General features: G+C 58.0%; 230 protein-coding genes and 1 pseudogene (1 of these 231 only partly in view). 125 read left to right on the top strand and 106 right to left on the bottom strand.

Translation table 11 applies throughout. From position 1 onward, the window contains the following. The 6 genes from AC2FFH_RS12335 to glyA all read right to left on the bottom strand — a co-directional run. Positions 1–425, bottom strand: a 425-nt coding sequence (locus AC2FFH_RS12335) for an aminomethyltransferase family protein (protein ID WP_496844498.1), incomplete at its 3' end; no start/stop codon positions are given. Positions 426–441: 16 nt separating this feature from the next. Next, complete coding sequence (locus tag AC2FFH_RS12340) at positions 442–864, bottom strand: universal stress protein (protein WP_058273652.1); 423 nt, start codon at positions 862–864, stop codon at positions 442–444. A gap of 78 nt (positions 865–942) precedes the next feature. Continuing rightward, complete coding sequence (locus AC2FFH_RS12345; RefSeq protein WP_108860658.1) at positions 943–2,313, bottom strand: alanine/glycine:cation symporter family protein; 1,371 nt, start codon at positions 2,311–2,313, stop codon at positions 943–945. Positions 2,314–2,338: 25 nt separating this feature from the next. After that, complete coding sequence (gene lipA / locus AC2FFH_RS12350; protein ID WP_496767747.1) at positions 2,339–3,283, bottom strand: lipoyl synthase; 945 nt, start codon at positions 3,281–3,283, stop codon at positions 2,339–2,341. Positions 3,284–3,297: 14 nt separating this feature from the next. After that, positions 3,298–4,680, bottom strand: coding sequence for a dihydrolipoyl dehydrogenase (gene lpdA / locus AC2FFH_RS12355; RefSeq protein WP_496779058.1), 1,383 nt, complete (start codon positions 4,678–4,680; stop codon positions 3,298–3,300). Between the two features lie 11 nt (positions 4,681–4,691). Then, positions 4,692–5,945, bottom strand: a complete 1,254-nt coding sequence (gene glyA / locus AC2FFH_RS12360) for a serine hydroxymethyltransferase (protein WP_496779056.1) — start codon at positions 5,943–5,945, stop codon at positions 4,692–4,694. 147 nt (positions 5,946–6,092) lie between these two features. Here glyA and AC2FFH_RS12365 point away from each other — a divergent pair, with 147 nt between their 5' ends. Next, positions 6,093–6,695: a helix-turn-helix domain-containing protein gene (locus AC2FFH_RS12365; RefSeq protein ID WP_058273647.1), complete on the top strand. Its 603-nt coding sequence runs from the start codon at positions 6,093–6,095 to the stop codon at positions 6,693–6,695. 70 nt (positions 6,696–6,765) lie between these two features. On the opposite strand, the gene AC2FFH_RS12370 is transcribed toward AC2FFH_RS12365, so the two are convergent. The 5 genes from AC2FFH_RS12370 to AC2FFH_RS12390 are packed head-to-tail and all read right to left on the bottom strand — an operon-like array spanning position 6,766 to position 10,741. Beyond that, positions 6,766–7,149 carry a carboxymuconolactone decarboxylase family protein gene (locus AC2FFH_RS12370; protein WP_058273646.1) on the bottom strand — a complete coding sequence of 128 codons (384 nt, stop codon included), beginning with the start codon at positions 7,147–7,149 and terminating at the stop codon, positions 6,766–6,768. A gap of 17 nt (positions 7,150–7,166) precedes the next feature. After that, entirely contained in the window at positions 7,167–7,907 is a 741-nt protein-coding gene (locus AC2FFH_RS12375; RefSeq protein ID WP_496779054.1) for a sulfotransferase-like domain-containing protein, read from the bottom strand. A 24-nt stretch (positions 7,908–7,931) separates the two neighbouring features. Then, a complete protein-coding gene (locus AC2FFH_RS12380; RefSeq protein WP_496727257.1) occupies positions 7,932–8,750 on the bottom strand; it encodes a hypothetical protein in 819 nt (272 codons plus the stop codon). Between the two features lie 18 nt (positions 8,751–8,768). Next, the gene (locus AC2FFH_RS12385; protein ID WP_496844499.1) at positions 8,769–9,857 is read right to left on the bottom strand and encodes an aromatic ring-hydroxylating oxygenase subunit alpha; all 1,089 of its coding nucleotides are present in this window, start codon (positions 9,855–9,857) and stop codon (positions 8,769–8,771) included. Next, entirely contained in the window at positions 9,854–10,741 is an 888-nt protein-coding gene (locus tag AC2FFH_RS12390; RefSeq protein ID WP_496844500.1) for a MurR/RpiR family transcriptional regulator, read from the bottom strand. The genes AC2FFH_RS12385 and AC2FFH_RS12390 overlap by 4 nt, the downstream gene beginning before the upstream one ends. A 68-nt stretch (positions 10,742–10,809) precedes the next feature. Between AC2FFH_RS12390 and AC2FFH_RS12395 the strand changes: the two genes are divergently transcribed. The 7 genes from AC2FFH_RS12395 to AC2FFH_RS12425 all read left to right on the top strand — a co-directional run bounded on the left by AC2FFH_RS12395 (position 10,810) and on the right by AC2FFH_RS12425 (position 18,775). Next, positions 10,810–13,263 (top strand): FAD-dependent oxidoreductase, encoded by a 2,454-nt coding sequence (locus AC2FFH_RS12395; protein ID WP_496844501.1) that lies wholly within the window; start codon positions 10,810–10,812, stop codon positions 13,261–13,263. Beyond that, entirely contained in the window at positions 13,263–14,345 is a 1,083-nt protein-coding gene (locus AC2FFH_RS12400) for an alcohol dehydrogenase family protein (RefSeq protein ID WP_496844502.1), read from the top strand. Before AC2FFH_RS12395 ends, AC2FFH_RS12400 begins: the two co-directional genes overlap by 1 nt. Continuing rightward, positions 14,342–14,920 (top strand): dimethylsulfonioproprionate lyase family protein, encoded by a 579-nt coding sequence (locus AC2FFH_RS12405; protein ID WP_496844503.1) that lies wholly within the window; start codon positions 14,342–14,344, stop codon positions 14,918–14,920. Before AC2FFH_RS12400 ends, AC2FFH_RS12405 begins: the two co-directional genes overlap by 4 nt. 88 nt (positions 14,921–15,008) lie before the next feature. Then, the gene (locus tag AC2FFH_RS12410; RefSeq protein WP_496844504.1) at positions 15,009–15,293 is read left to right on the top strand and encodes a cupin domain-containing protein; all 285 of its coding nucleotides are present in this window, start codon (positions 15,009–15,011) and stop codon (positions 15,291–15,293) included. Further along, on the top strand, positions 15,290–16,396 hold the full coding sequence (locus tag AC2FFH_RS12415; RefSeq protein WP_496844505.1) for a mandelate racemase/muconate lactonizing enzyme family protein: 1,107 nt from the start codon (positions 15,290–15,292) through the stop codon (positions 16,394–16,396). Before AC2FFH_RS12410 ends, AC2FFH_RS12415 begins: the two co-directional genes overlap by 4 nt. Next, positions 16,393–17,496, top strand: a complete 1,104-nt coding sequence (locus AC2FFH_RS12420; RefSeq protein WP_496844506.1) for a mandelate racemase/muconate lactonizing enzyme family protein — start codon at positions 16,393–16,395, stop codon at positions 17,494–17,496. The genes AC2FFH_RS12415 and AC2FFH_RS12420 overlap by 4 nt, the downstream gene beginning before the upstream one ends. A 1-nt stretch (position 17,497) precedes the next feature. Beyond that, on the top strand, positions 17,498–18,775 hold the full coding sequence (locus AC2FFH_RS12425) for an aspartate aminotransferase family protein (RefSeq protein WP_496844507.1): 1,278 nt from the start codon (positions 17,498–17,500) through the stop codon (positions 18,773–18,775). Positions 18,776–19,003: 228 nt separating this feature from the next. Here AC2FFH_RS12425 and hemC read toward each other — a convergent pair whose 3' ends face one another. Next, entirely contained in the window at positions 19,004–19,963 is a 960-nt protein-coding gene (hemC, locus tag AC2FFH_RS12430) for a hydroxymethylbilane synthase (RefSeq protein WP_496767714.1), read from the bottom strand. A 107-nt stretch (positions 19,964–20,070) separates the two neighbouring features. Here hemC and hemE point away from each other — a divergent pair, with 107 nt between their 5' ends. Next, positions 20,071–21,114, top strand: coding sequence for a uroporphyrinogen decarboxylase (hemE, locus tag AC2FFH_RS12435; RefSeq protein ID WP_496844508.1), 1,044 nt, complete (start codon positions 20,071–20,073; stop codon positions 21,112–21,114). A 47-nt stretch (positions 21,115–21,161) separates the two neighbouring features. Here the strand turns inward: hemE and AC2FFH_RS12440 are convergent, their stop codons facing one another. After that, entirely contained in the window at positions 21,162–22,271 is a 1,110-nt protein-coding gene (locus tag AC2FFH_RS12440; protein WP_496779040.1) for a CaiB/BaiF CoA transferase family protein, read from the bottom strand. A 339-nt stretch (positions 22,272–22,610) separates the two neighbouring features. Between AC2FFH_RS12440 and AC2FFH_RS12445 the strand changes: the two genes are divergently transcribed. From AC2FFH_RS12445 to uvrC, 6 genes are all read left to right on the top strand, one after another. After that, positions 22,611–23,540, top strand: coding sequence for an ABC transporter ATP-binding protein (locus AC2FFH_RS12445; RefSeq protein ID WP_058273632.1), 930 nt, complete (start codon positions 22,611–22,613; stop codon positions 23,538–23,540). Continuing rightward, a complete protein-coding gene (locus AC2FFH_RS12450; RefSeq protein WP_496727270.1) occupies positions 23,537–24,298 on the top strand; it encodes an ABC transporter permease in 762 nt (253 codons plus the stop codon). The genes AC2FFH_RS12445 and AC2FFH_RS12450 overlap by 4 nt, the downstream gene beginning before the upstream one ends. A gap of 104 nt (positions 24,299–24,402) precedes the next feature. Further along, positions 24,403–25,200, top strand: coding sequence for a S49 family peptidase (locus tag AC2FFH_RS12455; RefSeq protein WP_496779037.1), 798 nt, complete (start codon positions 24,403–24,405; stop codon positions 25,198–25,200). A gap of 168 nt (positions 25,201–25,368) precedes the next feature. Beyond that, a complete protein-coding gene (locus AC2FFH_RS12460) occupies positions 25,369–26,331 on the top strand; it encodes a calcium/sodium antiporter (protein ID WP_496779035.1) in 963 nt (320 codons plus the stop codon). Between the two features lie 21 nt (positions 26,332–26,352). Next, the gene (locus AC2FFH_RS12465) at positions 26,353–27,132 is read left to right on the top strand and encodes an SDR family oxidoreductase (RefSeq protein ID WP_496779033.1); all 780 of its coding nucleotides are present in this window, start codon (positions 26,353–26,355) and stop codon (positions 27,130–27,132) included. A gap of 290 nt (positions 27,133–27,422) precedes the next feature. Continuing rightward, entirely contained in the window at positions 27,423–29,297 is a 1,875-nt protein-coding gene (gene uvrC / locus AC2FFH_RS12470; protein WP_496844509.1) for an excinuclease ABC subunit UvrC, read from the top strand. Here the strand turns inward: uvrC and AC2FFH_RS12475 are convergent. Beyond that, on the bottom strand, positions 29,294–30,178 hold the full coding sequence (locus tag AC2FFH_RS12475; RefSeq protein WP_496844511.1) for a DMT family transporter: 885 nt from the start codon (positions 30,176–30,178) through the stop codon (positions 29,294–29,296). The genes uvrC and AC2FFH_RS12475 overlap by 4 nt on opposite strands. 178 nt (positions 30,179–30,356) lie before the next feature. Here AC2FFH_RS12475 and pgsA point away from each other — a divergent pair, with 178 nt between their 5' ends. Genes pgsA through AC2FFH_RS12490 form a run of 3 tightly spaced genes read left to right on the top strand, consistent with a single transcriptional unit; the run spans position 30,357 to position 31,722 of the window. Beyond that, positions 30,357–31,025, top strand: coding sequence for a CDP-diacylglycerol--glycerol-3-phosphate 3-phosphatidyltransferase (gene pgsA, locus AC2FFH_RS12480; protein ID WP_282121368.1), 669 nt, complete (start codon positions 30,357–30,359; stop codon positions 31,023–31,025). A 3-nt stretch (positions 31,026–31,028) separates the two neighbouring features. Next, the gene (gene moaD / locus AC2FFH_RS12485; RefSeq protein ID WP_496727279.1) at positions 31,029–31,274 is read left to right on the top strand and encodes a molybdopterin converting factor subunit 1; all 246 of its coding nucleotides are present in this window, start codon (positions 31,029–31,031) and stop codon (positions 31,272–31,274) included. A gap of 4 nt (positions 31,275–31,278) precedes the next feature. Continuing rightward, positions 31,279–31,722: a molybdenum cofactor biosynthesis protein MoaE gene (locus AC2FFH_RS12490; protein ID WP_282121369.1), complete on the top strand. Its 444-nt coding sequence runs from the start codon at positions 31,279–31,281 to the stop codon at positions 31,720–31,722. 49 nt (positions 31,723–31,771) lie between these two features. Here AC2FFH_RS12490 and AC2FFH_RS12495 read toward each other — a convergent pair whose 3' ends face one another. From AC2FFH_RS12495 to ubiA, 4 genes are all read right to left on the bottom strand, one after another. Next, complete coding sequence (locus tag AC2FFH_RS12495) at positions 31,772–32,302, bottom strand: hypothetical protein (protein WP_058278867.1); 531 nt, start codon at positions 32,300–32,302, stop codon at positions 31,772–31,774. Between the two features lie 173 nt (positions 32,303–32,475). Next, the gene (locus AC2FFH_RS12500; RefSeq protein ID WP_058278866.1) at positions 32,476–32,796 is read right to left on the bottom strand and encodes a hypothetical protein; all 321 of its coding nucleotides are present in this window, start codon (positions 32,794–32,796) and stop codon (positions 32,476–32,478) included. Between the two features lies 1 nt (position 32,797). Next, a complete protein-coding gene (locus tag AC2FFH_RS12505; protein ID WP_496767693.1) occupies positions 32,798–34,732 on the bottom strand; it encodes an OmpA family protein in 1,935 nt (644 codons plus the stop codon). A 65-nt stretch (positions 34,733–34,797) separates the two neighbouring features. Further along, positions 34,798–35,760 carry a 4-hydroxybenzoate octaprenyltransferase gene (gene ubiA, locus AC2FFH_RS12510; RefSeq protein WP_496844512.1) on the bottom strand — a complete coding sequence of 321 codons (963 nt, stop codon included), beginning with the start codon at positions 35,758–35,760 and terminating at the stop codon, positions 34,798–34,800. A gap of 12 nt (positions 35,761–35,772) precedes the next feature. On the opposite strand from ubiA, the gene AC2FFH_RS12515 reads away from it, so the two are divergent. The 12 genes from AC2FFH_RS12515 to AC2FFH_RS12570 all read left to right on the top strand — a co-directional run bounded on the left by AC2FFH_RS12515 (position 35,773) and on the right by AC2FFH_RS12570 (position 48,278). Further along, positions 35,773–36,498 carry a 16S rRNA (uracil(1498)-N(3))-methyltransferase gene (locus tag AC2FFH_RS12515; RefSeq protein WP_496844513.1) on the top strand — a complete coding sequence of 242 codons (726 nt, stop codon included), beginning with the start codon at positions 35,773–35,775 and terminating at the stop codon, positions 36,496–36,498. Then, entirely contained in the window at positions 36,495–37,343 is an 849-nt protein-coding gene (locus AC2FFH_RS12520) for a GNAT family N-acetyltransferase (protein ID WP_496844514.1), read from the top strand. Before AC2FFH_RS12515 ends, AC2FFH_RS12520 begins: the two co-directional genes overlap by 4 nt. Beyond that, positions 37,340–37,867 carry a hypothetical protein gene (locus tag AC2FFH_RS12525; RefSeq protein WP_058273616.1) on the top strand — a complete coding sequence of 176 codons (528 nt, stop codon included), beginning with the start codon at positions 37,340–37,342 and terminating at the stop codon, positions 37,865–37,867. The genes AC2FFH_RS12520 and AC2FFH_RS12525 overlap by 4 nt, the downstream gene beginning before the upstream one ends. A 64-nt stretch (positions 37,868–37,931) precedes the next feature. Continuing rightward, positions 37,932–39,302, top strand: a complete 1,371-nt coding sequence (locus AC2FFH_RS12530; protein WP_058273615.1) for a glutamate--cysteine ligase — start codon at positions 37,932–37,934, stop codon at positions 39,300–39,302. A 118-nt stretch (positions 39,303–39,420) separates the two neighbouring features. After that, a complete protein-coding gene (locus AC2FFH_RS12535) occupies positions 39,421–40,488 on the top strand; it encodes a Hint domain-containing protein (protein WP_496844515.1) in 1,068 nt (355 codons plus the stop codon). Positions 40,489–40,553: 65 nt separating this feature from the next. Continuing rightward, positions 40,554–41,627 carry a phenylalanine--tRNA ligase subunit alpha gene (gene pheS, locus AC2FFH_RS12540; protein WP_496783528.1) on the top strand — a complete coding sequence of 358 codons (1,074 nt, stop codon included), beginning with the start codon at positions 40,554–40,556 and terminating at the stop codon, positions 41,625–41,627. 8 nt (positions 41,628–41,635) lie between these two features. After that, on the top strand, positions 41,636–41,947 hold the full coding sequence (locus AC2FFH_RS12545; protein WP_496844517.1) for a hypothetical protein: 312 nt from the start codon (positions 41,636–41,638) through the stop codon (positions 41,945–41,947). 370 nt (positions 41,948–42,317) lie between these two features. After that, on the top strand, positions 42,318–43,112 hold the full coding sequence (locus tag AC2FFH_RS12550) for a CE1 family esterase (RefSeq protein WP_496844518.1): 795 nt from the start codon (positions 42,318–42,320) through the stop codon (positions 43,110–43,112). Between the two features lie 41 nt (positions 43,113–43,153). Beyond that, the gene (locus AC2FFH_RS12555) at positions 43,154–43,585 is read left to right on the top strand and encodes a cupin domain-containing protein (protein WP_496844519.1); all 432 of its coding nucleotides are present in this window, start codon (positions 43,154–43,156) and stop codon (positions 43,583–43,585) included. Between the two features lie 88 nt (positions 43,586–43,673). After that, positions 43,674–46,070, top strand: a complete 2,397-nt coding sequence (gene pheT / locus AC2FFH_RS12560) for a phenylalanine--tRNA ligase subunit beta (protein ID WP_496844520.1) — start codon at positions 43,674–43,676, stop codon at positions 46,068–46,070. Positions 46,071–46,147: 77 nt separating this feature from the next. Further along, a complete protein-coding gene (locus tag AC2FFH_RS12565; RefSeq protein ID WP_496738853.1) occupies positions 46,148–46,597 on the top strand; it encodes a YtoQ family protein in 450 nt (149 codons plus the stop codon). A gap of 73 nt (positions 46,598–46,670) precedes the next feature. Continuing rightward, positions 46,671–48,278: a GMC family oxidoreductase gene (locus AC2FFH_RS12570; protein WP_496844521.1), complete on the top strand. Its 1,608-nt coding sequence runs from the start codon at positions 46,671–46,673 to the stop codon at positions 48,276–48,278. On the opposite strand, the gene AC2FFH_RS12575 is transcribed toward AC2FFH_RS12570, so the two are convergent. Then, positions 48,259–48,957: a glutathione S-transferase family protein gene (locus tag AC2FFH_RS12575; protein WP_496767662.1), complete on the bottom strand. Its 699-nt coding sequence runs from the start codon at positions 48,955–48,957 to the stop codon at positions 48,259–48,261. The genes AC2FFH_RS12570 and AC2FFH_RS12575 overlap by 20 nt on opposite strands. A gap of 211 nt (positions 48,958–49,168) precedes the next feature. On the opposite strand from AC2FFH_RS12575, the gene AC2FFH_RS12580 reads away from it, so the two are divergent. After that, positions 49,169–49,981, top strand: coding sequence for a mechanosensitive ion channel family protein (locus AC2FFH_RS12580; protein WP_496844606.1), 813 nt, complete (start codon positions 49,169–49,171; stop codon positions 49,979–49,981). A gap of 195 nt (positions 49,982–50,176) precedes the next feature. Here AC2FFH_RS12580 and ald read toward each other — a convergent pair whose 3' ends face one another. Continuing rightward, positions 50,177–51,295: an alanine dehydrogenase gene (gene ald, locus AC2FFH_RS12585; protein WP_496738856.1), complete on the bottom strand. Its 1,119-nt coding sequence runs from the start codon at positions 51,293–51,295 to the stop codon at positions 50,177–50,179. Positions 51,296–51,433: 138 nt separating this feature from the next. On the opposite strand from ald, the gene AC2FFH_RS12590 reads away from it, so the two are divergent. Further along, the gene (locus AC2FFH_RS12590; protein ID WP_496727301.1) at positions 51,434–51,892 is read left to right on the top strand and encodes an Lrp/AsnC family transcriptional regulator; all 459 of its coding nucleotides are present in this window, start codon (positions 51,434–51,436) and stop codon (positions 51,890–51,892) included. Positions 51,893–51,895: 3 nt separating this feature from the next. On the opposite strand, the gene AC2FFH_RS12595 is transcribed toward AC2FFH_RS12590, so the two are convergent. Beyond that, positions 51,896–52,735: a CPBP family intramembrane glutamic endopeptidase gene (locus AC2FFH_RS12595; protein ID WP_496844522.1), complete on the bottom strand. Its 840-nt coding sequence runs from the start codon at positions 52,733–52,735 to the stop codon at positions 51,896–51,898. Positions 52,736–53,024: 289 nt separating this feature from the next. Here AC2FFH_RS12595 and ppk2 point away from each other — a divergent pair, with 289 nt between their 5' ends. Continuing rightward, positions 53,025–53,942, top strand: a complete 918-nt coding sequence (ppk2, locus tag AC2FFH_RS12600) for a polyphosphate kinase 2 (RefSeq protein WP_496767654.1) — start codon at positions 53,025–53,027, stop codon at positions 53,940–53,942. A gap of 60 nt (positions 53,943–54,002) precedes the next feature. Here ppk2 and AC2FFH_RS12605 read toward each other — a convergent pair whose 3' ends face one another. Both AC2FFH_RS12605 and rpsU read right to left on the bottom strand, forming a co-directional pair. Further along, positions 54,003–55,019 carry a CAP domain-containing protein gene (locus tag AC2FFH_RS12605; RefSeq protein WP_496767652.1) on the bottom strand — a complete coding sequence of 339 codons (1,017 nt, stop codon included), beginning with the start codon at positions 55,017–55,019 and terminating at the stop codon, positions 54,003–54,005. Between the two features lie 293 nt (positions 55,020–55,312). Then, a complete protein-coding gene (gene rpsU / locus AC2FFH_RS12610) occupies positions 55,313–55,519 on the bottom strand; it encodes a 30S ribosomal protein S21 (protein WP_005614280.1) in 207 nt (68 codons plus the stop codon). Between the two features lie 111 nt (positions 55,520–55,630). Here rpsU and AC2FFH_RS12615 point away from each other — a divergent pair, with 111 nt between their 5' ends. Beyond that, positions 55,631–56,323, top strand: coding sequence for a COQ9 family protein (locus AC2FFH_RS12615; RefSeq protein ID WP_496767650.1), 693 nt, complete (start codon positions 55,631–55,633; stop codon positions 56,321–56,323). A 55-nt stretch (positions 56,324–56,378) separates the two neighbouring features. Beyond that, the gene (locus AC2FFH_RS12620) at positions 56,379–57,365 is read left to right on the top strand and encodes an NAD(P)H-quinone oxidoreductase (protein WP_496767648.1); all 987 of its coding nucleotides are present in this window, start codon (positions 56,379–56,381) and stop codon (positions 57,363–57,365) included. A gap of 35 nt (positions 57,366–57,400) precedes the next feature. Here the strand turns inward: AC2FFH_RS12620 and AC2FFH_RS12625 are convergent, their stop codons facing one another. Beyond that, positions 57,401–58,258, bottom strand: coding sequence for a DUF2189 domain-containing protein (locus AC2FFH_RS12625; RefSeq protein WP_113792162.1), 858 nt, complete (start codon positions 58,256–58,258; stop codon positions 57,401–57,403). A gap of 191 nt (positions 58,259–58,449) precedes the next feature. Here AC2FFH_RS12625 and AC2FFH_RS12630 point away from each other — a divergent pair, with 191 nt between their 5' ends. Continuing rightward, the gene (locus AC2FFH_RS12630; RefSeq protein ID WP_496844523.1) at positions 58,450–59,433 is read left to right on the top strand and encodes a quinone oxidoreductase family protein; all 984 of its coding nucleotides are present in this window, start codon (positions 58,450–58,452) and stop codon (positions 59,431–59,433) included. Between the two features lie 93 nt (positions 59,434–59,526). On the opposite strand, the gene AC2FFH_RS12635 is transcribed toward AC2FFH_RS12630, so the two are convergent. The 7 genes from AC2FFH_RS12635 to AC2FFH_RS12665 all read right to left on the bottom strand — a co-directional run bounded on the left by AC2FFH_RS12635 (position 59,527) and on the right by AC2FFH_RS12665 (position 64,162). Next, a complete protein-coding gene (locus tag AC2FFH_RS12635) occupies positions 59,527–60,000 on the bottom strand; it encodes a YHS domain-containing (seleno)protein (protein WP_496767644.1) in 474 nt (157 codons plus the stop codon). Positions 60,001–60,195: 195 nt separating this feature from the next. Further along, entirely contained in the window at positions 60,196–60,462 is a 267-nt protein-coding gene (locus tag AC2FFH_RS12640; protein ID WP_496767643.1) for a hypothetical protein, read from the bottom strand. After that, positions 60,459–61,064 (bottom strand): glycerol-3-phosphate 1-O-acyltransferase PlsY, encoded by a 606-nt coding sequence (gene plsY, locus AC2FFH_RS12645; protein WP_496738866.1) that lies wholly within the window; start codon positions 61,062–61,064, stop codon positions 60,459–60,461. The genes AC2FFH_RS12640 and plsY overlap by 4 nt, the downstream gene beginning before the upstream one ends. Further along, positions 61,064–62,344 (bottom strand): dihydroorotase, encoded by a 1,281-nt coding sequence (pyrC, locus tag AC2FFH_RS12650; protein ID WP_496844525.1) that lies wholly within the window; start codon positions 62,342–62,344, stop codon positions 61,064–61,066. The genes plsY and pyrC overlap by 1 nt, the downstream gene beginning before the upstream one ends. Then, the gene (locus AC2FFH_RS12655) at positions 62,341–62,727 is read right to left on the bottom strand and encodes a hypothetical protein (RefSeq protein WP_496844527.1); all 387 of its coding nucleotides are present in this window, start codon (positions 62,725–62,727) and stop codon (positions 62,341–62,343) included. The genes pyrC and AC2FFH_RS12655 overlap by 4 nt, the downstream gene beginning before the upstream one ends. Beyond that, entirely contained in the window at positions 62,712–63,230 is a 519-nt protein-coding gene (locus tag AC2FFH_RS12660) for a hypothetical protein (protein ID WP_496844528.1), read from the bottom strand. Before AC2FFH_RS12660 ends, AC2FFH_RS12655 begins: the two co-directional genes overlap by 16 nt. Next, on the bottom strand, positions 63,227–64,162 hold the full coding sequence (locus tag AC2FFH_RS12665) for an aspartate carbamoyltransferase catalytic subunit (RefSeq protein ID WP_170415202.1): 936 nt from the start codon (positions 64,160–64,162) through the stop codon (positions 63,227–63,229). Before AC2FFH_RS12665 ends, AC2FFH_RS12660 begins: the two co-directional genes overlap by 4 nt. A 410-nt stretch (positions 64,163–64,572) precedes the next feature. Between AC2FFH_RS12665 and AC2FFH_RS12670 the strand changes: the two genes are divergently transcribed. From AC2FFH_RS12670 to AC2FFH_RS12700, 7 genes are all read left to right on the top strand, one after another. Continuing rightward, positions 64,573–64,911 carry a hypothetical protein gene (locus AC2FFH_RS12670; protein WP_496725778.1) on the top strand — a complete coding sequence of 113 codons (339 nt, stop codon included), beginning with the start codon at positions 64,573–64,575 and terminating at the stop codon, positions 64,909–64,911. A 10-nt stretch (positions 64,912–64,921) separates the two neighbouring features. After that, a complete protein-coding gene (locus AC2FFH_RS12675) occupies positions 64,922–65,689 on the top strand; it encodes a uracil-DNA glycosylase (RefSeq protein ID WP_496725779.1) in 768 nt (255 codons plus the stop codon). Further along, complete coding sequence (locus tag AC2FFH_RS12680; RefSeq protein ID WP_496725780.1) at positions 65,686–66,285, top strand: metallophosphoesterase family protein; 600 nt, start codon at positions 65,686–65,688, stop codon at positions 66,283–66,285. The genes AC2FFH_RS12675 and AC2FFH_RS12680 overlap by 4 nt, the downstream gene beginning before the upstream one ends. Next, the gene (locus AC2FFH_RS12685; protein WP_496767633.1) at positions 66,282–66,902 is read left to right on the top strand and encodes a LysE family translocator; all 621 of its coding nucleotides are present in this window, start codon (positions 66,282–66,284) and stop codon (positions 66,900–66,902) included. Before AC2FFH_RS12680 ends, AC2FFH_RS12685 begins: the two co-directional genes overlap by 4 nt. Before the next feature lie 6 nt (positions 66,903–66,908). Next, a complete protein-coding gene (gene moaB, locus AC2FFH_RS12690) occupies positions 66,909–67,451 on the top strand; it encodes a molybdenum cofactor biosynthesis protein B (RefSeq protein ID WP_496767631.1) in 543 nt (180 codons plus the stop codon). Positions 67,452–67,557: 106 nt separating this feature from the next. Continuing rightward, on the top strand, positions 67,558–69,012 hold the full coding sequence (locus tag AC2FFH_RS12695; RefSeq protein WP_496767628.1) for an efflux RND transporter periplasmic adaptor subunit: 1,455 nt from the start codon (positions 67,558–67,560) through the stop codon (positions 69,010–69,012). 5 nt (positions 69,013–69,017) lie between these two features. After that, positions 69,018–72,416 (top strand): efflux RND transporter permease subunit, encoded by a 3,399-nt coding sequence (locus AC2FFH_RS12700; protein WP_496844530.1) that lies wholly within the window; start codon positions 69,018–69,020, stop codon positions 72,414–72,416. Here AC2FFH_RS12700 and AC2FFH_RS12705 read toward each other — a convergent pair. Then, positions 72,413–72,832 (bottom strand): NUDIX hydrolase, encoded by a 420-nt coding sequence (locus tag AC2FFH_RS12705; RefSeq protein WP_496767623.1) that lies wholly within the window; start codon positions 72,830–72,832, stop codon positions 72,413–72,415. The genes AC2FFH_RS12700 and AC2FFH_RS12705 overlap by 4 nt on opposite strands. Positions 72,833–72,845: 13 nt before the next feature. Next, positions 72,846–73,652, bottom strand: coding sequence for a protein-disulfide reductase DsbD domain-containing protein (locus tag AC2FFH_RS12710; protein WP_496767621.1), 807 nt, complete (start codon positions 73,650–73,652; stop codon positions 72,846–72,848). A gap of 145 nt (positions 73,653–73,797) precedes the next feature. On the opposite strand from AC2FFH_RS12710, the gene AC2FFH_RS12715 reads away from it, so the two are divergent. Continuing rightward, positions 73,798–74,352 (top strand): YqgE/AlgH family protein, encoded by a 555-nt coding sequence (locus AC2FFH_RS12715; RefSeq protein WP_109312945.1) that lies wholly within the window; start codon positions 73,798–73,800, stop codon positions 74,350–74,352. On the opposite strand, the gene AC2FFH_RS12720 is transcribed toward AC2FFH_RS12715, so the two are convergent. Continuing rightward, complete coding sequence (locus AC2FFH_RS12720) at positions 74,353–75,303, bottom strand: L-threonylcarbamoyladenylate synthase (protein WP_496767619.1); 951 nt, start codon at positions 75,301–75,303, stop codon at positions 74,353–74,355. A gap of 137 nt (positions 75,304–75,440) precedes the next feature. Between AC2FFH_RS12720 and AC2FFH_RS12725 the strand changes: the two genes are divergently transcribed. From AC2FFH_RS12725 to AC2FFH_RS12755, 7 genes are all read left to right on the top strand, one after another. Next, positions 75,441–77,144, top strand: a complete 1,704-nt coding sequence (locus AC2FFH_RS12725; RefSeq protein WP_496767617.1) for an acyl-CoA dehydrogenase family protein — start codon at positions 75,441–75,443, stop codon at positions 77,142–77,144. Then, the gene (locus tag AC2FFH_RS12730; RefSeq protein ID WP_496844531.1) at positions 77,144–78,190 is read left to right on the top strand and encodes an MBL fold metallo-hydrolase; all 1,047 of its coding nucleotides are present in this window, start codon (positions 77,144–77,146) and stop codon (positions 78,188–78,190) included. The genes AC2FFH_RS12725 and AC2FFH_RS12730 overlap by 1 nt, the downstream gene beginning before the upstream one ends. A 4-nt stretch (positions 78,191–78,194) precedes the next feature. After that, the gene (locus tag AC2FFH_RS12735; RefSeq protein ID WP_058273581.1) at positions 78,195–78,647 is read left to right on the top strand and encodes a DUF6173 family protein; all 453 of its coding nucleotides are present in this window, start codon (positions 78,195–78,197) and stop codon (positions 78,645–78,647) included. 64 nt (positions 78,648–78,711) lie between these two features. Further along, positions 78,712–80,550 carry a glycerophosphodiester phosphodiesterase gene (locus AC2FFH_RS12740; RefSeq protein ID WP_496844532.1) on the top strand — a complete coding sequence of 613 codons (1,839 nt, stop codon included), beginning with the start codon at positions 78,712–78,714 and terminating at the stop codon, positions 80,548–80,550. Further along, positions 80,537–81,097, top strand: a complete 561-nt coding sequence (locus AC2FFH_RS12745; RefSeq protein ID WP_496767609.1) for a hypothetical protein — start codon at positions 80,537–80,539, stop codon at positions 81,095–81,097. Before AC2FFH_RS12740 ends, AC2FFH_RS12745 begins: the two co-directional genes overlap by 14 nt. A 68-nt stretch (positions 81,098–81,165) precedes the next feature. Then, positions 81,166–81,300, top strand: coding sequence for an aa3-type cytochrome c oxidase subunit IV (locus AC2FFH_RS12750; protein ID WP_058273578.1), 135 nt, complete (start codon positions 81,166–81,168; stop codon positions 81,298–81,300). 18 nt (positions 81,301–81,318) lie between these two features. Beyond that, on the top strand, positions 81,319–81,951 hold the full coding sequence (locus AC2FFH_RS12755) for a hypothetical protein (protein WP_472722817.1): 633 nt from the start codon (positions 81,319–81,321) through the stop codon (positions 81,949–81,951). On the opposite strand, the gene AC2FFH_RS12760 is transcribed toward AC2FFH_RS12755, so the two are convergent. Beyond that, positions 81,940–82,272: an AzlD domain-containing protein gene (locus AC2FFH_RS12760; protein ID WP_058273577.1), complete on the bottom strand. Its 333-nt coding sequence runs from the start codon at positions 82,270–82,272 to the stop codon at positions 81,940–81,942. The two genes, AC2FFH_RS12755 and AC2FFH_RS12760, sit on opposite strands and share 12 nt — an antisense overlap. Next, a complete protein-coding gene (locus tag AC2FFH_RS12765) occupies positions 82,269–82,985 on the bottom strand; it encodes an AzlC family ABC transporter permease (RefSeq protein ID WP_496767607.1) in 717 nt (238 codons plus the stop codon). The genes AC2FFH_RS12760 and AC2FFH_RS12765 overlap by 4 nt, the downstream gene beginning before the upstream one ends. Between AC2FFH_RS12765 and AC2FFH_RS12770 the strand changes: the two genes are divergently transcribed. The 5 genes from AC2FFH_RS12770 to AC2FFH_RS12790 all read left to right on the top strand — a co-directional run bounded on the left by AC2FFH_RS12770 (position 82,984) and on the right by AC2FFH_RS12790 (position 87,444). Continuing rightward, positions 82,984–83,925 (top strand): formate dehydrogenase accessory sulfurtransferase FdhD, encoded by a 942-nt coding sequence (locus tag AC2FFH_RS12770; RefSeq protein WP_496767605.1) that lies wholly within the window; start codon positions 82,984–82,986, stop codon positions 83,923–83,925. The genes AC2FFH_RS12765 and AC2FFH_RS12770 overlap by 2 nt on opposite strands. A gap of 111 nt (positions 83,926–84,036) precedes the next feature. Further along, positions 84,037–84,990 (top strand): AEC family transporter, encoded by a 954-nt coding sequence (locus AC2FFH_RS12775; RefSeq protein ID WP_496844533.1) that lies wholly within the window; start codon positions 84,037–84,039, stop codon positions 84,988–84,990. Between the two features lie 59 nt (positions 84,991–85,049). Beyond that, the gene (gene mobA / locus AC2FFH_RS12780) at positions 85,050–85,694 is read left to right on the top strand and encodes a molybdenum cofactor guanylyltransferase MobA (protein ID WP_496725796.1); all 645 of its coding nucleotides are present in this window, start codon (positions 85,050–85,052) and stop codon (positions 85,692–85,694) included. Next, the gene (mobB, locus tag AC2FFH_RS12785; protein WP_496844534.1) at positions 85,691–86,182 is read left to right on the top strand and encodes a molybdopterin-guanine dinucleotide biosynthesis protein B; all 492 of its coding nucleotides are present in this window, start codon (positions 85,691–85,693) and stop codon (positions 86,180–86,182) included. Before mobA ends, mobB begins: the two co-directional genes overlap by 4 nt. Then, positions 86,179–87,444, top strand: coding sequence for a molybdopterin-binding protein (locus AC2FFH_RS12790; RefSeq protein ID WP_496767599.1), 1,266 nt, complete (start codon positions 86,179–86,181; stop codon positions 87,442–87,444). Before mobB ends, AC2FFH_RS12790 begins: the two co-directional genes overlap by 4 nt. Here the strand turns inward: AC2FFH_RS12790 and AC2FFH_RS12795 are convergent, their stop codons facing one another. From AC2FFH_RS12795 to AC2FFH_RS12805, 3 genes are all read right to left on the bottom strand, one after another. Next, positions 87,445–88,437 carry a hypothetical protein gene (locus tag AC2FFH_RS12795; protein WP_058273571.1) on the bottom strand — a complete coding sequence of 331 codons (993 nt, stop codon included), beginning with the start codon at positions 88,435–88,437 and terminating at the stop codon, positions 87,445–87,447. A 14-nt stretch (positions 88,438–88,451) separates the two neighbouring features. Further along, a complete protein-coding gene (gene greA, locus AC2FFH_RS12800) occupies positions 88,452–88,922 on the bottom strand; it encodes a transcription elongation factor GreA (protein ID WP_496767595.1) in 471 nt (156 codons plus the stop codon). 241 nt (positions 88,923–89,163) lie between these two features. Then, positions 89,164–89,544 (bottom strand): VOC family protein, encoded by a 381-nt coding sequence (locus AC2FFH_RS12805; RefSeq protein WP_282152501.1) that lies wholly within the window; start codon positions 89,542–89,544, stop codon positions 89,164–89,166. A gap of 88 nt (positions 89,545–89,632) precedes the next feature. Between AC2FFH_RS12805 and soxR the strand changes: the two genes are divergently transcribed. The 4 genes from soxR to AC2FFH_RS12825 all read left to right on the top strand — a co-directional run bounded on the left by soxR (position 89,633) and on the right by AC2FFH_RS12825 (position 94,498). Beyond that, positions 89,633–90,088 carry a redox-sensitive transcriptional activator SoxR gene (soxR, locus tag AC2FFH_RS12810; protein ID WP_496767593.1) on the top strand — a complete coding sequence of 152 codons (456 nt, stop codon included), beginning with the start codon at positions 89,633–89,635 and terminating at the stop codon, positions 90,086–90,088. A gap of 135 nt (positions 90,089–90,223) precedes the next feature. After that, positions 90,224–91,870 (top strand): electron transfer flavoprotein-ubiquinone oxidoreductase, encoded by a 1,647-nt coding sequence (locus tag AC2FFH_RS12815; protein WP_282152499.1) that lies wholly within the window; start codon positions 90,224–90,226, stop codon positions 91,868–91,870. Positions 91,871–91,974: 104 nt separating this feature from the next. Beyond that, on the top strand, positions 91,975–93,687 hold the full coding sequence (locus AC2FFH_RS12820; protein WP_496844535.1) for a tetratricopeptide repeat protein: 1,713 nt from the start codon (positions 91,975–91,977) through the stop codon (positions 93,685–93,687). Continuing rightward, on the top strand, positions 93,677–94,498 hold the full coding sequence (locus AC2FFH_RS12825; protein WP_496738886.1) for a 4-(cytidine 5'-diphospho)-2-C-methyl-D-erythritol kinase: 822 nt from the start codon (positions 93,677–93,679) through the stop codon (positions 94,496–94,498). The genes AC2FFH_RS12820 and AC2FFH_RS12825 overlap by 11 nt, the downstream gene beginning before the upstream one ends. On the opposite strand, the gene AC2FFH_RS12830 is transcribed toward AC2FFH_RS12825, so the two are convergent. Further along, entirely contained in the window at positions 94,491–95,489 is a 999-nt protein-coding gene (locus AC2FFH_RS12830) for a polyprenyl synthetase family protein (protein WP_496844537.1), read from the bottom strand. The genes AC2FFH_RS12825 and AC2FFH_RS12830 overlap by 8 nt on opposite strands. Positions 95,490–95,545: 56 nt before the next feature. Between AC2FFH_RS12830 and AC2FFH_RS12835 the strand changes: the two genes are divergently transcribed. The 3 genes from AC2FFH_RS12835 (at position 95,546) to AC2FFH_RS12845 (ending at position 96,817) form a co-directional block, all read left to right on the top strand. Then, positions 95,546–95,761 carry a putative signal transducing protein gene (locus tag AC2FFH_RS12835; protein WP_037316655.1) on the top strand — a complete coding sequence of 72 codons (216 nt, stop codon included), beginning with the start codon at positions 95,546–95,548 and terminating at the stop codon, positions 95,759–95,761. Next, on the top strand, positions 95,758–96,531 hold the full coding sequence (locus AC2FFH_RS12840; RefSeq protein WP_496844538.1) for a tRNA1(Val) (adenine(37)-N6)-methyltransferase: 774 nt from the start codon (positions 95,758–95,760) through the stop codon (positions 96,529–96,531). Before AC2FFH_RS12835 ends, AC2FFH_RS12840 begins: the two co-directional genes overlap by 4 nt. Before the next feature lie 121 nt (positions 96,532–96,652). Then, positions 96,653–96,817 (top strand): YdcH family protein, encoded by a 165-nt coding sequence (locus tag AC2FFH_RS12845; protein ID WP_282152494.1) that lies wholly within the window; start codon positions 96,653–96,655, stop codon positions 96,815–96,817. Here AC2FFH_RS12845 and yddG read toward each other — a convergent pair. The 10 genes from yddG to AC2FFH_RS12895 all read right to left on the bottom strand — a co-directional run bounded on the left by yddG (position 96,814) and on the right by AC2FFH_RS12895 (position 104,816). After that, positions 96,814–97,680, bottom strand: a complete 867-nt coding sequence (gene yddG, locus AC2FFH_RS12850; RefSeq protein WP_496844539.1) for an aromatic amino acid exporter YddG — start codon at positions 97,678–97,680, stop codon at positions 96,814–96,816. The genes AC2FFH_RS12845 and yddG overlap by 4 nt on opposite strands. After that, the gene (locus tag AC2FFH_RS12855; protein WP_496844540.1) at positions 97,677–98,624 is read right to left on the bottom strand and encodes a transcriptional regulator GcvA; all 948 of its coding nucleotides are present in this window, start codon (positions 98,622–98,624) and stop codon (positions 97,677–97,679) included. The genes yddG and AC2FFH_RS12855 overlap by 4 nt, the downstream gene beginning before the upstream one ends. Before the next feature lie 303 nt (positions 98,625–98,927). Next, the gene (gene phbB, locus AC2FFH_RS12860; protein WP_109312925.1) at positions 98,928–99,650 is read right to left on the bottom strand and encodes an acetoacetyl-CoA reductase; all 723 of its coding nucleotides are present in this window, start codon (positions 99,648–99,650) and stop codon (positions 98,928–98,930) included. Positions 99,651–99,837: 187 nt separating this feature from the next. Continuing rightward, entirely contained in the window at positions 99,838–101,013 is a 1,176-nt protein-coding gene (locus AC2FFH_RS12865) for an acetyl-CoA C-acetyltransferase (RefSeq protein WP_496767575.1), read from the bottom strand. 183 nt (positions 101,014–101,196) lie between these two features. Then, positions 101,197–102,030 (bottom strand): EAL domain-containing protein, encoded by an 834-nt coding sequence (locus AC2FFH_RS12870; RefSeq protein ID WP_496767573.1) that lies wholly within the window; start codon positions 102,028–102,030, stop codon positions 101,197–101,199. A gap of 103 nt (positions 102,031–102,133) precedes the next feature. Next, complete coding sequence (locus tag AC2FFH_RS12875; protein WP_113792041.1) at positions 102,134–102,322, bottom strand: hypothetical protein; 189 nt, start codon at positions 102,320–102,322, stop codon at positions 102,134–102,136. 90 nt (positions 102,323–102,412) lie between these two features. Continuing rightward, a complete protein-coding gene (locus AC2FFH_RS12880) occupies positions 102,413–103,384 on the bottom strand; it encodes a sterol desaturase family protein (protein WP_058278810.1) in 972 nt (323 codons plus the stop codon). Further along, complete coding sequence (locus AC2FFH_RS12885) at positions 103,381–103,767, bottom strand: hypothetical protein (RefSeq protein WP_496756477.1); 387 nt, start codon at positions 103,765–103,767, stop codon at positions 103,381–103,383. Before AC2FFH_RS12885 ends, AC2FFH_RS12880 begins: the two co-directional genes overlap by 4 nt. Before the next feature lie 60 nt (positions 103,768–103,827). Next, positions 103,828–104,157, bottom strand: coding sequence for a hypothetical protein (locus AC2FFH_RS12890; RefSeq protein WP_496767571.1), 330 nt, complete (start codon positions 104,155–104,157; stop codon positions 103,828–103,830). 92 nt (positions 104,158–104,249) lie between these two features. Further along, positions 104,250–104,816: a TlpA disulfide reductase family protein gene (locus tag AC2FFH_RS12895; RefSeq protein ID WP_058273552.1), complete on the bottom strand. Its 567-nt coding sequence runs from the start codon at positions 104,814–104,816 to the stop codon at positions 104,250–104,252. A 21-nt stretch (positions 104,817–104,837) separates the two neighbouring features. Here AC2FFH_RS12895 and argH point away from each other — a divergent pair, with 21 nt between their 5' ends. The 5 genes from argH to AC2FFH_RS12920 all read left to right on the top strand — a co-directional run bounded on the left by argH (position 104,838) and on the right by AC2FFH_RS12920 (position 110,542). Beyond that, positions 104,838–106,226, top strand: a complete 1,389-nt coding sequence (argH, locus tag AC2FFH_RS12900) for an argininosuccinate lyase (RefSeq protein ID WP_496725810.1) — start codon at positions 104,838–104,840, stop codon at positions 106,224–106,226. Beyond that, positions 106,226–106,408 carry an argininosuccinate lyase gene (locus AC2FFH_RS12905; protein WP_496725811.1) on the top strand — a complete coding sequence of 61 codons (183 nt, stop codon included), beginning with the start codon at positions 106,226–106,228 and terminating at the stop codon, positions 106,406–106,408. The genes argH and AC2FFH_RS12905 overlap by 1 nt, the downstream gene beginning before the upstream one ends. Positions 106,409–106,490: 82 nt before the next feature. Continuing rightward, on the top strand, positions 106,491–106,640 hold the full coding sequence (locus AC2FFH_RS12910) for a hypothetical protein (RefSeq protein ID WP_186437433.1): 150 nt from the start codon (positions 106,491–106,493) through the stop codon (positions 106,638–106,640). 53 nt (positions 106,641–106,693) lie between these two features. Further along, complete coding sequence (gene lysA / locus AC2FFH_RS12915) at positions 106,694–107,959, top strand: diaminopimelate decarboxylase (RefSeq protein ID WP_496844542.1); 1,266 nt, start codon at positions 106,694–106,696, stop codon at positions 107,957–107,959. Between the two features lie 36 nt (positions 107,960–107,995). After that, on the top strand, positions 107,996–110,542 hold the full coding sequence (locus tag AC2FFH_RS12920; protein ID WP_496844543.1) for a TIGR02302 family protein: 2,547 nt from the start codon (positions 107,996–107,998) through the stop codon (positions 110,540–110,542). A gap of 6 nt (positions 110,543–110,548) precedes the next feature. Here AC2FFH_RS12920 and AC2FFH_RS12925 read toward each other — a convergent pair whose 3' ends face one another. Continuing rightward, positions 110,549–111,268: a zinc-ribbon domain-containing protein gene (locus tag AC2FFH_RS12925; protein ID WP_496844545.1), complete on the bottom strand. Its 720-nt coding sequence runs from the start codon at positions 111,266–111,268 to the stop codon at positions 110,549–110,551. Between the two features lie 184 nt (positions 111,269–111,452). On the opposite strand from AC2FFH_RS12925, the gene AC2FFH_RS12930 reads away from it, so the two are divergent. The 5 genes from AC2FFH_RS12930 to AC2FFH_RS12950 all read left to right on the top strand — a co-directional run bounded on the left by AC2FFH_RS12930 (position 111,453) and on the right by AC2FFH_RS12950 (position 115,483). After that, complete coding sequence (locus AC2FFH_RS12930) at positions 111,453–112,130, top strand: cell division ATP-binding protein FtsE (RefSeq protein WP_496725816.1); 678 nt, start codon at positions 111,453–111,455, stop codon at positions 112,128–112,130. Next, positions 112,127–113,026 (top strand): cell division protein FtsX, encoded by a 900-nt coding sequence (locus tag AC2FFH_RS12935; protein ID WP_496844546.1) that lies wholly within the window; start codon positions 112,127–112,129, stop codon positions 113,024–113,026. Before AC2FFH_RS12930 ends, AC2FFH_RS12935 begins: the two co-directional genes overlap by 4 nt. Then, positions 113,026–113,766, top strand: coding sequence for a lysophospholipid acyltransferase family protein (locus tag AC2FFH_RS12940; RefSeq protein ID WP_496844547.1), 741 nt, complete (start codon positions 113,026–113,028; stop codon positions 113,764–113,766). The genes AC2FFH_RS12935 and AC2FFH_RS12940 overlap by 1 nt, the downstream gene beginning before the upstream one ends. Next, the gene (locus AC2FFH_RS12945) at positions 113,753–114,358 is read left to right on the top strand and encodes a pyridoxamine 5'-phosphate oxidase family protein (RefSeq protein WP_496778935.1); all 606 of its coding nucleotides are present in this window, start codon (positions 113,753–113,755) and stop codon (positions 114,356–114,358) included. The genes AC2FFH_RS12940 and AC2FFH_RS12945 overlap by 14 nt, the downstream gene beginning before the upstream one ends. Before the next feature lie 87 nt (positions 114,359–114,445). Then, positions 114,446–115,483, top strand: coding sequence for a sterol desaturase family protein (locus AC2FFH_RS12950; protein ID WP_496778933.1), 1,038 nt, complete (start codon positions 114,446–114,448; stop codon positions 115,481–115,483). Positions 115,484–115,609: 126 nt separating this feature from the next. Here AC2FFH_RS12950 and AC2FFH_RS12955 read toward each other — a convergent pair whose 3' ends face one another. Beyond that, on the bottom strand, positions 115,610–116,203 hold the full coding sequence (locus AC2FFH_RS12955) for an NAD(P)H-dependent oxidoreductase (RefSeq protein WP_496767555.1): 594 nt from the start codon (positions 116,201–116,203) through the stop codon (positions 115,610–115,612). 102 nt (positions 116,204–116,305) lie between these two features. Here AC2FFH_RS12955 and AC2FFH_RS12960 point away from each other — a divergent pair, with 102 nt between their 5' ends. Further along, positions 116,306–116,884 (top strand): TetR/AcrR family transcriptional regulator, encoded by a 579-nt coding sequence (locus tag AC2FFH_RS12960; protein ID WP_496767553.1) that lies wholly within the window; start codon positions 116,306–116,308, stop codon positions 116,882–116,884. Between the two features lie 19 nt (positions 116,885–116,903). Here AC2FFH_RS12960 and lpdA (AC2FFH_RS12965) read toward each other — a convergent pair whose 3' ends face one another. From lpdA (AC2FFH_RS12965) to mdh, 10 genes are all read right to left on the bottom strand, one after another. Beyond that, the gene (gene lpdA / locus AC2FFH_RS12965; RefSeq protein WP_496844548.1) at positions 116,904–118,292 is read right to left on the bottom strand and encodes a dihydrolipoyl dehydrogenase; all 1,389 of its coding nucleotides are present in this window, start codon (positions 118,290–118,292) and stop codon (positions 116,904–116,906) included. A gap of 89 nt (positions 118,293–118,381) precedes the next feature. Then, positions 118,382–118,771 (bottom strand): MAPEG family protein, encoded by a 390-nt coding sequence (locus tag AC2FFH_RS12970; RefSeq protein ID WP_496767549.1) that lies wholly within the window; start codon positions 118,769–118,771, stop codon positions 118,382–118,384. Between the two features lie 83 nt (positions 118,772–118,854). Next, a complete protein-coding gene (locus AC2FFH_RS12975) occupies positions 118,855–119,124 on the bottom strand; it encodes a hypothetical protein (RefSeq protein WP_058273540.1) in 270 nt (89 codons plus the stop codon). A gap of 2 nt (positions 119,125–119,126) precedes the next feature. Continuing rightward, a complete protein-coding gene (gene odhB / locus AC2FFH_RS12980; RefSeq protein WP_496767547.1) occupies positions 119,127–120,641 on the bottom strand; it encodes a 2-oxoglutarate dehydrogenase complex dihydrolipoyllysine-residue succinyltransferase in 1,515 nt (504 codons plus the stop codon). Between the two features lie 3 nt (positions 120,642–120,644). Continuing rightward, positions 120,645–123,602, bottom strand: coding sequence for a 2-oxoglutarate dehydrogenase E1 component (locus tag AC2FFH_RS12985; RefSeq protein ID WP_496767546.1), 2,958 nt, complete (start codon positions 123,600–123,602; stop codon positions 120,645–120,647). After that, a complete protein-coding gene (locus AC2FFH_RS12990) occupies positions 123,599–124,141 on the bottom strand; it encodes a DUF805 domain-containing protein (RefSeq protein ID WP_496725827.1) in 543 nt (180 codons plus the stop codon). The genes AC2FFH_RS12985 and AC2FFH_RS12990 overlap by 4 nt, the downstream gene beginning before the upstream one ends. Before the next feature lie 34 nt (positions 124,142–124,175). Next, positions 124,176–124,877: a hypothetical protein gene (locus AC2FFH_RS12995; protein WP_496844549.1), complete on the bottom strand. Its 702-nt coding sequence runs from the start codon at positions 124,875–124,877 to the stop codon at positions 124,176–124,178. A gap of 3 nt (positions 124,878–124,880) precedes the next feature. Next, positions 124,881–125,762 (bottom strand): succinate--CoA ligase subunit alpha, encoded by an 882-nt coding sequence (sucD, locus tag AC2FFH_RS13000; protein WP_496725829.1) that lies wholly within the window; start codon positions 125,760–125,762, stop codon positions 124,881–124,883. Positions 125,763–125,845: 83 nt separating this feature from the next. Next, positions 125,846–127,039: an ADP-forming succinate--CoA ligase subunit beta gene (gene sucC / locus AC2FFH_RS13005; protein ID WP_058278788.1), complete on the bottom strand. Its 1,194-nt coding sequence runs from the start codon at positions 127,037–127,039 to the stop codon at positions 125,846–125,848. 363 nt (positions 127,040–127,402) lie between these two features. Beyond that, the gene (mdh, locus tag AC2FFH_RS13010) at positions 127,403–128,365 is read right to left on the bottom strand and encodes a malate dehydrogenase (protein WP_058273532.1); all 963 of its coding nucleotides are present in this window, start codon (positions 128,363–128,365) and stop codon (positions 127,403–127,405) included. 160 nt (positions 128,366–128,525) lie between these two features. Between mdh and AC2FFH_RS13015 the strand changes: the two genes are divergently transcribed. Then, a complete protein-coding gene (locus AC2FFH_RS13015; RefSeq protein ID WP_058273684.1) occupies positions 128,526–129,281 on the top strand; it encodes a sulfite exporter TauE/SafE family protein in 756 nt (251 codons plus the stop codon). On the opposite strand, the gene AC2FFH_RS13020 is transcribed toward AC2FFH_RS13015, so the two are convergent. Beyond that, entirely contained in the window at positions 129,282–129,581 is a 300-nt protein-coding gene (locus tag AC2FFH_RS13020) for a hypothetical protein (RefSeq protein ID WP_282120109.1), read from the bottom strand. It abuts the gene before it with no gap. A gap of 170 nt (positions 129,582–129,751) precedes the next feature. Between AC2FFH_RS13020 and AC2FFH_RS13025 the strand changes: the two genes are divergently transcribed. From AC2FFH_RS13025 to AC2FFH_RS13065, 9 genes are all read left to right on the top strand, one after another. Then, positions 129,752–130,609 (top strand): HpcH/HpaI aldolase/citrate lyase family protein, encoded by an 858-nt coding sequence (locus tag AC2FFH_RS13025; RefSeq protein WP_496767537.1) that lies wholly within the window; start codon positions 129,752–129,754, stop codon positions 130,607–130,609. A gap of 6 nt (positions 130,610–130,615) precedes the next feature. After that, a complete protein-coding gene (locus tag AC2FFH_RS13030) occupies positions 130,616–131,170 on the top strand; it encodes an NnrU family protein (RefSeq protein ID WP_496767534.1) in 555 nt (184 codons plus the stop codon). 13 nt (positions 131,171–131,183) lie between these two features. Beyond that, the gene (locus AC2FFH_RS13035; RefSeq protein ID WP_496767528.1) at positions 131,184–131,390 is read left to right on the top strand and encodes a DUF1737 domain-containing protein; all 207 of its coding nucleotides are present in this window, start codon (positions 131,184–131,186) and stop codon (positions 131,388–131,390) included. Beyond that, the gene (locus tag AC2FFH_RS13040) at positions 131,390–132,418 is read left to right on the top strand and encodes a MaoC family dehydratase (RefSeq protein WP_496767526.1); all 1,029 of its coding nucleotides are present in this window, start codon (positions 131,390–131,392) and stop codon (positions 132,416–132,418) included. The genes AC2FFH_RS13035 and AC2FFH_RS13040 overlap by 1 nt, the downstream gene beginning before the upstream one ends. A 57-nt stretch (positions 132,419–132,475) precedes the next feature. After that, positions 132,476–133,138: a DUF1194 domain-containing protein gene (locus AC2FFH_RS13045; protein WP_496767523.1), complete on the top strand. Its 663-nt coding sequence runs from the start codon at positions 132,476–132,478 to the stop codon at positions 133,136–133,138. 200 nt (positions 133,139–133,338) lie between these two features. Further along, complete coding sequence (gene sdhC, locus AC2FFH_RS13050; RefSeq protein WP_496767521.1) at positions 133,339–133,722, top strand: succinate dehydrogenase, cytochrome b556 subunit; 384 nt, start codon at positions 133,339–133,341, stop codon at positions 133,720–133,722. A gap of 11 nt (positions 133,723–133,733) precedes the next feature. Continuing rightward, positions 133,734–134,105, top strand: coding sequence for a succinate dehydrogenase, hydrophobic membrane anchor protein (sdhD, locus tag AC2FFH_RS13055; RefSeq protein WP_496767517.1), 372 nt, complete (start codon positions 133,734–133,736; stop codon positions 134,103–134,105). 24 nt (positions 134,106–134,129) lie between these two features. After that, positions 134,130–135,938, top strand: coding sequence for a succinate dehydrogenase flavoprotein subunit (sdhA, locus tag AC2FFH_RS13060; RefSeq protein ID WP_496767513.1), 1,809 nt, complete (start codon positions 134,130–134,132; stop codon positions 135,936–135,938). Positions 135,939–136,284: 346 nt separating this feature from the next. Continuing rightward, on the top strand, positions 136,285–136,578 hold the full coding sequence (locus AC2FFH_RS13065) for a hypothetical protein (protein ID WP_496844550.1): 294 nt from the start codon (positions 136,285–136,287) through the stop codon (positions 136,576–136,578). 6 nt (positions 136,579–136,584) lie between these two features. Here AC2FFH_RS13065 and AC2FFH_RS13070 read toward each other — a convergent pair whose 3' ends face one another. Beyond that, complete coding sequence (locus AC2FFH_RS13070) at positions 136,585–137,640, bottom strand: glycosyltransferase family 4 protein (RefSeq protein ID WP_496778917.1); 1,056 nt, start codon at positions 137,638–137,640, stop codon at positions 136,585–136,587. 163 nt (positions 137,641–137,803) lie between these two features. Here AC2FFH_RS13070 and AC2FFH_RS13075 point away from each other — a divergent pair, with 163 nt between their 5' ends. Next, positions 137,804–138,583: a succinate dehydrogenase iron-sulfur subunit gene (locus tag AC2FFH_RS13075; RefSeq protein ID WP_058273522.1), complete on the top strand. Its 780-nt coding sequence runs from the start codon at positions 137,804–137,806 to the stop codon at positions 138,581–138,583. A gap of 334 nt (positions 138,584–138,917) precedes the next feature. Then, positions 138,918–139,106, top strand: a complete 189-nt coding sequence (locus tag AC2FFH_RS13080; protein WP_496844551.1) for a hypothetical protein — start codon at positions 138,918–138,920, stop codon at positions 139,104–139,106. A gap of 31 nt (positions 139,107–139,137) precedes the next feature. Here the strand turns inward: AC2FFH_RS13080 and deoD are convergent, their stop codons facing one another. The 3 genes and pseudogenes from deoD to AC2FFH_RS13095 form a co-directional block, all read right to left on the bottom strand. Further along, the gene (deoD, locus tag AC2FFH_RS13085; RefSeq protein WP_496844552.1) at positions 139,138–139,848 is read right to left on the bottom strand and encodes a purine-nucleoside phosphorylase; all 711 of its coding nucleotides are present in this window, start codon (positions 139,846–139,848) and stop codon (positions 139,138–139,140) included. A gap of 24 nt (positions 139,849–139,872) precedes the next feature. Then, entirely contained in the window at positions 139,873–140,187 is a 315-nt protein-coding gene (locus tag AC2FFH_RS13090) for an H-NS histone family protein (protein WP_496844553.1), read from the bottom strand. Positions 140,188–140,311: 124 nt separating this feature from the next. Beyond that, a pseudogene (locus AC2FFH_RS13095) lies at positions 140,312–142,282 on the bottom strand (protein meaA); the annotation flags it as partial. Positions 142,283–142,423: 141 nt separating this feature from the next. Between AC2FFH_RS13095 and AC2FFH_RS13100 the strand changes: the two are divergent. From AC2FFH_RS13100 to AC2FFH_RS13130, 7 genes are all read left to right on the top strand, one after another. After that, a complete protein-coding gene (locus AC2FFH_RS13100; RefSeq protein WP_496767502.1) occupies positions 142,424–143,812 on the top strand; it encodes a 1-acyl-sn-glycerol-3-phosphate acyltransferase in 1,389 nt (462 codons plus the stop codon). A gap of 113 nt (positions 143,813–143,925) precedes the next feature. Beyond that, positions 143,926–145,212: a crotonyl-CoA carboxylase/reductase gene (gene ccrA / locus AC2FFH_RS13105; protein ID WP_496725843.1), complete on the top strand. Its 1,287-nt coding sequence runs from the start codon at positions 143,926–143,928 to the stop codon at positions 145,210–145,212. A 207-nt stretch (positions 145,213–145,419) separates the two neighbouring features. Next, positions 145,420–145,638 carry a hypothetical protein gene (locus tag AC2FFH_RS13110; RefSeq protein WP_058278773.1) on the top strand — a complete coding sequence of 73 codons (219 nt, stop codon included), beginning with the start codon at positions 145,420–145,422 and terminating at the stop codon, positions 145,636–145,638. Continuing rightward, on the top strand, positions 145,577–146,296 hold the full coding sequence (locus AC2FFH_RS13115; RefSeq protein ID WP_496725845.1) for a helix-turn-helix transcriptional regulator: 720 nt from the start codon (positions 145,577–145,579) through the stop codon (positions 146,294–146,296). Before AC2FFH_RS13110 ends, AC2FFH_RS13115 begins: the two co-directional genes overlap by 62 nt. A gap of 84 nt (positions 146,297–146,380) precedes the next feature. Beyond that, positions 146,381–147,019, top strand: coding sequence for an acyl-homoserine-lactone synthase (locus tag AC2FFH_RS13120; protein ID WP_496767500.1), 639 nt, complete (start codon positions 146,381–146,383; stop codon positions 147,017–147,019). A 60-nt stretch (positions 147,020–147,079) separates the two neighbouring features. Further along, positions 147,080–148,612 (top strand): ATP-dependent DNA helicase, encoded by a 1,533-nt coding sequence (locus tag AC2FFH_RS13125; RefSeq protein ID WP_496767498.1) that lies wholly within the window; start codon positions 147,080–147,082, stop codon positions 148,610–148,612. Continuing rightward, positions 148,609–149,337, top strand: coding sequence for an SDR family oxidoreductase (locus AC2FFH_RS13130; RefSeq protein WP_496767496.1), 729 nt, complete (start codon positions 148,609–148,611; stop codon positions 149,335–149,337). Before AC2FFH_RS13125 ends, AC2FFH_RS13130 begins: the two co-directional genes overlap by 4 nt. Positions 149,338–149,344: 7 nt before the next feature. Here the strand turns inward: AC2FFH_RS13130 and AC2FFH_RS13135 are convergent, their stop codons facing one another. The 13 genes from AC2FFH_RS13135 to trpS form a co-directional block, all read right to left on the bottom strand. Beyond that, positions 149,345–150,109, bottom strand: coding sequence for a TIGR02186 family protein (locus tag AC2FFH_RS13135; protein WP_496767494.1), 765 nt, complete (start codon positions 150,107–150,109; stop codon positions 149,345–149,347). Between the two features lie 2 nt (positions 150,110–150,111). Further along, a complete protein-coding gene (locus AC2FFH_RS13140; protein ID WP_496767492.1) occupies positions 150,112–151,032 on the bottom strand; it encodes a sulfite exporter TauE/SafE family protein in 921 nt (306 codons plus the stop codon). 346 nt (positions 151,033–151,378) lie between these two features. Beyond that, the gene (locus AC2FFH_RS13145; RefSeq protein WP_496767491.1) at positions 151,379–152,347 is read right to left on the bottom strand and encodes an ABC transporter permease; all 969 of its coding nucleotides are present in this window, start codon (positions 152,345–152,347) and stop codon (positions 151,379–151,381) included. Further along, complete coding sequence (locus tag AC2FFH_RS13150) at positions 152,347–153,441, bottom strand: ABC transporter permease (protein WP_282152456.1); 1,095 nt, start codon at positions 153,439–153,441, stop codon at positions 152,347–152,349. Before AC2FFH_RS13150 ends, AC2FFH_RS13145 begins: the two co-directional genes overlap by 1 nt. 1 nt (position 153,442) lies before the next feature. Continuing rightward, positions 153,443–154,972: an ABC transporter ATP-binding protein gene (locus tag AC2FFH_RS13155; RefSeq protein WP_496767489.1), complete on the bottom strand. Its 1,530-nt coding sequence runs from the start codon at positions 154,970–154,972 to the stop codon at positions 153,443–153,445. Between the two features lie 89 nt (positions 154,973–155,061). Continuing rightward, entirely contained in the window at positions 155,062–156,060 is a 999-nt protein-coding gene (locus AC2FFH_RS13160; RefSeq protein ID WP_282152454.1) for a BMP family lipoprotein, read from the bottom strand. A 159-nt stretch (positions 156,061–156,219) separates the two neighbouring features. Beyond that, the gene (locus AC2FFH_RS13165; protein ID WP_496725851.1) at positions 156,220–156,633 is read right to left on the bottom strand and encodes a GNAT family N-acetyltransferase; all 414 of its coding nucleotides are present in this window, start codon (positions 156,631–156,633) and stop codon (positions 156,220–156,222) included. Next, positions 156,633–157,217, bottom strand: a complete 585-nt coding sequence (tsaB, locus tag AC2FFH_RS13170) for a tRNA (adenosine(37)-N6)-threonylcarbamoyltransferase complex dimerization subunit type 1 TsaB (protein WP_496725852.1) — start codon at positions 157,215–157,217, stop codon at positions 156,633–156,635. Before tsaB ends, AC2FFH_RS13165 begins: the two co-directional genes overlap by 1 nt. Further along, the gene (locus tag AC2FFH_RS13175) at positions 157,207–157,770 is read right to left on the bottom strand and encodes a NifU family protein (protein ID WP_058273506.1); all 564 of its coding nucleotides are present in this window, start codon (positions 157,768–157,770) and stop codon (positions 157,207–157,209) included. Before AC2FFH_RS13175 ends, tsaB begins: the two co-directional genes overlap by 11 nt. A 69-nt stretch (positions 157,771–157,839) precedes the next feature. Beyond that, positions 157,840–158,433, bottom strand: a complete 594-nt coding sequence (locus tag AC2FFH_RS13180) for a 2-hydroxychromene-2-carboxylate isomerase (RefSeq protein ID WP_496844557.1) — start codon at positions 158,431–158,433, stop codon at positions 157,840–157,842. Positions 158,434–158,442: 9 nt separating this feature from the next. Then, positions 158,443–158,898, bottom strand: a complete 456-nt coding sequence (locus tag AC2FFH_RS13185) for a universal stress protein (RefSeq protein ID WP_058273504.1) — start codon at positions 158,896–158,898, stop codon at positions 158,443–158,445. Positions 158,899–158,963: 65 nt separating this feature from the next. Beyond that, positions 158,964–159,827, bottom strand: coding sequence for a branched-chain amino acid aminotransferase (locus tag AC2FFH_RS13190; RefSeq protein ID WP_496767480.1), 864 nt, complete (start codon positions 159,825–159,827; stop codon positions 158,964–158,966). Between the two features lie 59 nt (positions 159,828–159,886). Continuing rightward, positions 159,887–160,915 carry a tryptophan--tRNA ligase gene (gene trpS / locus AC2FFH_RS13195; RefSeq protein WP_496767478.1) on the bottom strand — a complete coding sequence of 343 codons (1,029 nt, stop codon included), beginning with the start codon at positions 160,913–160,915 and terminating at the stop codon, positions 159,887–159,889. A gap of 86 nt (positions 160,916–161,001) precedes the next feature. Here trpS and AC2FFH_RS13200 point away from each other — a divergent pair, with 86 nt between their 5' ends. Further along, positions 161,002–161,688, top strand: coding sequence for a rhomboid family intramembrane serine protease (locus AC2FFH_RS13200; RefSeq protein WP_282120136.1), 687 nt, complete (start codon positions 161,002–161,004; stop codon positions 161,686–161,688). Here AC2FFH_RS13200 and murJ read toward each other — a convergent pair whose 3' ends face one another. Genes murJ through AC2FFH_RS13215 form a run of 3 tightly spaced genes read right to left on the bottom strand, consistent with a single transcriptional unit; the run spans position 161,689 to position 167,178 of the window. Beyond that, positions 161,689–163,230: a murein biosynthesis integral membrane protein MurJ gene (gene murJ, locus AC2FFH_RS13205; protein ID WP_496767476.1), complete on the bottom strand. Its 1,542-nt coding sequence runs from the start codon at positions 163,228–163,230 to the stop codon at positions 161,689–161,691. Next, entirely contained in the window at positions 163,227–165,998 is a 2,772-nt protein-coding gene (locus tag AC2FFH_RS13210) for a [protein-PII] uridylyltransferase (RefSeq protein WP_496844558.1), read from the bottom strand. Before AC2FFH_RS13210 ends, murJ begins: the two co-directional genes overlap by 4 nt. Positions 165,999–166,005: 7 nt before the next feature. Beyond that, a complete protein-coding gene (locus tag AC2FFH_RS13215; protein ID WP_496778893.1) occupies positions 166,006–167,178 on the bottom strand; it encodes a penicillin-binding protein activator in 1,173 nt (390 codons plus the stop codon). An 88-nt stretch (positions 167,179–167,266) separates the two neighbouring features. On the opposite strand from AC2FFH_RS13215, the gene rsmI reads away from it, so the two are divergent. From rsmI to gshB, 3 genes are all read left to right on the top strand, one after another. Further along, entirely contained in the window at positions 167,267–168,124 is an 858-nt protein-coding gene (gene rsmI, locus AC2FFH_RS13220) for a 16S rRNA (cytidine(1402)-2'-O)-methyltransferase (protein WP_496844559.1), read from the top strand. A gap of 1 nt (position 168,125) precedes the next feature. Continuing rightward, complete coding sequence (locus tag AC2FFH_RS13225; protein WP_496844560.1) at positions 168,126–168,497, top strand: YraN family protein; 372 nt, start codon at positions 168,126–168,128, stop codon at positions 168,495–168,497. A gap of 61 nt (positions 168,498–168,558) precedes the next feature. Beyond that, positions 168,559–169,491, top strand: coding sequence for a glutathione synthase (gshB, locus tag AC2FFH_RS13230; protein ID WP_496844561.1), 933 nt, complete (start codon positions 168,559–168,561; stop codon positions 169,489–169,491). Here the strand turns inward: gshB and AC2FFH_RS13235 are convergent. From AC2FFH_RS13235 to cobU, 4 genes are read right to left on the bottom strand one after another with little or no spacing between them, the layout of a single operon-like run. Continuing rightward, positions 169,488–171,002 carry a YifB family Mg chelatase-like AAA ATPase gene (locus tag AC2FFH_RS13235; RefSeq protein WP_496844562.1) on the bottom strand — a complete coding sequence of 505 codons (1,515 nt, stop codon included), beginning with the start codon at positions 171,000–171,002 and terminating at the stop codon, positions 169,488–169,490. The genes gshB and AC2FFH_RS13235 overlap by 4 nt on opposite strands. A 45-nt stretch (positions 171,003–171,047) precedes the next feature. Beyond that, on the bottom strand, positions 171,048–171,932 hold the full coding sequence (locus tag AC2FFH_RS13240; protein ID WP_496767462.1) for a glutathione S-transferase: 885 nt from the start codon (positions 171,930–171,932) through the stop codon (positions 171,048–171,050). A gap of 58 nt (positions 171,933–171,990) precedes the next feature. After that, positions 171,991–172,569 carry a histidine phosphatase family protein gene (locus tag AC2FFH_RS13245; protein ID WP_496844563.1) on the bottom strand — a complete coding sequence of 193 codons (579 nt, stop codon included), beginning with the start codon at positions 172,567–172,569 and terminating at the stop codon, positions 171,991–171,993. Then, on the bottom strand, positions 172,566–173,138 hold the full coding sequence (gene cobU / locus AC2FFH_RS13250) for a bifunctional adenosylcobinamide kinase/adenosylcobinamide-phosphate guanylyltransferase (RefSeq protein ID WP_496844564.1): 573 nt from the start codon (positions 173,136–173,138) through the stop codon (positions 172,566–172,568). The genes AC2FFH_RS13245 and cobU overlap by 4 nt, the downstream gene beginning before the upstream one ends. A 49-nt stretch (positions 173,139–173,187) precedes the next feature. On the opposite strand from cobU, the gene AC2FFH_RS13255 reads away from it, so the two are divergent. The 6 genes from AC2FFH_RS13255 (at position 173,188) to AC2FFH_RS13280 (ending at position 179,778) form a co-directional block, all read left to right on the top strand. Continuing rightward, on the top strand, positions 173,188–174,066 hold the full coding sequence (locus AC2FFH_RS13255; RefSeq protein ID WP_496738943.1) for an RNA polymerase factor sigma-32: 879 nt from the start codon (positions 173,188–173,190) through the stop codon (positions 174,064–174,066). Beyond that, positions 174,063–174,878 (top strand): ChaN family lipoprotein, encoded by an 816-nt coding sequence (locus AC2FFH_RS13260; protein WP_496767459.1) that lies wholly within the window; start codon positions 174,063–174,065, stop codon positions 174,876–174,878. The genes AC2FFH_RS13255 and AC2FFH_RS13260 overlap by 4 nt, the downstream gene beginning before the upstream one ends. 62 nt (positions 174,879–174,940) lie before the next feature. Beyond that, the gene (coaBC, locus tag AC2FFH_RS13265; RefSeq protein ID WP_496767456.1) at positions 174,941–176,137 is read left to right on the top strand and encodes a bifunctional phosphopantothenoylcysteine decarboxylase/phosphopantothenate--cysteine ligase CoaBC; all 1,197 of its coding nucleotides are present in this window, start codon (positions 174,941–174,943) and stop codon (positions 176,135–176,137) included. A 15-nt stretch (positions 176,138–176,152) separates the two neighbouring features. Next, positions 176,153–176,608, top strand: coding sequence for a dUTP diphosphatase (gene dut / locus AC2FFH_RS13270; protein ID WP_496767453.1), 456 nt, complete (start codon positions 176,153–176,155; stop codon positions 176,606–176,608). Next, positions 176,608–177,657: a HesA/MoeB/ThiF family protein gene (locus AC2FFH_RS13275; RefSeq protein WP_496767451.1), complete on the top strand. Its 1,050-nt coding sequence runs from the start codon at positions 176,608–176,610 to the stop codon at positions 177,655–177,657. Before dut ends, AC2FFH_RS13275 begins: the two co-directional genes overlap by 1 nt. A 105-nt stretch (positions 177,658–177,762) precedes the next feature. Then, positions 177,763–179,778, top strand: coding sequence for a M3 family metallopeptidase (locus tag AC2FFH_RS13280; protein WP_496844566.1), 2,016 nt, complete (start codon positions 177,763–177,765; stop codon positions 179,776–179,778). Positions 179,779–179,783: 5 nt separating this feature from the next. Here the strand turns inward: AC2FFH_RS13280 and AC2FFH_RS13285 are convergent, their stop codons facing one another. The 6 genes from AC2FFH_RS13285 to AC2FFH_RS13310 are packed head-to-tail and all read right to left on the bottom strand — an operon-like array spanning position 179,784 to position 186,351. Continuing rightward, positions 179,784–180,716, bottom strand: a complete 933-nt coding sequence (locus AC2FFH_RS13285) for a 2-hydroxyacid dehydrogenase (RefSeq protein ID WP_496844567.1) — start codon at positions 180,714–180,716, stop codon at positions 179,784–179,786. A 15-nt stretch (positions 180,717–180,731) separates the two neighbouring features. Then, on the bottom strand, positions 180,732–181,871 hold the full coding sequence (gene rodA, locus AC2FFH_RS13290) for a rod shape-determining protein RodA (RefSeq protein ID WP_058273483.1): 1,140 nt from the start codon (positions 181,869–181,871) through the stop codon (positions 180,732–180,734). Then, a complete protein-coding gene (gene mrdA, locus AC2FFH_RS13295) occupies positions 181,868–183,817 on the bottom strand; it encodes a penicillin-binding protein 2 (RefSeq protein WP_496844568.1) in 1,950 nt (649 codons plus the stop codon). Before mrdA ends, rodA begins: the two co-directional genes overlap by 4 nt. Further along, positions 183,814–184,350 carry a rod shape-determining protein MreD gene (locus AC2FFH_RS13300; RefSeq protein WP_496778884.1) on the bottom strand — a complete coding sequence of 179 codons (537 nt, stop codon included), beginning with the start codon at positions 184,348–184,350 and terminating at the stop codon, positions 183,814–183,816. The genes mrdA and AC2FFH_RS13300 overlap by 4 nt, the downstream gene beginning before the upstream one ends. Beyond that, on the bottom strand, positions 184,343–185,245 hold the full coding sequence (gene mreC / locus AC2FFH_RS13305) for a rod shape-determining protein MreC (RefSeq protein ID WP_108860807.1): 903 nt from the start codon (positions 185,243–185,245) through the stop codon (positions 184,343–184,345). The genes AC2FFH_RS13300 and mreC overlap by 8 nt, the downstream gene beginning before the upstream one ends. 59 nt (positions 185,246–185,304) lie before the next feature. Beyond that, positions 185,305–186,351 (bottom strand): rod shape-determining protein, encoded by a 1,047-nt coding sequence (locus AC2FFH_RS13310; protein ID WP_039523195.1) that lies wholly within the window; start codon positions 186,349–186,351, stop codon positions 185,305–185,307. Between the two features lie 155 nt (positions 186,352–186,506). On the opposite strand from AC2FFH_RS13310, the gene AC2FFH_RS13315 reads away from it, so the two are divergent. The 3 genes from AC2FFH_RS13315 (at position 186,507) to AC2FFH_RS13325 (ending at position 188,890) form a co-directional block, all read left to right on the top strand. Beyond that, a complete protein-coding gene (locus tag AC2FFH_RS13315) occupies positions 186,507–187,298 on the top strand; it encodes a 23S rRNA (adenine(2030)-N(6))-methyltransferase RlmJ (protein ID WP_496767441.1) in 792 nt (263 codons plus the stop codon). 176 nt (positions 187,299–187,474) lie between these two features. Beyond that, a complete protein-coding gene (locus AC2FFH_RS13320; protein WP_496767438.1) occupies positions 187,475–188,374 on the top strand; it encodes a sterol desaturase family protein in 900 nt (299 codons plus the stop codon). An 18-nt stretch (positions 188,375–188,392) separates the two neighbouring features. Next, positions 188,393–188,890 carry a DUF2141 domain-containing protein gene (locus AC2FFH_RS13325; RefSeq protein WP_496767436.1) on the top strand — a complete coding sequence of 166 codons (498 nt, stop codon included), beginning with the start codon at positions 188,393–188,395 and terminating at the stop codon, positions 188,888–188,890. A 55-nt stretch (positions 188,891–188,945) separates the two neighbouring features. Here the strand turns inward: AC2FFH_RS13325 and AC2FFH_RS13330 are convergent, their stop codons facing one another. Continuing rightward, positions 188,946–190,520 (bottom strand): 2-isopropylmalate synthase, encoded by a 1,575-nt coding sequence (locus tag AC2FFH_RS13330; protein ID WP_496778882.1) that lies wholly within the window; start codon positions 190,518–190,520, stop codon positions 188,946–188,948. A gap of 288 nt (positions 190,521–190,808) precedes the next feature. Here AC2FFH_RS13330 and AC2FFH_RS13335 point away from each other — a divergent pair, with 288 nt between their 5' ends. Beyond that, on the top strand, positions 190,809–191,474 hold the full coding sequence (locus tag AC2FFH_RS13335; protein WP_496725879.1) for an SDR family NAD(P)-dependent oxidoreductase: 666 nt from the start codon (positions 190,809–190,811) through the stop codon (positions 191,472–191,474). A gap of 5 nt (positions 191,475–191,479) precedes the next feature. Here the strand turns inward: AC2FFH_RS13335 and AC2FFH_RS13340 are convergent, their stop codons facing one another. Then, positions 191,480–192,937 carry a 2-isopropylmalate synthase gene (locus tag AC2FFH_RS13340; RefSeq protein WP_496778880.1) on the bottom strand — a complete coding sequence of 486 codons (1,458 nt, stop codon included), beginning with the start codon at positions 192,935–192,937 and terminating at the stop codon, positions 191,480–191,482. 147 nt (positions 192,938–193,084) lie between these two features. On the opposite strand from AC2FFH_RS13340, the gene AC2FFH_RS13345 reads away from it, so the two are divergent. From AC2FFH_RS13345 to AC2FFH_RS13355, 3 genes are all read left to right on the top strand, one after another. After that, a complete protein-coding gene (locus AC2FFH_RS13345; RefSeq protein ID WP_496767428.1) occupies positions 193,085–194,743 on the top strand; it encodes an NAD+ synthase in 1,659 nt (552 codons plus the stop codon). Positions 194,744–195,027: 284 nt separating this feature from the next. Then, entirely contained in the window at positions 195,028–195,312 is a 285-nt protein-coding gene (locus tag AC2FFH_RS13350; RefSeq protein ID WP_496844569.1) for a hypothetical protein, read from the top strand. A 154-nt stretch (positions 195,313–195,466) separates the two neighbouring features. Further along, complete coding sequence (locus AC2FFH_RS13355) at positions 195,467–196,795, top strand: NAD(P)/FAD-dependent oxidoreductase (RefSeq protein ID WP_496844570.1); 1,329 nt, start codon at positions 195,467–195,469, stop codon at positions 196,793–196,795. A 4-nt stretch (positions 196,796–196,799) separates the two neighbouring features. Here AC2FFH_RS13355 and AC2FFH_RS13360 read toward each other — a convergent pair whose 3' ends face one another. Beyond that, complete coding sequence (locus AC2FFH_RS13360) at positions 196,800–197,732, bottom strand: MBL fold metallo-hydrolase (RefSeq protein WP_496844571.1); 933 nt, start codon at positions 197,730–197,732, stop codon at positions 196,800–196,802. A gap of 89 nt (positions 197,733–197,821) precedes the next feature. Here AC2FFH_RS13360 and AC2FFH_RS13365 point away from each other — a divergent pair, with 89 nt between their 5' ends. Both AC2FFH_RS13365 and gltX read left to right on the top strand, forming a co-directional pair. Beyond that, positions 197,822–198,283, top strand: a complete 462-nt coding sequence (locus tag AC2FFH_RS13365; protein ID WP_496844573.1) for a DUF1801 domain-containing protein — start codon at positions 197,822–197,824, stop codon at positions 198,281–198,283. 60 nt (positions 198,284–198,343) lie between these two features. Continuing rightward, entirely contained in the window at positions 198,344–199,669 is a 1,326-nt protein-coding gene (gene gltX / locus AC2FFH_RS13370) for a glutamate--tRNA ligase (RefSeq protein WP_496767420.1), read from the top strand. Positions 199,670–199,719: 50 nt separating this feature from the next. Here gltX and AC2FFH_RS13375 read toward each other — a convergent pair whose 3' ends face one another. Beyond that, positions 199,720–200,289 carry a gamma-glutamylcyclotransferase family protein gene (locus tag AC2FFH_RS13375; RefSeq protein WP_496844575.1) on the bottom strand — a complete coding sequence of 190 codons (570 nt, stop codon included), beginning with the start codon at positions 200,287–200,289 and terminating at the stop codon, positions 199,720–199,722. A gap of 95 nt (positions 200,290–200,384) precedes the next feature. Between AC2FFH_RS13375 and AC2FFH_RS13380 the strand changes: the two genes are divergently transcribed. Then, on the top strand, positions 200,385–200,837 hold the full coding sequence (locus AC2FFH_RS13380; protein ID WP_496844577.1) for an RrF2 family transcriptional regulator: 453 nt from the start codon (positions 200,385–200,387) through the stop codon (positions 200,835–200,837). Here AC2FFH_RS13380 and AC2FFH_RS13385 read toward each other — a convergent pair. Both AC2FFH_RS13385 and AC2FFH_RS13390 read right to left on the bottom strand, forming a co-directional pair. Then, entirely contained in the window at positions 200,834–203,362 is a 2,529-nt protein-coding gene (locus tag AC2FFH_RS13385) for an ABC transporter permease (protein ID WP_496844579.1), read from the bottom strand. The genes AC2FFH_RS13380 and AC2FFH_RS13385 overlap by 4 nt on opposite strands. Next, positions 203,359–204,054, bottom strand: coding sequence for an ABC transporter ATP-binding protein (locus AC2FFH_RS13390; protein WP_496706040.1), 696 nt, complete (start codon positions 204,052–204,054; stop codon positions 203,359–203,361). Before AC2FFH_RS13390 ends, AC2FFH_RS13385 begins: the two co-directional genes overlap by 4 nt. Before the next feature lie 66 nt (positions 204,055–204,120). On the opposite strand from AC2FFH_RS13390, the gene AC2FFH_RS13395 reads away from it, so the two are divergent. Then, entirely contained in the window at positions 204,121–204,747 is a 627-nt protein-coding gene (locus tag AC2FFH_RS13395; protein ID WP_496725891.1) for an arylesterase, read from the top strand. A gap of 4 nt (positions 204,748–204,751) precedes the next feature. Further along, complete coding sequence (locus tag AC2FFH_RS13400; protein ID WP_496767412.1) at positions 204,752–205,366, top strand: SOS response-associated peptidase; 615 nt, start codon at positions 204,752–204,754, stop codon at positions 205,364–205,366. Between the two features lie 5 nt (positions 205,367–205,371). Here the strand turns inward: AC2FFH_RS13400 and AC2FFH_RS13405 are convergent, their stop codons facing one another. Both AC2FFH_RS13405 and AC2FFH_RS13410 read right to left on the bottom strand, forming a co-directional pair. Further along, entirely contained in the window at positions 205,372–205,932 is a 561-nt protein-coding gene (locus tag AC2FFH_RS13405) for a L,D-transpeptidase (protein ID WP_058278724.1), read from the bottom strand. Between the two features lie 178 nt (positions 205,933–206,110). Then, the gene (locus AC2FFH_RS13410) at positions 206,111–206,317 is read right to left on the bottom strand and encodes a cold-shock protein (protein ID WP_058273677.1); all 207 of its coding nucleotides are present in this window, start codon (positions 206,315–206,317) and stop codon (positions 206,111–206,113) included. 326 nt (positions 206,318–206,643) lie between these two features. Here AC2FFH_RS13410 and AC2FFH_RS13415 point away from each other — a divergent pair, with 326 nt between their 5' ends. Continuing rightward, a complete protein-coding gene (locus AC2FFH_RS13415) occupies positions 206,644–206,853 on the top strand; it encodes a hypothetical protein (RefSeq protein ID WP_496738963.1) in 210 nt (69 codons plus the stop codon). 175 nt (positions 206,854–207,028) lie between these two features. Here AC2FFH_RS13415 and AC2FFH_RS13420 read toward each other — a convergent pair whose 3' ends face one another. After that, positions 207,029–207,157 carry a hypothetical protein gene (locus tag AC2FFH_RS13420; protein WP_496767410.1) on the bottom strand — a complete coding sequence of 43 codons (129 nt, stop codon included), beginning with the start codon at positions 207,155–207,157 and terminating at the stop codon, positions 207,029–207,031. 218 nt (positions 207,158–207,375) lie between these two features. Here AC2FFH_RS13420 and AC2FFH_RS13425 point away from each other — a divergent pair, with 218 nt between their 5' ends. Further along, positions 207,376–207,732: a hypothetical protein gene (locus AC2FFH_RS13425; RefSeq protein WP_496844583.1), complete on the top strand. Its 357-nt coding sequence runs from the start codon at positions 207,376–207,378 to the stop codon at positions 207,730–207,732. A 240-nt stretch (positions 207,733–207,972) separates the two neighbouring features. Here AC2FFH_RS13425 and ettA read toward each other — a convergent pair whose 3' ends face one another. Further along, positions 207,973–209,628 carry an energy-dependent translational throttle protein EttA gene (ettA, locus tag AC2FFH_RS13430; protein ID WP_496738966.1) on the bottom strand — a complete coding sequence of 552 codons (1,656 nt, stop codon included), beginning with the start codon at positions 209,626–209,628 and terminating at the stop codon, positions 207,973–207,975. An 88-nt stretch (positions 209,629–209,716) separates the two neighbouring features. Continuing rightward, positions 209,717–211,003: a KAP family P-loop NTPase fold protein gene (locus AC2FFH_RS13435; protein WP_496767406.1), complete on the bottom strand. Its 1,287-nt coding sequence runs from the start codon at positions 211,001–211,003 to the stop codon at positions 209,717–209,719. 187 nt (positions 211,004–211,190) lie between these two features. Here AC2FFH_RS13435 and AC2FFH_RS13440 point away from each other — a divergent pair, with 187 nt between their 5' ends. The 3 genes from AC2FFH_RS13440 (at position 211,191) to dacB (ending at position 213,771) form a co-directional block, all read left to right on the top strand. Beyond that, positions 211,191–211,574, top strand: coding sequence for an MOSC domain-containing protein (locus tag AC2FFH_RS13440; protein WP_496734444.1), 384 nt, complete (start codon positions 211,191–211,193; stop codon positions 211,572–211,574). 32 nt (positions 211,575–211,606) lie between these two features. After that, the gene (locus AC2FFH_RS13445) at positions 211,607–212,227 is read left to right on the top strand and encodes a nicotinate-nucleotide adenylyltransferase (protein WP_496767402.1); all 621 of its coding nucleotides are present in this window, start codon (positions 211,607–211,609) and stop codon (positions 212,225–212,227) included. A 65-nt stretch (positions 212,228–212,292) separates the two neighbouring features. Beyond that, complete coding sequence (gene dacB / locus AC2FFH_RS13450; RefSeq protein ID WP_496725898.1) at positions 212,293–213,771, top strand: D-alanyl-D-alanine carboxypeptidase/D-alanyl-D-alanine endopeptidase; 1,479 nt, start codon at positions 212,293–212,295, stop codon at positions 213,769–213,771. Between the two features lie 2 nt (positions 213,772–213,773). Here the strand turns inward: dacB and AC2FFH_RS13455 are convergent, their stop codons facing one another. Together AC2FFH_RS13455 and AC2FFH_RS13460 are read right to left on the bottom strand one after the other, a co-directional pair. Further along, the gene (locus tag AC2FFH_RS13455) at positions 213,774–214,196 is read right to left on the bottom strand and encodes a tellurite resistance TerB family protein (protein ID WP_058273455.1); all 423 of its coding nucleotides are present in this window, start codon (positions 214,194–214,196) and stop codon (positions 213,774–213,776) included. Positions 214,197–214,277: 81 nt separating this feature from the next. Then, positions 214,278–214,745: an Lrp/AsnC family transcriptional regulator gene (locus AC2FFH_RS13460; protein ID WP_496767400.1), complete on the bottom strand. Its 468-nt coding sequence runs from the start codon at positions 214,743–214,745 to the stop codon at positions 214,278–214,280. A 108-nt stretch (positions 214,746–214,853) separates the two neighbouring features. On the opposite strand from AC2FFH_RS13460, the gene phhA reads away from it, so the two are divergent. From phhA to AC2FFH_RS13485, 5 genes are all read left to right on the top strand, one after another. Then, positions 214,854–215,654 (top strand): phenylalanine 4-monooxygenase, encoded by an 801-nt coding sequence (gene phhA, locus AC2FFH_RS13465; protein ID WP_496767398.1) that lies wholly within the window; start codon positions 214,854–214,856, stop codon positions 215,652–215,654. 7 nt (positions 215,655–215,661) lie between these two features. Beyond that, on the top strand, positions 215,662–216,015 hold the full coding sequence (locus AC2FFH_RS13470; RefSeq protein ID WP_496725901.1) for a 4a-hydroxytetrahydrobiopterin dehydratase: 354 nt from the start codon (positions 215,662–215,664) through the stop codon (positions 216,013–216,015). A 121-nt stretch (positions 216,016–216,136) separates the two neighbouring features. Then, entirely contained in the window at positions 216,137–217,711 is a 1,575-nt protein-coding gene (locus tag AC2FFH_RS13475; RefSeq protein WP_496844587.1) for a lysine--tRNA ligase, read from the top strand. Between the two features lie 48 nt (positions 217,712–217,759). Then, positions 217,760–218,161 carry a DUF4864 domain-containing protein gene (locus AC2FFH_RS13480; protein ID WP_496778854.1) on the top strand — a complete coding sequence of 134 codons (402 nt, stop codon included), beginning with the start codon at positions 217,760–217,762 and terminating at the stop codon, positions 218,159–218,161. 135 nt (positions 218,162–218,296) lie between these two features. Next, positions 218,297–220,278 carry the 5' portion of a glycosyl hydrolase family 28-related protein gene (locus tag AC2FFH_RS13485; RefSeq protein WP_496844588.1) on the top strand. The gene runs 307 nt beyond the window's last position, so 1,982 of the gene's 2,289 nt are visible here — the first part of the coding sequence; it begins with the start codon at positions 218,297–218,299; the stop codon falls past the right edge of the window.

Here is a 220,278-nt window from a genome sequence, read left to right on the forward strand (position 1 = left end):
GCGCGGTCGAAGATCTCGGTCACTTCGACGCCGTCCAGATTGTCTCGCATATGCGGAATGTCCTGATGGCGCAGCGCCGCATTCACCACCACGAAATAGTAATCCCCCGCATTCGACACGATCAAATCGTCCATGATCCCGCCATCCGCGTTGGTAAAGAACCCGTACCGCGCCTTGCCCGGCTTCAGGGTCGCGTAGGCCTGCGGGCACAAAGCTTCCAGCTTCTCACCCACATTCTCACCGCGCAGGATCACCTGACCCATATGAGACACATCAAACAACGCCGCCTTCTCACGACACTGCTTATGCTCCCCCATAATCCCCAAAGGATACTGAACAGGCATCTCCCAACCAGCAAAATCAACCAACTTACCTCCCAACTCAACATGCAAGTCATACAAGGGGGTGCGTTTTAATTCGGTCATATCTGTAGCCTTTCGATCAGCGAGACTGGTCACGAACGACCATGACGGTGCAATGCGCGTTGCGCACGACACGGGCCAGGTTTGGGCCAATCTCATAATTCGGGAAATCGCCTTTGGTTGACGCCATGACGATCAGATCAAAGCCGTCCTTGTAGGCCAGCTTCAGGATTTCGCGGTAGACGCTGCCTTCTTCGACATGCACTTGCACGTCAGAGGCGTTGCCGTGATCCAGTATGGCCTGAACCGCATTGCGCACGTGGTCTTTGGCACCAGCGCCGTAGTTGGCAGGCAGGTTCGGCAATTGGATGATCTCGGGGATGACGGCAACCGCATGCAGTTCGGCACCGTAGAACTTCGCCTGTTCCAGTGCGACCGGCAGGGCCAGTTTCCACGAGCGGTCGTCGGTGTGGTCAATAGGCAGCAGGATTTTCGTGGCCATCACGTCTCTCCTCGAGATATGGAATTCTATTTCAAAGGCGGGGGGCCGGAATGGCCCCCCGTATTCTTCAGGGCCGGATTATTCGGCAGGCGTGCCGCCTGGCTCTTCGGATTTGCCGCCCGAGGCAAAGAACTCTTTCGTCAGTTTGAAGACGATCGGGCTCAGCAGGGCCAGGGCGATCAGGTTCGGAATGGCCATCATGGCGTTCAGCGTATCCGCCAGCAGCCAGACAAAGCCCAGATCCGCAGTTGCGCCGAAGTAGATCGCGACAATCCACAGAACGCGGTACGGCATCAGGGATTTAACACCCAGAAGGAACTCGACGCATTTTTCGCCGTAGAACGACCAGCCGAGGATGGTTGTGAAGGCGAAGATCGACAGAGCGATTGCGATCAGAGCACCGCCACCCGGCAGCGACGTGGCGAATGCCAGCGAGGTCAAGGCCGCACCGGATTCACCGGAGGTCCATGCACCTGTGGAGATGATCGCCAGACCGGTGATCGAGCACACGATGATGGTGTCGATGAACGTACCCAGCATCGCGATCAGGCCCTGGTTGACCGGACCTTTGGTCTCGGCTGCCGCGTGAGCAATCGGAGCCGAACCCAGACCGGCTTCGTTCGAGAACACACCACGTGCCACACCAAAACGGATGGCGGCCCAAACGGCTGCACCTGCAAAGCCACCTTCGGCGGCGGACGGCGTGAAGGCGTAGGTGAAGACCAGTGACAGCGCGTTGCCGATCTCGCCAATGTTGATGATCAGAACCAGAAGACCAGCGACAATGTAAGCGATTGCCATGGCCGGAACCAGTTTACCAGCAACCGCACCGATGCGGGTGATGCCGCCCAGAATAACGGCTGCGGTCAGGACCATCAGAACAACGCCGGTGACCGAAGTGTTCACGCCGAAGTTCGATTCCAGAACCTGCGCCACGCCGTTGGCCTGCACGCCGTTTCCGATGCCAAAGGCTGCAACTGCGCCGAACAGGGCAAATGCAACGCCCAGCCATGCCCACTTCGCGCCGAGGCCGTTTTTGATGTAGTACATCGGGCCGCCGACAAAATTGCCCAGCTCGTCTTTTTCACGGTATTTAACCGCGAGAACGGCTTCGGCATATTTGGTGGCCATGCCCACCAGGGCGGTCATCCACATCCAGAACAAAGCGCCCGGACCGCCCAGGAAGACAGCGGTGGCCACACCGGCGATGTTGCCGGTACCAATGGTTGCCGACAGCGACGTCATCAGCGCGTTGAACGGGCTGATCTGACCATCACCTTGGCCTTCGCGGCCAGCAAACAGCAGCTTGAAGCCGGTGCCGATTTTCAGGATCGGCATGAATTTCAGCCCGACCTGCAGGAAGAAGCCGACGCCAAGGATGAGGACCAGCATCAGCGGCCCCCATACGACGCCATTGATGGCTCCTACGATTGAATTTAACGCTTCCATGGTTTCCCTCCCATTTGCGTTTGGTTTATGCCCCGTTGGCGATGGCCCGCTGGCGGGCCTGCTTGAGGGCGGCAAAATCTTCGTCGGCGTGGAACGAGGAACGTGTCAGCGGCGTCGCCGACACATGCAAAAAGCCCTTGGACCTTGCGATCTGTTCCAGTTGGGCGAACTCCTCCGGTGACCAGAACCGGTCAATCGGGTGGTGTTTTGGTGTCGGCTGCAGGTACTGACCCACGGTCAGAAAATCGACCTGTGCGGCGCGCAGGTCGTCCATCACCTGTCGAACGTCGTTCAGGCTTTCGCCCAGCCCAACCATCAGGCCGGATTTAGTGAAAATCTCGGGGTTGGCGCGTTTCGCATCGTCCAATAGGCGCAGAGATGAGTAGTAGCGCGCGCCGGGGCGCACCGTCGGATACAGGTGCGGGACGGTTTCCAGATTGTGGTTGAACACATCCGGGGCAGCATCGAACACCACATCTGCAGCAGTGCCTTTGCCCAGAAAGTCGGGGGTCAAAACCTCGACCGTGGTTTCGGGGTTTTGATGACGGACAGCGCGGATTGTCTGGGCGATATGTTCGGCTCCGCCATCCGCCAGATCGTCGCGGTCGACGGATGTAATGACCACATGGCGCAAGGCCAGCTTCTTCACAGCTGCCGCGACGCGGCCCGGTTCAAACACGTCCAGCGCATCTGGGCGACCGGTGGAAACGTTGCAGAAGGAACAGCCGCGCGTGCAGACCTCGCCCATGATCATCATGGTGGCGTGGCGCTTGGACCAGCATTCGCCAATATTGGGGCAGGCGGCCTCTTCGCAGACCGTTGCCAGATTGTGGTCGCGCATCAGGCGACGGGTCTCGTAATATTCGGGCCCGTCGATCTTTTTCTTGCGAATCCACTTCGGCTTTCGCGGGATGACACTGTCGGCCTTCTTGGCCTTTTCCGGGTGGCGGGTGCGAAGCTGGATGGTCATCTGGCTGTTCCCTCTCAGGCGTGGATTGCTCGGCCCATGGCGTCGAGGCAGGCTTCCTTGACGGCCTCGCCCATTGCCGGATGCGCATGACAGGTTGAGGCGACTTCAGCGACGGTTGCGCCCTTGGTCATGGCCAGAACCAGCTCGGCGATCAGGTCACCGCCATGCGCGCCGCAGATATGCGCGCCCAGGATATTGCCATTTGGGTCGGCCAGTACTTTGACGGCACCGTCCGTCTCACCGGTCGAGCGCGCACGTGAGTTGGCCATGAAGGCAAACTTGCCAACCGAATATTCGGTGCCAGCCTCTTTCAGTGCTTCCTCGGTCAAACCGACCGAGGCGACTTCGGGGTCAGTATACACAACGCCCGGAACGGTGTTGTAATCCACATGACCGGCTTCACCTGCCAGCATCTCGACACAGGCGACGCCGTCTTCTTCGGCCTTGTGGGCAAGCATCGGGCCGGGGACACAATCGCCGATCGCATAGATGCCGGGAACCGAGGTGCGGAACGACGTGTCCACTTGAATGAAGCCGCGCGGGTCGAGGGCTATCCCCAGATCTTCCAACCCAAGCCCGCGCGATACGGGGCGGCGTCCGACGGCGATCAGAACCTTGTCGGCTTCGATCACCTCTTCCTTGTCTTTGCCGACCCGGTCCAATGTCAGCGTCAGCCCAACGTTGGTTTTGTCGATAGTTTTCAGTGCGCGTCCCAGCTGAAACTTCAGTCCACGCTTTGACAGGGCGCGCTGTGCGAGTTTTGCTATCTCGCCGTCGATTCCGGGCAGAATGCGGTCAAGATATTCAACAACTGTGACCTTCGCGCCCAACCGGGACCAGACCTGTCCAAGTTCCAGACCGATCACGCCAGCACCGACGACCACCAGATGTTCGGGAACAGCATCCAGCGCGATCGCTCCGGTCGAGCTTAGGATATCCTGCTCGTCAATCTCGATCCCGTTTAGCGGGGTTGGCTCGGAACCGGTGGCGATCAGGATGTTTTTGGCTTCATAAACATCGTCGCCAACTTTGACCTGCCCGTCAGAGGGGATACTGGCCCAGCCTTCGATCAGATCGACGCCGTTTTTCTTGAACAGGAACGCAATGCCCTTGGTCAGGTCGCCTACGATCTTGTCCTTGCGACCCATCATCGAGCTCAGGTCGATGCTGGCCCCCTCGACAGCAATGCCATGGGAGGAGAGATGTGCAAGCTCGGCATATTTGGCCGAGGAGGTCAGCAACGCTTTGGAGGGTATGCACCCCACATTCAGACAGGTTCCGCCAAGCGAACCGCGGCCTTCGACACAGGCAACTTTCATGCCCAGCTGTGCTGCGCGGATTGCTGCAACATATCCGCCGGGTCCGCCCCCGATGACGATTAGGTCGTAGATACTCATTTAACGGTCTTTCAGTAGATCGGGTGGCTGGCGCAGAGTGCGCGGACTTTTTCGCGGGTTTCGGCTTCGATCTTCGCGTCGCCCTCAGGGGACTGGGCTAAGGCCTCGAGCACGTCGCCGATCAGGTGACCGATCTGTTTGAACTCTTCCGGTCCAAACCCGCGGCTGCAGCCTGCTGCGGTACCCAGCCGGATACCGCTGGTCACGGTAGGTTTTTGCGGATCGCCCGGCACGCTGTTCTTGTTGCAGGTGAAACCGGCACGCTCCAGCGCGGCTTCTGCGTCTTTGCCGGTCACGCCCAGCGGGCGCAAATCGACCAGCATCAGGTGGTTTTCCGTGCCGCCCGAAACGATGTCACATCCACGCGCCATCATGACGTTTGCCAGCGCCGATGCGCTATCCACAACGCTTTGCATGTAGTCCTTGAATTCGGGCTTTAGCGCCTCGCCAAACGCGACAGCCTTACCGGCAATCACATGCATCAGGGGGCCGCCCTGAAGGCCGGGGAATACGGCCGAATTCATCTTTTTCGCCAGCGCCTCGTCATTCGTCAGAATGATCCCGCCGCGCGGACCGCGCAGGGTTTTGTGTGTGGTCGAGGTAACCACATGCGCGTGGCCGATAGGCGAGGGGTGCAGCCCGGTTGCGACCAGACCGGCGATATGGGCCATGTCCGCCAGCAGCCAAGCGCCGACCTCATCCGCAATGGCGCGGAAGCGGGCAAAATCGATCTTTTGCGAATAGGCGGATGCGCCCGCGATGATCAGTTGCGGCTTTTCGGCCTTGGCCAGCTCTGCAACCTGATCATAGTCAATCAGACCGGCATCGGTCAGCCCGTACTGAACCGGGCGGAACCACTTGCCGGATTGTGCTGGTTTGGCGCCGTGCGTCAGGTGGCCACCTGCATCCAGTGACATGCCCAGGATCGTGTCGCCGGGGCTGAGCAGGGCCAATTTAACAGCGCCGTTTGCCTGCGCGCCCGAATGCGGCTGTACGTTGGCGTATTCGCAGCCGAACAGTTGTTTCAGACGATCGATGGCCTCGGATTCAACTTCGTCTACAAATTCGCAGCCGCCATAGTAGCGACGGCCAGGGTATCCTTCGGCGTATTTGTTGGTCAGGACTGACCCCTGCGCGTCGATCACAGCTTGCGAGACAATATTCTCGGACGCGATCAATTCGATCTGTTCAGCCTGACGTTTGCCTTCTCGCGCAATTGACGCTGCGACAACCGGATCAGCTTCGGTAAGCGACGTTTTGAACATGGTTTCCTCCTCAGGCACCGAATCCTCAGTACGAAATTTTGTTTCCTATAGTGGAAATCGTGCAGATAAAGCAACATATATCTCACATTTGTGAAGTTGTGTGGTTTGAGGGAAATCTGTAACCTCTGATAAAACAGGGAGATTTTTATGGGCGACGAGACTCGCGGTGATGTTTCCTCACCGGAAGATCAGGACGAAGGTGAGGTTCTGGGGCGTTCCATACGCGATGCACGACGTGCAAAAGGCTGGACTTTGGAGGAAGCTGGACGCGCGGCGGGAATCGGTCGGTCCACGCTGTCGAAGATCGAGAACAACCAGACGCGGCCAAGTTTCGACATCGTGCGCAGGCTGACACAGGCGCTGGATATGAGCACCCCTCAGCTGTTTCTGCAGTCCGGGCAATCGGGGATTTCGGGAAGGCGCGACTTTACCCCGAAAGGTGAAGGCGAGATAAAAAGCACGCCGACCTATTTACATGAATTGCTGTGTCCCGAGCTGACCAGTAAGAGGATGCTGCCCTATATCGCGACAATCAAAGCCCGCGACCTGTCGGAGTTCGAAAACTGGATCCGGCATACGGGTGAAGAGTTCATGTATGTCATCAGCGGCGAGCTGATCTTTGTATCAGAGCATTATCGCCCCCTGCCGATGAAGGCTGGTGACTCGCTTTATTATGACAGCGGGATGGGGCACGGGTGCATTTCAACCAGTGAGGAAGATGCGAAAGTGCTGTGGGTGTCACTCGAATAAGCACGACGCACAAGGCATGAATAAAAGCGGCCCCAGCGGCCGCTTTTTTTTGGATAAGACGGTCACCGGGTCAGGTGTGGCCCAGTACCTTGCGGGCAACGCGGAAACACTCCAGCGCTTGTGGGACACCACAGTAGATGCCAATCACGTGGATGATGGCTCGGATTTCCTCGGGCGAGACGCCGTTGTTGATCGCGCCTTTGCAGTGAATTTCCCATTCATGCATCTTCCCAAGCGCGCCGATCATGGACAGGTTCATCATCGACCGCGTCTTGGCGTCGATCACGTCATCGCCCCAGCCAAATCCCCAGCACCAAGCGGTCATCGCCTCTTGGAACGGACGGGTAAAGTCATCTGCCGCCGCCAGGTTCTTTTCCACGTATTCCGCGCCCAGCGTGTTCTTGCGCTGTTCAAGGCCTTTCAGAAACAGGTCCTCGTCAAAAATGTCTGCCATGTTTTCTCTCCGGTTTATCAGCCAGTCAGCCGATGTTTGTACAGATGGTCGTAGTGGGGTTTCATCCGGCGGTACACCTGTTTGACCCGATCCGGCGCGTCCGAGATCGAGATATGTTTGCGGGGCTGCGGAGCCAACCCCGTCGAATTGGCCAGATTGGCGTGGAACGACCCGCCATCCCACCAAGAGTGCGCGGATGGGTCGCCACCGGGTTCCCAACTCAACGCGTCTTCCAGAAACGGGATGCCGACCGCTTCGCAAAAGCGTTCGGTCATGGCGTGCGGGTTTTCCAGCAGGTCATCACTGTCGATAACAGGTGGGGGCGTGCCGTTCAGGGCTGTAACCAGATCGAACAGGGCCCGCTGTTCTGGAAAGCCGACCTCACCTTCGGCGAAGTCGGGCCATTGTTTGTACATTGAGGTTATCGTTTTTGCCGGATCGCGGATCAGGAAGGCGTGGTTGAAATTCGACAGGAACTCGGCGTCCCACATGTGATTGATGTAATGCGGGAAATCCTTGATGAAGACAGACCTCTTCTGCGCGCGCGCCTGAATGTCGGCCCAAACCGTGTCCAGTGTCAGGCCCGGTGTCGTCACGTCCTCCGGCTGGAACCTGTGCCACAGCGGGTCTTCACCCTGATACCACGCTTCGCCAAAGGGTTCGTGCAGACAATCCAGATCTCCGCGCTGTCGCATCATCCATTCAAAAGCAGTGGACGTAGAGCGGGGCACCGCCCAGAGCGCGAGGACTTTGTTCATGTCGATGATCCTTTGAAGTGAAGTTTATAGCCGCCCCAGAAGTTGCCCGCGGGGTGTTTCCGGCGCGAGGTTGAGGGATTTGAAGATGCGCCAGTACAGCGCGATGTCGTGGCCGATCACCGGTTTGCCAAGCGCGGCCTCAAGCGTATCCGCCAGATGCAAGGGGCGCTGTGGCAGGCCATTCGGCCCCGTGCGGAAATTGCACATGCCGTTGATCAGGATCGCATCGGCCTGCGGGGCCTGCTCGGCCACGTATTCGAAGCTTTTCATCGCGATATCACCGTCAAAAACCCAGCGGTAGGAATTGACCTCCTCCTGGCTGCTGAACCATCCCTGATCGTGGAAATTACCGGCATACAGCACGTCGAACCCGGCTTCTTTTAGAAATCCGACGGTGCCCCGCCACCATTCAGGCCAGTGGTAGGCCGCGTTCAGGGCGACCTTTTCAACATTCATCTCGCGCAGCGCTTCGACCATGGCGTAACCGGCCATGTGGAACTGTGTGCCGTACTTGTCCGACAGATCCGCGCAATGCTGCCGGACCCCTTCGACGCCTAACCCACAGGCGTGGACCCAGTTCGAACCGACCTGCCCGCAAACATCGACGCCGTTGCGGGACATACAATGGACGAAATCCTCGAGCATGCCAAAGTTCTGTTTCCGCTGGTTCAACCCGTGCACGTAGTTCGGGACGTGCAGCATCCAGCCATGCACACCGACCGTTTCAGGGCACATGCGCAGAAAATCCGACGGCGCCGCGTCAAAGTCGAAGGGCGGGCTGGTAAAGCCGACCTGATAGGGAAACAGCTTGTGTTCGGGGCGCCAGTCTTCAGGCATCAGCATGGGCGGGTCACCTCATCACTAGTCCACCGCCTCGCGCATCCATTGCTGCAAACGGGCAATCGAGTGTTCCGACATCACACCACAACCCGGGTCCAGCACCAGCGGACCGGGGCGGTAGCCGCGGGATTTCAGGCCGCGATGGACGCTTTCAACCAGATGGATGTCTTCCTCGACTGTGGTTTCACGGTCCTGTACAGCCAGTTGCCGGATCACCGCACTTTCCGAGCCGCCCTCGGTGTACCAGCCGCGCCAGACGGTGCAGTGATCGGCATCAATGGCGCGCCAGTGATAGGTGTTGAGCACATTGCCCGGGTAGCACTGGAACGAGAACATCGGCCACAGGAACCATGACTGGTAGTCGCCGGCATGCGGCACCGAAAGGTCGATCGGGTAGGTCATCTTGTCGAGGCTTTGGCATTCGGTCGTATGACGCAGCACGTAACCGCCGCCTGCATCGGGTTGGATGTCATAGGTCTCAGGTTTGACCACTCCTTCGGCAAAGGTCGGGTGGTTGGTCGGGCAGTGATAACACTCCGAGTAATTCTCGATACTGACTTTCCAATTGCAGTTTTCCGGGATTTCGACCCATTCCAGCGGTTCCAGATCGTCAATATGAGGGACAAAGGCGCGGATTTCCTCGCGCACGCCGGGGTACCATTCATCCATCGGCGCGGCGTCATCGTCGAGATTGACGAAGATGAATCCGTTGAACACCTCGGTCCGAACCGAGGTCAAGCAGATGGCGCTGCGGTCAAAGCCGGGTACAGATTTGATGTTCGGCCCGGCGCGCAATTGACCGGACAGCTCATAAGTCCAGGCATGATAGGGGCAGACCACGACTCGAGTGTTGCCTGCGCCCGTCACCATTTCATGCGCGCGGTGCTGACACACATTGTAGAATGTTCGGATTTCCCCGTCGCGGCCGCGAATGCAAAAAAGGTTCTGTCCAGCAATCTCGAAGGCGAAGTAATCCCCTGTCTCGCGCACCTGGGCGACGTGACCTGCAAATTGCCACGTTCGGGCCAGTAATCCCTGCATCTCTTGCTCGAAGATCGCTGGGTCAGTGTAATACCGGGCGTCCAGTGAATGCGTCAGAGGTGCGTTCATTCGGGTTCCTCCGCGTAGAGGCCAAGCTGGTGGCGGCGTTGGTGAAATCGTTCTACCCGCTCGACGATCTCATCGCTGGAAACGGCAATCACAAAGGACAGCAGCGTTTCCAGCAAGGCGATGGTCGAAACCGAGGACGGAAAGAACTGTGGTGTGTCGGCGGCAACGACAAAACCGTGTTGTGCGTTCAGGATCACCGGGCTGGCCGGGCTGTCTGAAATGCCGATGACGGTCATTCCCTGTTGGCGCGCCAGTTTGATCGCGTCGATCACTTCGGTGCGGTAGGGATGGCAGGTGATGGCGATCAGTACGTCCTGCTGGTCAGCCCATGCCAGATCATCCACCGGAGTAGAGCCGGGACGCGGGATAGCGTGGAACTGTTTCATGCCGGTTGAAGCCAGATAGGTGAAATTGCGTGCGTTCGAATTGTTGACGCCCACACCAAGTGTGAAAATCTGGCGACAATTCCAGATATCCTCGGCTGCGGACTTAAGATTAGCGGCGTCAATCCCGGCAAAGGTTTCTTCGATATTGCGGATCGCGGCGCCGATCATATCGGCATATAGGCCGCCCAGTTCCCCTGACTTGCCGATGTCCTGCAACCAGCGGGCGCGATCAGGAAATGACACACGGCCCTGCCGGATCGCATCCCGGAACGGGGCGCGGAAATCTTCGTAGCCTTCGAACCCCACCTGCTGGGCCATCCGCACGAAGGTGTTCGGTTTTACTCTGGCGGCCTCGGCAATCTCGCGCACAGTAGAAACCCCAACGTCCGTCGGGTTTTCCAGCACGTAACGCGCGGCCTTCTGCGCCTCGGGCGTCAGAGCGTCCCATTCTTCGGACAAGCGATCCAGAACAGTTGATGATACATTTGTGTCATTCATGATTGACGATGGTACATTTGTGGAATTAGCCTGTCGAGCAGAAACGCGACTCGGGAAGAGGAAAAATCATGTCCGAGAAGAATCTGCCGCCGCATGCCCGCGTGGTGATCGTGGGCGGAGGTGTCATGGGAGTCGGTCTGGCCTATCATCTGGCGCATGAAGGATGGGGCGACGACACCATCCTGCTTGAAAAGGCCGAGCTGACCAGCGGCAGCACCTGGCACGCCGCTGGGCAGATCACGCATTCGACGTCCAGTTTTGGGTTGGGTAAATGCGTCGACTACAACATCAGTTTGTATTCTGGCCAGCTGGAGGCCGAAACCGGCCAGCCGGTGACGTGGCATGGCTGCGGATCGTTCCGTCTGGCCTATACCGAGGATGAAATGGACTGGCTGCGCCACACCCTGTCGGTGGGCCGGTCGCTGGGGTTCAACATTGAGCTGGTCGGACCTGAAAAGGTGGCCGAACTGCACCCGTTCTACAATCTCGAAGGCGTGTTGGGTGCACTGCACACGCCTGATGACGGGCATGTGGACCCGACCAACGTCACCATGGCAATGGCAACTGGAGCGCGGCAAAAGGGTGTAAGCATCTTCCGCAGCTGCCGTGCGACCAACATCACCCAGGCCGAAAACGGCGAGTGGGTGGTCGAAACCGAGCAGGGCGCCATTACCTGCGAGCACGTGGTGAACGCTGGCGGCACTTATGCCCGTCAGATGGGTGAGTGGTCGGGACTGCAACTGCCCATGACTTCGATGACGCACCACTATTTTGTAACGGAACCGGTGCCCGAATTCCAGAATCTGGACAAGGAACTGCCGGTGATTCGCGATGACCGCAAGGTCTCGGGCTATATCCGGATGGAGCAGCAGCGCGGCCTGATCGGGATATACGAGAAAGAGAACCCGAACTCGGTCTGGCATGATCATTGCCCCTGGGAATACGAGAACTGGCTGTTCGATGCCGATTACGACCGGGTGATGCCGTGGCTTGAAGAAAGCCTGAACCGCATGCCGATCTTTGCCGAGTTGGGCATTCAGCGCGATGTGCATGGGGCGATTTCGCATCCGCCCGATGGCAACCCTCTGATCGGGCCGGCGCCAGGTGTGCGGAACTATTGGTGCTGTTGTGGGACGCAGATCGGCATCGGCTGGGGGCCGGGTCTGACCCGCGAGTTGGCACGCTGGATGGTGCATGGCGCGGCCGATATCTCGATGCGTGAGTTCGATCCACGCAGGTTCGGAAGCTATGCGAACAAGGATTGGCAGGTGATCAAGGCTGAGGAAGACTACTGCCTGCGCCACGAGATCCCTTTCCCGCATTTAAACCGTTTGGAAGGGCGTCCGATCAAGCCGTCGCCGCTGTATGAGCTGCTGAACTCCAAAGGCGCGGTGCATGAAGAGGTCTATGGGTTCGAACGCCCCCGCTGGTTCGCGCGGGATGGGGTTGAGCAGCACGATCACTACTCCTTCCGCCGCACACCGGCAGACGACATGGTTGCGGCTGAAGTCAATGCGGTGCGCGAACGGGTCGGCATCATGGATGTCACCGCTTTCACCAAGGTCGAGGTTTCGGGCCCAGACGCCCACGCCCTGCTGGACCGGTTGACCGCCAATCGGATGCCGCAAAAGGTGGGCTCGATCACGCTGACCCATATGTTGAACCGACGCGGGCGGATCGAATTGGAAACGACGATTGTCCGCAAGGCCGAGGACCGCTTCTACTTGGTCTGTGCGGCCTTCTTTGAACAGCGCCTACTGGATCATCTGGCACACGAGCGTGCCGGTGAGGATGTACAGACTACCGCGCTGTCCACCGACTGGTCGGCCTTGTCGCTGAACGGTCCCCGGTCACGCGACGTACTGTCCCGCTGCTCCGATGCCAATCTGACCAACGCTGGTTTCCGCTGGCTGTCCGCGCAGGAGATCACCATCGCAGGCCACAAGGTCTGGGCCTTCCGCATGTCCTATGCAGGTGAGCTGGGATGGGAACTTCACATGCCCAATGCCGCCTGTCTTGACGTCTACAACGCGCTTTGGGCCGCGGGTGAGGCGCATGGCATCACCGACTATGGCAGCTTTGCCATGAATGTGATGCGGATGGAGAAGGGGTTCAAGGGCGCGGGCGAGCTGACCAACGAGGTCACCTTGGCCGAGGCTGATGTGCTGCGCTTTGCGCGTACGGACAAAGAGTATCTGGGCAAAGACAAAACCCTGAAAACTGACTTGCCGTGGGTGTGTGCCTATCTCAAAATTGAGCCGGATGGTGAAATTGATGGCCACGGTGGAGAAGCGGTGATGCTGGATAGTCGTGTCGTGGGTTCAACAGCCTCGGTCGTCTATGGGCACACGGTCGGCAAGATCCTGGCCTTTGCGTACATCAAACCCGAGGCTGCTGCCCCTGGCACCGAGTTACAGGTCGTGATTCATGGCCAACCCCGCGCGGCCTATGTTCTGGGCGAACCAGCCTATGATCCGCAAAGCCTGCTGCCCCGCACCGACGCTATTTTGGAGACTGCATAATGAGCTTGCCTGACAAAATGAAGGCCATGGTCACGATGGGCCATGGCGGCTTGGAGCAAATGGTGCTGCACAAAGACTGGCCGCGCCCGGATCCCGCGGCCGGCGAGGTGTTGATCAAGGTCGCAGCCTGCGGGCTTAACAATACCGACGTCAACACGCGATCCGGCTGGTACTCAAAAACCGTGACCGATGCGACGACAGGCGACGCGTTCGAGGAAGTCAGTGACGAGGATCCTACCTGGGGCGGCGCGCCCATCACTTTTCCCCGGATCCAAGGGGCTGATATCTGCGGGGAAGTCGTCGCCGTGGGAAAAGGCGTCGACCCCGGGCTGATCGGTCAACGCGTCATCACCGATGGATGGCTGCGCGACCCGTCTGATCCGGGCAATAAGGACAAAACCGGCTATTTTGGCTCGGAACGGGACGGTGGGTTCGCTGAATACGCCACGACCCTGGCGGTTAACGCGGTGCCGATCCGGTCCGACCTGTCGGATGCCGAACTGGCCACGTTCTCGTGTTCCTATTCGACCGCCGAGGGCATGCTGACCCGCGCCAACGTCACCGACGCCGACACGGTTCTGGTGCCCGGAGCCTCGGGCGGGGTGGGCGGTGCCTTGGTTCAACTGGCCAAACGCCGGGGTGCACGGGTGATCGCGATGGCGTCGGATGCCAAACACGCAGACGTTGCCGAACTGGGTGCCGACAAAATCTTGTCTCGTGCCCCGGAAAATCTGCGCGCGGCACTTGGCGATGAAAAGGTCACCGTTGTAGCCGATGTGGTTGGTGGCCCCTACTGGCCCAAACTGATCGACATTCTGGAACGTGGGGGGCGCTATACATGCTCGGGCGCGATTGCCGGGCCCATGGTCGAATTTGACCTGCGCACATTCTACCTGCGTGACCTGACCTTCACCGGCTCTACCGTGATTGACCCCCAGGTGATGCATAACATCGTTCAGTATATCGAGGCTGGTGAGATTAAGCCCGCCCTAGCCGCGACATTTCCCCTGGAAGAGTTGCGCGAGGCGCAAGCCGCTTTCATTGCCAAGCAGCACACCGGCAACATCGTGGTGATCCCATGACGATGGACGACGTTCTCGAAGCTGCCCGACAGATGCATCAATCACATCCTGAGCTTTCAGAATTCGGAGCCTGGCCTGATGACCTGACGCCAACGGATCAGGAGCCAAACCAAATCCCTGCCGTCGAACTGATTCAGCAAACTGACTTCGCGACCGGGCACGCAACGCGATCCCTTTCAGACGCGATCAGGGCAACCGCACATCTGGCGCAGTGGAAACACACCTATACGGAGGAAGAGGTCGGCGCCGATTTCCTTAGTCGCTATGGCTATTACGAGCTATTCGGTCCGACCGGGCATTTCCATTCGACCCAAATGCGGGGCTACGTCGCCTACTGGGGGGCGGGCCTGAATTATGATTGGCACAGCCATCAGGCCGAAGAACTCTATCTGATCGTAGGCGGTGGGGCGATGTTCCGCGTCGAAGAAGACGAGACTTACGTCGGCCTCAATCAGACACGACATCACTGCAGCTGGCAAAGCCACGCCATGACAACAACCGACGAGCCAATTCTGGCTTTCGTTCTGTGGCGAGGACAAGGATTGAACGACTTGCCACAAATGGATGCGGCATGAAAACCATTCCGATACCTATCTGGCCATCCCAATGTGGGCATGCCTGTGTTGCGAAATGGCCCAGTATCCCGATTGAGGAGTTCCGTCTATGAGACCGCAAGCCGAAGCCACTCAGATGATTGATGACGCCCGCGTGCGTGTGACGCGATTTGACTTTGCACCAGGGGCCGAAACGGGATGGCATCGCCACGCAATGGACTACGTCATCACCGCCATAACCGATTGCCATATGCGGCTGGAACTGCCCGATGGATCGGTCAATGAAGTAACGGTTGCTGCAGGAGTAACTTATCGTCGCGACGAGGGTGTCGAACACAACGTGATCAATGCCGCGTCCGCGCCGATGACCTTTGTTGAAGTGGAACTGAAATGAAAATCACTCGTCTTTCAGTCTACCATGTCGACCTACCGCTTGAGCATCCCTACTGGTTGTCTGGTGGCCGGCTGAAGTTCGAAGTGCTGGATGCAACGATTGTAAAGATCGAAACCGATTCAGGTCTGACCGGTTGGGGCGAGGGTACCCCGTGGGGCCACACATATGTTCCAGCCCACGGTCCGGGTATTCGCGCGGGGATTGAAACGATGGCACCGTTCATTCTGGGCCTTGATCCGCGACGGGTGCTGGACGTCGAACGGGCGATGGATATCGCTCTTCCTGGCCATCTTTATGCCAAAAGCCCCATTGATATGGCTTGCTGGGATATTGCGGGTCAGGCGGCGGGCCTGCCGATCGCCGATCTGATGGGCGGCGGGTCTCGCACGCCGCGCCCGATTGCCTCGTCGGTCGGTGCGAAGACCGTCGAAGAAACGCGTGAAGTGATGGAGCGCTATCGCAGCCGCGGCTACGTTGCGCATTCGGTCAAAATCGGTGGAGATGTAGAACGCGACATTGCGCGCGTCCGTGACGTGGAAAGCATCCGACGCCCCGGTGAGATCGTCCTTTATGACGTCAACCGTGGCTGGACGCGGCAGCAAGCCCTGCGGGTGATGAGCGCCTGTGAGGACCTGAATGTGATGTTTGAACAACCCTGCGAGTCGCTGGACGATATCGCCGCGATCTCGGGCCGCCACGCCTCACCCGTTTCAGTGGATGAAAGTCTTGTGACCCTGCAAGATGCCGCCCGCATTGCCCACGAAGGGTTGGCTGAGGTGTTCGGAATAAAACTGAACCGCGTCGGCGGCCTGACTAAGGCGGCGCGGATGCGGGACATCGCGTTGGCGCATGGAATCGACATGTTCGTGATGGCCACCGGTGGTTCGGTTCTGGCCGATACCGAGGCGCTGCATCTGGCGGCGACAATTCCGGATGAAAATTGCCACGCCGTCTGGGCGTGCCAGGACATGATCACCGTCGATGTTGCTGGCGGGCGAGGCCCCCGCAATATCGACGGCCACCTGCACTTGCCGGAAACGCCGGGACTTGGCGTGCAACCTGACGAGAATGCGTTGGGCGATCCTGTCGGGGTCTACCAGTGAAGATCACCAAGATAACGCTTTGGTCCGTCGACCTTACCAGCCACGAGACCTATCATATGGCCGAGGGTAAGACCTGTGCGACCGTGATCTCTCATATCCTGAGCCTTGAGACGGATACGGGCCCACAAGGTTGGGGCGAGGTCTGTCCGATCCCGCATTACCTGCCAGCTTTTGCGGGCGGAGTGCCAAGCGCGATTGCTGAGATGGGTCCCGAGATCTTGGGCATATCCCCTTACGGGGTGGACGCGCCAATGCGTAAGCTGGAAGGTTTCCTGCAGGGACATCGCTATGCCAAGTCCATAGTCGACATCGCGCTTTGGGATTTGTTCGGGCATGCAACGGGCCAGCCGGTCTATGCGTTGCTGGGTGGGCGGACGCGGAAGGACATGCCGCTGTATCACTCGATCACTTGCATCGCGCCAGATGACATGGCACGGATCGCCAAGACGGCTTTCCAGACCGGCATTCGCCAGTTTCAGGTCAAGCTGGGGGTCGAAGGCGACTGGCAGGCCGACGCCGAGCGTTTGACCAAAGTGCGTGAGGCCGTGGGACCGGGGCCTTTGGTCTATGGCGACTGGAATTGCGGTGCATCACGCCTGCACGCCACGAGAACGGGCCGGGCGGTGGCGCACTTGGATGTGATGCTGGAACAGCCCTGCAAAACACTTGAGGACTGTGCCGCGGTTCGACGGGCCACCGGCTTACCTATGAAGATAGACGAGAACGCCCATGATCTGGCGTCGCTGCGGCGCGCATATGAGCTGGGCTGCATGGATGCTGTCGCTTTGAAACTGTCAAAGTTCGGCGGGTTGTCGGCCATGCGCCGGGCGCGCGATCTGACCGTGCATTTCGGGGCCGAGATCTGCGCCGAATGTACCTGGGGCTCGGATATTGTCACCGCTGCATCGCTGCATTTTGCGGCCTCGACCCCGCACGGGTCGCTGATGAACACCTGCGACCTGTCATCTTATGTGGCGCCTCGCATTTGCCCCGACGCACCAAACCGTGAAAACGGCCGGATTGCCCCGCCCGAAGGACCGGGGTTAGGTGTTGTGCCGGACCCAGAGGTTCTTGGCCCACCAGTATTGGAGATCGTTTGAGATGCTGAAAATCAACACCCAAACCGAATGGATCGCCCGCGCGAATGAGGTACTGCCCGCCGGTGGGTTTGGTAATTTCGACCCCGGTATCGTCATCGCGCGCGGCGAAGGCAACCGGGTCTGGGATGAGGATGGCAATGAATATGTGGACTACCTAATCGGTTCGGGTCCGATGTTGCTGGGCCATGGTCATCCCGAGGTCATGGAAGCCGTGTTGGAACAACTGCCTAAGGGCATGACCTTCTTTGCCAACAACGCGCGGGGTATCGAACTGGCCGAAGCGATTGTTGACGCGGTGCCGTGTTGCGAGCAGGTCCGCTTTGTCGCTGCGGGTGGTGAGGCGGATATGTATGCCATCCGTCTGGCCCGTGCCTATACTGGCCGCAGCAAGATCCTGAAGTTCGAAGGCGGCTATCATGGGATGAGCGCCGAGGCACAGATGAGCCTGGCCCCCAGCCGCCACGTCAACTTCCCCCAAGCTGTCCCGGACAGCGCGGGCATTCCCGACAGTGTGGCCGAACAGATGCTGATCGCGCCCTTCAATGATCTTGATGCGGTGGCCAATCTACTGGCCGAGCATGATGACGTTGCCGCGATCATGGTTGAGCCGTTGCAACGAATTGTCCCTCCGGCACCCGGATACCTTCAGGGATTGCGCGATCTCTGCGATAAACACAATGTCCTGTTGATTTTCGATGAAATCGTCACCGGATTCCGTTTGGCCTATGGCGGTGCGCAAGAGAAATATGGCGTGACGCCCGATATCTGCACCTTGGGCAAAATCATCGGCGGCGGCTTCCCGTTGGCGGCGCTGGGCGCAAGCGCCGAGATCATGCAGCATTTCGACAAAGCGAAAGTGGGCGAGGAAGGCTGGCTGATGCAGTTGGGGACCTTGTCCGGCAATCCGGTCGCTTCGGCTGCCGGTTTGAAGACGATGGAGGTTTTGCGGCGCGATGGCATGTATGACCGTCTGCGTGAAATCGGTGCCGAGCTTCAGCAGATGCAGATGGATGCGCTGACCGGGGCCGGCATCCCGCATCAGATCTGCGGGGACGAAACCCTGTTCGACATCTATTTCACCGATACGGACTGTCGTGACTACCGCAGCGCCAAACATGACGACCCCCGCCGTAACGCCATCTACAACGATTCGCTGCGCGCACATGGGATTTTCAAAGCCCCCGGCAAACTCTATCCGTCTTTGGCCGTGACCCAAGCAGACCTGGATCAGACGCGGATGGCCGTCGAGAAAGCGGTTCAGGCGATCAGCGCAGCCTGAGGTCCAAAAGGCCATAAAATTAAGCGGGCCGCTGTCATTTCTGACAGCGGCCCTAACTGGTTGGATTTCAGGGTCTGGTCTCGCCCCCTCGAATACCACTTAAAACAAAACGGACTAAAAAAACTTTCGACTTTTTCGAGACCGACCCGACTTCACAACCGGTATGAATACTTTATGCGCCATCGACGGTGCTGTTTCAGTGAAGTAGTTCACTTTCCATAAACTTTTTTATTTTTTCCAATCAAAAAAGCCTGGGCCTGCCTGTTTCAGCAAGGATTCTGCCATGGCGCGACCTATTTCAGGGCCATCTGCGACCGACCCTGAGGTGTCCTCGGATATGGATTCGGATCCGTCGGGGCGCAAAACCTCACCGCGCAGGCGTAGTTGATCACCTTTTATTTCTGCCAAACCCGCGATCGGCGTTTCGCAAGAGCCGTCCAAAGCGGCCAGCAATGTGCGTTCCGCTGCCAAGCGCTGCGCGGTCTCAGCATGGTGGATGGCCTCGAGCATTTCAGCCGCACGGGAATCGTCGATACGGCGCTCGATGCCGATCGTGCCCTGGGCAATGGCGGGCAGCATGTCTTCGGCGGCGATGGCGGTTGCGGGAACCTCCTCCATATTCAGACGCCGGATGCCCGCCATGGCAAGAAACGTGCAATCGGCTACACCATCTGCCAGCTTCTTGAGGCGCGTTTGAACATTGCCCCGGAACTCGACCACATTCAGGTCCGGGCGACGGTTCAACAATTGTGCCCGCCGCCGCAGCGATGAGGTGCCCACAACTGCACCCTGCGCGAGGTCACGAATCGAGCTCAGGCTGGGTGAGATAAAGGCGTCTCGCACATCTTCGCGCGGCAGAAACGTGTCCAGGACCAGACCTTTTGGCTGTTCAACCGGCATGTCCTTGGTGGAATGCACCGCGATGTCGATATCTCCGCGCAGCATCGCCTCTTCGATTTCCTTGGTGAACAGGCCCTTGTTGCCAATCTCTTTCAGTGGGCGGTCCGCATCAATCATGGCGCGGTTGTCACCAGTGGTCTTGATTACCACAATCTCGAACGCGTCTTCGGGCAGATCAAAGGCTTTGCCCAGCCGTTGCCGGGTTTCATAGGCTTGTGCCAGCGCCAGCGGTGAGCCACGAGTGCCGATCTTGAGCGGTGATGCGGGGGTTGGCAGGGTCAAAGTCATGGGCACAGCTTTAGTCGCGTCACTTTGCCCTGACAATGGGGGCAGAGCTTGACAAATTGCCACTGAGGCACGACCCGTTGCGACAAACCTGACGATTGGGGACAAAGATGGCCGAGACAAAGAAACTGCTGCGGGCGCTGGCGGGTGAGGTGCAGGACGTGCCGCCGATCTGGATGATGCGGCAGGCCGGGCGGTATCTGCCCGAATATCGCGCGACTCGGGCACAGGCCGGGGATTTTCTGTCTTTGTGCTATAACCCCGAGTTGGCGGCCGAGGTGACGTTACAGCCGATCCGCCGCTATGGTTTCGACGCGGCTATTCTGTTTGCTGACATTCTGTTGGTGCCGCAAGCTCTGGGTGCGGATCTGTGGTTTGTCACAGGTGAGGGGCCGCGGTTGTCGACGATCACTCAGCAATCCGATTTTGATGCGCTGAAACCGGTATCGGATATCCATGAAACCCTGTCGCCGGTGTACGAAACTGTCCGAATTCTTTCGCGAGAATTGCCATCCGAAACCACCCTTATCGGGTTCGCAGGCGCGCCATGGACCGTTGCGACCTACATGATCGCCGGTCGCGGCACGCCAGATCAGGGACCGGCTCATGCGCTGCGCGAGGAAAACACCGCCCTGTTCGAAGCGCTACTGGAGCGGATCACGCTGGCCACCATCGAATATCTTTCGGCCCAAATCGAGGCCGGGGCCGAGGTGGTGAAGATTTTCGACAGCTGGGCCGGGTCGCTGAAGGGCGAGGCGTTTCAGAAATACGCGGTCGAGCCTTGCCGTGTGATCACGCAGGCTATCAAGCAGCGCCATCCCGGTATCCCGGTGATCGGCTTCCCGCGCGAAGCAGGTGATGGTTACAAAGGTTTTGCCAAGACCACCGGCGTGGATTGCGTCGCGCTGGACAACTCTGTGTCGCCGGATTGGGCGGTCGAGCATGTGCAGGTGGATGGCTGCGTTCAGGGCAATCTGGCCTCGTCACACATGGTGACCGGCGGACAGGCGCTGGTGGATGAGACGCGTCAGATCGTCGAGGCGTTCTCGAAAGGACCGCATATCTTTAATCTGGGCCACGGGATCACACCCGATGCCGATCCCGATAATGTTCAGCTGATGATCGACACGGTGCGGTCGTGGCGGGACGCGTAGAGGGGCCAGCCCCACTTGGATTTTGGCCAACTCACCCAGGGAGATTTTTAGCCAGGTGAGGGGTCAGGAGGCGCGTCGATAGACAGCTGATCCAGAATGTCCTGCCTGTGTTCGCCTCGGCGGGGGCTGGGTTTGGGCTGCCATGTCTCGGTCGAAAAGCGGGGTGCGGCCGCGGCCTGCAATGCGCCGTCATGGTCGATCCAGGTTTGGCGCGCGGCGTTCATGGGATGGGCTTGCGCCTCGACCGGGTCGAGTACGGGCGCGACGCAGGCGTCGGATCCCTGGAACATATCGGCCCAGTGGGCGCGGGGTTTGCTGGCAAAAATTTCTGAGAGTCGCTGTGTGAGTTTGGGCCAAAGTGCCGGAACATATTGGTTTTTGAATTCGGGATCGCCTGAGAGCCCCAGTTTTTGCAGGAATTCGGCGTAGAACTTGGGTTCAAGACACTGGACGGTCATGAACCCCCCGTCCAGACACGCGTAGGTGCGGCTCCAATGCGGGCCGTCCAACAGGCTGTGACCACGCGTCTCAGACAGATTTCCGGATTGGCGCATGCTCATCAACAGGTTCATCATGTGGGCTGAGCCGTCATAGATGGCCGCATCAACCACGGTGCCCTGTCCGGTCCGCTGCGCGTTGAGAATCCCGGCTAGAATTCCGGTGACAAGATACATGGCACCGCCGCCAATATCCCCGACCAGAGTCGCAGGGGTCTGCGGGGGCTGGCCCGCGGCCGAGGCGTACCACAATGCCCCGGACAGAGAGATATAGTTCAGATCGTGCCCGGCAGTTGCGGAGAGCGGGCTGTCCTGACCCCATCCGGTCATGCGACCATAGACCAGTTTGGGGTTGGTTTCCTGAAAAGCGTCGGGGCCAAGCCCCAGCTTTTCCATCACACCTGGGCGAAACCCTTCGATCAGCGCGTCGGCCGAGGCCATCAGGCGTCTTGCGATGTCCAGATCGGCTGTATCCTTCAAATTCAGATCAATCGAGCGTTTGCCGCGATCCAGGACGGATTGCTCGGGCATACCAGGTCCGGCAGGCTGGCCCTTGCGGTGGATCGTGATGACGTCCGCCCCCAGATCGGCCAGTAACATGGCTGCAAAAGGACCTGGCCCCAAACCTTCAACTTCAATGATCCGTATTCCGCTGAGCATGGGCCTTCTCCTTTTGGCGCAAGTTTTCGGGGATGCCCAGGGATTGCAAGACCAGATTCAACTGACTGTGATAGTGCGCCTGCATCCGCCGCAGCGTTTGATGTTGGCCGCAATTGAACCGCACGGTGCCCGCAGCCTATCGGCAAGGACAACATTATGCGCGTTTGCCTGATGCGTGTTTGCTAATTGAGCATGTACACAAGCGGACTACCGAATGGCGGCGGTGCCGCAGACCTGACACAGCCGCGCGCCCACAAAAAAGCGCAGAACAATGTGCGGAATTGACCTGTTCTGTGCCGGGCCGTCGGGGTAGTGTCCCCGCCAGAACAGGGAATGTGCATGACAACTATTCTGTCCATCAGGGATTTGCGTAAGTCCTATGCCGACGGATTCGAGGCGCTCAAAGGGGTGTCCTTGGATATCGAGCAGGGCGAAATTCTGGCGTTGCTGGGCCCGAATGGGGCTGGCAAGACGACCCTAATTTCCACCGTGTGCGGCATAACCACTCCGACTTCTGGCACCGTTACTGTAGGTGGGCATGACATCCAGACCGAATTTCGTGCAGCGCGGCGGATGATCGGGCTGGTGCCGCAGGAAATCGCGCTTGAGCCGTTTGAGAAAGTTTGGAACACGGTCCGGTTCTCTCGCGGCCTGTTCGGATATGGCAGCGACAACGCCCGGATCGAAGAGATCCTGCGCAAGCTGTCTTTGTGGGACAAGCGTAAAAACGCGATCAAGGAACTGTCCGGCGGCATGAAGCGCCGCGTGCTGATTGCCAAGGCCCTGGCACATGAGCCGCGCGTGCTGTTCCTGGATGAGCCGACCGCCGGCGTAGATGTCGAACTGCGCAAGGATATGTGGGAGATCGTGGCCGAGCTGAAAAAGGCCGGGGTAACCATCATCCTGACGACACATTACATCGAAGAGGCCGAAGCCATCGCCGACAGGGTAGGTGTGATCGACAAGGGTGAGCTGCGGCTGGTCCAGGACAAGAACACCCTGATGGCCCAGATGGGCAAGAAACAGATCGAGGTTATGCTGGCCGATCCTATCCAGGCCATTCCCGACAGTCTGGCTGTGCATAACCTGACGTTGAACGGCAATGGCGACGCGCTGGTCTATACCTATGACACCCACGCGGACCGCACTGGGATCACCACTTTGCTGAACGACGTGGCGCAGGCGGGGCTTGTTCTGCGCGACGTGCAGACCCGGCAGTCGAGCCTGGAAGAGATTTTCGTGAACCTGGTATCCGGAGAACCCGCATGAACTGGTCTGCCATCGCAGCAATCTACCGGTTCGAAATGGCCCGATTCTTCCGCACTCTGGCACAGAGCTTTCTGTCGCCGGTCCTGTCGACCTCATTGTATTTTGTGGTCTTCGGCACTGCGATCGGCAGCCGCATCCAAGAGGTCGAGGGTGTATCTTATGGCGCGTTCATCGTGCCAGGGCTTATCATGTTGTCCGTTGTGATGCTGGCAATCTCGAACGCGTCTTTCGGGATCTACTTCCCGAAATTCCTTGGTACGATATACGAACTGTTGTCGGCGCCAGTGAATTTTATTGAGATCGTAATAGGTTACGTCGGGGCCGCCGCCACCAAGTCGTTGTTTGTCGGGCTGGTAATCTTGGTGACAGCCACATTCTTCGTGGACATACGCATCGAACATCCCTTTGCGATGGCAGCGTTCCTGATCCTGTCCTGCCTCAGTTTTTCGCTGTTGGGCTTTATCGTAGGGATATGGGCCAGCAACTTTGAACAAATATCTTTGGTGCCACAGCTGGTTATCACGCCACTGATCTTTCTGGGCGGAACGTTCTATTCGATCTCGATGCTGCCGCCTGTTTGGCAGACGATCACCCTGTTCAATCCGGTTGTTTACCTGATTTCCGGGTTCCGCTGGTCGTTTTACGGGTTGGCCGATGTCCCGATCGGATTCAGCCTGCTGGCGATTCTGGTGTTCACGGGGACTTGTCTGGCTGTGATCGGCTGGATATTCAAAACCGGTTGGCGTATTCGCAGCTAGGGCGTTGCATTTTTGCCCGCCACGTGTGTGAATTTGGTTCACGTCACGTCTAAGGCTCGAACGGTCCCTTGTTTAGGGCTCAGCCGCACTCTACATCGGCACCCATGAAGCTCAGCCTGCCATTTGTCAAAAAGCAGCCCCTCGTGGCCGTGGTTCGCCTATCCGGCGCTATCGGAATGGCGGGGCGTGGATCGTTGAACGATACCGCGCTGGCCCCCGTTCTGGAAAAGGCGTTTCGCAAAGGTAAACCTGCGGCCGTGGCGCTTGAGATCAACTCGCCCGGTGGATCGCCGGTGCAAAGCTCTCTGATCGGGTCGCGAATCCGGCGGCTGTCGGAAGAGCTTGAGATCCCCGTTATTGCCTTCGTCGAAGACGTTGCAGCGTCTGGCGGCTACTGGCTGGCCGCTGCCGCCGACGAAATTTGGGCCGATGACAGCTCGGTCCTGGGGTCGATCGGTGTGATTTCGGCCGGGTTTGGCGCGCATGTCCTTCTGGCGCGGCAAGGCATCGAGCGGCGCGTACATACGGCGGGCAAATCAAAGTCAATGCTCGACCCGTTTTCGCCGGAAAAAGAAGAAGATGTCGCGCGACTTCAGGGCTTGCTGGGTGATATCCACGCGAACTTCATCGACCATGTCAAAGCCCGCCGCGGTGACAAGCTGGATCAAAGTGCGGATCTGTTCACGGGCGAGGTCTGGCTTGCCAGGCGTGCGCAAGAACTGGGCCTGATTGACGGCGTTGCACACCTGAGGCCAAAAATGCAGGAGCGGTTCGGCGACAAGGTGAAGTTCCGCCGCTATGGTCTGCGCAAACCGTTCTGGTCGCGGTTCGGGACCACACTTGCCCAGGACGCCATAACCGGAATTGAGGAGCGGGCGGCCTACGCGCGCTTTGGTTTGTGACGTGATCGTCAAGGTTGTCACCCTTTTCCTGATTGCCATGGGTGTCCTGGCGATGTTCGGCAAGTTGCGCTTTCCGGGGCAGAAGAAGTTGCAGTCTGCAAGATGTCCGCGCTGTGGACGGTTCAGTATCGGTAAGGGGCCTTGCTCCTGCGAAAAAGGAGGCCGTACATGACGGCATGGCTGTTATCCGGCCTCGGCTTGCTGATCTTGCTTCTCGCAGGTGATGCTCTGGTCCGCGGTGCAGTGAACCTGAGCCTGCGCCTGGGTGTACCAGCCCTGATCGTCAGCCTGACCATTGTGGCCTTTGGCACCTCTGCCCCCGAGCTGTTGATCGCGATCAGCGCGATCAAGGAAAACGCGCCGGGGATTGCGCTGGGTAACGTGGTCGGGTCGAATACGGCGAACATCTTGCTGGTTCTGGGTCTGCCAGCCTTGCTTGCCACGCTTCACACCAGTGAATGCAACACCAGAAGAAACTATGTGTTCATGTTACTGGCCACGGTGCTGTTCATCGGTCTGGCATTCTGCGGTGTATTCAATTTGGCTAGCGGCGCAATTTTGCTAGCTGCTTTGGGTTTGGTCCTGTTCAACGCATTCCGCGATGCGCGCGCGCATCGCAGAGCCTGCGGTGAAGCCTGTGGGGAAGAGGATGAGTTGGAAGGTCTGGAAGAGGCCGATCCGGACATGCCCTATTGGAAGCTATCGATCTATCTGGTCCTGGGCCTGATCGGCCTGCCGATGGGTGCACATCTTCTGGTCGACAACGCCACGATCATTGCCCGCACATATGGCGTCAGCGAAACGATTATCGGACTGACGCTGATCGCAGTTGGGACATCCTTGCCGGAACTGGCCACGACCGTCATGGCGGCCTTGCGCAGACAGGCGGATGTCGCCTTGGGCAACGTGATCGGGTCGAACATGTTCAACCTTTTGGCCATCGTCGGTATCGCCACTTTGTTTGGACGTATCCCTGTGGACCCGGAATTCCTGCGTTTCGATCTGTGGGTCATGCTGGGCGCATCGCTTCTGTTGATCCCGTTCGTGTTCTTGAAACAAGATATCACACGCGGCTGGGGTCTGGTGTTGACGCTGCTGTATGCCGTCTACATCGTCTCGCTGTTGGCGTGACCTGAAGATAGGGGGAAATCCATGGCCCGAGCATTAGTGACCGGTGCAGGTATTCGTCTTGGTCGGGCAATGGCCCTGTATCTGGCAAAGCGGGGATATGACGTCGCCGTGCACTATGCGACGTCTGAACAACCTGCCGCCGAGACCGTAGCCGAGGTGCAGGCGCTTGGGCGCAAGGCGGTCGCCTTGCACGCCGATCTGCTGGATGAGGCGCAGGTCCTGACCTTGCTGCCCCGTGCGGCAGAGGCGTTGGGTGGACCAATCACCTGTCTGGTGAACAACGCATCGATTTTTGAATACGACGGCCTTCAAACCGCCACGCGGCAAAGCTGGGACCGGCATCTCGACAGCAACCTGCGCGCGCCATTCGTTCTGACGCAGGCCATGGCTGCGCAGGGGCTGAAGCCGGGCACGGACGAGGCGGGCGAACCTGTTGCCACCGGCCTGATCGTCAACATGGTCGATATGCGGGTGCGCAAGCTCACGCCAGAGTTCATGACCTATACGATTGCCAAAATGGGTCTGTGGGCCTTGACCCGAACCTCGGCGCAGGCGCTCACGCCAGCGATCCGCGTCAATGCGATCGGGCCAGGACCAACGATGCAGGGCCACCGGCAAAGCGAAGAACACTTTCAGGCGCAGCGCGCAAACACGGTTCTGGAACGCGGGTCGAACCCGTCAGATATCACTGCCGCCTTGGGCTATTTCCTAGATGCGCACGCGGTCACGGGGCAGCTTTTATGCGTCGACGGCGGGCAGCATCTGGGGTGGAAAACGCCGGACGTTCTGGGCCTTGAATAAGTAAAACTGCTGTAAGTTTTGCACCGCTCTCATTTCTGTTACCTACTCGTTACAAAAATGTCTTTTTTTTCATACACTTGCCTTGTGAATGAAAATATTTACAATAAAAACAATAGGTTAAGTATTTGCTTATTTTTTGTGCAAATCAAGGATTCCTTAATGAAACAAGGGAAATTTGCCAAGCTCAGAAACTTATCTTCACACTTATCCACAGAAACCGTGGATTTGTTTTCTCTTGATCTGAAGGCCACAAGATTGCAGCCATGGTCAGAGAATCATATCTCAGGCAAATGACGACAGACAGCGACCCGACCCAAGACACTCAAATGACCGGCTATGCGTGCATTCAGCGGTATCTGAAAACGCTGGACAGTTCCCCCGGTGTGTATCGCATGTTGGATGCGGACAGCCGGGTTCTGTACGTGGGCAAAGCGCGTAATCTCAAGGCGCGTGTGTCGAACTATGCGCGGCCGGGGCATTCGGGGCGGATTGAGCGGATGATCGCGGCGACAGCCTCGATGATGTTCCTGACCACAAGGACTGAGACCGAGGCGCTGTTGCTGGAACAGAACCTGATCAAGCAGCTCAAGCCCAAGTACAACGTGCTGCTGCGCGACGACAAAAGCTTTCCCAATATTCTGGTCGCCAAGGACCATGCCTTTCCGCAGATCAAAAAGCACCGTGGCGCGAAGAAAGAGAAGGGGACCTATTTCGGCCCCTTCGCCAGTGCAGGCGCGGTCAATCGGACGTTGAACCAGCTGCAAAAGGCGTTTCTGTTGCGCAATTGCTCGGATTCCATGTTTGACGGCCGCACGCGGCCCTGTCTGCTTTATCAGATCAAGCGGTGCTCGGGGCCATGCGTTGGTCTGATCTCGGATGACGAATACGGCGAAAGCGTCAAAGATGCCGAGCGGTTCCTGTCGGGGCGGTCGACCAAAGTGCAAGAGGAGCTGGCCGAACAGATGATGGCCGCGTCCGAGGCGATGGAGTTCGAACGTGCCGCCGGGCTGCGAGATCGCATTCGGGCGCTGACGCAGGTGCAGACTTCGCAGGGAATCAATCCGCGCGGTGTGGCTGAGGCGGATGTGATTGGCCTTTATTTGGACAGCGGGCAGGCTTGTGTTCAGGTGTTCTTTATCCGCGCCAATCAAAACTGGGGAAACAAGGATTTCTATCCTCGTGTCGGTGCGGATGTGTCCGCGGCTGAGGTGATGGAGGCTTTCCTTGGCCAGTTCTACGACAACAAGGAACCGCCGCGGCAACTGATCCTTTCGGATGCCGTCGAAAACGCTGACCTGATGCAAGAAGCACTAAGCGAGAAGGCGGGACGCAAGGTCGAAATTTTGGTGCCTCAACGGGGTGAGAAACAGGAACTGATTGCAGGGGCCTTGCGCAACGCGCGGGAATCCTTGGCCCGTCGGATGTCGGAAAGCGCCACGCAGGCCAAGCTGTTGCGTGGCGTGGCCGAAGCGTTTGATCTGGACAGCCCGCCGAACCGGATCGAGGTTTACGATAACTCTCATATCCAAGGCACCAACGCTGTTGGTGGGATGATCGTGGCAGGCCCAGAAGGGTTCATGAAAAATGCCTATCGAAAGTTCAACATTCGGGGCGACGACCTGACCCCTGGTGACGATTTCGGGATGATGAAAGAGGTTCTGACCCGCCGCTTTACCCGCTTGCAAAAAGAGGATCCGGATCGTGACAAGGGATTGTGGCCCGACCTGTTGCTAATCGACGGCGGCGCGGGGCAGGTGAGTGCTGTGCGCGAAATCATGGTCGAGCATGGGGTCGAAGATATCCCTATGGTCGGTGTTGCAAAGGGGGTTGATCGTGATCACGGTAAAGAAGAGTTCCACCGTACCGGTCAGCGCCCTTTTGCATTAAAACGCAACGACCCGGTGCTATATTTTATTCAGCGCCTGCGGGATGAGGCGCACCGGTTTGCAATCGGCACTCACCGTGCCAAACGGGCCAAAGCGGTCGGCGCGACGCCGTTGGACGAAATCCCCGGAGTTGGTGCCGCGCGTAAGCGTGCATTGCTGGCGCATTTTGGCAGTGCCAAGGCGGTCAGCCGGGCCAATCTGGCGGATTTGAAAGCGGTCGAGGGGATCTCAGCCGGGTTGGCGCAAAAGGTCTACGACTTCTTCCACGACAAAGGCTAGGCCTTGCGCCCGCGCCACAATATGTACAGGCCCGAGGCGACGATCAGCGAACTGCCGATCCACATCGTCTGGTCGAGATCCTCGCCAAAGAAGACCACACCCAGGGCGACACCAAACAGCAGGCGGGAATAGCGGAAGGGCGTGACGGCGGATACTTCTCCCGTCCGCATGGCTTTCATCAAGGAACCGTATGCGATTGCGCCAAGGCCTACGGCTCCGGCGACATGCAGGCACGTGTGGAAGGGCACAGGCGCGATGGGGGCCTGTTCCCAAAAGCTGTAGGCAAACCCGGCGACAATCACGCTGACAAAGCCGTAGAACCCTAAAACTTCGGTTCCAAGGCTGGCGGGTGCGACCCGGCTGGCCAGATCGCGACCTGCAAATCCCAACATCCCCAGCACGGCCAGCAGGGACAGGATGGTGAAACTGTCACCAGTTGGTTGGATGATGATCACAACGCCGATCAGGCCAACGAGAATGGCGCTCCACCGCCGCCAACCAACGGTCTCTCCGAATAGCAGCGCGGCACAGGCGACGACCACAAGCGGGGTGGCCTGCAGGATAACGGTTGCAGATGACAAGGGCGTCAGTGTGATAGCCAGGACGTAGAACAGCCGTCCGAGAATTTCGAACACCGCGCGGATTTTCATCGCGGGTGACAGAACATCCGGTTGCAACAGCCGCGTGCCACGTGCCATCGCGACACAGGCAAAGATCACCGCGCCACCCAATCCGAACAGGACAAGAATTTGCCAGACGGGCAAGGCAACCGCCGCCGCTTTCAGCAGCGCGTCTTCCAGTGCGAAACATGCCATCGCGCCGATCATCCATGCGCTACCGATCAGGTTCGCGCGCGCGTCGGTCTCAATATTTGGGGTCATCGGTTCGTCTTTGCCATTGGGCCTAATGGGCGGCACTCTGACGACAATCCGACCCGGGGCCAAGGCCAATAACCGCAGCCGCGCCGGACTGCGGCGCTTTGACCAAGCCTCTGTGATCGGTACAGTTTTTTTCCGCCCCGTCTTTCCTGTCCCCGGTCAGCGATGTAGGGTCTGCTTCATGAAGTGGAACCTGCCGAATATCCTGACCGTCCTGCGCCTACTGGCCGCGCCCGGTCTGGCCGTAATGTTTCTGTATTTCACCAGACCCTATGCAGACTGGTTTGCGCTGATCCTGTTTCTGACGGCAGCCATTACCGACTGGTTCGACGGATATCTGGCGCGTGCGTGGAAACAGGAAACCAAGATCGGCGCCATGTTGGACCCGATTGCGGACAAGGCGATGGTGGTGATCGCGCTGATGATCCTTGTGGGTTACTCCGCTGAGCACTGGACGCCCTGGTTGGTATTACCTGCCACAGTAATCCTGTTCCGCGAAGTTTTTGTCTCAGGCCTGCGGGAGTATCTGGGCGATACAGCTGGAACGCTGAAGGTCACAAAGCTGGCGAAATGGAAAACGACCGCGCAGATGGTGGCGATTGCCATTCTGTTTTCGCAGGGGATTTTCGAACACTATTTTGTGATGGCTACATTTGGCATGGATGCCGCGACTATGGATCAGGTTCTGACAGGTCAATTGGAAGACCTGAATCATATGCGCTGGCACCTCGAGGCGATGTTCTGGTCCGGTCGCATTGGGCTGTGGCTGTTGTGGATCGCGGCGGCCCTGACATTGATCACCGGCTATGACTACCTACGTAAAGCCATGCCCCATCTGAAGGAGAGCTAAGGGATGGACGTGCTGTATTTTGCATGGGTACGCGAACGGATCGGCCTGCCGAAAGAACGGATCGAGACCAAGGCCGCGACCGTATCCGATCTGGTCGCCGAGCTGAGCGCGCGTGAAGACCGCTATGCTGCCGCATTTGCGGACCTGTCCGCACTGCGCGTGGCACTGGATCAGGAGCTGTCCGATTTTGACGCATCGCTTGCTGGTGTGCGCGAAGTGGCTTTTTTCCCGCCAATGACCGGCGGCTAAAACCATGCGCATCGCGGTTCAGGAAGAAGAATTTGATCTTGGGGCCGAAGCCAATACCTTCGCTGCCGGAGACGATGCCAACGGCGCCATCGTGACCTTTACCGGCGTGGTGCGCGATCTGGCATCCGGTGATCTGGATGTGATGGAGATCGAGCATTACCCCGGTATGACCGAACGCGCGCTAACCAAAATAGCCGAAGAGGCACAGCAGCGCTGGTCGTTGGGCGATGTTCTGGTGATCCACCGCCACGGGCGCCTTGCCCCCGGGGACCGAATCATGATGGTGGCTACTGCCGCGCGGCACCGCAAGGATGCGTTTGAGGCGGCAGAATACCTGATGGATTACCTAAAATCCCGCGCGCCATTCTGGAAAAAAGAAATCACCACATCCGGCGCGGAATGGGTCGCAGCCAAGGATGAGGATGAAGATGCGCTGACGCGGTGGTAGGTTCTGTGCCCGGCACCGGATTATCTGGTGCCGGGTCTATCATAGCGAGTTAGGTGCTTTGTTCGGTGTTACATTGCCGTGCCGCTTCGATGGCTTTTTTAGTACCATCCAGACTGACGGTGAATGCGAACTCTTTCTTCGGAAACACGGTCATTTCGTATTTGTTCATGACGTCATCCACAAACTGGGCGTTGTTCGCAAGGATGTATCCGCCTGTATATCCGTCGGCGAGATGCTTAGTCTTCTTGTGCGCCTCAGCTTCGTAGACGTTGCCGTCGAGTGACAGGAAGATCTTTTCCTTCTTACCCTTCAGGCCAATGTCGTTCTTCGTGAACACACCAAGATAGCCCATCTCGTGGTCCTTGGTCAGACCCATCTGAACGACGTTCTGGTTTTCGTCCATACGCTCGATCAGGCAGGACCCGCGGGAGTCATCCACAAAGATAGTCCAACCGGATTCTTCGCCCCAGTTGGTGAAGGTATCGTTCTCTGACGGTATGACGTCACTTGAAGCCCAAGCGGCTACAGCAGAGAAGATGCTTAGAGTCGCAGCGGTTGTTAATGATGATTTGAAATTCATAGTACACTCCAATTTTCTGGATAGTGAACAGTGATGTGCATGTGTAAAAAATGCACCAATTCCTAATATTGAATTTGTTGTAAGAATTGAAGGCGATTGCCTCGGATCGGCTGATTTGTGCCGAAGGTGCAGTCGGCCCCAACCGGGGTCAGCTATTAAGCCCGGGGCTGGGATCAATCCGCGTTGTTGATACGCCCGCGTAGTTCTTCCGCCTCTTGCCGGGCGGCGCGCAGGCCGTCCATGGCGGCGGCCAATTCGGCCTCGGTCTGGGTCAGCTGGTTGGTCAGTTCGGCCTCGCGCTGCTGCAGATAGGTGATGGCCTGGTCGCGGGTTTCTTCTGCCTCATGCAGCTCCTGGCTCATGCGGTCCAGATCGGCGACGTCGCTTTGGCGGACGCGCGACAGGCGATGGGCCAGCCAGTTGGCGAACCATCCCATGCTAAAGGCGGCAAACAATATGACGGCGGTCGCGATAATGAATTCGATTCTGTTCAATTTACTGGTCCCCTGCGCCCGAGTCGGTTTCCGCATCCGTTTCCGCGGCTTCGGCCTCTGGCTCTGCGTCTTGTGACGTCTCTGTTTCGTCTTCCATCGCTTCCAACGCGGTTTGAGATTCAGCGGTGGATTCGGGCCGGATCAGGCGGAATTCGATGCGTCTGTTTTCTTCGCGCCCGGTTTCGGTGTCATTGTCGGCGATTGGCTGGGTTTCACCATAGCCCAAGGCAGTAAAGCTGGCTGTGGGCACGCGCCGCGCGCGCAGCTCATTTAAGATGGATTGTGCACGCGACTGGCTGAGCTGCTGGTTCATCTCTTCGCGGCCCTGGCTGTCAGTGTGGCCCTGAATCTCCAGCCGGATGGGTCCGCATTCCCGCAGGATGTCGGCGATCTGATTGACCGTATCGCGCGATTCGGCGGCGACCGTGGCAGAACCTGGTTCAAAGGCGATTTTGGAACCCGCCTGAACCTCGGCGATGCGCTCTTCGCAAACATCCGGGTCGGGCAGCTTGTCTGCGGGCTCGGGTGGCTTTTGATAGGTGATCGACAGGCTGAAATCTTGCGCCTCGCCCAGTTTTTCCGACAAAAGCCCCGAAACATATGCCCGGGTTTTGGGATCGTGGCTGATGCCGTTCAGAACCACTTCGTCCGGTGTCACGGTCAGCGCGCCATTGTGCAGTTGCGACAACGCCTCAAGCCCGCTGAGAACGCGAATGGGCCAATCAGCGGGCAGGTCAGGGGCGATGCGGGTGGCCGTATGAACGTGCTCGGAACCAAACGCGGCACGGGCATAGCTGTCGACCATGTCGCGAAGGGTTTCATCCCCCAGCCGGCCGCGCATTTGCACCAGACCTTCGGGGCTGCGTGTCGCTGAGAATTCGGGCGGGCCGGATTGGTTTTCCGTTTCGGGTTCTGGCAGAACCGCGTGCAGGGCAAAGACCTCAGGCAGTGCGTTTTCCAGTTCGCCGATCACCTGGTCGAACACCGCGGTACTTGTACCTTCAGCCGCGACCAGAGTGATGTCGGCGTCCGATAAAGTAACCGTACCCTGACCGATGTCTGACAAGGCCCGAATGCTGAGCACAGCGGCATCAGGCCAACGTGGAGACGGTTCGCCCAGACCGATGGTGCAGGAGTACGGGCCATCCAGACCTGCATCCTGGGCGGCCGCGACGATCCGATCCCGCGCCTTTTCATCCTGGGCTGAGCAGGCGTCGAAACGCCCGCCGTTTTCGTCGATCAGATAACGCAAAGTAAAGGGCGTAATGACCGGGCGAGGTGCCGAGATGGACAGGCCTATGCGTAGGCTCGGCGGTGCCGCGCGGGTTAGTTCTTGTTCGAGCCGCTCCTTTTCCTGCTGACTGTCGGCAATTGCGGTCACCTTCACAAGCCCGGGGCTGGCCGAGATTTTGGCCCGAGGCAACCGGGTCAGCGCCTCGACCGAATAAGTAATCGCTTCGTCCCAGCCTTTCGGCTTTGGATAATCGGCGGTTTCCAACAAATCTGAGACCGGTCCGTCATTCAGTCTGCGCAATCTCTCTGTCAGCGCGTCGCGATCTTCGCTGGCCGGGATCAGGCCAATAACCGATATTCCGCTGTCATTGCGAAGAATCTCGGCTGAAAAGCGTGGCGAGGCCAGCTGCGTCGTGGGCGCGACTTCCATTTCGTCAATGACGCGCGAGGTGTCGACCTCGGTCCCTGCCGCTGTCAGAGCGTTGAATCGTGTGGCCTCATCCGAAGCCGTACCGGTCAGAACGACCCGCAGCCCGTCCGATTGGACCTCGGCCCAGTCGTGACCCTTCAGGTCCAGCGCACGTCGCACGGCGAACTCAGAGGCCTCTTCGACTTTTGTCACGGCAAAACTTGCCGCCAACAGAGACAACCCTGCGGACACAAGGAAGACAAAGGCAACGACGAAGACATAAGGCAGGCGCATGTGCGGACTATCGACTCCTCGGGTGAGTGTTCGGAACTCTTACAGAGGGCTAGGCCAAGGTGCAATCAGAGCAGCAAGGCGACGCAGAGGAAGATCAGCGGAATAAGGCCGGTGTCGCGGTTGGCCCGGAACAATTGCAGCAGTTTGGCGTTGTCCTCAATATCAAGTCCACGCAGTTGCCAGGCCATGTGCCACCCCATCGCCCACGGCCCGGCAAGGGCCACCACCAAAGCGATGATTGATGCCTGAGTCGTTGCCGCGTCGATTATTGCCAGCCCCATCAGCGCCACGGTGGCGATCAAGAAATATTTCAACCATCGCGCAGTGTCGGTTCCAAACAGCCGGGCTGTGGACTTGATCCCAATCAGCTCGTCATCTTCGGCGTCCTGATGGGCATAGATCGTATCGTAGAACAGCGTCCACACGATTCCGGCCAGATACAGGGTGATCGCGGGTATACCCACGGTTCCCGTGTGGGCAGCCCAGGCTAGCAGGATGCCCCAGTTGAAGGCCAGCCCCAGAAACACCTGCGGCCACCAGGTGAATCGCTTGGCAAAGGGGTAGATCGTCACCGGCAACAGCGACAGTACGCCCATCGCAATTGCGGCCTGGTTGAAGGTCAACAGAATCATCAGCGCCAGCAGGCATTGCAGTCCCATCCAGGTAACGGCCTGGCGCACACTGACCTGACCGGACGGGATTGGGCGGGACCGTGTGCGTTCGACCTGACCATCGAATTCGCGGTCGGTGATGTCGTTCCATGTACAGCCAGCACCGCGCATCAGAAATGCGCCGAACGCGCAGCCGATGGCGATCCACAGATCCTCCCACCGCGGGGTGCCGTCGCTGAGGATGGCCAGTGCCAATCCCCACCAGCAGGGAATCAACAGCAACCACGTGCCGATGGGCCTGTCCGCCCGGCTGAGGCGCAGGTAAGGGCGGGTGAACGCGGGCGCATATGTATCGACCCAGTTGCCGCTGACAGCGTCGGCAACCTGACCGTCTGGTGTTGGGGCATTGCCTTGCATATGTAAGGTCTCATGAGTGCAAAGATCAGACTGTATGTAGAGCACCCTCTGGGTCAGGGGCAATCGGTTCCTTTGACGCGCGAGCAGGCCCATTACCTGTTTGGCGTCATGCGTCTGTCCGTTGGCGGACAGGTCGCGCTGTTCAATGGGCAGGACGGAGAGTGGCTGGCCGAGGTAATAGAGGCAGGCAAGCGGGGCGGCGTCTTGTCATGCGTTGAGCAATCCAAACCGCTGCAACTGCCTCCAGACCTGTGGTTCCTGTTCGCGCCGATCAAAAAGGCGCGCACTGACTTTATCGTTGAAAAGGCAGCGGAAATGGGTGTGGCGCGGATCATGCCGGTGCAGACGGAATTTACCAATTCGGAACGCATTCGTCAGGACCGCTTGCAGGCGCACGCCGTTGAGGCGACCGAGCAATGCGGTGGAACATTTGTGCCCGAGGTGGCTGATCTGCAGCGATTGGATCGCGTTTTGGAAAGCTGGCCCGAGGGGCGGCAACTGATGTTCTGCGATGAGGCCGAGGTAGGCTCGGCCCTGCGGTTGGCTGGCAATGAAACGGACCAACCCTGGGCTATTCTCATCGGCCCCGAAGGTGGCTTTTCCGAGCGTGAACGCGCGAGGCTGGCCGCGTTGCCTTATTCACATGTGGTCAGCCTTGGCCCGCGCATCCTGCGCGCCGATACGGCTGCCGTAGCGGCGCTGACCATGTGGCAGCAGGCGCTGGGAGACTGGGTGTGAACTGGCAAGAAGCGCAAGGCGCAGACGTTCCAAAGATCGACAGGTTCCTGTTTGAACATATCCAGACGTCCATGTTCCTTCTGGCGAACCTGCGGGACTTCGGCTTGCGCGGCTCAGACCCGCGCGCCTTGAACTTGTGGACATTGGGTGATGATCCGAGGGCGATATTTGGAATCACAAATGAAGGTATGGTCCTGCCGCAATGCCCCGAATGCTCGGATGACGAATTGGCCCAGGCGATTCGCCTGATCCGGGGGCGCAGGTTGTTCGGTCTGGCGGCTGAGGCCACTCAAGCACGTCGGATCATGCAGCTTGCGGGATGGGAAGACCGCCCTGCAACCCTAAACAGTGACGAGCCGGGGTTCTCGCTGGAGCTGAATCAACTTGTCATGCCGGACGCCACCAGCGCGAAACTGGTGCCGCTGGATGAACTGGACCGATCCATAACAGTGGGATGGCGGCAAGACTATCTGATCGAAGCAATGGGCTTTGACCCCGAACGCGCGCAACCTCAGGCACAAAAAGATATCGCTGCCTATATCGAACGCGATTCCCATCGGGCCTTGCTGATTGATGGTCGGCCAGTAGGAATGACCGGGTTCAACTCGCGTTTGCCAGAGGTTGTCCAGATTGGCGGTGTTTATACGCCGCCCGATCTTCGGGGGCATGGATACGCGCGACTAGCAGTGGCGCTACATCTACGCGAGGCGCACAGCAACGGCGCAACCCGCGCTGTTCTGTTTGCCGCTAGCGATGCCGCCGCGCGTGCCTATATAGCAATAGGGTTCCGGCCAGCAGGCCATTATTCCCTGATTTTGTTCAAAAACCCTGAGGACACGGCATGAGTTTCATCCGACCCGAAGCCAAACTGGCCCTGTGGCGCTGGCGCGAAGTGCTGGTGGCAGGGGTCGTCTTGTTGGTCGGCCTCAGCTGGATCGGCGGACCCGGTGGATTGCTGGGTTGGCTGGGCTGGGTTCTGATCGCAGTCTCGGTGGCGCTGGCCGTTATTGGCATTCAACGTGCCCGGTTCCGAACCGGTGCAGGTGGCCCCGGTCTGGTGACCATCGATGAAGGTCAGATCACTTATCTAGGACCGCTGACAGGCGGCATCGTTGCGACACGTGAAATCGAGCGCCTTGCGCTGGACCCGACATCGTCCCCGGCGCATTGGATTTTGGATCAACAGGGGCAGCCGACGCTTCACATTCCTGTGAATGCGGAAGGTGCCGAAGCGCTGTTCGATGTGTTCTCGGCCCTTCCGGGCTTGAAAACCGAACAAATGCTGTCGGAACTAAACGGTGGCGCGACGCATCCTGTGGTTATTTGGGAACGCACGCCTCTGCGTCCGGCCCATTTGAGGCTGCATTGACACTGGCGCGGTTTAAGACCACGACTGACCAAACGACAGACACATCAGGATCGGAGCACGGTTCATGTCCATTCCCCAGTCCGGCGGCGGACCGATCGAACGCCATGAGCAACTGGCCGAATATCTGGAATCGGGCTGCAAGCCCAAACAGGATTGGCGCATCGGAACCGAACATGAGAAGTTCGGCTATTGCAAAGATACGCTGAAACCGCTGCCCTTTGAGGGTGAGCGTTCCATTCTTGCGGTGCTGCAGGGGCTGCGCGATCTGCACGGCTGGGCCCCGGTGGAAGAGGCCGGCAAGCTGATCGGGCTGGAAAAGGACGGCGCCAATGTCTCGCTGGAACCCGGTGGGCAGTTGGAATTGTCAGGCGCGCCGCTTGAGACCATTCATGAAACCTGTGACGAGGTGAACGCGCATCTGCGTGATGTGAAGGATATCGCGGACAAGATCGGTGTCGGCTTCATCGGCCTTGGGGCCGCCCCGATCTGGACCCACGAGGAAATGCCGCTGATGCCCAAGGGGCGTTACCGGCTGATGAATGACTACATGGAAAAGGTCGGCACCATGGGCCGGTCGATGATGCGCCGGACGTGTACGGTTCAGGTCAATATCGACTTTGGATCCGAGGCCGACATGGTGCAGAAACTGCGCGTCGCGCTGGCGTTGCAGCCTGTGGCAACCGCACTGTTTGCCAATTCGCCGTTCTTTGAGGGAAAGCCAAACGGCCAGAAGAGCTGGCGTAGCTATATCTGGCGTCATCTGGATGATGCGCGCACCGGTATGCTGCCCTTTGTGTTCGAAGACGGGTTCGGGTTCGAGGCTTGGGTCGAGTACGCCTTGGATGTGCCTATGTATTTCGTCTATCGCGACGGCAAGTATATCGACGCGCTGGGCCAGTCCTTCCGTGACTTTCTGCAAGGCAAACTGCCTGCATTGCCGGGCGAAACGCCGACTTTGTCAGACTGGGCGGATCACCTGACCACAGCCTTCCCCGAGGCGCGGATCAAGAAGTTCATGGAGATGCGCGGGGCCGATGGTGGCCCATGGCGGCGCCTGTGTGCCTTGCCCGCATTCTGGGTGGGTTTGACCTATGATCAGGGTGCGTTGGATGCGGCCTGGGATCTGGTCAAAGGCTGGGACGCCGAAACGCGCGAAGAGCTGCGGGTTGCCGCGGCCCGGGACGGTTTGCAGGCGCAGGTCGGCGATATCAACATGCACGATCTGGCTGGTGAGGTGGTTTCGATCGCCCAAGCCGGCCTGAAATCCCGCGCCTTTCCCGGTGCAGGTGGGTTGGTACCGGATGAGACGCATTTCCTGAATGCGCTCAAGGACAGTATCGAAACAGGCAAGGTTCCGGCGGATGAATTGCTGGATCACTATAACGGCGACTGGAACGGCGATCTGACCCGGATTTATCCCGATTTCAGTTACTGACTGTCTCTTAGGTCTGTTGCCTTTAGGAGAGTATTTGCCAATTAACGCGAAGTGACCTTGCCATGCGGCAGGGTCCTGCGAGTATGATTGGCGGGATATTCCCGAGCGTGATGGCGTCATGGCCCGTATCAGCGAACTGCATTATTCCAATGCCTATGCCGCCCAAAGCGGTGTGTCCGAGTTCCTAGAGGTTGCGCTGAGATCCGATGAGGATCCGGCCAATTTCACTGTGTCCTTCTATCAGGCGAATGGTCAGGTTGGGATCGAAATTCCGCTGGATCACCCGTCGGTTCAGGTTTCGACAGACCCTGACAACAACGAACAAGTCTTTGTGATTTCGGCAGATTTCTTTCCGATCCTGCTGACAGACCCCAATGGCGGGGGTCCGAACAACTATGAAGCCTATGCGCTGACCAATACATCGACGGGCGAGGTCATTGATTTCTACGATATCGGTGGCGGAACCACGGATATCGTCGCTCAAAACGGGTTGGCCGCCGGGGAAACTTCGGAAAATCTGCCGGTTCTCGTTGGGCCGAACCAAACCACTACGACCCTGCAATTCAATCAGCCCAACCCGGACACACTGGTGCATGCGCCGCTCTCGCCCGGTGATTCAGGCGCGCCGTGTTTCGCGGCCGGCACGTTGGTCGACACGCCAGATGGCCCGCGCAGTGTTGAAACTCTGGGGCCGGGTGACCTGGTGCTGACACAGGATGATGGTGCTTGCATCATTCGCTGGGCCGGTGGCCGCACTGTTTCAGGACGGGGTCGTTTTGCACCCGTTCGTATCCGTTCCGGCGCGTTGGGGGCGGAAAGGGACATTTACGTCTCGCCGCAACACCGCCTGCTGGTCTCAGGTTGGCAGGCGCAGCTGCTGTTCGGAGAAGATGAGGTTCTTGTCGCGGCCAAATCAATGGTCAATGACACGACCATCACATCCGCGCCTTGCGACCTTGTCCACTATGTCCACCTGTTCTTTGACCGGCATCAACTGGTGTCGACCTCTGGCCTGATCTCGGAAAGCTTCTTTCCCGGGGCGCAGGGCCTGTCGAGTCTTGATCGCGAAGCCGCAGACGAGCTGTTCGCCCTGTTCCCCGAGCTTTTGGATCAGCCGCAAACTTATGGCCCGACTGTTCGCCCGGTCCGGTGCGGCCCACAAGTGGCAATGCTGCGGGCGATCTGATCCGTCCCTCTTGCTTTCGCGGACTGCTGTGATAGCAGAGCCTCAACAGCATTCAGGGAACCGTCATGGACGATCTTAAGGGAAAATATCTGGGTCAGATCGCCGATGCAGGCGACGAAAACGCACTCGAAGCGATCCGTGTCGCAGCTGTCGGCAAAAAGGGCGAGGTCGCGCTGAAGATGCGCGAGTTGGGCAAGATGACGCCCGAAGAACGCCAGGTTGCAGGCCCCGCGCTGAATGCCCTGAAGGATGAGATCAACTCGGCCCTCTCCGCCAAGAAAGCCGCTTTGGCTGATGCCGCGCTGGACGAACGCCTGCGCACAGAATGGTTGGACGTCACCTTGCCGACCCGCGCCCGCCGTCAGGGGTCGATCCATCCAGTTAGCCAGGCGACCGAGGAACTGACCGCGATCTTTGCCGAACTGGGTTTCTCGGTGGCCGAAGGGCCACGGATCGAGGACGACTGGTACAACTTTGACGCCCTGAATATCCCCGGCCATCACCCTGCGCGGGCCGAGATGGACACGTTCTACATGCACCGCACCGAAGGCGACAATCGCCCACCGCACGTGCTGCGCACCCATACCTCGCCGGTGCAGATACGCTCGATGGAGAAACAGGGCGCGCCTATCCGCGTGATCTGCCCGGGCGGTGTGTACCGCGCCGACTATGACCAGACCCACACGCCGATGTTCCATCAGGTCGAGGGACTGGCCATCGACAAGAACATCTCGATGGCAAACCTGAAATGGGTTCTGGAAGAGTTCGTGAAGGCGTTCTTCGAGGTCGACGATGTCGAACTGCGCTTCCGCGCCTCGCACTTCCCCTTCACTGAACCGTCGGCCGAGGTCGATATCCGCTGTTCCTGGGACAACGGCCAGTTGAAGATCGGCGAGGGCGACGACTGGATGGAGATTTTGGGCTCGGGCATGGTCCACCCCAAGGTGATCGCCGCCGGTGGCATCGACCCCGAGGTCTATCAGGGCTTTGCCTTTGGCATCGGCATCGACCGTCTCGCGATGCTGAAATACGGGATTCCTGACCTGCGGGCGTTCTTTGATTCCGACCTGCGCTGGCTGCGCCATTATGGGTTTGCGGCGCTGGATATGCCGAACCTGCATGGTGGATTGAGCCGTTAGAGGGATCATTGGACGACTGGCTAACAGCGTATCGCGATTGGTGGAAACGTAGGGTTTCCAACTACCCGTTGCTTTGGCTGTTATGTTTGCTTCTTGCGCTGTTTGTGTTGCCAACGCTCGCATCGTGGGTTTGGGAAAGCAACTCTGCCGCCGTCCTGATCGCTTTTTTTGCGTCCGCGTTTTTGTTTCTGCCGGGCATTCTTATTGCTGGGCTTGAATTCGTGCGGACAGGAAGTTTCCTCCTGCGCGACAGATTCCAAAGAGATAAAACCCACGACCTGATCAATAGACGGAACAGCGGTTTTTGGAAGTGGTGGTAGATAGTGTATCTACTAGGGCTTTATTTTTCGAAATTCTATGATTGGAGTTTCGCGCTCTCTTCCCGAAATAGTCGCTGGGTGGGAAATGTAATTCTCTTTGGATGGTTCGTTCTCTTTTGTGTGCTTGCGAGTTTTCTGCCAGGATGGTTGAGCGCTCTAATTTTATTTGCGTCTTCGCCATTTTCACTACTTTTCATGATGGCAAATCAGAAGGTTTGGGAAAAACGAGATCAAGCGGCGCGAGACAGAGATGCACAGTTGTGGAAAACTAAGAAGCTAATTGATCGTTCTAAAAAATAGGCGCGGCTTGTCACAATCTCCCACGGGGTTGTGACGTGACAGTGGGCGCAGGCTCGCTAGGGTTCGGCAGATGATTTACCGACTGCTTTGCCTTCTCCTGCTGACCGCCACGCAAGCCGCTGCTGTGGATAGATGCCACGGCGATACTGCCTGTCAGGTCGGCGACCGTTCCTATCATGTGCTTGAACCCGACGGCTGGGATGGCGAAACGCCTTTGCCGGTGTTGCTGCATTTTCACGGCTGGGCGCGGCAAGGGACGGTGGTGGTGAACCACGAACGCATCGCCGGAGCCACGAAGCTGCGCGGCGTGTTGTTGGTGGCCCCGAACGGGTTGGGCAAAAGCTGGGATTTCTGGACCTCGGACACCGGCGACGTGCCTTTTGCCGACCGGGTGCTTGAAGATGTGGCCCAACTCTATCCGATTGACCCGGACCGCATCTATGTCTCTGGCTATTCGTTCGGCGGTGCGATGGCGTGGCGCTATGTCTGCCAGTCCGGCAATGACACAGCCGCCTTGCTGGGCATCGCGGGCACCATTCGCCAGACCGAAGACTGTCCGCAGGCCCCGGCCGAGGTGCGCCATGTGCATGGGACCAGCGATACCGTCATGGATTTCCCCTTTGGACCGGGCGGTGATACGACCTATCCGGTGGCACTGTGGCGGCAGAAATTCGGCTGCGAAACCGCCACCCCGCGCGGGGATTGGAGCGTTGTGCCGATCCTGACGCTCAGCCGGGTGGAATGGACCGATTGCGCCCGGGGGCAGGTATCACTGGATACGCATCCGGGCGGGCATTTCATCCCGCATGGCTGGATTGGGCGGCAGTTGGATGAGCTGCTGGGGCGCGAGCCGACATACCCCTGATCATTTGACTTGCACGGGTATTTCCAGCTTGGTTGCCCGGAATGATCCGAAAATGGAACTGCCCGATGCGAACCTTGCTGCTAAGCGCCCTGATCCTTGCAACCACACCTGTTCTGGCGCGCGATACGTATCCGCCGGTTGAGGTTCTGTTGCAGACCGATAAATCCGTGATTGGCGAACCGCTGGAATACCCCGAAGGCAAGGCGCAGATAACCATGGCCATCGTGACCATGCAGCCCGGCCAAAAAACCGGCTGGCACCGGCACGAGGCCCCATTGGCGGCTTACATGCTAGAGGGTGAAATCACCGTGGATTACGGGGATGCCGGGACCAAAACCTACAAAACCGGTGACGCGTTGGTCGAGGCGTTTCGCACGCCTCATGCAGGGGTGAATTCAGGTGAAGATATCGCACGGATCCTAGCCGTGTTTGCCGGTGCGGATGGTGTTTCCAACACGGTCGCGGAAGAGTAGGCGCCCAAGCCCCCCGCACCCTCTTTCCCCTGTCCGCATTATCCGTTAAACGCGGTCTGACCCTAGATTTACTGGCGGATACCGACCGATGAAATTCACTCTTTCCTGGCTGAAAGACCACCTCGATACCGATGCGTCGGTGGATGAGATTGCAGAGACGCTGACCGATCTTGGACTGGAAGTCGAAGAGATCGTGAACCCGGCGGACCGTCTGGCAGGCTTTACGCTGGGCTATGTGAAACACGCGGAAAAGCACCCGGATGCGGACAAACTGCGCGTTTGCACCGTTGCGACTGACGAAGGCGATCTGCAGATCATCTGCGGCGCGCCCAACGCACGCGAAGGTATCACGGTCGTGGTCTGTAAGCCGGGCATGTATATCCCCGGTCTGGATCTGACGATCAGCGTGGGCAAGATCCGCGGCGTCGAAAGCTTTGGCATGATGGCCTCGGAGCGGGAGCTGGAGCTTTCAGAAGAACATGACGGCATCATCGAGCTGCCCTCGGGCGAGGTAGGAGACAAGTTCGTCGACTGGCTGGCCGAGAACGAGCCGGCAAAAGTCGATACGATGATCGAAATCGCGATCACGCCGAACCGCCCCGACGCGCTGGGCGTGGCCGGGATCGCTCGCGATTTGGCTGCACGTGGCGTCGGTACGCTGAAAGAACGCGGCTATACACCGGTGCCGGGTGAGTTCGAAAGCCCGATCAACGTCACGATCGATGAGGATACGCTGGACGGTGCGCCGCATTTCACCGGCCGCCTGATCAAAGGGGTCAGGAATGGCCCCAGCCCGCAATGGCTGCAGGATCAGTTGAAGGCAATCGGCCTGCGTCCGATCTCGGCTTTGGTGGATATCACCAACTATATGACGTTCGACCAGAACCGCCCGCTGCACGTTTTCGATGCGGACAAGGTGCAGGGTAACCTGCGCGTTCACCGTGCCAAAGGCGGTGAAAAGCTGGTTGCGCTGGACGAGAAAGAATACACCTTGCAGCCCGGTATGATGGTGATTTCGGACGATGAGGGCCCGGAGTCGATTGCCGGGATCATGGGCGGTGAGGAAACTGGTTGTACCGAGGACACCGTGAATGTGTTCCTTGAAAGCGCATTTTGGGATCATGTGCAGATCGCGTTGACCGGCCGTGCGCTTAAGATCAACTCGGACGCGCGCTATCGGTTCGAACGTGGCGTGGACCCTGAATACACGCTGGAAGGGTTAGAACATGCGACGCAGATGATCCTGGATATCTGCGGTGGCGAAGCCTCGAAAGTGGTCGAAGCTGGCAAGGCACCGGATCACTCGCGCGCCTACAAGCTGGACGCTGAACGCGTGCAGTCGCTGGTGGGCATGGACATTCCGGAAAGCGAGCAACGCCAGACCCTAACCCGCTTGGGCTTTCGTCTGGAAGGCGAGATGGCGCATGTCCCCAGCTGGCGTCCCGATATCATGGGCGAAGCTGATTTGGTGGAAGAGGTCGCGCGTATCGCATCCCTGACCAAACTGCAGGGTAAGCCGCTGCCGCGTATTACGGATGGTATTCCCAAGGCGGTGATGACCCCGTCGCAGCGGCGTCAGTCGATGGCACGTCGCACTTGTGCGGCGCTGGGGTACAACGAATGTGTGAGCTATACCTTCATCGATCAGGCCTCGGCCGCGTTGTTCGGTGGTGGGGATGAGGCGACGCAGCTTGAAAACCCGATCTCGTCCGATATGAGCCATATGCGCCCCGATTTGCTGCCCGGTCTGTTGCAAGCTGCGGCCCGCAATCAGGCACGTGGGTATGCCGACGTGGCACTGTTCGAGGTTGGCCCGGTGTTTCACGATGGTGAGCCTGGCGATCAGAAAACCCAGATCACTGGCCTTTTGGTTGGACGCAGCGGTCCCAAGGATGTGCACGGTGCTTCGCGCCCTGTCGATGTGTTCGACGCCAAAGCAGATGCCGAGGCTGTGCTGGCCGCAATCGGTGCGCCCGCTAAAGTGCAGGTCCTGCGCGATGGTGATGCCTGGTGGCATCCTGGCCGTCACGGCAAGATCTGTCTTGGCCCGAAAAAGGTGTTGGGCGTCTTTGGTGAGCTGCACCCGCGCGTGTTGCAGGCGATGGATATCAAAGGCCCTGCGATGGCTTTCACCATCTGGCCGGAAGAGGTGCCTCTGCCACGTAAGTCCGGTGCCACCCGAGCGGCGCTGGAATTGCGCGATCTTCAGGCGGTCGAGCGTGACTTTGCCTTTGTCGTCGACGAGGGCGTCGAAGCGCTGACACTGGTGAACGCCGCAGCGGGTGCTGACAAGGTGCTGATCGAGGACGTCCGGGTCTTTGACGAGTTTATCGGCGGTAGTCTGGGTGAGGGTAAGAAATCTCTGGCCATCACTGTTCGCCTCCAGCCGACGGATGCGACGCTAAAGGAAAAAGACATCGAAGCGGTGGCTGAGAAAATCATCGCCAAGGTCACCAAGGCGACTGGCGGCGTTCTGCGCGGGTGATGCCTGGCCGCCTCCGGCTGGAGTTTTTGAAAAGATGAAGGGGCGGTGGCGCCCTTTCTGTTTTTGCGGAGGAGCAAATGATGCTGAACGTTTACCTATCCGGCGAAATCCATACCGATTGGCGGGAACAGATCATCGAAGGCGCTCAGGGTCTGGACATCACGTTCAACAGTCCTGTGACTGATCACGCGGCCAGCGATGACTGTGGTGTGGCCATTCTGGGGGCCGAGCCAAACAAGTATTGGCACGACCACAAAGGCGCAATGGTCAACGCGATCCGCACGCGCAAAGGCATCGCGGATGCCGATGTGGTCGTGGTCCGCTTCGGTGAAAAATACAAACAGTGGAACGCTGCATTTGACGCGGGTTACGCTGCGGCGCTGGGGAAATCACTGATTGTGCTGCACGGCCCTGATCACCAACACGCGTTGAAAGAGGTGGATGCGGCGGCACTGGCCGTGGCCGAGCAACCGGGCCAAGTCGTTGATGTACTGCGCTATGTTCTGACGGGCGCGCTGCCAAAATAACTCACGCGCCGTTTTCCTTGCGGGAAATCAGGGTGCTTTCTACCGTCTGTTTGGGCAGTACGGGGAGACATTCATGGAATTCGACTATGTCATCGTGGGCGGTGGGTCCGCCGGATGTGTTATGGCCGCGCGGCTGAGCGAAGATCCAGACACAAGCGTTTGCCTGCTTGAAGCGGGTGGCGCTGGTGAAGATTTGGTGATCCGGGCTCCGGCGCTGGTGGCAGCCATGGTTTCGGGGCGGCCCAAGCTAAACAACTGGGCTTTTCAAACCGTGCCACAGGCCGGGTTGAATGGTCGGAAGGGGTTTCAGCCACGGGGAAAGGCAATGGGCGGATCGTCGGCGATCAATGCGATGCTGTATGTGCGCGGACACCCCACGGACTATAATGAATGGGCGGATCTGGGGTGCGAAGGTTGGGATTGGAAGAATGTCCTGCCTTACTTTCGCAAGGCCGAGGGCAATGTGCGCGGTGCGGATGATTTCCATGGCGGTGACGGCCCCTTGCACGTGTCGGATCAGTCTGAGCCACGGGCAATCTCTCATGCGTTTGTCGAGGCCTGCGGCCAGCAACAAATTCGCGCGACAAACGATTTCAACGGGCCGGAGCAGGAAGGTGCAGGCCTGTATCAGGTCACGCAGTTCCACGACGGGGCGCATAAGGGTGAACGTTGCTCGGCAGCTGCGGCCTATTTGCGGGGCGTCAAATCGCGGCCGAACCTGACAATCATGACAGGGGCAGAAGCCCAGAAAATCCTGATTGACGAAAAGCGCGCGACCGGGGTGTTGCTGCGTCAGAAAGGTAAGGCCGTCGAGGTTCGCGCCCGCCGGGAAGTCATCCTTTCGGGGGGTGCATTTGGTTCGCCACAATTGCTGATGTTGTCCGGTATCGGGCCCGAGGCCGAGTTGAAACAGCACGGTATTCCTGTTTTGCACGACTTGCCCGGTGTTGGTCAGAACCTGCAGGACCATCTGGACTATGTCCTCAGCTATCATTCGAAACGTAAGGATGTCATCGGGTTGACCCCGGGCGGGGTATGGAACCTGGCCAAAGCCGGGTTGGACTGGCGCCGTACCGGAGAGGGGCTGTTTGCGACCCCCTTTGCCGAAGGCGGCGCGTTCTTCAAATCCGATCCAACCGTTTCCAAACCGGATCTTCAGCTGCACTTTGTTGTCGGAATTGTTGATGACCACATGCGCAAGATTCACTTGCCGCACGGGTATTCGTGCCATGTCTGTGTGTTGCGCCCGTTCAGCAGGGGCAGCGTTGGGCTAACCTCGGACCGAGCCGGAGAGCCGCCGCGAATTGATCCGGCTTACCTCAGCGATGACCGCGATCTGGATCTGTTGAAGCGCGGGGCACATATCATGGAGTCAATTCTCGAATCCGAACCGCTGGAACCCTGGCGCAAAAAGCGGCTCTATGCCCATTATGGAAGCGATCAGGCACTAGAGGCCGATATCCGCCGCCGTGCCGACACGATTTATCATCCGGTGGGCACCTGCAAGATGGGGGTCGACGATATGGCCGTTGTCGATACCGAAGGCCGGGTTCATGGGGTCGAGGGGCTGCGGGTGGTGGATGCATCGGTTATGCCGACGCTGGTCGGCGGCAATACCAATGCGCCCACTATCATGATTGCCGAAAAGATCGCCGAAGCAATCAGGCCCGAGGCGGCGTAACCAAGCCTTTTTGGACCGCGGGTCGTTCCAGAAACCGGTCGAGATAGTCCACCAGATTGGCGTGGTCTTCCCAGCCGACAAGGTCGTGGGCGTTGTAGAATTCGAGCCCGCGCAACCATGGCGCGATTGCGATATCGGCAATCGAATAGTCTCCGGCAATCCAATCCTGACCTTCAAGCTGTTGGTTCAGGACATTTAGCAGTCGCTTGGCCTCGTTCACGTATCGTTCGCGCGGGCGGGGGTCTTCGATCTCGCTGCCTGCGAATTTGTGGAAATAGCCTAATTGCCCGAACATCGGACCAATGCCACCCATCTGGAACATCACCCATTGGATCACGCGATATTTGTCGGCTTTGGTCTGACCCAGAAACTTGCCGCTTTTCTCGGCGAGATAAATCAGGATCGCTCCGCTTTCGAACAGACCAATGGGTTCTCCGTCCGGACCATTCGGGTCGATGATCGCCGGGATTTTGTTGTTGGGGTTCAATGACAGGAATTCGGGGCTTTTGACATCCGAGTCTGACAAGGTAATCCGATGGGCTTCATAGGGCAGGCCGGTTTCTTCCAGCATGATTGACGCTTTTACGCCGTTCGGCGTGGGGAAAGAATAGAGCTGAATCCTGTCGGGAAACTGCGCAGGCCAGCGGGCCGTGATCGGGTGAGAGGCGGTGTCCAGCATGGGGTGCTCCTGTCATGGGTTGCCTGCAATAGGTAGGTACAACGGCCCGGTCTTGCCAGTATCCGGGCTGTGCATACAAGGTCAGGGACTGTGTACGTGAGAACAACGGGGAAAACCTGCGTATCTCACACCTAGACCGAAGCGCGCTTATGGACCACTATTCCGCCAATCCCGCGCTGAGAGACGCGGGTTTGCCGTGAATCGAAAGGAGATGCGCGTGGATGAGGTCGTAACACAGGTGGGTGCCTATGCCCCGCTGATCATAAGCGCGGTCAAGGCGCTGTTCGTACTGATCCTTGGATGGATCATTGCTGGCGCCATTGCCGGTGTAGTCCGGCGCCGGATCAATGCGACACCGCATATTGATCAGACGCTTGGGAATTTCGTCGCCAGTCTGGTGAAATGGGTCATACTGGCCATGGTACTGGTTTCAGTGCTGGGCATCTTTGGCATTCAGGCGACAAGCATCGTCGCCATTTTGGGTGCCGCATCGTTGGCCATTGGTTTGGCCCTTCAGGGAACGCTGAGCGATCTCGCTGCAGGCGTTATGCTGGTTGTCTTCCGCCCTTACAAGCTGGGTCAGTATGTCGATATCGGCGGCACCGCAGGCACTGTTAAGGATCTGAACCTGTTCACGACCGAGCTGGTGACGCCGGATAACGTGCAGATCATCGTTCCGAACGGGCAATCCTGGGGATCAATCATCACGAACTACTCGGCGCATGACACGCGGCGTGTCGATCTGGTGTTCGGCATCGACTATGGCGATAGCGCTGATGAGGCGATGAAGATCATTCTGGATGTGGCAAAGGCCGATGACCGTATCCACAGTGATCCGGAACCTTGGGTGCGCGTGACAAATCTGGGCGACAGCTCGGTCGATCTGACGGCGCGGCTGTGGTGCGCGGCCGCGGATTATTGGGATGTGAAGTTCGAGACTACCAAAGCCGTGAAGGAAGCGTTTGACGCCAAAGGTGTTTCGATCCCCTACCCGCATTCGGTGGAAATCCACAAGGAAGGGTAAAGGCTCCCGCCCGTCGCGTGGGCATTGGAAATGCCCTCCTCCGGTTGGGCCCGGCGCCGCGCTTTCAGCGCGGCGTTTCTTTTTTGGAAGCCGGGATCGTGTCCACAGACGAAAAGCGGTGCGCCAAAGGCGCGCCGCCATGCCCAACGCTGTAAAGCAGCCGCTTCAGCGGCTACTTTCAGGGGCGGGAGTGCTTCAGGCGTTGACGATTGCCTCGGGCGAGACAACGTCCAGACCCAGTGCCGTACCAACAGCTTCGTAAGTCAGCTGACCGGCATGGACGTTCAGACCTGCCAGCAAATGCGGGTCGTCCTGACATGCCTTCTTCCAGCCTTTGCTTGCCAACGACAGCATGAACGGCATGGTTGCGTTGCCCAGTGCGATGGTCGAGGTGCGCGCAACTGCGCCCGGCATATTGGCCACGCAGTAGTGCATGACGCCGTCCACTTCATAGATCGGATCCGCATGGGTGGTCGCCTTGGAGGTTTCAAAGCAGCCGCCCTGGTCGATCGCAACGTCAACCAGAACCGCGCCGGGTTTCATGGTGGACAACTGCGCGCGCGAGATCAGCTTGGGTGCCGCAGCGCCCGGGATCAGAACAGCACCGATGACCATGTCGGCATCCTGGATCAGCTCGGCCGTTGCTCCGGCTGTCGAGTACTGGCTTTTGAATGTGCCGCCGAAGACGTCGTCGAGGTAACGCAGGCGTGGCAGAGACCGGTCCAGAACGGTGACATCAGCGCCCATGCCGGCCGCGATCTTGGCTGCGTGCGTGCCAACAACGCCGCCGCCGATCACGATGACTTTGGCTGGGCCAACACCGGGAACGCCACCCATCAGAACACCGCGGCCGCCATTGGCCTTTTGCAGGGTCCACGAACCGACCTGAGGTGCCAGACGACCGGCAACTTCCGACATCGGCGCCAGCAGCGGCAGGCCGCCGTTGCGGTCAGTTACGGTTTCATAGGCAATCGCGGTGCAGCCCGACGCCAGCAGGTCGTGGGTCTGGTCTGGATCAGGTGCCAGGTGCAGGTAGGTGAACAGCAGCTGGCCCTCACGCAGCATCTTGCGCTCAACCGCCTGAGGTTCCTTGACCTTTACGATCATGTCCGCGGTCGCAAAAACTTCTTCGGCGGTGTCGACAATGCGAGCGCCTGCAGCGACATAAGAGTCGTTGTCAAAGCCGGAACCCATGCCGGCATTGGTTTCAATGATGACCTCGTGGCCGCGCGCAACAGCTTCTTGCGCAGCGTTGGGGGTCATGCCAACACGGAATTCCTGGGGTTTGATTTCCTTGGGGCAACCGATTTTCATTTCTCGCTCCTCCATTCATAAACTGCCCAAATTATGTGCAATTTGGGATGCAATTTCTGTGAAACTCTGCCCGTCATTTTGGTTTTCTTTGCGAGAATCTTCGGTACTATTGGAATATCTTGCAAAGGATTTGCGCGTATGAGCCTCGATACGACCGATAGAAAGATTCTGGCTGCCCTGCAGAGAAACGGCAGGATGTCGAATGCCGAGCTGTCAGACCAGGTGAATCTGTCGCCGTCGGCGTGTCACCGGCGGGTCCAACGGCTTGAAGCCGACGGGTACATTCGAAACTATGTGGCGTTGCTGGATGCACGCAAGATGAACGTTCCGACCACCGTGTTTGTCGAGATCACGCTGCAGGGCCAGGCCGAAGAGCTTCTGGATGCGTTCGAAAAAGCGGTGGCGCGCATTCCCGACGTTCTGGAGTGTCATCTCATGGCGGGGACGGCGGACTATATTCTGAAGGTTGTCGCCGAGAACACCGAGGATTTCGCCCGAATTCACCGTCAGTACCTTTCGCGCTTGCCCGGCGTGGCGCAAATGCAAAGCTCATTTGCCTTGCGTACTGTGTTCAAGACGACGGCCTTGCCGGTGTGACCGTCAGGTTGGGGCCGGGTAGGTGAACAGGATCAGATGCATGGCATTGAAGCCGAAATGCATTATGACGGGCACCCACAACTGACCGGTCGCATAAAATCCCAAACCACAGGCCGCGCCAAGAATCGCGGCATAAGCGACTAGGGCCGGACCCCCGGCAAAATGCGCCAAACCAAACAGAAGGCTGGCCAGAGTCACACCAAGTGCTGCACCTAGTTTGGAAGCAAAAAGCGACTGCAGATACCCACGGAAAAAGGCCTCTTCCGTCAAGCAGGTAAGAAACAGATTCGAGAGTGCGAACACAATCCACCAAGGCGGCAGGCTGAGCTCTGGCCGGATGGCCTGCGCGGCCAGCCCAACGGCGAAGAGGGCGGGCAAGGTCGCAAGGCCCACCAGCAACGGTGTTCTCTGGACAGGTCTCGCTGAATCGGTCATTCCCGGCCAGGCCAGCAGGACCGCGAACAGCACCATTGGCTTGTCCAGATTCAAGTACATTGAAAACGCCGAGCTGTCCGGCCCGGCGTAGACCCGGTCAAGTACCAGCAGGTTTTGAAATCCGGGCACCAGATGCGCGCCCAATGCAAGACACCAGCCGATCAACATGACGTGGCCAACCGCCGCGCCGATGCCCGTAAGATGGTTCAGGGCCGCAGCACCCAGCAATCCGGCAGCAACAATTCCAACAGCCAAAGGCGTGACCAGCCCCATGGCGAGGGCGGCAAGACCAAACACCAACAGCAGCGTAAGGCCAAGTTGTCGCCGGCCCGAGGCCGCACTGACCATGCCGGCGATCAGTATGAACCAGGGCCATATCAATGGCAGAAGGGATACAAAATGCGCCACGGCTCTCTCACGTATTCAGGTGCGTATTGATGCCGTCGGACACCCCCAAATGGCAAGGCCGTGCAAGGATCAGCCTTTGCCTAACTGCCGGCGTTGCGTCAAATCGGACGCTTGTATCTAGGCGCAGGTCGGTTCAATTATAGGAATGACCGTACATCTGCCTGTTTTGCGGCCCCGCACCAACTTGGTATTGAACCGGCGCGGAGCGTTCATCAATTATATCTGATGACATCAGGCGGTCACACTCTCTGGGTATGGTCGAAACCCGTTGACTGATAAGGAGCAGATCTTGGCTTACCAACACAATGATGCCCCAAAAGACTGGCTGGAAGCCGAGCTCGAAGACACGCTGGACGAAGATTTCGAAATCGAATTCAGCGAGCCGATGCTGTCGATGGAAGTTCGCAAGATCTATAAGGAACAGCATCCTGACATGCTGGACCGCAAGGTCTATTTCCAGAACCTGCTGCGATTGCAGGCCGAACTGATCAGGGTTCAGGATTGGGTTCAACACACGGGCGCCAAAGTGTGCATCCTATTCGAAGGTCGCGACAGTGCCGGTAAAGGGGGGGTAATCAAGCGGATTACCCAGCGCCTGAACCCGCGTGTTGCGCGTGTGGTTGCGTTGCCTGCACCCAGTCGCAGGGAACAAAGCCAGTGGTATTTCCAACGCTACGTGCCGCATCTACCCGCAGCTGGCGAAATCGTTCTGTTCGACCGGTCCTGGTACAACCGTGCGGGCGTCGAACGGGTCATGGGTTTTGCCAGTGAAGATCAGGTCGAACAGTTTTTTCAGGACGTTCCCGAATTCGAACGAATGCTGGTGCGGTCGGGGATCATCCTGCTGAAATATTGGTTCTCGATCACCGACGAAGAGCAGCAGTTGCGATTCCTGATGCGTATTCACGATCCGATGAAGCAGTGGAAGCTGTCGCCGATGGATCTGGAATCGCGCATTCGGTGGGAATCCTATACCAAGGCCAAAGAGGATATGTTGTTCCGCACGAACATACCCGAAGCGCCCTGGTACATCGTCGAAGGCAATGACAAAAAGCGCGAGCGCCTGAATTGTATCGAACACCTGCTGACCAAGATCCCGTATTCGGATGTTCCGCAGGAAAAAGTCGACCTGCCGGATCGAAAGTACAACCCGGAATACGAACGCCGGGTTCTGCCGGACGATCTGTATGTCCCAAAGGTCTATTGAACTATTGAAGTAGAAATTGGTGCGAGGCAGGGTCGCCCCCGCCCCGCACCCTGGGACCCGTTAAGCGGCGTCCATCATGCAGTCGAAATCATAATAGTTGAACACAAAGACATCACCTGAATTGTCTCCGGTCATGTCAGAGCATGTCTCAACATCGTCCGCAGGATTGTCATCGCCGGTCATCACCATATCGAAATCGTCGGTTTCGGGTTCCGCATCGGCATAGTCCGTTTCGTTCCAATCAAACTGGTCGAACTGCGCCTGAATCGATTGGACGAATGCCCGGATCTCGGCCAGGAACTCCTGCACATCGAAACATGCAAATTCTTCAGGTTCTTCCGTTCCGGGCGTTTCTGGCTCCGGTACCTCGGCCACCGGTTCCTCGGGCTCGGTGACTTCGGGGTCAGGTACCTCGGCCACCGGTTCCTCGGGCTCGGTGACTTCGGGATCAGGTACTTCGGCCACCGGTTCCTCGGGCTCTGTAACTTCGGGGTCAGGTACTTCGGCTACGGGTTCCTCTGGCTCGGTAACCTCGGGATCAGGTACTTCGGCCACGGGCTCTTCGGGCTGCGGGGTTTCTTCAACCGGTGGTGTCGGAGCCGGCGGCGTAGTGGATCCGTTGTCCAGCATGACCTCACCCTGGGTGGCAGCAAAGTTCTGCGTCACCATCACAGCGTCGAAACCCTGCATGTCGCCGGTTTCAATGCCGATCCCGATGTATTTGAAATCTGGGTTCAGAATGTTGGCGCGGTGACCGGGGCTGTTCATCAGGTTCTGATGAAGCTGCGCGACGTCATCGCTGATGCCTGGCGCGCCGCGCTCGGATTGCCAGGCGATGTTTTCACCTGACCGCCAGTTGCCCGAGAAGTCGAACCCGGCCATTTCCATCCGCTGTGTGGCGCTGGAACCACCCGAGCCGGTGTGGCTGAACCTGTCCGTTTCCAGCATCCATTCACTGTGATCCTCGGATGAGTCGTTCAGGCGCGTTTCAAGCTGTAGGGGGTCCAGCCCGCGGGATGTGCGCTCTTGGTTAATCAGCGCCAGCATTTCTTGTTCGATACTACTTGCAGTCGACATTTTTGCCTCCGATTGGTTTTTTGTCGTGGTAGACGGCGCCAGTTACAAAGGCTCGATGCTGCGTTGATAGGGATGGCGTGTTCAGAGGCGAGTTTTGGCAGGTCAGTGCTACCGCCACGGGATTCGCTGCGCTGCAAAATGCCGGGCAAAATGTTGCTGAGAGGGAAATGGCAGCTTGTCGCGCGTGGGCGGTCCGAGTCGGCGTAAATCATCCGACCCTAGAAACGACAAACCCCCGGGCGATGCCTCGGGGGTCGTCAAATAGTGTCATCCAAAGCTGGACGAGCGAGGTTTTAGAGCAAACCTTCGCGCTGTGCTTTCTTACGTGCCAGTTTACGGGCACGACGGATCGCTTCAGCCTTCTCGCGCGCTTTTTTCTCGGACGGTTTCTCGAAATGTTGCTTAAGCTTCATTTCACGGAACACGCCTTCGCGCTGCAGCTTTTTCTTCAGGGCACGAAGCGCCTGATCGACGTTATTGTCGCGAACACTAACCTGCATGTGGTTGTCACCACCTTTCTAGATAGAGTTGCAAGGAAATTGCAGGAGTTGGCCGTATAGCAAAGCGCCTCTATCTTGTCTAGTACTGGCTCTGAGAACCGGAGAACCGCCATGACCACCACTTTTGAAGATGCAAAACAGCAGCTTTTGGACGCAGTCTTGATCCATGTGCCGTTTGACGGCTGGTCCGAAGCCAGCTTTCGCGCGGCTATATTGGATTGCGATATGGATGACACTCTGGCGCGCGCGATCTGCCCCCGCGGCGCAGTTGATCTGGCGCTTGCGTTCCATGCGCGCGGTGACGCGGCGATGGAAGACCGCCTTAAATCCACGGACCTGAGCGAGCTGAAGTTCCGAGACCGAATCGCTGCCGCGGTTCGCTTCCGGCTTGAGGCCGTTCCGGACAAGGAACTGGTACGACGGGGCATGACGTTGTTTTCCCTGCCCACGCATGCAGCCGATGGGGCAAAAGCGCTGTGGCAAACCTGTGATCTGATCTGGGACACGCTGGGAGATACATCGGACGATGTGAACTGGTACACCAAACGGGCGACATTGTCGGGTGTCTATTCCTCGACCCTGCTGTTCTGGCTGGGCGACGATTCCCCCGATCACCAGAAAACATGGGAGTTTCTGGATCGGCGGATAGACAACGTCATGCAGATCGAAAAGATCAAAGCGCAGGTGAATGGTAACCCGCTGTTCAAGCCGTTTCTGGCGGTTCCAAACTGGCTGGCCGGTCAGGTGAAGCCGCCCATGAAAATGCGGGCCGATTTGCCGGGGATGCTGAACCCGCGCAAGTAAGCGTCTGGGCCTTCCAGAAATTGCCTGCTAGGCATTGGGCAAAGGAGATTTGCCCATGACCCAGATGATGCGCGCTGTCGAAATCACCAAACCCGGTGGCCCGGATGTTCTGCAACTGACGGAACGCCCGGTTCCCAAACCACAAGCCGGACAAGTGATCCTGAAAGTGGCCTACGCCGGCGTGAACCGCCCGGATGCGCTGCAGCGCGCCGGGGCCTATGATCCGCCGCAGGGTGCCAGCGACTTGCCGGGGCTTGAGGCATCGGGCGAGGTTGTTGCCATTGGTGCCGGGGTCGAAGGTCTGGCCATCGGCGATCAGGTCTGTGCCTTGCTGCCCGGCGGCGGTTATGCGGAATATGTGGCCACACCCGCTGCGCATTGTCTGCCAGTTCCTTCGGGAATGGGGATGAAAGAGGCCGCGTGCCTGCCCGAAACCTTCTTTACTGTGTGGTCCAACGTTTTCTCGCGCGGTGGTCTAAAGGCAGGTGAGCGTTTTCTGGTGCATGGCGGGTCCAGCGGCATTGGCACAACAGCGATCCAGCTGGCGAACGCGTTTGGTGCGCGGGTGTTTGCAACCGCGGGATCTGCTGAGAAATGCGAGGCCTGTGTGAACCTCGGGGCCGAGAAGGCGATCAATTACAGGGATGAGGACTTCGTGGGCGTCATGCGGGCTGAGGGTGGGGCGAACCTGATCCTCGACATGGTTGGTGGCGACTATATCCCGCGCAACGTCAAAGCTCTGGCCGAGGATGGGCGTCTGGTTCAGATCGCTTTCCTGCAAGGTCCGAAGGTCGAGTTGAACTTTGCGATGATGATGGTCAAACGCCTGACCCTGACTGGCAGTACTTTGCGCCCTCAAAGTGATCTGGCAAAGGCGAAGATTGCGCAGGATTTGCGCGAGGCTGTCTGGCCATTGCTGGAGGCTGGGAAGGTGGCCCCCGTCATGGACAGTGAGTTTGATCTGGCCGAGGCGGCAGCCGCCCATGCGCGGATGGAAAGCTCGGGCCACATCGGCAAGATTGTCCTCAAGGTCGCTGGTTAAAACTTTGGCGCGGGAAGATCCCGCGCTTTTTCCGATCAGACCACTGCGCGGCGGTAAAGATGCCAGGTTGCATGGCCCAGGACTGGCATGACAACGATCAGCCCCAGCAGCATCGGGATGGCTCCGATGATCAACAGGGCCGCTACGATGAACCCCCATGCCAAAATGACACCGGGGTTATGCCGCAACACCCGGACCGACGTCACGACGGCCACCGGCAGTCCGACAGGACGGTCCAACAGCAATGGAAAGCTGACGACGCTCATGGCCAATGCGACCAGCGCGAATAGAAACCCGATCGCATTGCCGAAAATGATCATGGACCAGCCTGCGCCCGTGGTGAACACCTGAGTCACGAAAGCCCCGAGTGAGGTGGGCAGATCAGGCCCAAGCGTATGCACATAGATGCTCTGCGCGACCATCAGCCAGACCAGCAGCAGCATGACCAGATAGAACCCCAAAGCCAGAATTGCACCGAAGGACGGGGACCGGAAGACGCCCAAGGCGTCCAGCCAATGGACCTCGCCGCCTTGCTCGCGTTTGCGGCTGATTTCGTAAAGGCCCACGGCTGCGATCGGACCGACTAGTGCGAAACCCATGATCAGCGGTGCCAGTAGGGGCACCATGTTGCGATTCAGGCCGAAGCCGAACATCAGCAGACCTGCGATTGGGTAAACCAGTATGATGAAAATGGCATCTGCCCGCGTTTCCAGAAAATCATTGTATCCGGCCTGCAAACAGGCCTTCAGGTCCTGCATCGTCAGTGTTTGCACCTGCGGCAGATGCCGAGTGTCCGCGCTGCCGATGTGGTGCACGCTTTCGGTAATATGATCGCCGGTCGCGCCGATGTTTCGGGCGGCCCAACTGATCGGATTTCCTATTGTTTTGGCCATCTTGATCCCCTCCCTTTGCCAGTGCGCAACGGGTTGAATCCGGCGGTGGTTGCCTTTGGCCGGACCAGCCGGCAACGCTCAGACCCCAGTATAGCACAGTTTTTCGCGCTGTGGTTGCGTGGCGGCAAAAACCTTCCAATTGCCCTGTTTCACAGTCGTGTTAGCTTGGCGTCAGGCAACAGGAGGTCAGCATGCAGCAAACGGCAAGAACCGTCGTCATTCACGAACACGGCGGCCCCGAAGTTTTAAAGATCGAAGACCGGCCCTTGGGCGACCCCGGACCCGGCGAGGTTCGCATCCGCCACCGGGCCTGTGGGCTGAACTTCATTGATGTCTACCAGCGTACCGGGTTGTACCCGATGGATTTACCGCACGCGCTGGGCATGGAAGCGGCAGGTGTGATTGAGGCCGTTGGCGAAGGTGTTACCCATCTGAAACCGGGCCAGCGCGCGGCCTATGCCACAGCACCCGCCGGGGCCTATTGTGAGGCGCGCGTGATGCCAGCGGCGCAGGTATGTCCGTTGTCCGAAGGGATTTCTTTTGACGCGGCTGCGGCGATGATGCTCAAGGGGATGACGGTCGAGTATCTGTTTCACCGGACAACGCCTTTGAAACGGGGTGACACGGTTCTGTTTCACGCGGCCGCCGGTGGCGTTGGTCTGATTGCCTGCCAATGGGCCAAGTCCGAGGGCATCACCCTGATCGGAACAGCCGGAACAGATGAGAAATGCAGCCTCGCGCAGTTCAACGGGGCTGCGCATTGCATCAACTACCGGACCGAGAACTTTGCTGAACGTGTGGCCGAAATCACCGGGGACAAAGGTGTAGATGTGGTCATGGATTCCATCGGCGCGGACACGTTCAATGGCTCGCTGGACTGCCTGAAGCCTTTGGGAATGATGATCTCATTCGGCAATGCCTCAGGCCCGGTCCCGTTGATGGATATCGGTATTTTGGGCAAGAAAGGTTCCTTGAAAATCACTCGACCGACCCTGTTTACCCATATCGCCGACCCTTCCGTCTGTCAGGCAATGGCACGGCGGCTGTTCGGCAAGGTTGAGGGCGGTGAGGTCAAAATCCACATCGATCAGCGGTTCCCGTTGGATCAGGTGGCCGAGGCGCATCGGGTTCTGGAAGCGCGTCAGACCACAGGCAGCACGGTGCTTGAACCGTAAGACCGACTGAACCCGGCTCGCCGGTGTTTGATCTTGAAACGAAAAGCGGCGGCAGAATACTCTGCCGCCGCCTTTTTGGGAAATGTCTGCAAATTATTGCTGCAGTTCCGCCGGTGTTTTATCCGCGATGGTTTCCCAATTGGCGCTGGCTTGTTCAACAAAGCCCGGGATGTCACCTTCCCAGCGCTGCTGGATGTCTTGCGACAGGTTCAGGTACAGCTTGTTGTCAACGATCTTCCAATAGGTCGGGTCACCGTCAAACTTGAAGCCCATCGCAGCGCCGAATGCGCAGTAGCCGCCATATGCAGGCAGGTAGGCCTCGGGGTTTTCTTCGAACGCGGCTTTGTTTTCTTCATTGGCAAAGCGATACATTGCGTCGTTGTGCAGTGTGGTGATGCGGTAGTCACCTTTGGTCGGCTCGCCAACGGTGAAGTAGGCAACGGGATCATAGCCCTGCATGGCCAGACCGGTCGAGCTTGCGTTCAGTTCAACACCAGCGGCCAGAGCCGAGCTTGCAATGGCAACAGACAGAGCGACGCCGCCGATAAGAGATTTGAACTTGTTCATTGTTTTCACCTTTCGTGAAGGGGCCGCCACGTGGCGCAGAAAATTGCGCCCAGACAACCCAAGAGTTTTTTTGTCCGTGAGACCCGCAATTGGTCGTCACGGAACCCAAGTGGGCAGGCGGCCCATCACGTTCAAAGCAATCAATTGTGAATGTGCAGGGGCGAAGAGGCACTGTTCACAAATGCAGGGTAGGCCTTAGGTATCGGGCGCGAAATCCAAAACGAATTCGGTGACTTTTTCCGCGGGCATTTCGCAGGGGCGAAGAAGAGATCCACGTTTGGTCAAATAAAGGTTCAGGCTGATGTAGTCGCTGCCGTCCAGTGCGCGTGCGGCAAGTTTCTGGGACTTGCCGCCGGAAAATTCCGTTCGACTGACGATATACCGCCTGCCGTGGGCATGCCCGGTCGACGACCCCTTGGGGATAGCAAAAAAGGCGGTCAGGAAGGCTTCCGAGGCGCTCAAGACTGTCCGATTTTTGGTTCAGTGCCGGATTTGATGCGGGCAATATTCGCGCTGTGGCGCCAATAGACCAACAGGGTCAGGACGCCAGCCAGTAGCAGCGTTTGCGAACCTGTCAGCAGAAGGGCCCAGATAGTGGACGTTGCCGCCGCCGCAAGTGCCGCAAGGGATGAGATGCGCCAGATTGCAGCTGCAACCAGCCAGATCAGGCAACAGGCCACACCGACGCGCCAGTCCAACGCCAGCCAGATACCCAGGAACGTGGCGACCCCTTTGCCGCCCTTAAATCCCAGCCAAACCGGAAAGCAATGGCCCAAAAGTGCGGCCAGCGCCGCAATCTGCGCGGCATCCTCGCCCGCTAGGGCACGCGCCACCAGAACGGCAACCCCGCCTTTTGCGGCGTCGAAAATCAGGGTCAGGGCCGCGGCGGTCTTGTTGCCCGTCCGCAGAACATTGGTTGCGCCGATATTGCCCGAACCGATGTTGCGCAGATTGCCCAAGCCCATCACCTTGGCCAGGACCATGCCAAACGGGATCGACCCCATCAGATACCCAAAGGTTGCCCAGAGGATCAGCTGGGTCGTTGTACTGTCAATGACGGGCATCAGGGTCTCCGGTAAACTTCTTGGCCTGCAACGAAAGTTGCGGTGACCTTACCCTGCATCCGCTGGCCGTCAAACGGTGTGTTCTGCGATTTCGATTTCAGCGAGAACCGGTCCAGCACAAAGGGCACATCCGGGTCAAACAGCACCAGATCCGCAGGCGCGCCTTCGGACAGACGACCACTGTCCAGCCCTAGTCGTTTTGCCGGGTTCAGGGCCATTGCGCGGAACAGTGTCGGCAGGTCCAGCTGCCCGGCATGATACAGACGCAAGGCCGCGGGTAGCAGTGTTTCCAGCGCCACCGCGCCAGAGGCCGCCTCTTCAAACGGCAGGCGTTTGCTTTCCTCATCCTGAGGCGTGTGCATGGAACTGATCGTATCAATCAGGCCGGTCCGCACCGCTTCGATGACCGCTTGCCGGTCATCCTCGGATCGCAGCGGCGGCTTGACCTTGAAGAAGGTGCGATAGTCGGCCACGTCCAGTTCATTCAGCGTCAGGTGGTGGATTGACGTACCTGCCGTGATGTCCAGCCCATTCCGCTTGGCCCGCTCCAGCGCAGGCAGGGCGCGGGCGGTGGTGATCTGGTCGGCGTGATAGGTGGCCCCGGTCATCTCTAGCAGAGCGATGTCGCGGTCCAGTCCCATCCGCTCGGCCATTGGTGAGACGGCGGGCAAGCCACGCAGCACGGCGAATTTACCACTAGTGGCTGCGGCACCATTGCTGAGGATGGGTTCTTGCGGGTGGGCGATGACCAGCGCGCCACAGGCCCGGGCATAGGTCAGGGCGCGGGAAAACACCTTGGTGTTGGCGATCACGTGATCGCAGTCAGTAAAGGCGACGGCACCGGCATCCTGCAGGAATCCGATCTCAGTCATCTCGCGCCCTTCGCGACCTTTGGTCAACGCGGCCATTGGCAGGACGTTGACCGGAGTGTCGGCCTGCGCTCGGCGTGTGACGAACTCCAGACTTTCGGGCGTGTCGATCGCGGGGCTGGTATCGGGGCGGGTCACGATGGTGGTCACGCCTCCGGCTGCAGCGGCCAGACCGGCGGATTTATAGCTTTCCTTGTGCCGCTCACCCGGTTCACAGACCTTGACGCCGATATCGACGATACCGGGGGCAAGGCATTGCCCACCACAATCGACGACCTGCGCCGCAGACGCCGGAGCAACCCCTTCGCCGCGCGCAGTAATCCTACCATCGGATACATGTAGCCAGCCAGGGCTGTCGGTGCCGGTTTCCGGGTCGATCAGGCGGGCGTTGGTGAAAATAGTGTTGTTCATCCCATTGCTCTTTCGATGGCGGCTTTGGTGGCTGCGGGGTCAGCCTGATACTTGATCAGATGCTTGTTGCCACCCTTGGTGACGATCTGGACAAAACTGCCCATGAGGTTGACCGCCTCTATCTGGTTCAGCGCCACATTGCGCGGGCCTGGACCGGTAAGGGTGGTGTCCGTCATCTGCCATGTGGTGGTCAGTTCTTCTGAGGCCAGGTACCATGCGCGAAAGGCGACGGCCGCAAGACCCGCGGGTGCCCCGGTCCAGACGTAGGGGTTTCCGACCAGCCACAGCACGATCATCGCGACAGCCATGGCCCCGGCGGCCAGCCATGTATTCGTGCGGATATACGCGCCTTTGTCGGGGGTGAAGGTCACAGGATCAGCCATAGGATGCCTCCGATGACCACCAGCGCCACCACTGCCAGCATGGCCGACCCAATACGGCCGGGTTTGTCGTCCCGTGGTGGCGTTTGCGGGGCCGAGAACGGTTTCGCGCTTTCTGCTTTAATTGCTCCACCGGTCCAGCTTGTCGCCTCTTCAGTGTAAAGGCCAATCAGGTGCACTTTGGGGTCCGGTTGCAAAGTGGCGGCACGTCCCTGAAAAGCAGCACTGCGCACAACCATGACCCAGCCTTCAACGCTCTCCAGCGCAGCCCAGTCCAGCTGATCTTTGGGAACGCCGCACCCTTCGTTGAGATAGCCATAAAGACCCAGTTCCTCGAGATCTGATACGGGAAAGATGTCGATCTGAACGGGATCCAGACCCTCGACACCCAGAACCTGGTCGGCGGCGCCCGGTTCGCGCAGGAACTTTGCTGCCTCGGGCCGCATGTCCAGCTGAAACAGGCGCAGGACGCCGTATTCGTGGGGGGCGACGATCAGATCACTCATGCTGCCTCGCGCAGGTTGCGGGCCAACAGTTCCATTGCGGCCATGCGAACGGCGACGCCCATTTCGACCTGTTCCTGAATAACGGACCGGTTGATGTCGTCTGCCAGTGTTCCGTCAATCTCGACCCCGCGATTCATCGGGCCGGGGTGCATGACGATGGCGTCGGGTTTGGCCTGTGCCAGTTTCGCAGCGTCGAGGCCATAGCGGTGGTAGTATTCCCGCTCCGACGGGATAAAGCCGCCGTCCATCCGCTCTTTCTGGAGGCGCAGCATCATGACGACGTCGACGTCCTTTAGACCTTCATTCATGTCGTCGTAAATTTCGGCCCCAAAATCTGCGAATTGCGACGGAACCAATGTCGGCGGCCCGATCAGGCGAATGCGGTTTTCCATTTTGCCCAGCAGGATCAGGTTTGACCGGGCAACGCGGGAATGAGCGACATCGCCGCAGATCGCAATGTTCAGCCGGTGCAGGCGACCCTTGGCGCGGCGAATGGTCAGCGCGTCCAGCAGAGCTTGCGTCGGGTGTTCGTGCTTGCCATCGCCGGCATTCAGCACCGCGCAATTCACCTTCTGCGCCAGCAGGTCAACCGCGCCGGAATGCGGATGGCGCACCACCAACAAATCGGGGTGCATCGCATTCAGCGTCATCGCTGTGTCGATCAGCGTCTCGCCCTTTTTGATCGAGCTGGCCTGCATCGCCATATTCATCACGTCCGCACCCAGCCGCTTGCCTGCGATTTCGAAACTGGCCTGCGTGCGGGTTGAGTTCTCGAAGAACATGTTGATTTGCGTCAGCCCTGACAGCACGTCGGAATGCTTGGTCGACTGGCGGTTCATGTCGACATATTTCTCGGCCAGATCGAGAATGGCAGTGATATCGGATTGCGACAGGTGTTCGATGCCAAGAAGGTGACGATGGGCGAAACGCATTGGCGGGCTCCTGTCTGACAATCGCGCCGCTTATAAGAAGCCACGCAGCCCAAGGCAACCTAAGGATCAGATCCTTCTGGCAGTTTCTCGCACCCGCCTTCGGGCAGACACTGTTCGCCGGGCTTGCACCACTTGCCGTATCCGCAGTCGATGGCCTTAACAGGAACACATCCCTGGTTTTTTGAACATTTGAATCCCTGACGGCACTGAGACCCGGTTTTTTCGCAAAGATACCAGCCAGGGCGTGTACATCCGCCACCCGGCAGGCAAGACGATCCGGATCCGCAAATGCGACCGTCGTCACACGTTAGAGAAGGCAGTTCCTGAATGTCGGGCGTTATCTTCTCGCATTCCCCGCGCGCGTTGCAGATGCTACCGCCGGGGCAATCCAGACGCGATCTGCACTTATTTTGCCCGGCTGGGGCGCACCGGGTGCCGCCCGCCACGCAGCGCTCGAATGGGCCGCAGGTTCTGCCGCCACCGCAATAGGTGCCGCCCAGCGGAATGCAGTTCCCGTCAAAGCTGCATCTTTGGCCGCCCGAACAGCAGGTACTGCCGCATTTGAACTGACCGGCACGGCACTGCCCGTATCGGTCCTGAAACTGCGCAGAGGCCGGGCCACTGAGCATGGTCAGCAGCAAACTGATGAGAAAGAATCGCAATACAAACAACATGAATACGCCAATGGTCGGTGCGACGGACCGACCAATCAAGGCCTATTCGCTTTCCCTCCTTCAAAAGGTGGTTAGATTGAGGGTTATGGAATCGGCTTTGGACTATCATACTGCCCGCGCCCTGCTGGAATGGCAGATCGAACTGGGTGCGACGGATGCGATCGGTGATGCACCGGTGGATCGCTATGCGTTGCCGGATTCCGCGCCCAAAGCCAAGAAACCCGCAAAGGCCCAGTCCGCACCAGAAAAACCCAAGCAGCTTGATCCGGTTGCGGTTGCGAAATCTGCGGCACAGGCTGCAGGGACGCTCGATCAGTTGCAGGCGGCTATGGACGCGTTTGATCATTGCGAGTTGAAGCGCGGTGCGCGGCAGTTGGTCTTTGCCGACGGCACCCCGGGTGCGAGGGTGATGATTATCGGAGAGGCTCCGGGGCGCGATGAAGACCGCGAGGGCAAGCCCTTTGTCGGACGCGCCGGTCAGTTGTTGGACCGGATGCTGGCGGCAATTGATCTAAACCGAACCGAAAACGTCTATATCACCAACGTCCTGCCTTGGCGTCCGCCGCAGAACCGGGATCCCAAGCCCGAAGAGATTGGCATGATGAAGCCGTTTCTCGAACGGCACGTGGCCTTGGCCAAACCCGAGGTTCTGGTGGTGATGGGCAATATCAGCTGTCAGGCTGTTCTGGGCAAACGGGGGATCACGCGGCTTCGGGGTCAGTGGGATCAGGCGATGGACTTGCCGGCTATCCCGATGTTCCATCCTGCATATCTGCTGCGACAGCCACAGATGAAGCGGCAGGCATGGGCTGATTTGCTGGAACTTAAAGCAAGGCTGGAGGGCAAGGCATGAAAATCCTCGCATTCTCGGACCTGCATATGGCGCGAAACCGTGCCGCAGACGTCGTTGCATCCAGCGATGAGGCTGATCTGGTTATCGGAGCCGGAGATTATTGCAACATGCGGCGAGGGCTGGATGACGCGATGGCGATGCTCTCTGGTATCAATGCGCCGCTGGTTCTGGTTCCGGGCAATGCCGAAAGTGCAGGTGAACTGACCGACGCTGCGCCTGAAGGCGTGCATGTTTTGCACGGCACAGGCATGACCGTGGATGGGCTGCGTCTGTTTGGCCTTGGTTACGGCGTGCCGGTGACACCATTCGGTGAGTGGTCCTGTGATCTGACGGACCCCGAAGCGGCTGAGTTGCTGGACCGGTGTGAAGGGGCTGACATCCTGATTGCCCATTCTCCGCCCAAGGGTCACGGCGATCTTACATCGACGGGCGATGCGGTAGGTTCGGTGGCGGTCCGTGACGCAATCGAGCGGTTGCAGCCGCAAATTGCCCTTTGTGGCCATATCCATGACAGTTGGGGCTACCGAGGCGCAATCGGCGTGACGCAGATCGCCAATCTTGGCCCCACGGTAAATTGGTTCGAGGTCACCACGTGATTGATACAGTTACACTGCTGGCGTTTATCCCGGCGGCAATTGCCCTGAATCTGACCCCCGGGGCCGACATGATGTTCTGCTTTGGGCAGGGGCTGCGGTCCGGGGCGCGGCCTGCAATCGCCGCCAGCGCAGGTATTTCCGCCGGATCGATGGTTCACGTTCTGGTAGCGGGTCTTGGTCTAGGAGCGGCGGTGGCCACGATGCCCTGGCTGTTCGATGTGATCCGCTGGATGGGTGTTGCTTATCTGCTGTATCTCGCCTGGGGGGCGTTTCGCAATGGGGCGGTCTCTGCGGATGCTCCGTCCGGTCCCACCCAATTGGCATTCCGGGACGGGCTGGTGGTGAACCTGACCAATCCCAAGGTAATTCTGTTCGTACTGGCCTTCATTCCGCAATTCGTAGACCCGGCGGCGGGATCGATCCTGCTGCAGTTCCTGATTTTCGGGTCCATCATTGCGTTGGGCGGATTTGTGGTGAACGGGCTTGTTGGAATATTTGCCGGTGGTGCGGGGCGGGTGCTGATCGCGAACCCGCGCGCCTCACGCATCATGGGCTGGGTGACCGGGGGGATCTTCACAGCCCTCGCCATCCGGCTTGCCATCTTGGAAAGGGCCTGAGGAAACATGTCGCGCATTGATGAGACCAAAGACTTCATTCCGGTCCGTATCGCCGTGCTTACCGTTTCGGATACGCGGTCGATGGATGAGGACAAATCCGGCCAGACACTTGTTGATCGCATCGAAGGAGCAGGGCACAGGGTTGCCGATCGCCGCATCATACAGGATGAGCGCACTCAGATCGCCGATCAGTTACGTGTCTGGATTGCGGATCCTGAGATAGACGTGGTGATTTCAACCGGTGGTACGGGCCTGACGGGCCGCGACGTAACGGTCGAAGCGCATCGCGATGTCTATGAGAAGGAAATCGAGGCTTTCGGCACGGTGTTCACAATCGTTTCAATGGAGAAGATTGGTACGTCGGCCGTGCAATCACGTGCGACCGGTGGGGTCGCGGGTGGCACCTACCTGTTTGCATTGCCCGGCAGTCCCGGTGCCTGCAAGGACGCCTGGGACGGGATATTGGAGAAACAGTTCGATTATCGCCACCGTCCCTGCAATTTCGTCGAAATAATGCCCAGATTGGACGAACATTTGCGACGGAAGTAGACTGGTCGCACGTTAAACCGATCATAACCGCTTTGTGGCTTGGCATTTTTTGCTGCCCAGCTACCTTTTGCTAATGGCAGCCTGATGCAACCGGGGTGATTTATATATGCGATTTCTGAGGCAAAGCCTTGTTGGAGTCTTTTTGACGTCGTTGACGGTGGCCCTGTTGTTTGTGGCTGCGCAGATGATTTCGGGTGCCGTGCAAGACGTTCTGACGCGGGAAGAATCCGCGCCGCAGGCGCGCGAGCGTGTCTTTGCCGTTTCTGTTCGGTCCGCGGAATTGGAAACCGTCACCCCATATCTCGAAGCCTTTGGCGAGGTTCAAAGCCGTCGCAGGTTAGAACTGCGCGCCGCGCTAGGCGGGCGTGTTGTCGGGCTGGCCGAAGATTTTGAAGATGGCGGTGTGGTAACAACAGGCGAAGTCCTGGTTGAACTTGATCCCGCAGACGCCCAGTCCGCGTTGGACCGGGCAAAATCTGATTTGTTGGACGCGCAGTTTGAAGAGCGTGACGCGGAGCGGTCGCTGCTGCTGGCGCAGGATGAATTGAATTCGGCCGAGGCACAGGCAGAGCTGCGTGGGCGCGCCCTGCAGCGTCAGCAGGATTTGCAGACACGTGGCGTCGGGGCCGCAGCATCTGTGGAAGAGGCAGAGCTTGCAAAAGCAGCTGCGCAGCAGGCCGTGCTGGCGCGGCGGATTGCGCTGGCTCAGGCAGAATCCCGCGTCGATCAGGCGACCACCCTGTTGTCACGAGCCCGCATTGCGCTTGAGGCTGCTGAACGCGATCTGGATGATATGACAATCCGCGCCCGGTTCGGGGGCACATTGACGGATGTAACGCTAGTCGAAGGACGGCTGGTGTCCGCGAACGAAAAGCTGGCGGAACTTGTCGACCCCAATGCGTTGGAGGTGGCATTCCGCGTCTCAACCGCGCAATACGTCCGATTGCTGGACGCAGCCGGTGATCTGATCGACGCACCGGTGACAATCTCGCTTGAGGTCACGGGCACCGACCTGACCGCACAAGGCCGAATTAGCCGCGACAGCGGATCGGCGGGCGAAGGCCAGACCGGGCGTTTGATCTATGCCCGACTGGATGAGGCGTCGGGGTTCAAGCCGGGTGACTTTGTTACTGTCACCGTGCAGGAACAACCGTTGGACAACGTAGTGCGGTTGCCATCGTCGGCCTTGGATGCGGTCGGAACGGTGTTGGTTTTGGATGAAAATGACAGGCTCGAAGCGCTTCCGGTGCAACTGATCCGGCGCCAGGGCGATGAGGTTTTGCTGCGCGGCGATGGGCTGGCGGGGCGTGAGGTCGTGATCGGCCGGACACCTCTACTGGGATCGGGCGTACGTGTCCGGCCCCTGCGGATAGATGACAGCGCCGGGGCTGCACCGGATCTGGTTGAGCTGTCCGAGGAACAGCGCGCCCGGCTGGTCGCTCAGGTCGAGGCCAGCACGCGCATGTCAAAGGACGTCAAAGAACGGGTTCTGGGTCAGTTGAGCGAGGCCAAGGTGCCCGCCGCGCTGGTTCAGCGGCTTGAAAACCGGGCGGGGGGTTAAGCGCCATGATGCGCGAGATCCCCAGCGCGGCAGGCGGCATCCTCAGTTACTTCACGCGTCACAAAACGGTGGCAAACCTGCTGCTGCTGGTGATGCTGGTACTGGGTGCGGCGGCAATCCCGAATATGCGGGCGCAGTTCTTTCCCGATGTGGTTCTGGAACGTGTCGACGTGAGTGTGGACTGGGATGGGGCGGGTCCCGAAGATGTGGACAACGGGATCATTCAGGTGCTTGAACCCGCCTTGCTGGCGGTCGAGGGTGTCGCCAGCACCGAGTCCACGTCACGCGAGGGGCGCGCCAACATTCGGCTGGAGTTCGAGCCGAACTGGGACATGTCCCGCGCTGTCGAGGAGGTCCGGACTGCCGTCGACAGTGTCACCAGCCTGCCCGACGATGCCGAAGAACCGACAATCCGGCGGGGTGCCTGGCGGGACCGGGTTACCGATGTGGTTGTGACAGGCCCTGTCGATCCGGACCAACTGGCCAAGTTCACGGACGAGTTGATAAACCGTCTTTTCGCAGTCGGAGTGACGCGTACCACAATCCGGGGACTTTCCGCGCCACGTATCGTGGTCGAGATACCGACCGCACAACTGATAGCCAACGACATCACACTGTCCGAGGTCGCATCGGCCGTCGCGGCTGAGGTCAACGCAAACCCCGCAGGCGATGTTACCGGGGCGAATGCCCGCATCCGCACGGGTACGGAAAAGCGCACACCCGAAGAAATCGAAGGCATCGCCCTGCGCAATTTTGCGGATGGATCCAAGTTGCTGGTCGGCGATGTGGCGCAGATCCGTGTGGAGGGGGTCAATCGCAATCGCAGCTACTTCGTGGGCGAAAATCCGGCGATGTCCGTGCGCGTAGATCGCTCGAATCTAGGTGACGCGATCGAAATCCAGCACACAGTCGAAGACGTTGTGAAGGAAATGCAGGCCAGCGTTCCCGAAGGGGTGACGATCGAATTGATCCGAACCCGCGCCCAGGCGATCACCGATCGTCTGGATATTCTGGTCGACAATGGCCTTGTCGGATTGGGCCTTGTTGTCTGTCTGCTATTTCTGTTCCTGAATGCGCGGATCGCCTTTTGGGTCGCAGCAGGTATTCCGGTTGCCATGTCTGCTGCGATTGCCTTCATGTACATCGGCGGGCTGTCCATCAACATGGTGTCCCTGTTCGGCCTGATCATCACGCTGGGCATTGTTGTGGATGACGCCATCGTCGTGGGCGAGCATGCTGATTTCCGCGCGCGCCGGTTGGGTGAGGCACCGATGGTGGCCGCTGAACGGGCGGCACGGCGTATGGCGATGCCGGTCTTTGCGGCGACGCTGACGACGGTGATTGCCTTTTTTGGTCTGACCCTGGTTGGCGGCCGGTTTGGCGAGTTGATCCGCGACATCCCCTTTACTGTTATCGCGGTATTGATTGCCTCACTGATCGAATGCTTCCTCATTTTGCCAAACCACATGGCGCATGCCATCGCGCATTCCACCAAAGAACACTGGTATGATCTGCCCAACCGCGTGGTCAATCGTGGGTTCCGCTGGGTGCGGGACCATTTGTTCCGCCCATTGATCGCCTGGGTCGTCTGGGCGCGCTATGTGGTGGTCGCATTGATGGTGGTGGTCCTGGCCAGTCAGATTGCCCTCTTCATTCGCGGCGACGTGAACTGGCGGTTCTTTAACGCACCCGAGCGTGGCTCGGTCACGGGCAACTTCATAATGGTCGAAGGCGCCACCCGCGCCGAGACTGTGGCCATGATGCACGAGTTGCAGCGCGCTACCGAAGAGTTGGGCCAAATCTATGAAGACCGCCATGGTCGCAACCCGATCGACTATGTTCTGGCCGAGGTTGGCGGATCCGCAGGTTGGGGGCTGGCTGCTGCCGATGGTAAAGATGCTGATTTGCTGGGTGGTATTTCTATCGAGCTGATTGATGCGGATCTGCGCCCCTATTCCAGCTTTGAGTTTGTGGGTGAGTTGCAGGATTTTGTTCCTCGCCACCCGAAGGTCGAACTGCTCAGCTTCCGGGGATGGCGCTCGGGTCCCGGTGGTGATGCCATTGATGTCCAGTTCTATGGCGCGGATGTGAACACGCTCAAATCTGCTTCCGAGGATTTGCAGAACGAGCTGTCAAAATATCCCGAGGTTTCGGCGCTGGAAGACAACCTTGCCTATGACAAGGAAGAGTACATTCTGGACCTGACGGCACAGGGTCAGGCGCTGGGGTTCCGGATTGAAACGCTGGGTCGTGTGTTACGGGATCGTCTGAACGGGATCGAGGCGGCGACCTTCCCGGATGGCCCGCGCAGTGCCGAGATCAGGGTAGAGTTGCCTGAGGGAGAGCTGACCGCCGATTTCTTGGAGCGCACTCTGATGCGTACACCCGATGGAGTGTATGTGCCGTTGGCCGATATCGTTTCGGTCGAGCGAAAGTCCGGATTCTCGACCGTCCGGCGCGAAAATGGCCTGCGTGTAATCTCGGTAAACGGTGACATATCGGAAGACGATCCGACGCGCGCGGCAGAGATTGCACGTGCCATGGGCGAGGAAATCCTGCCTAAAATTGCCTCGGAACGACAGGTCGAATGGCGCATGGCCGGTTTGAGCGAACAGGAAGATGAGTTCCTGTCCGAGGCCCGTACTGGTCTGATCCTGTGTCTGACAGGGATCTATCTTGTACTGGCCTGGGTCTTTGCCAGCTGGACGCGGCCACTGGTGGTGATGGCGATTATTCCCTTTGGATTGGTCGGCGCGATATGGGGACACTATCTGTGGGACGTCCCGCTGAGCATGTTCACGGTTGTCGGCCTGTTGGGGATGACGGGGATCATCATCAACGACTCGATTGTTTTGGTGACGACCATCGACGATTACCAGAAAGAGCGCGGGCTTGTGCCTTCGATTGTCGAGGGCACCGCAGACCGGTTGCGGCCTGTGATGCTGACGACGCTGACCACAGTTCTGGGTCTGACCCCGCTACTGTATGAAGGGTCGCAACAGGCGCAGTTTCTGAAACCCACCGTCATTACTTTGGTCTATGGGCTGGGCTTTGGAATGTTGCTGGTCCTGCTGCTGGTCCCGGCGTTGCTTGCGATTCTGAACGATCTGTCCCGCCCAATGACAGCGATGCGCCGGGCGGCACGCGCCCCGGACCGAGTGGTGCAGGCGGCTTTGGCATGTACGGGTCTTACCGTGCTTTTGTGGTTTGCGCTCACGATGGTTTGGCCCGTGTTTTACGGCGCACCTATCGGGGTCTTGTCCGGGCTTTATGCACCCGACGACGGCATGGCCATTCTTCGCATGGGACTGGGTGCCTTCGTTGCGGGTGCTGCGCTGATTTTGTGCGTCAGCGTGATCATCTCAAGCCTGCTTTATGTCCGGCTAAGAAGACCTGCGACTTAAGCCCGCCGCAGCGCAGTTTCCAGTAAGTCGATGACGCGGTTACTCATCTCCAGTTCACCGCGGCGGATCTGATCCACCGGAAACCAGCGGGCGTCCAGCGCATCGTCACCCGCCAAGGGCCTGCCGGATCGATACTGACAGGCAACCCCCACCAGCAGGTAGTGGGTCAGGACTTCGCCACTGTCGTCGAGGCGCAGTAAATCGAGATTGTCCAGATAGTGCTGTGGTTCAGCGATGACTGAGGTCTCCTCGCGCAGCTCTCTTTGTGCGGCCTCAAGAACGGTTTCGCCCCATTCGACATGGCCACCGGGAAAGCCCCACAGGCCAGCATCGGGTTGCTTGCTGCGCTGCACCAGGAGCACATGGTCCTGATGCAGAACAACCGCCAAGGCGCCGATTTTCGGGGTTTGTGTCATGAAATCACCGGGCTCAGCCTGCGCTGCATCCCCGAATGTCGACCGCGTGATTTGCACCCAACACGGTGATCCGAATTTCCGACCGATCCAGCGCAAATGGCCCGCCTGTTGCGTTGATCACCTCAGAGGTTGCGATCAGAGTATTCCCGGTCCGCGTCGTCTCGGTCTGCGATGCCCACAACGCAGGGTTCCCCGGCTCAATCACCGCAACCTCGCGCCCGCCGGCAGAAGGCATTGTCACCCGTGCCTCGATCTGCATCCCGTCGGCTGTTGGCGACAGGTGACAGCTTGCCTGGGCCACGTTGGCTTCTCGTTCAGAAAAGGGTCTCTGGGCAAGCGCTGCGGCGATGGTCGGGTTGCGCCCGGCTTCTGCGTCCAGAGTATGGTCGAATTCCAGTTGTTCGGGGATACAGACATCCTTGCAGACGCCGAGATCCATTGTTCCTTGCAGCCGTACGGGCCGCGCCGGGTTTTTCGGCGTGATCTCGACCGGCAGAACCAGTTGGTTTTCATAGCCAATCGATTGCAGCCCGTTCTGGTCAAAGACATCCGGTGCGGGCCACGTAATCGACACTTCGCCAACATTGTCCGAGCGGTTCCAGTTGAACTCCGGCGGGATCCCGGCATCCCCCGGCGCACGCCAATAGGTTTTCCAACCGTCTTTCAGCGTCACGCGCACGGCGCTCAAATATGTACCCTTCGCTGTGCGTCCGCCGTCCAGAATGTCCAACTCAGCAACAGGGCCTTTTACCTGCGCTGTCGCAGGTAAGGCCACGCCGATGGTAAGGGCGATCGCCGGAAATATCTTTTTAACGCTCATGGTTCATAAATGCGCGGTTGCGGCGCAGATTCCAAGTCACGTTCCGGTCACTGGGATGAAATCTGCGGAAATGTGCTCTGATCCCTTGCCATTCCGGGTGACCAAAGGTCATTGTTGAAACAGACCTGCTAAGAGATGTCGGCCCATGGATCTTACCGGAAAACTGTTGATTGCGATGCCCGGCATGGGCGATCCGCGTTTTGACCATTCAGTGGTGTATCTGTGCAGCCATGGTGAAGATGGTGCTATGGGGTTGATTATCAACAAACCTTCGGACTTGCGGCTGAAAACTCTGTTGAGTCAGCTCAACATCCCTTGCCGGATTCCGGTCGTGGGTGAACGTTTGGTCCATTTCGGCGGCCCGGTTGAGATGTCGCGTGGTTTTGTCCTGCATAGCTCGGATTACGAGGCGAACTTGCATTCCATGCACATCACGGATGAGTTCAGCATGACCGCAACGCTGGATATCCTCGAGGATCTTGCCTCGGGGCGCGGGCCTTTGAACTCCACTTTGGTGCTAGGCTATTCAGGCTGGGGGCCCGGTCAGCTTGAGGATGAGATTGCGATGAACGGCTGGCTCACGACCGAGGCGTCGTCCAAGCTGGTCTTCGATGTAGCCGACGATGAAAAATGGGGAGGTGCGCTTGCGACTTTGGGCGTTGACCCCTTGATCCTGTCAGCCGAGTCCGGGCGCGCCTGATCAGCCGTTACGCGGGGCCGCAGCGCGGCGCAGACGGTCGTTAATGGCCGCACCCAAACCATGTATCGGAATGGGCGTCACAGCAATTGGTCTGCCGGTGTCGTTCAGGCTGTGCAGCGCGGCGAACAGGTTGGCAGCGGCCTCGGCAAGATCACCTTTCGCTGACAGGTTCAGATCGCAGTCTACCGCGCCAAACCCCAGCAGAACTTCGTCGCCTTGGGCGGTGCCGGCGTTCAGACGGACGGGCGCATCCGGCGCATAATGCGATTGCAACTGACCGGGCGCGTTCAGCGCATCACCCGGTTGGTGGTGGTGCAACTGAGTCTTCAGAACCACCTCGATCTGTTCCAGCGCAACACCGCCGGGGCGCAAAAGGGCAGGCTCGCCCGCTAGACCCACAATGGTGCTTTCCAACCCGACCCCGCATGGGCCGTCATCCAGCACCGCGGCAATGCGCCCATTCAACCCGGACAGGACGTGCGCGGCGGTTGTTGGGCTGATTTGTCCGGATGGGTTGGCAGAAGGCGCGGCGACCGGGCCGTCAAACTCGGACAGCAACGCGCGCGCCGTAGGATGGGCTGGAACCCGCACCGCGAGCGTGTCTAGCCCGGCAGTTACCAGCGAGGATATCCCGTGATCCGGCCGCAGCGGCAACACCAAAGTCAGCGGCCCGGGCCAGAACGCGGCCGCCAAAGCCTCGGCATTATCGGACCATGTCACGAAACGCCGTGCAGCTTCGGCCGAAGCTACATGCGCAATCAGCGGGTTAAAACTGGGTCGTCCCTTGGCGGCATAGATGCTTGCCACTGCTTCTCCGTTACGGGCATCGCCGCCCAGGCCGTAGACCGTCTCGGTCGGGAAAGCCACCAGAAGACCCTGGCGCAGCAAGTCTGCCGCCTGCGCGATTCCGGCAGGATCGGCGTTTAATGTCAGAGTGCCGTTGGGGATCATTGGTGGTGACGCCGCGTTTTGATTGCGTATAGCATTTAGACCGATACCTAATCGGTGGAACCCAGATGCATAAAGGTGGGCGGTGGAAATTCCAAGCCCGTCAGCGTAAACGCAATCAGACAGCCCAGAGGGAAGACATGCCATATCGCGCCCCAATCTCTGATTATGAATTCTTGTTCCGCCACGCGGTCAATTTTGACAAGATCGCTGCTACCGAGAAATTCTCGGAAGCCAGCGACGATGTGGTCAGTGCCATTCTGACCGAAGCCGGAAAACTGTGCGAAGAGGTGATGGCCCCTCTGCAACGCCCCGGTGATCTTGAGCCCGCGCGCTTGGAAAACGGCGTGCTGCGTACCTCGACCGGGTATGCTGATTGCTGGAAAGCCATAGCCGAAGGCGGCTGGGTCGGAATGAGTGGTGATCCGGATTATGGCGGCATGGGTCTGCCGATGACGTTGACCACCGCCGTGAATGAAATGATGTCTGCCGCCTGCCTTTCGCTGCAACTTGCGCCGCTGATGACACAGGGCCAGATCGAAGCTCTGGAACATCACGCCAGCGATGAGCTCAAGGCGCTCTATCTGCCTAAGATGATGGCGGGTGAATGGTCGGGGACGATGAACCTGACCGAGCCGCAGGCTGGGTCAGATGTGGGGGCGTTGACATCAAAAGCGATCTCGAATGGTGACGGCACATATGCCATCACGGGGCAGAAGATCTTTATCTCATGGGGTGACAACGATTTTGCTAAGAATGTCTGCCATTTGGTACTTGCGCGCCTGCCCGATGGCGTTCCCGGAACCAAGGGTATTTCGCTGTTCCTGGTGCCCAAACTGCTGCCAGATGAGAACGGCAATCCCGGTGTGGCCAATGACCTGAAGGTCGTATCGGTCGAGCACAAGATGGGCCTGCACGGCTCACCAACCTGCGTGATGCAGTTTGACGGTGCCAAAGGCTGGCTTGTAGGCAAGGAACATGGCGGCATGGCCGCGATGTTCACCATGATGAACAACGCGCGTCTGGGCGTCGGTGGTCAGGGTGTGGGTGCAGCCGAAGGTGCCTATCAGCACGCGCTGGCCTATGCGTTGGAGCGGAAACAGGGCAAAACCCCCTCGGGCACCATTATCGACCACGCGGATGTGCGTCGGATGTTGATGAGCATGCGTGCTGACACTTTCGCTGCGCGTGCGATTATGCTGGCCAACGCCGCAGCCATCGATATGGCCAACGCAACGGGCGACGCCGATTGGATGTCACGTGCCGCTCTTTTGACGCCGATTGGCAAGGTTTTTGGCACCGAGACGGGAATGCGCGTATCTGAGACCGGTGTTCAGGTCCATGGCGGTATGGGCTTCATCGAGGAATCCGGTGCGGCTCAGTATTATCGCGACGTCCGCGTGACCGCGATCTACGAGGGCACCAACGGTATTCAGGCGATGGATTTGGTGGCGCGCAAGATGATGGATGGCGGAGAGGCGGCCGCGCGCCTGCTGGATGAGATCGAAGATCATGCAGAACAGGCCCGGGCGACCATGCCCGAACTGGCTGGCCCCGTCTGGGAAGCCACCGAAAGCCTGCGCGAAACGACCGAGTGGATGGTCGCGCAGTCCGATATGAACAACAGATTTGCCGGTGCGGTGCCGTACCTGCACGCCTTCGCCCGTGTACTGGGTGCGCATTACCACCTGAAATCTGCTTTGGCTGAACCAAATGGCCCACGCTTAAAACTGGCCCGGTATTATATCAATGCACTGTTGCCTGAATACGCTGGGCTGTTGGTACAGGCTCAGACCGGCGCAGACGATGTGTTCGGTCTAAGTGCTGAAGAGCTTGTAGTCTGATGGACGGTGATACCCCTTTGGCGATCAGATATCCCTGGTCTGAGCCTCCGGCCGAAGGCGAGGCGACCGAGATCGCCGAAGGTGTCCTGTGGATGCGTTTGCCGCTGCCCATGGCGCTGGATCACGTTAACATTTATGCGCTGGACGATGGTGACGGCTGGACAGTGATCGACACAGGAATGTCGTCGAAAAAAACACGACGCATCTGGGAAAAGCTTATGGCAGGCCCGTTGGCGGGCAAGCCCATCAAGCGGGTGGTCGTGACCCACCATCACCCCGATCACGTGGGCAATGCGGGTTGGTTTCAATCTGAGCATGGTGTGGAACTGGTGGCGTCGCGCACCGCCTGGCTGTTTTCGCGGATGCTGCAGCTGGACGTTCAGGAAAGCTGGCCGCAGGAAACGCAGGACTACTACCGCAGTGCAGGAATGGCACCCGACATTCTGGCCAAGCGGATGGCCGAGCGCCCCTTCAACTATTGCGACACTGTCTATCCGATGCCGTTGGGGTTCACCCGGATCAAGCAAGGTAGCGTGATCCGCATGGGTGGGCGCGACTGGGATGTCCACATGGGCAACGGCCATGCCCCCGAACACGCCACGTTCTGGAGCCGAAACGACAATCTGGTGATCACCGGCGATCAGATCCTCAGTTCGATCAGTCCCAATCTGGGTGTCTATGTCACCGAACCTTTGGCGGATCCGGTTGCGGAATGGCTTGAGGCCTGCGAACGGCTTCAGGGGCTGGCGCGACCCGATCATCTGGCGCTGGGCGGGCACAAGCTGCCATTCACCGGGCTGCCCATCCGGATGAGGCAACTGATCGACAACCACCACAGTGCATTGGATCGTTTGGAAAAGTATTTGGACCTGCCCAAGACCGCTGCCGAATGTTTCATGCCCTTGTTCAAACGGCAGATCAGCGGTGGCGAGTATGGGCTTGCGCTGGTCGAAGCGGTTGCACATCTGAACCATCTTTACCACATTGGAGCTGTCACCCGGACGCGCCGCGCGGACGGGGCGTGGGAGTTTCAGCGCAAAGGGTAAAGCCATGCAGGATCAGATCGAAACCTCGGCCGAGGCCGCCGAAGCCGCAGCTTTGCCGCGCTGCTACGAAGTGCATTCCGACCCCGAAGCAAAGTCAGGCGCAAAAGACCTGCCCGGCCCGTTGCAAAAGCCGGTCGAAACGAAAAGCCCCGCGCAGTGGGCTTATGAGCGGCTGATTCTCTATATCCAGAATTTCGAAAAGACGCTGACCGGCGACCAAGAGGTCGCGATGGGATTCACCGGCGGCGACGCAGGCGTCATGCGGATCGAGGGGATGGGGTATTTCGATCCCGATATCATCACCTTTTACGGGTCCGATGCGACCGGCGCGCGCACTCAGCTTGTACAACATGTCAGCCAGTTGAACGTGATGCTGCGGGCCCTGCCCAAATCGGTTGAGGATAAACCAGCCAACCGGATCGGGTTCCGTCTGGCGGCGGATCTGGAAGAAAGCTGATCACCTGACTTGCAATTCACGTCTGCGCAGCCTTGAATGAGTCCACCATTCAAGGGGGCCTCACGTGACCACTTTCTCTGCCGTTACAAGTGCCTACAAAGGATCGTGGGCCTGCCGCCGTGTATTTGTGCCTATCTATCTTGTTGTGCGCCTGCTGTTGGTTGCGCTGATTGCGCCCGGCGTGGCGATCACGGTGAATCTTGCCGTATCGCTATCCAACCAGACGGCGCTGACTGATCAGGCGATCGCTGCATTCATCCTCTCACCTGCCGGGTTTATTGCGGCCGTTGTGGTTCTCAGCCTGTTTCTACTGGCCGAGGTGTTTGTCTTCTCGGTCATGGCCGGGTCGCTGCGGATGGCAGAGCCGGACCCATGGCGCGCTGGCAGTTCTTCGATCAGGCTGATCCTGTCGCGGCTTCCATCCCTGTTCGGGTTTGCCGTGCGCTTTGTTGTGCGGGTTTTGCTGTTGGTTCTGCCCTTTGCGATCGTTTCTGCCGTGATCGCGTGGTGGACGCTGACTGAATATGACATCAACTATTATCTGACATTCCACCCGCCCTCATTCTGGGTGGCTGTGGTGTTGATCGGGGCGGTTGCGCTGGCTATGGCCTGGGTGCTTATCCGACGCCTGTCAGCCTGGGCTTTGTCGTTGCATTTGGTTTTGTTCGAGGGCGTTCACCCCGGACATGCGTTTGGCATCAGCGCCAGTCGGATGGAAGGTAAGCGCGGACGCCTCAAGATAGAGCTGGCCATCTGGCTGGCTGTGCGCCTTATCATCGCCGCCGTGATCGCCTGGTTGGCCGGGCTTTTGTTCGCGCTGGTGCCGCTGCAAGGCGCAGCCAACCTGAGATTGGCCCTGATTTACAGCCTCGCCGTCGCCGGTATCTGGTCACTGGCCGGACTGGTATTGGCAGCCACGGCTCTGGGCGCACTGGCAGTGCTGCTCGATGGGTTCTTTGATATCCAGACATCAGAACCAACCCCTCCAAAGCCGCGCAACCTGCGCAGAACAATGGTCACGGCTGTTGGGGCCGCCATCGTTGCCGTTCTTGTTGGGATATGGTTCGGGCAGAACCTTCTGGAAAGGGTGCAGGCACCGGACCGTGCAGAGGTTATCGGTCATCGCGGCGCTGCCGCGCTGAAGCCTGAAAACACGATGGCCTCGGTTCTCAAGGCGATTGAGGATGGGGCCGACTGGGTTGAGATCGACGTGCAGGAAACAGCGGATGATGTAGTCATCGTCGCCCATGACAGTGATTTCATGAAACTGGCCGGTGTTAACCTAAAGGTGTGGGATGCCACGATGGAGGATATCGATCAGATCGACATCGGCAGCTGGTTTGGCCCTGAATACGCAGATGAGCGGACGCCGACGCTGCGTGACGTGCTGGAGGCCGCGAAGGGCAAGGCCAAGGTCATTATCGAACTGAAATACTACGGCCACGACGTAGACCTTGAGAATCGGGTTGTCGCTCTGGTCGAAGAGATGGGCATGCAGGACGACATTGCGACGATGTCCCTGAAGTACCCGGCAGTGCAAAAGATGAAGAAGATTCGCCCCGACTGGCGCGCCGGAGTTCTGGCCGCGACTGCTGTGGGTAATCTCTCAGGTCTCGAAGGTGATTTTGTTGCGGTGAACGCCGCGATGGCGACGCCGGGTTTGGTCAATTCGGTCCATGCGGCGGGTAAGGACATCTATGTCTGGACAGTGAATGATCCGCTGCAAATGTCGGCGATGGCGTCGATGGGGGTGGATGGGCTGATCACGGACCGACCAGCGATGGCGAATGAAGTTCTGCGTGTGCGCGCCGAAATGGGGCCGGCAGAGCGGTTGTTGCTATGGCTGGCGACGACCTTTGGCATGTCCTTTGATACTGAGGCGATGCGCGATGAAAGCCCTTAAACTGGCAGCAATCCTTTTGTTGAGTGCCGCGCCAGCCTCCGCGCAAGACGTCATGCGCAGCTTTGAGTTGCCCGCGCATCGCTCCCTGATGGCAGAGCGCAGCAACGCAGAGTTGACTCCGTTTGAAACGGATGGCTGTTCGGGTGGTCTTTCGGCCAGCTGGCGTTTTGTGGCGGATACATTTCCCAGCTTTCGGGGACTGTATGAGGCGCACCCACCGTGGGAATACTGCTGTGTGACCCATGATCGCGCCTATCATCATGCGGGCGGCGCTTTGCGGGCCGAAGACAGCTATGACGCGCGCTTGTCCGCGGACGACACCTTGCGTGCTTGCGTCAAACAGCATGGAACAGACCATGCCGAGGAATATGCCGAGCGCTATGACATGACGGCCGAACAAATCCGTACTGCTCATTCTGTCACGGCCGAGGCGATGTACGCGGCGGTCCGATTTGGCGGCGGCCCCTGTTCGGGCCTGCCCTGGCGTTGGGGTTTTGGGTATCCGGGGTGCTCGGTGTTCCCACCTTTGGCCCCTGCGCGCGAATGACGTGGTGACAGGCCCCGGATTTTCCATTATCCAACATTTCAAACACGCGAATTAGGATTCTGAGACTCATGGCTGAACACAAGCACGGCGAAATGGATATCACTGTTCAAACCAAAACCTTTGATGGGTTCGTCAAAGCCACCACATGGTGTGTGGTTGCCATCGCCCTCCTTTGCCTGTTCCTGGCGGTCTTCGCCGCATAATCCAATACGGGGTTGACCTTGATCCGGATTTTGATTGCCTGCCTGCTGGCAGCAACTGTTGCTGGCTGCACGGGATCGCAGCGCCCGCAAGCCGACCGGGCCGAGGTCGTTGCCCGATCCTATCGTGATCCGGGGCCTTCGACCCTGACGCTGTATACGATGATCAGCACGCGCACCGGGTCTGGTGCCCATACTTCGTTGATGATCAGCGGCAGCGAGCGGGTGATCTTTGATCCTGCGGGGTCTTTCCGCGCAGATGTGGTTCCGATCAAGGACGACGTACTGTACGGTATCACCCCGAATGTCGAGCGCGCCTATCGCAGCTCGCACGCGCGCGAGACACATTATGCGCGTATCCAGACGATTCAAGTCAGCCCGCAACAGGCTGAGATCGCATTGCAGCTGGCCAAGCAATCCGGTCCGGTCGCAGGTGCCTATTGTGCGAATTCCACCGCGTCGCTGCTGAAGCAGGTTCCGGGGTTCGAACAGATCGACGTGACCTTTTTTCCGGTCAAGCTGTCGGATCAATTCGGTCAGCTTCCGGGTGTTGTGACAACGGAGTATCGTGAGAACGACGATGCCGACCTGCAAAAAGGTCTGGCCGCCAACAATGCGGCACTGAACCAACTGGAAACGGTCTCAACCCAATAAGTACAGCAACCCGTACAGTGTTGCGGCGCCGCTGAAGATTGCTGCCAGCACATTCTTTGTGATCACTCCAACGCTTAGCGCAACCGCGGCGGCCGCCATCCGTGGAATGTCGGGCTGCCCTTCAGTTGCGGTTGGCCAAACAACCAGCGGTGCAATCAGGGCTGGCAGGATGGCGACAGCGGTATAGCGCAAGTGGCGCAACAGCCAGGGAGGCATCGGACGATCCCCGACGAGGCCGATAAAGACAAACCGCAAACTATAACTGCCAATGGCAAGTCCAATGATGATGGACCAGATCGTGACCGGATCAACAGGGGTCATTGTGTGGCCTTTTTGCGTTCGGCGAACAATTCGGCCTGAGCGCCGGCCATCATGCCGGCACATCCGGCAATCAGCAGGCCCAGATTGTATGGGATGCCAGCGGTCATCAAAGAAACGACAATGGCCACCAGCGCAGCCACCACATGGGGCAGGGTGCGCATCATCGGCCCGATCATTGCCAGAAATGTAATCGGCAAGGCAAAGTCCAGCGCCCAGCTTTCGGGAATGCGCGTGCCAAGAACCGCGCCCAGATAGGTCGCAAATATCCATAGCGGCGTGATGGGGGTGACCGAGCCCACGAAATAAGCCATGCGCTGGGGCACCGTCATCCTGGGTTCTTTTTCAAACTGCACGATTGAACAGGCGTAAGATTGATCGACGGTCAGGTAGGCTGCACATGCCCGCTGCCACATCGGCGCAGCCCCCAGATAGGGCGTCAGTGACGCTGAATACATCGCCATCCGCAGGTTCACCGCCAGGGCAGAAACAAGAATAATGGCCGTCGGCGTCTGATCCTGCAGCAATTGCAGCGCGGCAAACTGCGCGGCACCCGCAAAGACAGTGGACGTGAACGCCATGGTTTGCACGATATTCAACCCGGCCTCGGTCGCGAAGACGCCGAACAGGGTGCCAAACGGGATCGCCACAAAAATGAACGGGGTCCCGTCGCGAAAACCCTTCCAGAAGTATGACTTGGATGTGGTGTCTGCCATGGCTAAATCCTATGGTGATCCCCGCAGCAGTAGCGGTCTTGGGAAAGGGTTGCAATTGGCCACGGAACAGAACCAGTCAGACTACATCATCGCCCCAGATCCCGGTGCGCCCCGCCTGACTCGCGCCGTTGAAGGCGTGGACCAGAATGGTGAAGTCAGCCAGATCTCGGTGGTCGAGGAACGCCCGCTGACGATTTTCCTGAATTCGCAAGAGATCGTGACGGCGATGACGATCGGTGACTACCCCGAGTATCTGGCGCTGGGGTTCCTGCGCAATCAGGGGATGCTGCTGGTCGATGACGACATCACGCGCGTCGATTACGATGAAGATCTGGAAACCGTGGTGGTACGCACCGCGCGCGAGACCTCGTATGAGGACAAATTGAAGAAAAAGACCCGCACCAGCGGCTGTGCGGTCGGCACGGTGTTCGGTGACATGATGGAAGGATTGGAGAACGTGCGCCTGCCGCAGGTCTCGGTCCGCACGTCGTGGCTCTATGATCTGGCGGCCAAGATCAACCGTACCCCGTCGCTGTATCTTGAGGCTGGGGCGATCCACGGTACAGTGCTGTGTCACGAGAACCGCCCGTTGGTTTATATGGAAGACGTGGGCCGCCACAACGCTGTCGACAAGATCGCCGGCTGGATGCTGTCCGAAGGTGAGGGGGCTGAAGACAAAATCCTCTACACCACCGGACGTCTGACCTCGGAAATGGTGATCAAGACCGCGATGATGGGCATCCCGGTTCTGGCGTCGCGATCGGGCTTCACCGCATGGGGCGTAGAGATTGCCCGCGAAGTCGGACTGACACTGATCGGTCGGATGCGTGGGCAGCGCTTTGTATGTCTTTCAGGTGAGGACCGACTGATGCGTGATGTGGATCCGGCGACTGTGGCGGTCGAAGATAAGAAACACAAAAGGAAAAGTTCCCAGTCCTGAAATCCGTTGGGTAACCAGTCGTTCTGAGAAAACTCTGCAAGTTCCAGAAGATGTACACTAAGGTGGAGCAACTCAGAGTGGAATTTTGGATGGTTGCCACGTAGGGAAGCTATGGAATTAATCAGTTTAATTGCACCGGTCTTCGCGGTGATCTTGACGGGGTACGTGTTTTCTTGGACGAATCTTCTGGGTGAAGACACGTCAGAAGCTCTGGTGCAGTTTGCCGTTTACGTCCTGATCCCCGCCATCATGTTTTACCTGATTGGTCAGGAGGAGTTTGAGAACCTTCTAAACTACGGTTTCTACGTGTCGTATGGCGGTACGATACTGGCTCTTTTTGCCGTCCTGTTCATCGGTTTGAAGGCGCTGACGAGTTTTCAGGTCGGATCAGCAACCGTTTTGGCCTTTGCTGGCGTTGCCTCGAACACAGCGTTGGTTGCGCTGCCCATCCTCCATGCGATTTTTGGATCAAAGGGGGCGCTGCCGGCCGTATTGGCAAATCTGGTGGTCGCCATTCTGCTGTTGATCATGACCACCATTCTAGAGACCTCGGCCGGTCACAAGGCAAGCGCCAAGACACCCATTTACAAGATCCTTCTGAATGTTTTGAAAAACCCGATAATCGCGGCAACGTTGTTGGGCGTTCTTTACTCTTTCACAGGTATTGGGTTTTCCGACGCCGTTTCGGATTATTTAGAGCTTATGAGCCAGGCGCTTGCAGCTGTTGCGCTGTTTGCGATCGGGTTTACCACAAGTGTTCGCACGATTGTTCAGACTGGACCGATGATCCTGTTCTTGACGGTAGTAAAACTTCTCGTTGTTCCGGGGGTCGTGCTGCTTGCGGGGCATTTGATCGGGCTGGATCCGCTTTGGATCATTGCGGCGACGGTCTCTGCAGCAGCGCCCACGGCAAAGAGCATCTTTTTGCTGGCCAAACATTATGATCAGGAGCCGCAGCTCGCCGCTCACGTCGTGTCGGCGACCTCGTTCCTGGCGGTCGGGACTTTGATCCTGTGGCTGTTTGTCCTGCATCATCTGCATCCTACCGCGTTCCAATTGAATTGAGTTCGCTCTACAAAGTTGCGATCTATTGATCACTTGGACGCAAGCAACAAGGTGCAGCAATGAACACCCCTTTGGGCGTAATCCTCGCAGGCGGCCTCGCCACCCGTATGGGCGGCGGCGACAAGGGTCTGTTGCAGATCGGGGGCCAAAGCCTGCTGTCTCATGTCATTGACCGGTTTGGCCCGCAGGTCGACGGTCTGGCGCTGAACGCCAATGGCGACCCCGAGCGGTTCGCCGATCTGAACCTGCCGGTTCTGCCCGATACGATTGAAGGTTTCGCCGGGCCTCTGGCGGGTGTGCTGGCGGGGCTCGATTGGGCAGCTGAACAAGGGGCCGACAGCATAGTCACAGCCGCTGCTGATACGCCGTTTTTTCCACGCGATCTTGTGGCGCGGCTGACCGACGCTGCCCAAGGGCAAACACATCCTCTGGTGCTGGCCACCACGCCGCGCACCGGGGATGAAGCGCTAAAGTCCGGCGGCGGCAAGCGGGTCAACAGGCATCCGACATTTGGGCTCTGGCCTGTCGCCCTGCGCGATGATCTGCGGGATGCCTTGAATGACGGGTTGCGCAAGGTTGTGCTGTGGACCGACAAACATGACGGGCGTGAGGCCCTGTTCCCGGCGGACCCATTCGATCCTTTCTTCAACGTCAACACGCCCGACGATCTGGCGCGGGCGCAAAAGCTGCTGGAGCAGGCATGAGGGTCTTCGGCGTCACCGGCTGGAAAAACGCGGGCAAAACCGGCCTAATGGAGCGATTAGTGGCCGAGATTACCGGGCGCGGCTTCACGGTTTCGACAGTCAAACACGCGCATCACGCCGTCGATGTCGACCAGCCCGGAACCGACAGTTTCCGCCATCGAGAAGCCGGTGCGTCCGAGGTGCTATTGGCATCCGGCAAGCGTATTGCCGTGATGCAAGAACTGCGCGGGGCACCTGAGCCGCCTTTGGCTGATCTTCTGGCTCGGCTGCTTCCGGTCGATCTCGTACTGATCGAAGGTTTCAAACGAGAAAGCCACCCCAAGGTCGAAGCGTTTCGTGCCGAGGCCGGCAATGCGTTGATGGCCCCGGAAAACAGTACGATCCGCGCTGTCGCCAGCGATACGCCCCTGCAGGTACAGGTTCCGGTGTTTTATCTGGACAACACCGCCGCAGTCGCGGATTTCATCTTGAAAGAGGTCGGATTATGACGCCGCCAAACATCACGCCTCCGCCCCTGCGAAATGATTGTTTTGCCTTGCCTGCCGGGGTCAACTGGACACCAGTGGACGACGCGCTGGCCTTGTTGCGATCTCGGTTGACGGTGGTGACTTTGGTCGAAACGGCTTTGATCGGGCAGGCTGTGGGGCGGATACTGGCAGAAGACGTTTTTGCGAAACGTTCAAACCCACCGCAGCCAAACACGGCCGTGGATGGTTATGGGTTTTCCGGGGCCGCCCCCGTGGGTCCCCAAGTGATGCCGCTGCAGGATGGGCGCGCTGCGGCTGGTATTCCGTTTGATGGCGCGGTGCCACACGGCAAGGCACTGCGCGTGTTGACCGGCGCAGCGCTGCCTACCGGTGTGGATACGGTCATACTGGAAGAAGACGTGACCGTTCAGGATGGTCACATCGCCTTTCACGGCCCGCTGAAACAGGGCGCCAATGCCCGCAAAGCTGGCGAAGACGTGGCCGAGGGCGATTTGGTTCTGCCTACCGGGCGCAGATTGACCCCTGCTGACATGGCCCTTTTGTCGGCCACCGGGATATCCGAGGTCGCGGTACGCAAGACGCTGCGCGTTGCGGTTCTCTCGACCGGGGATGAGCTGGTCGAGCCTGGAAACTCTGCCGGACCCGGCCAAATATTTGACGCCAACCGTCCGATGCTGTTGTCGATGATCGCGCGACTGGGCTATGAGCCGGTGGATATGGGGCGCGTGTCCGACGACCGGGAAGATCTGCGTGACAGGCTGGACAAGGCGTCAGAACAGGCCGACGTCATTCTGACCAGCGGCGGCGCGTCCGCCGGGGATGAAGATCATGTCTCAGCCCTATTGCGAGAGGCCGGTGCGATGCAGGAGTGGCGCATTGCGCTAAAGCCCGGCCGCCCATTGGCGCTGGGTATGTGGAACGAAACGCCCGTATTTGGCCTGCCGGGTAATCCCGTCGCAGCCAAAGTCTGTACGTTGATCTTTGCCCGACCTGCACTGGGTCTGATGGCGGGCGAGGGCTGGTCCGAACCGCAGGCGTTCAATTTGCCTGCTGGTTTCGAAAAACGAAAAAAACCGGGGCGGCGCGAATACTTGCGCGCCCGTGTCCGAGACGGTCAGGTCGAGGTTTTTGCATCGGAAGGATCGGGTCGTATCAGCGGCCTTAGCTGGGCCGAAGGGCTGGTCGAGATTCAGGATGGCGCATGTCACATCAGGCCGGGTGATCTGGTGCGGTTCATTCCTTATGGCAGCTTTGGGTTGTGATCAGTCAAATGTACCCGCGACGCGCCCAAGCAGCATGAAAGCGCGGGCGGTTCGTGTGTCGCCCAATGCAGTCAGGTCCGCGTCGCTGGCAACCGGTTCAAATTCAACGATCATGTGATCAAAACGGCGTAGGAAATGATGCACGGCGTCCCGGAATATCGGGTCCTGCTTCATCCGCGCTGCCGTCAGTGCCAGCGAAGACCGGTCCCTGATCCCGCCCAACGCGGCAACCGCGCGGCCGCGCGCGCCCTGTGCGAACTGTCGCCAGATTTCGGGACGCGCCATATCCGGGCGCAGATCGTCCATATAGATGCCTTCCTGGCTCAGCAGTGTAAGCACGTCCTGCGAAGCCTGCACCAGTTGGGCGGTCTTGCGATCCCGTAGCGCCAGCCTGAGGGCATCGAACCCTTCGGCGTCATCCTGTGTTTCAGGAAAGTTCAGCGCCCGAATGAAGGTATCGGTCGTCAATGGCGGCGCGATATCTTCGGCCGGAGTGCCCAATTCCAAAGATGTCTGGTCGCCTGTGGCAACTGATGCTTCGCCGCGAACCGGCTCGGTCCGTTTCGACGAAAACGTCGCCAGCGCGGTTTCTGCTTTTTTGGCGGTCTCGGCGATTTCGTCCAGCTTTTTGCTGACACCGGGTTCTTGCAAACTGGCGGCGCGCTGTTGCTGAATTACGTAAGCCTGACGGATTGCATCTATTGCGGTCTGCAGCCGGGCGCTTTCCTCGCGCATGACGCGGCTGGCGCGCATAGCCATAGCGGCGACCCAAATCATCGCCACCGGCATGAAAACAGCCAGCAGAGTCACGACGAATCCGCCGCCATCGACCTTGTCGGGAAGCACCAGAAACACAATCGACACGATCAGCCAAACCACGCTAAGCGCGACGGCAACGATCTCGATCTCGGTTACCGAAGGATGCGAAGGCTTGTCATATATCCCCAAAGGGGTTGGCCGTTCGGGATCTTGTTCGGGATTGGGCTCTGACATGGTCAAGGCTCCGGTCAGGCATACTCGATACTTAGAACTTCATAGGACCGCACACCGCCGGGGGTGCGTACTTCGACACTGTCGCCTTCTTCCTTGCCGATCAATGCCCGCGCGATGGGGGATTTGATATTCAGCAGGCCTTTTTCAATGTTGGCTTCGTATTCGCCAACAATCTGCCAGGTCTTTTCCTCGTCAGTGTCTTCATCCACCAGGGTGACCTTTGCGCCAAATTTGATCGCGCCGTTCAGTTTGGCGGGGTCGATCACATCGGCCAGCGACAGAATGCCTTCCAGCTCTTTGATGCGCCCTTCGATGAAGCCCTGCTTTTCGCGGGCCGAATGATACTCGGCGTTTTCCTTCAGGTCGCCCAGCTCGCGCGCTGTGGCAATAGCTTCGATGATCGCCGGGCGCTCGACCGATTTGAGGTTCTTCAGCTCCGCCGCGAGAGCGGCATTGCCCGTAGGCGTCATTGGAATCTTTTCCATGTTCTTGTCGTCCACGCATAAATTGTTTCGCCCCGCCGCATGAGACAAGCGTCGGGGCGAATTGATGGGTCGTCGAATACCTGACCCAAATGAGGCGTGAATTGCAAGGGGGCTTGGTCGCGCAACGCGCGGATTACGGCCTATGGTGATCGGGAAAAGCCTGAATCGCCAATACCCTGCCGCGCTTCGCGCCCTCCGGGCATTGACGATGAAGATTCTATCAGGTGCTTCCCAGAACACCTTAATCGTAGCTAATCACTTCGAATTCGATGTCATTGTCGTCATTGAAATAGAACCGCCGACCCGGTTCGTAATCAGCATGGGACTTCGGCGTGAAGCCGGCGTCGATCACCTTTTTCTCGATCGCGTCGATGTCTTCGACCAGAACACCCACATGGTTCAGCCCGCCGACGATGTCATAGCTGCTTTCCCCGGACGGTTGTGGATCGCTGGGCGCGTAAAGCGCCAGATAGGTGTGCTTGGAGCCCACGTGGACCGTGTAGCCGCCTGCAATTGCCGGGCCTTCCCAGCGTGTTTTCCAACCAAATACCTTGTGCATCCACGCAGCCGAAGCTTGCGGGTCGCGAACGGTGAAATTGGTGTGTTCAAGTGTCGCCATCATGGGATCTCCTTCGTGTTTTGAGGCTTGTCCCGACTCACCATAATTCCTAAACCTAACTTTAGATCAAGAGATTTTTCAGGAGGATGTGATGGCAGCTTCGGAAGGGTTGGCAATTGGCGCGTTGGCCCGGCGCACAGGCTTGGCCGTTTCGGCGATCCGGTACTATGAGGCGCAAGGTCTGATATCACCCTGGCGCAATGCGGGCGGGCAGCGGCGATATCAGCGTGCAGACATCAGACGGCTGAGTTTTGTGATGATTGCACAGCAGTTCGGTTTGACTCTGCCCGAGATTCGCGAGGTACTGTCTGGCCTGCCCGGAAACCGCACGCCAACACCGAAGGATTGGCAGGACATCAGCAAAGGGCTGAGGGCCCATCTGGACCAGCGAATCGATACCCTGACGCGTTTGCGCGACAATTTGGATGGCTGCATCGGCTGCGGGTGTCTCAGCCTGCCGAAATGCGCCCTCTACAACCCGGATGACCGCGCAAAATCCCATGGTAGCGGTCCCAGGTACCTGATGGGAGACTCACCCGAGGCATAACTGCCGCATTGCAGCAAAGTTACGCCGTGTTTTGATTGACCAAGGTGTTTGCGACCATGTAATCAGCCGAGAAACAAAATTGCGCAGAGCATGCAGTGAAAGCGCCAATTCGGAAAGTTAGCTAGGGAGCCCGCGATGGCCGAGATTGAACGCGAAGCGATGGAATACGACGTGGTGATCGTGGGCGCAGGCCCCGCGGGCCTGTCGGCGGCCATCCGTCTGAAACAGCTGGATGCCGACCTGAACGTCGTGGTTCTGGAAAAGGGCTCGGAAGTGGGCGCGCATATCCTGTCGGGCGCGGTTCTAGACCCTTGCGGGCTGGACGCACTGATCCCGGACTGGAAAGAAAAAGGCGCGCCGCTGAACGTGCCGGTGCATGAAGACAACTTCTACATGCTGGGCGAGGCGGGCAAGATTCGCATTCCCAACTTCCCAATGCCGCCGCTGATGAACAACCACGGCAACTACATTGTTTCGATGGGCAATGTCTGCCGCTGGATGGCTGAACAGGCGGAAGAGCTGGGCGTGGAAATCTTCCCCGGCATGGCGTGTTCGGAACTGGTTTATGGTGACAATGGCGAAGTCAAAGGCGTCGTCGCCGGTGTCTTCGGCCTAGAGCCTGATGGATCATACGGGCCGCAGACCGAGCCGGGTATGGAACTGCATGGCAAGTACGTCTTCCTGTCGGAAGGTGTGCGCGGTTCGCTGTCCAAGGAAGTCATCGCCAAGTATGACCTCTCTGCTGGCAAAGAGGTGCAGAAATACGGCGTGGGCATGAAAGAGATCTGGGAGATCGACCCGGCCAAGCACAAGGAAGGCTCGGTCACGCACACCATGGGTTGGCCGCTGGGCAGCAACGCGGGCGGAGGGTCATTCATCTACCACCTTGAAAACAATCAGGTCTATGTCGGTTTCGTGGTTCACCTGAACTACAAGAACCCGCATCTGTATCCGTACATGGAATTTCAGCGCTTCAAGCATCACCCGATGGTGGCCGAGCTGCTGAAAGGCGGCAAGCGCGTTGCTTACGGTGCCCGTGCGATCACCGAGGGTGGTTATCAGTCTATGCCCAAGCTGGTTGCGCCGGGCGTGGCTCTGTTGGGCTGTTCCGCAGGCATGGTCAACGTGCCGCGCATTAAGGGCAACCACAACGCGATGTTGTCGGGCAAAGCGGCGGCTGAAGCGGCGTTTGACGCCATCAAGGCCGAGCGTTCAGGTGATGAACTGACCGCCTATGAAACCGACGTGCGCGAAGGTGCAATCGGCGCAGACCTGAAGAAGGTGCGCAACGTCAAGCCGCTGTGGTCGAAATACGGCCTGACCGCCAGCCTGATGCTGGGCGGCATGGACATGTGGACCAACACGCTGGGCTTTTCGCTACTGGGCACGCTGGGTCACGGCAAGAACGATGCTGAATCGACCGAAGAGGCCAGCAAGCACAAGCCCATCGATTATCCAAAGCCCGATGGCAAGCTGTCCTTTGACCGTCTGACCAACGTGTCCTTTGCGATGACCAACCATGAGGAAAGCCAGCCTTGCCACCTGAAGCTGGCCGATCCGGAAATCCCGGTCAAAGTAAACATGCCCAAGTACGATGAACCGGCGCAGCGTTATTGCCCTGCAGGCGTGTACGAGATGGTCGAGGACGAAGATGGCGCACGATTCGTCATCAACTTCCAGAACTGCGTCCACTGCAAAACCTGCGACATCAAGGATCCCAGCCAGAACATCACCTGGACCACGCCGCAGGGCGGGGATGGACCGAACTATCCCAACATGTAAGCGAAAACATGGGCAATGGCGGGGTCGTGAAGGCTCTGCCATTGCCTCTTTCCGGTCAAAGCCCTAGCTTGTTGTCCAGTCAACGATAGCAAGGCAGGATTTTGGTGGCTTCCCTCGTTCGTCGCGCGGCATTTGCCGCGCTGTTAACCTCGTCATTTGCATTCCCGGCGCTGTCGGATTCTGGCTCTGGGTCGTATCTGGCTGGACGTCAGGCGATTTATCAAAGCGACTATATTTCCGCCGAGAAATATTATGCGCAGGCCCTGCGCGCCGACCCTGAAAATGGCAAACTTCTGGAAAACGTCGTCGTAGCGCGTCTTGCATTGGGTGAGATCGAGCGCGCGCTGCCGGTAGCGCAGTCAATTGAGGCGCTCGAACTGCCAAGTCAGGCGGCAAAGATGGTCATCATGGCCAACCTGATCGACGACGGAAAGCTGGATGAACTGCTTGCTCGTGATCCTGAAACCCAAGGCGTTGGGCCATTAGTAGATGGTTTGGTTCTGGGTTGGGTCTATGTGGCGCAGGGTGCCATGACCAAAGCGATGGAAAAGTTCGACGAGGTCGGCACCCAGGAGGGGCTTCTGGAATTCGCGCTTTACCACAAGGCGTTGGCGCTGGCGTCGATTGGTGACTTCGAAGGGGCCGAAGAGATTTTTGCGGCAAACAACGGAGCGGTGTCGCGGTTCTCGCGCCGCTCGGCCTTGGCCCGGACCGAAGTTCTGTCGCAGCTGGACCGCAACGAAGACGCCCTGCAATATCTGAAAGACGTTTTCGCGGCGGGTAGCGACCCATCCATCGAAGGTTACGTGGCGCGTTTGAAGGCGGGTGAAACGTTGCCGTTTACGCACATACAGTCGGCGCAGGACGGTATGGCTGAAGTGTTCTTTTCTGTAGGTGCCGCGCTCAGTAGCGAGGCGTCCCAGGACTATGTACTTCTCTATGCCCGAATTGCTGCGTTCCTGCGCCCGGACCACGTGGACGCAATCCTTCTAAGTGCCGAATTGCTGGATGCACTGGAACAATATGACCTGGCTGTCGAAGCCTATCGCATGGTGCCGTCGACCAGCAGCGATTACCACGCGGCCGAGTTGGGCCGGGCCGAAGTTCTGAGCCGTTCGGGAAAAACGGATGCAGCAGCCGAAGTTCTCCAGAACCTCGCGGCGCAAAGCCCCAGCCTGCCCAGTGTGCATGTGGCCCTGGCTGATCTGCAAAGGCGGCAAGAAAACTATGTTGATGCGGTTGGGACCTATGACACTGCTATCGAACTGACCGAGCAGGGTGTCAGCGGCAACTGGTTTCTATATTACGCCCGCGGTATTTCACATGAGCGTCTCAAGCACTGGGAAGCGGCTGAGGCCGATTTCCGTCGCGCGTTGGAACTGAACCCCGATCAGCCACAGGTTCTCAACTATTTGGGCTACTCGCTGGTCGAACGGCAGGAAAAGCTGGATGAAGCACTGAACATGATCGAACGCGCTGTCGCGGCGCGCCCCGACAGCGGCTATATTGTCGACAGTCTGGGATGGGTCTTGTTCCGATTGGGCCGCTACGACGAAGCTGTCGCTCATATGGAGCGTGCGGTCGAACTGATGCCGGTTGATCCTGTGGTGAATGATCATCTGGGTGATGTCTATTGGGCCGTGGGCCGCGCGCGCGAAGCTGAATTTCAGTGGAAGCGTGCTCTGTCCTTTGTTGATCCCGACGACACGGATGGTGAGGCCGACCCCGAGCGCATTCGTCGCAAGATTGAGGTGGGCTTGGACGCGGTCTTGGCCGAAGAAGGCGCCGACCCCCTGAAAGTCGCCAATGGCAACTAAGGCCTTCGCGCCCGCCAAGATCAACCTGACCCTGCATGTAACTGGCCGCCGTGACGGCGGGTATCACCTGTTGGATTCTCTAGTGGCTTTTGCGAATGTCGGTGACACGCTGGAATTCACGCCGGGGCCAGAGCTGTCGATGTCAGTCGCCGGTGAACACGCCAAGGGCGTCCCGGCGGACGACAGAAATCTGGTCTGGAAAGCTGCCGTCGCCGCTGGATGGACAGGGCATATCAACCTAAACAAAGTGCTGCCCCATGGTGGCGGCATTGGCGGAGGATCGTCCGATGCCGCGGCGACACTGCGCATGATCGCAGATCAGGGTGTGGCTATCCCCAGCGAAACTGCCCTGACCCTTGGTGCGGATGTGCCGGTTTGCATGGTTGCCAGCGCCACCCGGATGCGGGGCATCGGCGAGCGGTTGCAGCCGGTCTCATTGCCGCAATTGCCCGCGCTTTTGGTCAATCCTGGTGTCGAAGTCCCAACTGGCGCCGTATTCTCTGCCTTGCAGAACCGCGACAACCCGCCAATGCCCGATGATATCCCCGTCTTTGAAACGCCCAAGGCATGCGCGGATTGGGTGCAGGAACAACGCAATGACTTGGAGCCACCGACAAAGGGCATCGCACCCGAGGTTGCCCGGGTGCTGGATGATCTGTCGGATACGAAAGATGTTCTGCTGGCTCGGATGTCAGGTTCGGGTTCGACCTGTTTTGCGCTCTACCCGACGATGAAAGCCGCCCATTTCGCAGCCTACGAGATTGGCGCGGCGCACCCCGATTGGTGGTGCCGCGCCACGCAGCTTAATTGAGGCGCGAAACCACGTAGTCGGCCAGATCGCGCAGCAGCGACCGGATCTCGTGATCCGGCAGTGCATCCAGCGCAGATTTGGCTTTGGCGGCCCACCCAAACGCATCCGACCGTGTGGCGTCCAGCGTGCCGTATTTGTTCATCAGGCACAGCGCATGGTCCAGATCGCCGTCTTCCTGACGGCCTCGACCAATTGTACGCTCCCAAAAGGCGTGCTCCTCCGGGGTGGCCTGTGCGATGGCTTTGATGACCGGCAAGGTCAGTTTGCGCTCGCGGAAGTCGTCGCCGACATTCTTGCCGGTTGCCTTGCTGTCACCCTGATAATCCAACAGGTCATCGGCAATTTGGAACGCAATTCCCAGCGCATCGCCGTATTCGTATAGCGCCTTGACCTGATCCTCAGCCGCGCCAGCAATCACGCCGCCTACCTCGGTTGCAGCGGAGAACAGCGCGGCGGTCTTACCGCGCACGACCTGCAAATAGATTGCCTCGGTAGTGCCCAGATCGGTGGCAGCGGTCATCTGCAACACTTCGCCCTCGGCGATGGTGGCAGAGGCATTGGCCAGAATGTCCAGCACCCGCAGCGATCCGGTCTCAACCATCAGCTGGAAACTGCGGGAAAACAGGTAATCGCCGACCAGAACGCTGGATTTGTTGTCCCACAACAGGTTCGCTGTGGGACGGCCACGCCGCTGGGCGCTTTCATCAACGACATCGTCGTGCAACAGGGTCGCGGTATGAATAAATTCGACTGTCGCGGCCAGGCGCACGTGATGATCTCCCGGGTAGTCAAACATCCGGGCCGCCGCCAGCGTCAGCATTGGGCGCAGACGCTTGCCGCCTGCTTCAACCAGATGCGCTGTCACTTCGGGGATGCGCGGTGCGTGCTCCGAGGCCATGCGCGTACGGATCAACTGGTTTACGGCGTCCATTTCGCCGTCCAGAATCTCTGCCAGTCGCTCATGCGGTTTCGAGATCGTGTCGATGTTCATCACTCTCCTGATACAAGGCTCGACTTCCGCCTTGCCTTGCCCTTACATCCATCCCCATGAAAGAACTTTTGCGCAGCACCGATCCGACGATTCTGGCCTTTGCTTCTGCCCTTCTTGAGGGCGAGGATATAGACTGCTTTCAGATGGACGTAAATATGAGCATCCTCGAAGGAGGCATAGGAATCTTTCCGCGCCGCCTGATGGTGCGAGCCGACGACCTGACCCGCGCAGAACGAGTAATGCGTGACAACGAAATCCCGCTGGGCAGATGAACCTGTTTTCCGATAGTGAATTGACCAAAAATGACTTTCTGGGCGGGCGTGTGCGTTTGTGTCAGCCACGCGCAGGGTATCGTGCAGGTGTTGACCCGGTTCTGCTGGCAGCGGCGGTCCCGGCGACACGTGGTCACACTGTGCTGGAATTGGGCTGCGGCGCGGGTGCCGCGATCCTGTGCCTGCTGGCCCGTGTGCCGGGTCTGCAGGCCGTTGGGGTCGAGTTACAGGCAAGCTATGCAGAATTGGCACGCCGAAACGCCGCGGAAAATGGCGCGCCGCTAGAGGTAGTCGAGGCCGATATCAGTGCATTGCCAGCTACGCTCAAACAGCGGCAATTCGATCATGTACTCGCAAACCCGCCTTATTACCGCGCTGGCGCGCATAGCCCGGCCGATGACACCGGGCGTAGTATTGCGTTGGGCGAGCAAACGCCTTTGGAGACATGGATTGACTGCGCGGCCAAGCGCCTCGCGCCTCGTGGGTACTTGCATATGATCCAGAAAGCCAACCGTCTTCCCGACATATTGATGGCATGCGAAGGGCGGTTGGGATCGGCGGAAATCCTGCCACTGGCCGCCAGAGCCGGTCGCAAGGCAGAATTGGTAATTTTACGGGCCAGAAAGGGTGGGCGCGCCGATTTTCAGCTGCGTGCGCCAGTCGTATTACACGATGGGGATCGGCACGAACGTGATGGGGAAAGCTATACGCCAAAGGTCTCAGACGTATTGCGCAAAGGGGCCTCGCTGCCGGGGTTTTCTGATCAATAGGCATTAACCAGCCGAATTTGTCGGATTTATTACAGATTCTGTGCGTCTGCGGCGTGACAGGCTGGAAACGATGTGGTCAACTTCTTACGTGAACCTGAGACACCAACGAAGGAGTATCGCCATGAGCGTGAGCGCACATCTGACCGAACTGAAGAAAAAGCACGAAAACCTCGGTCTTGAAGTTGAACAAGCCCAACGCGCGCCAGGCATCGATGATCTCCATATTGCTCAACTCAAAAAACAAAAACTAAGGCTAAAAGAAGAGATCGAACGCCTGTCAGCCTAGGTTTTCATACTCGCCCGCGCGGCAATGGCCGCGCCGCCAGTAATCAAAAGGGCCGCGATCGCCAGACCCCAGGTCGGGGCGGCGATCCCGGCCACAACCAAAGCTAGCGTAGACAACAAGGGTGCCGCGTACGACGCCGTCCCCAAGAGTTGTATGTCGCCTTGCTTGACCCCAATATCCCAGACATAGAACGCCAACCCCACCGGCCCCAGACCTAGGGCGATCACTGACGCCCAGCCAAAGGCACTGTCAGGCCAGACGGTATCTTCGACAGCTAGGTGCAGCGCGGCGGACGCGATGGCAGTCGCAATGCAGAAAACGGCGACAGAGCTGGTTGGTGTATCGCCCAGCCGACGCGACAGGACCGAGTATCCAGACCATGTCAGCGCGCATAAAAAGGCCAACGCGTAGCCTGGCAGGTGGTCGGTCTGAAACCCGGTGCTGCCACCCCTGGCAATGATCACGGCGGCCCCTGCGAACCCAAGGCACGCGCCGAACAAATGTCCGATGCGCAGGTGTTCGCCCGGTAAAAGTCCGGAAAACAGCACAATGAGCAATGGCCAGAGATATGCGATCAAACCAGCCTCGGCCGCCGGAGCTATGCGCAGGGCCGAGAAATATAGCGCGTGATAGCCGAACAACCCGATGGTGCCGAACAGATAGGTGGTCCACGGCACGTCCCGCAATTGCCGCAACCCACCGCTGCGCCAAGTCCAGATCAGACCAAGTGTTCCACCAATAGAAAAGCAGATTGCATTCAGCAATAATGGCGGCGTGGGGGATGACCCGACTGTGAACAAGGCGAGCAGCGACCACAGCAAGACGGCGGCAAACCCGATGGCTGTAGCGCGCGATTTGGTCATGGGCTTTGAACTTCTTCTACCGGAATAATGTTGAATTCGTCCGAGATATGCGCGGTCTTTTCAATTTCGGCCATGAACCAGTCGCGGAAAGCGGCGATCTGGGGTCTGTCTTCTGCACCTGGCAAGCACAGAAACCGAAACCGGCCTTGTGTTTCGATAGCCGTCTTGAAAGGGGCAACAAGACGCCCCTCGGTAAGGTCCTTCAAGATCATAGCCCGGCGACCCAGTACCACGCCCACGCCCGCAACCGCAGCATCAATTGCGTGGTCTGCGTTCGAAAAATGCGCCCCATGCGTTGGGGCATAATCCACTCCGACCGCGCGAAACCAGGTCGGCCAATCGCTGGGCGGTTGCAGGAACGCAATCGAATCGTCGAAGATCAATGGTGCATACCGCAGGCTGTCGGGGGTGGGGAATTGCTCGGCCAGATCTGGTGTCATCACCGGGGTCAGCCATTCCTTGCGAACTTGTAGGGAATACAGCCCTTCATCGCCACCATAACCAAACCGAATGGCGACATCCACGTCATCACGTTCAAGGTCCATGATCCGCAATGTTGCCGAGAACTTGAGATCAATTTCGGGATGCGCCCTTGCAAATTCATACAGGCGCGGTGCCAGCCACTTGGCTGTCAGCGCCGGGCCTGCTGTCACGGTCAGCGAGGTATCGTTGCCCTGTCGGCGCGCAGCTTGCCACGCCGTCTGCAATGCGGCGAATCCATCGGCCGCGCCGGGGGCAAGGGCGCGTCCGGCCTCGGTCAGCTCAACAGCGCGGTTCAAGCGGTGAAACAAGGGCCGGCCCAGATGTTCCTCCAGTGATTTTATCTGGAAAGACAGGGCTGCCGGGGTCACGCGCAACTCCTCTGCGGCTTTGGCAAAGGACATGTGGCGTGCTGCGGCGTCAAAGGCGCGCAGGGCGGTTAGCGGGGGAAGATAGTCGCTCATAAATACACAAGAAAATCTTAACTGAAACCCAAAGAAAGCTCGTTTGCCGTCTTGATTTATATGGCGCATATTGGGTTCAAGTCAAACGCAGCTGAACTGAAAGGAAGACTGCCATGATCGAAATGACGACCAACCCCGCAGCTGCCCGCGCCTTTCAGCGGGCCCATGCTGAACGTGGCAAGATGATCAAACACGCACTTATGTGGCTATTCGGTTCCCGCTGAGCGCAGCGCGCGCGTTCTTACGGGATAAATAAGGGCCGGTCCGAAATGGACCGGCCCGTTGTCTTTTCTACGCTTCAGATCAGACGAAGAATTGCGCACCGTTGGCCGAGATGGTCGAGCCATTGATGAACTGAGAATCGTCGGATGCCAGGAACGCCACGCAGCGCGCGATTTCTTCGGGCTCACCCAGGCGACCTGCTGGGATCTGGCCGATAATGGATTCGCGGACTTTTTCGGGAACAGCCATCACCATCTCGGTTGCGATATAGCCGGGGCAGATCGCGTTGGCGGTAATGCCTGCACGCGCGCCTTCTTGCGCCAGCGATTTCACGATACCCAGATCGCCTGCTTTAGTCGCGGCATAGTTCACCTGAGCGAACTGGCCCTTCTGACCATTGATCGAGCTGATGACGATGACACGACCGAACTTACGCTCGCGCATGCCGTTCCAGACGGGGTGCACGGTGTTGAACACGCCGGTCAGGTTGGTGTCGATGACCTGGTGCCACTGTTCGGGGGTCATCTTGTGGAAGGGTGCGTCGCGAGTGATGCCCGCGTTTGCAACCACGATGTCGATCGCGCCAACCTCGGCTTCGACTTTTTCAATTCCGGCTTTGGATTCGTCATAATCAGCGACGTTCCACTTGTAGGTGGCGATGCCGGTCTCTTCGGTGAACTTCGCGGCGGCTTCGTCGTTCCCCGCATAGGTGGCTGCAACATTGTACCCTTCGGCCTTGAGCGCCTTGGAAATTGCTGCGCCGATGCCGCGGGAGCCGCCGGTAACGAGTGCTGTACGTGCCATTTAGGAATCCTCCAATTAAAGTCGTCTTGGTAATGCTGTTACTTTGAGAGGTGATCGTGCGCAATATTGTTTCGTCATGATTTTCTAAATTCCGCGTGGCAATATCGTCGCATCTTTGGGTTAAGGCCCCAATGTAACAAAAAAGGGCGCCCAAGGGACGCCCTTTTCTATTCGCTTGTCAAAGCACTTAGTCGCGCTCCACGCACAGGGCGACGCCCATGCCGCCGCCGATGCAGAGAGTGGCGAGACCTTTCTTCGCGTCGCGGCGTTTCATTTCGAAGAGCAGCGTGTTCAGAACGCGGCAGCCCGAAGCGCCGATCGGGTGACCGATGGCAATGGCGCCGCCGTTCACGTTCACGATCGACGGATCCCAGCCCATGTCCTTATTCACGGCGCAGGCCTGTGCGGCAAACGCTTCGTTCGCCTCGACCAGATCCAGATCGTCAACGGACCAGCCCGCTTTTTCCAGCGCTTTGCGCGAAGCGTAGATCGGGCCTACGCCCATGATCGACGGGTCCAGACCGGCGGTTGCATAGGATGCGATACGGCCCAGTGGCTCGATTCCGCGCTTTTCAGCATTTTCGGCGGACATTAGCAGGGTCGCCGCCGCGCCGTCATTCAGGCCGGATGCGTTTGCGGCCGTGACCGAACCGTCCTTGGTGAAGGCCGGGCGCAGCTTTGCCATCGCTTCCATGGTGGCGCCATGGCGAATGTACTCGTCAGCGTCCATCACGATGTCGCCCTTGCGGGTCTTGATGGTAAAGGGGGTGATTTCGTCGGCGAACTTGCCAGCCTTTTGCGCGGCTTCAGCCTTGTTCTGCGACGCGACGGCGAATTCGTCCTGCATGTCACGGCTGATCTGCCATTTCTCGGCGACGTTTTCAGCGGTCTGGCCCATGTGATAGCCATTGAAAGCATCCCACAGACCATCGCGGATCATCGTGTCGATGTACTTCATGTCGCCCATCTTTTGACCTGCACGCAGAGCGGCGGCGTGGGGCGAAAGGGTCATGTTTTCCTGACCACCGGCAGCCACGATATCAGCGTCGCCCAGTTGGATGTGCTGAGCACCCAAAGCAACGGCCCGCAGACCAGAGCCGCAAACCTGGTTGAGGCCCCATGCTGCGCTTTCCTGTGGCAGACCGGCGTTGATATGTGCCTGACGGGCGGGGTTCTGACCCTGAGCTGCCGTCAGCACCTGTCCCAGAATGGTTTCGCTGACTTCGCCCTTTTCCACGCCTGCGCGTTCTACTACGGCCTCCAGTACGGCGGCCCCAAGATCATGCGCTGGTGTGTTTGCAAACGAGCCGCCAAAGCTGCCCACTCCGGTACGCGCGGCGGATGCGATTACTACGTTGGTCATTTAGACAATCCTTTACCGTCAAGGTCCTGCGGGATATTCGACGGCGCGGATCGCACAAAGATAACTCTGTGGCAGTAAGAGCGCCTCATGTTCCCCGCTCCAACTCCACATGGCATAGCGCAACGCTGCAGTTGCAGCAACGGTCAGCTTGCCTCAGGTCGGGCGTGGACCGGATAAATCACTCTAACTGGCTGTATGTTTGCGCTTTTCCGCCTTCCACGGGGCGGAAACGGTAGGGGCGCCAAACAGGAACCCCTGCAGGCAGTCGACGCCGTTGGCGATAAGGAATTCGGCATCCTTCTGTGTTTCGACTGATTCGGCGGTCACCAGAATCTCGAATTCCCGCGCCACGGCGATCAAGGCCCGCACCAGCGCCTGATTGTCCGGATTTTCGCCGATTCCGTGGATGAATTGGCCGTCGATCTTGGCGGCATCAAAGAAAAACTCGCGAAAATTTCGAAAGCTGAAATTGCTTGCCCCAAAATCATCAAGCGCAAAGGCGATACCGCGCGGCTGCAGACGGTCCATGAAATCGATCACCAGCTCAGGCACCGTCATGGCCGAGCTTTCTGAGATTTCCAAAATCAGCCTTTCGCCGATATTGGCATCTTTCTTCAAAAACCGCTCCAGCACACGTGACCATCGCGCGTAACCGATCGATCGGGCTGACATGTTGATGGACAGGCGAATGTCGGGGTTTTTGGTCAGCGTCCGCAATCCCATTTCAAGCGCGACACAGTCCAGCTCGCGCCCGATTGGAGTGTTTTCCAGTTGTGGCATGAACTCGCGCGCGGGGATGACCCGACCGGTTTCGTCCAGCACTCTGATGAAGCCTTCGTAGAAGGCCACGTCATGCGGCCTGTTCGCCTGCATCACCGGTTGAAAGGCCAGTTTGCACTGTTTGTGCTTCACCGCTTCGGTCGCCATTTCAATCGTCGAGGCATCGCGGGATTTGACAGCCGCGTTCAAGGGGCTGTCCCCACCTTCGGGCAAATCTGCCAGTACCTTCTTCCGCATGTACAACCCGTTTCCTTTAGCGCCGCCGGTCTGGTGACGATTTCAGAGGAAAGGTATGAATCTGCGGTTAAGACAAACGCAATTGTTTAAGGTCAGGCTTGGGTTACCGTGTCGTTTCCCAGATGCGTCCCAGCGCTGCAAAGCCACCGACCAGCGCACCCATGAAGCCCAAAAGCATCATGCCAAAGCCCAACGCGACGATCCCCGTCGCACCTCCAGCCAACGCCGTCAACATAGCGAGCACCACTCCGGTAAGGCCCATAACGGTGGAAAGGGTTGTCAGTCTGGTCATGTTGCCTCCGGTTACTCGCACTGCACACATCGATTGGATATGGGACGCGAGGGCCGGATTTCAAGAATCAGGTCGGATAGGTCGGCGGCATCAGGCCTGTTTTGCCTGCGTATTGGGCTGTTTGGTGTCGAATTGTTCGAATCCTGGCGTTCCACGATCTTCCGGGTGGCGGTCCAGATGCTTGGCTTTAATCTGTTCGGAATTGTCCCGGCTGCCATCATGGCTGTAGCCGGGGGGGGCAAAGCAATACGCCAGTCGCTGACGCATCGTCAGGCCCGGTTGTGTCGCGTCGCGCCAAATTCCAACCCATTCGTGAAAGGCCACACGCAGTGGGTTGAAGGTGCCGATATTGTGAACCAGCCCATAGTCGACGCGGTCGTCTTCCTGTTCCGGCACGAAGGTCCCGAACAGCTTGTCCCAGATGATGAAAACGCCGGCATAGTTGCAGTCCAGGTAGCGTGCATTGCGACCATGATGGGCGCGGTGGTGGCTGGGCGTGTTCATCACCGCCTCAAACCAGCGGGGCATCTTGCCGATGGCTTCAGTATGAATCCAGAATTGGTAGATCAGGTTCAGACCACCGACGAACAACACCATCGCCGGATGGAAACCCAATAGGATCAAAGGCGCGCGAACCACCATCATGAAGGTAAACGTATAGGTCCATGTCTGACGCAGGGCGGTGGTCAGGTTGTAGTGTTGCGAGCTGTGGTGGTTCACGTGGCTGGCCCAGACCCAGCGAATGCGGTGACCAAAGCGGTGCACCCAGTAATAGCGGAAATCATCCAGCACAAAGCACAGAAGGATAACGGGGATAGAGGTGCCCAGGTTCAACGGCGTGATCTGCCACAGCCACATGAAGAATGCATAGGCGATAAACCCCAACAGAAAGCCGGATGCGATGTTGCCAGCTCCCATGATCAGCGATGTAACAGCGTCCCGCGTCTCATAGCGGCCGCCGCGTCCTTTGACGGCGATCCACAGAAACTCGGCCAGAATAGCAGCTATGAAAAAGGGGACGGCCCACTGCACGGCGTCCGGGAAAGTCACGTGGTCGGTCATGCGGGCTCCATCAGGTGCTGCCAGTGGCGGCGTTCGCGTTCGTCAAGGTGGATTATGGCTTTGGGCGTTCCGAAGTCGTGGAATTGAACCTGGAACCCTTGCGGGTGATCCAGCAGATCAAAGTCCAGCAGGTGCCGGGCAACGGTGTCTGCACCAAAAGACCACAGCAGACCATTTCCTGTTTCGGTTCGGATCAGGGCCGCGTGCCCGTCATGTGCAACGGTGACATCGATGATCGAATCATCCGGCGCATGACGCAGCCATTCTGACCACGCCAATTCGGGCGATAGCACGCGCAATCGGGATCTGCCTGTCAGGTGCAGCAACAGGGTTATCCCGGCGATGCCTCCGACCACCAGAACCAATAGAATTTCAAGCGGCATTCCGTCCTCCTGCGCGGCAGAGTGCAAAGCGGCAGGCAGGCTGTCAAAGGTGGCGTCGCGTCAGCTATGTTCCAGACTGTCCAGAACCTCATACTGGACAACTCGCTGGACAAACGGCACCAATCCGTCCGACCCCGAGGCGCGATCCTTTAGGTGGATACAGATATCGGGCCTGCGCGCCGCGATGATTCCCACCATCTCGCCGCGTATCCTGTCATCGAGACCGGCACCCATGATCGCGCAGGCGATGCGCGGCTCTTCGTCCAGCTGCCGTTTGACTTCTTCCTGATCATGCGCGCCAAGCCATTGGATCGGAAGGTGATCCAATTGACGCGCAACATCACCGATCACGTTGGGCAATTTTCCAATCAACAGAACTACCGGTTTCATCGTCGTCTCCCCTTCCTTCAGGTTGCAAACGAAAACCGGCCCATCTGGGCCGGTTTCAGCATAACACAAAACGTTCAGGAAGGCCTGATGCTTCAGCTGTTGCCCTCGACAAGGGTTGAAACGATGGCCTTGGCGCTGTCCGAATTCCACTCGGCATCTCCGATCAGGCGGGCAATCTCGTTGCCGTCGGGGTCGAGAATGACAGTGATTGGCAGGGCGATCACGCCCATTTTGCGTGCAACTGCCGATTGGGGGTCCTGATGACGTGGCAGGTTGTCGATGCCGTTTTCCTCGAAAAACTTCTTGATCCCGGCTGGCGAGTTACGCCCTGTGGCCAGTGTCACGACCTCGAACTTGTCGCCGCCGAATTCTTCTTGCAGCTCGGCGATCTGGGGCATTTCCTTGCGGCACGGCGCACACCAAGTGGCCCAGAAGTTCAACAGAACATATTTGCCCTTGTAATCCGCAAGTGTCGCGGTGCCGCCGTCATCCTCAAGCTGAAATTCAACTGCTTCGACTGGCTTTGGCTCTTTGTGCAGGATCAGCCGTTTTAAGGAGTCCTCCCGGAGCGGTGCCAGAGTTTCGGCATCCGTGGCCAAAGCCGCGTTTGCACCCAACGCGAGGGCCATATAAAGGGGGATCAGACGAAATAGGCGCATATCAACTCCGGGTTTTCTTACATGACCGATCAATCTTCGAACCAGATGTGGGGCGGCCGCTTTGCCGCCGGTCCAGACGCGATCATGGAGGCGATCAATGCCTCGATCGGGTTCGATCAGCGGATGGCAGCCCAGGACATTGCAGGCTCGCGTGCCCATGCCGCCATGCTGGCTGCCACAGGTGTTATTACTGATAGTGATGCGCAGGCTATTCGGGAAGGGCTGCTCACCGTTTTGTCAGAAATCCAGAACGGAGAATTTCAGTTCTCGACCGCGCTGGAAGACATCCACATGAATGTCGAGGCGCGCCTGAAAGAGGTGATTGGCGAACCCGCAGGCCGTTTGCACACAGGCCGGTCGCGCAATGATCAGGTGGCGACCGATTTCAAACTATGGGTCCGCGATCAGTTTGATGCGGCTGAATCCGGCCTGCTGGCCCTGATCCGCGCGCTTTTGGCGCAGGCTGAGGCTGGTGCTGATTGGGTCATGCCCGGCTTTACCCATTTGCAGGTTGCGCAGCCCGTCACATGGGGCCATCACATGATGGCCTATGTCGAGATGTTTGGCCGCGACCTGTCCCGCGTTCGCGATGCCCGCGCCCGGATGAACGAATCCCCCTTGGGTGCAGCCGCGCTGGCTGGAACGTCCTTCCCCATCGATCGTCAGATGACGGCTGAGGCGCTGGGCTTTGACCGCCCCGCCGCCAACTCACTGGATGCGGTCAGCGACCGTGATTTCGCGCTCGAGTTCCTGTCGACCGCCTCAATCTGCGCTGTGCACCTGTCGCGCTTTGCCGAAGAGCTGGTCATCTGGTCTTCGGCTCAGTTCCGGTTTGTTACGCTGTCCGATCGGTTCTCGACCGGTTCGTCAATCATGCCGCAGAAAAAGAACCCTGATGCCGCAGAACTGATCCGTGCCAAAGTGGGTCGGATTTACGGCGCCAATACTGCGCTGATGATGGTTATGAAGGGATTGCCGCTGGCGTATTCCAAGGACATGCAGGAAGACAAGGAACAGGTCTTTGATGCCGCAGACAACTGGATGCTTGCTCTGGCCGCGATGGAAGGCATGGTCAAGGACATGACGGCCAACCGCGAAAGCCTTGCTGCCGCCGCAGGGTCTGGTTTTTCGACTGCGACCGATCTGGCCGATTGGCTGGTCCGTGTGCTGGGTCTGCCGTTCCGCGACGCGCACCACGTTACCGGATCGCTGGTCGCCATGGCGGAAAGCAAGGGTTGTGACCTGCCTGATCTGACGCTGGAAGACATGCAATCGGTCCATGCGGACATCACCGACAATGTCTATTCTGTCCTTACCGTCGAAAATTCGGTAAACTCACGCCAGTCTTATGGTGGCACCGCGCCGGATCAGGTGCGTGCCCAGGTCAAGCGGTGGAAGGCGCTGGTGTGATGCGGATACTACGTGTGGTGCTTCTTATTTCGGCCGGGGCTCTTCTGGTCGGCTGCGGAGCGGACGGCGAACCCATCCAACCCACGATGAGCGCAAATATCGGTGTCGGCAGCAGCGGCACCTATGGCGGTGTCGGGGTCGGTCTGCGACGCGGCGGGCTCGGCGTTTTCCTGGGGCTGTAATCGTCGATAGCAATCTCGAATTACCGTGCCTAATTGAGCAGCATAGTGGCCGAGCGCCAAATTCAAAATAGAAGTCAAGACAATGAAAATCATCGGCCTGATCCTCTCGCTAGTCGTACTGGCGGCCTGCGACCCAACATATAAACCCCGCCCTGAGCCCGCAGAGACATCAACCGGGAACGGCATCAAGATCTCGGGCTATGGCCGGGTCGGTGTTTCCACATCGAACTGATCTTGCGCGGAATCCATTGATCCGCGTGGCCATTTTGGTCTAAGCGCGCAGTCATGGATCACTTTCTCTACCGCGACGGCGCGCTATACGCCGAGGATGTCCCGATTTCCGAAATCGCAGCTGCGGTCGGAACACCGTTCTATGTGTACTCCACCGCGACGCTATTGCGGCATTTCCAACTGTTCGACGATGCGCTGGACGGCATGGATCATCTGGTCTGCTATGCGATGAAGGCGGCCAGCAATCAGGCGATCCTGAAGACGCTGGCACAGGCCGGTGCGGGAATGGACGTGGTCTCGGGCGGGGAATACCTGCGTGCCAAGGCGGCGGGCGTGCCGGGCGACAAGATCGTGTTCTCGGGTGTTGGCAAGACCGCGGATGAGATTCGCGCTGCGCTGAGCGGCGGTATCCGCCAGTTCAATGTTGAATCCGAGCCTGAGATGGAAGTGATCAACGTCATCGCTTTGGAACTGGGCGTGGTTGCACCGATCACCGTTCGGGTGAATCCTGATGTTGACGCAAAAACCCACGCCAAAATCGCGACTGGCAAGTCTGAGAACAAGTTCGGCATCCCGATTGCCCGCGCATCTGAGGTTTATGCCCACGCAGCCAGCCTTCCTGGGCTGGAGGTGATCGGTATCGACGTCCACATCGGCTCGCAACTGACCGAGTTGGAGCCGTTCGAGCTGGCCTACACCAAGGTCGCCGAACTTACCGAAAAGCTGCGGTCTGAGGGTCACAACATCCGCCGTCTTGATCTGGGCGGAGGGTTGGGCATTCCATACACCCGCGCCAATGATGCACCGCCCTTGCCGATGGAATATGGCGCGTTGATCAAGAAAACGCTGGGCCATCTGGGCTGCGAGATTGAAATCGAACCTGGCCGCCTGATTGCGGGAAATGCCGGACTGATGGTCAGCAAGGTGATCTACGTGAAATCTGGCGAGGGCCGCGATTTTCTGATCCTCGACGGCGCGATGAACGACCTGATTCGCCCGGCGATGTACGAGGCGCATCACGATATTGTGGCTGTGCAGGAACCCGCTCCGGGCGTCGAACAGCAACCCTATGACATTGTTGGCCCGGTTTGCGAAAGCGGCGATACCTTTGCCAAGGAACGCAATATGCCGCCCCTTTCACCGGGCGATCTGGTCGCATTTCGCAGCGCCGGGGCCTATGGCGCTGTGATGTCCAGCGAATACAATACCCGACCTCTGATCCCCGAGGTTCTGGTGCACGGGGATCAATTTGCAGTTATTCGTGAACGGCCAAGCTTTGACGAAATCATAAACCGCGATACCATACCTGAGTGGCTTTGACGCGATAGGCGCGTGGGCCCGATCAGGAGGCCCGCCTTGCGCGCAAAACACAACCTGCCGATCCCAAGACTGTCCCTGTGGCTGACGCACGCGGGGATGGTGGCCGAGCAGTTTTTGCGCGCGTTTTGGCCGTTTTTCTCGGTTTTAATGGCGATTTTGGCGGCTTTGATGCTGGGTTTGCAGGACGAGGTCCGCGTTGAAATCGTCTGGGGCGTGGGCGCTGTCGCACTGTTGGGGCTGGCCGCTACGCTGTTTGTTGGTGCAAGGCGATTCCATTTCCCTTCACGTGCCGAAGCGCTGATGCGGCTGGATGCGGCGATGCCGGGGCGGCCTATCCAAGCTTTGATAGATGATCAGGCCATCGGCGCGATGGACGCGGATTCCGTCGCGTTGTGGCGCGCGCACCAGAATAGGATGGCGCGACGTGTTGCGCAGGCGGAACCTGTCAAACCCGATTTGCGGCTGGCAGATCGCGACCCCTATGCGCTGCGTTATTCGGCACTGCTTGCGCTGGTGATCGCAGCGATGTTCGGGTCGTTCTGGCGCATCGGCTCGGTGGCTGAGATGACGCCGGGCGCTGCCGTGGCAGGGCAAGGCCCCAGCTGGGAAGGCTGGGTTGAGCCGCCGCGTTACACCGGGCTACCGACGCTGTATCTGGCTGATCAATCCGATCCAACACTGTCTGTCCCGCAGGGCAGCCGGATCACTTTGCGCTTCTACGGGGAAATCGGCGCGCACAGTTTGACTGAAACCACCACGCCTTTGGGCACTGAGGCGGCCACCGAGCCGGAGCAGGATTTTGTCGTCGAACGCTCGGGCCAGTTCATAATCGACGGCCCATCGGGCCGCGACTGGGCGCTGAACGTCATTGCGGATACCCGCCCACAGGTGGCCGTGGCGGGTTCCGCCGAGTCCGAGGCCGGCGGTCAGATGAAACTGCCATTTGCTGCCAGCGATGATTATGGCGTGGTTTCCGGCTCGGCGGTGATCGAACTGGATCTGGCCTCGGTCGACCGCCGGTATGGTTTGACCTCTGCGCCTGAGCCGCGCGAGGTCATCAAGGTTGAACTGCCCATGCCGATCACCGGTGATCGGGCGGATTTCACCGAAGATCTTATCGAGGATTTTTCACAACACCCTTGGGCGCATTTGCCGGTAAAAGTAACCCTGATGGCCCGTGACGCGGCGGATCAAGTGGGGCAATCCGAGCCTTATGCGACTGCGCTGCCCGCGCGCCGGTTCTTTGACCCGCTGGCCGCCGCCGTGATCGAACAGCGCCGCGATCTGCTGTGGACGCGCGAAAACGCGACCCGGGTTTCGCAAATGCTGCGGGCGGTATCGCACTTGCCCGAAGAGCTTTTCCGGTCGGACACTGCCTATCTGCGCCTGCGCGTGATCCTGCGCCGTTTGGAGATGTTCAACGAGTACGGCCTGAAACCGGAACAGCAGGCAGAAATCGCCGAGGCGCTTTGGGAGCTAGGCGTTCTGATAGAAGACGGCACCCTTGCCGACGCGCTGGAACGCATGCGCCGCGCGCAGGAACGTCTGACTGAGGCGATGAAAAACGGTGCCACCGATGAAGAGATCGCCGAGTTGATGCAGGAACTGCGCGAGGCGACGCAGGACTACATGCGCCAATTGCAGCGTCTGGCACAGGAAAACGGCGAGTTCGACGAGAACCAGCAAGGTCAGGACGGTGAGTCCATGCAAATGACGCAGGACGACCTGCAGCGCATGATGGACCGCATTCAAGAGCTGATGGAACAGGGCCGTATGGCCGAAGCGCAGCAAGCGCTGGAAGAGTTCCAGCAGATGATGGAGAATATGCGCGTCACCCAGGGCCAGGGTCAGGGGCAACAGTCCGAAGGCCAGCAGGCGATGGAAGGATTGGCCGAAACTCTGCGCGAACAGCAAGGTCTGAGCGATCAAGCCTTCCGTGATCTGCAGGAACAGTTCAACCCCGGCGCGCAAGCCGGCGAAAGCCAGGGCAACGAAGGCCGCTCGGGTGGGCAGGGCCGGGGCCAGAGCCACGAAGGACAAGGCGGTCAGGGTCAGGGGACTGACGAACAGGGCAGCGGCAGCCAGCAAGGCCAGGGGTCACTTGCAGATCGCCAACAGGCCTTACGCGATGAGCTGAACCGGCAGCAGCAGGGATTGCCCGGCACCGGAACCCCCGAAGGTGACGCCGCGCGCGATGCGCTGGATCGTGCCGGGCGCGCGATGGAGGGCGCCGAAGAAGCCCTGCGCGGCGATGATCTGGCCGAAGCAATCGACCAACAGTCCGAAGCGATGGAGGCTCTGCGCGAGGGGATGCGATCTCTGGGCGAAGCACTGGCCCAAAACCAGCAGAACCAGCCGGGCCAAGGGTCGCAGGAAGGAGATATGCAAGCCGACAACCGTGACCCATTGGGACGCAGCCCGGGGGCCAATGGCACAATCTCGACCGATGAAAACCTGTTGCAGGGTGAAGATGTCTATCGTCGCGCCCGCGAATTGCTGGACGAAATCCGCCGCCGGACTGGGGAATCGGATCGCCCCCAGATCGAACTTGAATACCTCAAACGCCTGTTAGAGAGGTTCTGATCTAAGTCAGTTCTGAGAGGTGCCAGACCCGGTCTGTGCCTCAAGCCACAAACGCGCCTGATCCACCAGAGAGACATAGCTGTTGAGAACCGGATCAGCCTGCGGCACCGCTTCGGAAATCTTCTGAGAATTGCTGTAGATCAGCAACAGGATCACCCCGACAACCAGAATCAGCAGGAATCCGCGTCGGAACCCGCCAGACTTGCGGGGCGGGGGCATGTCCTCGTCCAGCTTTGGCAAGGGATCGTCGCTGCGCAGGCTGGAATTGATTGCCTCGACATCCGGCAGCGCGTCTTTCTGACCGAAATCCTTTGCGGTTTCTGTCGCGATCAGGTCCTTGGCGGCTTTTTCCACTTCGGGCGGCGCGTCGAGAGCCAAATCGGTCTGCGTCTCAAGGCTGTTGCCTTCGTGGGCGCGCAGGTCTGCTTCGCGGGCCGCTTCTTCCTTGAGGATGTTGGCAACCGCCGGGTCGACATTGCCGGTCGAGGAAGCTGCGGCAGGTTCGGGCTCTTCGACAGGTTTCGCGACAATCTCTGGCGTTTCCGCCTTTGCCGCGGGTTCGTCCGCGGGCGGTTCCGGCCTTACCGGTTCAGATGCAGTTTCGGGGTATTTGGCCTGAAACCAAGTCTTTTCGCAGTTGGAACACTGCACATCGCGGCCTTCCTCGGGAATGACCTCGTCTGGCACTTCGTACTGAGCACCACAATTCGGACAAGTAAGACGCATGCTGCCTCCCGGTCGGGGGGCCGACCTGATAATAGTTTTTTCAGGGATGTTATTCCGTTAAGACCTGACCGCAAAGGGTGTTTTCGGTTTCACACGGCAAGTGTCACCAATTCGACCCGGTGCAGGCATTGAAACCACAACCGCGCTCGGGCAAGAAGGGCGGCAACAATAATTGGGGGCCCTTGTGATCGAGCTGGAAAACGTCAGCTACACCTATGGTGATGGTGAGTTGCTGAGCGACGTATCGCTTCAGTTGCAGCCGGGGTCGTTCCATTTTCTGACCGGTCCGTCGGGTGCGGGCAAGACGACCTTGCTCAAGCTGTGTTATGGCGCGTTGCTGGCCACATCAGGACGGCTGAGCGCATTTGAGCAGGATATTGCACGCCTGGACCGAGATCAGATGGCGCTGCTGCGTCGCCGGATCGGGGTTGTGCATCAGGATTGCCGATTTCTGGACCATATGACCTTGGCTGAAAACGTCGCGTTACCATTGATGGTGTCCGGCAAAGGCGAGAATGCGCAGAAAGAGGACCTGCTGGAATTGCTGAACTGGGTCGGGCTGGGCACACGGCTCGATGCGCTTCCGCCGGAACTTTCCGGGGGTGAGCGTCAGCGCGCGGCATTGGCGCGGGCTGTCATCCTGTCACCGGACGTTGTGCTGGCAGATGAGCCGACCGGCAATGTGGATTGGGAAATGTCCCAGCGATTGCTGCGCCTGCTGGTCGAGTTGAACAAAATGGGCAAGACCGTGCTGATCGCAACCCATGACCTGAGCCTGATCCGCGCGGCCAAAAGCCAGGTTCAGGCCCGTGTCCTTCGGATATCGCAGCGCCAGATTCAATTGGCGGGGGCGGATCTATGAACAAGGGCACCATCCGCAGCATGCTGGTGCGCGACAAACGCGCAGATCGGGTTGTTCCACCATCCGGCTACACGGCGCAGCTGACACTGTTCGTTTCTGGCGCGATGGCCTTTCTGGCCGTTTTCGCGCTTGCCTTGTTGCTGGCATCTGGCCGGCTGGCCGACCGTTGGGCATCGGAACTAGCAGGGGCTGCCACTTTGCGTATAAACGCGCCCGCCGAACAGCTTTCCGCCCAGACCGAGGCCGCACTGACCGTGCTGGCCCAAACCCCAGGCGTTGCGTCGGCACGCGCTCTGACTGCCGAGGAACAGGTTGCGCTTTTGTCCCCGTGGTTCGGTCCTGATTTGCCACTTGATACGCTGCCTATTCCACAACTGATAGAAATCATCGAGGGCGAACCGGGTCTTGATACCGCTGGCTTGCGCTTGCGACTTGGTGCCGAAGTGCCCGGCGCCGTGCTGGACGACCATTCACGCTGGCGCGAGCCGCTGGTCGAGGCGGCAAACTCGCTGCGGCGATTGGGCTGGGTGTCTATCCTGCTGATTGGCGGCGCAACGGCGGCGATGATCACGCTGGCGGCCAATGCCTCATTGGCGGCCAATGCGCAGATCATCGAAGTCCTGCGTCTGGTCGGTGCCCGTGATCGTTTCATCGCCAGCGCATTTGTACGGCGGTTCACATATCGCGCTTTCTTCGGTGCGCTGGTCGGCGTGCTGTTCGGCATGACCGGTGTTCTGCTGTTGCCCGAAGCCTCAGTTGAAGGCGGGTTTCTGACCGGATTGGGTTTTCAGGGGGTTGGCTGGCTGTTGCCTGCGCTGATACCTCTGCTGGGGGCTGCGGTGGCGTTCTTGGCCACCTGGACAGCGGCCGTGCGCAAATTGAAGGAGCTTTCGTGATGGCTACAGCGGTCCAATGGGTGCGTTCTTTGATCTTCATGATCGTGATTTATGCGTGGATGCTGATCCTTGGAATCGTCTTCGCCCCTTACGCGTTGTTTGCAAAACGTGGGGCATTGCAGGCCTGTAAATCCTACGCGCGATCGACGATCTGGTTGGCAAGCTGGATGGTTGGCATCCGTTGTGAGGTTCGCGGAAACGTTCCAGTGGACGAGGTCGTAATTGGAGCCAAACACCAGTCCTTTCTCGACATCATCATGATTTTCAGCGCCATTCCGCACGGCAAGTTCATTATGAAAAGGGAACTGCTGTATACCCCGGTTATCGGTCTCTATGCCCGTCGCCTTGGGTGCATACCGGTTGATCGCGGCAGAAAGGGTGCTGCCGTCGCCAAGATGGTCAAAGACGTGGCTAAAGAGTTCTCTGAACCCGGGCAGCTTGTGATTTACCCGCAGGGCACACGCGTCGCACCGGGGGCGAAGAAACCTTACAAAGTTGGGACGGCAGTTCTGTATGAAGGACTGGGCTTTCCTTGTGTGCCGGTTGCGACGAATGCTGGTGTTTTCTGGCCGCGTACCGGGGTTATGCGCAAACCTGGTCTTGCAATCGTCGACTTTCTTGACCCGATCGAACCGGGTGTGGGGCGGGATCAATTTCTTGGACGTCTGGAAGACGTGATCGAAACACGATCCAATGCATTGATGCGAGAAGTGGGGTTTGAACCGGATGGAGTTCATTAAGGACATCGAATCGCTCGAGGCGCTCTACGGGACGCCGGGCGCGCCTGCAATGCGCAAAGTGGCCAGACAACTCACACCGCTTTATCGCAAGTGGATCATGGCGTCGCGCCTGTGCATCCTCAGCACCGTTGGGCCCGAGGGTGTCGATGGCAGCCCGCGAGGTGACGACGGCCCGGTTGTACTGGAACTTGATCCGCACACACTGGCGATGCCTGACTGGCGCGGAAATAACCGGCTGGACAGTCTGCGCAATATCGTGCGCGACCCGCGAGTGTCGTTGATGTTCATGGTGCCGGGGTCCAACAGTGTCGTGCGATTGAATGGCACGGCGCATGTGACAGCTGATGAAAATTTGCGCGCGCGGTTCGAAAAGCAGGGCAAAAGACCAGCAACAGTGATCGTTTTCGAAATCACTGAGATTTACACCCAATGCGCCCGCGCCTTGATGCGGGCCCGTACTTGGGTCAGCGGCGACGAGACTGCGCATGTGCCGACCGTCGGTGAAATCCTCGCCGAGGCGTCAGACGGCGACGAAGGCGGCACGCAATATGATCGCGAATGGGGTGCGCGCGCCGCAAAGACGATGTGGTGAACTGACCACAAATCGTCACGGAATTGTCACTAGTGTGGACAAATGCTCGGCCAAAATTAAGGATGTAAAAAACGATCCGAGGCCACAATGCAGCAGTTACAATCCCTTCTGAACTCGTTTTTTGAACACGTTCGGAATGTACTTATGTATCCGTTCGATCCCGTTAATCGAATCTACTACGTTTATTTGTGCAGTTCGGTTTTGATCGCGTTCTGGATTTACGTCAGAAATCGAAAAAACACATCTGAGGTTTTGGGCGAAAAGAGCTTTGTTGGTTTTCTGTTCCCTAAAAAGGTCTGGAGGCACCCATCAGCTTGGCTTGATGTCCGATACTTCTTTTTTCATATGTTTATTGGTCACTTCTTGATGATTGGCCTGTCCGCTGCTGCTGCGGCTCTGTCCTACTATTGGGCGAGCGGCGGGTTCAGTATCAATGAAGCTGCTCCGGCACAATCCTTAGAGGGTTGGACAGGCGCCGGTATCACCGTTGCGTATATGGCTGTACTGTTCCTTGTCGCAGATTTTCTTGGCTTTTTTGCGCACTATCTACAGCATAAAATCCCGCTTTTGTGGCAATTTCACAAAGTCCATCACAGCGCTGAAGTGATGCACCCGATTTCCAACTTCCGCGAGCATCCGATTGATAATTTTTTTTACAATATTTTGATTGGTTTGGGCGGGGGGGCTATCACCGGCTTCACTTTCCGGATCTTGGGGTATCACCCCAACCTACCTGTTATTTTGGGCGTTCCGGTTTTTATGTTCCTGTTTAACTTCGCGGGCTATAATTTGCGCCATTCCCATATATGGCTGCGTTGGCCCGGTGTTTGGTCAAAAGTATTTCCGTCACCCGCGCATCATCACGTGCATCACAGCTGTCACCCGGATCACCTGGACAAGAACTTTGCTTTCATGTTCCCATTCTGGGATGTGGTTTTCGGCACTTACGTGATGCCTGAAGACAACAGGGACGTGAAATTTGGTGTAACGGAAAAGGACAACGGCCTGAGGTTGGACTCTTGCCTGAAACTGTACGTGTTGCCGTTCCAGGATGCGTGGCGTCTGTTCCGGCCCAAAAAGCCGTCGGCTCAATCTAACTCTGTCACCAACGAGCCAGCGGAATAATGTTAATCGGTCGACCACCCGGTTGCGCCCGGGTTGTCCCATATTGAATTCACTATTGGATCGACCTGCCGCCGTAGGCGAGCGCAACTTTATGAGCGGCCTTGAATAGGTCGGGTAAGCACGGGATCAGGCTGCCGCGGCACCGATCCGGGCTACCTTTGATATCCAACGATCCACGCTGCCGGGTTTGGGATAGCTGGCGCCCGAAAAGTAAGTGAACCGGGTCGGTTTGAAGCCGACAAATCCCAGAATCTGATCGCGGATCTGGCGGATCAGGGCTTGCCTGTAGATCAAACGCATGAACCAGCCCGGCGTGTCCGAGGTCAGGATGACCCGCGCTGTGCGCCCTGTCAGCATAGGTGCTGGAAAGCCGATCCTTGTAGTATTCCGCGTGTCGAAGGTGCGTCCGGGGATGAATGCCCGGTCAATCAAACCTTTCAGCTTGGCCGGCAAGCCGCCCCACCACATCGGTGCCGTCAGGACAAGGTGTTCGCTCCATTCAAGATCCTGCAGCACTTGTTCCAATGCGGGTTCCAACGGTTTGAAGTCCTCATAGTTTCCCTGACCGAAGTCATGGTCAAATTGCAGGTCGCTTAGGTGAATCATGCGAACGTCGTGCCCCTGTCGTTTGGCCGCGTCAGCATAGGTTTCAGCAAATGTTCGGGACAGGCTGGTTTCGCCTGGGTGTCCGTCGAGGATCAGGATTTTCTTAGGTTGCATCGCGAATCTCCAAAAATGACCATGGTCAGTTTATAAGTGGAAAAAATGACCACGGTCAATTAAAAAATTTGACCACGGTCAAAAAACATGCGAACAGGGCATATGCAAAAAACAGTTCAAAAGAGAACCCTTAAAACGCGCGCCCGATTAATTGAGGCGGCAGAGGACGTTATCGAAAGAAACGGCTATCAGGCTTTGCGAGTGGAAGACGTGGTTCAGGCAGCCGGGGTCGCAAAGGGAACCTTTTTTGCGCATTTCCGGGACAAAGACGCGCTGATGGAAATGCTGATTGGTGAGAGGCTGGTTGCCTGTTTCGATCAGGTCGAACAGGGCCCCGCCCCACGCACAGCCCCCGAAATCGCCGATGCCCTGCAACCGATCCACGCCTTCATGACGTCAGAGCGTTATGTGTTCGATCTGATCATCCGGTACTCAGGCGCTACCGCAATAACCGAGATCGGGCCCATAGCGCGTTGCTTCGAACGCTATGTCCGACTGGTCGCTGGTTGGTTGGAAACCGCGAAGGTGCGCAAGGACATTTCCCCCGACTTGTTGGCCGAGGGGGTTCAGGCTTTTGCTATTCAGTCAATGTCGCTGAAGTTCTGCGCTCTGCATGAAGCAGAGAGTTTTTCAGACAGGTTGGAAATCTATCTGGACGCGTGGTTAACCCCGGCAACCTGACGGCGGCCGGGGTTTAATATTAACTGTGAATCGGTCCGTCGCCACAGGCCAACGCAGCCTCACGCACGGCTTCCGAATAAGTTGGGTGGGCGTGGCAGGTCAGGGCCAGATCTTCGGCCGAGGCGCCGAACTCCATCGCCACACAGACTTCATGAATCAGATCGCCCGCACCGGGGCCGATGATGTGGCAGCCCAGAATGCGATCAGTTTCCTTGTCGGCCAGGATTTTGACAAACCCATCGGTCATTAAGTTCGCTTTGGCGCGGCCGTTGCCCAAGAACATAAACTTGCCGACCTTATAGGCGCGCCCCTGTTCTTTCAGCGTCTCTTCGGTTTCGCCAACATTGGCGACCTCGGGCCATGTGTAGATCACACCCGGGATGACGCCGTAGTTCACGTGCCCATGCTTGCCCGCAACCTGCTCGGCTGCGGCCATACCTTCATCTTCGGCCTTGTGCGCCAGCATGGGGCCTTCGGTCACGTCACCGATAGCGTAGATGCCCGGCACGTTTGTCTGCCAATCGGCCCCCACCTTGATCTGACCACGCGGTGTCATTTCAACACTCAACGCTTCCAGACCCAAACCATCCGAGTACGGTTTGCGCCCGGTGGCGACCAGAACTGTATCAGCTTCGATCACATGTTCGCTGTCATCCTTGCGCAGCTTGTAAGTCACTTTGGCCTTGGTCTTGGTGGCTTCGGTCTTTTGAACCGCCGCACCCATGACAAATTTAAGGCCTTGTTTCTTGAGGATGCGCTGGAAGGTCTTCTGAACTTCGGGGTCCATGCCGGGGGTGATCGCGTCGAGGAATTCGACCACAGTCACCTCAGCGCCCAGACGCTGATAGACCGAGCCCAATTCCAGTCCGATCACGCCCGCGCCGATCACCACCAACTTCTTTGGAACCTTGTTCAGGGACAAAGCTCCGGTCGAAGTCACCACAACCTTTTCGTCCACCTCGACACCGGGCAGAGAGGACGGTTCGGACCCGGATGCGATGATGATGTTCTTTGCGGTGTGAACCTCATCACCCACTTTGACCTGACCCGCGGCAGGGATCGAGCCCCAGCCTTTCAACCAGTCGATCTTGTTTTTCTTGAACAGGAACTCGATACCCTTGGTATTGCCGTCGATCGTTTCCTGCTTGTAGCCCTGCATCTGTTTCCAATCGACCGAGGGGCTTTTGCCCTTCAGGCCCATCTTGGCAAAGTTATGCTCGGCCTCGTGCAGTTGATGGCTGGCATGCAGCAGCGCCTTGGACGGGATACAGCCCACGTTCAGGCACGTGCCGCCCAGAGTTTCACGCCCTTCGACGCAGGCAGTCTTCAGGCCCAGCTGAGCGCAACGGATGGCGCAAACATAGCCGCCGGGGCCTGATCCGATTACGATAACGTCATAATTTGCCATGTGTCAGGTCCTTATCGATTACGGGGATGGCGACATTTGTATGCGCGCCAGGGCGTTTCCCCATTACTTTATCCACGCCAGCGACTGAATCAAAAGACAGCCGCCAGCAACATTACGGTGTTGGCCAACAAGCCAACAATCCAAATCACAGTTCGCCAAGGCGTCCAACCCAATGCGTAGGCGGGGACGTAGAGGATGCGGGCGATCAAATAGATCCAGCTACAGGCCGCAGTGAGCCCGTTCGACTGGCCCGAAACCGTCACGACAAGCGCCGCAATTGCGAACAGAACCAACCCTTCGGTGTGGTTGCTGAGGGCACGGTGCAGACGCCCCGAAACCCCCGGTTTGTCAAAAGGAATATCTCGCGGGCCAACCGCAAGGCCAAGGTCAATCTTACCGTGCCCGGCAGCCAGATAGACCACGAATTGCGCGACCCAAAGTAATGCGGCAAGGGTCAGGACGGTTAGTTCCGTGGTCATCCAGTGGTTCCCTTTGAGCTGTCGAAAGTCATCGCGTTACCCGTTTGTGCCGCGCCCCCAATGGGAGGCGCAGCCTAATGCTTTCAGACAGGGTCCAGAACCTTGGTCTGGATATGTGCCACGCCACCACGTTCGTGGTGCATGGCCAGCTCTTCGGATTCGATGAAGCTCTGGGCTCGGTCGAGATCGGTGATCTCGAACAACGCGACCGCGTGGTCCTTGCGATCAGGGTCTTTCCAGATATGGAGGTCGCGGATGCCCGCGGCCTCTCTCATCGGTTTGTCTTCTTCAAACACCTTCAGCCAGACATCAAAGTCGGCCACGTCGGCTTGCCAGAGTACATGTGTCGCCATGATTACAGATCCATCAGCAGACGGCGCGGGTCTTCCAGCGCCTCTTTCACACGTACAAGGAACGTCACCGCGCCCTTGCCGTCAACAATCCGGTGGTCATAGGACAGTGCCAGATACATCATCGGGCGGATCTTGATCTCACCATTGATGACCATCGGACGGTCCTGGATCTTGTGCATGCCAAGGATACCCGATTGTGGTGGGTTCAGGATCGGCGACGACATCAGCGAGCCATAGACACCACCATTCGAGATAGTGAAGGTGCCGCCCTGCATCTCTGCCATGGACAATTTGCCATCACGGGCGCGCTTGCCCTTTTCGGCGATGGCTTTTTCGATATCGGCAAAGGACATGCTGTCGGCGTCTCGGATGACCGGAACAACCAGACCCTGAGGCGTACCGGCGGCGACGCCCATGTGAACGAAGTTCTTGTAGACGATGTCTGTGCCGTCAATCTCGGCGTTGACTTCGGGAACCTCTTTCAGCGCGTGGCAGCACGCCTTGGTGAAGAAGGACATAAAGCCCAGCTTCACACCGTGTTTCTTCTGGAACAGGTCTTTGTATTCGTTGCGCAGGGCCATCACCTCGGTCATGTCCACCTCATTGAAGGTGGTCAGGATTGCAGCCGTGTTCTGCGCATCCTTCAAACGCTTGGCGATGGTCTGGCGCAGGCGGGTCATCCGCACGCGCTCTTCACGGGCCGCATCCTGCGCAGCAACCGGTGCCCGTGGCGCTTGTGCCGGGGCCGGAGCTGCCGCAGCGGGCGCCGGGGCAGCTGCTGTTGCCGCTGCTCGGGCCACATCTTCTTTCATGATCCTGCCATCCCGACCGGTGCCGGTGACCTGATCCGCAGACAAACCTGCCTCTGCCATAGCCTTTTCGGCGGACGGGGCGTTGGCAATGTCCTTGCCGGTGCTTGCTGCTGCAGCCGGGGTTGCTGCCGCAGGAGCCGGAGCAGCAGCTGACCCAGCCGCTGCGCCTGCAATCACCGCCAGTTTGGCCGAAGCTTCGACTGTCGCGCCTTCGGGGGCGACGATTTCTGCCAGAACGCCTGCAGCCGGGGCGGGAACCTCGACCGAGACCTTGTCTGTTTCCAGCTCGCACAGCATCTCATCCTGCGCGACGCTGTCACCGACCTGCTTGAACCATGTCGAAACAGTCGCTTCGGTCACGGATTCACCCAAGGTTGGCACCATCACGTCGACACTGCCGCCCGACGCCACCGGAGCTGCCGCCGCAGTCGGGGCCGGAGCTGCTGCCGGGGCAGGGGCTGCGCCTTCGCCTGCGGCAATAGTGGCCAGCAGCGCGTCAACGCCAACGGTTTCACCTTCGGCGGCGACGATTTCGCCCATCACGCCAGCAGCGGGAGAAGGAACTTCGACTGTGACCTTGTCGGTCTCCAACTCGCACAACATTTCATCAACGGCTACGGCGTCGCCGGGTTTTTTGAACCATGTCGCAACCGTGGCTTCGGTCACCGACTCGCCAAGCGTGGGAACTCGAACTTCAATGGACATCGATTATTTTCCTTCAATGCTCAGCGCTTCGTCGACCAGCGCTTCTTGTTGGGCTTTGTGTTGGCTGGCCAGACCCGTCGCGGGAGAGGCCGATGTGGCGCGGCCGACATAACGCGGCCTGGTGTGCTTGGCACCGATGCGGGTCAGAACCCACTCGATATTCGGCTCGATAAAGGTCCAGGCGCCCTGGTTCTTGGGCTCTTCCTGACACCAGATCATCTCGGCACCCTTAAAGCGCTCAAGCTCGTTGATCAGCGAATGCGCCGGGAAGGGATAGAACTGCTCGATCCGCATCAGATAGACATCGTCGATACCGCGCGCATCGCGTTCTTCCAGCAGGTCGTAGTAGACCTTTCCGGAACACATCACCACGCGTTTAACCTTGTCGTCCTTGACCAGTTGGGTGTCCGAATTTCCTTGTTGTGCGTCGTCCCACAACACGCGGTGGAAGCTAGAGCCTGTGGTGAACTCTTCTGCCTTGCTGACCGCCATCTTGTGGCGCAGCAGCGATTTCGGCGTCACCAGGATCAGCGGCTTGCGGAAGGTGCGGTGCAACTGACGGCGCAGGATGTGGAAATAGTTCGCCGGTGTCGTACAATTGGCCACGATCCAGTTGTCCTGACCACACATCTGCAGGAACCGTTCCAGACGTGCGGACGAGTGTTCCGGTCCTTGCCCTTCGAAACCGTGCGGCAACAGGCAAACCAAACCGGACATCCGTAGCCACTTGCTTTCGCCCGAACTGATGAACTGGTCGAACATGATCTGCGCGCCGTTGGCAAAATCGCCAAACTGTGCCTCCCACAGGGTCAGTGCATTTGGCTCGGCCAACGAAAACCCGTATTCAAAACCCAGAACCGCATATTCGCTGAGCATCGAGTCAATCACTTCGTATTTAGACTGGCCTTCGCGAATGTTGTTCAGCGGATAGTACCGCTCTTCAGTTTCCTGATGCACAAAACCCGAATGACGCTGGCTGAACGTCCCGCGTGTCGCATCCTGCCCTGACAGGCGGACAGGATAGCCTTCGGTCAGCAGCGAGCCGAAGGCCAGTGCCTCTCCAGTGGCCCAATCAAATCCTTTGCCGCTTTCGAACATCTGTTTCTTGTGATCCAGAAGACGCGCGACGGTCCGGTGCACTGCGATATCTTCGGGTGCGTGGCTCAGCGCGTTGCCAATTTGGGCCAGTGTTTCTGGTTTAATTGCAGTGTCGCCGCGGACATATTCTTCTTTGTTTTTGTCCAGATGCGACCAACGCCCGTCCAGCCAGTCAGCCTTGTTGGGTTTATAGTCCTTGCCCGCCTCGAACTCATCATTCAGATGGGCCTGGAAGGCGGCCTTCAAATCCTCGATCTCACCCTCGGGAATCAGGCCATCTTTGACCAAACGTTCGGTGTACAGCGACAGCGTGGTCTTATGTGTCTTGATCTTCTTGTACATGATCGGGTTGGTGAACATGGGCTCATCGCCCTCGTTATGCCCGAACCGGCGATAGCAGAAGATATCGATGACAACGTCCTTGTGGAACTTCTGACGGAACTCGGTCGCCACTTTGGCAGCGTGGGTCACAGCCTCGGGATCGTCACCGTTTACATGGAAGATCGGTGCCTCAACCATAAGGGCAATATCTGTGGGGTAGGGGCTGGAACGGCTGAAATGTGGTGCGGTGGTAAAACCGATCTGGTTGTTCACCACGATATGCATTGTGCCGCCGGTCTTGTGGCCCTTGAGGCCGGACAGGCCGAACCCTTCGGCCACAACACCCTGACCAGCAAAAGCTGCATCACCGTGCAACAGGATGCCCATGACCCTGGTGCGATCTTCGTCGCCCAACTGATCCTGCTTGGCGCGGACCTTGCCCAGTACGACCGGGTTCACCGCCTCAAGGTGAGACGGGTTTGCTGTCAGCGACAGGTGGACGGAATTGCCATCAAACTCGCGGTCGCTTGAGGCCCCGAGGTGGTATTTCACATCGCCAGAACCATCTACATCTTCGGGTTTGAAGCTGCCGCCTTGAAACTCGTTGAAGATGGCGCGATAGGGTTTGCGCATCACGTTGGCCAGGATGTTCAACCGGCCGCGATGGGGCATACCGATGACGATATCACTGACACCCAGCGCACCGCCGCGCTTGATGATCTGCTCCATCGCGGGGATCAACGCCTCGCCTCCGTCCAGACCAAACCGCTTGGTGCCCATGTATTTCACGTGCAGGAACTTTTCGAAGCCTTCGGCCTCGACCATCTTGTTCAGGATCGCCTTGCGGCCTTCCTTGGTGAACTGGATTTCCTTGCCATACCCTTCGATCCGCTCTTTCAGCCATGCGGCTTCTTCCGGATTTGAGATATGCATGTACTGTAGCGCGAACGTACCGCAATAGGTCCGCTTAACGATCTCGACAATCTGGCGCATGCTGGCCATCTGCAAACCCAGCACGTTGTCGATAAAGATCGGGCGGTCCATGTCGGCTTCGGTAAAGCCATACGTCTTCGGGTCCAGCTCGGGGTGAGTGCTGGCGGCACGCATGCCCAACGGGTCCAGTTCAGCGGCTAGATGGCCCCGGATGCGATAGGCCCGGATCAGCATCAGGGCGCGAAGACTGTCCAGAACCGCACGTTTGATCTGATCTTCGCTTACCTGAACGCCCTTGGCCTCGGCCTTGTCCTTGATCTTGTCGCCCGCTGCCTTAGCATCGATTTCGGCCCATTCTCCCGTCAATGCACCAGTCAGATCATCCGTCGGCATCGGAGGCCAGTCGGTCCGTGCCCAGGACGGCCCTTCGGCCTCGCGCTGGACGTCCGGTGTGGCGTCGCCCATCTGCCGGAAGAACTCGACCCAGGCAGCATCCACCGCGTTCGGGTCCTTGGTGTACTGGGCATATAGCTGCTCCAGATATTCGGCATTATGCCCCTGCATAAAGCTTGAGGCATGAAAGGCAGAGTTGGGCGTATGTTCGGTCATTGGGCTACCTCATGTGGGTTGGGACCGTATTGATTGGTGCCTGGCTGGCTGGGGCGGGTCAGCCACCACAGAACCAGGAGGGGCGACACAAACAAAACAAGCAGTGTCGGGATAACGACCAGCAACGTGGCGCGGGTGAACAGGATGTCCAGATTGCCGCCATGCTGGAAACTGGAGGCAAGGCCGATGCCGAAGAACAGAACCGCCCCGGCACCGAGGATCAGCAGGATCGGTAGCAAGGCAAAAAGCCCGCTGCGCCCGGTATCATGCATCCGCCGCCACGCGACGGCCAGATGAGGGAAAAATACGATCAGGCCAACGATGCTTTGTACTGGCGCAGAGGACGTGGCGGTGACGGCTTTAACCTCGTCGGTCTGGCTGACCGAGACTTGCGTGAAGAACTGCCAGTCGATGATCCCGGCGATGATGTTCCAGATCACGATGAACAGGAAAAAGAACCAGTATTCGGGCCGTGAGGCACGCCCCGAGAAGGTGAAGAACTTGGAGAAACAGGTGCGGATGGCGTCAGAGAAGGTCATAGCAGTCCCAATCTGATCTCAAGACCGAGAGACATTATTCATCCCCCTTCTTGTTTTCAGCATGTTGCCAAACCGAGGCTACAACCATGAGTTCTCCGGGAAACTCTCGTTGGAGTGCCACGCTGATGCGCGCAGTGTCCCAAAGGTAAACTTCTACGCTTTGCTCAATACCATTTTTGTAGTTGTCCCAAGCTCCAATCCGAGCCACAAGTGAGTTCCCAGAGCCAGATGACTTAAGATTTCGTTGCACATGTGCGAAGAGACCCGGCGAAGTTTGTTGCGTATAGAAAAAGGTGCAAGATGTTCTTTCAAACTTTCTATGGTTTTCAGTTTGCACACTAACTAAATCTTGCGTGGAACGGTTCCTCAAAACAGCGCCACCCGAAAAGTCTGAAGCGGAAGCGTTGCGAGCCATCTGTTGCTCGACGCGCTTAGTCGCAATCTTGGCGGTTTCTTCGAAGGATTGCTGCCTATGGGGGTTATTAGGTCTCTGGGCTTTAAACAGGAAATGCTCGGTCGAAAGCACTTCTTTTTCTTCTGCCGAGAGTTCGACTGGCATTAATCGTTGCCAGCCGAGACGTTGCAATTTGGCGTAAGCCGACTCTTCATCCAATTGCATGCACGCGAATGCGGCACGCTCAATGGCGGTTTGTGCAACTGCTGGACTCGTGAAGTTCACGACAGCACCTATGCAAATGGTCAAACCCCAATGGATGCTGAGCCGGTCGAGGGTCATGCCTTACCCAATCGCTTCCAGCACGGCCTCACCCAGCGTTGCCGGGCTTTCCGCCACAACGATACCGGCTGAGCGCATGGCTTCGATCTTGTCCTCGGCACCGCCTTTGCCACCGGCGACAATCGCGCCCGCGTGGCCCATGCGGCGGCCCGGAGGGGCTGTGCGGCCTGCGATGAAACCGGCGGTCGGCTTCTTGCGGCCTTTCTTGGCCTCATCCGCTAGGAACTGCGCGGCTTCCTCTTCGGCCGAGCCACCGATCTCACCGATCATGATGATCGACTCGGTTTCGTCATCGGCCAGGAACCATTCCAACACGTCGATATGCTCGGTGCCTTTGATCGGGTCGCCGCCGATACCCACGCAGGTGGACTGACCCAGGCCTACGTCTGTTGTCTGTTTCACAGCTTCATAAGTAAGCGTACCCGAGCGGGAAACGACACCCACACTCCCGCGTTTGTGAATGTGGCCGGGCATGATGCCGATCTTGCAGGCGTCGGGCGTGATCACACCGGGGCAGTTCGGGCCGATCAGGCGTGACTTGCTGCCCTCTAGAGCGCGCTTCACCTTCATCATGTCCAGAACCGGGATGCCTTCGGTGATGCAGACGATCACCTCCATCTCGGCATCAATCGCTTCTAGGATCGAGTCTGCCGCAAAGGGCGGCGGCACATAGATCACGCTGGCGTTGGCTTCGGTCACATGCTTGGCCTCGTGGACCGAGTTGAATACGGGCAGGTCAAGATGGGTCATCCCGCCTTTGCCGGGGGTCACGCCGCCGACCATCTTGGTGCCATACGCGATGGCCTGTTCGCTGTGGAATGTGCCCTGCGAGCCAGTAAAGCCCTGACAGATCACTTTGGTATTTTCGTCGATGAGGACTGCCATTTGGCATTCTCCTGTTTTAAGCGGGCCTGAGCCTGCCTGAATTCGTCGGAAAGGTGGGCAAATCCCACCCCACGGAATTGGGATTAGCCTTTGACGGCCTTCACGATCTTCTCGGCACCGTCTTTCAGGTTGTCCGCCGCGATCACGTCCAGGCCAGAGGTGTTGATGATCTCTTTGCCCTTCTCGACATTCGTGCCTTCAAGACGCACAACCAGCGGAACTTTGAGGCCGACTTCTTTCACCGCGGCGACAACGCCCTCGGCAATCACGTCACAGCGCATGATGCCGCCGAAGATGTTGACCAGAATGCCTTTGACCTGCGGGTCCGAGGTGATGATCTTGAACGCTTCGGTCACTTTCTCTTTGGTGGCACCACCACCAACGTCGAGGAAGTTGGCAGGCTCGGCGCCATACAACTTAATAATGTCCATTGTCGCCATCGCCAGACCGGCACCGTTCACCATACAGCCGATCTCACCATCCAGCGCGATGTAGTTCAGGTCGTACTTAGAGGCTTCAAGTTCCTTGGGGTCTTCCTCGGTCGTGTCGCGCAGCTCGGCAATATCCGGATGGCGGTAAACCGCGTTACCGTCAAAGCCGACCTTGGCGTCCAGCACTTTGAGGTCGCCCTTGTCGGACACGATCAGCGGGTTGATTTCCAGCATCTCCATGTCCTTCTCGACGAAGGCGGCGTACAGCTGGCTCATCAGTTTGACGCACTGTTTGACCTGCGCGCCCTCCAGCCCCAGCGAAAAGGCGATGCGGCGGCCATGATAGGGCTGATAGCCTGTTGCCGGATCGACCGAGAAGGACAGGATTTTCTCGGGCGTTGCAGCAGCAACCTCTTCAATGTCCATGCCACCTTCTGTGGAGCAGACGAACGAGATGCGGCTGGTCTGGCGATCCACCAGCAGGGCAAGGTACAGTTCACGTTCGATGCCGGAACCGGCTTCGATGTAGATGCGGTTGACTTGCTTGCCCGCGGGGCCGGTTTGATGCGTGACCAACGTACGGCCCAGCATCTTCTTGGCTTCCTCGGATGCTTCTTCCACCGACTTGGTCAGACGAACACCGCCTTTTTCACCGGCGTCAGCCTCTTTGAAGGAGCCCTTGCCACGGCCACCCGCGTGGATCTGTGCTTTGACAACCCAGAGCGGGCCATCCAGCTCACCGGCTGCGGTTTTGGCTTCCTCAGCGCGCAGAACCGCGCGACCTTCGGAGACCGGAGCGCCATAGCTGCGAAGAAGCGCTTTGGCCTGATATTCGTGAATGTTCATCGAAACTGTCCTGTCTGACTGCGTTACACCGTTATAGGGGTGTCTAGGGGGCAAGTTTAAAGGGTTTTTTGACAGGGAAGCAGTTTTTCACGAAGATTTTCATTATTTGTGATCACGGTTTTTTTGGGTGTGATCACAAAATGTAATGAAGGTCACCCCTTTGATTCGTCGTCGATGACGGCCTTTAGAATAAAGAGAGATTTCAGCTAGCGCTAAACCTAGCCAGTCCGCCGAGACGGCGGATTCAAACGTTTTCATGGCAGCTGCGCCGGGGACATGTGGATTCAATGGCGCCGTAATCGTCCAAAGAAAGACCCGGCTCACCAATGGTGAACCGGGTTCTGAATTACCGCTGCAGAGGGATCAGGCCAGCGAGCTGTCGATGCCCTTGCACGCTTCGATCAGGCCTTTGACGGCGTTGACCGAATTGTCGAATCCGGCTTGTTCGTCTTCGTTCAGCTTGATGTCGACGATCCGTTCGACACCACCGGCACCGATCACGGTGGGTACGCCCACATACAGACCGTCTACGCCCAGCTCACCGCTGCAATATGCAGCGCAGGGCAGAACGCGTTTCTGGTCTTTCAGATAGGCTTCGGCCATTTCGATCGCCGAAGTGGCAGGCGCATAGTAAGCCGAGCCAGTTTTCAGCAGGCCAACGATTTCGGCACCGCCATCACGGGTGCGCTGAACGATGGCGTCCAGCTTGTCCTGTGTGGTCCAGCCCATCTCGACCAGATCGGGTAGGGGGATGCCTGCTACGGTCGAATAACGCACCGACGGCACCATTGTGTCGCCGTGGCCGCCCAGAACAAACGCGGTGACGTCACGCATCGAGACGTTGAACTCTTCCGACAGGAAGTGCGCGAAACGGGCTGAGTCCAGAACGCCAGCCATGCCACAGACCTTGTTGTGCGGCAGACCCGAGAATTCGCGCAGAGCCCAGACCATCGCATCCAGCGGGTTGGTGATGCAGATCACGAACGCGTCGGGTGCGTGGGCTGCGATGCCTTCGCCGACCGACTTCATGACTTTCAGGTTGATGCCCAGCAGGTCATCACGGCTCATGCCGGGTTTGCGGGCCACGCCAGCGGTGACGATGCAGACGTCTGCGCCTGCGATATCGGCATAGTCGCTGGTGCCGGACATGGCTGCGTCGAACCCTTCCGAAGGGCCGGATTCGGCGATGTCGAGCGCTTTGCCCTGCGGCAGCCCGTCTGCGATGTCGAACAGGACAACGTCACCCAGTTCTTTGACAGCTGCGAGGTGCGCAAGCGTGCCGCCGATGTTCCCAGCGCCGATAAGCGCAATCTTGGGTCTGGCCATTTGGAAAATCTCCGGTCGGAATTGAAATCGCGGCTGTGCTAGTCGCTAAATGGCTTTCGCGCAAGTGTTCAGCGGCGCGGCATGCAACCGCATACCGTTTGCACTGCCTGGGCTGATTGCGCTAAACGGCCAAGGATACAGGCCGAAACCGGGGCGCTGCATGTTCGAATTGAACCTGATGTTTTTTGTTGTAGCGATACCGGCTGTGATATTTGCGGGTATTTCGAAGGGTGGCTTTGGCTCAGGCGTGGCCTTTGCGTCCTCATCGATTCTGGCGTTGATATTGGAGCCGGGGCAGGCACTGGCTCTCATGCTGCCGATCTTGATGGTGATCGATGTTGCAACACTTGGGCCCTATTGGAAACGCTGGAGCTGGCCGGATTCGCGCCTGTTGATCCTTGGGGCCGTGCCTGGCGTGGCGTTGGGCGCATGGCTTTATCGCGCCACCGATGATGATCTGCTGCGCCTACTGATCGGGGGGATTTCCATTGGTTTTGTCGTTTGGCACGTCAGTCAATCCAAAGGCTGGGTGCGCGGCTTCACAAACAGACTGCCTGCCCCCGCCGGACTGTTCGCTGGACTGGTTGCTGGCTTCACCAGCTTTGTTAGCCATGCGGGCGGCCCGCCAGCCGCCGTTTACCTGCTGTCGCAACGCCTGTCGAAGACCGAGTTTCAGGCCAGCACTGTATTGGCCTTCTGGGTCATCAACATCACGAAATTTGTGCCTTACGCCTATCTCGGCCTTTTCACGTGGCACACCGCTTGGGCTGATCTGTTGCTGACCCCGTTCGCGATTCTTGGAGCATGGTTGGGGGTGCGGGCGCATTTCATGCTGTCCGAGCGCCTGTTCTTTGGCATCGCCTATGTGCTGCTGACGCTCACGGGCAGTAAACTGATCTGGGACGCTTTGACCTGATCAGACGTTGGGCGGCAGGGCATCGGCGATCATTTCATAAGCCTGACCCGAGGCAACAAGGCAGGTCATTCCATCCGGCAGTGTCACGGTGATCGTCCAGCTGCCGCTTTGGTCCGACGCATAAAGCTCCATCACCGCGCCTTGACGCGCGATGCCGATCCCCTGGCGCGTTTCGCCGTAAGTTTCGGTCAGCCGTTTTATCACCTCGTCACGTGGTGCGCAGTTGCGGGCGTGGGCCTGTTGTGCAGCCAGAACCATGATTCCAAGGCCCATCGTCATCTTCAGCAGTGTCTTGTGCATGTTCGACCCTTTTCGATTTCATTTGCCGGTCAGGGTGCCGACCGCGAACCGAAATTCCGTTAAAGGAACGCACGTTGCGTCGCGAATGCTGCGATGCGGCGATTTTGCGCTTGAACTTTCCGGCAAAAAATGCCCCATTCCGCGCAACTTTATTTCTTCGGGAGAAGCCAATGGACCCGCGCCAGCGCCCCTATCGCTCTGTTCTATATATCCCCGGTTCGAAAGACCGGGCGCTGGACAAGGCGCGCACCCTGCCTGTGGATGCGATCATTTTTGATCTTGAAGACGCGGTGTCTGCCGATGAGAAGGGCAATGCACGCGAAACGCTTAAGGCGGCTCTGGCCGCGGGCGGCTATGGCGAACGGGTCAAAATCGTGCGCATCAACGGTCTGGATACCGAATGGGGCCGTGCAGACGCAGAGGCCGTGCGTGAAATGGATGCCGATGTGGTCCTGCTGCCCAAGGTGAATTCGGCTGCCGATGTGGACGCGCTGGCCGCGATTACCGGTGACCTGCCAATCTGGGCGATGATGGAAACCCCACGCGGGATGCTGAACGCGGCCGAGATCGCCGCTCATCCATTGATGGCCGGGTTCGTCATGGGCACTAACGATCTTGCGAAAGAACTGCAAACCCGCTTCCGCCCGGACCGCCTGCCGCTGATGACTTCGCTGGGTCTGTGCCTGCTGGCCGCCAAGGCCGAGGGGCTGATCATTGTTGACGGTGTCTATAACGCATTCAAGGACGTCGAAGGTCTGGCCACCGAATGTGCGCAAGGCCGAGACATGGGCTTTGACGGCAAGACATTGATCCACCCCGCGCAGGTCGATGTCACCAACGCAGCCTATGCACCGTCCGAGACCGAGATTGATCTGGCCCGCCGCCAGATTGCCGCCTTTGAAGAGGTCGAGGCACAAGGGCAGGGCGTTGCCGTGGTCGATGGCAAGATCGTGGAAAATCTGCACGTTGTAACTGCCCGCGATATTCTGGCAAAAGCGGAGGCGATTACAGCTTTGCAAGCGGGGTAAGCCAGCATGGGCTTTGTTCTTCTGATTCTCGGCGTGGCACTATGGTGGGCCGCACATCTGTTCAAACGTGTGATGCCGGCGCGGCGCGCCGCAATGGGCGACGCTGGCAAGGGCGCGGTTGCGCTAGCTTTGGTCGCGTCGATTTTGCTGATGATCTTCGGTTATCGCATGACCGACTTCATCTATGTCTGGGCTCCGCCGACCTTCATGATTCACATCAACAACCTGCTGGTGTTGATCGCGATCTTCATGTTGAGCCCCGCCGGAACCAAGGGCCGTATTCTGAACAAGCTCCGCCATCCGATGCTTGGCGGGTTCAAGCTGTGGGCTTTTGCGCATTTGCTGGTGAATGGAGATCTGGCCTCGATCATCCTGTTTGGCGGATTGTTGGCCTGGGCTGTGGTTGAGGTGATCGTAATCAACAAGTCTGAACCTGACTGGACGCCCGGTGAACCCGGCACCTATGGCAAGGACGCGATGTTCTTTGTGGCCTCGATCGTGCTGATGGGTGTCATCGGTTACGTTCACGGGCTGGTCGGTCCGTCACCGTTCGCCTCGTAAGGGATCTGACATCATGGCAAAACTCTATCGTTTGTTGACCGAAGAAGACACATCCGCCTTCTGCCACAAAGTAACAGACGCACTAGCAAAAGGGTGGGAGCTGTATGGCGACCCGTCCTATGCCTATGACGATAACAGCCGCATGATGCGCTGCGCGCAGGCCGTGACCAAAGAGGTCGAGGCCGACTATTCACCTGACATGAAACTGGGACAGCAATAATGGCAAAAACCAATCCGGGCCGCTTTTTCGAGGACTATTCCATCGGTCAGGTGTTGCACCATGCCGTGCCGCGCACGGTGACCAATGGCGAGAGGGCGCTGTACCATGCGCTCTATCCGGCGCGGCATGCGCTGTATTCCTCGGACGAATTCGCCCGGAATTGTGGTCTGCCGCAAAGTCCCATTGATGATCTGGCGGCGTTTCATGTCGTGTTTGGCAAGACTGTCCCCGATATCTCGCTTAATGCCGTGGCCAATCTGGGCTATGCCGAAGGGCGCTGGTTAAAGCCGGTCTATTCCGGCGATACGCTGCGTTCGGAATCCGAGGTGATCGGCCTCAAACAGAACTCGAACGGTAAAACAGGCGTCGTCTGGGTGAGAACGCGCGGCCTGAACCAGCGCGATGAAGTAGTCATCGAATATGTGCGCTGGGTCATGGTGCGGAAATCGGATCTGGATGCGCCCGCACCCGAGACTGTGGTGCCGGAACTGAAAAAGGCGCTGGACGCGAAGGATCTGATCGCGCCCGAGGGCCTTGATTTCTCTCAGTACGATTTCGCTCAGGCTGGTGAGGCGCATCGCTGGGGCGACTATGAGATTGGCGAGACCATTGATCACGTCGATGGCGTCACGGTCGAAGAGGCCGAGCATATGCTGGCCACCCGCCTGTGGCAGAACACTGCCAAGGTGCATTTCGATCTGACCTTCCGCCCCGAAGGGCGGCTGATCTATGGCGGTCACGTGATTTCCATGGCGCGGACCCTGTCGTTCAACGGGTTGGCTAACGCACAGATGATCGTTGGCCTGAACGGTGGCGCGCATGCGAACCCCTGCTTTGCCGGCGATACGATCAAAGCCTGGTCCGAAGTTCTGGATAAGGCGGAAACTGCCATTCCGGGTGTTGGTGCGGTTCGCCTGCGGCTGGTCGCCACAAAGGGCGGCGCGCCTTTTGAGTTGAAAAACGAAGACGGTCGTTATCTGCCCAATGTCCTGCTTGATCTGGATTACTGGGCCTTGATGCCGATCTGATACTCGTGGTGACATTCATTTGATCGCAGCCAGCGCCAATCGTGTTAGGCTGTGGTCATGACCTTGCTTCGCACGATAGTTGCCTGCGCCTGTCTGACGCCACCCGCTTATGCCTGCGATCTGGCATTAGCGCTGGCTGTAGATGTCTCAGGCTCGGTGGATTCGACCGAGTATCGAATTCAGATGGATGGCCTTGCTGCGGGGTTGCGCGATCCAATTGTGTCCGAGGCGCTGGTGCGTGGGAAAGCCCGCGTGATGCTAGTGCAGTGGACAGGGTCCTCTCGTCAGATGGTCACTGTTCCGTGGACACAGATCGACAGTTTCGAGGCAATTGATCAGTTTGCAGTGAAGGTGGCTAACGATCCAAGAGTCTGGCGCAACTTTTCCACCGCAATTGGCGAGGCGCTGGAAACGACCATGTCCTATTTCGATGTGGTGTCGGATTGCAAACGCCACCTGATCGATATCTCTGGCGATGGGGTGTCGAACGAGGGGGTGGAACCATCGGACGTGCACAGAATTCTGCGGACACGCGGTGTAACGGTGAACGCGATTGCAATCGAAGAAAGCGAACCGGATCTGACCGCGTATTTCTTTGAAAATGTGATCGTGGGCGAGGGGGCGTTTGTCGTCTCAGCCTCAGGGTTTGCTGATTACCCCGAGCGGATTCGTAAGAAACTGCTGCGCGAGGTGACCCAGCAAACCGCTGATTTGAAATAGCCGCACAACAGAATCGAATCTGCAGGCGCTAACATCGTGATGGATGGAAAACAATTTGTGATCACGAGCTTATTTTGTGTGATCACATAATGCAAATATCCGTCATTTTGCGTCAATTGTGAACTTTTTTGCATCTGCAGCACGTGACAGAACCGCAAAAAACAGTAAAACCTTCGGAAGCCAACCGTAAAGGAGCCAACATGGCCGATGTAAATCGGGGCAACCGCCCTCTTTCACCTCACCTCACGATCTACCGCCCCCAACTGACTTCGATGACATCGATCCTTGTGCGCATCACGGGTATTGCGTCGCTAGCGATCGCATTCTTTGTCGTCTGGTGGTTCCTGGCGGCGGCAACATCCGAAACGGCATTCAACTTCATCGATGGGCTGATGAGAAGCTGGCTGGGTGATCTGGTGATGTTCGCTGCGACCTGGGCGATCTTCTATCACATGCTGGGTCGTCTGCGTCACGTGATCTGGGATCTGGGGTATTGCGTAGATGTCGGTACCTCCGAAAAGATGGGGATCGGCATGCTGGTGTTGGCCACCATCCTCGCCTTCATCACGGCAATTGCGGTTTAAGGAGATTGGCCATGAATTACCTCACTGACCGCAAACGCGCGCAGGGTACCGGTGCCGGAGGCGAAGGTACACATCATCACTGGCAGATGATGGTCAGCTCGGCCGCTCTGGTCGTTCTGGTGCCACTTTTCGTTTTTGTCTTCGCAAGCGGATTGGGCAGATCATACGAAGAGGTTCTGACCTACTACAGCCGCCCATTCCCGGCGATTGTAACCGGCCTGACTTTGGTCGTCGCTATCATCCATCTGGTACGTGAGACGCAGGTTGCGATCGAAGACTATGTTCATGGTGTCGCAGAAAAGCTGAGCCTCATGGCCGTCGCGGCGTTTGGCTACACATTGATTGCTGCCGGGCTGTTTGCCCTGATCAAGCTGGCTCTGTGAAACGCGCGGTAAGGAAATAATCAAATGACAGCTGCATACGAATACGAAACACACGAATATGACGTGGTTGTTGTCGGCGCTGGCGGCGCAGGTCTGCGCGCCACGCTGGGCATGGCTGAGCAGGGTCTGCGTACAGCGTGCGTGACCAAAGTGTTCCCGACGCGTTCGCACACGGTTGCCGCGCAGGGCGGGATCGCCGCATCTCTGTCCAATATGGGTCCGGACCACTGGCAGTGGCACATGTACGACACCGTCAAAGGCTCGGACTGGCTGGGTGACACCGATGCAATGGAATACCTTGCGCGTGAGGCACCCAAGGCCGTGTATGAGCTGGAACACTACGGTGTTCCGTTCAGCCGTACTGAAGAAGGCAAGATCTATCAACGCCCGTTTGGTGGTCACACCACCGAATTCGGCGAAGGTCCTGCCGTGCAGCGGACCTGTGCTGCTGCGGACCGGACCGGTCACGCGATCCTGCACACGCTCTATGGTCAAAGCCTCAAGAACAACGCCGAGTTCTATATCGAATACTTTGCCATCGACCTGATCATGTCCGAAGACGGGCAATGTCAGGGCGTCGTCTGCTGGAAGTTGGATGACGGCACGATGCACGTCTTCAATGCCAAAATGGTGGTGTTGGCGACCGGCGGCTATGGTCGTGCCTATTTCAGCGCGACCTCGGCCCATACCTGTACCGGCGATGGCGGCGGCATGGTGGCCCGCGCGGGTCTGGCGCTGCAGGATATGGAATTCGTACAGTTCCACCCGACCGGCATCTACGGCTCGGGTTGCCTGATCACCGAAGGTGCGCGAGGCGAGGGTGGTTACTTGACCAACAGCGAAGGCGAACGGTTCATGGAACGCTACGCGCCCCAGTACAAGGACCTCGCACCTCGCGATTACGTCTCGCGTTCGATGACGATGGAGATCCGCGAAGGTCGCGGCCATGGTGACGGTGGCGACCACATTCACCTGAACCTCAGCCACCTGCCGGCCGAGGCGCTGGCCGAACGTCTGCCGGGGATTTCCGAGTCTGCACGTGTCTTTGCGGGCGTAGACGTCACCAAGGAACCGATACCGGTTCTGCCGACCGTGCACTACAACATGGGCGGCATTCCAACCAACTATTGGGGTGAGGTTCTGAACCCGACCGCTGACAACCCGACGGGCGTTGTCCCCGGATTGATGGCTGTGGGTGAAGCAGGCTGTGCCTCGGTTCACGGGGCGAACCGTCTGGGCTCGAACTCACTGATCGACCTCGTGGTGTTTGGCCGCGCTGCTGCAATCAAAGCGGGCAAGGTAGTGGATGCCGAGGCACCGAACCCGGTGCTGAACCAGGCGTCCGTCGATAAGGCGTTCGACCGCTTTGACGCGGTACGTAATGCCAGCGGTGCAATCGCTACCGCCGATCTGCGTCTTGAGATGCAGAAGACCATGCAGGAAGACGCAGCGGTCTTCCGGACAGCAAAAACCATGGCCGAGGGCGTCGACAAGATGACGGAGATCGCCGCCAAGATGGACGACCTAAAAGTCAGCGACCGCTCGCTGGTCTGGAACAGCGACCTGATGGAAACGCTGGAGCTGACCAACCTGATGCCAAGTGCGTTGGCCACGATTGTCGGCGCCGAGGCGCGTAAGGAATCCCGCGGCGCGCACGCGCATGAGGATTTCACCGAGCGTGATGATGAAAACTGGCGCGTCCACACAGTGTCGCGTGTTGATGGCAACAAGGTTGATCTTAGCTATCGCCCGGTCATTGCCGATCCGCTGACAACCGAAGACGAAGGCGGCATCAGCCTGAAGAAAATCGCGCCCAAAGCGCGGACGTTCTGATCAAGCGGACCCCGCCTTGAAGTGGCTCGCTAATCGGACGGCACATGCGGCGGATTAGTGAAACGAAGAATAGAAAGGGCCGCTGACATGATGTCTGCGGCCCTTTATTGTGGGTCAGCCAGCCTGCCATTAAATGCTTGCAAGATTTAGGTTGTCTAACTGCCCGTTTTTGGGCGACGACGATTTGAGCTACAGCGATGATTATGTTCAGCGCATGGTCAAATGCCTAGAAAACCACGAAGCGGACAAAGTAGTCATCGGCACGCATGGGACCACCTAGTCCAGTACGGCTCCCGAAAACGTTCATCAAAGAACACCAATTAAGTTCGGCCAACTGTTACAAAACATGCAGCGTGTGGACCGACTGGGAACAGAGGCATTGGTTGCGCTTGGCCGTAACATTGCGCCCTACAAGTACGTGGAAACCAGCCAGAAATTCGTGGATGTGTGTTATGCGCGTTGGTCGTATGAAAACGGCATTGAAAGCAGGGTCATCGATCGCGAGAACAGTGGATTTGTTCGGCGCGTGCCTACCGAAGGTGAGCACGAAACATTCTTCATGACTTTTACCAGAAAGACGCGCCAGGTTTGGATGAAATCAGTTTTTTACCGCGTACGACAGGTATCGTGTAACGGGTGACCGCATCTAGGTCAGCTCAGACAGCGCACGTTTCAGGTCGCCGGATATTCGGTGCGGGCTGCGTTCAACCGCAAAGTCGAGACAGGCCTGACGTTTTTTGGCCAACTCCTCATCGGACATGCTGAGTACACGCATCATCATGCGGATCAAGCCTCTTGGGTTTTGCGCGGGATAGAGCAGATCATGACAGGCCTCTGGTGTAGTATGCTTGTGCGCATCAATGTCGGGGCCGATAATCGGCAAGCCAAAGGTCTGCGCCAGCATTGCCGTTCCCGAGGTAAAAGTGGTCGTCGACGGCAGCATGTATGCATGCGCATTTGAGAACACTTGGGTTATTTCGGAATCAGGAATTCGTTCAGGCATAACAGTAGTATTTCGGTTTGATCGCATGCGGCGCATCAGGCGGCGGCCGGACGGATACACCCGCCCGACGACTGATACCTGAAAGTCGTGACCACGATTGGTCATTTTTTTTGCGGCATCTTCCAACCGTTCCAATTCACGGCTGCCCCGCATTGTTCCAAAGCTTAAGAAATGGGTGCGCTCGCGCAGGGGAAGGGGGCGTTTCAACGTTTGCTCTGACGGCTCGTAAACACCAAGATAGCTCGGATGCGGAATGAGGCGCAGTTTATCGGGGTCAGTGCCATATTCATCAATCATATGTTGCCGGGCATGGGGCGTGTGAACGTGAATCAGGTCGACAATTTCCGCTAATTCCCGGCGGTTATTGCGGAAGTAATCTGTCTTGACTCCTTCGGAATGCGCGAACTGATTGTGAATGGTCCAGATCACGCGCCCGCCATTGGCCTGGTATTGTCTCATGCCGTCACAGGTAGACCGAAAATCAGAAGCCTGCGCTTCCGTTTCCGGCTTGGGGAACAACCGGTCGTCCCAATGAATATGAATGATGCTTTGATCGGGTTGAAAATCAGCCTTTGCAAACGCGGACAAAGGAGCGCTTCTGGAAGCAATCAAGCAGAACTCTGGCTTACAGGCCGAATACAGCATGTTCTGGTAGGGGTTCTTATTGCCGTAAGGTATGTTGACGACATTAATCGACATGCGCTGTCCTGAACTCAACTCGTTTCTTCAGCGGCACGATCCTTGTGCGCCGTGGGAATTTTGTGGTGAACTTGCCCAATTTTCTTGGGTGTTTTCAAGGTTAAAAGGTTGGCTTTCCGGCCCGCCGAGTATATCTATACGCAGGATTTTAGCGAGGTCGGAAATGGTACAACTCACCCTGCCAAAGAACTCTCGGATTACTACAGGTAAAACTTGGCCAAAGCCTGAAGGCGCGGCCAATGTTCGTAAATTCCAGATCTATCGCTGGAACCCGGATGACGGTCAAAATCCACGTGTGGACACCTATTTTGTCGATATGGACAGCTGCGGCCCGATGGTTCTGGACGCGCTGATCAAGATCAAGAATGAAATCGACCCAACCTTGACCTTCCGCCGGTCCTGCCGCGAAGGTATCTGCGGTTCCTGCGCGATGAATATCGACGGGATCAACACGCTGGCCTGTATCTACGGCATGGATGAAATCAAGGGTGACGTTAAGATTTATCCGCTGCCGCATATGCCTGTCGTCAAGGACCTGATCCCGGACCTGACGCATTTCTATGCGCAGCATGCAAGCATCATGCCGTGGCTGGAAACTAAGACCAACCGTCCTGCGAAAGAGTGGAAGCAATCAATCGAAGATCGCAAGAAACTGGATGGGCTGTATGAATGCGTGATGTGCGCCAGCTGCTCGACCTCGTGCCCCAGTTATTGGTGGAACGGGGATCGCTACCTTGGCCCCGCTGCGCTTTTGCATGCGTATCGCTGGATCATCGACAGCCGTGACGAAGCCACTGGTGAACGTCTGGATGAGTTGGAAGACCCGTTCAAGCTGTATCGCTGCCACACGATCATGAATTGCGCCAAGACCTGTCCGAAGGGTCTGAACCCGGCCAAGGCGATTGCCGAAATCAAAAAGATGATGGTTGATCGCGCAGTTTAAAGCGTATGAAAATCATGCACTTGCCGCCTTGCGGTAAGTGCATGTCGCAGTTGCAGATTTGTGTAATGCGATGGCCCCTGATCCAGACTATCTTTGTGATCAGGGAGGAGTGATGAGACCGAAAACGGGACCGCTCCGATGCAAAATCAAAGACAACAATCCAAAACGAGCGCTGTTGAAGCTCTGGAGCTTATAAATCAAGCGTGGACCTACTACACTCCCGAGCCTGTAGAGGTGGAAGAAAAGCACGAACCTGAGCTTTTCGAATACGCAAACGCAGCCTAAGTCGACGTCAGGCTTGCGGCCGGCACTCAAAATGGGTCATGCATTGGTCATGCCCATTTTGCTTCTTATTTTGGCAGGCGGCGTGTTTGCCTATTTTCTGTGGCGCTCGCGCACCTCGTCCCTGAGCCGGGACTGCCGCTGGCGGCAGCACCGTAAGGAAGGCGTTTGGGTGTGTGCATTCTGTGGCGCGCAGCAGCAGGGCAGCGACGCGCCAACTCAATGTCTGAAGGGTCAATAGCAGGGCGGCTTCCCACCCTGCGTTTTTGCATTTACGCCGCCGGGAATGCCGCCTGCAGTGCGACTTCAACCATATCGCCAAAACTGCTTTCGCGATCAGCCGAGGGCAAAGCTTCGCCGGTCAGCAAGTGATCGGAAACGGTTAGAACAGCCAATGCGCGGCAGTTGTGCCGCGCGGCCAGAATGTACAACTCCGCAGCTTCCATCTCGACCCCGAGAATACCGTGCCGTACCATCTGTTCGTTCAGATCTGGGCGTTCGTCATAGAAAACGTCCGACGAATAGATGCCGCCGATATGGGTTGGCGTGCCTTTGGCCGCAGCCGCCTGAGCCGCCGCCTGAAGCAGCCCCCAATCAGCACAGGGTGCGAAATTCAGCTCTTTCATGATGCCGCGTGACGGTGTGCTAAGCGTGGTCGAGGTCATCGCCAGGATCACATCGCGGACATTCACACTGTCCTGCATGCCCCCGCAAGAGCCGATACGGATCAGCGTTTTGGCACCATAGTCCCGGATCAGTTCGTTGACGTATATCGACAAGGATGGCATGCCCATGCCGCTACCTTGAATGGTGACAGGATTATCTTTCCAGCGTCCCGTAAAGCCCAACATGCCGCGCACGTCATTGACTTTCTTCACGTCGTCCAGGAACGTTTCAGCCGCCCATTTTGCACGATAGGGATCGCCGGGCAAAAGAACCGTTTCTGCAATATCGCCTTTTTCGGCTCCAATATGAATTGTCATTTTGGGGTACGTTCCAATTAGAAATTAGACTTCCAGATCCGAAATATCTGTGCCGGAATTCAATGCGTCATGAATCCATTGCGGCTTTCGACCACGACCCGACCATGTTTGTTCTGGATTGGCGGGGTTTTTGTATTTCGCTTTTGTGGCTTTTCCAGATGTCGGATTGTCTTTTGACAGTTCCGACAAAGAGAACCCGAATTCAGCTGCGGCTTTTTCCGCCGCTTTCAGCGCTTCTTTGCGTTCGCGTTTTTCTGCGCCAATAAGCGCCTTTTCCACCTGATCGCGCAATTCAAGTAGATCCTTGCGCGACATATTTTCCAGATTTGTCCCCGACATTCACCCTCTCCCAGGAAATAGTCATTAACGGCGTCACCGATGGCACACCGTAATTCCAAAGAAAAGGATTATCTATCCCCTTTTATTCAGGGATAGAAACAGGATCAGTTCAAATTGACCGGCGTTACTCGGCAGCCAGGTTTTGAGGATCTACAAGAGTGACGATATCGCCCATGATTGCATTCAGTTCGAAATTCTTGGGCGTATAGATCTTTGCAACACCCATTGCAGTAAGCTTTGCGGCGTCGTCATCGGGGATGATGCCACCTACAATCACCGGAATATGATTCAGCCCGGCCTCGCGCAGCCGGTTCATGACGTCCTGCACAAGCGGAATGTGGCTGCCTGACAGAATAGACAGACCGATCACATGTGCGTCGTCATCCGCAGAGGCGGTTACGATTTCCTCGGGAGTCAGGCGAATACCTTCGTAACTGATATCCATACCGCAATCGCGTGCACGGAATGCGATCTGTTCCGCCCCGTTCGAATGACCGTCCAGGCCCGGTTTGCCGACCAGGAATTTCAGACGGCGGCCAAGCTTGTCGCTGACCGCATCCACTGCAGCCCGCAGATCTTCCAAGCCTTCTGTCTTGTTCGAGACCGAGCCCGATACGCCCGTAGGCCCGCGATAGGTACCGTAGACTTTGCGCATTTCTTCGGCCCACTCACCCGTGGTTACGCCAGCCTTGGCAGCTGCGATTGAGGGCTCCATGACGTTGGTGCCGTTTTGCGCCGCTTCGCGCAGCGCGGCCAGAGCCGCCGCGACAGCTGCGTCATCGCGATCTTGCCGCCATTCATTCAGGCGCGCGATTTGTTCTTGTTCGACAGCAGGGTCAACGACCATGATGCCGCCATCTTCGGTCTGCAGGGGCGAGGGTTCGCCTTCGATCCACTTGTTCACACCGACAACGACAGTTTCGTTCCGTTCAATGCGGTTCAGGCGTTCAGCGTTTGAATCAACAAGCCGTGACTTCATGTATTCGATCGACGCTACTGCTCCGCCCATTGAATCCAGATTGGCGAGTTCGGCACGTGCACCCTGCTTCAATTCTTCAACTTTCGCGTCCACGGCGGGGTTGCCATCGAACAGGTCACCATATTCCAGAAGGTCGGTCTCATAGGCCAGAATCTGTTGCATCCGCATGGACCACTGCTGATCCCAGGGGCGGGGCAGGCCCAGTGCCTCGTTCCATGCGGGCAGCTGAACTGCGCGGGCGCGGGCTTTTTTCGAAAGAGTCACGGCCAGCATCTCGATCAGGATGCGGTAGACGTTGTTTTCGGGCTGCTGCTCGGTCAGCCCAAGCGAGTTGACCTGAACTCCATACCGGAATCGGCGGAATTTCGGGTTCTCAACACCATAGCGTTCGTGCAGGATTTCGTCCCAAAGATCGACGAAAGCGCGCATTTTGCACATTTCGGTGACAAACCGGATACCTGCGTTCACAAAGAACGAAATCCGTCCGCAAAGCGCTGGGAAATCGTCGGCGGGTACACGAGGGCGCAGTTCGTCCAGAACGGCGATGGCTGTGGCCAGCGCATAAGACAGCTCTTGTTCCGGTGTCGCGCCAGCCTCTTGCAGGTGATAGGAACACACGTTCATCGGGTTCCATTTCGGCACGTTGGAATAACAATACTCGGCCACGTCGGCGATCATCTTGAGCGAGGGTTTGGGCGGGCAGACATAGGTGCCGCGGCTCAGGTATTCCTTGATCAGATCGTTCTGAACTGTGCCCTGCAGCTTGGAGATATCTGCGCCTTGTTCCTCGGCCACAGCGATGTAAAGCGCAAGCAGCCAAGGCGCTGTCGCGTTGATCGTCATCGAGGTGTTCATCTGTTCCAACGGAATCTGGTCGAACAGAACCCGCATATCGCCTAGGTGGCCGACGGGTACGCCAACCTTGCCGACTTCGCCGCGCGCAAGTGTATGATCGCTGTCATATCCGGTCTGCGTGGGCAGATCAAAGGCCACTGAAAGGCCCGTCTGGCCTTTTGCGAGGTTCCCGCGATACAACGCATTCGACGCTTTGGCGGTGGAATGACCGGCATAGGTTCGGATGAGCCAGGGGCGATCTTTCTGCGTCTGCGTCATAGCTGGACCTCGTGTCTCGGTTGGGCAAGAAAATTACGTTCCCGGCCTCTAAAGCGCAATTTTCGGGATATGTCAATTCGCTGCGTCGCGGCATATGAGGTTCTTCAGATTGTAGGACGCAGCGTTTGGTGGCAGGGTGCTCGCATGACTCAGACCGTGGAACTTCCGCTTTGGCTTTTTTTGCTGATCCTGGTGTTTGCCGTGGTCACTTTGGCTTCACATTTTCTGTTCCCGTCGGTGCGGTGGTTTTTCAGGCGTCGACTCGAACGAGCGGTGAAACGATTGAACACGCGCCTGAAGCGGCCGATCCAGCCGTTCAAGTTGGCGCACCGTCACGATATGATTCAGCGCCTGATCTATGACCCGCAGGTTGGTCAGGCCGTTCAGGATCACGCACGCGAAACGGGTGTCCCCGATGCTGTGGCGTTCGAGCAAGCGCAGCGATACGCGCGTGAGATCGTTCCCTCGTTTTCAGCCGTTGCCTATTTCAGCATTGCGATCCGTCTGGCTCGTTTGCTGAGCAATGCGTTTTATCACGTGCAGCTTAGCTATCAGGACGAAGACGCTGTCGAAAACATCGACCCCGACGCCACGGTGGTTTTCGTCATGAATCATCGCAGCAATATGGACTATGTGCTCGTTACCTACCTCGCAGCGCAACATTCGGCCCTTTCTTATGCGGTGGGCGAATGGGCCCGTGTCTGGCCCCTTAGCCGTCTGATCCGTGCGATGGGGGCTTATTTTATTCGGCGAAAGTCCGGCAATGATCTCTATCGTCAGGTGCTGTCCTGTTATGTGCGCCACGCGACCACGGCAGGAGTGACGCAGGCCATGTTCCCCGAAGGTGGGCTAAGTCTGACTGGTGCCCTGGGTCGTCCAAAGCTGGGTTTGCTCAAATATATTATTGACGGGACCTCGGAAGAGGGCCGCGATGTTGTATTCGTCCCCGTGGCGCTGAACTATGATCGTGTGCTCGAAGATACTGTTCTGACGCGTGCCGCATTAGGCAATGAACGACGGTTTCGCGCGCGGATCGGTGTAATCACCAGATGGATCCTCAAACAGCTCTGGCGGCGCGTGATCGGGCGCTACAAACGATTTGGCCTAGCCTCGGTCCGATATGGTCAGCCCGTTTCCTTGCGGGCGTTTCGGGCAGATCATCAGCGCGATCTGATGACCGATTTAGCGCGTGACCTGATGACGCGACTCCGCGCTGCAATCCCGCTGGTCCCTGTACCCGCCGCGTGTTGGCTAATGCAAAAGCATAAAGAGATGTCGGAGGCCGATGCCGTTCAGGTGATTGTCGAGCTCATGCGTCGCAATGGAATGACGGACCAAGAGAACCAGACATCGGTTGAAGCCGCGATTGATCAGTTGGTCGAACGGCGAATTCTCAGGCGCAGTGACGGGAAAATATGCCTGTCCGGTCAAAGGGTTGATCTTCTGGAGTATTATGCAGCCTCGGTTCCGATGGGACCAGACGAGGGAAATGCTGCGGATGCGAAGGAAATTTCTGCATCCGCTGGGTCATAAAGTTACAAAACAGCACCGATTTCGGTTGCATTATTTCCTAAAGGCCAATATTCCATCGGTTAATGCACGCGATTCTGCATCGCGGCAAAGGTTTAGAACTGAAGGAGGCCAACATGGCTCTGGACACCGACAGCGGCATCGCGTCGTACGAGGCACCGGAAAAAGACCTCTATGAGATGGGTGAAATCCCTCCGATGGGTTTTGTGCCCAAGAAAATGTATGCGTGGGCGATCCGCAAGGAGCGCCACGGCGACCCGGACACCGCGATGATTCAGGAAGTCGTGGACGTCCCCGAGCTGGACAGTCACGAAGTGCTGGTTCTGGTCATGGCTGCCGGCGTCAACTACAACGGAGTATGGGCGTCGCTGGGTAAGCCGATTTCGCCCTTCGATGGCCACAAGGCCCCTTACCACATTGCCGGTTCTGATGCGTCGGGCATCGTTTGGGCCGTTGGTTCAAAAGTGACCCGCTGGAAAGTTGGTGACGAGGTCGTCATCCACTGCAACCAGGATGATGGCGATGACGAGCATTGTAACGGCGGTGATCCGATGTATTCGGACAGCCAGCGGATTTGGGGCTATGAAACCCCCGATGGTTCGTTCGCGCAGTTCACTAATGTTCAGGCCCAGCAACTGATGCCGCGGCCCAAGCACCTGACTTGGGAAGAAAGCGCTTGCTACACGCTGACGCTGGCGACTGCCTACCGGATGCTGTTTGGTCATGAGCCACACGACCTAAAGCCGGGCCAGAACGTTCTGGTTTGGGGAGCGTCGGGTGGTCTGGGTTCCTATGCGATCCAGCTGATCAACACCGCAGGTGCAAACGCGATTGGTGTGATCTCAGACGAAAGCAAGCGTGACTTTGTCATGGGTCTGGGTGCCAAGGGCGTTCTGAACCGCAAAGACTTCAACTGCTGGGGTCAGCTGCCCACAGTGAACACACCAGAATATGCCGAGTGGTTCAAAGAAGCCCGCAAATTCGGCAAGGCCATTTGGGACATCACCGGTAAAGGCAACAACGTCGACATGGTGTTCGAGCACCCCGGCGAAAGCACCTTCCCGGTTTCGACCTTTGTTGTGAAGAAGGGCGGCATGGTTGTGATCTGCGCTGGTACAACCGGCTACAACCTGACCTTCGATGTGCGTTACATGTGGATGCACCAGAAGCGTCTGCAGGGCTCGCACTTTGCCCACCTCAAGCAGGCAGCGGCTGCAAACCAGCTGATGGTTGAACGTCGCCTGGATCCCTGCATGTCCGAAGTGTTCACCTGGAATGATCTGCCCGAGGCGCACATGAAGATGCTGCGGAACGAGCATAAGCCGGGCAACATGTCGGTGTTGGTTCAGGCTCCACAGACCGGGATGCGCACCTTGGAAGAGGTTCTGGCCGCACGCGACTAACTTCGTCTCAGACAAAATCCAAAACACCCGCGAATCGGTTTTCTGGCTCGCGGGTGTTTCTTTTTGGGCGGTGGTCTTAGCCTTTTTAAAGGCTTAAGCGAGAATACCCCGCTGTTTTTGGGGAGTAGAAATCAGTGAATAGGCCAAAAAAACTTCCTCATGCTATGGTTGTGTTAACCCTTCGTTAACCGTTTCGGAGAGACGCTGATGGCGCAAAATGAGTGGATACTGGACGTACTGTCGGACCTCAGCGCCTTTGCTGTTGAAAACGGTTTGACCGCGCTTGCCGAGCAGTTGGATGACACCAAGCTGATCGCCGCAGCCGAAATCTCGTCCAGAAAGAATGAGGTTCGGGCACCAGCGGATGGCAACAAAACTCGATATGAGCCAGGTTCTGGAGGACTTGGAAAACACCAGCTCGCTTGACGAACTAAGCGAAGTCGCCATTCGCCTGCGGGACAGGCTGCAGATTGAAAACCTGATTTATCATTGGGTCGACGGGGCCGGTGATCAATACGGCTATACCACCTATCCCGACGTTTGGGCCGAACGGTACCGCGAGCGTAACTATCACAGAATTGATCCGGTCATACTGGGCTGTTTCCAACGGTTTCATCCGGTGGACTGGAAGACGCTGGATTGGTCGGGCAAGGTTGCCAAGACGTTTTTGAAGGATGCATTAGAGCACGGCGTTGGCAATCAAGGTTATTCCATTCCGATCCGCGGCCCGAATGGCCAATTCGCTTTGTTTACCGTCAATCATACCTGTGACGATGACACCTGGCAGAAGTTCATCAAAACGCATGGGCGCGAACTGATCCTGATTGCGCATTACTTCAACCGAAAGGCGCTGGAGTTTGAAAGTGACCGTCAGCCCGATTCTGCACGTGGATTGTCGCCGCGTGAAGTGGACGCCATGACCTTGCTCGCCCTGGGTTATAGCAGGGCACAGGTCGCTCATTCCTTGTCGATCTCGGAACACACGCTGAGGGTTTATATCGAAAGCGCCCGCGCCAAGCTGGGTGCGCAAAACACAACTCATGCTATCGCAACGGCCCTGAGCCGAGGGTTAATAGTCGTTTAAAGCGCGCCCGCACTAAAAACCGGAAATTAACCACGACTTTGTACCCCCTTCGTTCTTGCACAGGACGACAAGGGGAAAAGAGTCATGTTGCGCTATGTCTATGCTGACGAATTGCACAAATATCCAAAACTGGCTGAGGGGATGTTTCGGGACCGCGCCGATCAATTCAAAACCCGGCTGGGCTGGGATGTTCATGTCAACGACAAGGGGGAAGAGCGAGATCAGTACGATGATCTGAACCCGATCTATGTCATTTGGGAAGAACCGGATGGCAGCCACGGCGGCTCCATGCGCGTGATGCCGACCACCGGTCCGGTTATGGTGAACGAGGTGTTTGGACACCTGACGGGCGGCAAACCAATCAACAGCCCCTTGATCTGGGAAGTGACGCGCTTTTGCCTGTCGCGCACGGCAAGCCCGCAGACGGCCGGGGCCATCATGCTTAGCGGCGGCGAGATGATGGAGGGGTTTGGTCTAACCCACATTGCGGGTGTTTTCGATGCGCGTATGATTCGCATCTATCGCCTGATCGGATCATCTCCGATCGTGCTGGGCACCGAAGGTAAAGGGCGTGATCAAATCTCGGTCGGGATGTGGCCGTATTCGGCGGACGACTGCAACCGCGTAGCCAAGCGCGCGGGCATCCCGCGTGAATTGTCGCGGCTGTGGTTCAAGACGGCTTTCGGCGTTGGCAGACAGCACCCGTTTGCATTGTCAGCATGACAGAGTGAAAACCGAATTCCACATCTGGTGATAGCTGGCGCGGGCTTGTAGGGTCGCGCCATGTCTTTGCCCTCTGTGACTTACTCTGACGACCAGGCCGCCGCGTATGACAGCATCTCTGAGATGCTGAAATCGGCAGGTGTTGACCTTGACGATGACGCGCTGCTGAAGCTTCCGGGATCGAGTAAATCCGGTGTGATGGCTGTGATTGGAAAGGCAGGGTCCGGAAAAACCCTGCTGCTGGCCGAGCTTTATAAGGCCATCGCGGACACCGGCGTGCAGATTGTGTCAGGCGATTTCGAAAGCCGCAAAGCTCGTGAAAAACGCAGTCTGGCGATCTTGGCCCCGACGAACAAAGCAGCCAGCGTATTGCGTCTGCGCGGGGTGCCAGCCACCACGATCCACCGCATCCTTTATACACCCGTCTACGATCCGGAATACGAGCGCATCGCCGAATGGCTGGCAGGCAATGACGAGCGTCCCGAAATCGAAGGCCTGACCGACGAGGCGCTGGATCGCGCAGCGGCGTTTTACCAGAACAACAAGTCCATTCCGGGCGCTCTGGCCGCGGCAGGGTTGCGGGGCTCCGATTTTATCACCGGCTGGAAGCGCCGGGACGAGCCGTTGGACATCGGGTTTGTGGACGAAGCCTCGATGCTGGATGACCGGCAATTCGAAGACTTGCAAGAAATCTTCCCAACACTTCTGCTGTTTGGTGACCCGGCACAGTTGGCGCCGGTCAATCAGTCGGGCAGCATGGTGTTCGAAGCGTTACCCGAACCGCGCAAACAGATCCTTCACCGGGTTCACCGACAGGATGCGGATAACCCGATATTGGACCTTGCCCATGCGCTGTCTGACCCGCAGATGGGGTTCGAAGATTTTGAGCGCATGGTCGAACAGACCGCCCGTCAGGACGACCGTGTGGTCTGGGGGCAGCGGGTCGAGGTTGATCTGATGGCCCGCAGTCCCGTTCTGGTCTGGCGCAATGCAACCCGTATTCGGTTGATTCAGGCTTTTCGAAACGTTCACGGCGCGCCGGATACCGAATTGTTGGAAGGCGAACCGCTTATCTGCGACGGTATCGAATTACCTTTGAAACATCGCAAGAAACGGCTGGATCTTGAGGCGCGCGGCCTGATCAAGGGCGCTCAGGTCATTTATCTGGGTCCTGGCCGCAAACCGGGGTTTTCCAGGTTGCACGTGATGGGGGCAGTAGACCCTCAGGTCAGCGCCGCATCCATCGTCAAGATTGAAAAACCGGACGAGGAAGAGCCGTTCATTCCCTTTGCCGCGCGCATGGGCGCCACCTTTTTGCACGGTGCAGCAGTCACCATTCACAAGGCGCAAGGGTCGCAGTGGGACACTGTTCAGGTTTTCGCTCCGGATATTTATGCCGCTGCCCGTATGGGCCGCACCGAGGCTGGACAACCACTGTGGAAACGTTTGGCCTATGTCGCCATCACGCGCGCGCAGGAAAGGCTGATCTGGGTCGTACGCAACCGGCTTGCCAAGCCGACTTATCCGCTGCGTGTGGACGACCTGCGCGCTGTCCCGGCGGCCTCACTGACCTTGGAGGCAGAAGAGACATGACATCCATTATTGTGACCGGCGCAAGTTCTGGCATAGGGCGCGCCACGGCTGAATTGTTTCTGGCCCAAGGATGGACGGTTGGTCTATTGGCGCGCAGTGCTGACAAGCTGAACGAAATGGCTGCAGAGCACGCAAACGCAATTCCATTGGTCGCGGATGTCACCGATGCACAAGCGGTTGAGGCCGCCTTTGGCGACTTTCAGGGTAAGGCGGGCCATTTGGATGTTCTGTTCAACAACGCGGGAATATTCGCGCCGGGGGGAACGATTGACGAGATCGCGTTGGACGATTGGTACCAAAGCGTCGCCGTCAACCTGAACGGCATGTTCCTGTGTGCCCGTGAGGCGTTTCGGATCATGCGCCACCAATCGCCGCAAGGCGGGCGCATCATCAATAACGGCTCAATTGCCGCCCATGTGCCGCGCCCCAACTCGGTGCATTACTCGGCGACGAAACACGCCATTACCGGCCTGACCCGCAGCCTGTCTTTGGACGGGCGGGGCTTCAATATCGCTTGTGGGCAGATCGATATCGGCAATGCGCGAACACAGATGGTGCAGGGCCTGGTCGACGCGGCCATTGCCGACAGGCAGCAGCCCGACCCAACAATGGCCGTCGAAGATGCAGCGCGGTCCGTTCTTCACATGGCGAACCTGCCGCTTGAGGCAAACGTTCAGTTCATGACCGTGATGGCCACGACAATGCCCTATATCGGACGCGGGTAACGATCAGTTACTCGCGCAATAGGCGGAACGCGGTTGACGCACCCCAACCCGCCGCAATGGCAATGACCAAAGACATCAGGCCGTACCAGATCGGTTGCTGGCGGGACATGTTGTACAAGAACCGCTCCAACCCTACTTTGCGCACGTCGATGGTGGTCTCAAATTGTGAAACGACCTCGCCGCCGCGGGTTAGGAAGATGCGCGCCACATAGTCGCCTTCGGTCAGATCCGCAGGCATGTCGATTGAGGTACGGAACAGGGTTTGTTCATCAACGGCCACGGTGTCTTCGCGAATGGAATACAGACCTTCGTTCTCTCGGATACGAATAACAGCGTCCGCGAATTCCTGCGCGCCGCGGATGTTCATCGCAGCACCAACAGATCGGATGGCACGTTCGATTGACACGCTGTACCGCAGGTCTTCGGTATCTGACAGAATCTCATTCAAGGGCGCGCTGGTCGCAACCGCATAGAAGCTGGGGGCTTCGTCTACGAGGACACTGTCGGTATTGACCCAGATTCCAAGCTTGCGCTCTTTTCGCCGAACGGTGACAGGACTGGATGGACCGGACACTGCGACAATCACTTCAAGTGGTGGTCCCGGCGGAATGGGAGCTTGGCGTTTGACCGCGCCAAAGACCAGGATCTCAGATCCGTCAAAATTGGCGGTGATGGCCACGCGATCCTGGCTGAGGCCCAGAACGACCTCTTCCTCAACGGCCAGAGCGGGGCTGGCGCAAAGGGCCAGCGCAACAAGCAAGCGTTTCAGCATGATTAGTGCCCTCCGCCGGTGCCAAGCGAGAACAGCTCGGATGGTTCAATCAGCAGATCCAAAGCCAGCTTTCCGCAAACCGCAAGAACTAGCGCTGCCAGCAACACCCGCAACTGCTCGGCAGGCATGCGCGCGCCGATCACCGTTCCGATCTGTGCACCGATGACGCCGCCAACCAGAAGCAATACGGCAAGAACGACATCAACTGTAAAGTTGGTAGTGGCATGCAACATGGTCGTAAAGGCGGTGACAAAGATGATCTGGAACAGGGATGTTCCGACCACGACCTTGGTGGGCATTCCCAACAGGTAAATCATCGCAGGCACCATGATGAACCCGCCGCCAACGCCCATAATGGCCGACAGAACGCCAACGAACAGGCCAACCAGCGCAGGCGGAATGACCGAGATATACAGGCCCGAAGTCCGGAACCGCATTTTGAACGGCATCGCATGCACCCAGCCGCGCTGACGGCGTTTGGGGGGTGCGGACACGCCTTTCTTGGATTTACGGAGCGCGTTCAGGCTTTCGATGAACATTAAACCGCCCACGACGCCAAGGAACACGACGTAGCACAACGTCACAAGCAGATCGACCTGCCCGAGGCTTTTGAGGTAGTTGAATATCACCACCCCAAGTGCAGCACCCGTTAAGCCGCCTATCAATAGGACGGTCCCCATTCTTAGGTCGACTGTTTTTCGTCGAAAATGCGCCAGAACCCCAGAGAATGAAGAGGCAACAATCTGGTTGGCTTCGGTTGCAACCGCAACGGCCGGGGGAATGCCGATGAAGAACAGCAGGGGCGTCATCAGGAAACCGCCGCCGACACCGAACATGCCCGAAAGAATGCCGACCATCCCCCCAAGCCCCAGTAGAAGGAAGGCGTTGACAGAAACTTCGGCGATAGGAAGGTAAATTTGCATATCGAGCTACTGGATGAGGGTAGGCGGGTCACAGAGAGTGATCAGGGCCGCCTCAAGGTAAAGTGGTGTAGGTTTAATGCGACGCGCGGCGGCAGTGCCCCGTGGCCACATGGCGGAAGTCGGATCGCTGGGCGTCATGCCAGCAGCCTGATACGGCTAAATGTCTGGTTTTCCTCAGTACTGAGGTGTTCATGCGTTCCCAAATACACGGTCCGGGTGTATTCCGAGTCGTAGGGTATGATTGGCGACACATGCATACCCCTTTAGAACGGTTGCGGCATGCAAAATCAACTCCGCATGCCGCTCTGCAGCGAACAGGACTGAACTGAGTCCGAAACTGGACTTATCAGCGCTCTTTCACATAGGGCTCACCGCCGGCGCGCGGCGGAACCGCTTTGCCGACAAACCCGGCCAGAATGACCACAGTAAGGACGTAAGGCAGGGCGTCCATGGCCTGCACAGGGATGACCACGCCGCCCAGATCGATGTTCTGGAACCGCAGCGCGATGGCCTGCAACAAACCGAACAACAGGCAAGCGCCCATTGCATGCCAGGGGCGCCATTTCGCAAAGATCAGTGCAGCCAGCGCGATAAAACCACGGCCTGCGGTCATGTCTTTGACGAACCCAGCTTGCAGTGCGGTGGCCAGGTAAGCCCCAGCGATACCGCACAACACGCCACAGATGGCGACAGCGGCATAGCGCAGGCCAACGACCGAGACACCGGCCGTGTCGACGGCAGCGGGGTTTTCACCCACGGCGCGCAATCGCAATCCGAACCGTGTGCGATACAGAATCCACCATGTTGCCGGTACCATCAGGAACGCGACATAGACCAGGACCGAATGGCCCGAGAGCAACTCGGAATAGATCGGCCCGATGATTGGCACCCCGCTCAGCGACTCGGCAAAGGGGAAATTGATCGGTGTGAAACGACCGCCGCCAAACAACGAGGGCGTGCGCCCGCCCTGTTCGAACCAGCTTTGCGCGACAAGAACCGTCATACCTGCCGCAAGAAAGTTGATTGCGACCCCGGATATCAATTGGTTGCCCCGGAAGGTGATCGAGGCCAAACCGTGAAGCCCGGAAAGAACGAGAGAAGAGGCGATCCCCGCCAGCAGGCCCAACCAGACCGACCCGGTCACAGCCGCGACGGCTGCCGAGAAGAAGGCGGCCATCAGCATCTTGCCTTCAAGACCGATGTCGAAAATTCCCGCACGTTCGGAATAGAGCCCTGCCAGGCAGGCCAGCAATAGCGGCGTGGCCAAACGGATGCTCGAGTCCAGGACCTGGATGAGTGTTATAAAGAACTCCATCACTGCGCTCCCTTCCGCAGGCTCAGGAACAGCTTTTCAAGTGGCATCCGGACCATGTTGTCCAGCGCCCCGGTGAACAGGATCACCAGGGCCTGAATGACAACGATCAGTTCGCGTGGGATCGACGTCCAGAAAGCCAATTCTGCACCGCCCTGATAGAGAAACCCGAACAGGATCGCCGCAAGAAACACACCAAACGGGTGCGACCGGCCCATCAGCGCCACTGCGATGCCGATGAATCCCGCGCCCTCGGTTGCGTTCAGAACCAGGCGTTCGGCCTCACCCATCACGTTGTTGATGGCCATCAGCCCCGCCAGCGCGCCCGAAATCAGCATCGCAATGATCGTGATCCGCACCGGCGAAATGCCTGCATAGACGGCGCCGGTTTCGGTCTTGCCGTAGGACCGGATTTCATAGCCCAACCTTGTCCGCCAGATCAGTGCCCAGACGACAAAACAGGCCAAAACCGCAATGAAGAACGTGATATTAACAGGGGTCCCTTTAAACACCACGTTTTCGGCGGTTGAGAACATCGACTGAAATGTGGGCAGGTGAACGGCCTCGGGGAAACGCGCAGATGAGGGGTCTTGCGCGCCTGGTGGTCGCATAAGATTGACCAACACGTAGTTCAGGAATGCCGCCGCAATAAAGTTAAACATGATCGTTGTGATCACGATGTGACTGCCACGCTTGGCTTGTAGATAGGCCGGTATGGCGGCCCATGCGGCGCCAAACAGCATCGAACCTGCGCAAGCCGCCAATAGCGCAACGCTCCAATGCGGCCACGGGATGTAAAGGCATACCATGGCAACGCCCAGCCCGCCCAGCATAGCCTGACCTTCGCCCCCGATGTTGAACAGCCGGGCGTGGAAGGCGACGGCCACAGCCAACCCTGTGAACATAAAGTTGGTGGCATAATACAGCGTATACCCCCAACCGTAGGTCGACCCGAGCGCACCGGTCACCATCAGTTTCACCGCTTCGATCGGGTTTTCACCGATGGCCAGAATGACCAAGGCGGACAAGATTGCGGCCAATATCAGACTGATCAGCGGGATCAGCACCACATCGGCCCATTTGGGCATCTTTTCCATGTTACGCGGCCTCTCCCGCAACGCCGGCCATCAACAGGCCAAGTTCTTTTTCATCTGTTTCATGGGGCAGTCTTTCGCCCATGACATGTCCGTCAAACATCACAGCGATGCGATCCGATAGCGAGAAGATTTCTTCCAACTCGACCGAGACGAGCAGGATTGCTTTACCTTGATCACGCAGCGCGACGATCTGCTTGTGAATGAACTCGATCGCGCCGATGTCGACGCCGCGCGTTGGTTGCCCCACCAATAGAAGATCCGGGTTCCGTTCAATTTCGCGCGCGACAACAATCTTTTGTTGGTTCCCGCCCGAGAAGCTCTTGGCTGTAAGCCACGCATTAGGTGGTCGGACGTCGAATTTCTCGATCTTGCGTTCGGTATCGGCGCGCAGGGCGGCGTTGTTCATGAAAATCCCGCTCTGGTAGGCAGGATCACGGTGATAGCCAAAGGCCACATTCTCCCAAGCGTGAAAGTCCATCACAAGGCCTTCGCGCTGACGGTCTTCGGGCACGTGTGCGATATGTTGGGCCCGACGCGCCTGACCGTCCGATCCCGGACCGCTAAGCGCCAGCGGGCTGCCGTTCAATTTGATCGAACCCTGACCCGGACGCATGCCGCCCAGAACTTCCAGAAGTTCCGATTGGCCATTTCCGGCCACGCCAGCGATACCGACGATTTCACCGGCCCGAACGGTCAGGTCGATACCCTTGACCCGTTCGACCCCGGCTGAATCGAAAACGCTGAGTTTTTCAATTTCCAGAACGGGCTTACCGGGTTGCGCAGGTACTTTATCGACTTGCAGCAGCACCTTGCGGCCCACCATCAGCTCGGCCAGCTCCTGGGGGCTGGTGTCGGCTGTTTTCACCGTCGCCGTCATCTGACCGCGCCGCATGACCGAAACCGTATCGGTGTTTTCCATGATTTCGCGCAGCTTGTGCGTGATCACGATGATCGTCTTCCCTTCGGCCCGCAGGCGGTCAAGGATGCGGAACAGCTGGTCAGCCTCGGACGGTGTCAGAACCCCGGTGGGTTCGTCCAGGATCAGAATCTCGGCCTTGCGATACAGGGCTTTCAGGATTTCGACCCGTTGCTGCATGCCGACGCCAATCTCGTCGATGCGCTTGTCGGGATCTACGAACAGCTCGTATTCCTCTTCCAGCGCTTTCAGTTCTTTGCGCGCTTTGGACAAGGACGGGGCCAGCAGCCCGCCATCCTCGGCACCGAGAACGATGTTTTCCAGAACGGTGAAATTTTCAACCAGTTTGAAATGCTGGAACACCATCCCGATCCCGGCAGCAATGGCCGCCTGGCTGTCAGGGATGTCGGTCTTGTTGCCGTTAATCCAGATTTCACCTTTATCGGCTTTGTAAAAGCCGTAGAGGATGCTCATCAGCGTGGATTTGCCCGCACCGTTTTCACCGATGATCCCATGGATCGTACCGGGGGCGACGCTGATAGAAATGTCTTTATTGGCCTGAACCGGCCCAAAGGCTTTGGATATCCCTTTGAGCTCAATGGCGGGGACGGTCATGTCTTGTCCTCAATTGCCGAAAGGGCCGCGGTGTCATACGCGGCAGAGTCGGGGGCAAGGCGGAGGTTGTACCCCCGCCTTGCGCGATATCAGAACTGCAGTGCCGGGCAGCTGTCGTTCTCATAATAGCTGACAACAGAGACGTTACCGTCGATGATGTCCTGACGCGCTTTGTCGACTGCGCCTTTCATCTCGTCCGAGACCAGAGGTGCGTTGTTGTCATCCATGGCGACGCCAACACCTTCTTCGGCCAGACCCATCTGGAACACGCCGGTTTCCAGGCCTTCGCCCGCTGACATCGCATCATAAACGGCAACATCAACGCGTTTCAGCATCGAGGTGAGAACCTTACCCGGGTGCAGGTGGTTCTGGTTGCTGTCCACGCCGATCGACAGGATGCCTTCGTCTGCCGCGGTCTGCAGTACGCCAACACCGGTGCCACCAGCGGCTGCATAGATCACGTCAGCGCCCTGGCTGATTTGTGCTTTGGTCAATTCCGAACCCTTCACCGGGTCGTTCCATGCTGCCGGGGTGGTACCGGTCATGTTGGCAACAACATTGATGTCAGGGTTTACAGCCTTGGCACCCTGCGCATAACCGCAGCCAAAGTGTCGGATCAGCGGGATATCCATGCCACCGATAAAGCCAACGGTGCCGGATTCCGATGCCATCGCGGCCATCATGCCGACCAGATATGATCCTTCATGCTCGGCAAAACCGATTTGACGGATGTTGGGGATGTCCAACCAGTTGACGTCAACTGCAACAAATTTGGTGTCCGGGTAGTCAGCAGCCACGGCGGACAGCGGATCTGCCATACCAAATCCCATCGTGATGATTGGGTTTGAGCCGGATTCAGCGAAACGGCGCAGAGCTTGCTCGCGCTGTGCTTCGGACTGGATTTCGATCTCGTTGTAGGTGCCGCCTGTTTCTTCGGCCCAACGCGACGCGCCATTGTGGGCGGCTTCGTTAAACGATTTGTCGAACTTGCCGCCGAGATCAAAGATCAGGGCAGGATCTGCCAGCGCAGCGCCAGCCGTAAGTGCGACTGCGGCGGTGGCACCCATCAAGGATTTCATCAGGGTCATTTTATACTCCCGTTTGTTATTATCGGTCGGGGCGAAGATAGCCCCGTTCACCCACTGTTAGCGAGCATAACTGTTGTGATGGCGGGAATTAAGGACGTTTGCAACCGCCGTGGTCAACAGATTTTTGACCATTTGGTCGAAAAAATATGTCTTAAGCGGTCAATCCAGCGCGGATTCCATCACGATAGCATCGATTTTCTGATTGTTTTCGCGCAGGTAATACCCCTTGCGCAAACCACAGGCGCGATAACCGCTGTGTTCATACAGCGCGATGGCGGGCAGGTTATCCGCAGCGACGTCCAGGAAAGCGCGCGTCGCGCCCAAAGCCTTTGCTTTGGAATGCCACTCTTGCATGCACGCTCGGGCCAGGCCCTGCCGCTGAACGTCTGGATGCGTGGCGATTGTCAGCAATTCAGCCTCATCGCCGATCACCTGGAACAGCGAAAAAGATTGAGTATTTCCAACGATATGTATGAACCGATTGTTCAGAAGATCCGCAAATTCGACCGCAGCCCACGACCGTGACTGGGTAAATGCCGCCGCGTGTGTTTTGGCAAGTTCCTCGGGGCTCATCAGTCCAGCAAAACCGGGGGTGTGTCTTTGGAAGGGGCCGCATCCGCAGGCCGAACATAGAGTGGCGCTGGCTGCGCAGTTTCGGTTTGCCACCTTTGCCCGGCGACCCGGGCAATAGCACGAACCTGTGCATCGGCGTCGTCATTCAGGATCAGAGGGCCAAGTGATTCTGCCTCAGTTTGAGGCATTAGCATCGGACCTTGGTCCGGGAACGCCACGTAAACCTGATCACGCGGGGCGCGGATCGCAGGCAGGGCGTCCGTAGGCATTTCGGCCAAAGCGTCGAACCCGGACACGCCTACCGCTGGAACGCCAAGCCCTAGGGCTAGGCCGCGCGCCGCAGAAACCGAGATTCGGATGCCGGTAAAGTTTCCGGGTCCAACGCCGACACCGATCGCGGACAGGTCTTTCCACCCATATCCGGCATCGGCCAGAACTTCTTCCAGCAACGGCATCAGACGTTCGGCTTGACCGCGCGACATGGCTTCGATGCGCGAAGTCACGATCCGGTTGCCGCACAACAAAGCGGCCGCGCAATGCGCGGCCGATGTATCAAACGCCAAAATAATGGGGTCAGACGGCAACAGGACGAACCTCGGTCACTTCGGGGATGTAGTGGCGCAGCAGGTTTTCGATACCCATCTTCAACGTCAGGGTCGAAGACGGGCAGCCCGCGCAAGCACCCTGCATGTGCAGGTAGACAACGCCCCGGTCAAACCCGTGGAACGTGATGTCGCCGCCATCCTGAGCAACTGCCGGACGGACGCGGCTATCAAGCAAGTCTTTGATTTGATTAACTACTTCTGCATCCTCGCCGGTGTGCTCTGCATGGCCCGATGCGGCTGTTTCACCAGCGCCGATGACCGGTTGGCCGGATTGATAATGCTCCATCACCGCACCCAGAATCGCAGGCTTGATGTGATCCCATTGGACATCATCGGACTTGGTGACGGTCACGAAGTCATTGCCGAGGAATACACCCGTTACTCCGCTAACCGCAAAAATCCGTTTTGCCAAAGGTGATTTTTCACCGGCTTCAGCCGATGGGAAATCCGCAGTGCCCGCTTCCAGCACGGTTTGGCCGGGCAGAAATTTCAAGGTTGCAGGGTTCGGCGTGGATTCGGTCTGGATGAACATGTCACGGCTCCGTTTCAGTTGCTTCTGATATGCGGGTCCGGGCCGGATAAGTCAAGATTTGGAACGATTCTAAATGTTGGCCGCCAACCGGATCGCATCATCCAACCGATCATCTCCCCAGTATAGTTCGTCGCTGACCAGAAAACTCGGCGCACCGAACAGTCCTTTGGCCTGTGCGGTTTTGGTCTGCTCGATCAGAGCTGACTTGATCTCGGGGTCTCGGGTTCTGTCCAAAAGGTCGTCAGGCAAACCGGCGGATTTCAGGCAATCAACCAGAACTGCATCGTCCGACACATTCTGACCTTGTGCGAATTCGGCTTTATAGACCGCCCGAACAAATCGCGCCCTGTCGGTCTGATTTTCAATAGCCAGCGTGAGGCGCGCAGCCTTCAGGCCGTTTTGCGGAAACGGGTCCGGCTGCCGGAAGGGCAGGCCGCGCTGCGCCGTCAAACGCTCCACATCGCGCCACATATAGCGCCCTTTGGCCGGGTAAATGTTAAACGGAGAATTGTTCCAGCCCTGCGCCGCGAAAATGGGCCCCAGAAGAAAGGGATGCCATTCTACGGCGACGTTATGCTGTGCCGCAGCCTGTTCGATTCGCATGGCGCTGAGGTAGGAATAGGTCGATGCGAATTCGAACCAGAACTGGATGCGGCATTGCATTGGGTGGCCTCAGGTGATGGCTTCCAGCTTTTCCTTGCTTAGGTCGCCGGGCACAATTGTGATCGGAATCGGCAGGCTGCCCGAGTTTTTGGTCAGCTGCGTCACCAGTGGACCGGGCCCTTTCTTTTCGATGCCAGCCCCCAGGACCAGAACGCCGATGTCCGGGTCTGACTGGACATGTTCGATGATCTGAGGGACAGGGTCGCCTTCGCGAATTGACAGCTCGGGATCGATCCCTTGTTTGTCGCGCATCCATTTGGCGAAAACTTCGTAATGCGCATGGATGCGTTCGCGCGCCTCTTCGCGCATGGTTTCGGCCACACCGATCCAGTGATTGAATTCATCGGGTGGGATGACGGACAGGATCGTTACCCCTCCACCGGTATGGGCTGCACGCATTGCAGCAAAACGCATCGCGTTAAGGCATTCGCGGCTGTCATCCAGAATGACTAGAAACTTACGCATGGGTGTCCTCGTGTATTTAGGGGGATCATGCCCGACCAAATGCGGGCTGGCAACACGGCGTATGACTACCGAGTGCTTGCAGCCCAGTCCCAATAGAGCGCGCGCGCGCGGCGTGCAATCGGTCCGACCTGATATTGAGTGTCCTCCAACGCCGTGACGGGGGTTAATTTGTTCATGTTACCGGTCATAAACACCTCGTCCGCCTTATGAAAATCTTCAAAGCTGAGGACGGATTCGTGGACCGTCACGCCGTCGGCGCGCAGGTTTTTGATATGTCGCGCTCGGGTGATTCCGGCCAGAAAAGTTCCATTGGGCGTAGGGGTGAAGACCTCGCCATCGCGAACCATGAAGATGTTTGCGGTCGCGGTTTCCGCTACATGACCCAAGGCGTCCGCCACCAGTGCGTTCGAGAACCCTTTGGACTTGGCCTCTTTCAACATTCGGGCGTTGTTGGGATACAGGCATCCGGCTTTGGCATTCACAACGGATGATTCCAGAACCGGTCGGCGGAATCGCGTGGTGGTGAGCGTGACCGAAGCTGTTTCCGGTGCCATTGGTATTTCTTCCAGACAGATAGCAAAGCCGGTGCTGTCCTGCTGAGGAACGATGGCTGTCGCATCGCCGTCGATGCCCCAATACATCGGCCGAATATAGACGGCGGAACCTTTGGCATAGCCATCCAGCCCTTCGCGGACGATTTCGACCATCTGTTCGGTCGTCACGGTCGGTGTCAGCAAAAGCGCCTCGGCCGAGCGGTTGACCCGTTCGCAATGGGCCACCAGATCCGGGGTCAGCCCGTCGAAGAATCGCGCGCCGTCAAAGACCGAAGACCCCAGCCAAGCGCCATGGTCTGCCGCACGCATGATCGGGGCATCCCCGTTGTGCCACTGACCATCAAAATAGGTGCGGATATTTTTGCCGACTGCCATGACGCCCTCCTTTGCCCTTGGGGCAACCTAGGAAGGCGTCACGGGAAGGTCCAGCGCAATCAGCCTTGTTTTGCGCCAACCATACCCACGATGTCGTAGGTCTGTTGCAGGATCGGGGCCGCTATCGCCCGCGCGTTTTCCGCGCCGCGTGCAAGAATCCGGTCAATCTCGGCCTCTTCACCCATAAGACGGGCCATCTCGGTCGAGATCGGCGACAGTTTGGCGACCGCCAGCTCAGCGAGCATCGGTTTGAATTCACCGAATTGCTTGCCGCCGAATTCGGCCAAAACCTGTTCCGCCGTTTGATCGCTGAGCGCGGCGAAGATGTTCACCAGATTGCGCGCCTCGGGGCGTTCGGACAGACCGTCGGTTTCCGAAGGCAGGGCATCCGGGTCAGTCTTGGCCTTGCGGATCTTCTTGGCGATCTCGTCGGCATCGTCCGTCATGTTGATCCGGGTCATGTCGGACGGGTCCGAAGATGACATCTTCCGCGAGCCATCACGCAGGTTCATCACGCGCGGCGCGGGTCCACCGATTACCGGCTCGGTCACCGGAAAGAAATCCACGCCATAGTCATGGTTGAACTTGATCGCGATGTCGCGAGTCAGCTCCAGATGCTGTTTCTGGTCCTCGCCCACCGGCACATGTGTCGCGTGGTAGGTCAGAATGTCCGCCGCCATCAGCGCCGGATAGGCAAACAAACCCAGCGAGGCGTTCTGAGCATTCTTGCCCGCCTTATCCTTGAACTGCGTCATCCGCTGCATCCAACCCATGCGGGCGATACAATTGAAGATCCAAGCCAGCTGCGTGTGCTCGGCCACCTGGCTTTGGTTGAACAGGATGGACTTTTCAGGGTCCAGACCGGCAGCAATAAAACCGGCGCATACCTCACGGGTCTTTTCGCGCAGACGGGCAGGGTCTTGCCAGACGGTGATCGCGTGCAGGTCGACCATGCAGTAGATGGTCTCGAAATCTTCGCCTTGCATATCCACAAAACGCTTTAGTGCACCCAGATAGTTGCCAAGGTGCAGGTTTCCCGAAGGCTGGATGCCGGAAAACACGCGCGGCGTGAACTTGGTTTCGGTCATCGAAGGGAACTCCCGTCTGGAAAAATCAGCCCCCGTCGCTTACCCATGAGGTCAAGGGACGTCAACAGCCGCGAAAGGCCAGCCCAATGAGCAGTGAGCATTATACACCCGCCGTGAACCCTCTGCCGCCCGTTGTGGTGGCGTTGGTCCTGTTCATCATGGGGATCGAATTGGCGTTTACGCTGGGCGCACGTGGTCTTGTGGGCGGGCCATCAGCGGTAGGTTGGCGGCTGGATGCCCTGCAAAGTTACACCTTTTCCCCGGATATCTTTCACTGGATGATCGAGAATGGACGTTGGCCGTTTGAACATGTGATCCGTTTCGTGACCTATCCGTTCGTGTCGGGCAGTTTTACCCAGGCGGTTTTTGTCAGTGTCTTCGTTCTGGCAATGGGCAAAATGGTGGCCGAAGTGTTCGGCGGTTTTCAGATGCTGATCATTTTCGTTTTGTCCGGTATCGGTGGCGCGTTGGTCTATGGGCTGTTGCTGAATCCCGCCTATCCGCTGGTCGGAGGATTCCCACCGGTCTACGGTCTGATCGGCGCGTTCACATGGCTGCTGTGGCGCAAGTTGTCACTGGTCGGTGAAAACCAGTCCCGTGCTTTCAGCCTGATCGCGGTTTTGATGGGCATCCAGCTGGTGTTTGGGCTTTTGTTTGGCGGCACGTCCGACTGGGTTGCCGATCTGGGCGGTTTTGCCACCGGTTTCGGCCTGTCGTTTTTTCTGGCACCCGGCGGATGGGCGCGGATCGTGGGACGTATTCGCCGCGACTGATCAGGACCGACGCAGCGCTTTTCTGAATTCGGACAGCTCGAACGCTTTGAAGAGGTGACCGAGTAAGAAGTAGGCGGCAGCTGCAATTATGATTAGGACAAGCAGCGCCAGATAACGCCATCCTGGTACCTGGAAAATCCAGCCAAAAATGTGAAGGGCGGCGAAAAGCACAACGCCCATACCCAGCGATGCCGCGACGACACGCCCGGCGCGTCGTTTGAACCGGTCGTCAAACCGTGCTTCATCGCCGAAACGGCGCGCTCCAATCGCCAACAAGGCGACCATCGCCCAACCGGCAGCCGAAGCCGCGATCGCCGGTGCGATCCACCCCACCAACGGGTAAAGACCAAAGGCCAGCCCGGCATTGATCACCATCGCAACTACGGCATAGCGAAACGGAGAGCGGGTGTCTTCGCGCGCGAAGAACAAGGGCTGCAGCAGCTTTTGCAGCATGAAAGCGGGCAGGCCGACGCCATAGATAGCTACGGCCAAGGCAGTGGCTGCAGTGTCCTCGGGGCTGAATTGGCCGCGTTCGAACAGGACCGACACCAGAGGTATTGGAATGATCAGAAAGGCAACGGTGGACGGCAGGGTCAGCAGCAGTGTGAACTCTCCGGCACGGGAATAGGCATTGCGCGCCCCGTCCTTGTCCCCGGCCCGTAAGCGGCGCGACAGATCGGGCAGTAGGACGATCCCCACCGCAATACCGACCACGCCCAATGGCAATTGATACAGCCGATCCGCTGCGAACAGCCAACTGACAGCCTTTTCGGTTTTGGACGCGACCAACTGGCCAACCACAAGATTGACCTGCGTGACGCCCATCGCCAAAGCGGCGGGCACTGCAATGCGAACCATGCGTCGCATTTCCGGGCTGAGCTTGGGCAGGCCGGGACGAATGCGAATACCTGCACGTTCTGTCGCCACCCAAACCAGCGCCAGTTGCGCGACCCCTGCCAGCGGAATGACCGTGATCAGCCACCAGATTACGTCGCCGCCAGACAGCGCGCCTGCGATCAAAGCAGTACAGGCAAAGATATTGAGTAAGACAGGCGCGGCAGCGGCAGCGGCGAACCGACCGGTGGCATTCAGAACGCCGGAAAACAGCGCGGCCAGCGACATGAACAGGATATAGGGAAAAACGACGTAACCGTAGTCGACGGCCATGTCGAAGCGTTCATCGCCATAGAACCCTTCGGCGGTCAGCCAGACAAGTCCAGGCATGAAAACCATCGCCAATCCAACCAGTGCCAAAACAGCCGCCGCCAACAGGTTGAAGGCATCCTGAGCAAACCCTTCGGCGTCTTCTTCGCCCTCCAGTCGTTTCGAGAACATTGGCACAAAGGCGGCGTTGAAGGCCCCTTCGGCAAAGAAACGGCGAAACATGTTGGGCAGGCGGAAAGCGGCGACAAAGGCGTCCATCACCGGACCGGGCCCGATATAGGCGGTTAACAGAATCTCGCGGAGAAATCCCAGAATCCGACTGGCCAGCGTCCAGAATCCGACCGTGAACAGGCCTGAAAACAATCGGATCTGTTTCATGAGATCGCGCGCTCCGCACCCTCAGTAATGGCTTTGCGCAGCTTGGCCTCAAGACCGCGTTGCTTGCTTTCGGAATGGTACTTCAGGCCGAACATGTCCTTGACGTAGAAAGTATCGACAACCTGTTCGCCATAGGTCGCGATCACGGCGTTGGCGATATAGACATTGGCCGCAGCCAGTGTTCTTGTCAGGTCATACAACAGGCCTGGACGGTCGCGGGTATCAACCTCGATGATGGTGTAGATCTCGGACCCGTCATTATCGAAGATTATATGGGTCGGCACATTAAAGGCGCGTTCGCGTTTTTTGATCTTGTCGCGCGATTTCAGAGCGTCACGCGCTACGACTTCGCCTTTGAGCGTCTTTTGGATCATTTGTGTCAGTCGCGGCAAACGGCTTGCCTCAAAAGGGTGGCCCTCGGCATCCTGAATCCAGAACGCATCGGTGACGTACCCGTCCTTGGTGGTATAGCTACGGGCGTCGACCACGTTAGCCCCAACCAGCGCAAGCGCCCCGGCGATGCGGGCGAATATCCCGGGATGGTCTGCCATGGCAAAACACGCACGGGTGGCGTCGCGGTCGTCATCCGGGTGCAGGTGAATTTCCATTGCGCCGGGGTCGCCGCTTTGTTCCAGCGCGCGTAGCATTTTTGCGAACTCAATATGAGTGGACAGGTTCAGGCCCTGCCAATAGGGCGCATAGTGTCGTCCTGTTTCGGCCTTTAGGTCAGCCTTCGACCAATCTTCAAGCGCCGAACGCAGCGCCTTTTTGGCTTCTGCGCCACGGTTGGCCCGGTTCAGGTCTTCCATCCCGGTTTCCAGCGCCCGCATGGTTTCAGCGTGCAAGGCGCGCAGCAGGGTGGCCTTCCAGTTATTCCAGGTGTTGGGCCCAACACCGCGAATGTCACACACGGTCATAACCGTGAGCAGATCCAACCGTTTGACTGTCTTCACCGCCTTGGCAAAGTCGCGCACTGTGCGCGGGTCCGAGATGTCGCGTTTCTGCGCCATGTCCGACATTAACAGGTGATATCGCACAAGCCATTCCACGGTTTCCGAGTCGGATTTGTTCAGGCCCAAACGCGGTGCGACCTTGCGCGCGATCTGAGAACCCAGGATCGAGTGATCTTCGGGTCGCCCCTTGGCAATATCGTGTAAAAGCAACGCGACGTAGAGAACTTTGCGATTAATCCCGCGTTTCAGGATCGATGACGCCAGCGGCAGCGATTCAACCAGTTCACCGCGTTCAATCTGAGCCAAGTTGACGATGGTCTGGATCGTGTGCTCGTCCACAGTATAGCTGTGATACATGTTGAACTGCATCATCGCGACGATGTGCTCGAACTCTGGCAGAAATGCCGACAATACTCCCAGTTCGTTCATGCGGCGCAGGGCGCGTTCTGGGTTGCCGTGTTTCAGCATCAGGTCCAGAAAAATGCGCTGCGCCTCTTTGTTTTGGCGCATGTCGTCGTCAATGAGTTGCAGATTGGCAGTTACAAGCCGCATTGCGTCCGGGTGGATCAGCATGCCCGTACGCAAACCTTCATCAAACAAACGCAGCAGGTTCAATTTGTCGGTAAGAAACTTCTTATGATCCGCCACGTCCAAACGACCGTGAACCACCTTGTATCCCGGCTTGACACGCGGCCTGCGCCGGAAGATGCGCTCCAGCAGGGCCTCGCCTTTGACATGTGCCGCTTCGAGTTTTGTCAGGAAGATCCGGGTCAGTTCACCGACCTTAGTGGCCTCGCGGAAATAGCGCTGCATGAAAACTTCAACAGCCCGTCGCCCAGCCCTGTCTTCATAACCCATACGCTCGGCAACCTCGACCTGCAGGTCGAAAGTCAGTTGCTCGGTGGCGCGACCGGTTACCAGATGCAGATGGGATCGGACCGCCCACAAAAACTCTTCGGCCTGAACAAAGGTGTTGAATTCCTCGGGTTCAAACAGGCCCAGAGGGACCAGCTCGGCCACGTCTTGAACGCCATAGATGTACTTTGCAATCCAGTAGAGTGATTGAAGATCGCGCAGCCCACCCTTGCCTTCTTTTACGTTGGGCTCGACCATATAGCGCTCGCCCTGTTTGTGGTGGCGCTCGTCACGTTCCTGCAGCTTAGCCTCGATGAATTGACGCTCGCTGCCCTTGAACATCTCGGTTTTCAGGCGGCTATCAAGCTCTTCGGCAAGGACCGCGTCGCCAGCCAGGTAACGCTGCTCCAGCATGGCGGTGCGGATGGTGAAATCCTCGGTGCCCAGTCGCAGACAATCCTTGATCGTTCGGGATGAATGGCCAACCTTAAGGCGCAGATCCCAAAGCATGTAGAGCATGGACTCGATGACACTCTCGGCCCAGGCGGTGATCTTGTACGGGGTCAGAAATAGCAGATCGACGTCCGAGGCCGGGGCCATTTCGCCGCGGCCATATCCACCAACAGCAAGAACCGCAATCTTTTCGCCCTGCGTCGGGGTTGCCAGCCGATGCAGATAGGTGCTGGCTACCTGCATCGCCGTGCAGACCAACCCGTCGGTAAGATAGGTGTAGGACCGTGTCAAAGGTCTGGCGTCAAAGGGGCGTTTAGCGAAGGCATCCGCAATGGTCTTGCGCCCAGCCTTTTGGGCATCGCGCAGGATGCGCACGGTTTCATTCCGCCGCGCGGCATTGTCTTGAATATTTTCAAAGGCTTCCGACAGTTGCGCCAGGATGGCGGTACTGTCGAAAATTTCATCGGCCGGGCAGATCAGCTCACCCTTGGGGGTGAGCGTCAGCATCGGCTGATCAGAAACCGGCGCCAGAGAAGCTTTGAGGGGCGGAGTCAATCACTACTACCTGTTTGTTCTGGATCGTGGCAACGGCCAGACCGCGTTCATTCGTACCGTCGGACCGAAGGCGGAAGATGCCACCAACGCCTTGGAATCCGGCGTTCTGGGTCAGGGCTGACGTGGTCAACGCGTCGGATTTGCCCTGGCTGACCAAAGCCGCAATTGCTGCAATGCCGTCATAGGCCAGACCACTGATCGGGTGCGGAGCCTCGCCATAGGTGTTGTTATACCGCTGGCGGTATGCCTGCGCCTTTGCCGGGTCGGGCAGGGCGAACCAGCCCCCTTGAACACCCGGCAGTTCTAACGTCTGTGCCGGTATGTCCCAGCGCGTCAGGCCGAGGAATTGGGTGGTGGCCGACGACACACCAGCTTCTGGCAACAGTTGCGAATACAGCGGCAGCGCACCAGCCGTCGTCGCTGTCAGAAACACCGAATCCGCACCGGCAGCATCCACGGTTGCCTTGATCGTCGGAACCGAGTTGATGACGCCTTGCTGGGACCGGTCATAGCCAACCGTACCAGCATTCGCTACGCGGCTGCTGGCAAGCGCAGTTGCAATCGCCGATTGACCAAGCTGCCCGGCTGCATCGTTGCTGTGGACGATGACCATGCTGGTCTTGCCTTGTGATCCGGAAAAGTTGACCAAACGGTTAGCCGTGTTCTGAAAGGTCGGGCCCAGAACAAAGACGTTGCCACCTGCAATGCTTGTATTGTTCGAGAAGGACAGCACGTTGACCTTGTTGTTTAGCACAGCGAGGCCTGCCGAGTTTGCTGCCTGCGCGTAAACCGGGCCAATGATGATCTTCGCCCCATCCGCGACGGCTTGTTGCGCCACTGTCGCGGCCGTGTTCGAGCTGCCCCGCGTGTCATAAACGCGCAGATCAATCTTAACATTCTGCAGATCAGCCATGGCCAAACGCGCTGCGTTCTCAAGGCTCCGTGCAAGTTGAGCGTCGCCCGAATTTCCCGATCCCGCCGGAACCAAAAGTGCGACCGGAACGGGTTTCGACGTGTTAATGGATGGGCCTCCACCAAGGCCGCCGGGCTCACATGCAGCGAGGAATGCGGCGGTTGCCAGGATCGCGGCGGATTTCGCCAGCTTGCGAACGGGCTTGCAAACGGTAAACATCTAAATGAAAACTCCCTGTCCCGGCGGCTTGGGGTACCACCAATCTGTTATGCCGCGATAATAAACGTCACGCTGTGAGGGTCCAGCTTTGAATTTCCAAAAAGTAAGATTGGGCGCGGGCCTGTATTTTGTTGCCACTCCGATCGGGGCGGCGCGCGATATCACGCTTAGAGCGCTGGATGTGCTCGCTTCGGCGGATGTCATCGCCGCCGAAGACACGCGCAGCCTGCGCCGGTTGATGGAGATTCACGGAGTCCCGCTGGATAGGCGGCGAATCCTGGCCTATCACGATCACAGCGGCGTAGGCGCGCGCGGCAAAATCCTTGATGCGTTGCAGGACGGGAAGTCTGTCGCTTATGCCTCCGAGGCCGGAATGCCGCTGATTGCCGATCCGGGATACGATTTGGGGAAGCAGGCCGCCGAAGCGGGTCATACGGTGACCTGTGCACCGGGACCGTCAGCGGCGCTGATGGCGCTGACACTGGCCGGGCTGCCGACAGATGCGTTCTTTTTTGCGGGCTTTTTGCCGAACGCGACCGGCGCGCGCCGGTCGCGGATCGAGGCATTGCGAGACGTGCCGGGCACATTGGTGTTTTACGAATCTCCGAAACGCGTGGCGGCGTGCTTGTCGGATCTTGCAACCGTGCTGGGCAATGACCGTCAGGCCGCAATGTGCCGCGAACTGACAAAGAAATTCGAAGAGGTTCGTCGCGGGACGTTGGAAGAACTGGCGGCCAACCTGCATGGGCAGACAGTCAAAGGTGAAATTGTGCTGCTCGTGGACCGCGGACATTCAGAAACTGTTAACGAATCCGACGTAGAAGAGGCGTTGAAACGAGCCTTGGAAACCCATTCAGTTCGCGACGCGGCCGATCTGGTATCAGAGATGTACAAGCTGCCGCGCCGCCCGATCTATCAGAAGGCTCTGAAATTGGGAAAGGGATGACATGGCTGCACGATCCGTTCGAAGTTCGGTGTCCTATCATGCCGGGCAGGCGGCGGAGCAGCAGGTTGCGTCAAATTATGAACAACGCGGCTATTTCATCCTGAATCGCCGCTGGCGCGGCGCCGGTGGGGAGATCGATCTTATTGCGCGCGACGCTCACGGGATTGTCTTTGTCGAAGTGAAAAAAAGTGTCAGTTTCGATGCCGCCGCCGCCCGGATCAATCGGCGCCAAATGGATAGGATCTGCGCATCGGCGTCCCAATTCCTGGAAACCGAACCAAACGGGCAATTGACCAATGTGCGGTTTGACGCGGCTTTGGTGGATGCTTCGGGCGCCGTTCAAATTATCGAAAACGCCTTCGGTTTAACCTGATCCCCATTGAACCCCCGACGTGGCTGGGCCATGTATCTGGCGTGAAACTGAGGGACACGCCATGAGAATCGCCTTTCAGATGGACCCGATCGGGGCCGTGGATATCAATGCCGACAGCTCATTCCGTCTGGCCGAAGAGGCGCAGGCGCGCGGACACTCGCTGTTTTTCTACAGCCCGGATCAACTGGCATATCAAGAGGGGCGGATCACCGCACGCGGTCAGGACATGAAAGTTCAGCGCGTGGCAGGCAATCCGGCTGAACTTGGCCCGGAACATGAAGTGGACCTGGCAGAGTTCGACGTGATCTGGCTGCGTCAGGACCCGCCGTTTGACATGCATTATATCACATCGACCCACCTGCTGGACCGTCTTAAGGGCCAAGTGTTGGTTGTGAATGATCCGTTCTGGGTACGGAACTACCCCGAGAAACTGCTGGTTCTGGATTTCCCGGAATTGACCCCACCGACAACAATTGCGCGCGACCTGCAGACCATTAAGACGTTCAAGGAAAAGCACGGCGACGTCATCCTCAAACCGCTTTATGGAAACGGTGGTGCAGGAGTTTTCCGACTGGATGCGAATGATCGCAACCTGACCTCTTTGCATGAGCTGTTCACCGGGTTCTCGCGTGAGCCTTTGATTGTTCAGAAATTCCTGCCGGATGTCAGCAATGGCGATAAGCGTGTGATTCTGGTCGATGGTGACGCAGTCGGTGCGATCAACCGCGTACCGGCCGCGGGCGAAACGCGTTCGAATATGCATGTGGGCGGTCGCCCTGAGAAAATCGGCCTGTCTGAGCGCGATTTGGAAATTTGTGCCGCGATTGGACCGTTGCTGAAAGAAAAAGGCCAGATCTTTGTGGGTATCGATGTGATCGGCGACTACCTGACAGAGATCAACGTAACCTCGCCGACCGGCATTCAGGAACTTGAGCGGTTTAACGGCGTGAACGTCGCTGAAAAGATCTGGCAGGCGATTGAGGCCAAGCTTTAAGACGCGGCCTTGGCGCTGATACGAAAGCTGAGCGCCTCGGCAATGTGAGGGCGCCGGACATCCGGTGCCCCGTCCAGATCAGCGATGGTACGCGCCACACGCAGGATTCGGTGAAAGGCGCGGGCGGACAAGCCAAATCGCTCGGCCGCCTTCAGCAACAGGTCTTTGCCTTCAGCATCCGGGGCAGCGATTTCATCCAGCAATTTACCCTCGACATCGGCGTTCTGACGGGTGGAAGGTGTGTCGCGAAACCGCTCTGCCTGAATCGACCGGGCTTGTTCGACGCGCGCGGCAACGGTGGCGGAACCGTCACCCGAGGGTGGTAGGTCCAGATCGGTGAAACTGACCGGGGGCACCTCAATCCGCAAATCAAACCGGTCCATCAGCGGCCCGGAGATTCGGCTCAGATAATCCTCTCCGCAAACAGGTGCGCGGGAACAAGCGCGCCCGGGATCGGTGAGGTAGCCGCATTTGCAAGGGTTGGCCGCCGCGACCAACATGAACCGGCAGGGGTATTTCACATGGGCATTTGCACGCGCGACCATGACCTCTCCAGTTTCAATCGGCTGGCGTAGTGTCTCCAGAACCGTGCGCGGAAATTCCGGGAACTCGTCCATGAACAGAACGCCGTTGTGGGCCAGCGAAATCTCGCCCGGCTTTGCCCCCCTGCCGCCACCAGCGATCGCCGCCATGGACGCCGTGTGATGAGGTTCGCGAAACGGGCGGCTGCGACTGATTCCGCCTTCGTCCAAGAGCCCGCACAGAGATTGGATCATTGAGGTTTCCAAGGCCTCTGCTGGCGTGAGCGGCGGCAAAATTCCGGGCAGCCTAGCAGCCAGCATAGATTTCCCTGATCCGGGCGTGCCGGTCATGATCAGATGATGTCGCCCGGCCGCGGCGATTTCCAAGGCGCGTTTGGCGCGCTCTTGCCCTTTGACGTCGCGCAGATCCCTCGCGCTGGGCTCAAGTGTAACTTCGCCGGGTTGCGCGGCGGGCAGAGGGGACTGGCCCGAGAAATGCCGCACCACGTCCCCAAGAGACCCAGCCCCGATGACCTGCGTCGCATCGACCCAAGCAGCCTCGGCGCTTGACGCGCGCGGGCAAAGCAAAGCGCGGTCCTCTGCTGCAGCGGTCATTGCGGCAGGCAAGGCGCCAACAACAGGTACCAGAGAGCCGTCCAGAGACAGTTCGCCCAGCGACACCGACCCTTCGGCGGCGTCCCGAGGAATGATCTCTAACGCAGATAGCAGCGCGACCGCGATGGGAAGGTCGAAATGGCTGCCTTCTTTGGGCAGGTCGGCGGGTGACAGGTTGATCGTGATCCGTTTCGACGGCAATGCGATGGCCATGGAACTTAACGCGCTGCGGACGCGGTCCCGCGCTTCGGACACAGCTTTGTCGGGCAATCCTACGATGGAAAAGGCGGGCAATCCCGGCGAGACGGCGCATTGCACCTCGACCGGGCGGGCATCAACCCCTTGAAAAGCAACAGTATGGGCGCGGGCAACCATGAATGACCTTTTTGGTTAACAGGTCGTTGCTGCCACGGTCGCGGTTTAAGAATCGTTAACAACGCGGGTCATTTCGGTGAATTTCGGCCAGGCTCCGGGATCAGCGACAGTTTTGTCACGGCAGAACGAATTACAGAACCCCCAGCGTTGGCCGTCGAGTTCAAGAACTGCAGTAATGGCTTTGCCGGAATAGGGGCAGGTGTCATTGATTGACGTCGTGCCATGCACCGCCTTTGCCTGCGACGTGCCGCCGATTGGCCAAGGTTTTGATTGCAGATCCATTGGGTAGGGAAACGGGTCGTATTCGACCGTCAGTCCCATCGCACGCCATTGGCGGACGGGTCCATCTGACAGCAACTCAAGACAGTATTCGCGACTGGCATTAGACACGGGCAAGCCGTAGCCGATGATCCGCGCTGCGACTGGTGTGTAGAACACGTCAGCCAGCGAATAGCGACCGAACAAAGGACCGGTATTTGCGCCTGACACATCACGGGCACGAGCCCACAAGGTCTCGATCCTTGCCAGATCGGTGCGCGTCTCTGACGAAGGAACGAACCCTTGCCAACACTGTTTGAGTTGCATCGGACACTGCCCGCGCAATGCGCCAAATCCAGCTACCATTTCCGCGCAAAGCCATCGCGCGGTGGCGCGCGCGGCAGGATCTTCGGGCCACAACCCGGCTTCCGGATGCAACTCGGCCAGCGTTTCCGCCATCGCCAGACTTTCCCCAACAACGGTGCCATCGGGCAATCGCAGGGCGGGGACAAGGCGCGCAGGGGCGAGGGGTTTCATATCCTCGGCCATGGTCCCCGAATAAAGGCCGATCATATGGGAACGATAGGGCAGACCGAACTTCTCAAGCATCAGCCACCCGCGCATGGACCAACTGGAAAACAGGCGGTCTCCAATAAACAATTCATAAGTCATACGGCAAGGATGGCGTGGCCGACCCGTTCAGTAAATCAGTGATTTGTGCGCGGTTGCATCACGGAAGATGATTGATCTGCCCAACGGACCAGTGTTTTCCGTGATGCGTGATTTCGGTAACCGAAAGGTTGTCGATGCGATGGCTGAAAGCCTCTTGCGCGTCGACGTCCAGCGCCCTTTGGACCTGTGTCAGGATCACGCCAAAATGCGCCACGACCACAATATCGCACCCGCTGTGGCGCGCGATTAGTTCGTCTACGGCTGCGTTGACGCGTCCGCGAACCTCGTTCCAGCTTTCCCCGTTGGGGGGGCGTACGACGCCGGGGCTATCCCAATATGCGAATGCAAGCTCGGGGTCTTCGGCCTCGATCTCTTTGAAAGCACGCAGTTCCCACGTGCCGAAATTGATTTCGCGCAGCGCGGATCGATGCGGTAATCGCTGGCGACTGCCCTGTATGGCTGAGGCGGTATCTGCGGCCCGGCTCAGATCAGAGGAAACAACAAGTGCCTTGGCGGGTAGGTGATCATGCAAGCGGGCAACGGCTGCGCGATCGCTCAGATCGGCGGGAAGGTCGGACCAACCGACCATCGTTTTGGCATGAGTTGGGCCATGACGCACAAGATGCAGACGTGTCAATCCAGTTGTCCCTTCACTACAATTGGCAATCCGGCCGTTACCTGCACCACCAGATCGGCCTCGGCGGCCAACGCGATGTTCAGCCGCCCCTGCGCCTCGCGGAACCGACGGGATAGCGCATTGTCCGGGACGATCCCGTGTCCAACCTCGTTCGAGACGATGACGACCTGTGAGGAACACAAGCGTAGGGACTGCAAGAGCGCGCTTTGCGCCTGCTCCAGATCGTTTTCTGCAAGCAAGTGATTGGTCAGCCACATGGTGGCGCAGTCGATCAGACAAACAGAGTTCGGGGACAAATCTGCCAATGTCGGACCAAGGTCAAGCGGTGCCTCGATCGTCTTCCAGCCTTCGCCCCGTTGGGAAATATGGCGCTGAACCTTACCTCGCATCTCATCATCAAACACTTGTGATGTCGCTAGGTAAACTCTCTTTTTTCCTGATGAAACAACAAGATGTTCGGCAAAAGCCGACTTGCCCGAGGCCGCGCCGCCCAACACAAAGGTTAAATCCGGACTCACGATAATTACCTTCCATGTGATCCACCCGGTTTTGTTTTGCGTATCGTTCATAGGTCGGCAAAGCAACCCCGGCCCGCGCCTGTGAAAAGGGGAGATTTCAATGGCACTGGACAATGCGAACGACTTCTCGATGTCCCGGAGGGCAATGAAAGCTGAACTTCTGGATGCGGAAACAGAATTGAAGTTGGCATATGCGTGGCGGGATGACCGCGATGAACAGGCCCTTCACCGGTTGATCACAGCCTATATGCGCCTGGCTATTTCAATGGCGGCCAAGTTCAAACGCTATGGCGCGCCGATGAATGACCTGATCCAAGAGGCAGGTCTGGGCTTGATGAAGGCCGCCGACAAGTTTGATCCCGATCGGGGGGTGCGGTTTTCGACCTACGCGGTCTGGTGGATCAAGGCGAGCATTCAGGACTATGTGATGCGCAACTGGTCCATGGTTCGGACCGGATCCACATCTTCGCAAAAATCACTGTTTTTTAACATGCGACGTGTGCAAGCCCGACTAGAGCGTGAGGCCGCAACCGATGGCATGGATCTGGACCGGCATCAGCTGCATCAGATGATCGCCGCCGAAATAGGCGTGCCGCTGCGGGACGTTGAAATGATGGAAGGCCGCCTGTCAGGCTCTGATTTCTCGTTGAATGCCGTTCAATCGGCAGATGAAGACGGCCGGGAATGGATCGATGCGCTGGAAGATGAGCGCGAACAAGCCGCGGAGGCGGTCGAAAACAGTCACGATACCCAGCAATTGCGTGAATGGCTGGTGACGGCAATGCAGGCTTTGAATGATCGCGAGAGGTTCATTGTCCGCGAACGCAAGTTGCGCGAACCCGCCCGAACGCTGGAAAGCCTTGGTCAGGAACTGAGTTTGTCCAAGGAGCGCGTGCGTCAGCTTGAGGCTGCGGCTTTTGTGAAAATGCGCAAGAACCTTGAAGCCCAATCGCGTGAGGTGCAACACTTCATCGCATGAAACATCTTGCGATTCTGCTTTGTGTACTGGTGGTTATGGCCAACCCTGGCCATGCCGATGAGTTGATACCCGACGACGTTGTGTCTGCGATGACGTCTGCGGACGTCGTCATATTAGGCGAAATTCACGACAACCCGCAGCACCACATCATTCAGGCCGAGGCGTTGAAGGCCATCAATCCCTCGGCGGTTGTCTGGGAAATGGTGACTGAAGAAGGTGCTCAGAGATTGGCGGACAAGGCCATTTCCGATCCGGAAGAGCTTGCCAGAATTCTGAAGTGGCTCGAATCCGGTTGGCCGCCGCTTAGCATGTACTACCCGGTCTTTCAGGCCTCAGACGCGCCGGTTTACGGTGCCATGGTTCCGCGTGCGGCGGCCCGCGCGGCAATGGAACGTGGCGCCGCCACGGCTCTGGGTGCTGATGCTGCCCGTTATGGATTGACGGTGCCACTGCCGAAGGATGAGCAGGCCGAGCGTGAGGCTGATCAACTCGCTGCCCATTGCAACGCAATACCAGAGACTGCGCTGCCGCAACTGGTCGCAATCCAACGGTTGCGGGATGCGGTTCTGACAAGGGCCATTTTGCGCGCTTCGGATGATACGGGCGGACCTGTTGCAGTGATCACCGGCAATGGTCATGCCCGTAAGGACAGAGGGATTCCAACCTTTCTGTCCCGACTACGCCCCGGTTTGAAAGTTTTCGTACTGGGTCAGTCCGAGGATGGCGTCATCGACGGTGAGTTCGACGCTGTGATCGACAGCCCCGGCAACGAACGTGAAGACCCTTGTCTGGCATTTGAGACACAGAATTAACCGCTGGAACTGTCCGTCGGCCTTGCCTAATGTCGGGCCGACCGGGACGGGAAGGGCACAATATGCTGGCATCGAAACGCATTCTTCTAATCATCGGCGCTGGAATCGCGGCCTATAAGTCGCTGGATCTGATCCGGCGGCTTAAAGAACGTGGTGCTTCGGTAACACCGGTTCTAACAGGCGCGGCAGAAGAGTTCGTAACCCCGCTGTCGGTCTCGGCGCTGGCTGGAGAGAAGGTTTATCGCGATCTATTTGACCTGACGGACGAGGCCGAGATGGGCCATATCCAACTATCGCGGTCCGCCGATCTGATCGTGGTCGCACCGGCAACAGCGGACATGATGGGAAAGATGACGGCTGGGCTGGCCAACGATCTGGCCTCGACCCTGCTGATGGCGACAGATACCCCGGTTTTGTGCGCACCGGCGATGAACGTTCGCATGTGGGACCATCCGTCAACACAGCGCAACCTCAAGCAACTGCAGGCAGATGGCATCCGGTTCGTTGGCCCAAATGAAGGCGACATGGCTTGTGGAGAGTACGGCCCAGGTCGAATGTCGGAGCCTCTTGAGATTGTGGCCGCGGTCGAGGCGCAACTCGGCAACGGTCCGCTGAAGGGCAAGCGCATTCTGGTCACCTCCGGCCCGACACATGAACCGATCGACCCTGTGCGCTACATCGCCAACCGGTCCTCGGGCGCGCAGGGCACTGCGGTGGCACGGGCGTTGTCTGCGCTGGGTGCTGATGTGGTTTTTGTCACCGGCCCTGCCGATGTTTCGCCGCCCGAAGGTGTGCAGGTGATCCGCGTGGAAACCGCGCAGCAGATGTCTGACGCGGTCGACGCTGCACTGCCGGTAGATGCGGGTGTGTTTGCTGCTGCGGTTGCGGATTGGCGCATGGCGGCTGCTTCGGACAAGAAGCTTAAGAAAAGCCGCGATGGTCTTCCGGTGCTTGAGTTTGCTGAGAACCCGGACATCCTCAAACGCGTGTCCAGGCTGGATGCGGGGCGGCCGACGTTGGTAGTTGGCTTTGCCGCAGAAACTGACAACGTGCTTGAACACGCGACCGCAAAACGTGCGCGAAAAGGTTGTGATTGGATCGTCGCCAATGATGTCAGCCCGGCGACCGGCATCATGGGGGGCTCGGAAAACGCGGTTACCCTGATCTCGGACGATGGGGCTGAAGAATGGCCGCGTATGGGCAAGGATGCCGTGGCGCAACGTCTGGCGCAAAAGATCGCCGACGCTTTGGCAAGCTGAACAAGAGGTGCAGTGATGGTAGCAATTCGTGTGATCCGCGAAGACGGGGCTGATCCGGCCATCGCTTTGCCGTCTTATGAAACGACCGGAGCGGCGGGGGCGGACGTCCGGGCAAACCTGCCCGATGGCGCGCCTATCACGCTGGCGGCGGGACAACGCGCCTTGGTCCCCACGGGGTTACGGATCGAGATCCCAAACGGGTACGAGGTGCAGGTTCGACCCCGGTCTGGCCTTGCGCTGAAACACGGGATTACCCTGCCTAATACGCCCGGCACGATCGACAGTGACTATCGCGGCCCGCTGGGGGTGATTCTGCTGAACGCCGGTCAGGAAAGTTTTGAGATTGCGCATGGTGAACGCATCGCGCAACTGGTCGTCGCCCCAGTCGTGCAGGCTGCGTTTGAACCCGTTGAGGTGCTCAGCGACACAGATCGCGGCGCAGGCGGTTTTGGCTCGACTGGACGCGGTTGATGCTTCTAGTTCTGATCCTTGCCGGTGCTCTATGGGGCATTGGGTACGTAGCGGGGGTGTCCCGAACTGCTCGCTCCGTGTCGGTCAGCGTTTTGCTGATCGGAGTACTTGTTATCCAAGTGACGTTGCCGGGTGGGCACCCGCTGCGCGAGGCAACCGGCGGGTCTGCGGCATTGTGGTTGATCCTGGGGGGCGCAGCGGTTTTGGTATTGAGCTATGGCAAGGTGCTCAAAACGCTGCGCAACCGTGCCGCGCCACAGCCAGCCGAGGAAACCGCGATGCAGTCTGACAAGTTCTCTGAGACCGAGTTGGAGCGGTATGCCCGCCACATCGTCCTGCGCGAACTGGGCGGGCCGGGGCAGAAAAAGATGAAACAGGCCCGTGTGCTGGTGATCGGCGCGGGCGGTCTTGGTGCGCCTGCATTGCAGTATCTTGCGGCGGCTGGGGTGGGCACCATCGGCGTGATCGACGACGATATTGTTGAAAACGCCAATCTGCAGCGGCAGGTGATCCATCGCGACGCCGATATCGGGATGCCTAAAGTTTTCTCGGCCCAGCAGGCCATGCAGGCCCAGAACCCAAACGTCGTTGTCCTGCCTTACCATCGCCGCCTGACCGATGAAATCGCAGCGGACCTGTTCGACGATTTTGACCTGATCCTCGACGGGACCGACAATTTCGACACACGCTATTTGGCCAATCGCACTGCGGTGGCGCTGGGTAAACCGCTGATTTCGGGTGCTCTGTCACAATGGGAAGGCCAACTGAGCGTCTTTGACCCGGCCAACGGTGCCCCGTGTTATCAGTGTATCTTCCCCGAGGCCCCGGCTCCTGGCTTGGCCCCATCTTGTGCCGAGGCCGGTGTCATTGGCCCGTTGCCCGGCGTGGTGGGCTCGATGATGGCGGTTGAGGCGATCAAAGTAATCACGGGCGCCGGGCAGGCGCTGCGCGCCGAAATGCTGATCTATGACGCGCTTTATGGCGAAAGCCGCAAGATCACACTGACCCGACGCTCAGATTGCCCCATCTGCCGAGCAGAAGACGCGTAGGGCAATCGTCGCGCCAGCATTGCAGTAGAATTTCGATGTATTGCAGGCACGGCCTCTGGACCATTCCACCCCGCCTCCCTAGCTTGACCAGCAAAGGAGATCCGCATGACCAATCCGATCCTGTCCGACTGGACCACCCCATTTGAAATCGCGCCATTCGCCCGGATTTCGGATGACGATTTCGCTCCTGCTTTGGAACAGGCGATGGCAGCCCATAACGCGCAGATCTACGCGATTGCAAACAACCCCGAACCGGCCAGTTTTGCCAATACAATCGAGGCACTTGAAGCGGCCGGAGAGCAGATGGACAAGGTTTTGTCTGTCTTTTTTACTGTTGCTGGGGCTGACAGCAACCCGGCGCGGGAAGAGCTGCAGCGTGCATTTTCGCCCAAACTGTCGGCGCATTTTTCAGGGATTTCTTCGAACAAAGCACTGTTTCAGCGGGTCGCGGACCTGTGGGCGCGCAAGGATCAGTTGAAGCTGACCGACGAACAAGCCCGCGTTCTGATGTTAACGCATCGTGGTTTCGTGCGTGCAGGTGCCGCATTGGATGGCGACGATGACACCCGCATGCAGGAGATCAAGTCGCGCCTTGCCTCGCTGGGGACTTCGTTCACCCAAAATCTTCTGGCGGACGAACGGGAATGGTCAATGGACATGTCCGAAGATGATTTGGAAGGGTTACCGGAATTCGTTGTGGATACGGCGCGGGCCGCTGGGGATGAGAAGGGGGCTGATGGACCTGTCGTCACTCTATCCCGGTCGCTGATCGTTCCGTTTTTGCAATTCTCACCCCGCCGCGATCTGCGAGAGAAAGCGTACCGCGCCTGGACAGCACGCGGAGCCAATGGCGGTGAAACGGACAACCGCGAGATTGCGGCCGAGATCCTGAGCCTACGCGAAGAGCGGGCCAAGCTTTTGGGCTATTCCAGTTTCGCGGACTACAAGCTGGAAACCGAAATGGCTCGAACGCCAGACCGTGTTAGCGATCTATTGATGCAGGTTTGGGAACCGGCAAAAAAGCGGGCGGACGCGGATGCAGAAATCCTGACCACCATGATGCAGGAGGATGGCGTGAATGGCCCGCTCGAGGCTTGGGACTGGCGCTACTACGCCGAAAAACGTCGCAAGGCCGAACATGATTTGGATGAGGCAGCGCTGAAACCTTACCTGCAGCTTGATCGCATGATCGAGGCTGCCTTTGCCTGTGCCAACAGGCTATTCGGGCTAGAGTTCACCCCGCTGGACGTGCCGCTTTATCACCCTGATTGCAGGGCTTGGGACGTGACGCGCGACGGGCAGCATATTGCGGTTTTCATTGGCGATTACTTTGCGCGTGGGTCCAAGCGCTCGGGCGCATGGTGCAGCGCCATGCGGGGTCAGGCAAAGTTCCCCAAGGAACAGGCCCCAATCGTAATCAACGTCTGCAATTTCGCCAAAGGTGACCCCGCGCTGCTGTCGTATGACGATGCGCGCACGCTGTTCCACGAGTTTGGCCATGCCTTACATCAGATGTTGTCCAACGTGACCTACGAAAGCATCTCGGGTACTAGCGTTGCACGTGATTTCGTAGAACTTCCCAGTCAGCTCTATGAACACTGGCTGGAGGTACCCGAGGTCCTGGCGGAATTTGCGACCCATGCTGAAACCGGTGAGCCGATGCCTCAAGACATGCTGGACAAGGTATTGAAGGCGGCGAATTTCGATCAAGGGTTCCAGACCGTGGAATACGTGGCCTCGGCACTGGTTGATCTCGCATTCCATGATGGCGCAGCACCATCTGACCCGATGGCAAAACAGGTCGAGGTACTGGCCGATATCGGAATGCCAAAAGCCATTAGTATGCGCCATGCGACACCGCATTTTGCGCATGTCTTCGCGGGCGACGGCTATAGTTCTGGCTACTACAGCTACATGTGGTCCGAGGTCATGGATGCAGACGCATTCGCGGCCTTCGAAGAAGCTGGCGGAGCCTTTGATGCGGAACGGGCAAAGGCCCTTGAGGACAATATTTTATCCACAGGCGGGTCCCGCGAAGCCGAAGACCTGTATCTTGCGTTCCGCGGACGTTTGCCAGGGGTCGAAGCGCTGTTGAAAGGCCGTGGGCTAGTTGCGGCCTGACCGGATCAGTAGCCCAGATGGCGGTCAACGAGGTGCAGGAAGGGCTTTCCTTCCTCGCCTCGGATAATGTTCTCACAGATCACCTGAGCTGCGGTCGCCGGGCGGGTTTCGGACGCGATATGCGGCGTGACCGTCACGTTGGGATGCGCCCAGTAGGGGTGCTCTGACGGCAGGGGTTCCACGCGAAACACGTCTAGCGTGGCGTGGCTAACGTGCCCCGAATCCAGCGCGGCCAGCAGTGCATCGTCCTCGATCAATGGTCCGCGCCCGGGGTTGATGATCCGCGCGCCCTTGGGCAGCAAGGCCAGAGTGTCCGCATTCAGTGCATTCACCGTCGCCGGGGTATCGGGCAACAATAGAACCACGATCTCGGCACTAGATAAAGCGGTACGCAAGCCGTCAGTGCCGTGCAGGCAGGTCACGCCGGGGATGTCCTTTGCGGTTCTGCTCCAACCCGTGACTTTGAAATTCAGCGCGGCCAGCGCCGTTGCGGCGGCTTCTCCTAATGCACCAAGGCCCAGCACACACACATCCCGCTCGCTGGCAAGCGGCGGGGCGTCAGGTGTCCAGACACCGTCCTGCACCGTGATGTAGCGGTCCATGCCCAGATGATAGCGCAGCACCTGACCGACGACCCATTCCGTCATGCCGTGCTTTAGCCCGTGGTCAACCATCCTGGCCAACGGCACGGTCAGCGTTTCGTTGCCCGCGATTTTTTCAACACCGGCCCAAAGGCTCAGAACCGCCTTCAATCGTGTGTAGGGTGAAAAATCCAGCAACCCGCTTGTTGGTGCATAAACGACGTAGTCGACCTGGTCAGGCTCAAACTCAGTTGCCAGACGGAAGTCCAGATTGGCCTGCGACAGCCCTTTTGTAAGTAGAGGTTCATACACGGGCCATTGTTCTGGGCGCGCGGAAAACAGGACGTTTACGGGCATGATGGGCCTTTCAATTCAGCGGGGGCGGTGAATATGCGCGCTTTGAACAATGCCGAAGGCAGCCATCAGAACCAGCATGGCGGACCCGCCGTAGCTGACCATCGGCAGGGGTACGCCCACAACCGGCGCAAGGCCCATGACCATGGACATATTGACCGCAAAGAACAGGAAGAAGTTGAGCGCAACGCCCAAGGTGACCAGGGATGAGAACCGGTCCTTTGTCGCCAAAGCCGTGACCATACAAAAGATAATAATCAGGGCGTAAAGGGTCAGCAAAGTGATGCCTCCGACAAACCCGAATTCCTCGGCCAGCGTGGTAAAGATGAAGTCCGTGTGCTTTTCGGGCAGGAAGTTCAGGCGCGACTGTGTCCCTTGCATGAACCCGCGCCCGTTCCAGCCGCCTGACCCCAGCGCGATTTTCGACTGGGTAATGTGATAGCCTGCACCCAGCGGATCGGTGGAGGGATCAAGGAAGGTATCTATTCGGCGGAACTGGTAATCCTTGAGCAACTGCCACTCGGTGCCCCGGCTGTTGAACACGGTGGCAATTAGGCCGACCACCGCCGCGATAACGGCGGCGAAATAAGCCCAGTGCACACCAGCCAGGAACATCAGTCCCCCGCCCGCCGCCAACAACAGGATCGAGGTGCCCAGATCGGGTTGTTTTAGGACCATTGCCGTAGGGATCAGGATCAGGATGACCGGTATAAGCACCCAGAGCGGTCGCGATGTCTTATGAGACGGCAACCAATCGTAGTAGGCAGCCAGAACCATGACCAACGCAATCTTCATGACTTCGGAAGGCTGGAGCCTCATGAAACCAAGGTCGATCCAACGCTGCGCACCCATGCCGATGGTGCCAAAGAGTTCCACAAATATCAGCAGAACGATCGAGCCGAGATAGGCCAAAACGGACATGTTGCGCCAGAACCAGATCGGTACCAACGCGATGATGAACATAACGGTCAGTCCCAGTCCAAACCGCTCAATCTGGGGTTCGGCCCAGGGCATCCAGGACCCGCCCGCGACCGAATACAGCATCAGGAATCCGGCGCTGGCGACGCTGATCAGCAACAAAGTCAGCGGCCAGTTCATATAGAGGAATTTGCGAAACCCTGTTGGCGTGGATTTGACGGCGTACTCAAGATAGCTCATGCGCGGTCCTTTTCATCAGGTCGCGCTTTGGGGCGGCGGTCGCCCTCAAGCCGTTTTTGTTGTTCCTTGATGCGGTCACGATCTGCAACCGGATAAGCCTCGAGCGGCGGGGTGCCGTTGTACAGAGCCTGAAGCATGATATCCCGCGCGACCGGGGCCGCTGCCTTGGATCCGCCACCGCCGTGTTCCACCACCACTGCCACGGCGTATTTCGGATTGTCGTACGGCGCATAGCTGACGAACAGCGCGTGGTCGCGCCGTTCCCACGGCAGGTCTTCGTTGCGGATTACGCCAGCCGCGCGTTCGGCCTTGGTGATGTTGCGCACCTGGCTGGTCCCTGTCTTACCGGCCATGCGGAATTCATCATTGATGATGCGGCTGCGATAGGCGGTGCCAGCCCTGTCGTTTGAGACCGAGAACATCGCTTTGCGCACCTGATTCAGGTTGTACGGATTGACGTCCAGCGGCTCACCTGCTCCTGACGGTTCCTCGACGCCATTGACGGACCGCACCAAACGCGGCTTCACGGCCCGGCCTGTGGCGATCCTTGCCGTCATGACCGCAAGCTGTAGGGGCGAGGCCAGCATGAACCCTTGGCCGATCGAGGCATTCGCCGTGTCGCCTACCAGCCAGCCTTCACCATGGACCCGCTCTTTCCATTCCTGATTGGGGGCCAAACCGGCAGCGACAGCTGACATCGGGATGTCGTGCTTGACGCCCAGTCCGAACTTGCGCGCCATTTCAGAGATTTTGTCGATGCCGGTACGCACCGCGACATCGTAATAGTAGACGTCGCAGCTGCGCTTTAGCGACAAATTGAGATCCACTGTCCCATGCCCGCCGCGCTTCCAGCAGTGGAAGCGGCGGCTACCGACCTTCAGGTGGCCGGGGCAATAGACGGTGTTGCCGGGGCCAACAACTCCGGCCTCAAGTGCGGCAAGCGCAGTGATCATCTTGAAGGTCGAACCCGGCGGGTAGGTGCCCTGAACCGTCTTGTTGGCCAGCGGGCGGTAGTTATCTTCAGTCAATGCCCGGTAGTCCGCGACCGATATCCCGCGCACGAATAGGTTCGGGTCGAAACTGGGTGCAGAACTGATGGCCCGGATATCCCCGGTTTCGCAGTCGATGACGACTGCAGCCGCGCTTTCATCGGCCAGGCGCGCCTGGGCGTATTGCTGCAGGTCCGCATCAACGGACAATTGCAGATCGGCCCCGGCCTCGCCTTCTTGCCGGTCAAGCTCGCGCATGATGCGACCGGTGGCGTTGACCTCGACACGTTTTGCGCCAGCTTTTCCGCGCAGGCTGATTTCCTGTTTGGACTCCAGACCGACCTTGCCGATCTGGAACCGGGGGATACGCAGCACCGGTTCGGGATCTTCGATCAGGCTGAGATCATAGTCACTGACCGGCCCGACGTAACCAACGACATGAGCAAAATCCTCGTAGCGGGGATACTGACGGGCCATGCCCACCTCAGGCGTAACGCCGGGCAGGGCGGGCGCATTGACAGCGACCTTGGAGATATCCTCCCACGTGACCTGATCGGCCAGTGTGACTGGCAGGAACGGGGCAGAGCGGCGCATCTCAGTCTTGGCGCGGTCGATCTCTTCCTGAGTTAGCGGAATAAGCTCTGAAAGTTTGGCGATGACTTTGTCGACGTCGCCCGCATCTTCGCGGACCATAACAATACGATAGGACTGCGTGTTTTGTCCGATGATCTGGCCGTTGCGGTCATAGATGCGCCCGCGCGTTGGCGGGATCAGACGAATGTTGATCCGGTTTTCTTCAGCCAGCAGACGGTACTCGTCAGCCTGATCCACTTGCATAAAGCGCATTCGCGCTGCCAGGCCGCCGATAAACGCGGTCTGCAACCCACCCAGGATCAACGCGCGGCGCGGCAGGCGTTTATAGGCCAATCCTTGCGCTTTGGGATTGCGTTGTTTCATGCCCTGGCCCCTCTTGTGCCGGGGTCCGACACTGACACGCGCCGAACGCCAAGCACATTCTGGCTGAGAAGTACGACGAGAGGATAAACCGCAATTGTCAGAACCACTTGTATCACCACAGGACCCAAAGCTGCTTGCTGTACCGATAGAATAGCAAGAATGACACGGTTCAATATGAAAATTCCCGCGATCACCACAGCGGCCGTTGTCCATTCAGCCATAAACCCGGCGTCGCGCATTCCGGGCGCGGCCGAGCGCAGATACGACGATCCCAAAACCACAAGTGCTGCCAGCAGGCCCGGAGGCCGTTGCAGCAGCAAATCGGCCATCAGCATCACCGCAGCAACCAGAAAAATGGGAACATATTCCGGTCGGCGAAGTACCCAGGCGAACGTTAACGCAATAAGCATGTCCGGAAACGGCCAGCGATCCGGCTGCGTGTCCAACGGCAGAAGATGCAGGAACATGATCAGCAATGCCAGAAACACGTACAAACTGCGTTTAAGCCAAAGATGAGAGGTTTGCCTATCCATCGCCGACCTCCGGCGGGGTCAGGGCGGCCTCGGGCTGCCGTGGACCCACGATGCCGCCAGGATCCGAGATCACCGGGGCCAAGTGGAAGCGTAGAACGCGAAGGAATTCAAGCCGTTCGAAATCAGCGGACAGGCGCACACGCAAACGCCCGCCGGGGTCCTCGGTGATCTGCCCGATCAGCAACCCTCCGGGGAACACGCCACCATCGCCCGAGGTTACAACGCGGTCGCCAGGGCGTACCAGTTCGCGGTTTTCCAGAAACTCCACCGATGGGGATTGCGTGTTGTCGCCGGTGATCAGGGCGGTTTGGCCAGACGGTTGAATTGTGGCCGGAATTGCGCTGGAAGCATCTGTCATCAGGATAACACGCGCGGTGTCGGGGCCAACGCCCGAGATACGCCCGACGACGCCAATCCCGTCCATGGTGGCCCAGCCGTCCCTGATCCCGTCTCTCTCACCCACGTTCAGGAGGACCGACTGGCGGAAGGGCGAGCCGCTATCGGCCATGACCACCCCGGTGATATAGGTCAGGCGCGGATCAAGACGTACATTGTTCAGGTCCAGAAGCCGGGCATTTTCCTGCTCCAGCTGCAACGCGGCCTCTTTCCAGGCGCGCATGATGCGCAATTCGCTGCGCAATTCTTGGTTCTGATCGCTCAGTCGTTGATAACTTTGGAAATCGCGCACCAGATTGACGGCGGCGGTGACAGGAACCATAGCCCATTCCATCGACGGCACAACACTGTCCACGACCTGTGCGCGAAACCGTTCCACGCGCGGGCTGTCGATCCGCCAGATCAGAAAGATTCCCAGCAGACACAGCACAACAATCCCCAGCAGCAGGCGGCGCAAGGGGGTTGTGTATTCATCGCGCTGTGATCGGTCTTTTGCCACAGGACTCCTTCCCGTGCTGCTCGTGCCGAATTTACCCTATGTGGTAAAGGGTGCGCGCCTTAGCTTTCGTAGTCAATCGCGTGGCGCAGTTGTTTTTCGTATTCCAGCGCCTTGCCGGTGCCCAAAGCCACACAATTCAGGCTTTCGTCGGCAATTGACACGGCCAGGCCAGTCTGCTCGCGCAAGGCAAGGTCGAGATCGCCCAGCAACGCGCCACCGCCGGTCAGCATCACGCCCCGGTCCACGATGTCCGCCGCCAGATCAGGCGGGGTGGTTTCCAGAGCGGTCATCACCGCCTCGCAAATCTGCTGGACAGGCTCAGACAGCGCCTCGGCCACCTGGGCCTGGCTGATCTCGATTTCCTTGGGCACACCATTCAGCAGGTCGCGTCCGCGAATGTGCATCGACTGGCCGCGGCCGTCGTCGGGCATGCGCGCAGTGCCGATGGTGGTCTTGATCCGCTCGGCCGTGGATTCACCAACCAGCAAGTTCTGCTGACGGCGCAGGTACGAGATGATGGCCTCGTCCATCCGGTCGCCGCCAACGCGGACCGAGCGCGCGTAAACGATGTCACCCAGCGACAAAACGGCCACCTCGGTTGTACCACCACCAATATCGACGACCATGTTGCCGGTCGGGTCGGTGATGGGCATACCTGCACCAATCGCGGCTGCAATAGGTTCGGCAATCAGACCGGCGCGGCGGGCGCCTGCGGACAGGACCGACTGACGGATCGCGCGTTTTTCAACGGGTGTCGCGCCATGAGGGACGCAGACAATGATTTTGGGTTTCGAGAAGGTAGACCGCTTGTGCACTTTGCGGATGAAGTGCTTGATCATTTCCTCGGCGGTATCAAAGTCGGCAATCACGCCTTCGCGCATGGGGCGTATGGCTTCGATCGAACCGGGGGTCCGGCCCAGCATCAGTTTGGCGTCTTCACCAACGGCCAGAACCTTTTTTACGCCGTCCTTGACGTGATACGCCACCACGGAGGGTTCAGACAGGATAACACCGCGACCCTTGACGTAAACCAGCGTGTTCGCTGTACCAAGGTCGATAGCCATGTCCGCTGTGAACAGGCCGCCCAGATTGCCAAAGATCCCCATATTTTTCCCTGATCCTGTATGTCAGTTTTCTACTGCCCGCGACTCGACGGTTCCGGGACGGATGACTTATAGGGTGCCAACTCGCCCGGTAAAAGGGCTGATTCCGCGACAATCAGCACCTTTCCGCCTTAATTGCAGGGACTTTAGAAGGCATCATGCTCTCATATCAACATATTTACCACGCAGGTAACCTTGCGGACGTCCATAAGCACGCAATTTTGGCAGAAACGCTGGCCTATCTGACCCAAAAGGACAAACCGCTAAGCTACATCGAAACCCATTCGGGGCGGGGGTTGTACCAGTTGGACTCGGATCAGGCCGTTCAGACCGGTGAAGCAGCTGCGGGAATTGAACGTGCGTTGACCGAAGGCTGGTTTGACGCCGATCATCCCCTGAGCAGGGCCATCGCCGCTGTGCATGATCGGCATGGCAAAACGGCGTATCCGGGGTCGCCGCTGATCGCGGCGAATCTTTTGCGCCCGCAGGACAAGATGCACCTTGCTGAATTGCATCCGCAGGAATACCGCGCGCTGTCTGACGCCATGATCACGACCGGTGCCCGGACCTATCAGCAGGATGGCTTTGAACTGGCCCAGTCCCTGCTGCCGCCAACGCCGCGCCGTGGCGTTTTGCTGATTGATCCAAGTTATGAGGTCAAATCCGATTATGACAGGCTGCCCGGCATCGTGGCTTCGCTGAATCGGAAATGGAACGTGGGTGTGATCGCGTTATGGTATCCGATACTGGCCAATGGGCGGCATCAGGCCATGCGCGACGCTTTGACAAAACGGGATTTCCCTAAGGTTCTACACGACGAGGTCCACTTTCCGGCCGCACGCGAAGGGCATGGTATGGTTGGATCGGGAATGTTTGTTGTGAACGCGCCCTATGGTCTGAACGAGTGCGCCAAAACGCTGGACGGCCTGTTTGGCAAACTGCGCGGATGAGCAATCAGTGATCACATGTGATTTTCCTAAAGTAGGCCTCGCAGGTATAAAATCTGCTGTGACAGCAATGGGCTTTCAGGAAAAACCGTTTTTTCAACGCCGGGACCTTGATTTCTGGCGATGATCTCGTAAATAGGCTGTCACATGTGACAACAAATGGGAATCGGTTTGCTTCGATGGACTTCCTAAGCCGCCATATCAGTGACTTTCATCTGAATTACTGGGAAACCTTGATTGACGATTGGTTCTTCGTCTTCGCCATGGCCTTTCTGGCCTTCGAATTGATCCGATACGCAGTCGTCAAAAAACTGAACTGGCAGATGATGGGTGACACCGTCACCAATTTCATCACGCTCGTTTTCTTCATCGGTATCAGCTTTGTTCTGTTGGCTGGTTTCTATATCGGTGCCTATGTCTGGGCTTCGCAATTTGCGGTGTTCAATATTCCGACAACATGGGCTTCGTTCATCATCGTGCTGATCCTTGCAGACCTGGCCTATTACTGGGAGCATCGGATTCTGCACCGGATCAACTTCCTCTGGGCAACGCATTCGGTTCACCATAGCTCTCCCTTCTTCAATATATCAGTGGCTTATCGCCATGGTCCGTTGGATGGCTTTTGGCCGTTGTTTTTCCACTTGCCGCTTGTGCTGTTGGGGTTCAACCCATTCATGGTGCTGGTCGCGGAACTGTTGGTGCAACTGTATCAGACGGCCCTGCATACCGAAGTTATCAAAAAGCTGTGGCGCCCGATTGAATACATCTTCAACACGCCGTCGCATCACCGCGTTCACCATGGATCAAACCCGAAATACCTGGACAAGAACTATGCCGGGATTCTGATCATCTGGGACCGTATGTTCGGAACGTTCGAGGACGAAAAGGAAGAGGTGGTCTACGGCCTCGTCAAACCGATCGACTCGATCAATCCCTTCGTCGCCTTCTTTCACGGCTTTGCCCGCCTGTTCAAGGATGTCCGGAACATGCCGGGGTTCGGCAATAAGCTGGGTGTTTTCTTCGGACCTCCGGGCTGGCAGCCAAAGAACGGTCGTAAACAGAGTAAACCCGCTAAGTAAGGCGTAGGAGCGCAAAAGATGCCAAGCAACACACAACGCATCGTGGCGGCCATCGTAACGGCAGGTCTGTTCGTCGGAGGCGCCTGGGTCGCCTCTGGTTTCACCACAGATATTGACCAAGCAGCGGCTTCCACCACAGGGACCTCGCAAGACAAGGGTCTGACCGTCAATCTGCACGGTGCGCGCAGCACCAAGGGCAACGTGATTGTCATGGCTTTTGACCAGGCGACGGCGTTCGACAACATGGATTACACCAAAGCCGCCGGTTATCTTGAGGCACCAGCGTCCGGGGACCCGCTCCGTTTCGACTTTCCCGACCTCGACAATGTGTATTTCGCTGTTATCGCGTTTCACGATGAAAACGGGGATTACGATCTGAACTATGACGCGAACTACATACCAACCGAAGGGTATGCAGTATCGGGGCTGAACGATCTCAACGACACGCCGGTGTATGACTACTCGTTGATCGGGACAGAGAAGCCAGCAGATCTGACCTTGTTCTATTGGCCGTAAAGCGGCTGGAGATATTTGAGAAGGGGCGGTCGACAATCGACCGCCCCTTTTTTGTTCAAGTAAGATCTTTGTAGCTGATTTCTCGGGTATCTGCGCCCGGACCCGCCTTTTGACGGCGCACGATCAGGCGGTTCAGCGCGTGGATATACGCCTTGGCCGAGGCCACGACAGTATCGGTGTTGGCGGATTGGCCGGTTGCGATCATGCCGTCCTCTTCCAGACGCACCGATACCGTGGCTTGCGCGTCTGTGCCTTCGGTCACGGCGTGCACCTGATAAAGCTGCAGGTGCGCCGTATTCGGATGCACAACGCGAATGGCGCGGAATGCTGCGTCGACCGGGCCGTCGCCTTGTTCAGTGGCGATGATTTCCTTGCCGCCCACTTCCATTTCGATAGTGGCTTCGGCTTTGCCGACGGTTCCGCAGGTAACCTTCATTGAAACCAGTTGCAGGTGATCGTTGCCGCCGTCATCATCCAGCGTCATCAACGCGATCAGATCGTCGTCGAACACTTCTTTCTTACGGTCGGCCAGTTCCTTGAACCGAACGAAAATGTCCTTGAGCTGGTTGTCACCAACCTCATAACCCAGCGTGTTCAGCTTATCACGCAGCGCCGCACGGCCCGAGTGCTTGCCCAGCGGCAAAGACGTGCCGGACAGACCGATGTCTTCAGGGCGCATGATCTCAAAGTTTTCGCGGTTCTTCAGCATGCCGTCCTGATGGATACCGCTTTCATGCGCGAAGGCGTTCTTTCCGACGATGGCCTTGTTGAACTGCACGTTGAAGCCCGACACCGTCGCGACCCGGCGCGAGATATGCATGATCTTGGTCGTGTCGACGCCCGTACTCCAAGGCATGATGTCATTGCGGGTGCGCAGGGCCATCACCACCTCTTCCAGCGCGGTATTACCGGCACGTTCGCCAAGGCCGTTAATGGTACATTCAATCTGCCGTGCACCACCCGCAACTGCAGCCAGCGAGTTAGCGGTCGCCAGGCCAAGATCGTTGTGGCAGTGGGTGGCAAAGACCACCTCATCCGCGCCCGGAACTGTTTCGATCAGACGTTTGATCAGATCGGCGGATTCCATCGGTGCCGTATAGCCGACTGTATCAGGGATGTTGATCGTCGTTGCGCCAGCCTTGATCGCAATCTCGATCACGCGGCACAGATAATCCCACTCGGTCCGCGTCGCATCCATCGGTGACCACTGCACGTTTTCGCACAGATTGCGCGCATGGCTCACGGTTTCGTGGATTTTGTCGGCCATCTCGTCCTGTGTCAGGTTCGGGATGGCACGGTGCAGCGGCGAGGTGCCGATGAAGGTGTGGATGCGGCTTTTACCTGCATGTTTCACAGCTTCCCAACACCGGTCGATATCGGCGAAATTGGCGCGGGCCAGACCGCAGATACGGCTGTTCTTTGACCGTTCGGCAATTTCGGACACGGCCTTGAAATCACCTTCGGAGGCGATGGGGAACCCGGCCTCGATGATATCGACGCCCATGTCGTCCAACAGCTCGGCAATCTCCAGCTTTTCCGAATGGGTCATAGTTGCGCCGGGGCTTTGCTCTCCGTCGCGCAGGGTTGTGTCAAAGATCAAGACGCGGTCTTGGTCGGTCACGTTGGTCATGGGATTCTCTTTCTTCTTCTGTCCTAAAGCCTATGGCGCGCGGGCGTCCTCCTCTGAGCGGGCGCGCCGGATGGCACGCTCAGAGGCGGATTAGGATCAGTAGGCCACGCAGAGACGCACCGCGAAGGGCGGTGTCGGCAATCAGGATATCTGCGCGGTTGATCATGGGGTTGAGGTTATACATCGCGCGGCGGGAATGAAAAGAACGAATTTTCCTCCGGCATATGAAGAGATTTCTTTTTTCCCACATGTGTTGATCACGCATTGCCGACGGCTAGTTCAACCCGCATGGAAACAGCACTTATCATCGGCGCCTCGGGTGGGATCGGAGGTGCAATTGCCAACCGGCTTCGGCAACAGTCGGTCGACGTCACCACATTGTCCCGGTCACAGGACGGATTTGATTTGACCGACCCCGAGATCGTAGATCGGACGCTGGCGGGCGTTTCCGGTCCGTTCGACCTGATCCTGGTCGCGGCTGGCGCTCTTGAGGTTAATGGTGCCACCCCCGAGAAAACCATCAGACTGCTATCCGCTCCGGCGATGATGGATCAGTTCGCGCTGAATGCGGTCGGACCTGCGTTAGTTCTTGCGCATGCCGCGCGCTTGCTGCCGCGCGACCGGCGCGCCGTCTTCGCCGTGTTGTCTGCGCGAGTGGGGTCGATTGGTGACAACCGGCTTGGTGGATGGATCAGTTATCGGACGTCCAAGGCGGCGCTGAACCAGATTGTCCGCACATCCGCGATCGAGCTTGCCCGGAGCCATAAACAGGCGATCTGTGTCGCCTTGCACCCCGGTACGGTCACGACAGCATTCACCCGGAAATATGTTGGGCGGCACCCTGCGGTTACGCCTGATGAGGCCGCCCGGAACCTGCTATCCGTATCAGCCGCGTTAAATGCGGCTGATACGGGTGGTTTTTTTGACTGGGCGGGAAAGCCAGTGCCCTGGTAGATTGATTACCCGTCAGAGGCGGATGTATCAGGCTCGGTTTCGGTATCCGTCGCGTCGGGCGCGCTTACGTTCTCACTGGGTAGGACGCCGTTTTCCCAAACGCCGGTTTCTTCCAGGCCATTGGCATAACGCATCGTGCCATTGCCGTGGCGTTTGTTATCCAGAAAGGTGCCTTCGTACACGTCGCCGGTGGCATAGGTTGCCACACCCTGACCACTGATTTTGCCTTCGGCCCAGCCGCCGGTATAGCTGAATCCGCGTGGGGTTTTTATAGTTCCCTCGCCGTGACGCTGACCGTCTTGGAAATCGCCTTCATAGGACGTTCCGTCCGGAAATGTCGCCTTGCCTTTGCCCTGACGCGCGCCATCTACCCAGTCGCCTTCGTAGCGATACCCGTTTGCGAATGTCAGAACGCCCGTGCCATGGCTCAGGCCATTCTTGAACTGTCCCTGGTAAACAACACCGTTGGGATACGTGGCCTTGCCGTTGCCCTCAAAGATGCCAGCCGTCCATTCGCCGTCATAGACGGTGCCATCCGGATAAGTCTGAACGCCTTTGCCATGCGGCAGATCTGCGCTGAAATCACCAGTATAGGTCGCGCCATCAGGATAGGTGACCTCACCCAGTCCTTCGATCTGGCCGTCCACCCATTCGCCGGTGTAATCAAACCCGTCGGTCCCAAGAAAGCGTCCTTTTCCGTGGCGGCGGTCATCGGCATATTCGCCCTCATAAGTCGCACCGTTGGCATAGGTGGCCTTGCCATTGCCCTGACGGCGGCCATCAACCAGATCGCCCTCGTAAAGGTCGCCATTGGCCTGCAACAAGCGGCCCTTGCCGGTCATGCGGTCCTGAGACCAATCACCGGTATATGTCATGCCATCCGGAACGGTCAGAGTACCCTGGCCATCGCGCAATCCGTTGTTGATTTGCCCTTCATAGACGCTGCCTTGCGTCGAGGTGATCTTGCCCTCGCCGTGCTTGACGCCATCCTTCCAGTCGCCATCGTAGACGTAACCGCTGGGGTCGGTCAGAACGCCTTTGCCGTGATAGCGCGCGTCGCTGAAGCTGCCCTCGTATCGGACGCCGTTGGTGTATATTGCAACTCCGGTCCCGTTGATGGACCCTTCGGCCCATTCCCCCTCATAGCTGCCTCCGTCGGGGTATATGATCTTGCCCTGCCCCTCGGGTTGCCCCTTCGCGAACATCCCCTCGTAGACCGAGCCGTTGACATAGCGCGCTATGCCTTTGCCCTGAATTTCGCCTTCGACCCATTCGCCGACATATTCGAACCCGTTTGGCAGGCGGTAAGTGCCTTCGCCGTGGCGCAGGCCGTTCAGGAATGTGCCCTCGTACACGCCGCCAACATCATCATCCGCAACGATGACCTGCCCGTCCTGCGCAAAGGCGGATGCGGCCAGCAAAGCCATCGCCGTGGCGGCCAAAGAAATGCGGATAGCGTTCATGGTTTTTCCTGCCTTGCCCGGTTGTCACGTTTTAAAGCAAAACTAAGATACCCGTGCGGACAGAGCAACGTGTTTTGCCTCATTTGACTTTCACTCGCGGTGCGATCTGCTAAATGGCATTAGGACTGACGAGGGCAAGAGGGCAGCATGGCCAACCGTTTCCGCATTACTCTGGCACAACTCAATCCCGTTGTTGGGGACATCCAAGGCAATTTGGACAAAGCGCTTGCGGCGTGGGAGCAGGGGCGCGAAGCTGGTGCCGACCTTGTGGCTTTCCCCGAAATGTTCATTACCGGTTACAACACGCAGGATTTGGTGATGAAGCCGGTGTTCCATCAAGCGGCCATGGCGGCGGTTCAGTCGCTGGCTGCACAATGTGCCGATGGCCCTGCCATTGCAATTGGTGGTCCGTGGACGGAAGACGGCAAGCTTTTTAATGCCTACCTGATCCTCAAGGGCGGTCGCATCGGCAGCAAGGTGCTGAAACATCACCTGCCGAATGAAACCGTGTTCGACGAAGTTCGCCTTTACGACGCGGGCCCGTTGGGGGGGCCGTACTCGGTTGGTAACTCGCGGATCGGTAGCCCGATCTGCGAAGACAGTTGGCACCCGGATGTCTCGGAAACACTGGAAGAGACCGGGGCCGAGTTTCTGCTGATCCCCAATGGCTCACCTTACTTCCGCAACAAATATGATGTGCGCCTCAATCACATGGTCGCCCGTGTGGTCGAGACCGGCTTGCCGCTGATCTACCTGAACATGGTGGGCGGTCAGGACGATCAGGTTTTTGATGGCGCGACTTTCGGCCTTAACCCGGGCGGAGAACTGGCCTTTCGAATGCCGGTCTTTGATGAGGCCGTAACACATGTCGATCTGGAACACGGTGATGAGGGCTGGCGTATTGTGCCTGCTGAAGTTGTGCCGCAGCCGGACGAATGGGAGCAGGACTATCGTGCCATGGTCCAATCCCTGCGCGATTACATGGGCAAGACCGGGTTCAAAAAGGCGTTGTTGGGGCTGTCGGGTGGAGTGGACTCGGCGTTGGTCGCGGCAATTGCCGTTGACGCAATCGGTGCGGAAAACGTCCGTTGCGTGATGCTGCCATCGGAATACACCAGCCAGGCCTCGCTGGATGACGCTGAAGCCGTCGCCAAGGCGCTGGGCGTGCATTACGACTATGTTCCGATCTCGGACAGTCGGGCGGCGGTGACAGACACTTTGGCCCCGTTGTTTGCGGGCCGCGAGGCGGATTTGACCGAGGAAAACGTCCAATCCCGCCTGCGCGGTTTGCTGCTGATGGCGATCTCGAACAAGTTTGGCGAAATGCTGCTGACCACGGGCAACAAGTCCGAGGTGGCTGTGGGTTACGCGACCATCTATGGCGACATGAATGGCGGCTATAACCCGATCAAGGATCTGTATAAAACGCGCGTGTTCGAAACATGCCGCTGGCGCAATGCCAATCACCGTGACTGGATGATGGGCCCCGTAGGCGAGGTGATCCGACCGTCGGTCATTGATAAACCCCCCAGTGCTGAGCTGCGCGAAGACCAGAAAGACAGTGACAGCCTGCCGGACTACCCGGAACTGGACGCGATCCTGGAAATCCTGGTCGACCGCGATGGCTCGATCGCTGATTGCGAAGCAGCAGGATTCGAAGCAGATGTCGCCCGTCGCGTAGAGCATCTGATCTATATCAGCGAATATAAGCGGTTTCAGTCCGCACCAGGTACGCGCTTGACCAAGCGAGCCTTCTGGCTGGACCGCAGATACCCGATTGTGAATCGTTGGCGAGATCGGTCTTGAGCTGAAACCACGCGTATTTTTATAAGTCTCCGATCGTTTCCAAAAAGGGTGCTTGAGGGCGCGCTTTTATTCATTGTCCCTGTGGCGGGGACAGTGCATATCTAGATTCGGCTTAGGCCGTTTAACACGCTTGAAATCAGGACATTTTTCTGACACATTTTAGCTTAATTGCCGCCTCATGTGGGGCAGATGCGGCGCATTCTTAAGTGGCTCGATGTTTATGATCGAGTTTTGTTTGTTACGCATCGTGAATTGCGTGTCTGTGTTAACGATTTGGTGTGAAAATGCGTGAGCAATACGATAGACCACTCCACTCGCCGCTTCCGTGGCGTTCGATGGAATCTGAGGGTCATGAATTAGACGAAGATCAGGTCGATTCTGCCATTGCCGACCTCTTGGGGGCTGAGATGCCGCCAGAGCAAAAAACGGTACCAGGGCAATCAGTGGCTTTTTCGATTCTGCCTGAACTGCTTTCACAAGAAAGCATGGCCGAAGGCTCTGCCGACAACGATGCTGGGCTTACAGCCACATTGCGTCAGAAATGGGCGGAACTCTGCGGCGCTGCTTGACGGCCCGAGCCCGCTGAACTGAACAGTGCCAGAGATCATTCTGGCACTATAACCACAGCTTCTGAAAATTGTGATCGGCGCGTCAGGCGACATGTTGCCTATTGTCTGATACCGCGCATTCATTGCGGTCCGAGCAATGAAGTAAGAGCGGCGGATGCCCGGTCCAAAACCAACTCCTGTAGAACCCGATCTGCATCTGCCCAAGTCTGTTGACGTTGTGGTCATAGGCGGCGGAATCATCGGCGCATCAACGGCTTTAGAGCTATCAGAGCGGGGCGCGTCGGTTTTGCTGTGCGAAAAAGGCCATATCGCGGGCGAACAAAGTTCGCGAAACTGGGGATGGGTGCGATTGGGGCTGCGAGACCCTCGGGAAATCCCGCTCATGTTAGAGGCGCAGCAGATCTGGCAGGGCCTGGATCAACGCACCGGACGCCAAACCGGTTTTACGCGTTCCGGCATCCTTTTTGGTGCATCGGGGAAACGGGATCATGCAAATCTTGAACGCTGGATGCGCCATGTTGAAGGCCTCCACACTGGCGCTCAGATGGTTTCGGGTGCTGAACTGGATGGCTTGCTACCCGACGATCAATCGGGGTTGAAAGTTGCCCTGCACATGCCAAGGGATGGACGAGCCGAGCCGCAATGGGCCGCCCCTGCGATCGCTGAAGCCGCACGTGACAAAGGGGCGTGCCTGATGACCAACTGCGCAGTACGCAGCGTTGATGTCGAGAACGGTTATGTCTCAGGTGTGTTTACCGAACGTGGCCGGGTGGCTTGTGCACGGGTGGTTCTTGCCGGAGGCGCGTGGTCGCGGCTTTTTGCGGGAAATGCGGGGATTGACCTGCCACAGCTTAAGGTTCTCAACACGGTCTTACGCACTTCACCGGTGAATGGGCCGGAAACAGCAATATGGTCAGATGACTTCGCGATGCGAAAAAGGGCCGATGGCGGTTATACAATTGCATCCGGGCACGAGAATACGGTTGATATTGTCCCGGACAGTTTTCGGCTTGCGATACAGTTTTTACCAGCGTTCCGGCAGGAGTGGCGGTCCCTGCGGTTCAGGCTTTCCAAGCGCTGGGCGGCAGAGGCGAGCGAAGACCGATCATGGTTGCACACCGACGTCACGCCATTCGAACATTGCCGTGTGCTGGATCCTGAGCCCTCGGCCAAGGTCTTGAGGCAGTCATGGACACGCGCGCGCAAAGGGTTCCCGGTGCTGGAGCAGGCAGAGATCGTTCAAAGCTGGGCAGGTTTGATCGACGTCACCCCGGACGCCATTCCGGTAATATCTTCAGTCGATACCATGTCAGGGATGTTCATCGCCACGGGGTTTTCAGGTCATGGATTTGGAATCGGCCCCGGAGCGGGGCGTTTAATGGCCGATCTGGTTTGTGAAACCACGCCATGCGTTGATCCGGCCGCCTTTCGCCTGTCCCGATTTACGGATGGTTCAAAGGTGCGGCCGGACCCGGGATACTAGGGTACTATCCCATCATCTGGTAGCTGACCGGCACAAAGCGGAACCCGTCGCCACGGGGTTCAACGAAGCCAGCTGCCGGGAATGGCATGTGATAGCCGATCATCGGAACCTTGTCGGCGGCCAGCATGCCCAGCACGTCGCGGCGCGATGCCGTGGCGGCTGCTTTGTCCATGTCAAAGCGAACCTCCCACTCGGGGTGGGCAAAGGACCAGACGTAGTGGTTGGCCAGATCGGCCGTCAGAACCAGACGCTGCCCATTGCTTTCCAGATGATAGACCGTATGACCAGGCGTATGGCCATAAGCTGCAACAGCAGTGATGCCCGACGAGACTTCACCGCCATTTTCAACAAAGGTCATCTTCTCGGCCAATGGCGTGACCTTGGCATCGACCAGATCCCCGACACGATTGCCTGCGTCCTGCGCCGCCCAGAAGTCATATTCCGGAGAGGAGGTAACATAGCGCGCGTTCGGGAATGTCGGCGCGTCATTTATTGTCATGCCGCCGATATGGTCGGGATGCATATGGGTGATGACGACGACATTGATTTGATCCGGGGTAACACCCGCATCAGCCAGTGCCGCTTGAATACCATCTTGGCCCAGCCCTGTGTCGAACAAGACCAACTCCGACCCGGTATTGACCAAAGTCGGGGTAAAGAAGAATTGCGCGACATCTGGTGAGATGAAATTGTCTGCTGAGACCTTTGCAAAGTCTTCATCAGATGCCCCGCCGCCAAATATCTCTTGCGCTCCGTCACGGGGCAGGCTGCCGTCCAGCAACGTCGTGACGGTGAAATCGCCCAAAGTGAACGATTTGGCGATGGTAGAATTTGCCTTGGTCTCGGCTCCGGCTGCCAGAACCGGTGCGGCGGCTGCGGCAAAAGGTAAAGCTGCCGCTGATCCCAGTGCTGCGCGGCGTGTCAATTTGATGGTCATGTTGGTTCTCCCTGTCAGAACACCAATAGGTGAATTAGATCGGCGCGAGTCTCTTGCCAGTGTATACCCTTTTCAAATGGGCTGCGTGGATGAACATTACGTGTTATTTTTTGTTTATGGCGCGATCTGGGAATAAAACTGCCCCCACAGGGCAAAGCGTCGAGGGCTTTTTGGCGGCTGTTCAACCGGCGAAGAAGGCAGATGATGCCCGGGCGTTGGATGCCCTCTTTCGGCACGCGACCGGGTTTGAACCCGTTATGTGGGGGGCGTCGATTGTGGGCTATGGTCGTTACCATTATCGCTACAAGTCCGGGCGCGAAGGAGAGTTTCTGGCAACCGGGTTTTCCCCGCGCAAAACGGCTCTGTCGATCTACATCATGCCCGGCTACGCGGATTTCGGGGATATTCTATCCAGACTGGGTAAACACAAGCTGGGCAAGTCCTGTCTCTATGTGAACAAGCTGGCGGATATTAACACGAATGTTCTGTCTGAACTGATCTGCGCCGGGCTAAAGGACTTGAATCAGCACTGGCCGGTCCAGCCGACCTGAACGCCTTAGCTGGACAATCGACCAATCCTGTGACATGAGCCGCGCCAACAGGAGACACCTATGACAACCACCCGTTTTGCCCCGTCGCCCACCGGTTACATCCACGTGGGCAACCTGCGCACCGCCCTGATGAACTATCTGATCGCACGCAAGGCCGGCGGTACGTTCATCCTGCGCATCGATGACACCGATCCTGAGCGGTCGAAGGAAGAATATGTCGATGCGATCAAGCAGGATATGGAGTGGCTGGGCCTGCACTGGGACCGGGTTGAGCGTCAGTCGGATCGTCTGGACCGTTATGCCGAAGCCGCAGACAAGTTGCGCGAGATGGGCCGGTTCTATGAGGCATTCGAGACGCCCACCGAGCTGGACCTCAAGCGTAAGAAGCAACTGAACATGGGCAAGCCGCCGGTCTATGACCGCGCGGCGCTGAACCTCAGTGATGCCGAGAAAGAAGCGCTGCGGGCCGAGCGTGGCAGCGGCGTCTGGCGCTTCAAGCTGGATCACGAGCGGATCGAGTGGAATGACGGCATTCTGGGCGACATCTCGATCGATGCGGCATCCGTGTCCGATCCGGTTCTGATCCGTGGCGACGGTCAGGTTCTCTACACGATTGCGTCGGTGGTGGATGACACCGAAATGGGCGTCACCGATGTGGTGCGTGGCTCGGACCATGTGACCAACACCGCGACCCAGATTCAGATCATCGAGGCGCTGGGCGGCACCTGCCCGCGTTTTGCGCACCATTCGCTGTTGACCGGTCCGCAAGGAGAGGCCCTGTCGAAGCGACTTGGCACGCTTGCTCTGCGTGATCTGCGTGAACAGGGCGTGCAGCCGATGGCGTTGCTGAGCCTGATGGCGCGTCTAGGCTCCTCCGACCCGGTTGAGCTGCGCTCGGAAATGGCGGAACTGATTGAAGGTTTCGATGTGAACCGTTTTGGGGCTGCGCCGACCAAGTTCGATGTGCAGGACCTGTTCCCGCTGACGGCAAAGCATCTGCAGTCCCTGCCTTTGGCCGACGTGGCCGAGGCTGTGGCTGATGCTGGTGTTCCTGCCGATCTGGCCGAACCCTTCTGGGCGATGGCGCGCGAGAACATCACCACTTTGGCTGATCTCAAGGGCTGGTGGGAGCTGTGCCGCGATGGGGCTGAGCCGCTGATCGCGGATGAGGATCGTGAGTTTATCGCCGAGGCTATGGCGCTGCTGCCTGAAGGTTCGTTCGATGGCGAAACCTGGGGCAAATGGACCAGCACGGTCAAAGAAGCGACCGGCCGCAAGGGCAAGGGCCTGTTTATGCCGTTGCGCAAGGCGCTGACCGGCATGGAACGCGGGCCTGAGATGGCCACGTTGCTGCCCCTGCTGCAGGTAATCCGCGCAAAAGCTTGAGCGTATTGGAGAGAATGAGGAAAAGCGGGGTCGTTCGATCCCGCTTTTTTCTATGCGTTCTGCACAATCCGGGTTGAGAGACGGCTGAGACGATCATCCACGAATTCAGCCTCGGCTGGTTTCAATTGTTGATGGCGCGGGTATCGGGGCTCGGTCCGGTCGTTCAGGATTGGTGCATCCCATCCATCTGTGGTGCAAAAGAAACGATCTGCGCCCTCTTCACCAAATGCGCGCAGGTATCCCTGCACGACCACATCAATGTAACTCAGTAGCAATGGGTGGTGATTGCTTGGAGCGCTGTGCCGGTCAGGAGACACAGCGTAGACGGCAATCTCGACCTCGTGCTTTATAGGGTGCGTGACGGATTGTGTAGCGGGAATTCGGCTATAGGCCCACTCCCGTTCGTCTAGGGCGATCCAATCATTTTTCGGGACATGGGCGATCATACCTTCGATTTCGGACGCGGGGTCTGGTATCGCAGTCAGAAAGGCGACTGGCCGCAGGTCAGTATGCCGCCAAGCGCGCCGCCAGCCTTTGAGACGGGCAGGATGCGGATCGGGAAAGTCATGGGTCGACAGATTCACAAGGCTGCCGTAGCCAAAGAAATAGGGATCTGCCATGGGCCTGCGTGTCCTTTCCTGACGATTGATGTATGTCAAACCGCTTTTATGCCGGACATGCAATAAGTCTGCATCTTGAAACTTGGGAGGTCACGATGCGGATAACCAAACGGACGAACATTGCGGTACGGCTGCTGATGTATTGTGCAGCGCATCAGGATAGGCTGGTTACCAAGTCCGAGATTGCCGAAGTCTGCAATATTTCCGAGAACCATCTGGCACAGGTCATCAATCAGCTCAGCCAATTGGACTATCTAAGTACTCAGCGCGGTCGCAACGGCGGTATGATATTGGCCCGGTCGGCCGAACAGATCCGGATCGGATCGGTGTTTCGTGATGTCGAAGGCAACCTGCCGCTGGCCGAGTGTTTTGCGGATGCCGACAACACCTGCCCATTGACGGATGCATGTCGATTGCGGATGGCGCTTCAGGACGCGGCTGAGGTCTTCTATGCCTCACTGGACGAGATTACGCTGGAAGCCCTGATCTGCGACAACGATCCTTTGCTGCAGATCCTGCAACCGGTTGCCTGCGAGCGTGCAGGTTAATCGCTGGCACGCAGGATGCGGGCAGGGCGGACGGCCAGGGGACGCAGGGCAAAGATCAGCCCCGCGCCAAGTGTCACGATGATGCCAGCCAGAACAATTCCGATTGCAGACGGCCAGATCACCGAGAATTTCGTGTCGAAAATATAGGTGGCAACGGCCCACCCACCTAGGATGCCGGTCAGTAGCGCAACGCCACCAGCAGCCGCGCCCAACAGCGCGGCGCGCAGGGCAAAGCTGAACAGGATGCGCCGCCGGTCCGCGCCCAGTGTTTTGAGGATCGCGGCCTCATATCGGCGCGCGGGTTCCCCGGCCGCGGCAGCACCGATAAGGACCAAGAAGCCGGTCAGCAGAGAAATACCCGCGCCGTATGACGTTGCCGCTGCGATGCCCGCCAGCAGGCCCGAGACGCGGTCAATCGCGTCGCGCACCCGGATCGCCGTTATGTTGGGGAACTTCCCGGCCAAATCGCGCAGAATTGCAGTTTCGGCCTGTTCTTCGGCATAGACCGTCGCGATAAAGCTGTGCGGGGCACCTGCAAGGGCCGATGGGTTCATGGACATGATAAAGCCCATACCTGCGTTTGAAAAATCAACCTCGCGCGTTGATGTAAGTTCTGCGGTAATGTCCCGGCCCAAAATATTCACGGTCAATTGGTCGCCGAGTTTAAGGCCCATTTCTTCCGCCTCCTCGGCTGCGAAACTCACCTGCGGGGTACCGGTATAGTCTTCGGCCCACCATTCGCCCGAGGTTATGCGCGCGTTATCAGGTGGCCGGACGGAATAGGTGATGCCCCGGTCGCCATCCAGTACCCAATGATCGCCTGCCACTTCGCGGGCGGGCTTGTCGTTGATCTGCGTTATGATCCCGCGCAGCATCGGTGCGCTTTCGATCCGGCTGACGCCGGGGTCGGTGGTTAACCTGTCGTTAAAACCCGGCATTTGGTCCTTCTGGATGTCGACGAAAAAGTAAGACGGGGCAACGTCCGGCAAGTTGCCGGAAATTGCATTGCGCAAGGTGCCGTCGATCTGCCCAACGGCCGCCAGAACCGAAAGCCCAAGACCCAGAGACAGTACAACGGATGCAGCGCCCTCGCGAGGGTCGGAAATGGCCGACAAGGCCCACCGAAGGGCCGGACGCCCGCGCGCTGATGGGGCGCTAAGCCGAGCCAGCCGGCGCACCGCATAGGCCGCAGCGGACAGCAGCAGCAACGCGCCCACCAACCCTCCGGCGGTCCAGAACGTCAGGCGCGCCGAGCCGCTGAACCAGGCAGCTGACGCGATCAGCAGCGCGAGGCCGGAACCAGTTGCGATGAGGTACACCCCTCGTGGAACCGCACGTGCCGAGGTCAGAGCATCCCGAAACAGGGTCGCTGCGCGGACGTCTTCGGTGCGGGCAAGGGGCCAGAGCGTGAACAGAAAGGCCGTCAGTAAACCGTACAACGCTGCTTCGGCAAGCGGTGCCGGATAAAATGAGAAAACCGCGGGTACAGGCAACCGGGCTTCAATCAAGGGGGCCAGCAGCAGCGGCAGCAACCCGCCCAAGGCAAGGCCCAGCAAGATCCCGATCCCCGACAGGACACCGATCTGGATCATATAAGTTTGGAAAATTGTCGCCCTGTCAGCGCCCAGAGTGCGCAATGTCGCGATAGTCTCGGTCTTTTGCGACAGATAGGCGCGCACAGCCGCCGATACTCCGATACCGCCGACTGCAAGGCCCGACAACCCGACCAGAACCAGAAATGCGCTGAGCCGCCCGACAAACTCGGCAATCCCCGGCGCACCGTTGCGCGCGTCGGTCCAGCGCATACCGGTACCCTCAAAGTTCTGACGCGCTTCTACCGCTAGATATTGCAGCTCGGTTCCTGATGGCAGGGCTAGGCGGTATTTGGTGGAAAACAGGGTTCCCGGTGCCAACAGGCCGGATGCTTGCAAGTCTTCGGTCCGCACCAGCGTGCGAGGGCCCAGACCAAAGCCATCTGCCGCCCCGTCCGGTTCATGGATCAATGCGGCGGTCAGGATGAATTCTTGCGTCCCCAGTGCAAAGCGATCTCCGACGGAAAGACCCAACCGGTCAATCAGCGACGGATCCATTACCGCGCCGGGAAGACCTTGATGTGTCCCTAAAGCCACCGACAGGGGCATTGCAGGCTTCAAAACCGGAGACCCCAATAACGGGTAGGTGTCGTCGACTGATTTAACCTGTGTCAGCGCGCGTTGCGTTTCAGCGCCCTGATCAGCAACAGCCATAGAGCGAAAATCGACCACTTCAGAGACAGCTGTCCCGGTCTGGTCCATCCAGGCGCGTTCGTCATCTGTGGCAAATCGGTAGGTGAATTCCAGTTGCGCATCCCCGCCCAACAGGGCCGCGCCTTCTTCGGCCAATCCAGCTTGGATCGCGTGGCGCACCGATCCAACTGCTGCGATTGCGGCGACACCCAGCGCAAGACACGCGAGGAAAACGCGAAACCCATGCAGCCCGCCCCGAAGTTCACGGCGTGCCAGACGCCCGGCCAGCCGAAAGCTCATTCCGCAGCCTTTTGCTGGCTGTCTTCCGAAATTCGCCCGTCGCGCAAGCGTACAACCCGATCGCACTTGCGCGCCAGACTATGACTGTGGGTTACAAGCACCAGAGTGGCGCCGTGTTTGTCGCGCAGGCCGAACAATAAATCGACGATAGCCGCGCCGTTCGTTTCGTCCAGATTTCCTGTCGGTTCATCCGCCAGCAAAATTTGCGGACGCGGCGCGGCGGCCCGGGCCAGCGCAACGCGTTGTTGTTCGCCGCCCGACAATTGCGCCGGATAATGATCGCGGCGGTGCGACAGGCCAACCGCGTCAAGTTCTGCCGCAGCGCGTTGAAACGCATCCTTGTGTCCGGCCAATTCCAGCGGCGTGGCCACATTTTCCAGGGCGGTCATTGTTGGGATCAGATGAAAGTTCTGAAAGACGACCCCCATCGCATTGCGTCTGAAACGGGCCAGAGAATCCTCATCCATGCCAGTCAGATCCTGGCCAAGGGCTGTGATCTTGCCCGCGCTTGCCTGTTCCAACCCGCCCATCAGCATCAACAGCGAGGATTTGCCGGACCCGGACGGTCCGACAAGCCCAAGCGTTTCGCCTTTGGCGACGGTCAGGGTAATATCGTGCAGGATATTGACCCGGCCGGCATTGCCATCCAGCGACAAAGCGGCATTTTGGAGCGAAAGAACTGGTGTCGTCATAAGTACGTCCAAAAGGAGACGGTCATTTTGGGATATGGAGTTGTTCAAAAAATGCGCAAGGCTCTGATGGCTTTACTGTTTGCGTGTTGCGGCTTTGCCGCCACAGCGGAACCGTTGGTCATCGCGGCCCTCGGGGACTCGCTGACACAAGGATACGGGCTGCCGGAACAGGACGGGTTCGTACCACAGTTGGATCAATGGCTGAAGGATCAGGGCGCAGACGTGCAATTGATCAATGCCGGAGTTTCCGGGGATACGACAGCTGGCGGCGCGGCCCGTGTGGATTGGACGCTTACACCTGACGTGGACGCGATGATCGTAGCGCTGGGCGGCAACGATCTGCTGCGCGGTATCGACCCGGCTGTCTCGCGCGCGCACCTTGAGACAATCGTAACCTCCGCCCGGGCGGCGGAGGTTGAGGTGTTGCTGATCGGAATGCAGGCACCGGGGAATTACGGGGTCGATTACAAGCAGGCCTTTGATGCGATGTACCCGGATCTGGCCAAGGCATATCAGCTTGTGTTTGCGGAAAGCTTTTTTGAAGGGTTGCAGCCAAACGGCGACCCGAGCGCAGTCCGGCAGTTCATGCAACCGGACGGAATTCACCCCAACAAAGAAGGCGTGGCGCGGATTGTAGCAGCGCTTGGGCCTTACGTGCTGGAGCTGGTCGAAACCTCGACCAAGCAGGATTGAGAAGATGCCCGGGCGATTTTTTCTGACACGGCCAATGTCTGAGATCGCCCAGTTTTTGAATGTCCAGTGTGACGTGGACCCACAGCCGCCGCGAAGGAACATTCAACCGGGTCAGGAACTGATCGTTCTGACTACCCAAGGTCTGACGCCCATGCGTTGGGGCATGATCCCGGTTGGGCGCGTCAATGCGCGCGGTCGACCGGTGATGGAAACCATAATCAACGCCCGATCCGAAACCGTCTTTGACAAAACCGCCTTCGATGGCGTTGGCCGAGCCGTTGTTCCAGTCGACGGGTGGTACGAGTGGATAGGCGAAAAACGTCGAAAAACAGCATGGCGCATCGCCTCGGCGGATGGCTCACCTCTGTTCTTCGCTGCGATCACCGACAGTTGGCAGGCTCCGGGCGGTCTGCGGGTTGACCAGTTTGCAGCTGTGACCTGCCCACCTAATGCTGATCTGGAGCCGATACACCATCGAATGGGCGTCCTGCTGCAACCTGCCGACATTCAGACATGGGTTACAGGAACCGAGGACGACGCCAAGGCTCTGGCGCAACCTTGGCCGGACGGGTTGTTGCAGATCGAAGAGGCGACGGACGTAGACTGGTCCGGGTCGTGACCGCCTCAGACAACCGTGACCACAGTTCCCACCGGTACACGCTCATACAAGTCGATGACATGGGCGTTCAGCATCCGAATGCATCCGTTTGAGGCCGCGCGCCCGATGGTTTGCGGTTGCGTCGTGCCGTGGATACGGAAATAGGTGTCGACCCCATTCTGAAACAGGTAGAGCGCGCGTGCCCCCAGCGGGTTTCCATCTCCGCCCGGTTGAACATAATCATTGTCCTTGAACTTGGCGTAAGTCAGCGGTTCACGTTCGATCATCTCGTTCGTGGGGCGCCATGTCGGCCACTCTTTCTTGACGTCGATCGTGGCTGTGCCGGTGAATTCCAAACCTGCCTTGCCAACGCCGCACCCATAGCGGATCGCCTTGCGCGGTTCTGTGATGAGATACAGGTAGAAGGACCGTGGCGCGACCAGAAGCTGCCCCGGCAGAAATTGTTTCTTGACCCGAACGAACTGGGGCGTGGGGTCGTATTCAACGGCTTTCTTCTTGGCCGAAGCAATACCGGGTGTCAGGCCAGCGGCAGCAGATGCTGCAAGGAAAGTGCGACGTGTGAACATATCGGTTCTCTTAAGGACAACAGGAAAATCGTAAACCAGTGTCGGAATGATAACCGATCTGGTCAATCATCTGCCAAGAGTAACCGTATTGTGATGTAATCGCAGGGACACACTTGTGTTGCAGTTTTGTCCCGCGTGATGTGAAAAGGGCAGAGGTAACCTCTGCCCTTTCATGGCCTTAGGCCAGTGCGATATCGTCGGCGCTTTCGCGGCCGTCACGACCAGCGCGCAGCTCGTACGTGACTTTCTGGTTGTCGGCCAGACCGGTCAGGCCCGAACGCTCGACAGCCGAGATGTGAACGAAGATGTCTTTGCCGCCATCCTCAGGTGCGATAAAGCCAAAACCTTTGGTGGTGTTGAACCATTTTACGGTGCCTGTGGGCATATCCGTTGTCTCCTGTTTAGTGCTGCCCACGGAGTTGCGGCAGCCCGGCGTCGTTGTCTGTATCGATAGACTGAGCGCCGGAAACGGTGACAGTGGGTCGAAATAGAAAAACGTAAGCCCCATTGATATGGCATCGGGGTGGGCGTGTGACAAGGGATTTTGTGCGTTTCGTACAAGGGTTTGAGGGCCAGTTTCCCGATTTGCACAAGAATCCGCCGATGGGTTTGGCTATTGGTTCAGCGGTCTTTGATAAGGAAAGGCCATGCGATCTGTGCGCTGAGTGGGCATCTAGAAAACTCCAACCAAGCCTGTGATCAGGTTGCAGCATGAGCAATCACTGCCGCATCCGCATTCCCGGAGCCAAGTACTTTTTTGCCGCGTCTCTGGCCGATCGATTATCGGATTTGTTAGTACGCGAGTTGGAGCAATTGCGCGCGGCCTTTGTGGTGACGCGTTTGTTGTGTTGCCGGATCATCGGCACGCGGTTTGAACCTTGCCGCCGGGAGATGTGGATTATTCGACACGGTGGCGGTTGACCAAAATTCGGTTTGTACGGGGTGTCGGCGTATTCGGTCCGCGGGGCGGGTCGAAAGTTGTCGAATAGAAACGTGGGATTTGGCAACGCAGGTTTTCGGAGCACTGGATCCGTGATGAGCGAGATTTTCGTAATCACATGGCACATTGCTGGGGTAATCCTGTCAAACACGGTTTTTAGAGCTTCCAACCCATAGGCCGAATTCGTCCATTCACCACGATATTGGTGCGGGTCGCGTTGATCTGGAATGGAGTGGCATCGCCACCAAAAGGGAGATTGTCGAACCGTAGGATGGGTGATTTCACCCATCACTCCTCTGCAGAACCTAAGTTTAGAACCCCGACAATCCGCAAAAGAAGCACTTAAAACTATCAGCAAAAAATAGTGCCGTAACGTCACGATAGGGGCGGTGGCATGAGCTTTAGTTCGCAAAGCCACATCACAAAAAGACTTTTTGACTGGCTGTTCAAAAATGACGCAGAACGCGGATTTCTTCCCCGTTGGCACTTGATCATTCTTTCATATGTACGCTGCACCGCTGCGGGTGGCCACTCACGGAAACACGGTCCTTGAGCCGACGTCCACCGCACGCTCGGATCGGCCCGCAGCGGAACATTGCAACGAATATTCAGTTTTAACAATTTCGAGAAACCCAACACGCACGGTGAAAGATATGTTTTTCAAGTCGATCTTAGACCACATTTTCAAATCAGCGGAGCAGGAAAATTCGGTGCCAAAAGAGCTTGCCGGGAAAACGCAAATTGCGAACTCTGGAGCGGTTAACAAAAAGGAACTGACTGTGCTTTTTGGAGATGTTCTGAACGAGAAGCAGGTTCGGAGTGGTGAAAACCAACAGCCAGTCGGCCAGTCGCAAAAGTAACTGACTTCCGTAGACTGTTGTAAGGCACAGATCGAGAACGCGCGGACAACGTGACTTGTGTTGTGAGAGGCTGAACTCCGACCGGCTGCTTAAGGCTCACAAATGGTCTGGAGAAGCTTAGAATAACAGCCGCACACGCCAGTCAAACCGTATTACCGATATCTACGTTGTTACTCATTTCAATCAGGCTATTTGAGGCCCGGAATCAAATACGTTGGTTCCGGGCTTCAATCTAAGTTCTTACCGCGCAAACTTCTTATGCTTCAACCGCTTGGGCTCCAGCGCATCCGGTCCAAGGCGGCGCTTTTTGTCCTCTTCGTAATCCTCAAAGTTGCCCTCGAACCATTCCACATGGGCATCGCCCTCGAACGCCAGAATATGCGTGCAGATCCGGTCCAGGAAAAAGCGGTCGTGCGAGATGACCACGGCGCAGCCGGCGAAATCGACCAGCGCGTCTTCCAACGCACGCAGGGTTTCGACGTCCAGATCGTTGGTTGGTTCATCGAGCAGCAGGACGTTGCCGCCCTCTTTCAGCAGGCGGGCCATGTGGACGCGGTTGCGCTCACCGCCGGACAGCAACGAGACTTTCTTCTGCTGATCGCCGCCCTTGAAGTTGAAGGACGAGCAATAGGCGCGAGAATTGACCTGCGCGTCGCCCAGTTGGATGATCTCGGCACCGCCAGTAATCGCCTCCCACACGGTGTCGCTGTCGGCAAGGTCGTCGCGGGACTGGTCGACATAAGACAGCTCGACCGTGTCGCCCAGCGTGATGGTGCCGCTATCGGGCTGTTCCTGACCGGTGAGCATCTTGAACAGGGTCGATTTACCGGCGCCGTTGGGGCCGATTACACCGACAATGCCGCCGGGGGGCAGGGCAAAGTCCAGCCCTTCGATCAGTTGCTTGTCGCCCATGTGTTTCGACAGACCCTCGACCTCGATCACCTTGCCGCCAAGGCGCTGGCCGTTGGGGATGACGATCTGGGCGCGGGTCAGCTTTTCGCGTTCGGACTGTTCGGCCAGCTCGTTGTAGGCGTTGATCCGGGCCTTGGATTTGGCCTGACGGGCCTTTTGGCCCTGACGCATCCAGTCCAGTTCGCGCTGCAGGGTTTTCTGCTTGGACTTGTCCTCGCGGGCTTCCTGTTCCAATCGTTTGGCCTTTTGTTCCAGCCATGCGGAGTAGTTGCCCTCGTAAGGCAGGCCCCGACCACGGTCGAGTTCAAGGATCCAGCCGGTGATGCTGTCCAGGAAATAGCGGTCGTGGGTGACGATCAGGATAGTGCCCTTGTAGTCGATCAGGTGTTGCTGCAGCCAGGCGATGGTTTCGGCGTCCAGGTGGTTGGTCGGTTCATCGAGCAGCAGCATGTCGGGGGCCTGCAGCAGCAGTTTGCAGAGCGCGACCCGGCGTTTCTCACCGCCCGACAGGTTGGCGATGTTGGCGTCGTCTGCTGGGCAGCGCAGCGCCTCCATCGAGACGTCGATCTGGCTGTCGAGGTCCCACAGGTTTTGGCTGTCGATCTCGTCCTGCAGTTTGGCCATCTCATCAGCGGTTTCGTCGCTGTAGTTCATCGCCAGTTCGTTATAGCGATCAAGGATCGCCTTCTTTTCGGCCACGCCTAGCATGACGTTTTCTCGAACGCTGAGGGTTTCATCCAGTTTCGGTTCCTGCGGCAGATAGCCGACCTTGGCACCCTCGGCGGCCCAGGCCTCGCCGGTGAAGTCCTTGTCGAGGCCCGCCATGATCTTCATCAACGTCGATTTACCCGCGCCGTTGACGCCTACAACACCGATTTTCACACCGGGCAGAAAGCTCAGGTGGATGTTTTCAAAGCACTTCTTGCCACCGGGATAGGTCTTGGAGACACCCTGCATGTGGTAGACATATTGATAGGCGGCCATGTCGCGTCCTCTGGGTCGGGGAAATCAAGTTGGGCGGTGTGATAGCGGATGCTTTGGGTGGGGGCAATCGCGGATGATTGCAACGGCACTATCTGATTTCCAGTGCGCTAGAGTCAAAGACCTCCAGATATTCGTCACATGTTTCTGGAAGGAGATACTCGGATATCAATAGCTGGCCTGGTCCCCATTCCACTTGGCTTCCAGAAGCAGCCTTCAATACAAGGTTCCACAGGTGCTGTTCGTCCGAACCAAAGCTAAAAACCTGTTGCAGGTTTTGTACCGTTACCTCGTTCCGTCTCATCGCTTCGTACACGCCAGGAGCGCAAACCTTCACGATTGCTGCAGTGACCAATATCTCGTCTGAAATGTGTTGCGGCCTGTTTGGTGGAAGCAAGGCAAGAACTGACAGGATCCGTTGAATAGTCCTTGGGGTCATAGGTGTCGGACCTTTGTAAAGCTTTAGCAACGCACCTGTTATTTCGTGAATGGATTTGGGTATCTGCATTTGGCCAGACGCGTGAAGGAAGTAGAGTTCATAGTCCTGAGTGTACTGAATGCGTCGCGGCAGTTTCATAACGATAGAGTAGAACTTCTGAAGATAAGTCGCCGCATCTACTTTGCTCCCATACCGTACACGAACACTGTTCTCCAATTCCGATAGGTTTACCCCCAATACGAAGTGAACGCCTGATACGTTGAAGAAGTGCTTGATGATCTCCAGCAGCGAAAGTGCATAGTCCGGGCGGCACCTGTCCAACTCGTCAATTACAACGATGAGTTTTCGTGTTGGGGTTTCATCCTCGTTTGGTTCTGTCAAATCAATAAGTGCTTGACGGAAACCTTCCATAGCTACGCGTTTTCCGCTCTCTCTTTTCCAGAACTCGGCTATTTCGCCGTCTAGCTCGCTGGAAACGGTGTTGATAGCGGCATCTGCCAATTCGTCTGCCTGAGTTACGAGGCCCGCCGTTGCCACTGAAACCCCAGTGCGCACAAGCGCGCGGCCGAGGGCGGGGGCGACTTGTTTGGCTTTTTTCCAAGCCTTCTGAGCGGTTTTGTCATCTGCTTCTTCGAACCGTTCGGCAATCGCTCCGGTCAGCGCAATCAAAGGATCGTCCAGAAAGTCATGTTCGAACGCGTCGAAATAAACGGTTTGAGTCGTGTTCCCGTCACGTTTCAGATGCTCTCCAACCCAACACTTTAGGAATAACGATTTGCCGCCCCCCCACGCTCCGTCCAAAGCAATCACAAGTGGGTCGTCGACGCGCTCAACCAGTTCCGATAGTTTTTCGCCGGTGGGTTTGCGTGAGAGTTTGTCGTGTTCGTCAAACCCATCTTTGTAAAGCTTGATTTTGGGTTCGGGAATGGTCGGGCGCATGTTTGGCTCCAATTCACAAATCAATCAGCGCTGCTATTAGCGGCTGCCTCGGGAACGGCCAGACTGCTAGATGAGGGGAGGTGTGAAATTCTCGGAGCCTTTTTTGTCCTTAAAAGATCTCATTGCCGGTTGGTCGCAGCCGGGTCATATTGAATGGATCGGTCTTCGGTCTGAGCGGCGGTCGGAGATGGTTGTTGTGAACGAGGTCGTGATTTCCAATGACGGTCTCGACGGCGACCGCAGCCGCGCGGGCAAGCGGGCGGTGACTTTGATTCAGCAAGAACATCTGGCGGCGATCGGATCCTATCTTGGGCGGGGTGCCGTCTCCCCGGACATCCTACGGCGCAATCTGGTGGTGTCAGGGATCAATCTGGCGGCGCTCAAGGGGCGCGAGGTGCAGGTGGGGGAGGCCGTTTTACGCATCACCATCATCTGTGCGCCTTGCAGCCGGATGGAAGAGGCGCTGGGCACAGGCGGGTACTCTGCCGTGCGCGGCCATGGGGGATGGTGCGCCGAAGTGCTGCGGCCCGGGCGGGGCAAGCTGGGCGATGAGGTTCGACCGATTGATTGACAACGTTGTCCAGTTCTGAACATCAGCAAGGCATGGATCGTTTTAGTATTCCATACGCGCGGCCCGGGCAGGTCATCGGGCTGTTCGGAGGGTCGTTTGACCCGCCGCACCAGGGGCATGTGCATGTCACGCTTGAGGCGATGAAGGCGTTTGGACTGGATCGGGTGTGGTGGTTGGTGTCTCCGGGCAACCCTTTGAAGGCGCGGGGGCCTGCGCCGCTTGCGCAGCGAATGGCGGCGGCGCGTGGGCTGATGCAACACCCTGGGGTCGAGGTGACGGATATCGAAGCGCAGACTGGGACGCGGGCCACGGCGGATACGTTGGCCGAACTGCGGCGTCTTTATCCCAAAGTGCGGTTTGTCTGGATCATGGGCGCGGATAATCTGGCGCAGTTCCATAAGTGGAAGAATTGGCGGTTGATCATGGACAGCGTGCCTGTCGGTGTGATTGCGCGCCCCGGCGACCGGATTTCTGCGCGAATGTCCCCTGCTGCGCGGCTTTACGCCAAGTACCGCATAGATGGGCAGGCGCGGCGTCTGCTGGGGCGCGCCGATGCGCCCGCGTGGTGTTTCGTGAACGTACCGATGGTCGATGTAAGTTCCAGCCAAATCCGGGAGCGCGGTGGCTGGGGCGCTGAGGTGTTGCCGGAATAGCCCCATGCGCGCATAATCTATATCTGTGGTTGTGCGTATTTAATCTGTGAGATTTTATTCGACTTATGACTGATCGATTTTCTCGACGTGGATTTTTAGCAGGGCTGGGGGCAGCTTTGATCCCTTCTGCTGTGCTGGCCGAGGCGCCTTTGGTCTCGTTGCGCCCTCAATTGCGAGGCGACGTACCGACCGGGGTCGAGCGACTTGTCCAAGCGGCCGGGTTACGTGGTGAGGTGGTGTTCGCGGTGGCGGATGCAACAACGGGCACGCAGCTGGAAGAGTTCAGCGGCGATCAGGGGCTGCCGCCGGCAAGCGTGGCCAAGGCGCTGACAGCTCTTTATGCGTTGGATGTCTTGGGGTCGGACTACCGGTTCGAGACCGCCCTGATGGCGGATGGACCGATCGAAAATGGTATCCTGAAAGGTGACTTGATCCTTGTGGGAGGTGGCGACCCGCTGCTGGACACCGATGCGTTGGCCAATTTGGCGGCGAATTTGCGCGAGGCTGGGATTTCCGAAGTTCAGGGTGCGTTCAAGGTTTATGAGGGGGCGCTGCCTTATGTGTTCAGTATCGATCCGGGGCAGCCGGATCATCTGGGCTATAGTCCTTCAATCAGTGGCATATCGTTGAATTTCAACCGGGTGCACTTTGAGTGGAAACGTGATGGTACCCGCTATGACGTGTCCATGGATGCGCGCAGCGCGCGGTACAAACCGTCGGTCGATGTGGCCTCTATGCAGATTGAGAAACGAAAAGCGCCTATCTACACCTATGAATCCAGCGCGCGGCAGGACCGCTGGACCGTGGCGCAAGGGGCGCTTGGTACTGGTGGGGCGCGGTGGTTGCCGGTGCGCAAGCCTGCGCTTTATGCGGGGGATGTGTTCAGGACGCTGGCGCGCGCGAATGGGATCCAATTGGGTCGCGTGCAGGTCATGCGCGAAACACCGAAGGGAACCTTGCTTGTGGTGCATCACAGTGACCCGCTGGATAGTATACTGCGCGGCATGTTGAAGTATTCGACCAACCTGACGGCTGAGATGGTTGGTATGGCGGCCTCGCAAGCGCGCGGCGCCAACTTGCAATCATTGGCGGATTCTGCGGCCGAGATGAACCGTTGGGCGACCGAGACATACGGTGTGACTGGGATCGCCATGGTGGATCACTCGGGCCTGGGTGATGCGTCCCGAATGGCACCGGGAGATTTGGTAACAGCTCTGGTTGCTGCGAAACAGGCGGGCGCATTGAAACCCTTGCTGAAAAAATTCACCCTTGCGGACAGTCAGGGACGGCCCGTTCAAGACCACCCGATCAAGGTTGATGCTAAAACCGGTACGTTGAACTTCGTATCCGGCCTTGGAGGTTTCATCACAGCGCCGGGCGGTTCCGAACTTGCCTTTGCGATTTTTACTGCAGATGTCGACCACCGTGCCACGATTCCGCGCGCGCAGCGCGAACGACCACAAGGCGCGCGAAGCTGGAACAATCGCTCGCGCAAACTCCAACGCGCACTGATCGAGCGCTGGGGGTCTATGGCCGGAAGCTAAGATCAGGTAGTGTGACGTGCCCGAGCGCCGCGTTCGATCGCGGCGGCATGCAGGCGATCAATGCTCAGCTCGTAACGAATTTCTTCAAGCAGGCGCAGCTCGGATTCCGCCAACGAGCCGTCGGCGGCGGCCACATCACAGGCCAGCGCATAGGCGGTTTCGTTCAGCCGTTCGGGCAGGTTGTCACGGATCAGGCCGAACAGCGCATCCAGCCCGTCTTCTTGTTCAAACAGGTCAAACACAGTTTGCGAAACGCGGCGGGTTCGGTCGATGTCATACTCGGCAAAAACCGGCAGCATATTGACCGCGCCTTCGATCTTGACCAGCTCAGCGGTGCGGATGGTCTCATCAGACGCAGAGATTGCAACCATGATCGCTACAAGGCAATCCTGTGGGGACATTGGATGGGGTACTTGTTCGGTCATGGTGTCGTCCTGATTAGGCTTTCTGCGTCAGCACGATAGGTGGGCAAGCGGGCAGGTTCAACGGGTTTCGCTTCGGCGAGGCTAGAGAATGGGCAAAGGACCGCGCGTTTTGGTTTGCCGCAGTACAAAATTGCTGCGTGTGTCGCGCACAAGGCCGGATTTCAATAGTCGCTGCATAATGAAGTGCTCAAGTTCCTCTGGGGTTTTGGCGTAGACTTTCAGAATGAAATCATGATCTCCGGTGATCGAGGCACACTCGACGATCTGAGGTTCGGTTTCAATCAGGCGCAGGAACGCATTGATGCTGTCCTCTTGATGTTCGCGCAAAGCCACGTGGACATAGGCGATGGCGTTCAGCCCAACGGATTTGGCGCGCACCTGCGCTGTGTAGCCAGAGATTATATCAGTGGCCTCAAGGTCGCGCACTCGCCGCCAGCACTGCGACGCGGATAGCCCTGTGCGATCTGCTAGGTCCTGCATGGACTGGCGGCCATCCATTTGAAGCTCTTGCAAAATGGCGATGTCGGCAACTTGAAGCGTTTGTTTCATAAAAAATCACTCCGCGATATGTATTTGCCAAAACTTTCAGATTTATGTGCGACTATAAACCAATTTTCTCAATCCAAGGGGGTAAACTCTTCACAAGGAGAAAAAGTGATGCCCAAGTCGACCAAATATATCGCCAAGATCGCCGATGCGCGCGGCCATATCGCGTACACGTCAGAAGAGGATGCGGTTTGGGCCGACCTTTACGCAGCCCAAGAGGAAAATGTTCAGCGCTATATGGCGCAGGACTATCTGGACGGGTTGAAAAGACTGGATCTGCCCAAAACCACCGTGCCGTCTTGTGCCGATATCTCTGAACGGCTTCTGGATATGACCGGCTGGCGGGTCCAACCGGTGCCTGCGCTGATCGGGTTCAAGACTTTTTTCGGCATGCTGGCGGACAGGGTCTTTCCCGCCGCATCCTTTATCCGCTCGCGCGAAGATTTCGACTATATCGAAGAGCCTGACATCTTTCACGAGATTTTCGGTCATACGCCCCTGCTGAGCGATCCCCGCTTTGCGGCTTTCAGCCATGCCATTGGGAAGGCCGGGGTACAGGCCAGCGACAAGGATTACTCTTGGCTGATCCGACTGTACTGGTTCTCAATCGAATTTGGTCTGCGTCGTCAGGATGGTGAGATCAGGGCACTGGGCTCAGGGCTTGCGTCTTCGCCGACCGAGCTTGTCTATGCTGTCGAGAGCGATATCCCCGATCGGGACCCGTTCGACATTATGGCAATCCTGCGCACGCCCTATCGGATCGACATGCACCAAATGGGCTATTTCGTGTTAAACTCACCTGAGGAGTTGTTTGCAGCTGCCGAGCGCGACCTGTTGCAGGACGTGCGCAAAGCTCAATCCCTTGGATTGCTGCCGAACAAGTTTCCGGAAAAAGCAACCGCAGCGGAGTAAACGGATCATGACCACATCAGGAGAAACCTGCAGTCTGTCGGACCGTACTTGTGTGCCCTGTTCCGGCGGCGTCCCGGCTTTGACTCGCGATGAGGCCAACACCCATTTTGCGGAGCTCTCGTCCGACTGGCAACTGGACGTGGATGCAAAGATGCTGAGCCGGCACTTCAAGTTCAAAGGCTTTGCCAAGGCGACCTATCTTGCAAATCTCTGCGCTTGGTTGGCCGATCAGCAGGGGCACCATCCGGATGTCTGCTTCGGGTGGGGATATGTGGATGTCAAACTGACGACCCACGAAATCGGCGGCCTCAGCGAAAATGACTTTATCTGGGCTGCGAAACTGGACCAGTTGACAGCTTAAATCGTCCTTTCCATCAGGAAAAACAGCGCGCTTTATTGACTCATGCTGCACCGGCACAATAGGAGGGGTCGGTCGGTTGCATCGGGCGACCGACACTGTTTTTCCCGATGGAGCAAATCTGATGTCTGAACTGCGTGAAACCGCGATGTCGTCCAAGGCCTGGCCTTTTGAAGAGGCGCGCCGGTTGCTCAAACGCTATCAGAAAGGTGCTCCGGAAAAGGGATACGTGCTGTTTGAAACGGGCTATGGTCCCTCAGGTCTGCCGCATATCGGCACGTTTGGCGAAGTGGCGCGAACGACGATGGTCAAACGCGCGTTCGAGGCGCTGTCGGACATCCCGACGAAGCTGATCTGTTTCTCGGATGATTTGGACGGCATGCGCAAGGTGCCAACCAATGTGCCAAACCCCGAGATTCTGGAACAGCACTTGCAGCGCCCGCTGACCTCGGTGCCAGATCCCTTCGGCACGCATGACAGCTTTGGCGAACATAACAACGCGATGCTGCGCCGTTTTCTGGATACGTTTGGTTTCGAGTATGAATTCTACTCGGCCAAGGAATTCTACGAGTCCGGACGGTTTGATGAGATCCTGAAGCGTGCGGTTGAGCGTTATGACGAGATCATGGCGATCATGCTCAAAAGCCTGCGGGACGAACGTAAGCAGACCTATTCGATCTTCCTGCCGCTGCACCCCGAAAGCGGGCGGGTCATGTATGTGCCGATGAAAAAGGTCTGTGCTGAGACCTACACCGTGACCTTTGACGATGAGACCGGTAAAGAATGGACGGTTCCTGTCACAGGCGGCCACGTCAAGCTGCAGTGGAAGCCGGATTTCGGCGCGCGCTGGGCTGCGCTGGGCGTTGATTTCGAGATGTACGGCAAGGAACACGCCACGAACGAAAAGATCTATGACGCGATCTGTCGTGCGCTGGGTGGCCGCGCGCCCGAGCATTTCTCGTATGAACTGTTCCTGGACGAAAACGGTCAGAAGATCTCCAAATCTTCGGGCAATGGTGTGTCGATCGACGAATGGCTGACCTATGCGCCGACCGAAAGCCTGACTTACTTCATGTATCAAAAGCCCAAGACGGCCAAGCGGATGCATTTCGACGTGATCCCGAAGGCATATGATGAATATCATCAGCAATTGAGGGCGTATCCGGGACAGGATCTGAAAGCACAGCTGAACAATCCCGTCTGGCACATTCATGGCGGGAACGTTCCGGAATCCACCCTGATCGTGCCATTCGCGATGCTGCTGAACCTGGCGTCTGTGTCCGGGGCCGAGGACAAAGAGGCGCTGTGGGGCTTTATCCGTCGTTATGCGCCCGAGGCCACGCCCGACACGCACCCGGATCTGGATCAGGCTGCTGGCTTTGCCGTGCGTTACTTCAACGATTTCGTCAAACCCACCCGCCAGCACCGCGCGCCGACCGATCAGGAACGCGAAGCGCTGGAGGCTCTGAAAGCCGCGCTTGAGGCGTACGATGGCCCGGTCGAGGACGAGTCGCTGCAATCGGTGGTGTATTCCATCGGGCGGGAACGGTTCGACCCGATGCGCGGCTGGTTCACTGCGCTTTATGAGGTGCTGCTGGGTGCCTCGCAGGGTCCACGCTTTGGCGGGTTTATTGCCCTTTACGGCGTGCCGGAAACCATCGCATTGATCGACAAGGCTTTGGCCGGGGATCTGGCCTGATTTGACCTGAAACCGCATGGGCCTACTCTTTCAACAGGAGGTGGCCCCATGCGTCGTTTACTACTTGCTGTTTCGCTCAGTGCCGGACTGGCCACGGGCGCGTTCGCCCAAAGTGCCGAGATCGAGGCAAATATTGCGGCGCAAATACAGGCGTTTAAGGCGGATGACTTTGTCACGGCCTTTACCTTTGCAAGTCCCAACATCCAGAACTTTTTTGGGACGCCCGAGAACTTCGGAGCCATGGTCCGCAATGGTTATCCCATGGTTTGGAGACCTGCCGAAGTTCGCTTTCTGGAACTGCGAGAGGTTGCTGGCGCATTGTGGCAGAAGGTCATGATTACGGATGGCAATGGGCAATTGCACGTTTTGGATTATCAGATGATTCAGCAGGAAAACGGCTGGAAGATCAATGGTGTGCAACTTCTGGGAAACTCAGATCCGGCCGCTTGATGCAACACCACCGTCACGGTGATATGAGCGGCGGTTAATCCCTATTCGGTACTCAGACTTTTGCGTTCGGGCAGCCCCGGACACTGGGTTTGTGCGCGCGGTGACCTGCTGCGCGCAATTGGGAAAGGGATTTCTATGAACAAGGCAATCACCGACGGCATCGTCTTCATGCCGCCTGCTTTTGCGAATGGTCTGAGCGTCTGGTCCAGAGGCGACGGGACACCGGGTTCGCCAACCTATAACGGGGCACCAAATGGGGCATTCGTTCCGGCAGACCCGGATTTCGGCGGCTGTCTGGAAATCCTGAAAGTGCAGGCCACGCAACAGCTTCGCTATATGGGACAGACGCCCCTGATCCCGGGATGCTATTTGCAAATTAAAGCACGTGTCAAAGCCATCAGCGGTCCCTTGCCGCAGGTTCGTATTGCGGCCTGGGCTGGCGGGGCAGGTGACCTGCAGGTAAACGGTGTGGTCGAACAGGGACCGGTCACGCAGCTATCGGGCTATGGCACCGTCCATGAAATCACAGCTATCGTTGGCAATGGTCAACGCTCGGGCGTCGACATGCCCTGGGGCGTTGCTGCGCTTTATGGGCATTTTGGCTTAAATATCGATGGTGCCAATGGTTCGGTCATTCGGGTCGATGATATCGAGATTACCGATGTCACCAGTATCTTCTTGCGCGAAATGATCAGCACTGTCGACGTGCGTGACTATGGTGCAATCGGCGATGGTGTGGTCGACGATTCCGTAGCGTTCGAAGCAGCGGATCAGGCGGCTGGCGGTCGCAGGATTTATGTCCCGAAAGGCACTTATTTTCTGGCGCAGAACACGTCGATGTCGTCCGAGATAGATTTCGAGGGCACTATCAACATGCCCGACGACAAGATGCTGTTGCTGACAAAGAATTTCGACCTACCGGCTTACATCGCAGCATTCGGGGACGAGGAGCTTGCGTTCAAAAAAGCGTTTCAGGCGTTGTTGAACAATTCGGATCATGAATCGCTGGATATGGGCGGGCGCAAAATCTCGGTCACAGCGCCAATTGACATGGCCGCTGCCGTTCCGAACCGGCAGGGCGGTTTTTCGACCCGGCGCATCGTCCGTAACGGGCAGTTCGATGTCAAAAGCAGCGCGGCCTGGGATACCGAGACCTTCACCTCGGTCGCAACCTACAACCCGGCGGATTCGACCAAGCTGACCAATGTGGAGAACATCGCCAACATTCCGGTTGGCGCGCTGGTGCAGGGCAATGGTGTTGGGCGTGAAATCTATGTGCGCTCCAAGGATGTCGGTGCCGGAGAGATCAGGCTGAATGACCCGCTCTTTGATGCGGCGGGGACGCAAACCTTCACGTTCCAGTCGTTCAAATACCTGTTGGACTTCAGCGGCTTCAGTACGTTGCGCAAATTTGGCATGGAAGAGATCGAATTTCAGTGCAACGGCCGCAGCAGTGCGATCCGGCTTGCGCCGTCTGGCAGTACCTTCGCGGTGACGAATTGCTTTATCAGCCGGCCCAAAGATCGCGGCATCAGCTCGCACGGGACCGGATGTCAGGGGATGCTGATCGACAATTGCCAGTTCCTGTCGACCGAAGAATCCTTCAACGTGTCCGACCGCAAATCCATCGCGTTGAATGCCAATGCAAACGATATCAAACTACGGCACAATCGCGCCGTGCGGTTTCTGCATTTTGCTGTGTTGGCCGGATCCAACAACCTGATCTTAGGCAACCACTTTTTCCAGGGTGACAGCATTCCGCAGGGTATCCGCAGTGCCGGGCTGATCATGACCGGGACTTATAACAGCTCGACCATTTCCGAAAATTATGTCGACAACTGCTTTGTCGAATGGACCAACGAGCGGGATGCAAACCCGGTCTACACAAGCGGATATTCCTTCAGTTCGATGACAATTTCGGACAACATCTTTTATGCCAGCGAAGTCGCGCCGTGGTTCAGTCAGATCGTCATTCGCCCTCATGGGGCCGGGCACTATCTGAACGGAGTGGTCGTGACCGGGAACAAATTCAGGTCAAGCAGCGGTCGTATCGACCGGGCCGACCGCGTCGATACCAGCTTTGCCGATCTGAACCATTCGGCGCATCTGAACGTGAT

The organism is Ruegeria sp. YTSC003 (assembly GCF_059609785.1).

What these genes read in the sequence shown, in the direction of transcription:
- AC2FFH_RS12340 (WP_058273652.1), bottom strand. Translation starts at nt 864, where the DNA reads ATGGCCACGAAAATCCTGCTGCCTATTGACCACACCGACGACCGCTCG.
- AC2FFH_RS12345 (WP_108860658.1), bottom strand. Translation starts at nt 2,313, where the DNA reads ATGGAAGCGTTAAATTCAATCGTAGGAGCCATCAATGGCGTCGTATGG.
- lipA (WP_496767747.1), bottom strand. Translation starts at nt 3,283, where the DNA reads ATGACCATCCAGCTTCGCACCCGCCACCCGGAAAAGGCCAAGAAGGCC.
- lpdA (WP_496779058.1), bottom strand. Translation starts at nt 4,680, where the DNA reads ATGAGTATCTACGACCTAATCGTCATCGGGGGCGGACCCGGCGGATAT.
- glyA (WP_496779056.1), bottom strand. Translation starts at nt 5,945, where the DNA reads ATGTTCAAAACGTCGCTTACCGAAGCTGATCCGGTTGTCGCAGCGTCA.
- AC2FFH_RS12365 (WP_058273647.1), top strand. Translation starts at nt 6,093, where the DNA reads ATGGGCGACGAGACTCGCGGTGATGTTTCCTCACCGGAAGATCAGGAC.
- AC2FFH_RS12370 (WP_058273646.1), bottom strand. Translation starts at nt 7,149, where the DNA reads ATGGCAGACATTTTTGACGAGGACCTGTTTCTGAAAGGCCTTGAACAG.
- AC2FFH_RS12375 (WP_496779054.1), bottom strand. Translation starts at nt 7,907, where the DNA reads ATGAACAAAGTCCTCGCGCTCTGGGCGGTGCCCCGCTCTACGTCCACT.
- AC2FFH_RS12380 (WP_496727257.1), bottom strand. Translation starts at nt 8,750, where the DNA reads ATGCTGATGCCTGAAGACTGGCGCCCCGAACACAAGCTGTTTCCCTAT.
- AC2FFH_RS12385 (WP_496844499.1), bottom strand. Translation starts at nt 9,857, where the DNA reads ATGAACGCACCTCTGACGCATTCACTGGACGCCCGGTATTACACTGAC.
- AC2FFH_RS12390 (WP_496844500.1), bottom strand. Translation starts at nt 10,741, where the DNA reads ATGAATGACACAAATGTATCATCAACTGTTCTGGATCGCTTGTCCGAA.
- AC2FFH_RS12395 (WP_496844501.1), top strand. Translation starts at nt 10,810, where the DNA reads ATGTCCGAGAAGAATCTGCCGCCGCATGCCCGCGTGGTGATCGTGGGC.
- AC2FFH_RS12400 (WP_496844502.1), top strand. Translation starts at nt 13,263, where the DNA reads ATGAGCTTGCCTGACAAAATGAAGGCCATGGTCACGATGGGCCATGGC.
- AC2FFH_RS12405 (WP_496844503.1), top strand. Translation starts at nt 14,342, where the DNA reads ATGACGATGGACGACGTTCTCGAAGCTGCCCGACAGATGCATCAATCA.
- AC2FFH_RS12410 (WP_496844504.1), top strand. Translation starts at nt 15,009, where the DNA reads ATGAGACCGCAAGCCGAAGCCACTCAGATGATTGATGACGCCCGCGTG.
- AC2FFH_RS12415 (WP_496844505.1), top strand. Translation starts at nt 15,290, where the DNA reads ATGAAAATCACTCGTCTTTCAGTCTACCATGTCGACCTACCGCTTGAG.
- AC2FFH_RS12425 (WP_496844507.1), top strand. Translation starts at nt 17,498, where the DNA reads ATGCTGAAAATCAACACCCAAACCGAATGGATCGCCCGCGCGAATGAG.
- hemC (WP_496767714.1), bottom strand. Translation starts at nt 19,963, where the DNA reads ATGACTTTGACCCTGCCAACCCCCGCATCACCGCTCAAGATCGGCACT.
- hemE (WP_496844508.1), top strand. Translation starts at nt 20,071, where the DNA reads ATGGCCGAGACAAAGAAACTGCTGCGGGCGCTGGCGGGTGAGGTGCAG.
- AC2FFH_RS12440 (WP_496779040.1), bottom strand. Translation starts at nt 22,271, where the DNA reads ATGCTCAGCGGAATACGGATCATTGAAGTTGAAGGTTTGGGGCCAGGT.
- AC2FFH_RS12445 (WP_058273632.1), top strand. Translation starts at nt 22,611, where the DNA reads ATGACAACTATTCTGTCCATCAGGGATTTGCGTAAGTCCTATGCCGAC.
- AC2FFH_RS12450 (WP_496727270.1), top strand. Translation starts at nt 23,537, where the DNA reads ATGAACTGGTCTGCCATCGCAGCAATCTACCGGTTCGAAATGGCCCGA.
- AC2FFH_RS12455 (WP_496779037.1), top strand. Translation starts at nt 24,403, where the DNA reads ATGAAGCTCAGCCTGCCATTTGTCAAAAAGCAGCCCCTCGTGGCCGTG.
- AC2FFH_RS12460 (WP_496779035.1), top strand. Translation starts at nt 25,369, where the DNA reads ATGACGGCATGGCTGTTATCCGGCCTCGGCTTGCTGATCTTGCTTCTC.
- AC2FFH_RS12465 (WP_496779033.1), top strand. Translation starts at nt 26,353, where the DNA reads ATGGCCCGAGCATTAGTGACCGGTGCAGGTATTCGTCTTGGTCGGGCA.
- uvrC (WP_496844509.1), top strand. Translation starts at nt 27,423, where the DNA reads ATGACGACAGACAGCGACCCGACCCAAGACACTCAAATGACCGGCTAT.
- AC2FFH_RS12475 (WP_496844511.1), bottom strand. Translation starts at nt 30,178, where the DNA reads ATGACCCCAAATATTGAGACCGACGCGCGCGCGAACCTGATCGGTAGC.
- pgsA (WP_282121368.1), top strand. Translation starts at nt 30,357, where the DNA reads ATGAAGTGGAACCTGCCGAATATCCTGACCGTCCTGCGCCTACTGGCC.
- moaD (WP_496727279.1), top strand. Translation starts at nt 31,029, where the DNA reads ATGGACGTGCTGTATTTTGCATGGGTACGCGAACGGATCGGCCTGCCG.
- AC2FFH_RS12490 (WP_282121369.1), top strand. Translation starts at nt 31,279, where the DNA reads ATGCGCATCGCGGTTCAGGAAGAAGAATTTGATCTTGGGGCCGAAGCC.
- AC2FFH_RS12495 (WP_058278867.1), bottom strand. Translation starts at nt 32,302, where the DNA reads ATGAATTTCAAATCATCATTAACAACCGCTGCGACTCTAAGCATCTTC.
- AC2FFH_RS12505 (WP_496767693.1), bottom strand. Translation starts at nt 34,732, where the DNA reads ATGCGCCTGCCTTATGTCTTCGTCGTTGCCTTTGTCTTCCTTGTGTCC.
- ubiA (WP_496844512.1), bottom strand. Translation starts at nt 35,760, where the DNA reads ATGCAAGGCAATGCCCCAACACCAGACGGTCAGGTTGCCGACGCTGTC.
- AC2FFH_RS12515 (WP_496844513.1), top strand. Translation starts at nt 35,773, where the DNA reads ATGAGTGCAAAGATCAGACTGTATGTAGAGCACCCTCTGGGTCAGGGG.
- AC2FFH_RS12525 (WP_058273616.1), top strand. Translation starts at nt 37,340, where the DNA reads ATGAGTTTCATCCGACCCGAAGCCAAACTGGCCCTGTGGCGCTGGCGC.
- AC2FFH_RS12530 (WP_058273615.1), top strand. Translation starts at nt 37,932, where the DNA reads ATGTCCATTCCCCAGTCCGGCGGCGGACCGATCGAACGCCATGAGCAA.
- AC2FFH_RS12535 (WP_496844515.1), top strand. Translation starts at nt 39,421, where the DNA reads ATGGCCCGTATCAGCGAACTGCATTATTCCAATGCCTATGCCGCCCAA.
- pheS (WP_496783528.1), top strand. Translation starts at nt 40,554, where the DNA reads ATGGACGATCTTAAGGGAAAATATCTGGGTCAGATCGCCGATGCAGGC.
- AC2FFH_RS12550 (WP_496844518.1), top strand. Translation starts at nt 42,318, where the DNA reads ATGATTTACCGACTGCTTTGCCTTCTCCTGCTGACCGCCACGCAAGCC.
- AC2FFH_RS12555 (WP_496844519.1), top strand. Translation starts at nt 43,154, where the DNA reads ATGATCCGAAAATGGAACTGCCCGATGCGAACCTTGCTGCTAAGCGCC.
- pheT (WP_496844520.1), top strand. Translation starts at nt 43,674, where the DNA reads ATGAAATTCACTCTTTCCTGGCTGAAAGACCACCTCGATACCGATGCG.
- AC2FFH_RS12565 (WP_496738853.1), top strand. Translation starts at nt 46,148, where the DNA reads ATGATGCTGAACGTTTACCTATCCGGCGAAATCCATACCGATTGGCGG.
- AC2FFH_RS12570 (WP_496844521.1), top strand. Translation starts at nt 46,671, where the DNA reads ATGGAATTCGACTATGTCATCGTGGGCGGTGGGTCCGCCGGATGTGTT.
- AC2FFH_RS12575 (WP_496767662.1), bottom strand. Translation starts at nt 48,957, where the DNA reads ATGCTGGACACCGCCTCTCACCCGATCACGGCCCGCTGGCCTGCGCAG.
- AC2FFH_RS12580 (WP_496844606.1), top strand. Translation starts at nt 49,169, where the DNA reads ATGCGCGTGGATGAGGTCGTAACACAGGTGGGTGCCTATGCCCCGCTG.
- ald (WP_496738856.1), bottom strand. Translation starts at nt 51,295, where the DNA reads ATGAAAATCGGTTGCCCCAAGGAAATCAAACCCCAGGAATTCCGTGTT.
- AC2FFH_RS12590 (WP_496727301.1), top strand. Translation starts at nt 51,434, where the DNA reads ATGAGCCTCGATACGACCGATAGAAAGATTCTGGCTGCCCTGCAGAGA.
- AC2FFH_RS12605 (WP_496767652.1), bottom strand. Translation starts at nt 55,019, where the DNA reads ATGTCGACTGCAAGTAGTATCGAACAAGAAATGCTGGCGCTGATTAAC.
- rpsU (WP_005614280.1), bottom strand. Translation starts at nt 55,519, where the DNA reads ATGCAGGTTAGTGTTCGCGACAATAACGTCGATCAGGCGCTTCGTGCC.
- AC2FFH_RS12615 (WP_496767650.1), top strand. Translation starts at nt 55,631, where the DNA reads ATGACCACCACTTTTGAAGATGCAAAACAGCAGCTTTTGGACGCAGTC.
- AC2FFH_RS12620 (WP_496767648.1), top strand. Translation starts at nt 56,379, where the DNA reads ATGACCCAGATGATGCGCGCTGTCGAAATCACCAAACCCGGTGGCCCG.
- AC2FFH_RS12625 (WP_113792162.1), bottom strand. Translation starts at nt 58,258, where the DNA reads ATGGCCAAAACAATAGGAAATCCGATCAGTTGGGCCGCCCGAAACATC.
- AC2FFH_RS12630 (WP_496844523.1), top strand. Translation starts at nt 58,450, where the DNA reads ATGCAGCAAACGGCAAGAACCGTCGTCATTCACGAACACGGCGGCCCC.
- AC2FFH_RS12635 (WP_496767644.1), bottom strand. Translation starts at nt 60,000, where the DNA reads ATGAACAAGTTCAAATCTCTTATCGGCGGCGTCGCTCTGTCTGTTGCC.
- plsY (WP_496738866.1), bottom strand. Translation starts at nt 61,064, where the DNA reads ATGCCCGTCATTGACAGTACAACGACCCAGCTGATCCTCTGGGCAACC.
- pyrC (WP_496844525.1), bottom strand. Translation starts at nt 62,344, where the DNA reads ATGAACAACACTATTTTCACCAACGCCCGCCTGATCGACCCGGAAACC.
- AC2FFH_RS12655 (WP_496844527.1), bottom strand. Translation starts at nt 62,727, where the DNA reads ATGGCTGATCCTGTGACCTTCACCCCCGACAAAGGCGCGTATATCCGC.
- AC2FFH_RS12660 (WP_496844528.1), bottom strand. Translation starts at nt 63,230, where the DNA reads ATGAGTGATCTGATCGTCGCCCCCCACGAATACGGCGTCCTGCGCCTG.
- AC2FFH_RS12665 (WP_170415202.1), bottom strand. Translation starts at nt 64,162, where the DNA reads ATGCGTTTCGCCCATCGTCACCTTCTTGGCATCGAACACCTGTCGCAA.
- AC2FFH_RS12675 (WP_496725779.1), top strand. Translation starts at nt 64,922, where the DNA reads ATGGAATCGGCTTTGGACTATCATACTGCCCGCGCCCTGCTGGAATGG.
- AC2FFH_RS12680 (WP_496725780.1), top strand. Translation starts at nt 65,686, where the DNA reads ATGAAAATCCTCGCATTCTCGGACCTGCATATGGCGCGAAACCGTGCC.
- moaB (WP_496767631.1), top strand. Translation starts at nt 66,909, where the DNA reads ATGTCGCGCATTGATGAGACCAAAGACTTCATTCCGGTCCGTATCGCC.
- AC2FFH_RS12695 (WP_496767628.1), top strand. Translation starts at nt 67,558, where the DNA reads ATGCGATTTCTGAGGCAAAGCCTTGTTGGAGTCTTTTTGACGTCGTTG.
- AC2FFH_RS12700 (WP_496844530.1), top strand. Translation starts at nt 69,018, where the DNA reads ATGATGCGCGAGATCCCCAGCGCGGCAGGCGGCATCCTCAGTTACTTC.
- AC2FFH_RS12705 (WP_496767623.1), bottom strand. Translation starts at nt 72,832, where the DNA reads ATGACACAAACCCCGAAAATCGGCGCCTTGGCGGTTGTTCTGCATCAG.
- AC2FFH_RS12710 (WP_496767621.1), bottom strand. Translation starts at nt 73,652, where the DNA reads ATGAGCGTTAAAAAGATATTTCCGGCGATCGCCCTTACCATCGGCGTG.
- AC2FFH_RS12715 (WP_109312945.1), top strand. Translation starts at nt 73,798, where the DNA reads ATGGATCTTACCGGAAAACTGTTGATTGCGATGCCCGGCATGGGCGAT.
- AC2FFH_RS12720 (WP_496767619.1), bottom strand. Translation starts at nt 75,303, where the DNA reads ATGATCCCCAACGGCACTCTGACATTAAACGCCGATCCTGCCGGAATC.
- AC2FFH_RS12725 (WP_496767617.1), top strand. Translation starts at nt 75,441, where the DNA reads ATGCCATATCGCGCCCCAATCTCTGATTATGAATTCTTGTTCCGCCAC.
- AC2FFH_RS12730 (WP_496844531.1), top strand. Translation starts at nt 77,144, where the DNA reads ATGGACGGTGATACCCCTTTGGCGATCAGATATCCCTGGTCTGAGCCT.
- AC2FFH_RS12735 (WP_058273581.1), top strand. Translation starts at nt 78,195, where the DNA reads ATGCAGGATCAGATCGAAACCTCGGCCGAGGCCGCCGAAGCCGCAGCT.
- AC2FFH_RS12745 (WP_496767609.1), top strand. Translation starts at nt 80,537, where the DNA reads ATGAAAGCCCTTAAACTGGCAGCAATCCTTTTGTTGAGTGCCGCGCCA.
- AC2FFH_RS12750 (WP_058273578.1), top strand. Translation starts at nt 81,166, where the DNA reads ATGGCTGAACACAAGCACGGCGAAATGGATATCACTGTTCAAACCAAA.
- AC2FFH_RS12760 (WP_058273577.1), bottom strand. Translation starts at nt 82,272, where the DNA reads ATGACCCCTGTTGATCCGGTCACGATCTGGTCCATCATCATTGGACTT.
- AC2FFH_RS12770 (WP_496767605.1), top strand. Translation starts at nt 82,984, where the DNA reads ATGGCTAAATCCTATGGTGATCCCCGCAGCAGTAGCGGTCTTGGGAAA.
- AC2FFH_RS12765 (WP_496767607.1), bottom strand. Translation starts at nt 82,985, where the DNA reads ATGGCAGACACCACATCCAAGTCATACTTCTGGAAGGGTTTTCGCGAC.
- AC2FFH_RS12775 (WP_496844533.1), top strand. Translation starts at nt 84,037, where the DNA reads ATGGAATTAATCAGTTTAATTGCACCGGTCTTCGCGGTGATCTTGACG.
- mobA (WP_496725796.1), top strand. Translation starts at nt 85,050, where the DNA reads ATGAACACCCCTTTGGGCGTAATCCTCGCAGGCGGCCTCGCCACCCGT.
- mobB (WP_496844534.1), top strand. Translation starts at nt 85,691, where the DNA reads ATGAGGGTCTTCGGCGTCACCGGCTGGAAAAACGCGGGCAAAACCGGC.
- AC2FFH_RS12790 (WP_496767599.1), top strand. Translation starts at nt 86,179, where the DNA reads ATGACGCCGCCAAACATCACGCCTCCGCCCCTGCGAAATGATTGTTTT.
- AC2FFH_RS12795 (WP_058273571.1), bottom strand. Translation starts at nt 88,437, where the DNA reads ATGTCAGAGCCCAATCCCGAACAAGATCCCGAACGGCCAACCCCTTTG.
- greA (WP_496767595.1), bottom strand. Translation starts at nt 88,922, where the DNA reads ATGGAAAAGATTCCAATGACGCCTACGGGCAATGCCGCTCTCGCGGCG.
- AC2FFH_RS12805 (WP_282152501.1), bottom strand. Translation starts at nt 89,544, where the DNA reads ATGATGGCGACACTTGAACACACCAATTTCACCGTTCGCGACCCGCAA.
- soxR (WP_496767593.1), top strand. Translation starts at nt 89,633, where the DNA reads ATGGCAGCTTCGGAAGGGTTGGCAATTGGCGCGTTGGCCCGGCGCACA.
- AC2FFH_RS12815 (WP_282152499.1), top strand. Translation starts at nt 90,224, where the DNA reads ATGGCCGAGATTGAACGCGAAGCGATGGAATACGACGTGGTGATCGTG.
- AC2FFH_RS12825 (WP_496738886.1), top strand. Translation starts at nt 93,677, where the DNA reads ATGGCAACTAAGGCCTTCGCGCCCGCCAAGATCAACCTGACCCTGCAT.
- AC2FFH_RS12830 (WP_496844537.1), bottom strand. Translation starts at nt 95,489, where the DNA reads ATGAACATCGACACGATCTCGAAACCGCATGAGCGACTGGCAGAGATT.
- AC2FFH_RS12835 (WP_037316655.1), top strand. Translation starts at nt 95,546, where the DNA reads ATGAAAGAACTTTTGCGCAGCACCGATCCGACGATTCTGGCCTTTGCT.
- AC2FFH_RS12840 (WP_496844538.1), top strand. Translation starts at nt 95,758, where the DNA reads ATGAACCTGTTTTCCGATAGTGAATTGACCAAAAATGACTTTCTGGGC.
- AC2FFH_RS12845 (WP_282152494.1), top strand. Translation starts at nt 96,653, where the DNA reads ATGAGCGTGAGCGCACATCTGACCGAACTGAAGAAAAAGCACGAAAAC.
- yddG (WP_496844539.1), bottom strand. Translation starts at nt 97,680, where the DNA reads ATGACCAAATCGCGCGCTACAGCCATCGGGTTTGCCGCCGTCTTGCTG.
- AC2FFH_RS12855 (WP_496844540.1), bottom strand. Translation starts at nt 98,624, where the DNA reads ATGAGCGACTATCTTCCCCCGCTAACCGCCCTGCGCGCCTTTGACGCC.
- phbB (WP_109312925.1), bottom strand. Translation starts at nt 99,650, where the DNA reads ATGGCACGTACAGCACTCGTTACCGGCGGCTCCCGCGGCATCGGCGCA.
- AC2FFH_RS12865 (WP_496767575.1), bottom strand. Translation starts at nt 101,013, where the DNA reads ATGACCAACGTAGTAATCGCATCCGCCGCGCGTACCGGAGTGGGCAGC.
- AC2FFH_RS12870 (WP_496767573.1), bottom strand. Translation starts at nt 102,030, where the DNA reads ATGCGGAAGAAGGTACTGGCAGATTTGCCCGAAGGTGGGGACAGCCCC.
- AC2FFH_RS12875 (WP_113792041.1), bottom strand. Translation starts at nt 102,322, where the DNA reads ATGACCAGACTGACAACCCTTTCCACCGTTATGGGCCTTACCGGAGTG.
- AC2FFH_RS12880 (WP_058278810.1), bottom strand. Translation starts at nt 103,384, where the DNA reads ATGACCGACCACGTGACTTTCCCGGACGCCGTGCAGTGGGCCGTCCCC.
- AC2FFH_RS12885 (WP_496756477.1), bottom strand. Translation starts at nt 103,767, where the DNA reads ATGCCGCTTGAAATTCTATTGGTTCTGGTGGTCGGAGGCATCGCCGGG.
- AC2FFH_RS12890 (WP_496767571.1), bottom strand. Translation starts at nt 104,157, where the DNA reads ATGAAACCGGTAGTTCTGTTGATTGGAAAATTGCCCAACGTGATCGGT.
- AC2FFH_RS12895 (WP_058273552.1), bottom strand. Translation starts at nt 104,816, where the DNA reads ATGCGCCTATTTCGTCTGATCCCCCTTTATATGGCCCTCGCGTTGGGT.
- argH (WP_496725810.1), top strand. Translation starts at nt 104,838, where the DNA reads ATGACCGATCAATCTTCGAACCAGATGTGGGGCGGCCGCTTTGCCGCC.
- AC2FFH_RS12905 (WP_496725811.1), top strand. Translation starts at nt 106,226, where the DNA reads ATGCGGATACTACGTGTGGTGCTTCTTATTTCGGCCGGGGCTCTTCTG.
- AC2FFH_RS12910 (WP_186437433.1), top strand. Translation starts at nt 106,491, where the DNA reads ATGAAAATCATCGGCCTGATCCTCTCGCTAGTCGTACTGGCGGCCTGC.
- lysA (WP_496844542.1), top strand. Translation starts at nt 106,694, where the DNA reads ATGGATCACTTTCTCTACCGCGACGGCGCGCTATACGCCGAGGATGTC.
- AC2FFH_RS12925 (WP_496844545.1), bottom strand. Translation starts at nt 111,268, where the DNA reads ATGCGTCTTACTTGTCCGAATTGTGGTGCTCAGTACGAAGTGCCAGAC.
- AC2FFH_RS12935 (WP_496844546.1), top strand. Translation starts at nt 112,127, where the DNA reads ATGAACAAGGGCACCATCCGCAGCATGCTGGTGCGCGACAAACGCGCA.
- AC2FFH_RS12940 (WP_496844547.1), top strand. Translation starts at nt 113,026, where the DNA reads ATGGCTACAGCGGTCCAATGGGTGCGTTCTTTGATCTTCATGATCGTG.
- AC2FFH_RS12945 (WP_496778935.1), top strand. Translation starts at nt 113,753, where the DNA reads ATGGAGTTCATTAAGGACATCGAATCGCTCGAGGCGCTCTACGGGACG.
- AC2FFH_RS12950 (WP_496778933.1), top strand. Translation starts at nt 114,446, where the DNA reads ATGCAGCAGTTACAATCCCTTCTGAACTCGTTTTTTGAACACGTTCGG.
- AC2FFH_RS12955 (WP_496767555.1), bottom strand. Translation starts at nt 116,203, where the DNA reads ATGCAACCTAAGAAAATCCTGATCCTCGACGGACACCCAGGCGAAACC.
- AC2FFH_RS12960 (WP_496767553.1), top strand. Translation starts at nt 116,306, where the DNA reads ATGCAAAAAACAGTTCAAAAGAGAACCCTTAAAACGCGCGCCCGATTA.
- lpdA (WP_496844548.1), bottom strand. Translation starts at nt 118,292, where the DNA reads ATGGCAAATTATGACGTTATCGTAATCGGATCAGGCCCCGGCGGCTAT.
- AC2FFH_RS12970 (WP_496767549.1), bottom strand. Translation starts at nt 118,771, where the DNA reads ATGACCACGGAACTAACCGTCCTGACCCTTGCCGCATTACTTTGGGTC.
- AC2FFH_RS12975 (WP_058273540.1), bottom strand. Translation starts at nt 119,124, where the DNA reads ATGGCGACACATGTACTCTGGCAAGCCGACGTGGCCGACTTTGATGTC.
- odhB (WP_496767547.1), bottom strand. Translation starts at nt 120,641, where the DNA reads ATGTCCATTGAAGTTCGAGTTCCCACGCTTGGCGAGTCGGTGACCGAA.
- AC2FFH_RS12985 (WP_496767546.1), bottom strand. Translation starts at nt 123,602, where the DNA reads ATGACCGAACATACGCCCAACTCTGCCTTTCATGCCTCAAGCTTTATG.
- AC2FFH_RS12990 (WP_496725827.1), bottom strand. Translation starts at nt 124,141, where the DNA reads ATGACCTTCTCTGACGCCATCCGCACCTGTTTCTCCAAGTTCTTCACC.
- AC2FFH_RS12995 (WP_496844549.1), bottom strand. Translation starts at nt 124,877, where the DNA reads ATGACCCTCGACCGGCTCAGCATCCATTGGGGTTTGACCATTTGCATA.
- sucD (WP_496725829.1), bottom strand. Translation starts at nt 125,762, where the DNA reads ATGGCAGTCCTCATCGACGAAAATACCAAAGTGATCTGTCAGGGCTTT.
- sucC (WP_058278788.1), bottom strand. Translation starts at nt 127,039, where the DNA reads ATGAACATTCACGAATATCAGGCCAAAGCGCTTCTTCGCAGCTATGGC.
- mdh (WP_058273532.1), bottom strand. Translation starts at nt 128,365, where the DNA reads ATGGCCAGACCCAAGATTGCGCTTATCGGCGCTGGGAACATCGGCGGC.
- AC2FFH_RS13015 (WP_058273684.1), top strand. Translation starts at nt 128,526, where the DNA reads ATGTTCGAATTGAACCTGATGTTTTTTGTTGTAGCGATACCGGCTGTG.
- AC2FFH_RS13020 (WP_282120109.1), bottom strand. Translation starts at nt 129,581, where the DNA reads ATGCACAAGACACTGCTGAAGATGACGATGGGCCTTGGAATCATGGTT.
- AC2FFH_RS13025 (WP_496767537.1), top strand. Translation starts at nt 129,752, where the DNA reads ATGGACCCGCGCCAGCGCCCCTATCGCTCTGTTCTATATATCCCCGGT.
- AC2FFH_RS13030 (WP_496767534.1), top strand. Translation starts at nt 130,616, where the DNA reads ATGGGCTTTGTTCTTCTGATTCTCGGCGTGGCACTATGGTGGGCCGCA.
- AC2FFH_RS13035 (WP_496767528.1), top strand. Translation starts at nt 131,184, where the DNA reads ATGGCAAAACTCTATCGTTTGTTGACCGAAGAAGACACATCCGCCTTC.
- AC2FFH_RS13040 (WP_496767526.1), top strand. Translation starts at nt 131,390, where the DNA reads ATGGCAAAAACCAATCCGGGCCGCTTTTTCGAGGACTATTCCATCGGT.
- AC2FFH_RS13045 (WP_496767523.1), top strand. Translation starts at nt 132,476, where the DNA reads ATGACCTTGCTTCGCACGATAGTTGCCTGCGCCTGTCTGACGCCACCC.
- sdhC (WP_496767521.1), top strand. Translation starts at nt 133,339, where the DNA reads ATGGCCGATGTAAATCGGGGCAACCGCCCTCTTTCACCTCACCTCACG.
- sdhD (WP_496767517.1), top strand. Translation starts at nt 133,734, where the DNA reads ATGAATTACCTCACTGACCGCAAACGCGCGCAGGGTACCGGTGCCGGA.
- sdhA (WP_496767513.1), top strand. Translation starts at nt 134,130, where the DNA reads ATGACAGCTGCATACGAATACGAAACACACGAATATGACGTGGTTGTT.
- AC2FFH_RS13065 (WP_496844550.1), top strand. Translation starts at nt 136,285, where the DNA reads ATGCAGCGTGTGGACCGACTGGGAACAGAGGCATTGGTTGCGCTTGGC.
- AC2FFH_RS13070 (WP_496778917.1), bottom strand. Translation starts at nt 137,640, where the DNA reads ATGTCGATTAATGTCGTCAACATACCTTACGGCAATAAGAACCCCTAC.
- AC2FFH_RS13075 (WP_058273522.1), top strand. Translation starts at nt 137,804, where the DNA reads ATGGTACAACTCACCCTGCCAAAGAACTCTCGGATTACTACAGGTAAA.
- AC2FFH_RS13080 (WP_496844551.1), top strand. Translation starts at nt 138,918, where the DNA reads ATGCCCATTTTGCTTCTTATTTTGGCAGGCGGCGTGTTTGCCTATTTT.
- deoD (WP_496844552.1), bottom strand. Translation starts at nt 139,848, where the DNA reads ATGACAATTCATATTGGAGCCGAAAAAGGCGATATTGCAGAAACGGTT.
- AC2FFH_RS13090 (WP_496844553.1), bottom strand. Translation starts at nt 140,187, where the DNA reads ATGTCGGGGACAAATCTGGAAAATATGTCGCGCAAGGATCTACTTGAA.
- AC2FFH_RS13100 (WP_496767502.1), top strand. Translation starts at nt 142,424, where the DNA reads ATGACTCAGACCGTGGAACTTCCGCTTTGGCTTTTTTTGCTGATCCTG.
- ccrA (WP_496725843.1), top strand. Translation starts at nt 143,926, where the DNA reads ATGGCTCTGGACACCGACAGCGGCATCGCGTCGTACGAGGCACCGGAA.
- AC2FFH_RS13110 (WP_058278773.1), top strand. Translation starts at nt 145,420, where the DNA reads ATGGCGCAAAATGAGTGGATACTGGACGTACTGTCGGACCTCAGCGCC.
- AC2FFH_RS13115 (WP_496725845.1), top strand. Translation starts at nt 145,577, where the DNA reads ATGGCAACAAAACTCGATATGAGCCAGGTTCTGGAGGACTTGGAAAAC.
- AC2FFH_RS13120 (WP_496767500.1), top strand. Translation starts at nt 146,381, where the DNA reads ATGTTGCGCTATGTCTATGCTGACGAATTGCACAAATATCCAAAACTG.
- AC2FFH_RS13125 (WP_496767498.1), top strand. Translation starts at nt 147,080, where the DNA reads ATGTCTTTGCCCTCTGTGACTTACTCTGACGACCAGGCCGCCGCGTAT.
- AC2FFH_RS13130 (WP_496767496.1), top strand. Translation starts at nt 148,609, where the DNA reads ATGACATCCATTATTGTGACCGGCGCAAGTTCTGGCATAGGGCGCGCC.
- AC2FFH_RS13135 (WP_496767494.1), bottom strand. Translation starts at nt 150,109, where the DNA reads ATGCTGAAACGCTTGCTTGTTGCGCTGGCCCTTTGCGCCAGCCCCGCT.
- AC2FFH_RS13140 (WP_496767492.1), bottom strand. Translation starts at nt 151,032, where the DNA reads ATGCAAATTTACCTTCCTATCGCCGAAGTTTCTGTCAACGCCTTCCTT.
- AC2FFH_RS13145 (WP_496767491.1), bottom strand. Translation starts at nt 152,347, where the DNA reads ATGGAGTTCTTTATAACACTCATCCAGGTCCTGGACTCGAGCATCCGT.
- AC2FFH_RS13150 (WP_282152456.1), bottom strand. Translation starts at nt 153,441, where the DNA reads ATGGAAAAGATGCCCAAATGGGCCGATGTGGTGCTGATCCCGCTGATC.
- AC2FFH_RS13155 (WP_496767489.1), bottom strand. Translation starts at nt 154,972, where the DNA reads ATGACCGTCCCCGCCATTGAGCTCAAAGGGATATCCAAAGCCTTTGGG.
- AC2FFH_RS13160 (WP_282152454.1), bottom strand. Translation starts at nt 156,060, where the DNA reads ATGACCCTGATGAAATCCTTGATGGGTGCCACCGCCGCAGTCGCACTT.
- AC2FFH_RS13165 (WP_496725851.1), bottom strand. Translation starts at nt 156,633, where the DNA reads ATGAGCCCCGAGGAACTTGCCAAAACACACGCGGCGGCATTTACCCAG.
- AC2FFH_RS13175 (WP_058273506.1), bottom strand. Translation starts at nt 157,770, where the DNA reads ATGTTCATCCAGACCGAATCCACGCCGAACCCTGCAACCTTGAAATTT.
- AC2FFH_RS13180 (WP_496844557.1), bottom strand. Translation starts at nt 158,433, where the DNA reads ATGCAATGCCGCATCCAGTTCTGGTTCGAATTCGCATCGACCTATTCC.
- AC2FFH_RS13185 (WP_058273504.1), bottom strand. Translation starts at nt 158,898, where the DNA reads ATGCGTAAGTTTCTAGTCATTCTGGATGACAGCCGCGAATGCCTTAAC.
- AC2FFH_RS13190 (WP_496767480.1), bottom strand. Translation starts at nt 159,827, where the DNA reads ATGGCAGTCGGCAAAAATATCCGCACCTATTTTGATGGTCAGTGGCAC.
- trpS (WP_496767478.1), bottom strand. Translation starts at nt 160,915, where the DNA reads ATGACCGAAACCAAGTTCACGCCGCGCGTGTTTTCCGGCATCCAGCCT.
- AC2FFH_RS13200 (WP_282120136.1), top strand. Translation starts at nt 161,002, where the DNA reads ATGAGCAGTGAGCATTATACACCCGCCGTGAACCCTCTGCCGCCCGTT.
- murJ (WP_496767476.1), bottom strand. Translation starts at nt 163,230, where the DNA reads ATGAAACAGATCCGATTGTTTTCAGGCCTGTTCACGGTCGGATTCTGG.
- AC2FFH_RS13210 (WP_496844558.1), bottom strand. Translation starts at nt 165,998, where the DNA reads ATGCTGACGCTCACCCCCAAGGGTGAGCTGATCTGCCCGGCCGATGAA.
- AC2FFH_RS13215 (WP_496778893.1), bottom strand. Translation starts at nt 167,178, where the DNA reads ATGTTTACCGTTTGCAAGCCCGTTCGCAAGCTGGCGAAATCCGCCGCG.
- AC2FFH_RS13225 (WP_496844560.1), top strand. Translation starts at nt 168,126, where the DNA reads ATGGCTGCACGATCCGTTCGAAGTTCGGTGTCCTATCATGCCGGGCAG.
- gshB (WP_496844561.1), top strand. Translation starts at nt 168,559, where the DNA reads ATGAGAATCGCCTTTCAGATGGACCCGATCGGGGCCGTGGATATCAAT.
- AC2FFH_RS13235 (WP_496844562.1), bottom strand. Translation starts at nt 171,002, where the DNA reads ATGGTTGCCCGCGCCCATACTGTTGCTTTTCAAGGGGTTGATGCCCGC.
- AC2FFH_RS13240 (WP_496767462.1), bottom strand. Translation starts at nt 171,932, where the DNA reads ATGACTTATGAATTGTTTATTGGAGACCGCCTGTTTTCCAGTTGGTCC.
- cobU (WP_496844564.1), bottom strand. Translation starts at nt 173,138, where the DNA reads ATGAACGATACGCAAAACAAAACCGGGTGGATCACATGGAAGGTAATT.
- AC2FFH_RS13255 (WP_496738943.1), top strand. Translation starts at nt 173,188, where the DNA reads ATGGCACTGGACAATGCGAACGACTTCTCGATGTCCCGGAGGGCAATG.
- AC2FFH_RS13260 (WP_496767459.1), top strand. Translation starts at nt 174,063, where the DNA reads ATGAAACATCTTGCGATTCTGCTTTGTGTACTGGTGGTTATGGCCAAC.
- coaBC (WP_496767456.1), top strand. Translation starts at nt 174,941, where the DNA reads ATGCTGGCATCGAAACGCATTCTTCTAATCATCGGCGCTGGAATCGCG.
- dut (WP_496767453.1), top strand. Translation starts at nt 176,153, where the DNA reads ATGGTAGCAATTCGTGTGATCCGCGAAGACGGGGCTGATCCGGCCATC.
- AC2FFH_RS13275 (WP_496767451.1), top strand. Translation starts at nt 176,608, where the DNA reads ATGCTTCTAGTTCTGATCCTTGCCGGTGCTCTATGGGGCATTGGGTAC.
- AC2FFH_RS13280 (WP_496844566.1), top strand. Translation starts at nt 177,763, where the DNA reads ATGACCAATCCGATCCTGTCCGACTGGACCACCCCATTTGAAATCGCG.
- AC2FFH_RS13285 (WP_496844567.1), bottom strand. Translation starts at nt 180,716, where the DNA reads ATGCCCGTAAACGTCCTGTTTTCCGCGCGCCCAGAACAATGGCCCGTG.
- rodA (WP_058273483.1), bottom strand. Translation starts at nt 181,871, where the DNA reads ATGAGCTATCTTGAGTACGCCGTCAAATCCACGCCAACAGGGTTTCGC.
- mrdA (WP_496844568.1), bottom strand. Translation starts at nt 183,817, where the DNA reads ATGAAACAACGCAATCCCAAAGCGCAAGGATTGGCCTATAAACGCCTG.
- AC2FFH_RS13300 (WP_496778884.1), bottom strand. Translation starts at nt 184,350, where the DNA reads ATGGATAGGCAAACCTCTCATCTTTGGCTTAAACGCAGTTTGTACGTG.
- AC2FFH_RS13310 (WP_039523195.1), bottom strand. Translation starts at nt 186,351, where the DNA reads ATGGGGATCTTTGGCAATCTGGGCGGCCTGTTCACAGCGGACATGGCT.
- AC2FFH_RS13315 (WP_496767441.1), top strand. Translation starts at nt 186,507, where the DNA reads ATGCTCTCATATCAACATATTTACCACGCAGGTAACCTTGCGGACGTC.
- AC2FFH_RS13320 (WP_496767438.1), top strand. Translation starts at nt 187,475, where the DNA reads ATGGACTTCCTAAGCCGCCATATCAGTGACTTTCATCTGAATTACTGG.
- AC2FFH_RS13325 (WP_496767436.1), top strand. Translation starts at nt 188,393, where the DNA reads ATGCCAAGCAACACACAACGCATCGTGGCGGCCATCGTAACGGCAGGT.
- AC2FFH_RS13330 (WP_496778882.1), bottom strand. Translation starts at nt 190,520, where the DNA reads ATGACCAACGTGACCGACCAAGACCGCGTCTTGATCTTTGACACAACC.
- AC2FFH_RS13335 (WP_496725879.1), top strand. Translation starts at nt 190,809, where the DNA reads ATGGAAACAGCACTTATCATCGGCGCCTCGGGTGGGATCGGAGGTGCA.
- AC2FFH_RS13340 (WP_496778880.1), bottom strand. Translation starts at nt 192,937, where the DNA reads ATGAACGCTATCCGCATTTCTTTGGCCGCCACGGCGATGGCTTTGCTG.
- AC2FFH_RS13345 (WP_496767428.1), top strand. Translation starts at nt 193,085, where the DNA reads ATGGCCAACCGTTTCCGCATTACTCTGGCACAACTCAATCCCGTTGTT.
- AC2FFH_RS13350 (WP_496844569.1), top strand. Translation starts at nt 195,028, where the DNA reads ATGCGTGAGCAATACGATAGACCACTCCACTCGCCGCTTCCGTGGCGT.
- AC2FFH_RS13355 (WP_496844570.1), top strand. Translation starts at nt 195,467, where the DNA reads ATGCCCGGTCCAAAACCAACTCCTGTAGAACCCGATCTGCATCTGCCC.
- AC2FFH_RS13360 (WP_496844571.1), bottom strand. Translation starts at nt 197,732, where the DNA reads ATGACCATCAAATTGACACGCCGCGCAGCACTGGGATCAGCGGCAGCT.
- AC2FFH_RS13365 (WP_496844573.1), top strand. Translation starts at nt 197,822, where the DNA reads ATGAACATTACGTGTTATTTTTTGTTTATGGCGCGATCTGGGAATAAA.
- gltX (WP_496767420.1), top strand. Translation starts at nt 198,344, where the DNA reads ATGACAACCACCCGTTTTGCCCCGTCGCCCACCGGTTACATCCACGTG.
- AC2FFH_RS13375 (WP_496844575.1), bottom strand. Translation starts at nt 200,289, where the DNA reads ATGGCAGATCCCTATTTCTTTGGCTACGGCAGCCTTGTGAATCTGTCG.
- AC2FFH_RS13380 (WP_496844577.1), top strand. Translation starts at nt 200,385, where the DNA reads ATGCGGATAACCAAACGGACGAACATTGCGGTACGGCTGCTGATGTAT.
- AC2FFH_RS13385 (WP_496844579.1), bottom strand. Translation starts at nt 203,362, where the DNA reads ATGAGCTTTCGGCTGGCCGGGCGTCTGGCACGCCGTGAACTTCGGGGC.
- AC2FFH_RS13390 (WP_496706040.1), bottom strand. Translation starts at nt 204,054, where the DNA reads ATGACGACACCAGTTCTTTCGCTCCAAAATGCCGCTTTGTCGCTGGAT.
- AC2FFH_RS13395 (WP_496725891.1), top strand. Translation starts at nt 204,121, where the DNA reads ATGGCTTTACTGTTTGCGTGTTGCGGCTTTGCCGCCACAGCGGAACCG.
- AC2FFH_RS13400 (WP_496767412.1), top strand. Translation starts at nt 204,752, where the DNA reads ATGCCCGGGCGATTTTTTCTGACACGGCCAATGTCTGAGATCGCCCAG.
- AC2FFH_RS13405 (WP_058278724.1), bottom strand. Translation starts at nt 205,932, where the DNA reads ATGTTCACACGTCGCACTTTCCTTGCAGCATCTGCTGCCGCTGGCCTG.
- AC2FFH_RS13410 (WP_058273677.1), bottom strand. Translation starts at nt 206,317, where the DNA reads ATGCCCACAGGCACCGTAAAATGGTTCAACACCACCAAAGGTTTTGGC.
- AC2FFH_RS13415 (WP_496738963.1), top strand. Translation starts at nt 206,644, where the DNA reads ATGAGCAATCACTGCCGCATCCGCATTCCCGGAGCCAAGTACTTTTTT.
- AC2FFH_RS13425 (WP_496844583.1), top strand. Translation starts at nt 207,376, where the DNA reads ATGTACGCTGCACCGCTGCGGGTGGCCACTCACGGAAACACGGTCCTT.
- ettA (WP_496738966.1), bottom strand. Translation starts at nt 209,628, where the DNA reads ATGGCCGCCTATCAATATGTCTACCACATGCAGGGTGTCTCCAAGACC.
- AC2FFH_RS13435 (WP_496767406.1), bottom strand. Translation starts at nt 211,003, where the DNA reads ATGCGCCCGACCATTCCCGAACCCAAAATCAAGCTTTACAAAGATGGG.
- AC2FFH_RS13440 (WP_496734444.1), top strand. Translation starts at nt 211,191, where the DNA reads ATGGTTGTTGTGAACGAGGTCGTGATTTCCAATGACGGTCTCGACGGC.
- AC2FFH_RS13445 (WP_496767402.1), top strand. Translation starts at nt 211,607, where the DNA reads ATGGATCGTTTTAGTATTCCATACGCGCGGCCCGGGCAGGTCATCGGG.
- dacB (WP_496725898.1), top strand. Translation starts at nt 212,293, where the DNA reads ATGACTGATCGATTTTCTCGACGTGGATTTTTAGCAGGGCTGGGGGCA.
- AC2FFH_RS13455 (WP_058273455.1), bottom strand. Translation starts at nt 214,196, where the DNA reads ATGACCGAACAAGTACCCCATCCAATGTCCCCACAGGATTGCCTTGTA.
- AC2FFH_RS13460 (WP_496767400.1), bottom strand. Translation starts at nt 214,745, where the DNA reads ATGAAACAAACGCTTCAAGTTGCCGACATCGCCATTTTGCAAGAGCTT.
- phhA (WP_496767398.1), top strand. Translation starts at nt 214,854, where the DNA reads ATGCCCAAGTCGACCAAATATATCGCCAAGATCGCCGATGCGCGCGGC.
- AC2FFH_RS13470 (WP_496725901.1), top strand. Translation starts at nt 215,662, where the DNA reads ATGACCACATCAGGAGAAACCTGCAGTCTGTCGGACCGTACTTGTGTG.
- AC2FFH_RS13475 (WP_496844587.1), top strand. Translation starts at nt 216,137, where the DNA reads ATGTCTGAACTGCGTGAAACCGCGATGTCGTCCAAGGCCTGGCCTTTT.
- AC2FFH_RS13480 (WP_496778854.1), top strand. Translation starts at nt 217,760, where the DNA reads ATGCGTCGTTTACTACTTGCTGTTTCGCTCAGTGCCGGACTGGCCACG.